Origin of the sequence: Exiguobacterium acetylicum DSM 20416, assembly GCF_000702605.1 — a bacterium.
In the GTDB taxonomy this organism is placed as follows: Bacteria; Bacillota; Bacilli; order Exiguobacteriales; family Exiguobacteriaceae; genus Exiguobacterium_A; species Exiguobacterium_A acetylicum.
In genome coordinates this window covers 52,501-283,186 of record NZ_JNIR01000001.1, presented here as the reverse complement: position 1 = coordinate 283,186, position 230,686 = coordinate 52,501, and the positions used below count along the sequence as shown (strand labels likewise).

The 230,686-nt window shown below is 46.9% G+C and carries 211 protein-coding genes, 12 tRNA genes, 5 rRNA genes, 5 pseudogenes, 3 riboswitches and 1 other annotated feature (2 of these 237 running past the window's edge); of the genes and pseudogenes, 75 read left to right on the top strand and 158 right to left on the bottom strand.

Translation table 11 applies throughout. The features are described 5' to 3' along the window. From P401_RS0101425 to P401_RS0101365, 13 genes are all read right to left on the bottom strand, one after another. Window positions 1–21, bottom strand: a tRNA-His gene (locus P401_RS0101425) (it extends 52 nt beyond the left edge of the window). Window positions 22–30: 9 nt separating this feature from the next. Continuing rightward, window positions 31–101 (bottom strand) — tRNA-Trp (locus P401_RS0101420). 4 nt (window positions 102–105) lie between these two features. Next, window positions 106–189 (bottom strand) — tRNA-Tyr (locus P401_RS0101415). Between the two features lie 31 nt (window positions 190–220). Next, window positions 221–296, bottom strand: a tRNA-Phe gene (locus tag P401_RS0101410). Window positions 297–303: 7 nt separating this feature from the next. Continuing rightward, window positions 304–379: transfer RNA gene (locus P401_RS0101405), tRNA-Asp, on the bottom strand. Between the two features lie 8 nt (window positions 380–387). Continuing rightward, a tRNA-Met gene (locus P401_RS0101400) sits at window positions 388–461 on the bottom strand. A gap of 10 nt (window positions 462–471) precedes the next feature. Continuing rightward, a tRNA-Glu gene (locus tag P401_RS0101395) sits at window positions 472–546 on the bottom strand. 21 nt (window positions 547–567) lie between these two features. Then, a tRNA-Ser gene (locus P401_RS0101390) sits at window positions 568–658 on the bottom strand. Window positions 659–684: 26 nt separating this feature from the next. After that, window positions 685–759: transfer RNA gene (locus P401_RS0101385), tRNA-Asn, on the bottom strand. 6 nt (window positions 760–765) lie between these two features. Then, window positions 766–881: ribosomal RNA gene (gene rrf, locus P401_RS0101380) — 5S ribosomal RNA — on the bottom strand. A gap of 102 nt (window positions 882–983) precedes the next feature. Next, window positions 984–3,897: ribosomal RNA gene (locus tag P401_RS0101375) — 23S ribosomal RNA — on the bottom strand. A 167-nt stretch (window positions 3,898–4,064) separates the two neighbouring features. Next, a 16S ribosomal RNA gene (locus P401_RS0101370) occupies window positions 4,065–5,626 on the bottom strand. The 16S, 23S and 5S rRNA genes sit together here with 9 tRNA genes alongside, the layout of an rRNA operon. Window positions 5,627–5,973: 347 nt before the next feature. Further along, complete coding sequence (locus tag P401_RS0101365; protein ID WP_029340913.1) at window positions 5,974–6,843, bottom strand: nucleotidyltransferase-like protein; 870 nt, start codon at window positions 6,841–6,843, stop codon at window positions 5,974–5,976. Window positions 6,844–6,957: 114 nt separating this feature from the next. Between P401_RS0101365 and P401_RS0101360 the strand changes: the two genes are divergently transcribed. Further along, window positions 6,958–7,320, top strand: a complete 363-nt coding sequence (locus P401_RS0101360) for a DUF2614 family zinc ribbon-containing protein (protein ID WP_029340912.1) — start codon at window positions 6,958–6,960, stop codon at window positions 7,318–7,320. 14 nt (window positions 7,321–7,334) lie between these two features. Here the strand turns inward: P401_RS0101360 and perR are convergent, their stop codons facing one another. Continuing rightward, a complete protein-coding gene (perR, locus tag P401_RS0101355) occupies window positions 7,335–7,757 on the bottom strand; it encodes a peroxide-responsive transcriptional repressor PerR (protein WP_369792039.1) in 423 nt (140 codons plus the stop codon). Between the two features lie 175 nt (window positions 7,758–7,932). Between perR and P401_RS0101350 the strand changes: the two genes are divergently transcribed. After that, complete coding sequence (locus tag P401_RS0101350; RefSeq protein WP_029340910.1) at window positions 7,933–9,231, top strand: glutamate-1-semialdehyde 2,1-aminomutase; 1,299 nt, start codon at window positions 7,933–7,935, stop codon at window positions 9,229–9,231. A 51-nt stretch (window positions 9,232–9,282) separates the two neighbouring features. Here P401_RS0101350 and P401_RS0101345 read toward each other — a convergent pair whose 3' ends face one another. The 4 genes from P401_RS0101345 to mutY form a co-directional block, all read right to left on the bottom strand. Further along, window positions 9,283–11,016 (bottom strand): ABC transporter ATP-binding protein, encoded by a 1,734-nt coding sequence (locus P401_RS0101345; RefSeq protein ID WP_029340909.1) that lies wholly within the window; start codon window positions 11,014–11,016, stop codon window positions 9,283–9,285. 90 nt (window positions 11,017–11,106) lie between these two features. After that, window positions 11,107–11,649, bottom strand: coding sequence for a nucleoside tri-diphosphate phosphatase (ntdP, locus tag P401_RS0101340; RefSeq protein WP_023467311.1), 543 nt, complete (start codon window positions 11,647–11,649; stop codon window positions 11,107–11,109). Between the two features lie 116 nt (window positions 11,650–11,765). Continuing rightward, window positions 11,766–12,191, bottom strand: coding sequence for an SRPBCC family protein (locus tag P401_RS0101335; RefSeq protein WP_029340908.1), 426 nt, complete (start codon window positions 12,189–12,191; stop codon window positions 11,766–11,768). Next, window positions 12,191–13,207, bottom strand: a complete 1,017-nt coding sequence (gene mutY / locus P401_RS0101330) for an A/G-specific adenine glycosylase (RefSeq protein ID WP_029340907.1) — start codon at window positions 13,205–13,207, stop codon at window positions 12,191–12,193. The genes P401_RS0101335 and mutY overlap by 1 nt, the downstream gene beginning before the upstream one ends. 103 nt (window positions 13,208–13,310) lie before the next feature. Between mutY and P401_RS0101325 the strand changes: the two genes are divergently transcribed. Then, the gene (locus P401_RS0101325; RefSeq protein ID WP_029340906.1) at window positions 13,311–14,294 is read left to right on the top strand and encodes a metal-dependent hydrolase; all 984 of its coding nucleotides are present in this window, start codon (window positions 13,311–13,313) and stop codon (window positions 14,292–14,294) included. Window positions 14,295–14,339: 45 nt separating this feature from the next. Here the strand turns inward: P401_RS0101325 and P401_RS0101320 are convergent, their stop codons facing one another. From P401_RS0101320 to P401_RS0101300, 5 genes are all read right to left on the bottom strand, one after another. Further along, on the bottom strand, window positions 14,340–14,612 hold the full coding sequence (locus tag P401_RS0101320) for a YfhJ family protein (RefSeq protein ID WP_029340905.1): 273 nt from the start codon (window positions 14,610–14,612) through the stop codon (window positions 14,340–14,342). Beyond that, window positions 14,609–14,929: a DUF1811 family protein gene (locus P401_RS0101315; protein WP_023467306.1), complete on the bottom strand. Its 321-nt coding sequence runs from the start codon at window positions 14,927–14,929 to the stop codon at window positions 14,609–14,611. Before P401_RS0101315 ends, P401_RS0101320 begins: the two co-directional genes overlap by 4 nt. A gap of 60 nt (window positions 14,930–14,989) precedes the next feature. After that, on the bottom strand, window positions 14,990–17,050 hold the full coding sequence (locus P401_RS0101310; protein WP_029340904.1) for an ABC transporter ATP-binding protein: 2,061 nt from the start codon (window positions 17,048–17,050) through the stop codon (window positions 14,990–14,992). Between the two features lie 14 nt (window positions 17,051–17,064). Further along, window positions 17,065–18,792, bottom strand: coding sequence for an ABC transporter ATP-binding protein (locus P401_RS0101305; RefSeq protein WP_029340903.1), 1,728 nt, complete (start codon window positions 18,790–18,792; stop codon window positions 17,065–17,067). A gap of 321 nt (window positions 18,793–19,113) precedes the next feature. Continuing rightward, window positions 19,114–19,929: a RecX family transcriptional regulator gene (locus P401_RS0101300; protein ID WP_029340902.1), complete on the bottom strand. Its 816-nt coding sequence runs from the start codon at window positions 19,927–19,929 to the stop codon at window positions 19,114–19,116. Window positions 19,930–20,062: 133 nt separating this feature from the next. Between P401_RS0101300 and P401_RS0101295 the strand changes: the two genes are divergently transcribed. The 7 genes from P401_RS0101295 (at window position 20,063) to P401_RS0101265 (ending at window position 26,596) form a co-directional block, all read left to right on the top strand. Beyond that, complete coding sequence (locus tag P401_RS0101295; protein WP_029340901.1) at window positions 20,063–20,971, top strand: TIGR01777 family oxidoreductase; 909 nt, start codon at window positions 20,063–20,065, stop codon at window positions 20,969–20,971. A gap of 18 nt (window positions 20,972–20,989) precedes the next feature. Continuing rightward, window positions 20,990–22,129, top strand: a complete 1,140-nt coding sequence (locus tag P401_RS0101290; RefSeq protein ID WP_029340900.1) for an amidohydrolase — start codon at window positions 20,990–20,992, stop codon at window positions 22,127–22,129. 230 nt (window positions 22,130–22,359) lie between these two features. Continuing rightward, window positions 22,360–22,920 carry a GNAT family N-acetyltransferase gene (locus tag P401_RS0101285; RefSeq protein WP_023467300.1) on the top strand — a complete coding sequence of 187 codons (561 nt, stop codon included), beginning with the start codon at window positions 22,360–22,362 and terminating at the stop codon, window positions 22,918–22,920. 127 nt (window positions 22,921–23,047) lie between these two features. Beyond that, on the top strand, window positions 23,048–23,731 hold the full coding sequence (locus P401_RS0101280) for a response regulator transcription factor (protein ID WP_023467299.1): 684 nt from the start codon (window positions 23,048–23,050) through the stop codon (window positions 23,729–23,731). Then, window positions 23,728–25,122 (top strand): sensor histidine kinase, encoded by a 1,395-nt coding sequence (locus tag P401_RS0101275; protein WP_051656219.1) that lies wholly within the window; start codon window positions 23,728–23,730, stop codon window positions 25,120–25,122. The genes P401_RS0101280 and P401_RS0101275 overlap by 4 nt, the downstream gene beginning before the upstream one ends. Continuing rightward, window positions 25,119–25,685: a TVP38/TMEM64 family protein gene (locus P401_RS0101270; RefSeq protein WP_051656218.1), complete on the top strand. Its 567-nt coding sequence runs from the start codon at window positions 25,119–25,121 to the stop codon at window positions 25,683–25,685. Before P401_RS0101275 ends, P401_RS0101270 begins: the two co-directional genes overlap by 4 nt. Before the next feature lie 32 nt (window positions 25,686–25,717). Further along, window positions 25,718–26,596: an aldo/keto reductase gene (locus P401_RS0101265; protein WP_029340897.1), complete on the top strand. Its 879-nt coding sequence runs from the start codon at window positions 25,718–25,720 to the stop codon at window positions 26,594–26,596. Window positions 26,597–26,646: 50 nt separating this feature from the next. Here the strand turns inward: P401_RS0101265 and rlmD are convergent, their stop codons facing one another. After that, window positions 26,647–28,032, bottom strand: a complete 1,386-nt coding sequence (gene rlmD / locus P401_RS0101260) for a 23S rRNA (uracil(1939)-C(5))-methyltransferase RlmD (protein ID WP_029340896.1) — start codon at window positions 28,030–28,032, stop codon at window positions 26,647–26,649. 40 nt (window positions 28,033–28,072) lie between these two features. Continuing rightward, window positions 28,073–28,285, bottom strand: a complete 213-nt coding sequence (locus P401_RS0101255) for an SE1561 family protein (RefSeq protein WP_023467294.1) — start codon at window positions 28,283–28,285, stop codon at window positions 28,073–28,075. Between the two features lie 84 nt (window positions 28,286–28,369). Here P401_RS0101255 and yfkAB point away from each other — a divergent pair, with 84 nt between their 5' ends. From yfkAB to P401_RS0101240, 3 genes and pseudogenes are all read left to right on the top strand, one after another. Then, a complete protein-coding gene (gene yfkAB / locus P401_RS0101250; protein WP_029340895.1) occupies window positions 28,370–29,482 on the top strand; it encodes a radical SAM/CxCxxxxC motif protein YfkAB in 1,113 nt (370 codons plus the stop codon). A gap of 89 nt (window positions 29,483–29,571) precedes the next feature. Continuing rightward, window positions 29,572–29,754: a hypothetical protein gene (locus P401_RS0101245; protein ID WP_029340894.1), complete on the top strand. Its 183-nt coding sequence runs from the start codon at window positions 29,572–29,574 to the stop codon at window positions 29,752–29,754. Between the two features lie 71 nt (window positions 29,755–29,825). Beyond that, window positions 29,826–30,977: pseudogene (locus tag P401_RS0101240) on the top strand (MFS transporter); the annotation flags it as partial. A gap of 41 nt (window positions 30,978–31,018) precedes the next feature. On the opposite strand, the gene P401_RS0101235 reads toward P401_RS0101240, so the two are convergent. Beyond that, window positions 31,019–31,306 (bottom strand): hypothetical protein, encoded by a 288-nt coding sequence (locus tag P401_RS0101235; RefSeq protein ID WP_029340892.1) that lies wholly within the window; start codon window positions 31,304–31,306, stop codon window positions 31,019–31,021. 163 nt (window positions 31,307–31,469) lie between these two features. Then, window positions 31,470–32,399, bottom strand: a complete 930-nt coding sequence (locus tag P401_RS0101230; RefSeq protein WP_029340891.1) for a DMT family transporter — start codon at window positions 32,397–32,399, stop codon at window positions 31,470–31,472. A gap of 185 nt (window positions 32,400–32,584) precedes the next feature. Here P401_RS0101230 and P401_RS0101225 point away from each other — a divergent pair, with 185 nt between their 5' ends. Further along, window positions 32,585–34,534 (top strand): heavy metal translocating P-type ATPase, encoded by a 1,950-nt coding sequence (locus P401_RS0101225; protein WP_051656217.1) that lies wholly within the window; start codon window positions 32,585–32,587, stop codon window positions 34,532–34,534. A 51-nt stretch (window positions 34,535–34,585) separates the two neighbouring features. Here the strand turns inward: P401_RS0101225 and P401_RS0101220 are convergent, their stop codons facing one another. From P401_RS0101220 to P401_RS0101205, 4 genes are all read right to left on the bottom strand, one after another. Continuing rightward, window positions 34,586–35,494 carry a YihY/virulence factor BrkB family protein gene (locus P401_RS0101220; RefSeq protein WP_029340889.1) on the bottom strand — a complete coding sequence of 303 codons (909 nt, stop codon included), beginning with the start codon at window positions 35,492–35,494 and terminating at the stop codon, window positions 34,586–34,588. 86 nt (window positions 35,495–35,580) lie between these two features. Beyond that, window positions 35,581–36,009, bottom strand: coding sequence for an NUDIX hydrolase (locus tag P401_RS0101215; protein ID WP_034785907.1), 429 nt, complete (start codon window positions 36,007–36,009; stop codon window positions 35,581–35,583). Between the two features lie 28 nt (window positions 36,010–36,037). Further along, on the bottom strand, window positions 36,038–36,949 hold the full coding sequence (locus P401_RS0101210) for a PfkB family carbohydrate kinase (protein ID WP_029340887.1): 912 nt from the start codon (window positions 36,947–36,949) through the stop codon (window positions 36,038–36,040). A 178-nt stretch (window positions 36,950–37,127) separates the two neighbouring features. Continuing rightward, window positions 37,128–38,021 (bottom strand): 1,4-dihydroxy-2-naphthoate polyprenyltransferase, encoded by an 894-nt coding sequence (locus tag P401_RS0101205; protein ID WP_029340886.1) that lies wholly within the window; start codon window positions 38,019–38,021, stop codon window positions 37,128–37,130. Between the two features lie 159 nt (window positions 38,022–38,180). Between P401_RS0101205 and P401_RS0101200 the strand changes: the two genes are divergently transcribed. The 6 genes from P401_RS0101200 to menC all read left to right on the top strand — a co-directional run bounded on the left by P401_RS0101200 (window position 38,181) and on the right by menC (window position 45,328). Continuing rightward, window positions 38,181–39,566, top strand: a complete 1,386-nt coding sequence (locus tag P401_RS0101200; protein WP_029340885.1) for an isochorismate synthase — start codon at window positions 38,181–38,183, stop codon at window positions 39,564–39,566. After that, complete coding sequence (gene menD / locus P401_RS0101195; protein WP_051656216.1) at window positions 39,556–41,199, top strand: 2-succinyl-5-enolpyruvyl-6-hydroxy-3-cyclohexene-1-carboxylic-acid synthase; 1,644 nt, start codon at window positions 39,556–39,558, stop codon at window positions 41,197–41,199. The genes P401_RS0101200 and menD overlap by 11 nt, the downstream gene beginning before the upstream one ends. Continuing rightward, window positions 41,196–41,972 carry a 2-succinyl-6-hydroxy-2,4-cyclohexadiene-1-carboxylate synthase gene (gene menH / locus P401_RS0101190; RefSeq protein WP_029340883.1) on the top strand — a complete coding sequence of 259 codons (777 nt, stop codon included), beginning with the start codon at window positions 41,196–41,198 and terminating at the stop codon, window positions 41,970–41,972. The genes menD and menH overlap by 4 nt, the downstream gene beginning before the upstream one ends. 18 nt (window positions 41,973–41,990) lie before the next feature. Beyond that, window positions 41,991–42,815 carry a 1,4-dihydroxy-2-naphthoyl-CoA synthase gene (gene menB, locus P401_RS0101185; protein WP_029340882.1) on the top strand — a complete coding sequence of 275 codons (825 nt, stop codon included), beginning with the start codon at window positions 41,991–41,993 and terminating at the stop codon, window positions 42,813–42,815. Between the two features lie 72 nt (window positions 42,816–42,887). Beyond that, window positions 42,888–44,261, top strand: a complete 1,374-nt coding sequence (gene menE, locus P401_RS0101180; protein ID WP_029340881.1) for an o-succinylbenzoate--CoA ligase — start codon at window positions 42,888–42,890, stop codon at window positions 44,259–44,261. Continuing rightward, window positions 44,258–45,328, top strand: coding sequence for an o-succinylbenzoate synthase (gene menC, locus P401_RS0101175; RefSeq protein ID WP_029340880.1), 1,071 nt, complete (start codon window positions 44,258–44,260; stop codon window positions 45,326–45,328). Before menE ends, menC begins: the two co-directional genes overlap by 4 nt. A 77-nt stretch (window positions 45,329–45,405) precedes the next feature. On the opposite strand, the gene map is transcribed toward menC, so the two are convergent. From map to P401_RS0101150, 5 genes are all read right to left on the bottom strand, one after another. Beyond that, window positions 45,406–46,167: a type I methionyl aminopeptidase gene (gene map, locus P401_RS0101170; protein WP_371742190.1), complete on the bottom strand. Its 762-nt coding sequence runs from the start codon at window positions 46,165–46,167 to the stop codon at window positions 45,406–45,408. Window positions 46,168–46,180: 13 nt separating this feature from the next. After that, a complete protein-coding gene (locus tag P401_RS0101165) occupies window positions 46,181–47,371 on the bottom strand; it encodes an EAL-associated domain-containing protein (RefSeq protein ID WP_029340878.1) in 1,191 nt (396 codons plus the stop codon). Window positions 47,372–47,443: 72 nt separating this feature from the next. After that, complete coding sequence (locus P401_RS0101160) at window positions 47,444–47,710, bottom strand: hypothetical protein (RefSeq protein ID WP_029340877.1); 267 nt, start codon at window positions 47,708–47,710, stop codon at window positions 47,444–47,446. A 106-nt stretch (window positions 47,711–47,816) separates the two neighbouring features. Further along, on the bottom strand, window positions 47,817–49,379 hold the full coding sequence (locus P401_RS0101155; RefSeq protein WP_029340876.1) for a DEAD/DEAH box helicase: 1,563 nt from the start codon (window positions 49,377–49,379) through the stop codon (window positions 47,817–47,819). 332 nt (window positions 49,380–49,711) lie between these two features. After that, window positions 49,712–50,566 (bottom strand): CvfB family protein, encoded by an 855-nt coding sequence (locus P401_RS0101150; protein WP_029340875.1) that lies wholly within the window; start codon window positions 50,564–50,566, stop codon window positions 49,712–49,714. Between the two features lie 233 nt (window positions 50,567–50,799). Between P401_RS0101150 and P401_RS18650 the strand changes: the two genes are divergently transcribed. The 7 genes from P401_RS18650 (at window position 50,800) to P401_RS0101115 (ending at window position 58,179) form a co-directional block, all read left to right on the top strand. Next, window positions 50,800–50,967: a hypothetical protein gene (locus P401_RS18650; protein WP_023467274.1), complete on the top strand. Its 168-nt coding sequence runs from the start codon at window positions 50,800–50,802 to the stop codon at window positions 50,965–50,967. A 125-nt stretch (window positions 50,968–51,092) separates the two neighbouring features. Next, window positions 51,093–51,398: a hypothetical protein gene (locus P401_RS0101140; RefSeq protein ID WP_029340874.1), complete on the top strand. Its 306-nt coding sequence runs from the start codon at window positions 51,093–51,095 to the stop codon at window positions 51,396–51,398. Window positions 51,399–51,436: 38 nt separating this feature from the next. Continuing rightward, window positions 51,437–51,694, top strand: a complete 258-nt coding sequence (locus P401_RS0101135) for a hypothetical protein (protein WP_023467272.1) — start codon at window positions 51,437–51,439, stop codon at window positions 51,692–51,694. A gap of 78 nt (window positions 51,695–51,772) precedes the next feature. Then, window positions 51,773–52,471: a lysophospholipid acyltransferase family protein gene (locus P401_RS0101130; protein WP_029340873.1), complete on the top strand. Its 699-nt coding sequence runs from the start codon at window positions 51,773–51,775 to the stop codon at window positions 52,469–52,471. Window position 52,472: 1 nt separating this feature from the next. Beyond that, the gene (locus tag P401_RS0101125) at window positions 52,473–54,371 is read left to right on the top strand and encodes an ABC-F family ATP-binding cassette domain-containing protein (RefSeq protein ID WP_029340872.1); all 1,899 of its coding nucleotides are present in this window, start codon (window positions 52,473–52,475) and stop codon (window positions 54,369–54,371) included. A gap of 168 nt (window positions 54,372–54,539) precedes the next feature. Then, window positions 54,540–56,381, top strand: coding sequence for a GGDEF domain-containing protein (locus P401_RS0101120; protein WP_029340871.1), 1,842 nt, complete (start codon window positions 54,540–54,542; stop codon window positions 56,379–56,381). Window positions 56,382–56,391: 10 nt separating this feature from the next. After that, on the top strand, window positions 56,392–58,179 hold the full coding sequence (locus P401_RS0101115) for a GGDEF domain-containing protein (protein WP_029340870.1): 1,788 nt from the start codon (window positions 56,392–56,394) through the stop codon (window positions 58,177–58,179). A gap of 55 nt (window positions 58,180–58,234) precedes the next feature. Here the strand turns inward: P401_RS0101115 and P401_RS0101110 are convergent, their stop codons facing one another. The 3 genes from P401_RS0101110 to P401_RS0101100 are packed head-to-tail and all read right to left on the bottom strand — an operon-like array spanning window position 58,235 to window position 60,505. Further along, a complete protein-coding gene (locus tag P401_RS0101110) occupies window positions 58,235–58,879 on the bottom strand; it encodes a hypothetical protein (RefSeq protein ID WP_023467267.1) in 645 nt (214 codons plus the stop codon). Then, entirely contained in the window at window positions 58,876–60,048 is a 1,173-nt protein-coding gene (locus P401_RS0101105) for a DEAD/DEAH box helicase (protein WP_023467266.1), read from the bottom strand. The genes P401_RS0101110 and P401_RS0101105 overlap by 4 nt, the downstream gene beginning before the upstream one ends. A gap of 28 nt (window positions 60,049–60,076) precedes the next feature. Further along, on the bottom strand, window positions 60,077–60,505 hold the full coding sequence (locus P401_RS0101100; protein ID WP_023467265.1) for a hypothetical protein: 429 nt from the start codon (window positions 60,503–60,505) through the stop codon (window positions 60,077–60,079). A gap of 339 nt (window positions 60,506–60,844) precedes the next feature. Here P401_RS0101100 and pflB point away from each other — a divergent pair, with 339 nt between their 5' ends. The 3 genes from pflB (at window position 60,845) to abc-f (ending at window position 65,823) form a co-directional block, all read left to right on the top strand. Next, on the top strand, window positions 60,845–63,094 hold the full coding sequence (gene pflB, locus P401_RS0101095; RefSeq protein WP_029340869.1) for a formate C-acetyltransferase: 2,250 nt from the start codon (window positions 60,845–60,847) through the stop codon (window positions 63,092–63,094). A 34-nt stretch (window positions 63,095–63,128) separates the two neighbouring features. Further along, window positions 63,129–63,848: a pyruvate formate-lyase-activating protein gene (pflA, locus tag P401_RS0101090; RefSeq protein WP_029340868.1), complete on the top strand. Its 720-nt coding sequence runs from the start codon at window positions 63,129–63,131 to the stop codon at window positions 63,846–63,848. Window positions 63,849–64,122: 274 nt separating this feature from the next. Beyond that, window positions 64,123–65,823, top strand: a complete 1,701-nt coding sequence (abc-f, locus tag P401_RS0101085; RefSeq protein ID WP_029340867.1) for a ribosomal protection-like ABC-F family protein — start codon at window positions 64,123–64,125, stop codon at window positions 65,821–65,823. Window positions 65,824–65,894: 71 nt separating this feature from the next. Here the strand turns inward: abc-f and rsgA are convergent, their stop codons facing one another. Continuing rightward, complete coding sequence (gene rsgA, locus P401_RS0101080; protein ID WP_029340866.1) at window positions 65,895–66,944, bottom strand: ribosome small subunit-dependent GTPase A; 1,050 nt, start codon at window positions 66,942–66,944, stop codon at window positions 65,895–65,897. Between the two features lie 273 nt (window positions 66,945–67,217). On the opposite strand from rsgA, the gene P401_RS0101075 reads away from it, so the two are divergent. From P401_RS0101075 to P401_RS0101055, 5 genes are read left to right on the top strand one after another with little or no spacing between them, the layout of a single operon-like run. Continuing rightward, window positions 67,218–67,595: a lmo0954 family membrane protein gene (locus P401_RS0101075; RefSeq protein WP_023467260.1), complete on the top strand. Its 378-nt coding sequence runs from the start codon at window positions 67,218–67,220 to the stop codon at window positions 67,593–67,595. A gap of 55 nt (window positions 67,596–67,650) precedes the next feature. Next, a complete protein-coding gene (locus P401_RS0101070) occupies window positions 67,651–68,268 on the top strand; it encodes a PspA/IM30 family protein (RefSeq protein ID WP_029340865.1) in 618 nt (205 codons plus the stop codon). Between the two features lie 59 nt (window positions 68,269–68,327). Further along, window positions 68,328–69,047 (top strand): cell wall-active antibiotics response protein LiaF, encoded by a 720-nt coding sequence (gene liaF / locus P401_RS0101065; protein WP_029340864.1) that lies wholly within the window; start codon window positions 68,328–68,330, stop codon window positions 69,045–69,047. After that, the gene (locus P401_RS0101060; RefSeq protein WP_034785901.1) at window positions 69,044–70,069 is read left to right on the top strand and encodes a sensor histidine kinase; all 1,026 of its coding nucleotides are present in this window, start codon (window positions 69,044–69,046) and stop codon (window positions 70,067–70,069) included. Before liaF ends, P401_RS0101060 begins: the two co-directional genes overlap by 4 nt. Then, a complete protein-coding gene (locus tag P401_RS0101055; RefSeq protein WP_023467256.1) occupies window positions 70,066–70,695 on the top strand; it encodes a response regulator in 630 nt (209 codons plus the stop codon). The genes P401_RS0101060 and P401_RS0101055 overlap by 4 nt, the downstream gene beginning before the upstream one ends. Before the next feature lie 90 nt (window positions 70,696–70,785). Here the strand turns inward: P401_RS0101055 and P401_RS0101050 are convergent, their stop codons facing one another. From P401_RS0101050 to P401_RS0101000, 11 genes are all read right to left on the bottom strand, one after another. Next, window positions 70,786–72,477 (bottom strand): b(o/a)3-type cytochrome-c oxidase subunit 1, encoded by a 1,692-nt coding sequence (locus P401_RS0101050; RefSeq protein WP_029340862.1) that lies wholly within the window; start codon window positions 72,475–72,477, stop codon window positions 70,786–70,788. 1 nt (window position 72,478) lies between these two features. Further along, window positions 72,479–72,949 (bottom strand): cytochrome c oxidase subunit II, encoded by a 471-nt coding sequence (locus P401_RS0101045; protein WP_029340861.1) that lies wholly within the window; start codon window positions 72,947–72,949, stop codon window positions 72,479–72,481. 12 nt (window positions 72,950–72,961) lie between these two features. Further along, window positions 72,962–73,075, bottom strand: a complete 114-nt coding sequence (locus tag P401_RS18420) for a hypothetical protein (protein WP_023467253.1) — start codon at window positions 73,073–73,075, stop codon at window positions 72,962–72,964. Window positions 73,076–73,307: 232 nt separating this feature from the next. Further along, window positions 73,308–74,021 (bottom strand): Crp/Fnr family transcriptional regulator, encoded by a 714-nt coding sequence (locus tag P401_RS0101035; protein ID WP_231925695.1) that lies wholly within the window; start codon window positions 74,019–74,021, stop codon window positions 73,308–73,310. Between the two features lie 160 nt (window positions 74,022–74,181). Then, a complete protein-coding gene (locus tag P401_RS0101030; RefSeq protein WP_231925694.1) occupies window positions 74,182–75,231 on the bottom strand; it encodes a CDP-glycerol glycerophosphotransferase family protein in 1,050 nt (349 codons plus the stop codon). 158 nt (window positions 75,232–75,389) lie between these two features. Next, on the bottom strand, window positions 75,390–75,779 hold the full coding sequence (gene tagD / locus P401_RS0101025; protein ID WP_029340858.1) for a glycerol-3-phosphate cytidylyltransferase: 390 nt from the start codon (window positions 75,777–75,779) through the stop codon (window positions 75,390–75,392). Between the two features lie 16 nt (window positions 75,780–75,795). Further along, a complete protein-coding gene (locus P401_RS0101020) occupies window positions 75,796–76,989 on the bottom strand; it encodes a CDP-glycerol glycerophosphotransferase family protein (RefSeq protein ID WP_231925693.1) in 1,194 nt (397 codons plus the stop codon). 38 nt (window positions 76,990–77,027) lie between these two features. Next, on the bottom strand, window positions 77,028–78,410 hold the full coding sequence (locus tag P401_RS0101015; protein ID WP_029340856.1) for an aldehyde dehydrogenase: 1,383 nt from the start codon (window positions 78,408–78,410) through the stop codon (window positions 77,028–77,030). A gap of 100 nt (window positions 78,411–78,510) precedes the next feature. Beyond that, window positions 78,511–79,218 (bottom strand): purine-nucleoside phosphorylase, encoded by a 708-nt coding sequence (deoD, locus tag P401_RS0101010; protein WP_023467244.1) that lies wholly within the window; start codon window positions 79,216–79,218, stop codon window positions 78,511–78,513. Window positions 79,219–79,242: 24 nt separating this feature from the next. Beyond that, window positions 79,243–79,947, bottom strand: coding sequence for a response regulator transcription factor (locus P401_RS0101005; RefSeq protein WP_023467243.1), 705 nt, complete (start codon window positions 79,945–79,947; stop codon window positions 79,243–79,245). Continuing rightward, window positions 79,944–81,707: a sensor histidine kinase gene (locus P401_RS0101000; protein WP_029340855.1), complete on the bottom strand. Its 1,764-nt coding sequence runs from the start codon at window positions 81,705–81,707 to the stop codon at window positions 79,944–79,946. The genes P401_RS0101005 and P401_RS0101000 overlap by 4 nt, the downstream gene beginning before the upstream one ends. A gap of 198 nt (window positions 81,708–81,905) precedes the next feature. Between P401_RS0101000 and P401_RS0100995 the strand changes: the two genes are divergently transcribed. Continuing rightward, on the top strand, window positions 81,906–83,195 hold the full coding sequence (locus P401_RS0100995; RefSeq protein WP_029340854.1) for an NCS2 family permease: 1,290 nt from the start codon (window positions 81,906–81,908) through the stop codon (window positions 83,193–83,195). 58 nt (window positions 83,196–83,253) lie between these two features. Here the strand turns inward: P401_RS0100995 and P401_RS0100990 are convergent, their stop codons facing one another. After that, window positions 83,254–84,534 carry an ABC transporter substrate-binding protein gene (locus P401_RS0100990; protein WP_029340853.1) on the bottom strand — a complete coding sequence of 427 codons (1,281 nt, stop codon included), beginning with the start codon at window positions 84,532–84,534 and terminating at the stop codon, window positions 83,254–83,256. 188 nt (window positions 84,535–84,722) lie between these two features. On the opposite strand from P401_RS0100990, the gene P401_RS0100985 reads away from it, so the two are divergent. Then, entirely contained in the window at window positions 84,723–86,183 is a 1,461-nt protein-coding gene (locus tag P401_RS0100985) for a potassium/proton antiporter (protein WP_029340852.1), read from the top strand. A 58-nt stretch (window positions 86,184–86,241) separates the two neighbouring features. On the opposite strand, the gene P401_RS0100980 is transcribed toward P401_RS0100985, so the two are convergent. From P401_RS0100980 to P401_RS0100960, 5 genes are all read right to left on the bottom strand, one after another. Continuing rightward, window positions 86,242–86,877, bottom strand: a complete 636-nt coding sequence (locus P401_RS0100980; RefSeq protein ID WP_051656215.1) for a DedA family protein — start codon at window positions 86,875–86,877, stop codon at window positions 86,242–86,244. A gap of 16 nt (window positions 86,878–86,893) precedes the next feature. Beyond that, complete coding sequence (locus P401_RS0100975) at window positions 86,894–87,115, bottom strand: hypothetical protein (RefSeq protein WP_029340850.1); 222 nt, start codon at window positions 87,113–87,115, stop codon at window positions 86,894–86,896. A gap of 166 nt (window positions 87,116–87,281) precedes the next feature. Further along, a complete protein-coding gene (gene asnA / locus P401_RS0100970) occupies window positions 87,282–88,256 on the bottom strand; it encodes an aspartate--ammonia ligase (protein WP_029340849.1) in 975 nt (324 codons plus the stop codon). Window positions 88,257–88,322: 66 nt separating this feature from the next. Further along, window positions 88,323–88,570, bottom strand: a binding site (T-box leader). Between the two features lie 144 nt (window positions 88,571–88,714). After that, complete coding sequence (locus tag P401_RS0100965; protein ID WP_023467233.1) at window positions 88,715–89,602, bottom strand: carbohydrate ABC transporter permease; 888 nt, start codon at window positions 89,600–89,602, stop codon at window positions 88,715–88,717. Continuing rightward, window positions 89,599–90,486, bottom strand: coding sequence for a carbohydrate ABC transporter permease (locus tag P401_RS0100960; RefSeq protein WP_023467232.1), 888 nt, complete (start codon window positions 90,484–90,486; stop codon window positions 89,599–89,601). Before P401_RS0100960 ends, P401_RS0100965 begins: the two co-directional genes overlap by 4 nt. 166 nt (window positions 90,487–90,652) lie before the next feature. On the opposite strand from P401_RS0100960, the gene P401_RS0100955 reads away from it, so the two are divergent. Continuing rightward, entirely contained in the window at window positions 90,653–92,332 is a 1,680-nt protein-coding gene (locus P401_RS0100955) for a formate--tetrahydrofolate ligase (protein WP_029340847.1), read from the top strand. A 16-nt stretch (window positions 92,333–92,348) separates the two neighbouring features. Beyond that, window positions 92,349–93,305, top strand: a complete 957-nt coding sequence (locus P401_RS0100950; protein WP_029340846.1) for an alpha/beta fold hydrolase — start codon at window positions 92,349–92,351, stop codon at window positions 93,303–93,305. Window positions 93,306–93,377: 72 nt separating this feature from the next. Here P401_RS0100950 and P401_RS0100945 read toward each other — a convergent pair whose 3' ends face one another. Beyond that, window positions 93,378–93,797: a hypothetical protein gene (locus P401_RS0100945; protein ID WP_023467229.1), complete on the bottom strand. Its 420-nt coding sequence runs from the start codon at window positions 93,795–93,797 to the stop codon at window positions 93,378–93,380. After that, window positions 93,794–94,339, bottom strand: coding sequence for a hypothetical protein (locus tag P401_RS0100940; RefSeq protein ID WP_236627057.1), 546 nt, complete (start codon window positions 94,337–94,339; stop codon window positions 93,794–93,796). The genes P401_RS0100945 and P401_RS0100940 overlap by 4 nt, the downstream gene beginning before the upstream one ends. A gap of 169 nt (window positions 94,340–94,508) precedes the next feature. On the opposite strand from P401_RS0100940, the gene P401_RS0100935 reads away from it, so the two are divergent. Next, a tRNA-Gly gene (locus tag P401_RS0100935) sits at window positions 94,509–94,582 on the top strand. Between the two features lie 153 nt (window positions 94,583–94,735). Beyond that, a complete protein-coding gene (locus tag P401_RS17420; RefSeq protein ID WP_152548163.1) occupies window positions 94,736–95,542 on the top strand; it encodes an MBL fold metallo-hydrolase in 807 nt (268 codons plus the stop codon). A 57-nt stretch (window positions 95,543–95,599) separates the two neighbouring features. Here the strand turns inward: P401_RS17420 and argF are convergent, their stop codons facing one another. Genes argF through argC form a run of 7 tightly spaced genes read right to left on the bottom strand, consistent with a single transcriptional unit; the run spans window position 95,600 to window position 104,763 of the window. Further along, the gene (gene argF, locus P401_RS0100925) at window positions 95,600–96,529 is read right to left on the bottom strand and encodes an ornithine carbamoyltransferase (protein WP_029340844.1); all 930 of its coding nucleotides are present in this window, start codon (window positions 96,527–96,529) and stop codon (window positions 95,600–95,602) included. After that, window positions 96,526–99,558: a carbamoyl-phosphate synthase (glutamine-hydrolyzing) large subunit gene (gene carB / locus P401_RS0100920; RefSeq protein WP_029340843.1), complete on the bottom strand. Its 3,033-nt coding sequence runs from the start codon at window positions 99,556–99,558 to the stop codon at window positions 96,526–96,528. Before carB ends, argF begins: the two co-directional genes overlap by 4 nt. Continuing rightward, a complete protein-coding gene (locus tag P401_RS0100915) occupies window positions 99,548–100,606 on the bottom strand; it encodes a carbamoyl phosphate synthase small subunit (RefSeq protein ID WP_029340842.1) in 1,059 nt (352 codons plus the stop codon). Before P401_RS0100915 ends, carB begins: the two co-directional genes overlap by 11 nt. Beyond that, window positions 100,603–101,748: an acetylornithine transaminase gene (locus P401_RS0100910; protein WP_029340841.1), complete on the bottom strand. Its 1,146-nt coding sequence runs from the start codon at window positions 101,746–101,748 to the stop codon at window positions 100,603–100,605. Before P401_RS0100910 ends, P401_RS0100915 begins: the two co-directional genes overlap by 4 nt. Further along, on the bottom strand, window positions 101,714–102,487 hold the full coding sequence (argB, locus tag P401_RS0100905; protein WP_029340840.1) for an acetylglutamate kinase: 774 nt from the start codon (window positions 102,485–102,487) through the stop codon (window positions 101,714–101,716). Before argB ends, P401_RS0100910 begins: the two co-directional genes overlap by 35 nt. Further along, a complete protein-coding gene (argJ, locus tag P401_RS0100900; protein ID WP_029340839.1) occupies window positions 102,484–103,701 on the bottom strand; it encodes a bifunctional glutamate N-acetyltransferase/amino-acid acetyltransferase ArgJ in 1,218 nt (405 codons plus the stop codon). The genes argB and argJ overlap by 4 nt, the downstream gene beginning before the upstream one ends. A 30-nt stretch (window positions 103,702–103,731) precedes the next feature. Next, window positions 103,732–104,763, bottom strand: a complete 1,032-nt coding sequence (gene argC, locus P401_RS0100895) for an N-acetyl-gamma-glutamyl-phosphate reductase (RefSeq protein ID WP_029340838.1) — start codon at window positions 104,761–104,763, stop codon at window positions 103,732–103,734. A gap of 508 nt (window positions 104,764–105,271) precedes the next feature. Here argC and nhaC point away from each other — a divergent pair. Together nhaC and P401_RS0100880 are read left to right on the top strand one after the other, a co-directional pair. Next, window positions 105,272–106,648: a Na+/H+ antiporter NhaC gene (nhaC, locus tag P401_RS0100885; protein ID WP_029340837.1), complete on the top strand. Its 1,377-nt coding sequence runs from the start codon at window positions 105,272–105,274 to the stop codon at window positions 106,646–106,648. Between the two features lie 257 nt (window positions 106,649–106,905). Beyond that, the gene (locus P401_RS0100880; protein WP_029340836.1) at window positions 106,906–107,115 is read left to right on the top strand and encodes a DUF3006 domain-containing protein; all 210 of its coding nucleotides are present in this window, start codon (window positions 106,906–106,908) and stop codon (window positions 107,113–107,115) included. Window positions 107,116–107,205: 90 nt separating this feature from the next. Here P401_RS0100880 and P401_RS0100875 read toward each other — a convergent pair whose 3' ends face one another. The 5 genes from P401_RS0100875 to nfsA form a co-directional block, all read right to left on the bottom strand. Continuing rightward, window positions 107,206–107,658 carry a hypothetical protein gene (locus P401_RS0100875; protein WP_029340835.1) on the bottom strand — a complete coding sequence of 151 codons (453 nt, stop codon included), beginning with the start codon at window positions 107,656–107,658 and terminating at the stop codon, window positions 107,206–107,208. Window positions 107,659–107,660: 2 nt separating this feature from the next. Beyond that, window positions 107,661–108,206 carry a TlpA family protein disulfide reductase gene (locus tag P401_RS0100870; RefSeq protein ID WP_029340834.1) on the bottom strand — a complete coding sequence of 182 codons (546 nt, stop codon included), beginning with the start codon at window positions 108,204–108,206 and terminating at the stop codon, window positions 107,661–107,663. A gap of 147 nt (window positions 108,207–108,353) precedes the next feature. Beyond that, entirely contained in the window at window positions 108,354–109,064 is a 711-nt protein-coding gene (locus tag P401_RS0100865) for an NAD(P)H-binding protein (protein ID WP_029340833.1), read from the bottom strand. A gap of 154 nt (window positions 109,065–109,218) precedes the next feature. Next, on the bottom strand, window positions 109,219–110,457 hold the full coding sequence (locus P401_RS0100860; protein ID WP_029340832.1) for an LCP family protein: 1,239 nt from the start codon (window positions 110,455–110,457) through the stop codon (window positions 109,219–109,221). Between the two features lie 15 nt (window positions 110,458–110,472). Continuing rightward, entirely contained in the window at window positions 110,473–111,219 is a 747-nt protein-coding gene (nfsA, locus tag P401_RS0100855; protein WP_029340831.1) for an oxygen-insensitive NADPH nitroreductase, read from the bottom strand. Window positions 111,220–111,363: 144 nt separating this feature from the next. On the opposite strand from nfsA, the gene P401_RS0100850 reads away from it, so the two are divergent. Further along, a complete protein-coding gene (locus tag P401_RS0100850) occupies window positions 111,364–112,275 on the top strand; it encodes a hypothetical protein (protein WP_029340830.1) in 912 nt (303 codons plus the stop codon). 88 nt (window positions 112,276–112,363) lie between these two features. Here the strand turns inward: P401_RS0100850 and P401_RS0100845 are convergent, their stop codons facing one another. Beyond that, window positions 112,364–112,627, bottom strand: coding sequence for a hypothetical protein (locus P401_RS0100845; RefSeq protein WP_029340829.1), 264 nt, complete (start codon window positions 112,625–112,627; stop codon window positions 112,364–112,366). 149 nt (window positions 112,628–112,776) lie between these two features. On the opposite strand from P401_RS0100845, the gene P401_RS0100840 reads away from it, so the two are divergent. Then, complete coding sequence (locus P401_RS0100840; protein WP_328286320.1) at window positions 112,777–113,607, top strand: GNAT family N-acetyltransferase; 831 nt, start codon at window positions 112,777–112,779, stop codon at window positions 113,605–113,607. Here the strand turns inward: P401_RS0100840 and P401_RS0100835 are convergent. The 5 genes from P401_RS0100835 to P401_RS18755 form a co-directional block, all read right to left on the bottom strand. Beyond that, entirely contained in the window at window positions 113,596–114,531 is a 936-nt protein-coding gene (locus P401_RS0100835; RefSeq protein ID WP_029340827.1) for a hypothetical protein, read from the bottom strand. The two genes, P401_RS0100840 and P401_RS0100835, sit on opposite strands and share 12 nt — an antisense overlap. A gap of 112 nt (window positions 114,532–114,643) precedes the next feature. Continuing rightward, complete coding sequence (locus P401_RS0100830) at window positions 114,644–115,003, bottom strand: hypothetical protein (protein ID WP_029340826.1); 360 nt, start codon at window positions 115,001–115,003, stop codon at window positions 114,644–114,646. A 29-nt stretch (window positions 115,004–115,032) separates the two neighbouring features. Further along, a complete protein-coding gene (locus tag P401_RS0100825; RefSeq protein WP_051656213.1) occupies window positions 115,033–115,518 on the bottom strand; it encodes a GNAT family N-acetyltransferase in 486 nt (161 codons plus the stop codon). Window positions 115,519–115,533: 15 nt separating this feature from the next. Then, the gene (locus P401_RS17415; protein ID WP_236627056.1) at window positions 115,534–115,884 is read right to left on the bottom strand and encodes a GNAT family N-acetyltransferase; all 351 of its coding nucleotides are present in this window, start codon (window positions 115,882–115,884) and stop codon (window positions 115,534–115,536) included. After that, complete coding sequence (locus tag P401_RS18755) at window positions 115,835–116,050, bottom strand: GNAT family N-acetyltransferase (protein ID WP_236627055.1); 216 nt, start codon at window positions 116,048–116,050, stop codon at window positions 115,835–115,837. Before P401_RS18755 ends, P401_RS17415 begins: the two co-directional genes overlap by 50 nt. 248 nt (window positions 116,051–116,298) lie before the next feature. On the opposite strand from P401_RS18755, the gene murB reads away from it, so the two are divergent. Beyond that, window positions 116,299–117,210 (top strand): UDP-N-acetylmuramate dehydrogenase, encoded by a 912-nt coding sequence (gene murB / locus P401_RS0100815; protein ID WP_029340824.1) that lies wholly within the window; start codon window positions 116,299–116,301, stop codon window positions 117,208–117,210. Between the two features lie 55 nt (window positions 117,211–117,265). Here murB and P401_RS0100810 read toward each other — a convergent pair whose 3' ends face one another. Next, on the bottom strand, window positions 117,266–118,489 hold the full coding sequence (locus P401_RS0100810) for an aminopeptidase (protein WP_029340823.1): 1,224 nt from the start codon (window positions 118,487–118,489) through the stop codon (window positions 117,266–117,268). A gap of 98 nt (window positions 118,490–118,587) precedes the next feature. Here P401_RS0100810 and P401_RS0100805 point away from each other — a divergent pair, with 98 nt between their 5' ends. After that, window positions 118,588–119,007 (top strand): YkvA family protein, encoded by a 420-nt coding sequence (locus P401_RS0100805; RefSeq protein WP_029340822.1) that lies wholly within the window; start codon window positions 118,588–118,590, stop codon window positions 119,005–119,007. Between the two features lie 36 nt (window positions 119,008–119,043). Here the strand turns inward: P401_RS0100805 and P401_RS0100800 are convergent, their stop codons facing one another. Continuing rightward, window positions 119,044–119,880 carry a formate/nitrite transporter family protein gene (locus tag P401_RS0100800; RefSeq protein ID WP_029340821.1) on the bottom strand — a complete coding sequence of 279 codons (837 nt, stop codon included), beginning with the start codon at window positions 119,878–119,880 and terminating at the stop codon, window positions 119,044–119,046. Window positions 119,881–120,063: 183 nt separating this feature from the next. After that, a complete protein-coding gene (locus P401_RS0100795; RefSeq protein WP_152548162.1) occupies window positions 120,064–120,525 on the bottom strand; it encodes a hypothetical protein in 462 nt (153 codons plus the stop codon). A 279-nt stretch (window positions 120,526–120,804) separates the two neighbouring features. Between P401_RS0100795 and P401_RS0100790 the strand changes: the two genes are divergently transcribed. After that, window positions 120,805–121,671: a YitT family protein gene (locus P401_RS0100790; protein ID WP_029340819.1), complete on the top strand. Its 867-nt coding sequence runs from the start codon at window positions 120,805–120,807 to the stop codon at window positions 121,669–121,671. Between the two features lie 193 nt (window positions 121,672–121,864). Continuing rightward, window positions 121,865–122,503: a CHASE3 domain-containing protein gene (locus P401_RS0100785; protein ID WP_029340818.1), complete on the top strand. Its 639-nt coding sequence runs from the start codon at window positions 121,865–121,867 to the stop codon at window positions 122,501–122,503. Between the two features lie 45 nt (window positions 122,504–122,548). Here the strand turns inward: P401_RS0100785 and P401_RS0100780 are convergent, their stop codons facing one another. The 7 genes from P401_RS0100780 to P401_RS0100750 form a co-directional block, all read right to left on the bottom strand. Next, window positions 122,549–122,917, bottom strand: coding sequence for an ArsR/SmtB family transcription factor (locus tag P401_RS0100780; RefSeq protein WP_029340817.1), 369 nt, complete (start codon window positions 122,915–122,917; stop codon window positions 122,549–122,551). A 55-nt stretch (window positions 122,918–122,972) separates the two neighbouring features. Continuing rightward, a complete protein-coding gene (locus tag P401_RS0100775) occupies window positions 122,973–123,416 on the bottom strand; it encodes a hypothetical protein (RefSeq protein WP_231925690.1) in 444 nt (147 codons plus the stop codon). A gap of 11 nt (window positions 123,417–123,427) precedes the next feature. Continuing rightward, complete coding sequence (gene thiE, locus P401_RS0100770) at window positions 123,428–124,066, bottom strand: thiamine phosphate synthase (RefSeq protein ID WP_034785894.1); 639 nt, start codon at window positions 124,064–124,066, stop codon at window positions 123,428–123,430. Continuing rightward, window positions 124,056–124,823, bottom strand: coding sequence for a hydroxyethylthiazole kinase (thiM, locus tag P401_RS0100765; RefSeq protein WP_029340814.1), 768 nt, complete (start codon window positions 124,821–124,823; stop codon window positions 124,056–124,058). The genes thiE and thiM overlap by 11 nt, the downstream gene beginning before the upstream one ends. Then, window positions 124,804–125,607: a bifunctional hydroxymethylpyrimidine kinase/phosphomethylpyrimidine kinase gene (thiD, locus tag P401_RS0100760; protein WP_029340813.1), complete on the bottom strand. Its 804-nt coding sequence runs from the start codon at window positions 125,605–125,607 to the stop codon at window positions 124,804–124,806. Before thiD ends, thiM begins: the two co-directional genes overlap by 20 nt. 114 nt (window positions 125,608–125,721) lie before the next feature. Beyond that, window positions 125,722–125,832, bottom strand: a riboswitch (TPP riboswitch). 63 nt (window positions 125,833–125,895) lie between these two features. Next, the gene (locus P401_RS0100755; protein WP_029340812.1) at window positions 125,896–127,173 is read right to left on the bottom strand and encodes a murein hydrolase activator EnvC family protein; all 1,278 of its coding nucleotides are present in this window, start codon (window positions 127,171–127,173) and stop codon (window positions 125,896–125,898) included. A gap of 203 nt (window positions 127,174–127,376) precedes the next feature. Continuing rightward, window positions 127,377–128,822, bottom strand: coding sequence for a murein hydrolase activator EnvC family protein (locus P401_RS0100750; protein ID WP_029340811.1), 1,446 nt, complete (start codon window positions 128,820–128,822; stop codon window positions 127,377–127,379). Between the two features lie 263 nt (window positions 128,823–129,085). Here P401_RS0100750 and mce point away from each other — a divergent pair, with 263 nt between their 5' ends. Further along, the gene (mce, locus tag P401_RS0100745) at window positions 129,086–129,496 is read left to right on the top strand and encodes a methylmalonyl-CoA epimerase (protein ID WP_029340810.1); all 411 of its coding nucleotides are present in this window, start codon (window positions 129,086–129,088) and stop codon (window positions 129,494–129,496) included. 48 nt (window positions 129,497–129,544) lie between these two features. On the opposite strand, the gene P401_RS0100740 is transcribed toward mce, so the two are convergent. The 6 genes and pseudogenes from P401_RS0100740 to P401_RS0100715 all read right to left on the bottom strand — a co-directional run bounded on the left by P401_RS0100740 (window position 129,545) and on the right by P401_RS0100715 (window position 134,180). Further along, the gene (locus P401_RS0100740) at window positions 129,545–130,057 is read right to left on the bottom strand and encodes a type 1 glutamine amidotransferase domain-containing protein (RefSeq protein WP_029340809.1); all 513 of its coding nucleotides are present in this window, start codon (window positions 130,055–130,057) and stop codon (window positions 129,545–129,547) included. 26 nt (window positions 130,058–130,083) lie between these two features. Continuing rightward, on the bottom strand, window positions 130,084–130,257 hold the full coding sequence (locus tag P401_RS18645; RefSeq protein WP_169738093.1) for a hypothetical protein: 174 nt from the start codon (window positions 130,255–130,257) through the stop codon (window positions 130,084–130,086). Window positions 130,258–130,289: 32 nt separating this feature from the next. Next, window positions 130,290–130,724, bottom strand: a complete 435-nt coding sequence (locus tag P401_RS0100730; protein WP_023467178.1) for an organic hydroperoxide resistance protein — start codon at window positions 130,722–130,724, stop codon at window positions 130,290–130,292. A gap of 177 nt (window positions 130,725–130,901) precedes the next feature. Beyond that, window positions 130,902–132,238, bottom strand: a pseudogene (locus tag P401_RS17410) (hemolysin family protein). A 192-nt stretch (window positions 132,239–132,430) separates the two neighbouring features. Further along, window positions 132,431–132,913: a DUF456 domain-containing protein gene (locus P401_RS0100720; RefSeq protein WP_023467174.1), complete on the bottom strand. Its 483-nt coding sequence runs from the start codon at window positions 132,911–132,913 to the stop codon at window positions 132,431–132,433. Between the two features lie 37 nt (window positions 132,914–132,950). Next, the gene (locus P401_RS0100715) at window positions 132,951–134,180 is read right to left on the bottom strand and encodes a DUF2254 domain-containing protein (RefSeq protein WP_029340808.1); all 1,230 of its coding nucleotides are present in this window, start codon (window positions 134,178–134,180) and stop codon (window positions 132,951–132,953) included. 181 nt (window positions 134,181–134,361) lie between these two features. Between P401_RS0100715 and P401_RS0100710 the strand changes: the two genes are divergently transcribed. Both P401_RS0100710 and P401_RS0100705 read left to right on the top strand, forming a co-directional pair. Next, window positions 134,362–135,846 (top strand): aldehyde dehydrogenase family protein, encoded by a 1,485-nt coding sequence (locus tag P401_RS0100710; RefSeq protein WP_081834679.1) that lies wholly within the window; start codon window positions 134,362–134,364, stop codon window positions 135,844–135,846. 56 nt (window positions 135,847–135,902) lie between these two features. Further along, on the top strand, window positions 135,903–136,292 hold the full coding sequence (locus tag P401_RS0100705; protein ID WP_029340806.1) for a tautomerase family protein: 390 nt from the start codon (window positions 135,903–135,905) through the stop codon (window positions 136,290–136,292). Between the two features lie 108 nt (window positions 136,293–136,400). On the opposite strand, the gene yidD is transcribed toward P401_RS0100705, so the two are convergent. Continuing rightward, window positions 136,401–136,685 (bottom strand): membrane protein insertion efficiency factor YidD, encoded by a 285-nt coding sequence (gene yidD, locus P401_RS0100700; RefSeq protein ID WP_023467166.1) that lies wholly within the window; start codon window positions 136,683–136,685, stop codon window positions 136,401–136,403. Between the two features lie 104 nt (window positions 136,686–136,789). Between yidD and P401_RS0100695 the strand changes: the two genes are divergently transcribed. From P401_RS0100695 to P401_RS0100685, 3 genes are all read left to right on the top strand, one after another. Further along, window positions 136,790–137,755, top strand: coding sequence for a quinone oxidoreductase family protein (locus P401_RS0100695; RefSeq protein WP_029340805.1), 966 nt, complete (start codon window positions 136,790–136,792; stop codon window positions 137,753–137,755). A gap of 150 nt (window positions 137,756–137,905) precedes the next feature. Continuing rightward, the gene (locus tag P401_RS0100690; RefSeq protein WP_029340804.1) at window positions 137,906–140,224 is read left to right on the top strand and encodes a YhgE/Pip domain-containing protein; all 2,319 of its coding nucleotides are present in this window, start codon (window positions 137,906–137,908) and stop codon (window positions 140,222–140,224) included. Further along, entirely contained in the window at window positions 140,211–140,765 is a 555-nt protein-coding gene (locus P401_RS0100685; RefSeq protein WP_029340803.1) for a TetR/AcrR family transcriptional regulator, read from the top strand. Before P401_RS0100690 ends, P401_RS0100685 begins: the two co-directional genes overlap by 14 nt. Window positions 140,766–140,781: 16 nt before the next feature. Here P401_RS0100685 and P401_RS0100680 read toward each other — a convergent pair whose 3' ends face one another. Then, window positions 140,782–141,417, bottom strand: a complete 636-nt coding sequence (locus tag P401_RS0100680) for a sterol desaturase family protein (protein WP_029340802.1) — start codon at window positions 141,415–141,417, stop codon at window positions 140,782–140,784. A gap of 125 nt (window positions 141,418–141,542) precedes the next feature. Here P401_RS0100680 and P401_RS18415 point away from each other — a divergent pair, with 125 nt between their 5' ends. Further along, a complete protein-coding gene (locus tag P401_RS18415; RefSeq protein ID WP_152548161.1) occupies window positions 141,543–141,821 on the top strand; it encodes a hypothetical protein in 279 nt (92 codons plus the stop codon). 35 nt (window positions 141,822–141,856) lie between these two features. Here P401_RS18415 and P401_RS0100675 read toward each other — a convergent pair whose 3' ends face one another. Then, window positions 141,857–142,591 carry a metallophosphoesterase family protein gene (locus tag P401_RS0100675; RefSeq protein ID WP_029340801.1) on the bottom strand — a complete coding sequence of 245 codons (735 nt, stop codon included), beginning with the start codon at window positions 142,589–142,591 and terminating at the stop codon, window positions 141,857–141,859. Window positions 142,592–142,952: 361 nt separating this feature from the next. On the opposite strand from P401_RS0100675, the gene P401_RS0100670 reads away from it, so the two are divergent. Next, entirely contained in the window at window positions 142,953–143,975 is a 1,023-nt protein-coding gene (locus P401_RS0100670) for a PTS transporter subunit IIC (RefSeq protein WP_029340800.1), read from the top strand. A gap of 96 nt (window positions 143,976–144,071) precedes the next feature. Here P401_RS0100670 and P401_RS0100665 read toward each other — a convergent pair. Continuing rightward, window positions 144,072–144,144, bottom strand: a tRNA-Val gene (locus P401_RS0100665). 186 nt (window positions 144,145–144,330) lie between these two features. Between P401_RS0100665 and P401_RS0100660 the strand changes: the two genes are divergently transcribed. Next, entirely contained in the window at window positions 144,331–147,471 is a 3,141-nt protein-coding gene (locus P401_RS0100660) for an efflux RND transporter permease subunit (RefSeq protein ID WP_029340799.1), read from the top strand. A gap of 61 nt (window positions 147,472–147,532) precedes the next feature. On the opposite strand, the gene P401_RS0100655 is transcribed toward P401_RS0100660, so the two are convergent. Further along, the gene (locus P401_RS0100655; RefSeq protein ID WP_023467153.1) at window positions 147,533–148,009 is read right to left on the bottom strand and encodes a hypothetical protein; all 477 of its coding nucleotides are present in this window, start codon (window positions 148,007–148,009) and stop codon (window positions 147,533–147,535) included. A gap of 65 nt (window positions 148,010–148,074) precedes the next feature. Then, window positions 148,075–148,901 (bottom strand): annotated as a pseudogene (locus tag P401_RS19090) (D-alanyl-D-alanine carboxypeptidase family protein). A gap of 216 nt (window positions 148,902–149,117) precedes the next feature. Here P401_RS19090 and P401_RS0100645 point away from each other — a divergent pair. Together P401_RS0100645 and P401_RS0100640 are read left to right on the top strand one after the other, a co-directional pair. Continuing rightward, window positions 149,118–149,663 carry a methyltransferase family protein gene (locus tag P401_RS0100645; RefSeq protein ID WP_023467151.1) on the top strand — a complete coding sequence of 182 codons (546 nt, stop codon included), beginning with the start codon at window positions 149,118–149,120 and terminating at the stop codon, window positions 149,661–149,663. Between the two features lie 16 nt (window positions 149,664–149,679). Further along, the gene (locus P401_RS0100640) at window positions 149,680–151,167 is read left to right on the top strand and encodes a phytoene desaturase family protein (protein ID WP_029340798.1); all 1,488 of its coding nucleotides are present in this window, start codon (window positions 149,680–149,682) and stop codon (window positions 151,165–151,167) included. Between the two features lie 60 nt (window positions 151,168–151,227). Here P401_RS0100640 and P401_RS0100635 read toward each other — a convergent pair whose 3' ends face one another. Genes P401_RS0100635 through P401_RS0100625 form a run of 3 tightly spaced genes read right to left on the bottom strand, consistent with a single transcriptional unit; the run spans window position 151,228 to window position 153,809 of the window. Continuing rightward, window positions 151,228–151,794, bottom strand: a complete 567-nt coding sequence (locus P401_RS0100635; RefSeq protein WP_034785891.1) for a histidine phosphatase family protein — start codon at window positions 151,792–151,794, stop codon at window positions 151,228–151,230. Window positions 151,795–151,807: 13 nt separating this feature from the next. Beyond that, complete coding sequence (locus P401_RS0100630; protein ID WP_029340796.1) at window positions 151,808–152,458, bottom strand: response regulator transcription factor; 651 nt, start codon at window positions 152,456–152,458, stop codon at window positions 151,808–151,810. 1 nt (window position 152,459) lies between these two features. Next, a complete protein-coding gene (locus P401_RS0100625; protein ID WP_029340795.1) occupies window positions 152,460–153,809 on the bottom strand; it encodes a sensor histidine kinase in 1,350 nt (449 codons plus the stop codon). 147 nt (window positions 153,810–153,956) lie between these two features. On the opposite strand from P401_RS0100625, the gene P401_RS0100620 reads away from it, so the two are divergent. Beyond that, entirely contained in the window at window positions 153,957–154,508 is a 552-nt protein-coding gene (locus tag P401_RS0100620) for a YdhK family protein (protein WP_029340794.1), read from the top strand. A gap of 47 nt (window positions 154,509–154,555) precedes the next feature. Here P401_RS0100620 and P401_RS0100615 read toward each other — a convergent pair. Together P401_RS0100615 and P401_RS0100610 are read right to left on the bottom strand one after the other, a co-directional pair. After that, window positions 154,556–154,628 (bottom strand) — tRNA-Val (locus P401_RS0100615). A 140-nt stretch (window positions 154,629–154,768) separates the two neighbouring features. Then, a complete protein-coding gene (locus P401_RS0100610; RefSeq protein WP_029340793.1) occupies window positions 154,769–155,395 on the bottom strand; it encodes a nitroreductase family protein in 627 nt (208 codons plus the stop codon). Window positions 155,396–155,579: 184 nt separating this feature from the next. Between P401_RS0100610 and yhfH the strand changes: the two genes are divergently transcribed. The 4 genes from yhfH (at window position 155,580) to P401_RS0100585 (ending at window position 158,423) form a co-directional block, all read left to right on the top strand. Continuing rightward, window positions 155,580–155,726 carry a protein YhfH gene (yhfH, locus tag P401_RS18205; protein WP_064505459.1) on the top strand — a complete coding sequence of 49 codons (147 nt, stop codon included), beginning with the start codon at window positions 155,580–155,582 and terminating at the stop codon, window positions 155,724–155,726. A 395-nt stretch (window positions 155,727–156,121) separates the two neighbouring features. Beyond that, complete coding sequence (locus P401_RS0100595; RefSeq protein ID WP_236627054.1) at window positions 156,122–156,763, top strand: polysaccharide deacetylase family protein; 642 nt, start codon at window positions 156,122–156,124, stop codon at window positions 156,761–156,763. A gap of 15 nt (window positions 156,764–156,778) precedes the next feature. Then, window positions 156,779–157,420: a YkyA family protein gene (locus tag P401_RS0100590; protein ID WP_051656212.1), complete on the top strand. Its 642-nt coding sequence runs from the start codon at window positions 156,779–156,781 to the stop codon at window positions 157,418–157,420. A 100-nt stretch (window positions 157,421–157,520) separates the two neighbouring features. Next, window positions 157,521–158,423 carry an EamA family transporter gene (locus P401_RS0100585; RefSeq protein ID WP_029340790.1) on the top strand — a complete coding sequence of 301 codons (903 nt, stop codon included), beginning with the start codon at window positions 157,521–157,523 and terminating at the stop codon, window positions 158,421–158,423. 23 nt (window positions 158,424–158,446) lie between these two features. Here the strand turns inward: P401_RS0100585 and nagE are convergent, their stop codons facing one another. The 3 genes from nagE to P401_RS0100570 form a co-directional block, all read right to left on the bottom strand. Further along, window positions 158,447–159,955, bottom strand: coding sequence for an N-acetylglucosamine-specific PTS transporter subunit IIBC (nagE, locus tag P401_RS0100580; protein WP_029340789.1), 1,509 nt, complete (start codon window positions 159,953–159,955; stop codon window positions 158,447–158,449). A 212-nt stretch (window positions 159,956–160,167) separates the two neighbouring features. Beyond that, on the bottom strand, window positions 160,168–160,365 hold the full coding sequence (locus P401_RS0100575; RefSeq protein ID WP_029340788.1) for a CsbD family protein: 198 nt from the start codon (window positions 160,363–160,365) through the stop codon (window positions 160,168–160,170). Between the two features lie 154 nt (window positions 160,366–160,519). Continuing rightward, window positions 160,520–161,722 carry an ornithine--oxo-acid transaminase gene (locus P401_RS0100570; RefSeq protein WP_029340787.1) on the bottom strand — a complete coding sequence of 401 codons (1,203 nt, stop codon included), beginning with the start codon at window positions 161,720–161,722 and terminating at the stop codon, window positions 160,520–160,522. A gap of 186 nt (window positions 161,723–161,908) precedes the next feature. On the opposite strand from P401_RS0100570, the gene P401_RS0100565 reads away from it, so the two are divergent. Further along, complete coding sequence (locus P401_RS0100565; protein ID WP_029340786.1) at window positions 161,909–163,936, top strand: putative bifunctional diguanylate cyclase/phosphodiesterase; 2,028 nt, start codon at window positions 161,909–161,911, stop codon at window positions 163,934–163,936. A 57-nt stretch (window positions 163,937–163,993) separates the two neighbouring features. Here P401_RS0100565 and P401_RS0100560 read toward each other — a convergent pair whose 3' ends face one another. Further along, window positions 163,994–165,391: a basic amino acid/polyamine antiporter gene (locus P401_RS0100560; protein ID WP_197499342.1), complete on the bottom strand. Its 1,398-nt coding sequence runs from the start codon at window positions 165,389–165,391 to the stop codon at window positions 163,994–163,996. Between the two features lie 110 nt (window positions 165,392–165,501). Between P401_RS0100560 and P401_RS0100555 the strand changes: the two genes are divergently transcribed. Continuing rightward, window positions 165,502–166,185 carry an MgtC/SapB family protein gene (locus P401_RS0100555; RefSeq protein ID WP_029340784.1) on the top strand — a complete coding sequence of 228 codons (684 nt, stop codon included), beginning with the start codon at window positions 165,502–165,504 and terminating at the stop codon, window positions 166,183–166,185. A gap of 109 nt (window positions 166,186–166,294) precedes the next feature. After that, complete coding sequence (locus tag P401_RS0100550) at window positions 166,295–167,929, top strand: peptide ABC transporter substrate-binding protein (RefSeq protein WP_029340783.1); 1,635 nt, start codon at window positions 166,295–166,297, stop codon at window positions 167,927–167,929. Window positions 167,930–168,045: 116 nt separating this feature from the next. Here the strand turns inward: P401_RS0100550 and P401_RS0100545 are convergent, their stop codons facing one another. Both P401_RS0100545 and ade read right to left on the bottom strand, forming a co-directional pair. Then, on the bottom strand, window positions 168,046–168,303 hold the full coding sequence (locus P401_RS0100545) for a hypothetical protein (protein WP_023467133.1): 258 nt from the start codon (window positions 168,301–168,303) through the stop codon (window positions 168,046–168,048). A gap of 263 nt (window positions 168,304–168,566) precedes the next feature. Further along, entirely contained in the window at window positions 168,567–170,300 is a 1,734-nt protein-coding gene (ade, locus tag P401_RS0100540; RefSeq protein ID WP_029340782.1) for an adenine deaminase, read from the bottom strand. Window positions 170,301–170,424: 124 nt separating this feature from the next. Here ade and P401_RS0100535 point away from each other — a divergent pair, with 124 nt between their 5' ends. Together P401_RS0100535 and P401_RS0100530 are read left to right on the top strand one after the other, a co-directional pair. Then, window positions 170,425–170,964, top strand: coding sequence for a gamma carbonic anhydrase family protein (locus P401_RS0100535; protein WP_029340781.1), 540 nt, complete (start codon window positions 170,425–170,427; stop codon window positions 170,962–170,964). Between the two features lie 111 nt (window positions 170,965–171,075). Continuing rightward, the gene (locus tag P401_RS0100530) at window positions 171,076–171,261 is read left to right on the top strand and encodes a hypothetical protein (protein ID WP_029340780.1); all 186 of its coding nucleotides are present in this window, start codon (window positions 171,076–171,078) and stop codon (window positions 171,259–171,261) included. Window positions 171,262–171,405: 144 nt separating this feature from the next. Here P401_RS0100530 and P401_RS0100525 read toward each other — a convergent pair whose 3' ends face one another. Together P401_RS0100525 and P401_RS0100520 are read right to left on the bottom strand one after the other, a co-directional pair. After that, complete coding sequence (locus P401_RS0100525; protein ID WP_029340779.1) at window positions 171,406–172,989, bottom strand: ABC transporter permease/substrate-binding protein; 1,584 nt, start codon at window positions 172,987–172,989, stop codon at window positions 171,406–171,408. After that, window positions 172,986–174,113 (bottom strand): ABC transporter ATP-binding protein, encoded by a 1,128-nt coding sequence (locus tag P401_RS0100520; protein WP_029340778.1) that lies wholly within the window; start codon window positions 174,111–174,113, stop codon window positions 172,986–172,988. The genes P401_RS0100525 and P401_RS0100520 overlap by 4 nt, the downstream gene beginning before the upstream one ends. Before the next feature lie 192 nt (window positions 174,114–174,305). Here P401_RS0100520 and P401_RS0100515 point away from each other — a divergent pair, with 192 nt between their 5' ends. Continuing rightward, window positions 174,306–175,301 carry a LysM peptidoglycan-binding domain-containing protein gene (locus P401_RS0100515; protein ID WP_029340777.1) on the top strand — a complete coding sequence of 332 codons (996 nt, stop codon included), beginning with the start codon at window positions 174,306–174,308 and terminating at the stop codon, window positions 175,299–175,301. A gap of 124 nt (window positions 175,302–175,425) precedes the next feature. Here P401_RS0100515 and P401_RS19045 read toward each other — a convergent pair whose 3' ends face one another. The 13 genes and pseudogenes from P401_RS19045 to P401_RS0100455 all read right to left on the bottom strand — a co-directional run bounded on the left by P401_RS19045 (window position 175,426) and on the right by P401_RS0100455 (window position 187,936). After that, a complete protein-coding gene (locus tag P401_RS19045) occupies window positions 175,426–176,244 on the bottom strand; it encodes a diaminopimelate decarboxylase family protein (RefSeq protein ID WP_268871253.1) in 819 nt (272 codons plus the stop codon). Window positions 176,245–176,326: 82 nt separating this feature from the next. Continuing rightward, window positions 176,327–176,641, bottom strand: a pseudogene (locus tag P401_RS19040) (diaminopimelate decarboxylase); the annotation flags it as partial. 115 nt (window positions 176,642–176,756) lie between these two features. Next, a complete protein-coding gene (alr, locus tag P401_RS0100505) occupies window positions 176,757–177,815 on the bottom strand; it encodes an alanine racemase (protein ID WP_029340776.1) in 1,059 nt (352 codons plus the stop codon). After that, on the bottom strand, window positions 177,812–178,744 hold the full coding sequence (locus tag P401_RS0100500; RefSeq protein ID WP_029340775.1) for a branched-chain amino acid transaminase: 933 nt from the start codon (window positions 178,742–178,744) through the stop codon (window positions 177,812–177,814). Before P401_RS0100500 ends, alr begins: the two co-directional genes overlap by 4 nt. 25 nt (window positions 178,745–178,769) lie before the next feature. Further along, complete coding sequence (dapD, locus tag P401_RS0100495) at window positions 178,770–179,477, bottom strand: 2,3,4,5-tetrahydropyridine-2,6-dicarboxylate N-acetyltransferase (RefSeq protein WP_029340774.1); 708 nt, start codon at window positions 179,475–179,477, stop codon at window positions 178,770–178,772. Continuing rightward, the gene (dapB, locus tag P401_RS0100490; protein ID WP_029340773.1) at window positions 179,464–180,210 is read right to left on the bottom strand and encodes a 4-hydroxy-tetrahydrodipicolinate reductase; all 747 of its coding nucleotides are present in this window, start codon (window positions 180,208–180,210) and stop codon (window positions 179,464–179,466) included. The genes dapD and dapB overlap by 14 nt, the downstream gene beginning before the upstream one ends. Next, the gene (gene dapA / locus P401_RS0100485) at window positions 180,207–181,088 is read right to left on the bottom strand and encodes a 4-hydroxy-tetrahydrodipicolinate synthase (RefSeq protein ID WP_029340772.1); all 882 of its coding nucleotides are present in this window, start codon (window positions 181,086–181,088) and stop codon (window positions 180,207–180,209) included. The genes dapB and dapA overlap by 4 nt, the downstream gene beginning before the upstream one ends. Window positions 181,089–181,106: 18 nt before the next feature. Then, window positions 181,107–182,099, bottom strand: coding sequence for an aspartate-semialdehyde dehydrogenase (locus tag P401_RS0100480; RefSeq protein ID WP_029340771.1), 993 nt, complete (start codon window positions 182,097–182,099; stop codon window positions 181,107–181,109). A 13-nt stretch (window positions 182,100–182,112) separates the two neighbouring features. Continuing rightward, window positions 182,113–183,312, bottom strand: a complete 1,200-nt coding sequence (locus tag P401_RS0100475) for an aspartate kinase (protein ID WP_023467116.1) — start codon at window positions 183,310–183,312, stop codon at window positions 182,113–182,115. Between the two features lie 112 nt (window positions 183,313–183,424). Continuing rightward, window positions 183,425–183,602: riboswitch (Lysine riboswitch) on the bottom strand. 70 nt (window positions 183,603–183,672) lie between these two features. Further along, complete coding sequence (gene argH, locus P401_RS0100470; RefSeq protein ID WP_029340770.1) at window positions 183,673–185,043, bottom strand: argininosuccinate lyase; 1,371 nt, start codon at window positions 185,041–185,043, stop codon at window positions 183,673–183,675. Beyond that, window positions 185,040–186,245, bottom strand: a complete 1,206-nt coding sequence (locus P401_RS0100465; RefSeq protein ID WP_029340769.1) for an argininosuccinate synthase — start codon at window positions 186,243–186,245, stop codon at window positions 185,040–185,042. The genes argH and P401_RS0100465 overlap by 4 nt, the downstream gene beginning before the upstream one ends. A 117-nt stretch (window positions 186,246–186,362) precedes the next feature. Next, window positions 186,363–186,791, bottom strand: coding sequence for a GNAT family N-acetyltransferase (locus tag P401_RS0100460; protein ID WP_029340768.1), 429 nt, complete (start codon window positions 186,789–186,791; stop codon window positions 186,363–186,365). Beyond that, window positions 186,788–187,936 carry an alanyl-tRNA editing protein gene (locus tag P401_RS0100455; protein WP_029340767.1) on the bottom strand — a complete coding sequence of 383 codons (1,149 nt, stop codon included), beginning with the start codon at window positions 187,934–187,936 and terminating at the stop codon, window positions 186,788–186,790. The genes P401_RS0100460 and P401_RS0100455 overlap by 4 nt, the downstream gene beginning before the upstream one ends. Window positions 187,937–188,064: 128 nt before the next feature. Between P401_RS0100455 and phnF the strand changes: the two genes are divergently transcribed. Next, window positions 188,065–188,799: a phosphonate metabolism transcriptional regulator PhnF gene (phnF, locus tag P401_RS0100450; protein ID WP_029340766.1), complete on the top strand. Its 735-nt coding sequence runs from the start codon at window positions 188,065–188,067 to the stop codon at window positions 188,797–188,799. A 56-nt stretch (window positions 188,800–188,855) separates the two neighbouring features. On the opposite strand, the gene P401_RS0100445 is transcribed toward phnF, so the two are convergent. The 5 genes and pseudogenes from P401_RS0100445 to P401_RS0100425 form a co-directional block, all read right to left on the bottom strand. Further along, window positions 188,856–189,968 (bottom strand): LCP family protein, encoded by a 1,113-nt coding sequence (locus P401_RS0100445; protein WP_231681811.1) that lies wholly within the window; start codon window positions 189,966–189,968, stop codon window positions 188,856–188,858. A 299-nt stretch (window positions 189,969–190,267) separates the two neighbouring features. Then, window positions 190,268–191,029, bottom strand: a complete 762-nt coding sequence (nagB, locus tag P401_RS0100440; protein WP_029340764.1) for a glucosamine-6-phosphate deaminase — start codon at window positions 191,027–191,029, stop codon at window positions 190,268–190,270. Further along, window positions 191,026–192,183, bottom strand: coding sequence for an N-acetylglucosamine-6-phosphate deacetylase (gene nagA, locus P401_RS0100435; RefSeq protein WP_034785886.1), 1,158 nt, complete (start codon window positions 192,181–192,183; stop codon window positions 191,026–191,028). The genes nagB and nagA overlap by 4 nt, the downstream gene beginning before the upstream one ends. A gap of 183 nt (window positions 192,184–192,366) precedes the next feature. After that, a pseudogene (gene mprF / locus P401_RS17395) lies at window positions 192,367–194,900 on the bottom strand (bifunctional lysylphosphatidylglycerol flippase/synthetase MprF). 20 nt (window positions 194,901–194,920) lie between these two features. After that, window positions 194,921–196,276: an MATE family efflux transporter gene (locus P401_RS0100425; RefSeq protein WP_023467101.1), complete on the bottom strand. Its 1,356-nt coding sequence runs from the start codon at window positions 196,274–196,276 to the stop codon at window positions 194,921–194,923. Between the two features lie 92 nt (window positions 196,277–196,368). Here P401_RS0100425 and P401_RS0100420 point away from each other — a divergent pair, with 92 nt between their 5' ends. Next, the gene (locus tag P401_RS0100420; RefSeq protein WP_029340762.1) at window positions 196,369–197,157 is read left to right on the top strand and encodes a CHAD domain-containing protein; all 789 of its coding nucleotides are present in this window, start codon (window positions 196,369–196,371) and stop codon (window positions 197,155–197,157) included. Here the strand turns inward: P401_RS0100420 and glsA are convergent. The 3 genes from glsA to P401_RS0100400 all read right to left on the bottom strand — a co-directional run bounded on the left by glsA (window position 197,148) and on the right by P401_RS0100400 (window position 201,649). After that, entirely contained in the window at window positions 197,148–198,080 is a 933-nt protein-coding gene (glsA, locus tag P401_RS0100415; protein WP_023467099.1) for a glutaminase A, read from the bottom strand. The two genes, P401_RS0100420 and glsA, sit on opposite strands and share 10 nt — an antisense overlap. A 128-nt stretch (window positions 198,081–198,208) precedes the next feature. Next, window positions 198,209–200,785: an ATP-dependent chaperone ClpB gene (gene clpB, locus P401_RS0100405; RefSeq protein ID WP_029340761.1), complete on the bottom strand. Its 2,577-nt coding sequence runs from the start codon at window positions 200,783–200,785 to the stop codon at window positions 198,209–198,211. A 6-nt stretch (window positions 200,786–200,791) separates the two neighbouring features. Next, window positions 200,792–201,649, bottom strand: a complete 858-nt coding sequence (locus P401_RS0100400; protein ID WP_029340760.1) for a DnaJ C-terminal domain-containing protein — start codon at window positions 201,647–201,649, stop codon at window positions 200,792–200,794. A gap of 195 nt (window positions 201,650–201,844) precedes the next feature. On the opposite strand from P401_RS0100400, the gene P401_RS0100395 reads away from it, so the two are divergent. After that, window positions 201,845–202,039: a YwbE family protein gene (locus P401_RS0100395; RefSeq protein ID WP_029340759.1), complete on the top strand. Its 195-nt coding sequence runs from the start codon at window positions 201,845–201,847 to the stop codon at window positions 202,037–202,039. Between the two features lie 55 nt (window positions 202,040–202,094). Here the strand turns inward: P401_RS0100395 and P401_RS0100390 are convergent, their stop codons facing one another. The 3 genes from P401_RS0100390 to P401_RS0100375 form a co-directional block, all read right to left on the bottom strand. Then, a complete protein-coding gene (locus P401_RS0100390; RefSeq protein ID WP_029340758.1) occupies window positions 202,095–203,270 on the bottom strand; it encodes a M20 metallopeptidase family protein in 1,176 nt (391 codons plus the stop codon). A gap of 13 nt (window positions 203,271–203,283) precedes the next feature. Continuing rightward, window positions 203,284–204,138 (bottom strand): MurR/RpiR family transcriptional regulator, encoded by an 855-nt coding sequence (locus P401_RS0100385; RefSeq protein ID WP_029340757.1) that lies wholly within the window; start codon window positions 204,136–204,138, stop codon window positions 203,284–203,286. Window positions 204,139–204,409: 271 nt separating this feature from the next. Then, the gene (locus P401_RS0100375; RefSeq protein WP_029340755.1) at window positions 204,410–205,588 is read right to left on the bottom strand and encodes a CamS family sex pheromone protein; all 1,179 of its coding nucleotides are present in this window, start codon (window positions 205,586–205,588) and stop codon (window positions 204,410–204,412) included. Between the two features lie 134 nt (window positions 205,589–205,722). Between P401_RS0100375 and P401_RS0100370 the strand changes: the two genes are divergently transcribed. Next, the gene (locus tag P401_RS0100370) at window positions 205,723–206,304 is read left to right on the top strand and encodes a class D sortase (protein WP_023467085.1); all 582 of its coding nucleotides are present in this window, start codon (window positions 205,723–205,725) and stop codon (window positions 206,302–206,304) included. A gap of 72 nt (window positions 206,305–206,376) precedes the next feature. On the opposite strand, the gene ligA is transcribed toward P401_RS0100370, so the two are convergent. The 22 genes from ligA to P401_RS0100260 form a co-directional block, all read right to left on the bottom strand. Further along, on the bottom strand, window positions 206,377–208,371 hold the full coding sequence (gene ligA, locus P401_RS0100365; RefSeq protein ID WP_029340754.1) for an NAD-dependent DNA ligase LigA: 1,995 nt from the start codon (window positions 208,369–208,371) through the stop codon (window positions 206,377–206,379). Window positions 208,372–208,385: 14 nt separating this feature from the next. Then, entirely contained in the window at window positions 208,386–210,611 is a 2,226-nt protein-coding gene (pcrA, locus tag P401_RS0100360; protein ID WP_029340753.1) for a DNA helicase PcrA, read from the bottom strand. 45 nt (window positions 210,612–210,656) lie between these two features. Next, window positions 210,657–211,340 (bottom strand): heptaprenylglyceryl phosphate synthase, encoded by a 684-nt coding sequence (gene pcrB, locus P401_RS0100355; RefSeq protein ID WP_034786186.1) that lies wholly within the window; start codon window positions 211,338–211,340, stop codon window positions 210,657–210,659. 74 nt (window positions 211,341–211,414) lie between these two features. After that, the gene (locus P401_RS0100350; protein ID WP_029340751.1) at window positions 211,415–211,639 is read right to left on the bottom strand and encodes a hypothetical protein; all 225 of its coding nucleotides are present in this window, start codon (window positions 211,637–211,639) and stop codon (window positions 211,415–211,417) included. A gap of 12 nt (window positions 211,640–211,651) precedes the next feature. Then, the gene (locus P401_RS0100345) at window positions 211,652–213,031 is read right to left on the bottom strand and encodes a TrkH family potassium uptake protein (RefSeq protein ID WP_029340750.1); all 1,380 of its coding nucleotides are present in this window, start codon (window positions 213,029–213,031) and stop codon (window positions 211,652–211,654) included. A gap of 37 nt (window positions 213,032–213,068) precedes the next feature. Next, on the bottom strand, window positions 213,069–213,383 hold the full coding sequence (locus P401_RS0100340; protein WP_023467078.1) for a YerC/YecD family TrpR-related protein: 315 nt from the start codon (window positions 213,381–213,383) through the stop codon (window positions 213,069–213,071). A 68-nt stretch (window positions 213,384–213,451) separates the two neighbouring features. Then, a complete protein-coding gene (locus tag P401_RS0100335) occupies window positions 213,452–215,191 on the bottom strand; it encodes an adenine deaminase C-terminal domain-containing protein (RefSeq protein WP_029340749.1) in 1,740 nt (579 codons plus the stop codon). Between the two features lie 210 nt (window positions 215,192–215,401). After that, window positions 215,402–216,664 (bottom strand): phosphoribosylamine--glycine ligase, encoded by a 1,263-nt coding sequence (gene purD / locus P401_RS0100330; RefSeq protein ID WP_029340748.1) that lies wholly within the window; start codon window positions 216,662–216,664, stop codon window positions 215,402–215,404. 15 nt (window positions 216,665–216,679) lie between these two features. Next, entirely contained in the window at window positions 216,680–218,200 is a 1,521-nt protein-coding gene (purH, locus tag P401_RS0100325; RefSeq protein WP_029340747.1) for a bifunctional phosphoribosylaminoimidazolecarboxamide formyltransferase/IMP cyclohydrolase, read from the bottom strand. After that, window positions 218,197–218,772 carry a phosphoribosylglycinamide formyltransferase gene (purN, locus tag P401_RS0100320; RefSeq protein ID WP_029340746.1) on the bottom strand — a complete coding sequence of 192 codons (576 nt, stop codon included), beginning with the start codon at window positions 218,770–218,772 and terminating at the stop codon, window positions 218,197–218,199. Before purN ends, purH begins: the two co-directional genes overlap by 4 nt. Then, a complete protein-coding gene (gene purM, locus P401_RS0100315; protein ID WP_029340745.1) occupies window positions 218,769–219,803 on the bottom strand; it encodes a phosphoribosylformylglycinamidine cyclo-ligase in 1,035 nt (344 codons plus the stop codon). The genes purN and purM overlap by 4 nt, the downstream gene beginning before the upstream one ends. A gap of 16 nt (window positions 219,804–219,819) precedes the next feature. Next, window positions 219,820–221,229 (bottom strand): amidophosphoribosyltransferase, encoded by a 1,410-nt coding sequence (purF, locus tag P401_RS0100310; protein WP_029343374.1) that lies wholly within the window; start codon window positions 221,227–221,229, stop codon window positions 219,820–219,822. Next, entirely contained in the window at window positions 221,205–223,424 is a 2,220-nt protein-coding gene (purL, locus tag P401_RS0100305) for a phosphoribosylformylglycinamidine synthase subunit PurL (RefSeq protein WP_029340744.1), read from the bottom strand. Before purL ends, purF begins: the two co-directional genes overlap by 25 nt. Next, entirely contained in the window at window positions 223,405–224,088 is a 684-nt protein-coding gene (gene purQ / locus P401_RS0100300) for a phosphoribosylformylglycinamidine synthase subunit PurQ (RefSeq protein ID WP_029340743.1), read from the bottom strand. The genes purL and purQ overlap by 20 nt, the downstream gene beginning before the upstream one ends. Further along, window positions 224,085–224,333: a phosphoribosylformylglycinamidine synthase subunit PurS gene (gene purS / locus P401_RS0100295; protein WP_023467069.1), complete on the bottom strand. Its 249-nt coding sequence runs from the start codon at window positions 224,331–224,333 to the stop codon at window positions 224,085–224,087. The genes purQ and purS overlap by 4 nt, the downstream gene beginning before the upstream one ends. Next, entirely contained in the window at window positions 224,330–225,037 is a 708-nt protein-coding gene (gene purC / locus P401_RS0100290; protein WP_029340742.1) for a phosphoribosylaminoimidazolesuccinocarboxamide synthase, read from the bottom strand. The genes purS and purC overlap by 4 nt, the downstream gene beginning before the upstream one ends. A 59-nt stretch (window positions 225,038–225,096) precedes the next feature. Then, on the bottom strand, window positions 225,097–226,392 hold the full coding sequence (purB, locus tag P401_RS0100285) for an adenylosuccinate lyase (protein ID WP_029340741.1): 1,296 nt from the start codon (window positions 226,390–226,392) through the stop codon (window positions 225,097–225,099). Next, a complete protein-coding gene (gene purK, locus P401_RS0100280; protein ID WP_029340740.1) occupies window positions 226,389–227,492 on the bottom strand; it encodes a 5-(carboxyamino)imidazole ribonucleotide synthase in 1,104 nt (367 codons plus the stop codon). The genes purB and purK overlap by 4 nt, the downstream gene beginning before the upstream one ends. Then, window positions 227,489–227,980: a 5-(carboxyamino)imidazole ribonucleotide mutase gene (gene purE, locus P401_RS0100275; RefSeq protein ID WP_029340739.1), complete on the bottom strand. Its 492-nt coding sequence runs from the start codon at window positions 227,978–227,980 to the stop codon at window positions 227,489–227,491. The genes purK and purE overlap by 4 nt, the downstream gene beginning before the upstream one ends. A gap of 89 nt (window positions 227,981–228,069) precedes the next feature. Further along, window positions 228,070–228,171, bottom strand: a riboswitch (purine riboswitch). A gap of 208 nt (window positions 228,172–228,379) precedes the next feature. Next, window positions 228,380–228,577 carry an NETI motif-containing protein gene (locus P401_RS0100270; protein WP_029340738.1) on the bottom strand — a complete coding sequence of 66 codons (198 nt, stop codon included), beginning with the start codon at window positions 228,575–228,577 and terminating at the stop codon, window positions 228,380–228,382. Between the two features lie 99 nt (window positions 228,578–228,676). Next, window positions 228,677–228,792, bottom strand: a 5S ribosomal RNA gene (gene rrf / locus P401_RS0100265). Between the two features lie 46 nt (window positions 228,793–228,838). After that, window positions 228,839–230,686 (bottom strand): 23S ribosomal RNA (locus tag P401_RS0100260); it runs 1,066 nt beyond the window's last position.

Genomic DNA, 230,686 nt, shown 5'->3' with positions numbered 1-230,686 from the left:
TAACCACTTCGCCACAATCGCCATGGTAAACAGGGGCAGCAGGAATCGAACCCGCGCTGACGGTTTTGGAGACCGTAGTTCTACCGCTAAACTATGCCCCTATGGTGGTGGGGGGGGGCGGATTCGAACCGCCGAACCCGAGGGAGCGGATTTACAGTCCGCCGCGTTTAGCCACTTCGCTACCCCCCCACAATTGGGAAAATCATGTTGTTTTTAAAGATGGTGGCTTTGGACGGAATCGAACCGCCGACACAAGGATTTTCAGTCCTTTGCTCTACCAACTGAGCTACAAAGCCTTAACAATGGCGGTCCTGACGGGATTCGAACCCGCGATCTCCTGCGTGACAGGCAGGCATGTTAACCGCTACACCACAGGACCGTATGTAATTGCGGGGGCCGGATTTGAACCGACGACCTTTGGGTTATGAGCCCAACGAGCTACCAGACTGCTCCACCCCGCGACGCTATAAATGGTGACCCGTACGGGATTCGAACCCGTGTTACCGCCGTGAAAGGGCGGTGTCTTAACCGCTTGACCAACGGGCCATTATGAATTGAAAGTGATGATGGCGGAGAGCAAGGGATTCGAACCCTTGAGACGCTTTTGACGCCTACACGATTTCCAATCGTGCTCCTTCGGCCACTCGGACAGCTCTCCATTGTACGTGGTGAAGAAGTAATAAATGGCTCCGCAAGTAGGATTTGAACCTACGACCTACCGGTTAACAGCCGGTTGCTCTACCGCTGAGCTATTGCGGAACGATCGCCTGGCAGCGTCCTATCCTCACAGGGGGAAGCCCCCAACTACTTTCGGCGTTCAAGTGCTTAACTTCCGTGTTCGGCATGGGAACGGGTGTGACCACTTGGCTATCGCCACCAGACATTTATTATCTTAACATTATGTTCACATAACGTCAAGACTTTTTTTCGTTTTTTTGAAAGGCTCGTGCCCTCAAAACTGAAGTCATCAACAATGCATCTGCTAGAACAAGGCCTCGACCGATTAGTATCACTCAGCTACACATGTCGCCATGCTTCCACCCGTGACCTATCTACCTCATCGTCTCTGAGGGGTCTTTCTTGATTACTCAAAGGGAAATCTCATCTTGGAGGGGGCTTCATGCTTAGATGCTTTCAGCATTTATCCCGTCCGCACGTAGCTACCCAGCGATGCTCCTGGCGGAACAACTGGTACACCAGCGGTGCGTCCATCCCGGTCCTCTCGTACTAAGGACAGCTCTCCTCAAATTTCCTGCGCCCACGACGGATAGGGACCGAACTGTCTCACGACGTTCTGAACCCAGCTCGCGTACCGCTTTAATGGGCGAACAGCCCAACCCTTGGGACCTACTCCAGCCCCAGGATGCGATGAGCCGACATCGAGGTGCCAAACCTCCCCGTCGATGTGGACTCTTGGGGGAGATCAGCCTGTTATCCCCAGGGTAGCTTTTATCCGTTGAGCGATGGCCCTTCCATGCGGAACCACCGGATCACTAAGCCCGACTTTCGTCCCTGCTCGACTTGTAGGTCTCGCAGTCAAGCTCCCTTCTGCCTTTGCGCTCTACGAATGATTTCCAACCATTCTGAGGGAACCTTTGGGCGCCTCCGTTACTGTTTAGGAGGCGACCGCCCCAGTCAAACTACCCGCCTGACACGGTCCTCCAGCCGGATTACGGCTGCGAGTTAGAGACTCTATGCATGAAGGGCGGTATCCCAAGGGTGACTCCTCCGAAGCTGGCGCTCCGGGCTCGACGTCTCCCGCCTATCCTGTACATCATGCACAAAGCCTCAATATCAGGCTGTAGTAAAGCTCCATGGGGTCTTTCCGTCCTGTCGCGGGTAACCTGCATCTTCACAGGTACTATGATTTCACCGGGTCTCTCGTTGAGACAGTGCCCAAATCGTTACGCCTTTCGTGCGGGTCGGAACTTACCCGACAAGGAATTTCGCTACCTTAGGACCGTTATAGTTACGGCCGCCGTTTACTGGGGCTTCGGTTCAAAGCTTCGCTTGCGCTAACCCATCCCCTTAACCTTCCAGCACCGGGCAGGCGTCAGCCCCTATACGTCATCTTGCGATTTAGCAGAGACCTGTGTTTTTGCTAAACAGTCGTTTGGGCCTATTCACTGCGGCTCTACTCATGTAGAGCGTCCCTTCTCCCGAAGTTACGGGACCATTTTGCCGAGTTCCTTAACGAGAGTTATCCCGCGCGTCTTAGAATTCTCATCTCGCCTACCTGTGTCGGTTTACGGTACTGGCGCCTTCCCCCTCACTAGAGGCTTTTCTTGGCAGTGTGAAATCGTGACCTACGTCCCTACGGGACTCCGCATCGTTCCTTGACTTTGATGCCTGACGGATTTGCCAATCAGACGGTCTTGAAACTTGCACATGCACTTCCATCCGCATGCGTCACTATCCTCCTGCGTCCCCCCATTGTTCAAACGGTGGATCGGCGGTACAGGAATATCAACCTGTTATCCATCGCCTACGCCTTTCGGCCTCGGCTTAGGTCCAGACTAACCCTGAGCGGACGAGCCTTCCTCAGGAAACCTTGGGCTTTCGACGGAGGGGATTCTCACCCCTCTTTTCGCTACTCACACCGGCATTCTCACTTCCAAACGCTCCACTGCTCCTTCCGGTACAGCTTCACAGCGGTTTGGAACGCTCCCCTACCATTCCTTACGGAATCCGCAGCTTCGGTGGTATGTTTAGCCCCGTTACATTTTCGGCGCGGCGCCACTCGACTAGTGAGCTATTACGCACTCTTTGAATGGTGGCTGCTTCTAAGCCAACATCCTAGCTGTCTAGGCAGCGCCACATCCTTTTCCACTTAACATACACTTTGGGACCTTAGCTGGCGGTCTGGGCTGTTTCCCTCTTGACTACGGATCTTATCACTCGCAGTCTGACTCCCGAGTATAAGTTGCTGGCATTCGGAGTTTAACTGAATTCGGTAACCCTGTGGGGGCCCCTAGTCCAATCAGTGCTCTACCTCCAGAACTCTCAACCTCGAGGCTAGCCCTAAAGCTATTTCGGGGAGAACCAGCTATCTCCAGGTTCGATTGGCATTTCACCGCTACCCACACCTCATCCCCGCACTTTTCAACGTGCGTGGGTTCGGACCTCCAGTCAGTGTTACCTGACCTTCATCCTGGACATGGGTAGATCACCTGGTTTCGGGTCTACGACAACGCACTGAACGCCCTGTTCAGACTCGCTTTCGCTACGGCTCCGCCTCATCGGCTTAACCTCGCGCGTTATCGTAACTCGCCGGTTCATTCTACAAAAGGCACGCCATCACCCGTTAACGGGCTCTGACTACTTGTAGGCATACGGTTTCAGGATCTATTTCACTCCCCTTCCGGGGTGCTTTTCACCTTTCCCTCACGGTACTGGTTCACTATCGGTCACTAGGGAGTATTTAGCCTTGGGAGATGGTCCTCCCGGATTCCGACGGGGTTTCACGTGTCCCGCCGTACTCAGGATCCACTCTGGAGGGAAAACAGTTTCAGCTACAGGGCTGTCACCTTCTTCGGCCGACCTTTCCAGGTCCTTCACCTACTGTCTTCCTTTTTGACTCCGCATAGAGTGTCCTACAACCCCGAAGAGCATGCTCTTCGGTTTGGGCTGTTCCCGTTTCGCTCGCCGCTACTCAGGGAATCGCATTTGCTTTCTCTTCCTCCGGGTACTTAGATGTTTCAGTTCCCCGGGTCTGCCTCACGCTACGCTATGTATTCACGTAACATGTCCCATCCCATTACAGATGGTGGGTTCCCCCATTCGGAAATCTTCGGATCAAAGCATACTTACTGCTCCCCGAAGCATATCGCTGTTCGTCGCGTCCTTCATCGGCTCCTAGTGCCAAGGCATCCACCGTACGCCCTTCATACCTTGATCTAGCGTTGGTATTCTAAGAACACACGTCTTAAATGACATGGTTAATTAAAAGTTTGATGTCTTGTTGATGTCTTCAGTTTTCAAGGTGCGAGTGTCTCTATCGAGACTGAGAGACGAGCTCTCAAAACTGAACGATGGGCATGTCCCGTAAGGGACGTTTTCCTTAGAAAGGAGGTGATCCAGCCGCACCTTCCGATACGGCTACCTTGTTACGACTTCACCCCAATCATCTACCCCACCTTCGACGGCTGGCTCCTTGCGGTTACCTCACCGGCTTCGGGTGTTGCAAACTCTCGTGGTGTGACGGGCGGTGTGTACAAGACCCGGGAACGTATTCACCGCAGTATGCTGACCTGCGATTACTAGCGATTCCGACTTCATGCAGGCGAGTTGCAGCCTGCAATCCGAACTGGGAACGGCTTTATGGGATTGGCTCCACCTCGCGGTCTCGCTGCCCTTTGTACCGTCCATTGTAGCACGTGTGTAGCCCAACTCATAAGGGGCATGATGATTTGACGTCATCCCCACCTTCCTCCGGTTTGTCACCGGCAGTCTCCCTAGAGTGCCCAACTAAATGCTGGCAACTAAGGATAGGGGTTGCGCTCGTTGCGGGACTTAACCCAACATCTCACGACACGAGCTGACGACAACCATGCACCACCTGTCACCATTGTCCCCGAAGGGAAAACTTGATCTCTCAAGCGGTCAATGGGATGTCAAGAGTTGGTAAGGTTCTTCGCGTTGCTTCGAATTAAACCACATGCTCCACCGCTTGTGCGGGTCCCCGTCAATTCCTTTGAGTTTCAGCCTTGCGGCCGTACTCCCCAGGCGGAGTGCTTAATGCGTTAGCTTCAGCACTGAGGGGCGGAAACCCCCCAACACCTAGCACTCATCGTTTACGGCGTGGACTACCAGGGTATCTAATCCTGTTTGCTCCCCACGCTTTCGCGCCTCAGCGTCAGTTACAGACCAAAGAGTCGCCTTCGCCACTGGTGTTCCTCCACATCTCTACGCATTTCACCGCTACACGTGGAATTCCACTCTTCTCTTCTGTACTCAAGCCTTCCAGTTTCCAATGGCCCTCCCCGGTTGAGCCGGGGGCTTTCACATCAGACTTAAAAGGCCGCCTGCGCGCGCTTTACGCCCAATAATTCCGGACAACGCTTGCCACCTACGTATTACCGCGGCTGCTGGCACGTAGTTAGCCGTGGCTTTCTCGTAAGGTACCGTCAAGGTACGAGCATTACCTCTCGTACGTGTTCTTCCCTTACAACAGAGTTTTACGATCCGAAAACCTTCATCACTCACGCGGCGTTGCTCCATCAGACTTTCGTCCATTGTGGAAGATTCCCTACTGCTGCCTCCCGTAGGAGTCTGGGCCGTGTCTCAGTCCCAGTGTGGCCGATCACCCTCTCAGGTCGGCTATGCATCGTCGCCTTGGTGAGCCGTTACCCCACCAACTAGCTAATGCACCGCAAGGCCATCTCAAGGTGACGCCGAAGCGCCTTTCATCAGCGGACCATGCGGTCCGTTGAACTATCCGGTATTAGCTCCGATTTCTCGGAGTTATCCCAATCCTTGAGGCAGGTTCCTTACGTGTTACTCACCCGTCCGCCGCTCATTCCGCTGCCTTCCCTCCGAAGAGTTCCGTCAGTTTCCTGCGCTCGACTTGCATGTATTAGGCACGCCGCCAGCGTTCGTCCTGAGCCAGGATCAAACTCTCCATAAAGTGTTTGACTTGCTCGTTTTTGTGACCGAAGTCACGATTGACGAAGCTTGCGCTTCATTCGTTTTTGTATTCCGTAGAATACGATTTTTGCCTCATCGTTCAGTTTTCAAAGTTCGTCGTGTCGTTTTCAGCGACTTTAATAAGATATCATGGAATAACTTAAGCGTCAATCCCTTTTTGAAATCTTTTTTCTTTCTTGTCACCGTCCAGTGTGTGTTGCCCTGTCGACATGTATTAATATACTATCTCGGTATAACACCGTCAATAGTTTTTCTAAAAAAACTTTCGCAATCTTTTTCCTTCTATATATAGCCAAAACGATCATGAGAAAAAAATAAAGCCGATCGTCATACGACCGGCTCATACGTCACAAGTTCGACCCCTGCACCTTTAGTCGTTTGATACGAAATACGAATCAAACCTTTTCGCATGAAGAAGTCGATCAAACTACTTAAATCCACTTTAACTTCTTGCAGTCGTTCTTCTTCCATCAATTCATACATCGTCCAAGGTACCGTCCGTTCACGCATGATTTCGAATAGATAACGCCCTCCCGATAACACCTTGGACTGTAAAAGATGTTCAAGTCCAATCAATGCAAGATGAATACGTTGATCTAGCGTCTCTTCACTCATCAATAATTGTTCATATAGTTTATAAACATCCGGATCATCAAGTCGCGCTTGCTCCCAGACGACTGTCTCGGGATGTTTCCCTTTCTCGAGGACGGATAGTCGCGCGAGATGGTGCAATGCATGATGAACATGTGTATAGGCATCATAATGATGTCCGCGACTGAACAAGTTTCTTCCATCTTGGAAACGACGTAATAATTTAGCAAATGAAATCGTCATCTGTAAATGACGTTCCTCATCAGGAAAGTTGAGTAGTTGCCGTTTTAAATCAACTAAGTAATCATTTCGTTCGAACACGATTGTTCCCTCTGCAATCCAGTGGATCGCTCGTCGATTCGCATTTAACAAAATCCAGCGTGATAACACATCCTCGTGTACAAGATGTAAGGATACCTTCAGTGTGTTCAACCGGTAATGTTTGATCGTCCATTCGACTTCCGGATCTCTTGTGATGACAACAAGAAGCGTATCAAATTGATCCGTTAGGGAATCCCGTGGCTGTCGTTTCTCAACAGCAATGATTCCTTGCGTTTCACGATAAGCCGCGTATTCCGAATAAATCGTCCGTGTTGCTTGTTCCATTTACTTCTCACCCTTCTATACGAACTCGTCGTTACCATTTTCGACAAAAAAACAAGCTTTCCTTCTTCAGGCAGTCGCACATCTTATGCTAGACTGACAACAGGGGGAATTCACTTGAAAAAACAACGTAAAAATAAAATAAACCGCGCACGAAACCTTGCTATGTTTCTTGTATTCGGTGGGATGCTCGTCATGTATGGCGGCCTATTACTCAAACAATTTGAAATCATCATGGTCTTACTCATGCTTCTCGGCTTCGTCATGGTCCTCGCTAGTACTGCACTCTATTTCTTGATTGGTCTAACATCAACAAAAGCAGCTGTCGTCACTTGTCCAAACTGTGGAAAAGAAACAAAAGTCCTTGGTCGCGTCGACTTATGTATGCATTGCGATGAACCACTGACGATGGATCCGTCTCTTGAAGGAAAAGAATTCGATGAAAAATATAATAAACACAATAAACGAGCTCCCCGCTAAGGCAGCTCGTTTTTTTATTGGACATTCGATTGACAGTCCGGACAAGTTCCGTACACTTCTAATCGGTGACGATCGACTTTAAAGCCCGTTAAGTGCGCCGCAACCGTTTCGACATCATCGAGCACAGGATAGTTGAAATCAACGATCTTTCCACAGTTCTCACAGATCATGTGGTAATGGCGTGTCGTAACGAAGTCGAAGCGACTTGAAGCGTCTCCGTAATTCATTTCCTCAACGATTCCCTTTTCTCGAAACACGCGTAAGTTATTATATACAGTAGCCACACTCATGTTTGGAAATCGATGCTCGAGTGCACGATAAATCTCATCCGCTGTCGGATGCGTGTGTCCCGTCGTTAAATATTCCAAAATCGCGTGACGTTGTGGTGTCATTCGAACGCCTGATTCCCGAAGTGACTTCACGGCGTCATCCAGCATTTCGTTAGCCACGTCCATCCCCTCATTTCTATCTTTCATTGATTATCAGATTGTAATCTTTATAATTAGTCTACCTACAAATAGGCATTCCGTCAACGGCTCTGCACCGGATTTGACGTCCATGATACAATCATATCGTGATATTTTTCACGAATTATCGATTGGAGGAATCCTCATGTCTACCCATACTACACGTCCTACTTCAGAGGCGTTATATGAAATCGCACAAGAGTGTATCGTTGGTGGCGTCAACAGCCCATCCCGTTCATTCAAAGCCGTCGGCGGCGGTGCACCTGTCTATATGGAACGCGGAGAAGGTGCTTACTTTTACGATGTCGATGGCAATCGCTATATCGATTACTTAGCAGCCTATGGTCCGATCATCACGGGACACGGTCATCCTCACATTACGGAAGCGATCACCCATGCTGCCCAAAACGGTCTTCTTTACGGCACACCACATCGTCTAGAAATCGACTTTGCACATAAACTACAAAAAGCAATCCCATCGCTTGAAAAGGTTCGTTTCACGAACTCTGGAACCGAAGCCGTCATGACGACGATTCGCGTCGCTCGTGCGTATACAGGTCGTGAGCTTGTCGTGAAGTTCAGTGGTTGTTACCACGGTCACTCGGATCTGATGCTGATCGCAGCAGGAAGCGGACCAGCAACACTTGGTTCCCCAGATTCAGCCGGTGTCACGAAAGCGACGGCAAAAGAAGTCATTACGACACCGTTCAATGATATCGAATCGTATCGTCAAATCATGGAACAATGGGGCGACCAAATCGCTTGTGTACTCGTCGAACCAATCGTCGGAAACTTCGGCATCGTCGAACCGCAACCTGGTTTCCTTGCTGCGGTCAACGAAATCACGCATGCTCACGGCGCACTCGTCATCTACGATGAAGTCATCACAGCCTTCCGCTTCACGTACGGCAGTGCACAAGAACTACTCGATATCCGTCCTGATATGACGGCACTCGGAAAAATCATCGGCGGTGGACTACCGATCGGTGCGTATGGCGGTCGTAAGGAAATCATGGAACATGTCGCGCCACTCGGTCCTGCTTACCAAGCGGGGACGATGGCAGGTAACCCAGCATCGATGGCTGCCGGTATCGCTTGCCTTGAATTACTCGAGCAGCCTGGCGTTTATGAACAACTCGATCATCTTGGTGCCTTACTCGAACAAGGTGTCCTTGATGCAGCAAAACGTCATGACGTGACGATTACGATCAACCGTCTCAAAGGCGCCATGACGGTTTACTTCACGGATGAAACGGTCATTGACTATGATGGTGCAGAACGTGCGGACAGTGAGATGTTCGGTCGCTTCTTCAAGTTGATGCTTGAAGAAGGCATTAACCTCGCTCCTTCGAAATACGAAGCGTGGTTCTTGACGACAGAACACACGGAATCCGACATCACAGAAACGATCGCAGCAGTCGATCGTGCCTTTGCTCGACTCTAAGTCTTTCTCCTAAAAAAAGCAGCGACCCTCACGAGGATCGCTGCTTTTGTGTTATTCGACGAGTTCCAGATTTTGAATCGCATACAGTTCGAAATAAGCGCCTCGTTTTTGCATGAGGACTTCGTGTGTGCCGATTTCCGTAATTTGACCATTTTCGATGACGACGATCTTATCGGCATCGGTGATCGTTGATAAACGATGCGCGACAGTAAACGTCGTCCGCCCTTTCGCGAGACGTGCTAACGAGTCTTGAATCATCGCTTCGCTCTCTAAATCAAGCGCACTCGTCGCCTCATCCAAAATTAGAATCGGTGGATTCTTCAAGAAGACCCGTGCAATCGCAAGACGTTGTTTTTGACCACCTGATAACTTGACGCCGCGTTCTCCGACCGGCGTATGATAACCGTTTGGTAACCGTTCGATGAATTCATGGGCATTTGCTGCTTTTGCTGCTGCGATGACTTCCTCGTCCGTCGCCTCCGGATTCCCCATCTTGATGTTCATCTGGACCGATTCACTGAAGAGAATCGATTCCTGCATGACCATCCCGATCTGATCGCGAAGACCACGCAACTTCAAGTCACGAATGTCAACGCCGTCCAGTGTGATCCGACCGGCAGACACATCATAGAAGCGCGGAATCAAACTGACGAGCGTTGATTTCCCACCACCTGACATCCCGACGAAAGCAATCCGTTCGCCTGCCTGAACGTCAAGCGTTAAACGATCAATCGCTAGCTCGCCGCCTTCTTCATAAGCGAAACTGATATTTTCAAACTGAACGTTTCCGCGGACGTCTTTTGGATCGCGTGCATTTGGTTTTTCTGTGATATCATACGGCTCATCTAAAAACTCGAACATCCGGTCCATCGAAGCAATCGACTGTGTCAACGTCGTTGAGGAGTTGACGAGACGACCGAGCGGCGCATACAGACGGTCGATATACCCAATGAATGCGACCATCGTTCCTAGCGACACTTGTCCGTTCAAGACGAAGAAGGCTGCCGTTCCGAAGATCAGGATCGGTGCGAAGTCCGTAATCGTCGAGACGACGACATACGTCCGTGCATTCCAGTTCGTTTGACGAAGCGCGGCTTTTAAGAATCCATCATTTTGATGTTTAAACGCTTTGTTCTCGTGTGGTTCGAGTGCAAAACTACGAATGACCGCCATCCCGTTGACCCGTTCTGTCAAATGACCTTGTAGTTCCGCAAGGGCTGCCGAGCGTTCCCGTGTCAATCCACGTAAGCGACCATAAAAGAACTTAACGGCAAGAGCATAGAATGGTAATGGAATGATGGCGACGAGCATCAACTTCGGATCAATCGTCCACATGATCGCGATCGCAATGAAAATCGTGATCATATCAAGCCATAAATTCATTAATCCCGTGACGACGAAATCTTTCGTCTGCTCGACATCATTGATGATCCGCGAAATGACTTCTCCGGTTTTCGTATTCGAATAAAATCGAAGTGATAATTTCTGAACATGATCAAACAATCGATTCCGTACGTCAAATAAAATCTTCGACGCGGACCATTGCGCGAGGTACTGACGAACATATTCGAGCGGCGGTTTGACGATCAAGAAGATGAAGACACCCGCTCCGATTAAGTATGCCAGTTGTTTACTTTTTTCCGCCATCGGCATCGTGTTTCCGGTTAGGATATTATCGATGATGTACTTATACAACAACGGAAGTCCGAGTGGGATCGAGAACTTGATGATCCCGACGAAAACCGTCAGGAGAATCTGTTTTTGATACGGCTTGACGAATGCCATATAGCGGCGGATCGAGCCTTGTTTCTTACGTTTTGCTTGTGTTGCCACGTGTTTCACTTCCTTCAATTAAAAAAAGACGATGGCGAACCATCATCTCCGATATCTTGTTTCATATTCACGATACCACATATCCACGAAAGCCGGGTTAAATGGACCCTTCCGACTGCGGATCCATTGAATCAGGATTTGGACATTGTCTTTCAAAATACGATCGATCGCCTTCGGATAGTTCATTTCGCGGCGATGCTTCTCATACTCGTCCTCATCGAGGATCATGTAGGACATGTCCGGATATACTTTGATATCTAAATCGTAATCAATGTACTTGACTGCTCGATCTTTCTCATCGAACGTAGAAGGTGATCCAAGATTGCAGTAATAATAAATGCCGTCCTCCCGAATCATACAAATGACATTGAACCAGAGTTCTGTTGAAAAGTAACAGATTGCAGGCTCTCGTGTTCGCCACTGACGACCATCCGATTCACTGACCATAATGCGGTCATTGAACCCAATCAATTCTTCTTCCGTCGATTTCAGCACGAGCGTTTCTTCCCAAACTCTGTGTAAGCTCCCGTTATGTTTGAAACTTTGAATCTCAATCTTGCTACTTTCTTTTGGGAATCGACTCATGTGCTACTCCTTTCTAAAGCGTTTTTCTTCCATTCTGTTATACTCTCGTGCTTATTATACCCATTTTCAGAACGCATGAAAAACGAAAGGGTATTTTTTCAGAAAAATGACGGAATTCAGGCTTGAAAGTGATTCAAAATCGCATTTTTTCGTTGTTTGAACATCGGTTTCAAGATGAATGCTTCAATGATGAAAGCTGGCAAGAAGGATGCATACGTCACTTCATCCACGAAATAGACGCCAGATTCACGTTCTTCGACCCGATGCACATGGCACCATGCCCGGAATGGATACGGAACTTTTGTACCGACATCAACGAAGACATATTCTTCTACGAAAGGAATCCAAGACGTCCACGAGACAAATAGTGGAGGAACACCAACGCGCAGACGAATCGTATTTCCCGCTCGTGTCCGCGTATCGCCTGACGTCTTCACTTGCGGAAATACCGTCAATCGACTTAAGGCCTTGGCGTCACTTAAAAAATCCCACGCTTGCTCCTTTGATGTATCGACACGTGTCTCAAAACGAAAAGTATGCATTAGATCTCCCCCTTTAATAGTCGATCAATCTTCATTTGCGCGACAGATACCGGATGCTTCGCATACGTTTCCTGATCAACCAGTACCGTCTGGTCCGGCTGTTCCGTCACGCGATAAACGGCAATTTCCCAGATCCGGTGTGAAAAGATATGTCGGACGTGCCCGACAAGCGTTCCATTACGATCTTCTTCTGCTTCTCGAAGTGGGTATTGCCACATACCAGCAAGCAAACCGGTCTCCGCCCGTTGTTCAATTGCGATTTTTCCGTCTGCTTCATAAACAAGAGCATCATAAGGAATAATTTGCGTCTTCCCTTTCTTCGTCTTCACAGGTAGTTCTTCCTGTGCATTTCGATCATATGCAAAACAAACGTCTTGAACAGGACAGAGTCCACACATCGGAGACTTCGGCGTACAGACCATCGCACCAAGTTCCATCAAGCCTTGATTGAAGCTTGACGGATCAGCCGGATCAATCAACTGATAAACCGCAGCTTCAAACAACTTTCTCGTCTTCGGTGCAGCAATATCTTCATAGATTCCAAGTACACGCGAGAGAACCCGCATCACGTTTCCGTCTACTGCTGGTTCTGCCTGTCCATAAGCAATCGACAGTACCGCTCCCGTCGTGTACGGACCGACACCCTTCAGCTGACTGAATAATTCCTTCTCATCCGGAACGATTCCGTCATATTTTTCAACAACTTCCTGAACCGCGATTTGAAGATTCTTGACACGGGAATAGTACCCTAAGCCTTCCCAGTGTTTCAGGACTTCACTCTGATCCGCTTCTGCTAAATCATGTGGAGTCGGAAAACGTTTCGTGAAGCGTTCATAATATGGAATGACCGTATCGACACGTGTTTGTTGGAGCATGATCTCACTAATCCAGATATGATACGGGTTTTTGGTTCTTCGCCACGGGAGATCCCGCTGTTCACGAAGGAACCAGGCAATCAGTTCTGTGGTAAATTGTGTTTTATTAAAGTTTGTGAAATATTCTTGAACGACAGTCAAAAGGTTACCTCTTTTCTCTTGGATACGATATATTTATTAAAAATTACTCGGCAGAACCTCGATGGATTCACCATCACGATTTTATAGAAGGAGCGAATTCGCATTGGATACTGGTACGCATATCGGCATGGGACTTCGTCTCGCCGCCATCTCGACGCTACACCCTGACGTCGCAGCGAGCACGACGATGTTTGCTGCCGTGACGACGACGGCGCTCGTCGGCTCACACGCACCGGACTTCGATACTGTTTTTAAATTTAAAGGAAACAGCGCCTACTTGCGTCAACACCGCGGAAAATCGCACGGGTTGATTGCCTTGCTCGCCTGGCCGTTATTACTTTCAATCGTCATCGGCACGTTGTTCGGTATACCTCCGACTTCATTATGGCTGATGGCGCAGATCGCTGTCGCTCTTCATGTCTTTGTCGATCTGTTTAATGCTTACGGTACACAAGCCTTACACCCGTTCAAACAATCCTGGATCGGTTGGGGTGTCATCAATACGTTTGATCCATATCTGTTCACGATGTATTATGCCGCGTTCGGGATTTGGCTACTAACGAGAGCGACGATCGTCATCTTCCCGATTTTGATCGCTATCGTCATCATCTATTACGCTGTGCAGTTCAAGTTGCGAAACGATGCACTCGCGACCGCTGCACGCTATTATCGCGGCGCCCATAAACTGTTCATCTCACCTGGCATGAAATGGGATGAGTGGCATGTCGCGGCACGATTACGCGATGAGTATTCCGTCGTTAAGATCAACAGTGGAACCGTCGTCGAATGTGGAAACTCCCGCATCAAGGACGAACCACACGGTGACGCCTTGTACGAAATCGTCAAACAAAATGCTGACTTGCAAGCGTTTCTTGAGTTCTCGAAGATTCATACGTATACGGTCTCACGAAAGGATGGCATTGTCGAATACCGCTTCACCAACTTGCGTTACTTCACGAAGGAAGTCTATCCATTCGTTGCCGTCGTCAGAATCGACGCCGCCACACAAGAAATCGTCAGCTCCTATACCGGCTGGGTCTTCAGCGAACGGACCTTGCAGAAAAAACTGTTCATCCCTGCATTATAAAGACAAAGCTCCGCGCAACGGAAATCCCGATGTGCGGAGCTTTTTTCATTCGACGTTTCGACCTGTCATCAAATGCTTGAATTTTTCGTTCGTCGTATTAAACCGGTGCAACATTGCCCCGTGCTGTTTGATCTGCTGCTCGACGAAATGAACCGCGACGGCTTCACCTTGATATTTCTCACCTGCGCGTGCGAGTGTCGCTTCGAAATCTTCCCAAAGCACTTCGACCCACGTCAGTGCTTCTTCCGGGATTAATACTTCATTTACTTGCAATAATTCTTCAGCCAGTTGCTGAAGGGCTTGTTCTCGATTCGTCATGTCTGTTCTCCCTCTCCTGTGAATAACGCGAGCGGAATCGCGACTTCCTGAGCGGTTCCTTCAAAATGTCCCCAGCCCATGACGCCATTGACGAAGTGTAACTCAAATCGTGCCTCTTCTCCTTCGATTCGGTAAAAGGCCCCCCGTTCGAATCGTGCCGGATCAATCAAATAACTTTTCGCAATAGCGATTTTCCGCGTCACGACCTCCACTTCACTGACGTTCCCGTGTTGCTCCGCTTTTCGTTTTTGTTCACTTAATTTCGTGATCAACATCTCAAGCTCGTATTTCGATAATTGACTCATCCGTGTCTCCATTACAAAAACTCCCCCTCTTCGTTTTTCAGTATAAACGAAAAGGAGGAGAAACTGGATGGATTAGCTTGATTTCAATTCAAGATTCCGCTTACTTTGTAACGCATACATTTTCGCATAAATACCGGACGTTGCAAGGAGCACATCATGGGACCCTCGCTCGACGATTTGACCACGATCGAGAACAAGAATCTCATCCGCATCTTTGATCGTCGACAAGCGGTGGGCGATGATGAACGTCGTTCGTCCTTTCGTCAACGTCAGTAAAGCATCTTGAATGACCGCTTCCGTTTCCGAATCAACGCTCGCTGTCGCTTCGTCAAGAACTAGGATCGCAGGATCGAACGCTAACGCACGGGCAAAACTGATCAACTGTCGTTCACCCGCTGATAATGTGGCACCTTTTTCGATGACTGGTTCATCGAGCCCGTTCGGTAAACGATCAATGAACCGATCCGCGCCGACGGCTTTGATTGCTTGTCGTACCCGTTCTTCTGAAATATCAGGATTGCCGAGTGTGATGTTCGAGCGAATCGTTCCTGTGAAGAGGAACGGATCCTGTAAGACGATGCCCATATGCTCACGAACCGCTTGTTTCGGTAAAGTCGTCACGTCCTGTCCGTCAATCAACAACTGTCCTTTTGACGGATCATAGAAACGCATTAATAAATTCATGATTGAACTTTTCCCGCTACCCGTGTGACCGACGAGAGCAATCGTCGCGCCAGGACGAGCATCGATTTGAATCTCACGTAATACGGGATTCCCCGCTTCATAACTGAATTCAACGTCTTTGAAGGTCACCGCTCCTTTAAACCGAGCAACGCGACCTTGTTCGACCGGCTCTCCCTTTTCGTCAAGCAATTGGAACATCCGGTCCGCTGAAACGAGTGCTTGTTGTAGCGGTGACAGCTGATTCATGATTTGGGTGACGGGTTCGAATAAACGGGACACGTAATCGATATACGCATATAAAATCCCGAGCGATAAAAACGATCCGTTCGTCAGACTTTTTCCGCCGACGACCCAAATCAACAAGGCGAGCGTCAAGTTTTTCAAAAAGTAGGATAGGTTATGAGACATCAGGGCATCGAGTCGTAACAACTTTGCCCGCGTCTGATAGTTTTCTTCGTTTTTTTGTTCGAATTCGGCAAGGACTTCCTTCTCGCGTGCATAAGCCTGAATGATCGGCATCGTCTGGATGTTCTCATTCAGTTGACCATTCATGTCGGCAACGAGCGAGCGGACCTTGAAGTTGTTCTTCGTCGCAAGTTTCTGGAACAGCTGAATCCAAAAATAAACGATCGGAATGATGATCAGCGAGACGAGTCCTAAGCGATAATCGAGGAAGAACATCGCGACGAGAATCCCCGCCATCGTGATGATCCCTGAGAAGACTCGGGCGAGCACACCGAGATAAAGATCGCGAATCGTTTCCGTATCGTTCGTGACCCGACTGACAATTTTACCGATCGGTGTCTGATCGAAATAACGGACCGGTAACTGTTGCAGATGCGTAAAGACATCAAGCCGCATCCGTTTAATGATTTTATGGGCAGATCGCTGGAGCAAGATTTGTTGAATCCAGTTCAAACCAGCCGCTGCCAGCAGCAAAAGGACGTAGATCAAGGACAACCAGCCGATTGCTTTTAAGTCTTTTGAATAAAAATCATAGACCTGTCCTTGTGTCAGTTTTTGAATATTATCATACGTGTAGACGTCGTCTCCACGCGTGATCGTCATCGTATTTCCATTGATTTTCCGCTCTCCCCCACTGACGACTTGTTTCGGTACGAAAAAGTAGCCGTTGGTCGTTTGGACGATCGAGACGGATTGAACAATCTGACTTTTCGAGACGTCTTGTGCTTTGGCGAACTGACGGCCGTCATAGATGACCGCACCGTCTGATTTAACCTCGACCCAGTCCTTTTCAATTGCCACGATATGTTCATCGATGATGACTTTCGCAATATACGGACCTGTCAATTCCGCTCCGACTGCCAGTACGAGTAAAAATAATCCTAAAAAGATCGCTTGTTTCTCATGCATCGCATAGCGGATCAACGAACGGATCGTCGTCTTCCGACGTGCCGGATCGAGTTGGTATAATTCTAATTCATTCATGCAGAGGCACCTCCTTACATCTCTTCACTTTGTCGCTCGAATTGTTGAGCGTACCAGCCATTTTGTGCCATCAGGCTGTCATGTGTTCCTCGTTCAGAAATCATTCCATCTTGCAAGACGATGATTTCGTCCGCATGTGCCACTGCCGACAAACGATGGGCAACAATTAATGTCGTGGATTGGTGACGATTCGATCGAATCGAATCAATGATATGTGATTCCGTTTTCGCGTCTACCGCTGATAGTGAATCATCCAGCAACAGCAACTCTGGTTTTTTTAACATCGCCCGCGCGATCGATAGACGTTGCTTTTGTCCGCCTGACAACGTGACGCCACGTTCACCGACCATCGTCTCAAGTCCTTGTTCGAGCGTTTCAATGTCTTTTTCAAAGGATGCGAGACGAATCGCTTCCTGCAATTCTTCTTCTGTCGCTTCACCTGCACCGAACAAGATATTGTCCCGGACGGATTTCGAGAATAGTAAATGTTCTTGTGACACATAACCCGTCCAACCGCGAACCGTCTCTAGCGCAACATCTTCATACGGTATGCCATTGACCGTCAGCATGTCCCGTCCAATCGGATACTCACGTAGGAATTGACGCAAGAACGTCGTTTTACCGGATCCGGTTGGTCCGACGATCCCGATCGTTGTTCCTTGTTCGATCGTCATATTCAAATCTCGTAAGACCGGATGGGCTGTCTCTGGATACGTAAACGTCAAATCGTTCATCTCGATCCGTTCAGGGCGATCGACGTGTTCCCGCGGTGTCGAAGCAATCAACGGTTTGACTCGCATCGTTGCTTCTAAGCGGTCAAGACTTGCTGTTCCACGCTGGATGACGTTGATCAATTCGCCAAAGGCGTACATCGGCCAAATCAGCATCCCGAGATAGATGTTAAAGGCGACCAATTGTCCGAGCGTGATGTCGTTCGTAAAGACGAGATATGTCCCGAACGATAAGCCGATCAAATAACTGAAGCCGACGAGCAGCTTGATGATCGGTTCAAATAAGACATCGATTTTTGCGACGTGCATGTTTTTCTCAAAGACATCCGTCGTGACATCGTCGAAGCGTTTGACATCGACCGGTTCTTGGACGAACGAGCGAATGACACGCAGTCCGGAAATCGACTCGACAACTTGGTCATTCATCGTTCCGAATGAATCCTGGGCAGTGATGAAACGTCCGTGAATTTGACTTCCGAGCTTATTCATCGCGTAGGCGAGAAGTGGCATCGGTAACAAGGCAGCAAGTGTCAGCTTCCAATCGATCGCCACCCCCATGACGACGAGGGTGATTGCCGTCATGTTCAACGAGTCGACGAGCGTCAAGACACCAAATCCGGCTGTCCGCTCGACCGCCTTCAAGTCGTTCGTCGCGAGCGCCATCAAGTCTCCCGTCCGATTCTTTTGGTAGAACGTCGGCGTCAGTTTCAATAAGTGCGTAAAGAAGCGACTCCGAAGTGTCCGTTCTAATAAAAATGCCGTTCCGAATAATTTCGCTAACCACAGATACGTCAAGATGAAGGAAACGATGGAAATGACCGTTAATCCACCGACATACTGTAAGAGTGTCGTTCGGTCCATCGAACCTGAGCGTAAACCGTCGATCACTTTTCCGATCAACCACGGCGGCGTTAAATCGATGAAGCCCGTGATAATCAGTAAGACGACTGCTACGAGGTAAGATGATTTGTGTTCTTTTAGAAACCAACTCAATTGCCGAAATAAACGCATGAGGGTCCCCCCTTTACTGTGAAATGAAGTGTTTTTTCCGAGCACGCAAAAAGGCATACGGATTTCCGGATGCAGTCCGAGAATCAGTATGCCTTGAAATGGGCATGATGCATTCTTGTTCGTCTGCGCGCTCGGGAGACGAATCCCCTTGCTCGCACATGAAATGAATTACTTATACGTGCTCAAGAGTCTCCGTCATATTCAGCTGTTGGATGTGTGTGAAACCAATTGGCTTTTTCATAGGACGGTTCCTCCTTTTCTTAGTCTGTGCGTAGAATAGCACAATTGTCGGATAATTGTCAATTTTTCATCTTGCTTTTATTATTCCGCCTCTTCTTCTTTGATTTGTTCGAGGACTTGAGCTGCCAGACCGTACGGAAATCCCTTTCGGACGAGCGCTTGCTTCACCTTCTGTTCGCGTTCAAACGGTTCGAGTTGCCGGTACTTCGGATAATACTTGCGTGCTTGATAAAGTGCCGCCTGTTCTTCTTCGTCACCTTCTTCAGCTAAAAATACCTCTTCAATGCCCGCTTTAATCAAATCGGACGAGAACCCGCGCTGCATGAGTGTCATCTGTAGCTTTTGCGTCAATTCGCGTACAGAACGCTGTTGAAGCTCTTTTTGCTTTTGCCGCAAAAACTTCAGGACTTTTTCATATTCCTCTTCATCCGTAAACGTCGCGATTGCTTCATCAATTGCTGTCTTTGGGATCTTCAATACTTCTAGATCACGGCGAATCTTTCCTGGTCCTTGTGGTGTCGTTGCTTTTTTCGTCGCCGTATAAGCAAGCGCGAACTGTTGATCATCCAGATAGCGTTGCTCCGTCAATCGATCGATCGCATGTTTAATCGCATGCTCCGGTGTCTCTTTTTCCGTCAAATACGTGACGACCTCACTTGTTGCCCGCATCCGGTATGATAAATGATTCAATGAGAGACGATATGCCTTCTGCTGTTCCTCAGCCGTCAGTACTTCCTTGACGAAGTCGTCATCGAGCTCCTTATCGCGTTGCAGATTGTATTTGATTAAAATATCCACATCTACGGCAAAGGCGTATTCCTCTTTGCCCTCACGCTCGACATAGATGTTGAATCGTTCGCTGTTCTTCTTCTGTGTCGAGATCCGTTTGATCTTCATGTCGTTCCCTCCCCTAACCTGATTCGGTAGTTCTACGATATCATGAACAGGCAGGTCTATGTTTGAGTGAAACCATGGAACGGGAACAAATGGAAAGAAGCCACTTTTGCTTATTTCAGGGGGGATGGATTACATGAACATTGCGATTACCGGCGGAACTGGTATGATTGGTCAAGCCTTGACGAAGCGTTTACTAGATCAAGGACATCACATCTTTATCTTAACGCGTCATCCGAAAGCGAATGACGCGCAGGTCACATATATCAAGTGGATGACAGAAGACGCAAAACCGGAACAGCACTTAGAGGGCGTCGATGCATTCATTCATCTGGCTGGCGCTTCGATCAACGACGGACGTTGGACGGATGAACGAAAACGTGTCATTCTCGACAGTCGCGTCAGCACGACGAAGGAGCTCGTTCGAATCGTTGAAGCACTCGATCAAAAGCCGAATGTCGTATTGTCTGCATCTGCGGTTGGCATTTACGGACAAGATCGGCATCAAACATTTTCCGAAGATCAACCCCTTCCACCGACCGCTGACTTCCTAAGTCATGTCTGTGTCGCCTGGGAAGACCTTGCCCGCCCGATTGCTGACGCTGGCATTCGACTTGTCCATCCACGAATCGGTGTCGTCCTAACGAAAGCCGGTGGCGCTTATCCGTTAATGCGCCTGCCCTATGTCTTGTTTGGCGGTGGAACGATGGGCGACGGAAAACAGTGGGTCTCCTGGGTCCACATCGACGATTTAGTCGATTTATTCATATTCGCACTTGAGACCCCGACAGTCGAAGGACCAATGAACATCACTGCTCCGCATCCGGAGACGATGCGGCGTTTCGGACAGACGATCGGAAAAGTCTTACATCGCCCACACTGGCTCCCGGCGCCACGCTTCGCGTTAGAACTCGCACTCGGTGAAAAGAGTACGATTGTACTAGAAGGAGCTCGTGTCGTTCCGAAAAAAGCGCTCGAAAACGGATACAAGTTTCGGTATGCTGAACTAAAGGATGCATTGCGAGCAATCGAGCATTCAAACTAGTACAGGGGTGGACGATACTTGGATATCTTAATTCGAAATGCACATATCTATCCGATTACTTCGGACAGTTTTTATGGGGACATCCGCATTCGTGATGGGAAAATCATTGAAATCGGTGAATTACTGGATCATTTAGAAAACGATCAAGTCATTGAAGCAGAAGGTCACTTTTTATTGCCCGGTTTCATCGATGCCCATACACATCTCGGATTATATGACGAAGGTACCGGAACCGTCGGAAATGATGCGAATGAGACGATTTTCGCGATGACTCCTCATCTACGTGCCATTGATGGCGTTTATCCGCTGGATGAAGGCTTTAAGGAAGCCGTCGAACACGGGATCACGACCGTTCAAGTCATGCCTGGTAGCATGAACATCATCGGTGGCGTCACGAGTGTCATCAAGACGCACGGACGGTTCATCGATGATATGATTCTTCGAAAGTATGCGGGTCTGAAGGTGGCACTCGGTGAAAACCCGAAGCGTGTCCATAGTGCTGGCCGTGCCGGTGAACTCACACGGATGGGCATCATGGGGATGTTGCGCGAAGCCTTTCTTGAAGTTCGGACACAACGAGTTTCCGAAACGTTCGCTCATCAGATGATCAAACGGGTCCTTGATCATAAGATGCCGCTTCGTGTACATGCGCACCGAGCAGATGATATCCTTTCCGCTATTCGCTTCGCGGAAGAGTTTGATCTTGATTTACGTATCGAACATTGTACGGAAGGTCATCTCGTCGCAAAAGAAATGGAGCAATTGCCGATCGAAAAAGTGACAGTTGGACCGACATTCACGCGGAAGTCTAAAATCGAACTGAAGAATAAAACATGGGAAACGTACCGGGTTCTCCATGAACACGGTCTCGAAATCTCCATCACGACCGATCATCCGTACACACCTGTCCAATACTTGAACCTCTGCGCTGGTCTTGCCGCACGAGAAGGTCTACCGGTCGATATCGCCTTACGCGCGATCACGATTCATCCCGCCCGCTCGCTCGGTGTGGACGATCGTGTCGGATCGATCGAGACCGGAAAAGACGCGGATCTCGTCCTGTGGAGTCACTTTCCACTCGACTATTTAGCGAAGCCTCTCATGACGATGATTGACGGAAAAATCATTTTTGAACACGCTCAACTGAACTTGACTTAACTCCACCCCCGCCAGGTGTTTTTTGCACCTTTCGGGGGTTTTAGACGCTTACGGAAAACATCTTGTTTTTGTATCTTTTTTCACAAAAATTATTTTCTTGCAATTTTAAAAAAAGAAGGTAATATTATCTTATCCGACAACTGAAGAAGGCATACCATGCGCGGTTCAAACGAGTCAGACAGGTAGCTTTCGACAATCATTCTTGCGGTCCTAAAAGGAGGAATGGAAGTATGCTCAAGCAACGGGAGCTGAGCGACTGCGCTGATTTGTTCGAACTGATGCAGCATCAAGACGTATATCCGTACGTCCGCCAAAAAACACGGTACTTTGATGAATTTCTGTTTACTACAAAGCAGGCAATCGAAGAGGAAGAACGTGGTGAAATCGTATCACGTACCATCCTAGATGAATTCGATCAACCGATTGGTACGATTAGTTTACTCGATATCGAAGGACAATATGGGTTTCTCGGTACATGGTTAGGTAAACCGTATCATGGTAAAGGATACAATCATTTAGCGAAAGAAGCCTTCTTCTCTGAGCTGTTCTTCGAGCTTGGATATGAAAGTGTCTTCATGAAAATTCGCAAAAGCAATATTCGGTCACAAAAAGCAGCTGAAAAATTGCCGTATGCGTTCTGCGCGGATGAGTTGCGCCCTGCGCTTCTTGAGCAATTGAATGCCGGCGAGACACAGTTCACGCTATATGAAGTCTCAAAATCTAGTTTCCACATGTACATTCATGGTCGGGAGCTCGAAACACTATACGATCACCAACAACTCGAAGCATGAGAGCCTTGTCTCTCATGCTTTTTTGTGTCCACACATGCGCTTCTAAAGTTTGAAATGGTATGATAAATAAGAAAACTCATCTTTATGGAAGAAACACTTTCTTCTACAGGAAATGGAGCGAAGACTAATGCCAGAATCGTTTAACATTCTCGTAGTAGATGATGAAGCACAAATGCGTGACCTTCTCGTCTCGAATCTTGAAAAAGAACACTACACGACGATGACAGCTTCTAACGGACAAGAAGCGATCCATCTCATTCAACAAAATACATTCCATCTCGTTCTACTCGATGTCATGATGCCGGAAATGGACGGCTTGACAGCATGTATGCGCATCCGTGAATTCTCAAACGTTCCGATCATCATGCTGACGGCACGTTCGGACGAGCTCGATCGTATTCACGGTCTGAAAATCGGAGCTGATGACTATATCACAAAACCATTCAGCCCTCGAGAATTGCTTGCTCGCATCGAAGCGACTCTTCGTCGTTCTCATCGCTTTACAGTTGATCAATCGGCTACCCTGACGCTCGGCATGCTTGAACTCGACACTGAAAGTCGGAGTGTCCACGTCAATGGCAAACCGGTCAGTCTGACGCGTAAGGAATTTGATTTGCTGCATCTGTTCGCTCAAAACAATGATAAGGTCTTTTCTCGCGAACAGTTACTCGATCAAATCTGGGGTGCGGACTATATCGGGAACTTACGGACGGTCGATACACACATCAAAACACTTCGCTTAAAGCTCGGGGAAGCTGGTGGCTCGATTCAAACGGTCTGGGGCATCGGTTATAAATTCGAGGAAGTATGATTAAGCGCTATACGATCCGGCGCCGGATTTGGATCACGATTTGGTTCACAAGCGTTTTTTCCGCCATTTTATTCGTCTTGTTGACGTTCTACCTCTACGATCGATTCTATCTTCAAACGCAGGAAGATATCTTATTGAACCGAGGCGAAAAGCTGATCAACATTTATGAATCTGAAGGATTATCTGGTGCTTTTTACGATGGAATGACTTATACGAATGAGTTGACGGAATCGAAAGTCTTCTTTATCGATTTCCTGAAGAAAAATCCAGCTGGACTGCGCTTTTTGACGAATGCGGATATCGAAGAACTTCGAAACGGTGAAACCATCGTCTCCAGTCGGACCCATCCGATTGAAGGAACGGATATTTTGATGACCGGGTTTCCGATCATCGAAAACAATCGACTGGTTGGTACGCTGATCTTGTACCTGGAACTTGGGCAAATCAGTGAACCATTCCGCCCACTCCGCTTGATGATCTTCTTCATGATCGGACTGATTGTCTTGAATCTCGTCATCTTCGGACGACAAATCATCGATACGATCATCCGTCCGTTGATCGACATGAAGCGCGCCTCGACTGTTTATGCACAAGGTGACTTTGATTACCGGATTCCGATTCAATCGGACGATGAGATCGGAGAACTCGCAGAAACGTTAAACAAGATGGCGGAATCGCTCGGGGAAGTTGACGAGCAGCGGAAAGAGTTCCTCGCGAACGTCAGTCATGAATTGCGAACACCTCTCTCCTACATCCGTGGTTACACAGAGATGATGCAGGATGATTCGCTTGAGGAAGAAAAGCGTGCGCAGTATTACCAAATTATTGAGCGGGAAACGGAACGTCTGCAACGTCTCGTCAATGATCTGCTCGATCTCGCTCAACTCGAGCGCGATTCCTATCCGATGTCGAAGCAACCGCTTGTCTTCAGTCAAGTACTTGAAGATGTCATCTACCGGATGGAACCCATCGCCCAGTCAAAAGGAGTCACGTTCGTGATGAACCTCGATCCAGATCAAATTGTCTTAGGCGATACGGACCGCCTTGAGCAAGTCTTCGGCAATTTACTCGATAACGCCTTACGGTACACACCGCCTGGCAAACAGATTTTCTTATCGACTGAAACGATCGGCGACCGGACGCATTGTCTTATCCAGGACGAAGGGGAAGGCATTCCGGAAGAACATCTTGATCGACTGACAAAACGTTTTTACCGTGTCGATAAATCACGGACGCGGAAAGATGGTGGCACTGGTCTCGGTCTTGCGATCACGAAACACATCATCGATCGTCATGATGGGACGATCCGGTTCGACTCCGTTCTTGGAGAAGGAACGACTGTCCACATCGAGTTACCGCTTCTTCCGGATGAAGAGGATGGATTCGAATGATGGAACAACATGTCATCCAAACCTTTGAACTCTTTGGACCGTTCGCTCCATTCGTTAGTGTCTTGGTCGGCGTCGTCGTCAGTGTACTTGGTGTCCTACCGAGTACGTTCGTCACCGCTGCGAATCTCGTCTATTTCGGATTATGGATGGGCACATTGCTCTCTTTCATCGGTGAAGTCTTAGGTGCGGTTTGTGCGTTCCTACTTTACCGAAAAGGACTGCGGTATGCCCTTCGTCGCCCACTTCCCGATCGATTCGCTCGTTTACAACAAAAACTGCAAGCACAACGAGGACGTGAAGCGTTTTGGACAATCATCTTGTTGCGGCTGTTACCATTCGTCCCGTCTGGCATCGTTAATATCGCAAGTGCGGCGAGTGGTATTTCCATCCTACTTTTCCTGACTGCGAGTACGATCGGAAAAATTCCAGCCATGTTACTTGAAGTGCTCGCCGTTTATCAGTTCATGCAATCCTCGTCCATCGTCCAATGGTCGATTGCAGGCGTGGCACTCGTTGGTTATCTGATCTATCGTATTCAACAAAAACGAACATCATCGATATAAAACTACAGATGGTCTGAAAGGAAGTATCGTTCATGGAGTTAAGACGTTTTGGAACATCCGACCTACTCGTATCCCCGCTTGGGTTCGGAGCCGGTCACATCGGCGCAAAACAGATGACGGACCGCGAAGCAGTTTATTTACTCGAACAAGCACGTGATCTCGGCATCAATCTGATCGACACAGCACGTGGCTACGGCTTATCGGAGCAACGCGTCGGACAATTTCTAAAGAATCGTCGGCACGACGTCATTCTGTCGACGAAAGTCGGCTATGATGTTCCCGGTGCGCAGGACTGGACCTTTGAAGCGGTCCATGGTGGCATCGATCAAGCCTTACAAACGATGCAAACGGATTATCTCGACATCGTACACTTACATTCTTGTAGTCAAGAAATCCTCGCCCAAGGAGATGTCATCGAAGCGCTTGAACAAGCAAAACAAGCTGGAAAAGTTCGCGTCATCGCTTATTCCGGTGATCGGGAAGACTTGACATATGCTATCGAAACGAATCGCTTCGACAGTTTCCAAACATCGTTTAATCTGTTTGACCAACGTGTCGATGATGTCCTACCTACGCTTTCGAATCACGGAGTCATCGCAAAGCGTCCGATCGGTAATGCCCCGTGGCGCTTCACGGAGCGTCCGGTCGGACAGTATGTCGAACCTTACTGGGAACGTGCGCAACAACTCGCTTATCCCCTCGAAGAATCCAGTTGGCTTGAGACAGCACTTCGTTTCACGGTTTTTGAGCCAGGAATCACGACGGCTATCATCGGCACGTCTCGACCAGAACACCTCGCATTGAATCAGCAACTGATCGAACGTGGTCCATTACCCGCTGACCGTGTTGCTCAATTAAAGGAACGCTTTGCTGAGTGTGACGCGACGTTCGGTTATCCCTCGCAAACATGATAAAAAGCCCGTATGTCCACTCGTGCAAGGAGTGCATACGGGCTTGTTATTTAGAACTTTTTCTTTTTCTTTTTTTCGAGCACGACGATTGCTTCAACGTGCGCTGTTTGTGGGAACATATCGTACGGCTGAATGTACGATACCTTGTATCCCGCTTTCATCAAGTGATCACAATCGCGGGCAAGCGTCTGCGGGTTACACGAAACATAGATGATTTTTTTCGCTTTAGACGAGATCATCGCGTTCAACAATTGTGTATCGCAACCTGAGCGTGGTGGATCGACGATGAAGACATCTGGAATCCAGCCTTCCTTGACCCAACGTGGAATCCACGCTTCTGCCTTACCGACGACGTAGTGGGCATGGTCGAATCCGTATTGCTTCATGTGCGCATTGGCATCTTCAACGGCTTCTTCAATGATCTCCATACCGCGGACTTCTTTTGCTCCTTTAGCAATCCAGAGTCCAATTGAACCGACACCTGCGTATGCATCCACGACACGCTCTTCGCCTGTCAAAGCAGCGGCACGCGCAATCTCTTCATACATCCGCTCTGCTTGTTCTGGGTTCAACTGGAAGAAAGCACGAGGAGACAATTGATACGTGAACTCGCCCATCTCTTCTTCGATCCGTTCAACGCCACGCAAGACTTCTGTCTCTTCTCCGAAGACACGTGACGTTAACTTATCATTAATGTTCAGCGCGACCGAAACGACCCCCGGGATATCCATGATATCGCGTGACAAACCTTCTAAATCACGGAAGCCGTCTTTAAAGGCAACCAGTACGACTTGAATTTCGCCCGTTTTGATTCCTGTCCGGACGACGATGTGTCGCATGACACCGTCTTGTTTTGCTGCATGGTAAACGGGTACTTTATAATCGTTGAGCAGTTTCGTGACAGCTTGGTTGACACGAAGCGTTTCTTTGTTTTGAACGACACAATCATCGATCGCGACAAGACGATTCGAATTGGCCGAATAGAGACCGCTGACGATTTCATTCCCTTGTTTACCGACGACGAATTGTGACTTGTTGCGGTATTCCCATTCTTTCGAACCGATCGTCGGACGAATATCGGCTTTCTCGATATTCAATTTCGTTGATTTTAAGAAAGCATTGCGTAGCATCTCTTCCTTATAACGTAATTGTCCGTCGTAACTCATGTGTTGTAATTGGCAGCCGCCACAGACACTATAGACCGGGCAAAGCGGTGTCACGCGGTCCGGTGAACGATCGTCACGCTTCAAGATTTTCGCATTCGCATAGTTTGCATGAATTTCCGTGATCTCGATCTGTGCCGTTTCCCCGACGAGTAATCCTGGGATGAAGACGATTTGTCGCTCGAGCGTCGCAATCCCTTCACCGTTGATTCCCATCCGTAAACACGTGACCGAACGGATCTCACCTGTCTTTAATTTGATTTTTGTTGCCATTGATTTCATCCTTTCCGTTTGTGCAAATGAAAAAGCGGTCTCAATCTACCGCTTTTTTCGTTTCTTCTTGTTCTTTCATATCCTTCGCATATCGAACGACCTTCGCCTTGAGTTGATCTAGTGATACGATCAGTCGTTCCAAATCTTCGATATCTGATGATTCATCAAGTGAATCGATTGTATGACAGAGAAGCTGCATCCTTGATTTTAGCACATTCATTTGACCAAGTTTATCAGTTCTTGCTTTTCCCATTATTCAGACTTCCTTTCTTCCGCTGGATTCCGACGTTATTTTAGCATACGATACGAAGTGGAGCACTAAAAAGGAGGAGTACCTATGCCACAATCATCACCCATCACGATCGCAAACGATCCGTGGGAAGCTTATCGTGACATTGAACAATACGGCACCGTCCGTTTGACGAACATCGAAGTCACGACGACAAAACTGTGTAACATGCGCTGTGAACATTGCGCCGTCGGTTACATGTTATCCAGTAGCGAGTCACCTGAAATCCCAGTCGAACTACTCATTCAACGTCTGGATGAAATCGAACACCTGCGTGCCTTTTCCATCACAGGCGGAGAACCGATGCTTTCGATGAAATCCGTCAAGGAATATGTCGTCCCTTTACTTAAGTATGCCCACGAACGTGGCGCTAAAACCCAAATCAACTCAAATTTAACACTTCCGTTATCTCGTTATGAATTAATCATTCCTTATCTAGATGTCTTGCACATCTCACATAACTGGGGAACAGCCGATGACTTCATCGATGGTGGCTTTGCGATGATGGAACGAAAACCATCACGTGAAGCACGGACGAAGCTTTTCGAGACGATGAAAGAGAATGCTCGTGTTCTGAATGCACGAGGTGTCATCGTGTCTGCTGAGACGATGATCAATAAGCGGACGTTGCCACATCTTGAAGCAATCCATAAGGAAATCGTCGATATGGGCTGTGTCCGTCATGAAGTGCATCCTATGTACCCCGCTGACTTCGCGTCAATGATCGAAGCAGCTAGCTTGTCTGAAATCCGCGACGGGATCCACCGTTTGCTCGACGTCCGGGATAAAGACGTCTGGATGTTATTCGGAACACTTCCTTTCTATGCATGTTCGATGGAAGAGGCAGATTTGGAATTGCACCGTCGCTTGCGTCAGGAGAAAAACGTATCGGTCCGCAATGACCCAGATGGTCGTTCTCGTCTTAACGTCAACATCTTTGACGGTGAGATCATCGTGACCGATTTCGGCGACGAACTTGCTTCGCTCGGTACGATTCACGAAACGTCCTTCAACGATGCATATGCCCAGTGGCAAGAGACAGAACTGAATAAAAGCTTGTCGTGTCACTGTCCTGCTGTGCAATGCCTTGGACCAAATGCGCTTGTGAAAAACGCATATTACCCTGAGATTGATTTCACAAAACAATCCAGCCGGCTTTAAGAATGAAAAATAGGTTTTGAACGATGGCGTCCCGGGAAAAATGTCACAAAGTAGACACATTCTGTTTTCTAAAAAAAGGGGTGACCGGGATGGAATGGCTCGTAGGTATTGTCGCAATCATCGGTACGTTCAGCATGGTCTTATTCGTCATGATGGTTGGGATTCGTACTTCACACAGCATCGAACATGATGAAGTGTTCGATCAGACAGATTGGGATGAACATCTTCTGCATATGCCGCGTCCGACACGTTTTGAACAAGAAAATAAATGAAGCACGCCCCGGTCTTTCGTTTCAGAGACCGGGGCGTGTTATGCTAAAAGAAAAAAGAAAGGTCGTCGTTACTCGTGTCACGTCGTTTTGCTCTCATTTTATCAATCGTCTTCATTTCCGGATTCACGCAAGGATTGCTGATTCCATTGCTCTCTATTTTACTTGAACGTCAAGGGACTCCAGCCTTCATCAATGGTCTCAGCGCTGCCGTTCTATACATTGGTGTCATCGTCGCTGCCCCTCTCATGGAAGGTCCACTGCGACGACGTGGTTATATTCCGGTCATCTCGTTCGGACTCGCTCTTGTTGCAGTGGCCGTTTTCTTATTTCCACTCCTTCCGAGCGTCATTGCTTGGATGATTTTACGGTTCCTCGTCGGATTTGGTGATCAGACGTTACACTATGGATCACAGGTTTGGGTGACGTCCATTACTCCAAATGAACGGTTAGGACGAACGATGTCACTATACGGGATGGCATTCGGTCTTGGTTTTGCTCTTGGTCCTCTTGCAGCACCTCTCGTCGATGTCATCAACTGGCTACCGTTCGTGTTGACTGGTACATTAACGGTCATCGTCCTGATCTTGTTATCGCGTATGCCGAACGAAAAACCATCGTCTGTCATGCCGGAGGAATTGCAAAGCGCTGCCTCACGGTATAAACTTGTCCTATCGACCGCGTGGTTCACATTACTCCCTGGCTTTACATATGGTTTTCTCGAAGCCACACTGAATGCCAGTTTTCCCGTTTTTGCGACACGTAACGGGTACGGTCTATCTGAGACGAGTACCTTGATCACGACATTCGTCGTCAGCTCGTTGATCATGCAACTTCCACTTGGACGACTTGCTGATCACTTCGGAAAACGTCGGACGTTAGTAACCGTTCTTTCAATTGGCTCTGTCGCTTTCCTGATTGCTTGCTTCGTCTTCGAACGTTACGGCTGGTTGTTTGCGATTTTTGCTGTCAGCGGGATGGCACTTGGCTCGACGTACTCGCTTGGTGTCGCCTATATGACGGAACAGTTACCGCGACACCTTCTTCCGACGGGCAACTTGCTTGCAGGGATTGCCTTTAGTCTTGGTTCGATCCTTGGACCGATTGCTGGCAGCTTGTTCGTTCTGCTTCCAGCTATGCTTTATTTCAGTCTATTCGTTCTGGTCCTAGCGACACTTGCGTTTCTCTTACGATACGCGAAACGTCACGAATCATCCCGGATATAAAACAAAGGATCTTGCGCTAATCATGCGCAAGATCCTTTGTTTTATTTCACGATTCCTTCTTGCCGAAAACTCCGCCAGAGCTTATCGTCGATCGCATACGGCTGTTCTTTTGCACGCTTCAGTTCTTCTGTCTCGAGCAGCACGACGACCTCTCGACCGTTGATTGACCACACTGAATCGTAACCTCTCTCCGCCTCGATGATTTCCACATCCACATCTCCATGGGTTTCCTTCAACTGCTGACTGACGCACGTTACGACGAACCGGGCAAACTCATCACGTGGACGACGAGCGGCAATGATCTTTCGAACGATCTCATTCCGTTCCATTCGTTTTCATCTCCTTCCGTTTTATAGTCGCACTAGCCTTTCAGACAAGGCCGAATCGGTCTTCACTTGACCGTACAGAAAAAAGCCGAACAGGTCGGCTTAAGCAACGAACGATTGGGAGTTACTTTGATTGAAACTATTTTTGCACGATTCTGAATCTTCGTCAACCTCGCTTTTGAAACCAAACAGGAAGGTACGTCGATACTAAAATACCACTGACGACGAAGAGTAATCCAAGCAACGCTTGCGGTGGAATCGTCTCGCCCAAAATCAAGGCAGATAAACTGACACCATAAATCGGTACGAAGAACATGAACAATGACACTTTACTGACCGGATTATATTTCATCAGTAAGTTCCAAAGCGTAAATCCAGTTGCTGATAAGAAGGCAAGATACATGAGCATCCAAGCACTTGTCGTTGAAAAAGTGAACGGTGCGACGTGACCATCGAGAATGACTCCTGCGATGAAGAGACCGATTGATCCAATGACCATCGCCCATCCAGTCATCGGTGCCACAGGATAATGCGCCGAGTATTCTTTCGCGATTAAATTACCGAACGCTCCGGAAACCATTGCTGCAATCAACAATCCTTCCCCTACTCCAAACGAGACACCTTGCCCCCCTTGCGGCCAGTTGGCCAAGATAACACCTGTGAATCCAAGGAATAAGGCGAGTCCTTTAAACCGATTCAGTCGATCGTCTTCATATCGAAAATGAGCCAGCAACATCTGGAAGAACGAAGTCGATCCCGCAATGATTGATCCTTGTACGCCGGTTGATAACGACAAACCGATATAAAAGAAGACATACTGCAAGAACGTCAAAAAGAAGCCAAGACGACTATAGGCATAGGTCCGCTCCTTCAGCGTAATCGTCTGTTTGAAGACGAGGACACTGACGACAAGTAACAGCACACCTGCCAAAAAGAAACGATAGCTTGCGAACAGCAGTTGCTCTCCGTATTCCGAAGACGTGATCTGTAATAAGTCATAACTTTTTTTAATGAAGGGAAACGCACTTCCCCACAAAAAAGTCGTCAATAACGCAAAGACGACGAGTCCAATCCGATGGGTTAAAATTTTTTGCATCTTTCTAGTTCCTTTCCTGTTCCTTTTCACTGAAGCATGGTATAGTAATTCTACAGATAATAATAATTATAATCTAGAGACAATGAAACTCATTATCAATCAGTTAAACTCATTGATATATCACATTCTCATTCTCTTTCTATAATGATTTCATTTCTCATTTACATTTCGAAAGGAGTTTTAATATGACGACTTCCACTACTACCGATGTTCAACAGCGTTCCGTATTCCGTCATGCTTGGGATGAGCATCACGAATTGATTCTAGCATTGTTTAGCGGAATATTGATTTTAGTTGCTTACGGACTTGAAAAATTCAATGCGGCGTCTGCCGTTTATGTCACATTGTACTTATCCGCATATGTGATCGGAGGATATGCAAAAGCGAAGGAAGGATTGACGGAGACGTATCAAGAAAAAACGTTGAATGTCGAACTGCTGATGATTTTAGCAGCGATCGGTGCTGCTGCCATCGGCTACTGGATGGAAGGTGCGATCCTCATTTTCATCTTCGCGTTATCCGGTGCCCTTGAAACATATACGATGAATAAGAACGAACGTGCCTTACAAAGTTTAATGTCTTTACAACCTGAGGAAGCAACACGTCTGAATGCAAACGGACAACTCGAAGTCGTTGGAATCGAACAATTAGCGATTGGTAACCTTGTCTATGTTCGTCCGGGGGAACGAATTCCGGTCGATGGTGTCATCGTTCGTGGTCAAGCAGCGATCGAAGAAGCATCGATTACAGGTGAATCGATTCCGGTTGAAAAACAAACGGGCGATACCGTCTACAACTCAACTGTCAACATGAATGGGGTCTTGACGATTGAGATGACGAAAGCTGCTGACGAATCGTTGTTCCAAAAGATCATTCATATGGTCCAAAATGCACAAAGTGAGCAATCACCATCTGCTCAGTTCATCGAACGCTTTGAAAGCCGTTATGTCAAAATCGTCCTCCTCGTTGTCGCACTCATGATGGTCCTCCCTCATTACGTCGTCGGTTGGACGTTTGAGACAAGTATTTACCGCGCGATGATTCTTCTCGTCGTCGCCTCACCTTGTGCTCTTGTTGCATCGATTACGCCTGCTGCCTTATCTGCAATTGCCGCATCTGCGAAAAATGGCGTTCTCTTTAAAGGAGGCGCACACATCGAGACACTCGGACAAGTCGACACGATCGTCTTCGATAAAACGGGTACACTGACAACAGGGAAACCCGTCGTCACTGAAAGTCGTTATGCGGAAGGCATGGACGTTCGAACAGTTCAGCAAGCAGTTGCTTCCATCGAAGCACAGTCGAACCATCCGCTCGCACAAGCGATCGTCAATCACTTAAAAACCGATGTCCGCGAACCATCGACGTTTAAAGATGTAACAGGATACGGAATTGAAGCAACCGTCGATGGCATCACTTATCGTATCGGTAAACGGGCATTCCACGATGGTTTAGACGATCCATTCGTCGCGATGGAACAGTCACTGAAAGAACAAGGGCATACGATCGTTTATGTCAGTAATGGAGCACAGATTGTAGCGCTTTATGCGTTACGTGATACGATTCGCCCAGAGACTAAAACAGCGATTGCTGCCTTAAATGATCTCGGCATCGCAACGATCATGTTAACAGGTGATAATCCAGTCACGGCAGCTGCCATCTCACGTGAAGCAGGATTAACGGATTTCGTTGCTGAATGTCTACCGGAAGATAAGGTCCGCTATATCAAGCAATACCAAACAGAAGGTCGGACCGTCGCGATGGTGGGTGACGGCATTAACGATGCCCCTGCCCTTGCACTAGCACATGTCGGTATCGCAATGGGTGAAGGAACAGATGCCGCGCTCGAGACCGCTGACGTCGTCTTGATGAAAAATGATTTAGGTCGCCTTGCCTATGCCGTGCATAAAGCGCGGAAGATGAACCGGATCGTCAAACAAAACATCACGCTAGCGATCGGTGTCATTCTCCTATTGATCGCATCGAATTTGTCCCAGTTCCTAATCATGCCATTCGCTGTCGTCGGACATGAAGGATCAACGATTCTTGTCATCCTGAACGGTTTACGCCTTCTTCAACAGGATGCTTTACCAAGTCTTCCACAGCGTTCATCTGAGAAACGATTAGCTGCTTAACACGAAAAAACGTCTGATTGCCGCAAGGCAGTCAGACGTTTTTTCGTATCTTCATCCGAACGTATTCGTCGGAATCGCATCAAGTTCCGCTTGTTCCTTCAAGCGCTTTTCTTCCATCTTTTTTGGATCCGCTTTTTTCATGAACCGTTCCCATGATGCGTTCAATTCAGAACCGAGCAAGATGATCAGCCCTGTGAAGTAGAGCCATAATAACAAGATGACGACACTACCGAGCGAACCGTAGGTCTGATTGTAGTTCGAGAAGTTCGAGACGTAAAATCCGAATCCAACCGATAATAATTGCCAGACGATGACACCAAAGACGGCTCCTGGAATTGCCTCTTTAAATGTAATCGGGCGCTTTGGTGCGACGCGGTAAAAAATCGACAGGATACCAATCAATAGAATCGTCGATACGACATATCGTAAGACCGTCAGTAGGATTTTTTGCCCCATATCGATCGGCAACACGAAGTTGGCAAGATACGTAATGATCGGACCACCGAGCACATTCAAGACGATCAGCAACAACATCCCGACTCCGAGCACGATCGTGAGTAACAAGGCAATCCCACGCGCTGCGACAAAACCACGGGGAGAGAAGTCACCATAGGCATGGTTTGCTGTCGTGATCAAACGATCGACTCCTTTGGAAGCGGACCAGACAGCAAGAATCGCACCGATCGATAACAGACCACCCTGCGGTTCTTTGATGGCTTGGAAAATTGTATCCGTGAACGTATTAACGGCTCCGCCTGGCGCTAGGTCCCGAATTTGTGACTCGAGTGTCTGACGATCGATATCAAAGAATGATAAGACCGAAATGACGAAAATGATTCCTGGGAAAATGGATAAAAACCAGTAATAGGCGAGTGTCCCTGCATAATCCGTGATATTATGATCGGACATTCGCTGCTTTAAGTTAAGGGCAAGCCCTTTTGGATCGCGTGAATGCGCCATCGTCATCTCTCCTTCATGAAAAAGAGGCAGTCGAAGACCACCTCATTGTTTTAATATACTTTTCCCATTTTATTTCAACTAAAACCTCATTCGTTTTCAGAAAGGATTAATTCATAGAATGGTTCTGTCATTTCTGCCAGTTGTTTGGCAAGTGACGGTGGACGAATTGGCAACGAAGGTAGCTCCGAACGCTTGATCCAGACCGGTGTATAACCCGATCCTTCCTCTTCGAATTCTTCACCCGTACCCGTGCCAAACTGACCACCAATTGTTTTCGCCCAAAAATAAGGATTATCGAATCCATTAAAACGGACGATGGCGGCAATACCGGTCAACTCCACGTCGATGCCAAGTTCTTCATGTGCTTCGCGAATCGCTGTTTCTTCTAACGATTCTCCGTCATCTTTCCCACCGCCTGGAAAGACATAATACGTTTCGTTCGGTTTATCCCGTCGGATCAACGCAATTTCATCCTGTTCGTTTCGTAAAATGATTGCACTTCGTTGAATCGGCATGACGCCACCTCCCTTTTATCATTTCTACTTATTGAAGAGCATCTAGCATTTCAGGAACGAGTCCATTCTCTGTTGAAGCGATGACTTCTGCTGCGACCTTCATACCAAGCTTCAAAGCCTCTTCTGCTGACTTTTCCTGTGTCAATTCGGACAAGACTGCGGAGAAGAAGGAATCGCCTGCTCCCGTTGAGTCGACAACCTTCACTTTTTTCGTTCCGACGTGACCTGATGTCGCCGTACGACGATCAACGTAGACCGCCCCCAGTTCACTCATCGTCACGACCGTAAACGGAGCGCCCTTTTTCGCTAGCTCATTTGCTACATGAATCGCATCTTCGACCGTCACGATCGATAGATCAGACAGAATTTCAGCCTCTTCTCGGCTACAAATGAATCCAGTGAACCCTTGTAGCAGATGACGATTTCGTTCGATGACGCTCAAGTGACCACAAACACCAAACAATGGCAACTCCATCTTACGACATAAATGAATCAAACGTTCTAAGACCGTGACGGACAAATCCAAATCGATTGCAACGGCATCGACTCCATCGAGTGCATAGATCGATTGACGTAAAATCGCCTCTTCGAGCAACTTGGCATCCGGTTGTTTCGAGATCGATGTTTGCAAGTCACCCTCGTTATCCATGACAGCTAGCCACATACCCATTCCATGATCTTCTAACATTTCGACGTGATCCACATTCGCACCGTAGGATTTCAGCTCATCGAGCACTCCCACGCCAATCTGATCATTCGTAACCGTCGAGATAAAGCGAACTTCATTCCCGAGGACGGCTAGATTTTGTGCTACGTTGCGTCCTGTTCCTCCATTTGAAAACGTGATGTCTCCTACGTTTTTCGCATCCTTATGCAAAGGAGCGAACGAAGTTCCTTTTATGTCGACGAATACTTTTCCGATTACCGCGATTTTATTCATTTCAGTTCCACCTCTAACCATATTTCCTGATTTCCGACCTTGTTTGATCTTTCAGGCACATTGCTTCAATTATAGTAAAATTTTAAATCAGTGACAACCGAAGTACTTTTTTTCTAACTGTTCCCTATCTTCACGTAAAAAAAGCAGCAAGCGAATCGCCTGCTACTTTAAATTAAGATTAGATATTCGCGATCACGAGACTGATTGCGAGTAAAAGTCCGAAAATCGTATTCACTTTACCAGTCTGTGCCATACCAGGCATCAGTTTTTCCGGTGGCAAGTCTTCCCAGAAGAGACGGACTGCTTTGATCATGAGTGGAATACTTAACAACGCGAGTAACGCAAACCATGAGACTTCGAATGCGAGTACAGCAATAATGAGAGACAGGACAGCTGCCGCAAAAAATCCGATCAAGACGTAAACAGCACGGCGATGTCCGACGAGACAGGCAATCGTTTTTCGTCCGTTGACCTTATCATTATCCAAGTCCCGAATGTTATTCGCAAGCAGGATCGAGCCGATCAAGATGGCGACTGGTACCGAAATCGCAACGGCTTCTGTCGGAACATAACCAATTTGCAAGTACGCAGAAATCGCGATGATGATATACCCCATGAAAAAGCCTGCAACGACCTCTCCAAACGGTGTATAGGCGATTGGCAGCGGTCCCCCTGTATAGATATATCCGACGAACATCGAGATGAGTCCGACGACAAGCAACCACCACGACGTCTCGATACACAGATACACACCAAGTAATGCCGAGATGCCATACAACGTAAGTGCGAACGCTAGGATCGTTCCCGGCTTGAATCCATCACGCACGATCGATCCACCGATTCCGACCGATTCCTCCGTATCTAAACCCCGTTTGTAATCGTAGTATTCATTGAACAGATTCGTTGCGATTTGAATCAGCATCGACGCGATCAACATCGCCACGAACAAATCCAAGCGTATCGATTCCACGCGTGGTGCGACAACTGCCGTACCGACGACGACCGGAACAAAACTTGCTGTTAACGTATGCGGTCGTGTCATTCGCCAATAGACAGCGATTGATTTATTCATATAATAACCCCTTTCCTGTCTAAGTGTATCGGGTTTCGTTTTTTGCTGTCAATGTTCAATCAGAGATAGCTTATTCCTTCTTTTTTGTCCGCAAAAAGTTTACACTTAGATTAAGTGAAACATATCACAGTATCTATAGACTAGGGGGCAATGAGCGGTATGGCTTACGCTCAACAAGAGCTAAAACAGTGTATCGAACAGGCCGTCAGTCAGGCGAACGCCTCACAACGACCTATACTCGCTTCGTATTCATGGGAAATCGAAGCAACTGACATGCGTTCCCTCGAACAGGGTATCGAGGAACGATTTTATTTCGCGACACCTGATCGCTCGATGCGGGCCATCGGGTTTGGCATCGTACAACAACTTCAGGCTTCAGGAACGGATCGTTTTTTACGGATTCAATCGCAATGGGCAAACTTGAATCGCGATCATGTCGGTCATGATTTATTTGCGTTCAGCGGATTTTCGTTTACCGAGCTCAAACAACCGGATTATCGTTGGTCTTCCTTCGGAGACGCTTCGATGACGATTCCGAAGTTTTTATTTCTAGAACAAGATGGCAAGACACGTGTGACGATTTTTGCTCGCGTCGAGCCTATGGATCAAGTCGATTCGATTTTAAATGAACTCGCACTCGATTTCGCCAAAGTCAATCAACCGCATGCATCGACTTCGACAGGCGTCACACGCTTACGACTATCGCGGGACGGAAATGAAGCCTTTGAAGCTTCGTTCCATCAAGCGATGCACTACTTGGAGACGACACTTGAAAAAATCGTCCTGGCGCGCGAAGTCGTCTATGAGCTGGATCGTCCGCTCGACGTAGCCGCTGTCGTCGCTGAACTCGAAGATACGCAACCCGGCAGCTACGTCTTCTGTTTCCAACCGAATCCGGAAGAAGCCTTCATCGGCGCTACACCGGAACGACTCGTCTTAAAACGTGGACGTCGTCTTGAAACGGCAGCCGTCGCTGGTTCTGCACCACGCCACGCGATGGATGAGATGGACGAAGCACTCGGTCAATCGTTATTACAAGATCAAAAGAACCGGGTGGAGCACGGAATCGTCGCGGATTCGATCGAACGAACATTATCTGTCTTTTCAGAGGAACTGGATTGTCCGGATACACCGATTCTCTTGAAGAATCGCCATATCCAACATCTTTATACACCGATCACAGCTCATTTAAAAGAAGATGTGACGTTATTCCAATTAATCGAAAAACTGCATCCGACACCTGCGCTTGGGGGCGAACCAAAGCAGTTAGCAGTCGATGCCATCCAAGAAATCGAGACGTTCGAACGAGGATGGTACGGTTCACCTGTTGGTTGGATGAACGGACAGGATGACGGGGAATTCATCGTTGCTATTCGATCTGGATTATTTACAGAACGGGCGGTCATTCTTTATGCCGGTTGTGGTCTCGTCGAAGGCTCTCATCTCGATAGTGAACTGGCAGAGACGGAAACTAAACTATCACCGATGGTCCAAGCACTTGGACACGTCGGTTCGATTGAAAAGGATGATATTTATGTTGACTAAGTGGATGCATACGTTAATTGATACGCTCGTCGCTTCTGGTGTCCGGGACTTCGTCATCAGTCCCGGTTCCCGTTCGACACCACTTGCCATTGCTGCTTTTCTGCATCCTTCTAGCCGTACCCACGTCCTTGTTGACGAACGGTCGGCTAGTTTTTTTGCTTTAGGTCTAACACGGACGGAAGAACGCGTTCGTCCCGTTGCATTGATTTGTACGAGCGGTACCGCTGCGACGAACTATTATTCAGCAGTGACCGAAGCGAACATCTTTGAACTTCCGTTGATCGTCTTGACCGCCGATCGACCACACGAATTACGGAATGTCGGTGCGCCACAAGCCATTGATCAGGTCGGCCTGTACGGAAAGCAGGTTCGGCATGCGTTTGATCTTCCTTTAGCAGAAGAGGCAAGCCTTCCTTACGTCGCTCATGTCGCACAACGTGCAACCCTACTCTCCCTGACGGAACCAGCAGGACCGGTTCAAATCAATGTTCCGTTACGTGAACCCCTCGTACCGGAACTCGATCTCTTACGGACAGGGCGCCCGGTCGGTGTTTTACCTGAACCAACACCGGGAGTAAACAGCGCTTTAGCGACCGTGCTTCAAGAAGAACGTCTTCTGTTTGTACTTGGGCCACAACTCACTGCGGCGGACAGTCAGATTGTCATTTCGTATGCGAAACAAGCAGGGATTCCGGTGTTAGCGGATCCACTCAGTCAAGGAAGACAATCGCATGATGCTCACGTTTTTGCCTATTACGATACATGGCTCAAACATCCAGCTACCGCTCAGCACGTCAGACCAGATCGAATCATTCGTTTTGGTGCCATGCCGACGTCAAAACCTTATCTGCTTTGGTCTCGGGATATTCCGACGACGGTCGTCGGTCATCCAGGAAACTGGCGCGACCCGCAACTTCATTCTGATTTCATAATTGGTCACGCGCGACAACTCGCGCATCATGAATCTGTTCCGCACGACCCTGCATATCTGACACTGTTGCAACAGGCGGAGCGATGCGTCGTCGGTGCTTTTGCGACGATCGATCAAGAAAAGATGACGGAATATAACGTCGTCCGTGCATTGGCGACGTTACAGGACGGAAGTCTCTTCGTTTCGAACAGCATGCCAATCCGGGATGTCGATACGTTCCTACCGACAGGAACACCGCTTCGTCTACTCGCGAACCGAGGAGCGAACGGGATTGACGGGATTCTCTCCAGTGCGCTAGGAGCAACGTTTGATGCCAAGCATCGCTACTTACTCGTCGGTGACTTGGCGTTCATTCATGATATCAACGGTCTGATGACAGCACGGACGCTTCCGCTAACGATCATTCTCGTCAACAATGCGGGTGGCGGCATCTTTAGCTTTTTACCGCAACAACAACTTGAGCAAGAAGTCTTCGAACCACTCTTCGGCACACCGCAGCATCTCGACTTCGCTTCTCTCGCCTCCGGCTACGGCGTAACTTATCAGGCTATCGATTCGATCGCCGCGTTACGTCAAGCACTTGCGGAAGAGACGAACGTCACTCGGATTCTTGAAGTCAAGACAACACGAACAGAGAACGTACAGATGCACCGTTCGATCTGGGACGTAACGAATCAAGCGCTAGCCGAGGTGTTCCAATGATTTTGCGTGGGCATACGTATCATGTGCAAATCGAGGGATCGGGTCCACCGCTCCTATTGCTTCATGGTTTTACAGGCTCCCTCTCGACGTGGAATCTGCTAAGTGAGCATTTATCGACCCACTTCACCGTCTACCGTCTGGATTTGATGGGACATGGAAAAACGACACCGGCATCTGAGCAACGAATGCGTTTGACGCAACAGGTCAAGGATCTCGAGGCACTGCTCGCTACGCGATCCGAGCCATGGATCGTCCTTGGATATTCGATGGGTGGACGAATTGCTTTAATGCTGAGCGTCGTCTCTGAGCAAATCGCTCGGACGATTGCTGTTAGTACGACACCCGGTATCCAGACGGCAAGCGAGCGAAAAGTACGTCGTGCATCCGATCGAAAGTTAGCGGAGCGACTTGAAAAAGACGGACTCAAAGCTTTCATCGATTACTGGGAGACACTTGGACTATTTAAACCCCAAGCCCTTCTCAAAGAACAGCAACGCACGCAACTGCGTCAGGAGCGCATGTCCCAAACGGTTGAAGGTCTGAGTGCTTCTTTACGTGCACAAGGTACAGGGAGCATGCCATCCCTTTGGTCATGCCTTCCGAAAGAGATTGATTGGATCGTCGGGGCAGAGGATAAAAAATTCCGTGCCATCGCTTCACGCGCGGCATCACCTGAAAAAATTCACGTGATTTTGCACGCTTCGCACGCCCCACATATCGACCAACCGCAAAAGTTTGTTACAATGGTAAAGAATCTACTTATTCATCACTAACATATTGGGGGAATTCAAATGAAATATGCTCCGGAATGGGTATCAGCCCGCAGCTATGAAGACATCAAATATGAACAATGGAACGGGATCGCAAAAATCACGATCAACCGTCCTGAAGTTCGCAATGCGTTCCGACCACACACGGTCCACGAACTCATCGACGCATTTTCACGTGCACGTGACGATCAAAATGTCGGCGTCATCATCTTAACAGGTGAAGGCGATCTCGCATTCTGTTCTGGTGGAGACCAAAAGGTACGCGGACATGGTGGATATGTCGGTGACGACGAAATTCCACGCTTGAACGTCCTTGATCTTCAACGTTTGATTCGTGTCATCCCAAAACCAGTCATCGCTATGGTCGCAGGTTATGCGATTGGCGGCGGACACGTCCTTCACCTCGTATGTGACTTGACGATTGCTGCAGAAAACGCCCGCTTCGGACAAACTGGTCCAAAAGTTGGTTCATTCGATGCTGGATATGGCTCTGGTTACCTCGCACGCGTCGTTGGACACAAGAAAGCGCGCGAAATCTGGTACCTCTGCCGTCAATATGACGCACAGCAAGCACTTGATATGGGACTCGTCAACACGGTCGTTCCACTCGCAGATCTCGAGCAAGAAACGATTCAATGGTGTGCTGAAATCCTTCAACATTCACCAACGGCTCTTCGTTTCCTCAAAGCGGCATTCAACGCCGACTCAGATGGTCTTGCAGGGATTCAGCAACTCGCTGGAGACGCTACGTTGCTTTACTACACAACAGACGAAGCAAAAGAAGGACGCGATGCGTTCAAAGAAAAACGCAATCCGGACTTCGGACAGTTCCCGCGTTTCCCATAATGAAAAAAAGGTTCAATCGTCTTCTGACATTGAACCTTTTTCGTATATTCATCTCAAAAGGAAGTGACTATTTTGTATCCTTGGATCTATACACGGGCAAAAGAACAACCAGATGACGTCGCGCTCATTACGGAAACCGAGCGCTGGTCGTGGTCTGAACTGTATACACGTGCTCACCGCTTAGCAAGTACATGGGCGACGATCGTGACACGCGGAGACCGGATTGCGCTTTATGGTCCATCGAGTGCGCGCTACATCGTCGCACTTCACGCGGCTCAGTTGCTCGAATTGACCGTCGTTCCGATTAACACACGTTTGACACAGACAGAAGTGTTACGTCAATTCAAACAAGCAGATGTACGGCTCATCGTGACGGACCGAACACTCGATACAAGGATCCCGTGTGTGGCTTTCTCTTATGAAAAAGAAGCCCCTGACCTGTTGATCCGTCATATGCCCAAGCAATACGTCCAATCGATGCTCTTTACGAGTGGTACGACCGGACATCCGAAAGCCGTCGAACAAACAATGTTGAATCATTTCTCGAGTGCGACGAACGCCGCGCGTCATATCGGATCACTGCCAGAGGATCGTTTTTTGATCGTCACACCGCTATTTCATATGAGTGGGTTAGCCGTCGTCTACCGGGCGGTCATCTACGGAGTGCCGATCATCCTCGAGCCACATTTTTCCCCAGAACGCGCCTTGCACTGGATCACGACGGAAAAGATTACCCATGTCTCACTCGTCTCGGTCATGCTTGATCGGTTGCTCGAAGCCGGACTACGTCGCCACGCGCTTCGCGTCGTACTGACAGGAGGCGGTCCTGTTCCATTACCGATTCTGACGCGTGCCCTTGATCGCAACATCCCGGTCATGCAGACATACGGGATGACGGAAACAGCTTCTCAAATCGCGACTCTTTTGCCAGAGGATGCCTTACGAAAGATCGGATCGGCCGGACAAGCGATTCATCCGACGCAAATCCGCATCACGCGTCATCAAGAAATCGAAGTCAAAGGGCCAACAATCATGAAAGGCTATTTTCATGAGGAAGAGAAAACGGCAGACGCTTTTACAGCAGATGGTTTTTTTAAGACTGGGGACTTAGGACGACTGGACGACGATGGATACCTCTATGTTCTCGATCGTCGAAGTGATCTTATCATCTCAGGTGGAGAAAATATTTATCCGGCTGAAGTCGAATCAGCGCTTCTCTCGATCAATGGGATTCAAGAAGCAGGTGTCGTTGGACGATTTGATCCTACATGGGGACAAGTTCCGGTCGCCTTCATCGTCAGTAGCCTTGAAGAGACAACCATCCGAACCGAGATCAGTCAATTGCTCGCTAAATATAAATGTCCGGTTGATTACGTCTATCACAGCACTTTACCGCGTAATGCGAATGGTAAATTGTTACGCAAGCAACTGAAGGAGTCATTATGAGTATTGCACTACGCTCTGCCGAACTGTTCGATGTTCCACTCGTCTTTCGACGTCCGATGCAAACCGCCCTCTCAACGTTGACGGTGCGCCGGACGACGATTTTACGTCTGACCGATTCGGAAGGGCGAATCGGTTATGGAGAAGGCGTCGCGTTCGATACACCATGGTATACGTCCGAAACACAACACTCTCTCCAAGGAGTCGCCCCGCTGCTGTATCAGTTACTTGAAAAGCCACTCCATCATCCAGCAGACGTCACGGATCGTTTCCGCATCATCCAAGGTAATCCGATGGCAAAGGCGATGTTCGAAGGAGCAATCTATGAATTATTCGCAGCAGCTTCCAGGCAATCGCTCGCCACGTATCTCGGAGGTGATGAATCATCCCTCGTACCTTGCGGGAAAGCACTCGGACGAGCTTCTGCCGCACAAACCGTCGAAGCCGTAGGACAAGCCCTCACTTCCGGGTATGGACGGATCAAACTGAAGCTCGCTCCGACAGACACGGGCGTTCTCGAGCAGGTTCGCGCCGCTTTTCCTGATGCGCCTTTGATGTTTGACGCCAACGGTAGTTTTACTGAAGCGGACTTTCCCCTGTTACAACAGTGGGATTCATTTGGTCTCGTTATGATGGAACAACCGCTCGCAGCATCGGATTGGTCCGGGCATCAACGACTCGCCGCACTCTTACAGACACCGATTTGCCTCGATGAATCCATCGTCGCTCCAGCGGATGCCGAGTTGATGCAGACGCTGCACGCCGGTCAGATACTGAACATCAAACCGGCACGCGTCGGTGGACTGACGAACGCTTTGTCCCTTCGAACAAAAGCGCCTTACTGGCTCGGGGGAATGTTCGAGAGCGGTATTGGGCGTCGTCAGACTCTTGCTTTTGCAACACTTCCTGGACTCGCTTATCCGATCGATATGGCAAGTACTGCCGATTATTTCGAAGAAGATTTGCTCGAGTCTCCGTATCATGTCGAACACGGACACATACGGTATTCCGCTCCGGCCGTATCCGAATCACAATTGAACAAATTGGCAACCTCTCGAATCTCCTTGTAACAAGAACACTACGACAAAAAAGAGGCAATGGATTAATTTCCTTTGCCTCTTCTCGTGTTTTACTATATGAGCTTTTCTTAGAACGATTCTTTGCCATCGACTTTCGTCAAAATCTCATACCCGTCTTTTAAGACGACGACAGTGTGCTCGAATTGTGAGACGAGACTCCGGTTCGGTGTGTATAACGTCCAACCATCCCGCTCATCTTCGATACAGAACTCATCTCCCGTTGAAATGAACGTCTCGACAGCAATGACTTGCCCTTCCTTCAACAAATCGTTTTCTTCACGATTGAAATAGTTCGAGATAGATTCTGGCTCACCATGAAGTGTCTTCCCGAGACCATGTCCTGCTAAGTTACGGATGACCGTGAAACCACTTTTACGTGTCTCAGCGTAGATCGCTTTTCCAATCTGGTTGACCTTCGTTCCGGCTTTGACCTTCTCGAGTCCTTTCTCAAGCGCCGTCAATGATACTTCAACGAGTCGGACATCTTCCGGACGTTTTGCTTCTCCTGCGATAACCGTCTTCCCTGTATCCGAGTAATAGCCATTTTTCACAGCTGAGACATCGACATTGACGATATCGCCTTCTTGAATGACATACTTCCCTGGGATACCGTGTGCTGCGATATCGTTGACACTGATACATGTCGCTCCTGGGAAATCGTACATGACGATTGGAGCAGACTCTGCCCCCTGTTCCTTCAGGATACGTGCTCCGATGTCATCGAGTTCCTTCGTCGTGATTCCGGGTTTGACGGCATCCGCCATCTCATCGCGTGCCATGGCGACGATTCGTCCAATTTCTCGTAATGCCTCGTAATCATAATCTAACACTTTCATTTCCTCCTCATTCACTCAATCGTTCTTGATATAGATAATCTGCAGAAATATCCGCAAATAAGAACATCCCATTACCGAGCGGCATACTAAATGTCCGCGTTTGTTCGCTCGAGCTGAAGTCGACATATCGTTCGGACAAATATCCGCTATGTCGTCGTTCCATCGCTACCGTCGTCCGGATGAAGTAAGGACGAAAACTCCAGTTGTATCCTTTGTAGAAAGAATACAGTTTCCACTCCCCACTTTTTTTACTGACGTTTGAAGATTGTTGGAATCCATTCGCATCCGTGATATAAAACCGGATGAATTCCGGCTCCATCTTCCGGGCGAGCGTCAGCAACCATTGGTCGAGATCTTGCTCCGGCTTCAAGGACTGACAATCTTCATTAAATCGGACTGTCCAGTCTTGCTCCAGTTGGAACAAGCGATTCATCTGTTCGCGATCATATTTGTAGAACATCGGAACTTCATGGATCAACACTTCCATACCAGGACAGGTCATGACCCATTCAGGTGATGCTTCTCCAAGTAAATTCCCCATGTAGTAACGCCCTCCGTGCTGCCACGCATACCGAAGTTGACCGAGATGACTGATATTCTTATACAAAAGTGGCGCTCCGAGCTGATCACAGAGGTGCTCCATCGTCTGTAAGAGATGCGGATATGACGCTGAGACAGTCTTTTTCTCAATCATGGAGGATAAATCGACGATCAACATATCCGGTGACATCGAAAAGACACGTTCGAGACTCGTTGCTTCCGCACGGTCCAGCGCTACCTTCAGTCCAGAGTTCTGGTAATATGCGACGATCCGACCTAGACGGTCAAAATCATCGACTTGGACGTCCGTCAATGTGACATACATCCGCTCTTTTGGAAACGATGAGTCGACCGTCCGTAAGACATGCAAGAAGTCCTCGCCACCGTTTTCAAACAGCCAAGCTGGACGGCAACGGATTAAGATGAACGCTTGTGCATCGGAGGGTACTTTTTGGAATGCTTGACGGACGACATGCCCCATGACTTCGAGTTGATACTCGATTGGAACATCATCTTCCTGAAAAAATGGTTTTAACGGTTCTCCACGAAAATGGGACTGGATTTCATACCCTTCCACCTTAAAAGGGGCAGCGCCTACGATCGGTTGAAACCACGCCTCTATCTCTTCGGGATGAACGATGACATCTAATGCATCCATTCTATTACCCCCTTGTACTCTTGTTCTATCTTAACAAAAAAAGAGCCTCTCTGTAACGAGAGAGCCCCTGTTTTACGATAACGTCGTATCTTTCCGCAAAGCGATATACAAGTACACACCGAATGTCGCCGTCAAGTAGATGATACTCAGGACGCCGTATTGAATTCCGACGGCTCCTCCCTTACCGATGGCTAGCACAAGAAAGATGATGCCACCGAATAATAAGGTCGCCAACGGAATATAACGAAAATGTCCTTTTGTCGTCCGCTCACAAATCTTTTTCGTCGCGATAATCAGTGCAACGAGACAGACGGATGCTGCTACATAAATGGTATACACGAATGATTCAGCCCTCTCCCTATCGTTCATGGCTCATTTTATCATGACCGCTTAGATAAATCATAAAAAAGAACCGACTTGTCTGTGACAAATCGGTTCGAATCGTTTACTTTTCAAAACGTGGTTTACGTCCACCACGGTTACGATCGCTTTCGCTACGGTTGCTACGTCCAGCATAACCGCCTTCACGACGATCTGATGAAGAAGATGAACGACCACCTTCACGACGATCACTACCGCTACGTGGGTTGTTTCCACGGTATCCGCCACTGCGGTTGCCGCTTCCACTTCCACCTTTGTTTCCGTAAGGACGACGGTTTCCACCACCGTTGCTACCGAAACGTTTCACGCGGATTGGTTCGATTGAAGAGATTTGGACTGGTGTTGCATCCGGCTCTTTCGTCAATCCTTTAAGTGCTGCTGAAAGAAGTTCCACTGCTTCGTACTCTTCTAAGAGTTCTTGTGCAAGTGTCGTATATTCTTTTGAGTCTTTTGCTTCAACACGTTTGATGAGTTCTTGTGCAGCAAGCTTCAAGTTGCCTTCTAAGATTTCATCAAGTGTTGGTGCATGACGACGTGACATTTTTTTGTTCGTAACACGTTCGATTGTTTTGATTTGACCGAATTCACGCGGTGTAACGAATGTGACAGCCGATCCTGTTTTACCAGCACGACCCGTACGACCGATCCGGTGAACATAGCTCTCTGGATCTTGTGGGACATCGAAGTTGTAGACGTGTGTGACACCAGAGATGTCAAGACCACGTGCTGCAACGTCTGTCGCGACGAGGATATCAATCGTTCCTTTTTTGAAACGACGGATGACTTGGTCACGTTTTGCTTGCGTTAAGTCACCGTGTAAACCGTCAGCTGTGTATCCGCGTTGGATCAAGCCTTCAGTCATTTCGTCAACACGTTTTTTCGTACGACCGAAGATGATTGAGAGTTCCGGAGAATCCGTGTCGATCAAACGGCAAAGAACGTCGAATTTTTGGCTTTCTTTCAATTCGATGAATGACTGGTCGATGTTTTCAACTGTCATTTCTTTTGCTTTGACTTTGATGTGTGTCGGAGTCGTCATGAAACGATCTGCGATTTTACGAATTTGCGGTGGCATCGTTGCTGAGAATAAGAGTGTTTGACGTGTTTCAGGAAGTGCACCGAGGATTTTTTCGATGTCTTCGACGAATCCCATGTTCAACATCTCATCTGCTTCGTCAAGGATGACCGTTTGAACGTGATCGAGGTTCAACGTCTTACGGTTCATGTGGTCCATCAAACGTCCTGGTGTCGCAACGACGATTTGTGGATTTTTGCGAAGTGCGCGGATTTGACGATCAATTTGCTGACCGCCGTAAACAGGAAGTGCATGAACGCGTTTTACTTCACCGATCCGGTTCAATTCTTCTGCTACTTGGATTGCGAGTTCACGTGTTGGAGCAAGAATCAACGCTTGGATGTGGCGTGATTTTGCGTCAAGACGCTCAATTGTTGGGATACCGAATGCTGCAGTTTTACCAGTACCTGTTTGTGCTTGACCAATTAAGTCAACGCCGCTGAGTCCGACTGGAATTGTTTCTGCTTGGATTGGTGTTGCTTCTTCGAAGCCCATTTTTAGGACACCTTTGATAAGTGCCTCACTAAGATTTAATTCACGAAATGTTGTCAATGCTAAATACTCTCCTTTGTCATATGAAAAGCGTCTGCCACTAAACAGGCGCTACCGTAACGAATACAATCGACTACCTATTATAACAGAATCTATCACATAAAGATAGAGTGGTTTCTCTTATAATAATGTTTAGGGAAGTCACCATCATAATCGTTGCCATAAGGGCGAGGGAAAGGCGTAATGCCCGGACCGTGCGATGAACGTCATCGCGTGCCCCCACTAGTGATGGGGTATATTCAGTAAATGGTCGCCGGTAATCAAACCAGCCGCAACCACCAAAATGATGAATTCCTTACTATCTATTCGAAACGCAGGCTTACTCGGTCCGATTATTTCGTCAACCGAATACCCGTTTCATTTTTTTCTATTTTTTTGTCTTTCAACAGGCGACCGAGCGCTCGTTTGAATGCTGCCTTACTGAGACCGAATACTTCATCGATCGTCTCGGGAGCTGTCTTATCACCATACGGCATCTGACCATCATGTTCAAGTAGATGGTTCAGAATCAACTCCGCGTCTGTATCAATGGCTTCAAAGGCACGTGGTCGTGCTGAAAGTAATACTGTACCATCTGGTTTTACATTTGTCACTCGTAATTTCAAGACTTCTCCAAGACGCGGCCAGCGTTCCATCTCACGTTCATGTAAGAATCCGATCGATTGATCGTTGACCCAGACGTTAACGCCTGGTTCGCGTTGTGAGAAGACGAGACCTTCAACGTCCATGTTGTTCCACTCTTCTGGAGCTGGCTTCGCACGTAAGTTGAAGTATGCATAAGGTGCAGGGTCTCCGAGTAACCGAAGCTTCTGATCATGTTTCAGACGAATGAAGAGTTGATCGCCTTCTTCTGGCCAGAACATCCGGCGCTGCGGCAAATCGTCGAGTGAGACGAGAACGTCTTTTTGAATGCCGATATTCGCGAACACTCCTGTGTTATAGCGTGTTCCATTAACCATCGTCTTGACATAGTCTTCAAATGAAGCTTCTGGAATCGTCATTGATGATGCTAGACGCCCTTCATTATCTTGATACAAGAAGACTTCTACCTCTTCATCGAGGGCTACTTTCCGTGTTTGTTCATTGTTATGCAACAACACGTCTTCATTTCCATCTGTCAGAAACACTCCAAACTCTGCTTCGCGTTCTACTTTTAATGTGACAACCTGTCCTGCGCGTAATCCCATTTCGGGTCATCTCCTCTCTGTATTTGAATCGATTCCAGTCCTTGTGAATCGTTCTGCTGTTCTTTCCCTACCATACTATACTCTTTTTTCATTCATCTCTGATATCGACACAACGATGACATTTGTGACATATTTGTGAACGGAACACATTTGCGTGATTTTTTTGAAAAAAAGATATATGATTAAATAACAGGAAAAAGAAGGTTTAGTTTAGGTAAATATGGGGGATAAAAATGTTTCATAACATTCAATCGCGTTCGTTCGCACGACGCTTCACGAAAACATTGGTTTTTGCATTTTTTGCGTTCCTTGCTACGATTGGAATCGTCTTCGCAGAAGGATCGAACAGTACGGATATGACACCGAAGACACCAGCGCTTCAGCAAATCGATCGCCCTTAAAATCTACACCTTCCGTGTGGATTTTTTATTTTTTCCGGACATTTACAGGACGATAAAGGAAAATCACGACTTACCTCGAATTGTAATGGACATACCATTATTTTAATTTCGAGGAGGAAACGGACGTGCTCTTCTACTTATTCACGACGATTGCGGGTCTCATCACTACATATTTAAGTTTTGTTACCGGTTATTATACGAGTTCGATCGGTGTGTTCGTCTTTACGCTAGCGATTTGTCTGTCACTATCATCAATCCGCCAGCTGATACGTACGTCCTATCTGACTTATATTGAATACGTCCAACACCGTCGTGTCAAAAAACAATACGAACGGATGAAAAAGCGTGAACTTTCTTATCAAGTCTCCTATCCTCAACAAGATTCCAGCACACCACTTGCATTCTCCGCGACAGACCAGCATGATAAGTAAAGAACACGATTTCATCATCTAGGAGGAACAGATTCATTATGAACGAAATCCCTTTATCAAACGGTTGGACACTTCGCTACTCCCCTGTCATCGATTTATGGTTGAAGGAAGATGGCGTACTGCTCGTAGATCACGAAGATAAGGTCCGCTTGACTCTCATTTTGGATGAGGAAACGATGGAAATCAAACAGATCGACAATACGAACGCTACGTTCTCTGTTGATCCAACGACACGTCGCCTCACCTTTGAACTAGGAGAAAGCGAAGAGGAATCTGAACCTCGTTACTGGGAATAATCACGCAGACCGGGTGCGACGCCCGGTCTTTTTTTGTACAATAACATCAGTAATGAAAAAAGGAGCTGTCACTTCACCATGATACGTACTGTCATATGGTTCATTTATTTTGGACTTGTCTTACCCTGTACCTTACCGTTTTTACCTAGTGCAAAACGTCGAACGCACCTCGCGCGCTATGCATTCGTCCAGCGTGTAGCAAGTGCCTGGGCAAACTCTCTTCTCCGACTCGCTGGTGTTCGTGTCAACGTGACGGGTCGTGAACACATCCCGGCAAACGAACCCGTCGTTTTCATCTCGAATCACCAAGGGAACTTCGATGTCCCGATTCTACTTGGAACAATCGATAAACCGAAAGCATTCATCTCAAAAATCGAAGTGAATAAAATTCCAATCGTCAATGTTTGGATGAATCTGATGGGATGTGTCATGATTGATCGAAAAGATCGACGCCAATCGCTGAAAGCGATTCGTTCTGGTGTCGAGACGATCAAGGACGGACAATCGATGATCATCTTCCCGGAAGGAACACGCTCCAAAGGCGGTCCAATGGCGGAGTTCAAAGCGGGAAGCTTCACACTCGCGACCTCAAGTGGCGCTCGCGTCGTACCCGTCGCAATTTCAGGGAGTTATCGTGTCATGGAGGAGACGGGTAAGATTCGTCCCGCCACGGTCGACGTCACGATCTTACCGTCGATTGATCCGAGTACGATGACGCAGAAAGAACTCGTCCAGACAGTCGAACAGCAAATCAAACAGATTGTAGAAGGTGTCTAATATGTTAATGAAAGCAGAAAATCTCAAAAAAGAATTTGCCGATAAAATCGTCTTCGAAGATGTGACATTCTCCGTCTCACCCGGCGACCGGATTGGCATCATCGGCGTCAATGGTACCGGTAAGTCGACTCTCCTGCATATCTTGGCAGGTAAAGAGACGGCAGACGCTGGTACGATGCATCACCCGAATGATTATCGGATCCGCTTGCTATCGCAAACGACCGATTATCCGGAAGACCAAACGGTCATGGAAGTATTGTTGTCTGGTGATACACCAACGATTAACGCGTTACGTCACTATGAAACAGCGCGTCTAGCACTCGAACAAGATCCGACGAGTGAAACGTTACTCAACCGCTTCATCGTTGCTCAGACAGAAGTCGATGCTGCGCAAGCTTGGGACACGGAATCACGCTTAAAGATGATTTTAAACAAACTCGGCATCCTCGACTTGAACGCGTTGATCGGCTCTCTTTCTGGAGGGCAACGCAAGCGTGTCGGACTCGCTGAAGCTTTACTCGATGAAGCCGATCTTCTCCTTCTCGATGAGCCGACGAACGAACTCGATGCCGAGACGATCAGTTGGCTTGAAACTCAAATCAAGGAATACCGTGGTGCGATTCTACTGATCACCCACGACCGCTATTTCTTGAATCGTGTGACGAATCATATGATGGAGATCGCGAACGGTACGGCTTATTTCTATGTCGGAAACTATGAATCGTTTCTTGAGAAACGTGCCGAACGTCGTGAACGGACAGCATCTATGGAAGAAAAACGTCAAAACATCCTCCGTCGCGAACTCGCCTGGTTGCGTCGCGGAGCAAAGGCGCGGACGACGAAACAAAAAGCTCGGATCCAGCGCGTGGATGCTTTACAAGACCTCTCGTACGAGGAAGAAGAATCGACACTCGAAGTACAAGTCGGTTCGACCCGTCTTGGTAAAAAGGTCATCGAAGCGCATGATGTCTCGCATCGATTTGGTGAACGGACTCTTTTTGAATCGTTTAACGCTCTGATCGGACGGAAAGAACGGTATGGTATCGTCGGGCGAAACGGGAGCGGAAAATCAACACTTCTTTCAATCCTTGCGAAACGCTTAGAATCAACAACCGGTGAAATCATTCACGGCGAAACGGTGAAGATTGGCTTTTATGGGCAATTTGCCGAGTTCACGCATCCAGAACGCCGTGTCATCGATGAGGTCGAACGGATCGCAAAAGTCATCACGACACTTGCTGGTGAAGAAATCACGGCAAGTCAGATGCTCGAACAGTTTCTCTTTAAGCCAGAAGCACAATATAAACAAATCGGTAAACTATCTGGTGGAGAAAAGCGGAGATTGAAATTGTTGACGATTTTGATGGAGGAACCGAACGTCCTCTTCCTCGATGAGCCGACGAACGACTTGGATACCGAAACGTTATCCGTACTCGAAGATTATTTGGAATCATTCCCAGGCACCGTCATCACAGTCAGTCATGATCGGTATTTCCTCGATCGGGTCGTCGATCGTCTGATTGCTTTCGAAGATGCGAATATCGTTTTCTATTACGGACAATATACAGACTATCTCGAGCAAATCACGATACCTGCTCCTTCAGTCATCGTTGAAAAAACCACTTCAGTTAATCTACCTAAAGTAGAAGCACCGAAGAAATTGAGCTACCAGGAACAGCAAGATTGGGCTGTCATTGAACAACAAATCGAAGAGAGTGAGGCTGAATTGGAGCAATTAGAAGCCGAACTTGCTTCGGCAGGAAGCGATCTCGGTAAGGTCAATGAACTGTACCAATCCATCGAAAAAACGAAAGCGATGCTTGATGAACGGATGGAGTATTGGTCATACCTATCCGAGAAGATCGAAGCATTCGAGACCTATCGCCAATCCAATCAATGATTTCAAAGCGGAGTTCTTCACTGAGAAGAACTCCGCTTTTTTCATGAAATGGGAGCCATCTCTTTATTTCTTTTTTAATATGAAAATAAATGTGAATTCATGCTAGATATCGGGTAATGTTATAGCATATTTCATTTTCATGAAAGGCTTGCGAAAGGAGGAGTTCCGGTGAAACGGATTGTTCAAAACATCTACCCTACCGTCGCATTCTACTTAGTCGTCACGTACACTCTGCTCTGGCTATTGCCACAAGATCGCTCGTTACAATTTTCAGCGATCATTAGTCTGATCGGTTCTTTCGTCATTTTCCTACTTAGTCAATCGAAGGCTTTCAAACAACCTTCTATTCCATATAAATGGTTATCGGTCGCCTTTTTTTCGTATTTCCTTGGCGACTTCTTCAATATGATCGGCCGTCTTTTTCAATGGGACGCTGTTAACCTGAACGTCTTACTCGATCTGCCTTACACGGTTCATTTAACGATGATGGTCATCTTCTTATTTCGACAGTTGGATTTAACTTTGTTTCAAAAACAAAAATTATTGATTCTTGATTCTTTAACATTGTTCACTGTATCGATGATTGCTGGATACATCGCTATTTTCCGCTTTGTCCCCTCTTATACACGAACGGTGCTCGAGCAAATCAGTTGGACCTTCTATGCCTTCTTGACGATTCTATTGACGCTTTTCTTTTTCTTACTTTATGCTTCTGGTCTAAAGCGAAACGTATCGAGATTGGGTTTCCTCTTCCTAGTACTCGGAACGTTCGTGCTCGGTATGACGAACTTTATTTTTTATACGTTGTTATTGAACGGTGAACCACGAATAGCTGGTTTATTGCTTCCGTTATACCCACTCAGCGGACTCTTCATCCTTGCCTTTATGAATACTCGCGCTCTTCCCATCAGTCATGAACAACAAGCAACTCTTATTCGGGTCGAAACACTTACGCGTTCCTTGATGTCTTACATCTTATTATCTGTACTGATTCTCTATATTACATTCTTCCCTGTCTCCCAAACCTTTTTCTTACTTTCCGTCGGCATTACGTTTTTATTATTTTTAACGCGACAGCTTTTTTCATATCAGGAAAATCTGCGGTTATTACAGGAAACAACAGCACTGCAAACGAATCTAGAAGACATCGTCCATCAAAAGACAGCACTCTTACAGTTACGCGAAAAAGAACTAACGTCGCTTTTTCTATCTTATCCAGAAGTTGTTCTTGAAATCGATGCTACGTATCAGATTCGATCTGTCAATCCAGCTGCTGTAGAAGCTGGGTGGAGCGATTTACCGCTCGGACCGAGTCAACGGCTACAACTCGATCGACTCATTCCATTGCTTCAACAAGCGCAGCTGATTTATCCCTCTCACTTGCTACATGTACCGGTTACGGAGGAACATCCGGAAAGCTTTTTGAATACGACAATCATCGATATCCCAGATCAACAACGCTATTTCGTCATCTTGGCGGATATCACGGAAGATTATCAACAGGAAGTATGGCTAGAACGTATGGGGTATCACGATTCGCTCACGCATTTGCCAAACCGGCGTTACTTCGAAGAACAACTTTATCTGACTCTTCCGATGTTAGAATACGGCTCCTTATTATTCATTGATTTGGACGGTTTCAAACACATCAATGACACTTATGGGCATGATGTTGGTGACCTAGTGTTACAAGAGACAGCGATCCGTCTTCAATCGATGACGACGTCAACTGATCTCGTTGCACGTCTTGGCGGAGATGAGTTTTTGATCTTCATTCAAGCATCTGCTTCGGAAACACGACAGTTTGCCGAACACGTTCTCGAAGTTCTGAATCATCCGTTCTATATCCAGACACATACGCTTCAAGTCACACCATCAATCGGAATTTCCTTATACCCTGAAAATGGTAAAAGCTCAGAACAATTATTGATTCGAGCAGACGAAGCCATGTACCATATTAAGAAGACCGAAAAAAACAATTTTTTGTTCGCTACTCAAATTAAACGTTAGGAGGGAGTCCATGCTTAAATCGAACTATTTCATCCGTTGGTTCCCTGCCATGCTCGTCATCTCTTTTACTCTAATGATCCTTGCCACATGGACCCCTTCCATCTCTAATCGGATCGTTGAACAAGTACTACAGTATGCCTCTCTTGGATTGATTGCTTATTTTATTCTTACTGCTTATCGTAAGGAACAAGCATTAGTCGTACCAAGACGAAAATTCTGGCTGATTGCTTTAGGATCACTGGTTTTATCCTGTATCGGTTCCGTTCTTGAGACATTACATTTCTTCAATCCAGACTTTCCAGTTCCATCTATTTATAGCCTAATTTTATTTTCAATATCCCATTACGTATTCTTATACGCGATTTTTTACCGAATCATCACAAAACGGACACTCGGACAACACGTACTCGCTTTCGTCGATGCCGCGATCATCGTCGTTTTCATTGGACTTGTCGCGTTTCACGTCCTCAATGAATTGACGAATCCTGGACTGCAAACTGTTCCTTATGCCATCATCGTCATCACGAATACATCACTCGGTTTATTCGTTTTCTTCTATTTCACGTTCATCCAAGAAACCCATTGGGTATCAAGGATGGCATTGTTCTTATTGTTTTTATCCATTTTTATTCGCGGTATCTACGAAGTCTCAAGTGTTTATTTCCCGGACTTCTCAGCGAATTATCTGCTATTTTTCCCGATCTTGATCCGTTTGGTGCAAAGTGCAGCTATTCTATGGCATATTGATCATATCGAAGAAGGAACCACTCGAACGACGGTCATTCCCCGTTCCTGGCTCCCTCTACTGGCCGTTCCTTTATTTATTCATTACATGGTGGAACGAGAAGGCGGAAAGCTCGATATCTTTATCATTTTAGTTTTACTAATCATTCGACAAATCTTGATTGCTCGTCAGCATGGGTTGATCGTCGCACAATTACACGAACGGAATGAACAACTCGCTTCACGCATCGAGCACCGAAAACAACAAATTAAAGATAGCGAACAGCAAGTCATCCCACTCTTTCTCGGTCACCCTGATCCGATGATTCGACTCGATCAATCCGGAACGGCACTATACGCAAATTTAGCTGCCCAACGTCTGTTTCATTTACCCGACATGACGATTGAACATATTCCTCGTACGATGCGTCACTTATTAGAAACACTTGAGACAGATATCGATGAGTATGAAGATGAACAACATAGACGATATGAGATCATTGATATTCCGATTCAAATTGCCACCACCTCGATGGGACGTTTCACGATTTTACATGACGTCACTGAACGAAAGCTCCGGCAAAAACGTATCGAATACCACGCCTACCATGACGCCTTGACAAGTATCGGAAACCGTCGTTCGTTAGAGCGAGATTTTTCGAACCATCTCCTCGAGATGAATTATCTTGCGGTAGTCGATTTAGACGGTTTTAAGCAAGTCAATGATACGTATGGTCATGAAGCAGGTGATTACGTATTGATCGAGGTCGCGAAACGATTGAGCGAGCATACGAATTCTTTAGAACAGGTGTATCGACTTGGTGGAGATGAGTTCGCGATCCTCTTACACGCCGATGATGAACTGTCCTTACGTCGAAAATGTAAATCCTTCTTACACTTTTTAAGACGTCCTTACGTCTATAAAGGACAATCCTTATTCGTTTCTGCAAGCATCGGTGTGACCGCGTGTCATAAGGCTGATCTTGAAACATGCTTAAAGCAAGCCGACCTTGCCATGTATCGCGTGAAACATCGGGATAAAAACGATGTCGCCCTATATCGAGCAGATTCTTGAAAAAAAACCTAGAACACATTGACCATAGTCGGTCATGTGTCCTAGGTTTTTCCGATTATTCTTCTGGTCTCGGCGCAATGTTGCCTTCTTCGATATCAAGGAGTAAGTCGATCAATTCCGCACAAAATTCAGGGTACTGGCGAAGCAACGCGTCTTCTCCTACTTCATCCACGAAATCTGTCAACAAGGCGAGGACTTCTGGTACCAGTGCGCGCGCTACTTTCATATAGGCAATCGCAAAGCGCCATTTCCCAGAAATGTAGAGCAGTTTTCCAATCAACAAATCACCTGGTTCGACTTCAATCTCAGACAAATCTGTTTGATACGTCTGTTTTGACATCAAATCAACGACACCATCCGCCTCGACTTGAAACAGTGAGGGCATCGGGTCCGCTAATCCACGCAAGGCACGATAGAGACTAGGCGATAACTCTTCTTTGACCTGCTCAAGAAAACGACCATGCGGCGTTTTTCCTTGATCATCCGTTTCATAGAAGATTGCCCAATCTACGAATAAGTCCCGGAACAATTCAGCATCTTTTAAATACCAACGTCCCTCCGTCGCAATCTCTTCAATGAAAGCGACCCAATCCGTACTACGTGCTGTCGCTGCTTCTTGATACATCTTCTTCAAGGCTGCATTCATTTCCGCTTCAGAAACCGTCGTCGGAAACGGAATTACTTTTCGATCGTTCTTCATTTCGATCGCCCTTTCCGGTGAGGAGTAGCCGGTCGTTTAATCGTCTGAGGTGCTGTGAATTCACGTTTTGGAATGACTTCCCCACGGTAAATTTCCATTGCTTCCATCTCGACGCCCATTTGCTTCGCAAGTGTTTTTAAGTGTTTTAAGTCTTGATCCGTAACAAGAGCAAGTACCATTCCATTCGCATTTCCACGTCCCGTCCGACCTGAACGGTGTACGAAATCGTCAAGCGACTCCGGTAAATCATAATGGACGACATGCGTGACTGCTTCGATATCTAAACCACGTGCCGCAAGACCTGTCGTAACGAGTAACGGAAACTCTCCTTTTTTATAAGAACGCAATGTCTCCATCCGCTCTCGTTTTCCTTTTTCAGCGTCTAAAATCCGGTATTTCAATGAAAATTTACTCAACTCGCCATTCAATGGTCCGAGGAAGGAGCGGTTATTAATGAATGTCAGCACTTTTGATCCTTGCATGTTCGCCAGACGACGTAACAATTCCGGCTTCTGACGACGTGAAGTCTCCAAATAACCAAATGTCACTTGTGTGCTGACGGCACGCTCAACCCGAATCGTCTCAGGATTATTCGCAAGCGTCCGTCCCCATTCTGCTGTCCGTTCCGGTAATGTAGCTGAGACGAATGCCAGTTGTCGATCGCGTAGTGCACTGTTTGCGATCCGCGTCGCCGAGTCACTCATACCACTCTCATAGATTTGATCCGCTTCGTCCAAGACGATCAATTTCACCTTATGCATCTTCAACTTCTTCGAATCAATCAACTCAACGAGACGCCCAGGTGTTCCGACGATGATTTGCGGTTTTTTCTTCAATCGTTCATATTGCCGTTTTAATTCAACTCCACCAATGAATGCACCGGATTTGATCCCACTTCCTTGAGCAAACAATTGAATGACTTGATGAATTTGCATGACGAGTTCCCGTGTTGGTGCCGTGATCACGACTTGCACGTGTGGTTCTTCTACTTCAATCTTTTCTAAAGCTGGAATGACATAGGCAAGCGTCTTCCCTGTTCCTGTCGGCGCTTCCGCCAGGACATCTTTTCCTTCGCGCAACAACGGAATCGCTTGTTCTTGAACAGGCATCAACTCCGTAAAGCGTGCGCGTTCCCATGCTTCCTGTAAAAATGGTTTTGTAAAATTCATAACGATTTCTCCTACTCTCTTAATTCCATCATGCCGTTACGTATTCGACATGATCTCCTGATGCATCACGGTATCCCCGTAATGTCTGTGTATATTCATTTCCTGCGTCGAGCAATCGAATGTGGAATCGAATCTCGCTTTCACCGGCTTCTTCTTCTAAAATTTCGAACCCTTGGATGACACGATCCTGTAATTCTGCAGCGAGTGCCGGGTACTCCGCAAGACTCGCATACGTCGCTTTTACGTCAACCGGACGACGAACAAGCGCAATCCAATACGATTCATCATAGCCGATAAAGTCTTCATAATCAAAATCATCTTCAAACCGAATCCAGAATCCATCATTTTCGAATTCCGTGATCATTCCCGTTCGCGTTGAACCGTCCGATCCGATTTTCAGCGAGACCCAGTCTCCTGACTGATACTCTCCTTGTTGTGTTAATGATACATACTCCATTTGGCACACCTCCACGTTCTATATTCCCTTTTTCATTGTCAACGATACGTCTTAAAAATACAAGGCACCGTAGCGTGACATTCCTCACAGTTTCAACTGTTCTAGTGAATCCTTTTCAAAACAACTCATACAGTTTCCAAAAAACCTTGAATTAGCAATCTAAAACTGTTTTTTTTAAACTATTTTCATATGAATACAGAAATAAAGAAAGCCCGTCATATCAACGTTTGTTCACTTGTTAAAACATTCACATGAACGTAAAGGGAATCAGCCCTTCCTTTTGTTACACTATTCACATAAGGAACTGATGATTAGCTCAATATTAAAGGAGTGGTATCCATGTTATTAGAAAAAACGAGTGCTTGGACGAACTTTACGTCTGGTGAATGGGTAAAGACGATCGATGTCGCAGACTTCATCCGACTCAATCGCACGGAATATACAGGAGATGATCACTTTTTAGTCGGTCCGACGCAAGCAACGGAACGTCTTTGGCAACAAATTCTACAGCTGACGAATGAAGAACGACAACGTGGTGGTGTGTATGCCGTCGATGCTAAAACACCATCAACGATCCTCTCGCATGATGCAGGGTATCTGAATCGCTCACTTGAAAAAATCGTTGGCTTACAGACTGACGAACCGTTTAAACGTTCGATTCATCCGAACGGTGGGATTCGGATGGTGAATGATGCCCTAGCTGCGTATGGCTTTGAAGCAGACGAGACCGTCACGAAAACTTTCAGCGAGTACCGGAAGACACATAACCAAGGGGTTTTCGATGCCTATACCCCTGAGATGCGCGCTGCACGTAAAGCCGGCATTATCACCGGATTACCTGATGCTTATGGTCGCGGACGGATCATCGGTGACTATCGTCGTGTTGCTTTGTACGGAACGGCACGCTTGATCGAAGAACGTAAGAAGGATTTAAAGGCACGTGGCGGATTCTTATCTGAATCGATGATTCGCGACCGTGAAGAGATGAATGAACAGTTGCGCGCATTAACGGAATTGACCGAGCTTGGAGCTCGCTATGGTTTCGATCTCTCCCGCCCTGCAGAAACAGCACAAGAAGCATTCCAGTGGGTCTATCTTGCCTATCTTGCTGCCATCAAGGAGCAAAACGGGGCAGCCATGTCACTCGGTCGAGTCTCGACGTTCCTTGATATTTATGTCGAACGTGATCTTGCGGCTGGTCGCTTGACGGAAGAGACTGCACAAGAACTCGTCGATCATTTCGTCATGAAGCTTCGGATCGTCAAATTCTTACGGACACCGGACTATAATGATCTCTTCTCGGGTGACCCGACGTGGGTAACGGAATCCATTGGTGGAATGAGTGAAGATGGGCGATCAAACGTCACGAAAAGTTCATTCCGCTTCTTACACACACTCTCGACACTTGGTCCGGCACCGGAACCGAATCTAACCGTTCTCTGGTCTACTCAGCTTCCACGCGGATTCAAGGAATTCTGTGCGAAGATGTCGATCGTTTCAAGCTCGATTCAATATGAAAACGATGATTTGATGTTACCGGTTTATGGAGATGATTACGGCATCGCTTGTTGTGTCTCCGCGATGAAGATTGGGAAACAGATGCAGTTCTTCGGTGCGCGAGCAAACCTGGCAAAAGCATTACTCTATACAATCAATGGCGGAATGGACGAGAAGCTCAAAATTCAAGTCGCCCCCGCAAGTCCATTGATGCTTGATGAAGTACTCGATTACGAAACCGTCATGGCGGCTTATGATCGTCAACTCGATTGGCTCGCAGAACTGTACGTTAACACACTGAATGTCATCCATTACATGCATGATAAATACAGTTACGAACGGATTGAGATGGCGTTACACGATCCGGAAATCTTACGGACGATGGCATGCGGTATCGCTGGTTTATCGGTCGTCGCTGACAGTCTATCCGCCATCCGTTACGCAACAGTCCGTCCGATCCGAGATGCGGATGGGATTGCAGTTGATTTCAAGATCGAAGGCGAGTTTCCGAAGTTCGGAAATAACGATGAACGGGTCGATCAGATGGCAGTTGATCTCGTGACGCTGTTCATGGAGAAAATCCGTAAACATCCAACGTATCGCAATGCGCTTCCGACACAGTCTGTCCTAACGATCACTTCAAACGTCGTCTACGGTAAAAAGACAGGAAATACGCCAGATGGACGCCGTGCGGGTGAACCATTTGCACCGGGTGCTAACCCGATGCACGGACGTGACACTAGAGGAGCTGTCGCCGCACTGACATCTGTCGGAAAATTACCATATGAGCATGCGCTCGACGGTATCTCCTACACGTTCTCGATCGTGCCAAAAGCACTTGGTAAGGATGAGACCACACGTATTCGCAATACGGTCGGATTACTTGACGGATATATGGGTGGTACGACTTCAAAAGGACACCATTTGAATGTCAACGTCTTTGACCGTGAGACGTTACTCGATGCTATGGAGCATCCAGAACAATATCCGCAGTTAACGATTCGGGTATCCGGTTATGCCGTGAACTTCATTAAACTGACGCGCGAACAACAGATCGATGTCATTAATCGAACGTTCCACGGTTCTCTCTAAAATGATGTGTAGTATGTGAAAGGAAGTGAGCAAGATGACCTATGGTATGATCCATTCCGTTGAATCATGTGGAACAGTCGATGGTCCTGGCATTCGATTCATCGTCTTTACGCAAGGATGTCCATTACGGTGTCAATACTGTCATAACGTGGATACATGGGAGTTCGGTTGCGGACGGCGTGTCTCAGCAGACGAAGTCGTAAAAGAAGCGATCAGCTATCGCTCCTTTTTCGAGGCAACGGGTGGCGGAATCACCTTCTCTGGAGGTGAACCGCTCGCTCAGCCAGAATTCTTGGAGGCTGCTTTAACAGAAGCAAAACGACATGGACTGCATACGGTCATCGATACCGCGGGATCCGTCGTCCCGAAAAACATCGACGCCATTCTCGATGCGACGGATCTGGTACTGCTCGATATCAAACATATCGACGATGCTGCTTGTCGTGTATTGACTGGACGGAGTAACGCCAATACACTCGCTTTCGCAAAACGCCTAGCCGAGCGAAACATTCCCGTCTGGATTCGTCACGTCCTCGTTCCAGGTATTACGATGTCGGAACATTTCCTCCGTCAGACCGGCGAGTTCATCCGGACGCTCGGAAACGTCGAACGCGTCGAAGTACTCCCGTATCATCAACTCGGTGTCTATAAGTGGGAAAACCTCGGTCTTGCATATCCGTTAACTGATGTGCTTCCCCCTTCACCAGAAGAAACGGATACTGCGCAAACCCTACTTGAATCGTACTTGTGTTAACGTTTCCATTTTGTTACAATGACGTCATAGACTATGAACAGGAGGTACAACACCGAAATGAAGCAATCACTCGTACACGTCGCTTGATGAATGAAATCATCTCTTTCGCAATGCAGTTGCGGATGTCTGACGCTACGAGTCTGCTCTTTTTCGGTGTGACCAACCTCTGGCCAGCACCTTCTTTGAGTTACACTCCGGCACACCATCCGCTCGCTTCGGATGGTGTGTTTTTCATTTCATCTTATCGGAAATGAACACTAAAGGAGCTGCTTTTATGCCTACTGAAACACTTACGATCCAACACCTATCGCTGGACTACGACGAACGACGTCTTTTCTCGGACGTTTCTTTTCATATTCATACCGGTGAACATGTCGCCTTAATCGGTCCGAACGGCATCGGAAAAACGACACTGTTACACTTGATCGCTGACCAACTTCAGCCGACTGACGGTTCGATCAAGCGTCATTACAAAAAACTCGGTCTACTATCACAACACTTCGTAGCGGGCGATCACACCGTTCTTGATGTCGTCGAACGAGCGGATGCGGTTCGTTATCAACTTCGCGCTAATGCCATGAATGGTGACTTGACGATCTATCAACAAGCACTCGATCAGGACGCCTTCTCGCTTGAAGCAGATGCAGCACGCGTCTTAAAAGAAGTCAAATTAGAGGAAGCGCTCTGGACACATAATGCATCCAGTTTAAGCGGCGGTGAACAGACGCGCCTCCAACTTGCCTGTCTGCTTCTGTCACGACCTGATTTCATCATTCTCGATGAACCGACGAATCATCTGGATCAAGAGACACTCGAGTGGCTCACGGAATGGGTCAACATGTCACGGACCTCGATTCTCTACGTCTCACACGAACGATTCTTCATCGACGCAACGGCTGATGCCGTCATTGAATTATCCGAATCAGGGGCAACGCGATACAGCGGAAACTACCAGTCCTATAAAGAACAAAAAGAACATCAAGTTCTGTCGCAACAACGAGCGTATGAAAAACAAGAACGTACACGTAAAGAGCTGACACGCATGATTCAAGGATACCGGCAATGGCATCAAAAAGCCACGAATCAAGCGAGTGAACGGGATCCCTATGCGAAAAAGAAGGCTGCTAAACATGCGACGAAGGTCAAGGCAAAAGAGCAGCAACTCGAGCGTCTACTCGAGGATCGTGTACAAAAACCACAGGTTGCACCGACTGTTCACGTCGCATTCGAACATGAAGCGATTCGTGCGAAACGACTGATTTCGTTCGAACGTGTCTCATTCATGCATGAGACAACACTAATCCTAAACGATGTTTCGTTTACGGTAGAACGTGGCGACCGAATTGCTGTCATCGGACCGAATGGAAGCGGGAAATCGACCTTACTGCGTCTCATCGAGGGCGAGTATGTCCCTAATCAAGGGAATGTAATCCGTCATCCTCGATTGAAGACTGGCTATTTTTCACAAGCCCTTTCCCACTTACCGACATCTGGTACGTTGTTAGAGGCATTACTTGAGTATGGCACAATGAGTGAAACGGACGCTCGGACGTTGCTCGCCTGTTTTTTATTCCGTCGCGATGATGTTTACCGGTCGATTTCCGACGCTAGTATGGGCGAGAAATGTCGGATCGCTTTCTTACGCCTGTATTTTTCTGGTGCTCACTTGCTTATTCTCGACGAGCCAACGAACTATTTGGATCTTGCGACTCGTGAACAAATCGAAGCCGCTCTCGATGTCTTCCCTGGTGAGCTCCTCTTCGTCTCTCACGATCGCTATTTCACCGATCGGCTGTCGAATCGGACGTTTGATTTAACGACTGGATTCAACGATCATTCGGTCGGAACTGCCACGGTACGAAACGCTCGCCGAAGTGACCCTGAAGCGATTCAATCCGACTTACACCGTCTTGATGCTTTGACGGGTAACGTTCCGTTCAATACAGAAACGAATGAATCACTTTCAAAAGAATAACGAGAAAAAGCATCTGCATAGAAAAAGAGACTCCTTTTTCCGTTGCAGATGCTTTTCATATTTCAGTCGTATTATCGCTTTTGATACTTCACTTTCGTATGCGCTTGGGCCTGCTTGTGGATTTTTTTCCACTTTTCCTTCTCTGCCGCCTGCAACGCCACATTTTGCTTGCGTTCCGCATAAGCGATTTCTCGTTTTAGCTTGACGAAGCTGTTCCAGCGCTCAGCAGTTAGTGTACCATCTTCTAAAGCTGTCCGAACGGCACAGCCCGGTTCCTTTTCATGTTCACAGTCTCGGAAACGACAGTTTTCAGCAAGCTCCTCAATATCGGAAAAAGTCGACGATAAACCGTCACTTCCATCCCATAAGGCCAATTCTCTCATCCCCGGTGTATCAACAAGCAATAGACCGTTCGATAGTCGTTTCAGTTCGCGATGCGTCGTCGTGTGACGTCCGCGTTCATCGTCTTCTCGTACGCCCCCCGTCTCCATTAACTGTTCTCCAGCTAAAGCATTGACGAGTGTCGACTTCCCGACGCCGGACGATCCAACTAACACGATCGTTTGCTTGATTTGTAACTGTTCACGCAACACCTCTAATCCGTCACCCGTCAAGGAATCAACGGCAAGGATTGGTGTTCCGAACGCAATCGCTTCGACAGCCTGCAGTTCCGTTTCAATCGACGGCATCAAACTTTTTTTCGTCAGGACGATGATTGGTGTCACCCCTGCATCCCAAGCAACCGTTAAATAGCGTTCCAGTCGACGGACGTTGAAGTCATGTCCAAAAGCCATGACAAGCAAGGCGACGTCGACATTTGCGCAGATGATTTGTTCCTCGGTTTCCGTTCCTGCCGCTTTTCGGGAAAATTGAGAAGATCGTGGCAAGACACGTTCGATTCGTCCTTTGCCTGGCTCTCGCTCTGTTTGGATGATCCAGTCCCCAACCGCTGGCAATTCAGCTTTTGTTCCCGATTGGAAACGTAACTTACCAGACAGCTCGCTGAGCGACTCTCCTGTTTCCGTCATAACACGATAGTGTGTTTGATAGACAGCTATAATCCGTCCTAATCGTTCTGTTCCTGTCGTTTCGTAGACAGGTGGTGTACCCCATTCGTTCAAATGGTTTCCTCCTCTGATTTAAGGGAGGGAAACCCCTCCCTGGTTTCCGACACATGTTACTTGTTTTACGTTGATTGTTGCACTCATCAACATCACTCCTCTCAATTCGATTCCTTTATAGAATACCATATCAATCAATGGTTCTGACAGCGCTTCCCTCGAAGTCAGACCTTCTCTCCGCCTTAAGCCCGAGAGCAAATACGGTCCAAAGAGCGTCGTCGGAACAGAAGGACTCCCGTATCATAAAGGTATCAACACAAGGGAGGCTTCCTCATGAAGCAATCGAAAGGAAAACAACTGGTGATGATTCTCGCTGGACTGGCATTACTTGCCGTTGTCATCGGAACATTACCGCACATGATCGGACTTGGCTTAGGGGCGTTACTCGCGTTCTATTCGATCAGTAAGTTCATGCAATCGAACAAATGGCCAGCGAAACTCGGTTTCGGATTCCTAGCAGCCATCGGAATCGGACTTGCCCTCTCGAACATCTGGGCAGTTATCGGAATCGCAGCAGCCATCGCATTGTACGTCGGTTACATGCGTATGAAGCTACAACGTGTTAATGTCCAGGATCTCTTTAACCGTCGCCGTACATCAACGACACATTTCGAAGCAGACTGGAAAGACTTAGACGAAAAACGTTTCTAATCAAATCAAAAGGTATGATCCGATAGCATTCGCCACTTCTAAGGAGGAATTTTTCATGAAAAATGTATTTGATCAACTCAACGATTTTGCAACACAAATGATGACAGAAGTTAAAAAGGCAGCCGAACAGGGCGAAGTACCTGCTAAAAAGCTCGTTCGTCATATTCGATCTACAGAAGCTGATTTAAAAGAAATCGATCGACTACTCGAGCGTCAACGGACATTACTGCAAGAATTAACGCATAAACAAGAAGAAGCGAAGGATTTAGCCGATAAACGCTTCAAGCAAGTTGAGATCGCAAATGAAGCCGGTGAACAACAACTGGCTGAGCGCGCAGCCATCGAATCGAAACATTACGGGGAGCAATACCGGTTCTTCGAAGAACTCGTCGCTGAGACGAAACGCGAGTTGAACGAATTGGAACGTGAAGCTCTCGAGTTGAAGTTAAAGCTCGAAGATTTACAGAACAAACGGTACGAATGGATGATGCGCGAAAACGTCTCAAACTTAAAAAACAAGATGAACCAGGTGCTAGATCGCGAACCAAATGCTACTATAAAAGAAGAAGCACATCCGTTTACGGCAGAAGAGCCTGAGGCAAAACAACCAGCCGTTGATGAAGATGATATCGATGCGCGTATCGCTGAACTCGAGCGCCGCATTCACCAATAAGCAGTCAATGACGAAGGAGGCGTATGCCTCCCTTTGTCATGTTAGAAAGGAGATTGATCGTGCGACGATTAAGTACGAAACAACTGGTCGGTTACGTATCGATCCTGTTCGCCCTCGGTCTGTTCTATGACCTATTGTCCGGTGCAGGAAATGTATTGTTTGGTGTCTTATTTCCGTTCCTGCTGTACTATGTCGGGATTCATTTCCGACGACGCAATCATGAAAAATTAGCGATTCTCTTCTACATCGTCGGTACGATCATTCTTGCTGGCGTCGTCCTTAGTTCGGCTGCCATCGGTTTTGTCATTGCCGGAATTTTGCTCTATCTTGGGATTATTCTCGTAACACGGCATTCCGTCCGAGAATTTTTGTTTTCACGGATTGCCCCGCATCAATATGAAGAAGAAGGCATCAAGATTCAACCGGCTTACTCCTTCTCAACCCAAGCCGATGCACCATACGTCTTACAGGATTTGAGCGAACAGTTCATCGTCAAGGATTTAGAAATCGATTTGACACACGCTTACGTTCCGGAAGGTGAGACATTAATCGTCGTCAGTGGTGTCGTCGGAGACGTTCGAATTCTTTTACCGTCCGGCTATGACTATACGCTTGATACCTCAATCGGCTTCGGAAGCGTCAAGACGGACATCCGCCGGATTCCAACCTTCTTTAATCGACGTATTCAATTCCGAGCACCGGAATACGGTGAAGCGACACGGAAGGTTCGTATTCATGTCATGCTCGGTATTGGCAACGTGGAGGTGTCTTCGATATGAAGCGTGATCAATTCCCGCTTGGTGTCATTGCACTCCAAGTCATGACGGGCTTTTTGACAGCCGTCATGACGACGTTGTTATTCTTAAGTACGCGACAAGTCGATTGGCATGTCTTGTTCGTCCGTCAACAAGATTTCCCTGTCCTTCTACTCGTCATCGGACTCTCGTTATTACTACCCCTTGCCATCGGTAGCATGCATTACTTTTTCTTGCGACGTGACTTCAAACGTGTCACGACTGCCATCATTGAACTGGAACAAGGAAAAGATGTGACAATCGTTCCCGGTCCCTACTTCCATACGTTGACACGCTTATCGCGGATCGGAAAACGTATCGACGAACAAGTCGAAACCGTCCAAAAGATCAGCACGCGTCCGCAACATGTTGAACAAGTAAGAGTTCAAGCCGTTACGGAAGAACGAAAGCGACTCGCACGTGATTTACATGACTCCGTTTCGCAACAGCTTTATGCCATTTCCATGATGACAACAGCAGCCAAACAGACGATTCTGTCTCAACCTGAAGCTGCCGCCAAACAAATCGAGATGGTCGAGACGATGGCACAAACGGCACAGTCTGAAATGCGCTCACTCTTACTTCAACTTCGCCCCGTCGAACTTGAAGGGATGACGTTACAACAAGGACTTTCTCAATTGCTCGAAGAATTATCTAGAAAGCAGTCCACACAATTAAGTTGGAAGTTAGAAGAGATGTCACTGCCACGACAAATTGAAAACGAGTTATTCCGGATCGTTCAAGAAGGATTGACGAATGCATTACGTCACGCGAAAGCGTCTCATATGGATATTGAACTTCGACAATTCAACGAAACGATCATTCTGAGCATGAATGATGATGGTGTCGGATTCGTCGTTGATGAAAAGAAACTTGCCTCTTATGGCATTAATTCGATGCGGGAACGGACGGCTGAGATGGGCGGAACGATTCGTCTCGTCAGTGTTCCAGGACAAGGAACCCAAATCGAAGTCAAACTTAGAAAAGATCGGATGGTGCAAGTATGATACGCGTATTATTAGTAGATGATCATGAGATGGTCCGGGCCGGTGTGTCTGCTTTCCTTTCCACACAACCAGACATCGAGGTCGTCGCCGAAGCGTCGGATGGTCAAGCAGGAGCCTTGCTTGCGCTTGAACATCGACCGGATGTCATTTTGATGGATTTAGTGATGGAGCCAGTTGATGGCGTCGAAGGAACACGACTGATTCGCAAAGACTGGCCGGAAGCAAAAATTCTCGTCGTGACGAGTTTTCTTGATGACGAGAAAGTCTATCCTGTCATTGAAGCGGGTGCGATGAGTTATGTTTTAAAGACCGCTAGCGCCTTTGATATTGCAGAAGCGATTCGCAAGACGGCAAACGGTCAATCGGTCATGGCAGCACAAGTGACCGGTAAAATGATGGAACGTCTTCGTCGTCCTACGACACACTTGCATGATGATTTGACGGAACGTGAGCAGGAAGTTCTTCAATTGATGGCTCGTGGTATGGCGAACCAAGAAATCGCAGACGAATTATTCATTTCCTTAAAAACCGTTAAGACACACGTCTCGAACATCTTATCGAAACTCGATGTCGTAGACCGTACACAAGCTGTCGTCTATGCCTTCAAGCATAATCTCGTCAAATAAGATTTAGCCCTTCATTACTTATTCCTTAAGCTCACGCAAAGAACCCCGAATCGTCTCCTATTTAGAGACGATTCGGGGTTTTTCACTGTCTTACCAGAGTCTCCATCCGGGAGCTCCTGGAGGGGCATTTTCAATCATATGCCAAATCGGTACCGTATAGGCAAACGCAATCAAAGCGAACGTCACGAAAATCCATAGCTTCCAATTTTCAAAGAAGAGTGGTGTTGCCATCGCCTTTTCTTCTGTTTCAGCAATCGGAAATTCTTCTTTTCCCTTCGGTGCCCGGAAAGCAAGTTGGAACATCGCATAGAGGAATAGCAGAATCGAGATGAATAAAATCGTTCCACCGATCGCCATTGCAACATGATACGGAATCCAGTCGGCGACGATTGAATCTTTGAAATAAGTTGCCGGACCGGTCCGTCTTGGATTACCGAGTAGACCTGAGATATGCATCGCCGTCGACATGAAGAGCATTCCGATCGTCCAGGCAGCCGTTTGAACAAGTCCGAGACGATTCATTGCCGGCGTCAACGTCCGACCACGTAAGAGTGGAACAAGCCAGTACGCTGTTCCGAAGAACGTTAGTGCGACAGCCGCACCGACCGTGATGTGAAAGTGTCCAGTGACCCATAATGTATTGTGAACGATGATATTTAGTTGATGGGACGCATTAATGACACCACCTGCACCTGCTGGAATGAAGAATAACATCCCGATGAACGGTGCAAGAAAACGAACATCACGATACGGCATTTTCTTTACCCAACCAAATATGCCAGTTGCTCCCTTACGGCGTCCCGCTAACTCGAATGTCGCAAACATGGAGAAGGCTGTCATCAATGATGGGATGATGACGAGGAATGTCAAGACGACTTGGACATATTTCCAAAATGCTGAAATCCCTGGCTCTAACAATTGATGGTGAAAACCAACCGGGAAGGAAAAGAGTAGGAATAATAAAAATGACATACGTGCTAACGCGTCAGAAAAAATCTTGCCACCAACGATTTTCGGAATGACCGTATACCAGACGATGTAGGCAGGTAACAACCAGAAATAGACGAGTGGATGACCAAAGTACCAAAATAGCGTCCGGGATAGCTCGATTCCGACCTTATCTGTCCAACCGAGGGATAAGGGAAGTAACTGAAAGAGAATCGTTGCCGCTACGCCGAGTGTCGCAACGACCCATAACAAGGCAGTCATGATGCTCATGTACGCTTGAAGCGGTGGATGAACGCCAGGATGTTCCCGCTTGTAATCAGCATACATGCGGAACATGGCACCAGACGCGATCCATGTTCCGACGACGAAGATGACGAGTCCGATATAAAATACAGGGTGTGCCTTGAGTGGTGCATAGAATGTATAGAGGACGGAAGCTTCACCTGCAAGTACCATCCACGTGACGAGGACGACACCAAGGATCATGAACCAAAATCCGACCCATCCAAGACGTCGAGGAAACTCTTCGAAGCGTCCGAATGATTGACCTAAAAATGAAAACAATAATCCAAAAATGAATAATGTCGTAAAGACGATCGCAAGCATCAACCCATGTGCAGTCAGAAGCTCATAATATCCGATTCCAGCAATCTCTGGAATGGCACCTGTTCGTACCATCGTTTGTAGTAATCCACATAGACCACCGATCAATAAAGCGACAAGTGAAAAACTGACATGTGCGAAGGCCAGTTTTGCTTCCTTGATTCCGATGACGGTAGCCGGTAAACCACGTTCCATCTCGAACTGTCGTAGTTTTTTTGAAATGGCATTCATCTTATTCCACCACCTTGATTTTGGTTGTCATCATATGATGAGCATTTCCACAGTATTCATTACAGACGACGAGATACTCGCCAGCTTCCTTGAACGTATACTCAATCGAATTAATATGTCCGGGAACGACCATCATGTTGACGTTCGTCTTAACGATTTCAAATCCATGAACGACGTCCTTCGATGTCACGAGAAAATCGACTGTCGCTCCTTTAGGTATGACCATATCTTTTGGTGTAAACTGAAAAGCTTGTGAAACGATGACCGCTTCATATCGGTTGTCATCAATCTTCTTTAGTCCTGGCTTATCAAATGGCTTAGTTTGATCGACTTTCGTCGGATCAATCAATGTCGCATCGGATGGCGGTTGATTCCCGGATGCAAAAGCGGATACGCCGATGATGATCAAGAAAACCGCTAGCATCGCTGATCCAAAGACCAGCCAGATTTTTTCTAGACGATGAATATGCATCGTGACTCCCCCTTAACGTGATATGAATAATAGAAAGATTGAGCTCCACATCCCGATGATGACACCTGCCACGATCAGAACGGCAACGAATGTTCCTTTTAGGTTCGATTCTGTTTTTTGGCTCATGGTGATTTCTCCTCTCCTGCTTTGAACTTGTCTTTATTGTAAGAATTCAGCAAGTCTGGAAACTGTGATAAATATCACTTTAAATATGAAAATTCCGCAGTTTTCTTTCTAAAAACACACAGAAAGTTCACATCTGAACAAGCGAGGAAAGTGCTACTTCTATACAAAAAAAACAATTCCAACATGAGACAGAAAAAACTGCTTCACGTTCGAATTGTTCGCATACTATCGATTAAATTCGACAAACACCTGCCGGGCACCCTTCACAATGACACAGATCCCGTAAATATTGCGGATTGTGAATGATGATTTCTTTTGCTGTCATCGAAATGACCCCTTCTTTTTTCCACTGAGAAAACATACGATTAACAGTTTCACGTGGTGCACCAATCAATTGACCAAATTCACCGTCGGATGGTCGCTTCGCAAGACGATAAGCTTCTCCCACCTGTTCCCCTTCCATCGCAATCAGGCGAAGTAACGTCGAAGCTAATGCCCCTGGTTTTCCAAACAGTAGTAAGTCACGTAATTTCGTTTCCGTTTGCTTCCGCATTAATGCTTGCCACCGCATGATTTCAAGCGCAAAGGCACCGTCTTTTTTCATGAGCTCTTCTAATTGATTTTTTGATAAGAATCCGATGATGCTATCTTCCATCGTTTCAATACTGTAGGAGCTCGGAAAAGCTTCTCCTACATCAAATTCACCAAACAAATCCCCTTTGAAGTATAAAAACATGAGTAATGGACTGCCCTTTTTCGTCAACTTCGATAGTTTGACGCCTCCTTGTTTCACATAAAACAACTTGTCGTTCAATTCCCCTTCCCAACAGACGATGGAATCCTTTTTGAACGTCGTTTCCGTCATGAAGCTCTCCAGTAACGTTCTTGTCTCAGGTGATAAGACGAACGTATTGGCTTCCGTCGTTCCACAAGTTAGCATATCCATTTCTCCTCTCCTCTTCTTCTGCTTTTAGTATAGAACATCACAGTCCAAAAGAATGGATTTTCAAAAGATTATCAAACTTTGTTCAACATTTCACATTATTATTTTTAAAATTACCTGACGACTACTTTTAAGAATACAAAAGAAATCGTCAGGAGTGATGTCATGGATTTATACCATAGTAATGATGAACAATTCGATTGACTGCTTGACCGGGTGTCTGATCGTACCAGTTCTGTTGGAACTTCTGCATGTGTTGACGACATTCTTCAAGTATCACATCAGACATGATCCACTCCATCAACTGCTCCATCCGTTCAGTCTGTCGGACAGGTAGCGGTTTCGGATATTGATCAACGAGCCCTGGTAGTTGTCGGTATGTGTCAATGTCCGGTGTATACAAGAACGCCGGAATGTTGAGGAGACAGCTTTCAAATGGAATGGAAGAATAATCAGTTACGAGAACATCTGTGATCAGCAAGTAATCATTGATCTGATACGTATCGTCTAGAAGATGGATATGGCTAGAACGATAGGTAGAAAGAGCTCGAATCGTCGGATGTAATTTAACAAGAATCGTCCATCCCGCTTGAGCAAGTTGTTCGAACTGTTGAATCGTATGATCTTCTGTCCCTTTGTATTCCCGGTATGTCGGTGCATACAATAAGATCCGACGGTCAGTCTTTGCGTATTGTTTTCTTAATTCCAGTGTTTTCTGCTTTCGTTGCTCCTCATCAAACCAATAGTCCGTTCGTGGCATGCCGAATGGTTTAAAATGGGATCGTTTTAAGTCGTGTGGTGTCATGAACTGTGTCGCACAGCGCATTCCCGGTACGATGAAATCGCCATATTCCTGATAAACACGTCGAAATCGATTGCGTACTCGTTCCGATACGAACAGACTTTTTGAAGAGGTCAGTCCAAATTGCTTTAATGTTCCTGCCGCGTGCCATAGCTGGATACGTCGTGCTCCTCGTCGCGTTGTTGCGACACTGAACTCTGCGACATAATTATCGACGAAGACCGTCCGGGAGGTCGCAAGCAAATACGCCAGTCGAACGAATCGTAAACGACGAAATCGAAGAGTCCGATCTGACTTCCACAGATCCGGCTGCTTCATGAAATGATGATCATATACAAGATACCGTTTCTCACTTGGCAATTCCTGCGCTAAGCGATCATTAACAGGTTTTGCGTTATCACCATACGTCATCCAAAACAAAGTGACTGATCGAAGCGGTAACCATCGAAAGACACCATAACAAATACGAAACAACAATAAATAGACCCATACGATTCCTTCTCTAACCACTTTCATCCTGCCCTTCTACGAAGAAAGACCGCACTTCAATCGTGTGGTCTCCTCTTCAATCACTTCGAAGCTAATTCCGTTTTAATCTGGCTTGTAGAGATGCCTTCAGTCCGGCTGAGGTAAACGACTTCACAGTGCTCTTTCAAGAAGTCGAACTCACCTTTCCAGTCGTCACCCATGACGAAGAGATCAACATCATGTTTTTGCACATCTTCTACTTTTTGATCCCAACTGTTTTCTGGAATGACTTCATCCACATAACGGATGGCTTCAAGGATCATCTTCCGATTCTCGAAGTTGTGGTAAGACTGTTTATGTTTCAAACGATTGAATTCGTCTGTCGAAATCGCGACGATGAGGTAATCGCCCATCTCTTTTGCACGTTTTAAGATGTTGATGTGACCCCAGTGCAATAAATCAAATGTTCCGTACGTAATAACCTTCTTCATGATTTTGCTCTCCCTTTTATCCGTAAATTCTCTTTATGATCGTCTTCATCGCCCGTTCTGAAGCCTGCCCATCATCCCATTGACAATACGTCTCTTGGAACGCTCGGAATGCTGATGCATACCGTGTGTGCCAATCATCCAACTGATTCAATTCTTCAAATAGTGCTGTTTCAGTGGATAATAATGGTCCCGGTGCCTCCTGTTCAAAATCGAAGTAAAATCCGCGCAACTGATCGCGATAATGTTCTAAGTCATACGTATAGAACAAAATCGGACGCGATAAATGCGCAAAATCGAACATGACAGAAGAATAATCCGTGATCAAAGCGTCTGACGCCATATATAGCTCCGCGATATCCGGGTAGTCCGATGTATTTCGAACGGATGGATAAGCAGTGACGTCGAGACGACTTCCGACTAAATAGTGCATTCGGATAAGCAGAACATATTCATCCCCAAATCGCTTTTCAAATTCCTCCAACGAAAAGGGCAGCTCAAATGAATATTTCCCTTGACCTTCGAACGCATTATCTCGCCAAGTAGGTGCATACAGCAAGACTTTTTTCGAAGAATCAATCTCATAGTGGCGATAAACCGTTTCTTTGATTTTAGCATGCCGTGCCTCTTGATAAAATATATCATTTCGAGGGTATCCAATTTCTAGCATCTCACCTTCAAAAGCAAATGCCCGTCGAAAGATTGAACTAGAATAGGCATTCGGAGAAATTAAGCCGGACCATTTTGCAGTCTCCTGCTTAAATCCTTGCTTGTACCGCTCAGTCGTCGTATTCGCCATTTGGACATCATCCATATCAAGCGCGAGCTTTTTGAGCGGTGTGCCGTGCCATGTTTGGAGATAATACGTTTTTTTCGGTTTGATCAACCAACCCGGTAACCGACTGTTTGATACCCAGACCCGTGATGTCGCGAGCAAATAAATCCAGCGAAATGTCAACCGATCTACTGTCTTGACGTCTGGTGGAAACGTAACACCTCGTTGTTTACTAAAAATCAACTCACACTCCGGATGCATCGTACTCATCAATTCGTAGATGGCGCGCGGACTGTCACTATATTGTTTTCCGAGAAAACTCTCGAAAAGGACTCGATTTCGTTTTTGTGGAAACCATGTAAAGACTTTCATGACGGTCTGTAGACCGTATTCAATAAAACCTGTTCGTTTGATCCACTGTTTTACTTGATCTTTCAAGTGAAGAGCTCCTTCTTAAGTCAATTAATCACAGCTCATCATAACAAAAAGCGCATCCATTTGGAATTGCTATTTGTTCGCATGTAGCGGAAAGGTAAATCAAACGCCGTCGTGTTTTTGACGATTCCTTTACGGTGGCTGAACGTCTCGAAACTATACTTGCCATGATATCCACCCATGCCACTCGCCCCGACTCCACCAAATGGTAAATGATGCTGTGCGACGTGCATCAATGTATCGTTGACACATCCGCCACCGAATGAAATCCGTTCAAGGATACGATGTTCGACGGCTTTGTTCTCTGTGAATAGATAAAGCGCAAGCGGCTTGTCACGATCATTGACGAACGCGATGACCTCTTCGATTTCACGGTATGTCAACACCGGTAGAATCGGTCCGAAGATTTCGTCTTGCATCACTGGAGCATCCACCGCTACATTCGTCATGACGGTCGGCGCCATCTTACGCGTTTCCGCATCGACTTGTCCACCGAATTCGATCGTCCCTTGCGACAAGTAACTGCTGAGGCGATTCAAGTGATCGTCCGATACGATTTTGACGTAGGATGAGACGCCGACGCCATTCCCGTACTGCTTGAAGGCTTCTTCTTCAATCAACTGCAAGAAACGTTCTTTGACGTCTTCATGGATTAATACGTAATCCGGTGCAATACATGTCTGTCCGGCATTCAGCCATTTTCCCCATGCGATCCGCTTCGCCGCTAGACGAAGATCCGCATCCTTGTGAACGATCGTCGGTGATTTTCCACCCAGTTCAAGTGTGACCGGCGTCAAATGCTTCGCCGCAGCCTGATGCACGATTTTTCCGACGCGTGTGGAACCCGTAAAGAAGATATAATCAAAACGTTCGTTTAATAAGGCGCTACTGACTTCAGCATCTCCTTCTATAACGATTCCGAATCGTTCATGGAATGCCGTTTCAAAGACTTCTCGTAATACACGAGAGACATTCGGTGTCAGCTCGGATGGTTTAAGGACGACCGTATTCCCCGCCGCAATCGCACCAATGACCGGAGCAAGTGCCAGCTGGAAAGGATAGTTCCATGGTGCGATGACAAGAACGTTGCCATAGGGTTCGTACTGGATTTCACTTTTCGATCCGATATGCAGAAGCGGTGTTGCGACACGCTTCGGGCGTGCCAGTCGACGGAGTTGTCGCTCCATCCGTTGAATTTCTCCATAAACGAAACCGATTTCCGTCGTAAAAGCATCATGCTGTCCTTTATTAAGATCTTGTTTTAATGCCTCATAGATCGCAGCTTCATGCGTTTCAATCGCTTGGCGTAAGAACGTCAGCATACTTAAGCGAAAAGCTAGACTACGTGTTGCACCTGTTTGGAAAAAGTGGCGTTGCGTCTGAAGACGTTCTGAAAGCACTGTCTCTGTCATCGTTGTTTCCATCCGAGAATCTCCCCTTTAACTGATCTATAACACTGATTTCATCTTACCATATCTCTTTTTCGATATGAAAAAAGACGGAGAGGCTTCTCCGTCTTGCTTCTTATAATTGAATCGCTGTCTCAAGTGCAACTTTCATCATATCGTTGAATGTCGTTTGGCGCTCTTCCGATGTCGTTTCTTCTCCTGTCAACAGGTGATCTGAAATCGTCAAGATCGTCAATGCATTCACTTTATGTTTCGCAGCGAGAGTGTAGAGTCCTGCTGCTTCCATCTCAATCGCGAGGCATCCGAAATCTGCCCATTTTTTGAAGTGATGGAAATCATCTTGGTAGAACTGATCCGTCGTGAAGATTTGACCGACTTTTGCATCGATGCCTTGTTCTTTTGCTGCTGTATACGCTTTATGCAACAGATCAAAAGAAGCAGTCGGTGCGTAGTCTAGTCCATTAAAACGAACACGGTTCTGTGCCATGTCATGCGAAGCACTCATCGCGATGACGACGTCACGGACTTTAACGTCTGGAGTGATCCCACCAGCAGTTCCGACACGGATCAAGTTTTTCGCACCGTATGACTGAACGAGTTCGTTCGCATAGATCGACATCGATGGTACACCCATACCTGTCCCTTGAACCGAAACCTTTTTCCCTTTATAAGTACCTGTGAAGCCATACATTCCTCGAACTTCGTTATAAAGAACGACATCCTCTAAAAATGTCTCAGCGATGTATTTAGCACGTAACGGATCTCCTGGAAGTAAGACCGTTTCGGCGATTTGTCCTTCAGCTGCGTTAATGTGTACACTCATGTACGATTCCTCCTCGATAGTCGTTTAAATCGACAACAATTCACGAAACTCATTCGGTGTCATACCGAATTGTTTTTTGAACACTTTCCGAAAATACTTATCATCCTGATATCCGACTTCAAGTGCGATTTCGTAAATACGCGCTTCCGTTTCACTTAGTAATTCCTTCGCCCGATTCAAGCGAATCGTTTGAATGTAATCAGATAAGTTAACGGAAAAACGCTGTTTGAAGCGTCGTGATATATACTCTCGGCTCAAGTAAAACCGTTCGCTCATGAATTGCAGTGTCAATTCTTCCGCATAATGCGTTTCGATGTATTTGGCGATTTGATCAATCGCTTCCCCTGATTCCACTACCGGATGGATACATTCCATCGCGCGGGACAAGGCATCATTGAGTACATCTGGATCAACCGGCTTCAATAAATAATCAAAGGATTGATGCAAAATGGCACGTCGCATATACGTATAATCATCATACCCTGTCAGCACGATCGTGACGACCTTTGGATGATGATTTTTTGTCCATTCTAGTAATGTTAGTCCGTCGAGTCCTGGCATTTCGACATCTGTCAGCATTAAATCAATCGTTCCAGTATCCAGTAATCGTTTCGCTTCTTCCCCATGTTCCGCCTCGTAAATATGTGAGACCTGCCAACTGTCCCATTCTCCGAGCAATTTGACCGCTTCCCGTACATGTCGTTCATCGTCTACGATCAACACGTTCATGCCAAGTCCCCCTTCTCATATGGAATCCGAATCACGATTTTGAATCCTCCCTCTACAGCTGAAGAAGAGAGCGTCATATTTGCTTGTTCCCCGTAAAAAATCAAGAGCCGTTCATAAATATTATGGAGACCAATGCCGCTCGTCTCGAGGTCTTCTGGGTTACGATGCATACGCATTTTTCGATCAATCTCTTCAAGTCGTCCTGTTTCAAGAATGGCGCCGCTATTCTCGATTTGAATGATGAGACATCCACCATCCGTCCGTACTTTGTAGGCGAGATAGTTTTCCGTCGCTGCTAATTGCTGCTGAAAGCCGTGTTTAAAGTAGTTTTCAGCGAACGGTTGCAAGATCATCTTCGGCACTTCAATGTCATTGAGATGCCACGGGACGTCAACGATATAACGGAACCGTTCTGGAAAACGTTGCTGTTGCAAACGAATATACGCCTGGAGATGATCGACTTCTTGTTTTAGCGTCACGATCGTCTGCTCATTATTCATCGAATAACGCATCATTTGTGATAATCCGGTGATCGAGCGGTAAGCAATCTTCCGGTCTCCTTGTAACGTCGTCGTTCCGATCGATTGTAAGGCATTGAAGAAGAAGTGCGGATTGAGCTGGGATTGTAATGCCCGTAGCTCATTCGTCCGATTTTCAAGTGCCAGTCGATACTCCCGTTTGATTAAACGATCAATCCGTTGAATCATGCGTTGGAACTGGCGATTGAGTAATCCAATCTCATCATTCGTCGTCGCAACGAACGGTGCTGATAAATCCCCTTGTTCGACTCGCCAGACATTTGCCGTCAACTGTTTGATTGGTTTCGTGATCTGCATGGCAACAAGACTTGCGGCAATGATCATGACGAATAGTGAGACTAGACCAATCAAAACAAGAATCAATGCCGTTTCGTTCGCCCCTTGGATGACCGATGCATATGGAATTCGTTTGACGAGTGTTAGTGGAACGCCGTTCGTCATCGTCTTCGAGTAGACGATGAACGATTTTCCAACACGTAAACTCCCACTTTGCCCAGTGAATTGATCGACTGGTAGTTCCATCTCTGCCCCAGTCTGTGCTAAGACGCGCTGTTCTGTCATCAACCATAACGACTCTTCTGGATCATTCTCGAACAGCTTCAACTGTTGCTCAAACACATGGACTGGAATATCGACTGAAAGGAAGCCGAGCGGCTCATCTGTCTCGACACGATCGATGCGATAACGAAAACTGACGACTTGTTTCTCATCCAGAATCATCGTGTGGACATTATAGGGTTCAATCGTGTGCGCCTCGTCAATCAACCAGCCACTTTTTTGTTTCATCAATCGAAAATAATCCGTTTCTTGCATCCAATCAAACGTTCCCCGACTCGTTGTTTTCATATTGTAGACCGAATACTCCGAATAACCATTTAAGATGACGAAATGTAACTGCTCGATATCTTGACGTGATAAAAACAGACCTAACATCGCCCGCGAAACGACTCCATCGGATTCGTCTAGTTCCTGATCTGCTCCGACGCGCATGATGTTCATCAACGAACGATTCGCATACAGACTCGTCGATAGACGGCGGATATCCTCTATGTAATGGGTCACCTGTGTATTTCCCCGTGTCAAAACATTCAGGCTAGAACGTTCTGCCTGTTCAATGTTTTGGTGCCGCACATACAAATAGGAAATCGATGTCGCGAGGGCTGTCGGAATCAAGATTGCCAGGACAACGAGACGAATCAAACGCGTCCGGATACTTTTCATGAAAGGCGCCCCCATCCTTTTTCTTGTAATCAATCGTATCATAACCTTGAATCCGCTTACATCATTTCCTGATATTCTCTTTCGCGATTCCGATAAAAAATTCTTTTTTGTTTCGACTTGATTCCGAATGAATTTTACTATAATATCATCAATGTTCGTTTTTTTAATCAATTTGTTATGAAGGTGGTCCTTTTATCCATGTTTAAACTTGCCGCACATCAAACAACCGTAAAACGTGAAATCCAAGCTGGATTCGTAACGTTCATTACGATGGCATATATTCTGCTCGTCAATCCGACGATTTTAGCAGATGCCGGTATTCCTCAAGCTCAAGCTTTTTCTGCGACGATCATCGCGACATTGATCGGTACGCTCTTGATGGGACTTTATGCGAATCTACCAATCGCAGTCGCACCCGGAATGGGACTTAATGCGTATTTTACTTATACACTTGTCGTTGGTGAGAAGATTCCATATCAGACAGCACTCTCAGTCGTCTTCGTCGCTGGTGTCATTTTCTTATTGTTATCACTCTCACCGATTCGTACGAAGCTGATTGAGATCATTCCGATGACATTAAAGCTTGCTATCACAGGTGGAATCGGTCTTTTCATTGCTTCACTCGGTCTTAAGATGTCAGGAATTCTCGTCGCTAGTGAAGATACACTCGTCACGATTGGCGCCTTGACGTCACCAGAAGCATTGATCACACTCATCGGCTTATTAGTTGCTGCGATCCTAACAATCAAACGGGTGCCAGGAGCCATCCTTTATGCCATGATTCTCTCTGGATTGATTGCATTCTTGACAGGTGAATTGAAGTTCTCGGATTCCTTCGTTGCGTTACCGACGTTACCAGAAGGATTGATCATCACGAATCCGTTCAACGCCATTCAAGACGTGTTCCAATACGGTCTGTTCAGCGGTGTCCTCTCCTTCGTTCTCGTGACGATGTTTGACACGACAGGTACGATGGTCGCTGTCGGAGAACAGGCTGGATTGATTGAAGAAGATGGGTCATTGAAAAACAGCGAACGTGCCCTATTATCTGATTCGACTGCGATGGTCGCTGGTTCATTGTTCGGAACAAGCCCCACAACCGCTTACGTAGAATCTGCAGCGGGTGTTGCTGCTGGTGGACGGACTGGACTTACGTCCGTGACGGTCGGGATTCTATTCGCATTATCTGCCGTCTTTGGACCGTTCGTTCAATCGATTTCGAGCGTTCCTGCGATTACTGCGCCAGCATTGATTTTAGTCGGTGCCTTCATGATTCAAAACATCAAACAGATTCCATGGGATGATTTCAGCGAAGCTTTCACGGCATTCCTCGTCATCTTGATCATGCCATTATCCGGTAGCATCGCAACCGGTATCGCATTTGGTTTCATCGTCTATCCGATCATGAAAGCTATCCAAAAAGAGCGTGTCCATCCACTCATCTATGTATTCGCGCTTCTCTTCTTCATCCAATTATTCTTCTTATAACAAAAAACATGCCTGTTCCGTCAGTTAATCGGAACAGGCATGTTTTTTGAATCACTTCTTATTTCTTCATTTTATCCCATGTCTTCGTGAAGTCCTGCAGCATCTCGTCAGCTGTTTTTTGCTTACCAACATACGCTTGCATGATCGCTCCGAACTCGTTTACAGCACCATCCGGATACTTGAACCAGTTCCATGAGATTGTTTTTCCGTCTTTCGAGTACGCTTGAATATCATCTGCAAGCGGTCCTAAATCCTTCGCTTCGATTGATTTGAAGGCAGGGATGAACTTGAATTTATTGACCATGTAGTCTTTTCCTGTATCAGACATCGCCATCCACTCGAGGAATTTTTTAGCTTCTGCTTTGTTCTTCGAGTTCTTGTTGACGACCCAGTTGTTTGGTACGCCGACAGGAAGACGATCCATTTTTTCTTTATCATCATTGATCGGCATCGGGATGAAGCCCATGTTGATGTCCGGATTGACGTCCGTAATCAATTGTTGTGCCCAGTTCCCTTGTTGAAGCATTGCTGTCTTACCTTCAGCAAATTGAGAGACTTGTGTGTTGTAATCCGTCGTTAACGGATTTTTATTACCGTACTCAATCGTTAAATCAAATAGATTCATGAAATCCTTGAACTGTTTGTTATCTTCGAACTTTCCTTTTCCAGAATTCAAGTCTGCGATGAACTGATCTGGATCATCCTGCTGTGCGACCGGAATGTTCAAAAGGTGATTACCGAGAATCCACCACTCGCCGTATCCAATCGAGAATGGCGTCACTCCGTCTGCTTTCAGCTTCTTAGAAGCTTCCGTCAATTCAGTTAATGTTTTCGGAAGTTCCGTGATACCGGCTTTTTTGAAGATATCTTTATTGTAGATAAAGCCATACCCCTCAAGGTTCATTGGCATACCATACAATTTACCATCAATCGTCATTGGTTCTTTTGATAGGTCCGTTAGATCACCGACCCACTTTTCATCTGACAAATCTTCTAACTTATCCTGCCATGTTTTTGCTTCCGTAAAGCCACCGTTGTTAAAGACATCCGGCTCATTACCTGAAGCGAACTGTGATTTCAGAGCCGCGCCATAGTCCGATCCACCACCGACTGTTTGCACGACGACTTTCGTCCCGGTTTCTTTTTCATACGCTTTTGCCATCTTTTCCATGTCTTTTGCGATTTCAGCCTTGAATTGGAATACGTTGAGCGTCTTACCGTCTTTTGAACCACTATCTTTCGAGTCATCGCTATTCAATGTACCGCCACCACATGCTGCCAAAGCGACGACCATCGCCGTCGTGACGACAGGTAATGCTGCCCATCTTCTTTTACGCATTCGGATTCCCTCCCTGATTTCGTTTCATTTCGTGCTACATCTTCACAATAAATGAAAACGCTTGCAATGAAGAGAGAGAAAGTTGTCCGGTGTGGTGGAAAATATTGAACAATCGTTATCCGAGTCTTTTTATCGGAATTGTTGTATCATGAAACTAGAGATTCTTTTATGAATAGGAGTTTGATGCCATGTCCTTGCAACTCACGATTTTATTGATTGGTATATTGCTGTTTGCCGCCGTCTGGACGACGAAGTTATCAAGCCGTCTGAATATTCCTGCTCTACTGATTTTTATCGCTCTTGGTATGATTGCCGGAAGCGACATTACGGGGTTCATTCGTTTTGACGATGCAGAACTGGCTCAGCTTCTCGGAACCGTTGCCCTCATCATCATCTTATTCGAAGGTGGTCTGCAAACGGTTTGGAAGGAAGTGCGTCATGAATTGGCCCCCTCCCTCTCGCTTGCGACGTTCGGAGTCTTCATCGCTACATCCATCGTTGCCGTTGCTTCCCATTATATTCTGGGCTTTAGTTGGGCGAATGCTTTTTTACTCGGCGCAATCGTTGGTTCGACGGATGCCGCTGCCATCTTTTCTGTCTTGAGTGGTCAGCCGATTCGACGGAAAGTCGGATCAACACTCGAAGTCGAGTCTGGTACGAATGACCCGATGGCCGTCTTTTTGACTGTCTTGTTTCTTGAATTCGTGACAAACCCTGAAGAAGCATCGCTCTTATCGGGACTTGGATCACTCGTTTGGGAAATGGCGATGGGACTTCTGATTGGTTTGTTGATTGGATGGGCAGCTTCGACCTTGATCAATCGGATCGATTTGTCCTCTTCTAGCTTTTATCCAATCATGCTCATGTCGTTTGCTTTCTTGTCTTTCGGTTTAGCTGATACGTTCCACGCCAGTGGATTTTTAGCAGTATATGTCACAGCGATCTACATCAGTAATCATGAACTCGTCTACCGACAGACACTCGTCCGTTTTACGATGAGTATGGCGCACCTTGCCCAAATCGGAATGTTCATCGTGCTCGGTCTGCTCGTCTTTCCGAAACAATTGCTCGATGTCCAGGTCATCCTGTCTTCCATTGCGCTGGCACTGATCTTAATTTTCATCGCTCGTCCTTTGTCAGTCTGGGTGAGTCTCCTTCCGTTTCGTTATTCGTGGCAAGAGAAGGTCTTCATTTCCTTTGCTGGTCTAAAAGGAGCGGTACCAATCATTCTCGCGACATACCCTCTCGTTGCCGATATCGAAAATGCATCGATGATCTTCAATATCGTGTTTTTCACAGTCTTATTATCAACGTTAATTCAAGGGAGTATGTTGACGTTCCTTTCCGAGCGGTTACGACTGAACGAAACACAGACTTCTGCTATCCATACCGTCATTGAATTCATGTCAATCGGTAAACCGAATGCGGAAATCATTGAATTGACGTTACCGATGTCCCATCCATTCATTGGAATGACGATCTCAGAGATTGATTTGCCTCAGGAATTTTTGATCACAGCTATCATCCGTGATGATCAAATCATTACTCCACGCGGAGACACTGCCCTAGAAGGCAATGATCAACTGTTATTGCTAACGCCAAAACATCGGATCAAGACACTGAAACGATTCTTGTTTCCTCCCGCTTGATCTGTTCATGAAACAACGCAGTGGATCCTGAAGATCCACTGCGTTGTTTTTTACATATTCATGAATCTGATTGTTTCGTTTGTGCGTCTTGCTTCTGTTCCTTACGTTTCGCTTTGGCACGACGGTAGAGAACGTATCCACCAAGAATCACGACGATTCCACCTAAGATCCACCATAACTCTTGTTCTAACCCTTTTAGCATGGATTCAGCACGTTCTACTCCGAATCGTTCACCGACCCAGATGTAAAAGAAAGAAACTGGAAAAAGTCCAATACTTGAAGCGAGTAAATAGCGTTTGAACGAAAGACCAAACAAACCACACGGAATCGAGACGACCGAGCGCACGACTGGGAAAAAACGTCCGAACAAAGCAGACCATGTTCCGTATTTCCCGACGATGCGCTCCCCTTGCTCAATTTCTTTTTCTTTAATCAGTAACCATTTGCCGTACCGGATAAGTATCGGACGACCTGCATAACGACCTAGAAGATAAAAGACCGTCGCCCCCATCAGACTTCCTAAAAAACCGACCAGAACAGCAGCTGTCCAACTGACCGTTCCGTTCGACACATATAGACCGAGCAACGGTAAGCCCACTTCTGCCGGAATCAATTCCGTTCCAAGACCAACAATCATAATTCCTAAAAACAGCCAGAGATTGGATTCTCCGGCTGAAAACAACCATTCCAACATACGAATAACCCTCCGTTCATCCTCTCGCTGGACGGAGGAGATAATAAATGATGACGACTAATGTCGTCCAAACACCTGTGAAAATTCCGATAATCCCGACAATGAAGAAACCGAGAGCAACGATTGAGCCTGTCCGTTTATAATCCCGCCACATCGTCCGTAATCCTTTAATGTTGAACCAAAGGAATACAAGGAATAATACAGGGATGAGTAATCCTACGATCAATAAAGAAGACATGTCTTCACCTCTTTCTTATTTATTGTTATCCCCATTCTACCAGGAATCGACACGTCTTTCCTCCGCCTGAGGTCTTACGAACCTAAAAAAAGAGCACGCTTCCGAATCGGAGCATGCCCTTTGCTTTATAAACATCCTATTTTGACGCTTTCTTACTATATATATGTCAGAGCAAGTGGACGCCTTCCGCTTGAAGACTTTTACGCGTCTCTTCCGACCAGACAGAAGCCTGGACTTCACCGATGTGACGTTTCTTCAATAAGAACATCGCCATACGGGATTGACCGATTCCTCCACCCATCGTTAACGGTAGACGCTCTTCGAGCACACCTTGATGGAACGGGAACGCCAATTTATCCTCTTCTTGAGCAATCGCCGTCTGTTTTAAAAGCGCTTCACGGTCAACGCGAATTCCCATTGAAGACAATTCGAATGCTCCGATTTCTGGGTGGTGTACTAAAATGTCACCGTTGAGTGTCCAGTCATCGTAGTCAGCCGCTCGACCATCATGCTTCTCACCTGAAGCCAATGCGCCACCGATTTGCATGAGGAAAACTGCACCATATGCTTTTGTGACTTCAGTTTCACGTTCTTTCGTCGAAAGTGTCGGATACGCATCCTCTAGCTCTTGTGTCGTCATGAAATGAATCGTTTCCGGTAAGATTGCTGAAATGCCGTACTCCGCTTCCACTTCTTGCTCAACTTGACGAATCGTTGCATAGATCGCTTGTACCGTTTCTTGTAAATAAGCACTCGTCCGTTGTTCTTTCGTAATGATACGTTCCCAATCCCACTGATCGACGTGAATGGAGTGTGTCGCATCCAGCATCTCATCGCGACGAATCGCATGCATCAACGTGTATAAGCCTTCTCCTGCTTCAAATCCATACGTATGAAGCGCTTGACGCTTCCATTTTGCAAGAGATTGTACGATTTCGAGGTCTGCTGTGTGATCCAAGGCATCGAAGCGAATGATGCGCTCTACGCCGTTGAGATGATCGTTGACACCGAGTGTGCTTTCTACGAACAATGGTGCTTCGACACGTGTCAATCCGAGTGTCGTCGAAAAGCGTTCTTCAAAGCGTTTCTTTACGAGTGTGATAGCTTCCTGTGTGTGTTTCATCGATACGAGTGTTGTCATGGTGGTGTTCCTCCTCAATTGTGTTTTGAAAAAGAAGCCATAAAAAAGAGCCCTTCTTTCCCAAGAATATGGGACGAAAGACTCGGTTCCGCGGTACCACCCATGTTAGCAACGATGTTGCTCACTCAAAAGACGAATCACTTCATCTTCGGCCTTATGATAACGGACAGGCAACTCCGACTACGCCTACTGACATTCGGGTTCGGGTAGCGACTCCGGGAGGTTCTTCGCATCTTGCTTCCGACTGGGCTCTCACCATCCCCAGCTCGCTATACGGTCGTACAAGGTGTTACTCTTCCCTTCAACGTCGTTGTTACAATTGAATTGAGAACATCGTACAACAGGTCGCAAGTGTTTGAAAAGACTTTTTTTCAAAAAAAATAAAAGTTGTCAGATTAATCTGACGTGTGAATCATGAAAAAAGCGTTCTCGCAGAAGCGAGAACGCGCTTACAAAAATTATTTGATCGATCCACTCGTAATTCCTTGAATGATCTGTTTTTGCAAGGCAAAGAAGAACAACAATAACGGAATGATCCCGAGGACGAGTCCGGCAAGTGCTAAGTCCCACTGCTTCGTATACTGACCGAAGAAATAGAACGTCGCGAGTGGAATCGTTCGTAAATCGACGTCTCGTAACATGAGCGATGGCAGTAGGAAATCGTTCCAAATCCAAAGCGTGTTCAAGATGATGATCGTCACCGTGATGGGCTTGAGTAATGGGAACACGATGCGCCAGAACACACCCCATTGTGAACAACCATCAATGATGGCCGCCTCCTCGATTTCTTCTGGAATCGACTTCATAAATCCATGGTATAAGAAAATCGATAATCCTGACCCGAAGCCAAGATACATCAGAATCAATCCCCAATAACTGTTCTGCAATCCGAGATCACCAGACAGTTTCGATAAGGGAATCATGATCGATTGGAATGGAATGATCATCGCCGCAACGAATAAGAAAAAGATGATCGTCGACAAGCGTGTTTTCGTCCGGACGAGTTTCCAGGCCGCCATCGAACAAAAGATGATGATGACCGCGTTAGCGCCGACTGTAATGATGACGGAGTTTAAAAAGACTTTTCCGAAGTTCATGGCTTCCCATGCTTCTGAATAGTTGGACGTCATCCATTCCTTTGGTAGACCCGTTGTGTTCGTAAAGATATCGCCCTGCGTCTTGAAAGAATTCGAGACAACGTAATAAAACGGGATCATGTACAGTAGCCCCATCAATAAGGCTGCCAGTTCGACCGTTCCAAGACGGAGTGAATAACGACCTCTCGTCTTTTTAGAGCGCTTCGGTTTCTCCTCTTGCGGAGTGGGTAATGGTTGTGCTGTACTCATGCTTCCACCTCCCGTTTTTTCGTCAGATAGACTTGAGTGACTGTAATCGCTGCAACAACAACGAAGAAGATGATTGCCTTCGCTGATCCGAGTCCAAGATTATTATTCGTAAACGATTCTTTGTAAATGTTTAAAGCAAGCATTTCGGTCGATTTGAATGGTCCACCATTCGTTAGGGATAAGTTCGTATCGAATAACTTGAAGGACCACGAAATCGTCAAGAACAGACAAATCGTGACCGACGGCATGATCAGCGGCAACGTAATGTTCCGTAACGTCGATAGACGATTGGCACCATCGATTTTTGCTGCTTCAATCAGCTCTTGTGGCACGTTTTGTAGAGCCGCGATATAGATGACCATGATGTAACCGCCACCTTGCCAAATCGAAACGATGACGATACCCCAGAATCCTGTCCGGGCATCTCCTAACCATGGAAGTTCAAATATACTCCATCCTGTCAATTCACCGATCGATGCGAAGCCTTTGACATAGATGAACTGCCAAACGAACCCGAGGATCAATCCACCGATTAAGTTCGGCATGAAGAAAATCGTTCGTAAGAAATTACGTGTGCGAATATTTTGTGTCAATAAGAACGCCAAGATGAAACCGACGACATTCGTTAAGATGACGGCGACGACCGTATATTTCGTCGTCAACCAAAATGACTGCTGGAACTGCTCGTCACTCGTAAAGAGACGGACATAGTTATCAAAGCCGATCCAATTTAATTCTCCGGTCACACCGTTCCAGTCCGTGAACGAATACATGACGCCATTGAAAAACGGTACAAGCACGATCACTGCGAATACAAGAAAGACCGGTCCGACGAAGAGCCAAAAATCAAGACCGCGTTTCCACTTCTTTTGTCCAGATGTCATTGTTTCATCCCTCCTCCACTCTACAGTACGTCTTTCTCTAACACTTGAACACGTCACCATTTGACCCATTGGGTGGAAAATATTGAACGTTTTCTTTTGGCGCACTCGCACTAGATAGGCTACTATTAGAAAAAAGAGAGATCCAATCAAAGAGGGAGTCGATACCATGGAAAAGACCATTCGTTCGGACTTAGAAATCGCACAACAAACCGTCTTACGCCCGATTCGAGAAATTGCGGACCGGATTGGTTTGCAAGAAGAGGATTTTGATACGTACGGAAAGTATAAAGCGAAGTTGACAGACGGACTGTTGAACCGATTGGCAACGAAATCTGACGGTAAACTGATTCTTGTCACTGCCATCAATCCGACAGCCGCCGGTGAAGGAAAATCAACCGTCACTGTCGGACTCGGACAAGCGTTGCATCGGGCAAAACATAAGACGATGATTTGTTTACGGGAACCCTCACTCGGTCCAACGATGGGCTTAAAAGGTGGCGCGTGTGGTGGTGGCTATAGCCAAGTCCTACCGATGGAAGAGATCAATCTGCATTTCACAGGCGATATGCATGCGATCACATCTGCTCATAATACAATCAGTGCCTTGCTCGACAATCACCTGCATCAAGGTAATATCCTTGGCATCGATCCGCGTCGTATCGTCTGGAAACGCGTTCTTGATTTGAATGACCGTGCCTTGCGCCAAGTCACGATTGGTCTCGGTGGTCCTGCTCATGGCGTACCGCGTCAAGATGGGTTCGATATCACGGTCGCTTCCGAGATCATGGCGGTCCTCTGTCTAGCAGACTCTATCACGGATCTCGAACGACGCTTGAGCCGCATCGTCGTCGCGTATACGTACGATCAACAGCCGGTTACGGTCAAAGATATTCAGGCGTCAGGAGCTGCGACGTTGCTTCTAAAAGATGCGTTTCGTCCGAACCTCGTTCAAACCGTCGAAGGAACACCGGCACTGATTCACGGTGGACCGTTCGCGAACATCGCACATGGTTGTAACTCTTTGATTGCAACGCAAACTGCACTGAAGCTAAGTGATTACGTTGTCACAGAAGCAGGATTCGGAGCTGATTTAGGTGCCGAAAAGTTCTTCAACATCAAATCACGGATTGGCGGACTCCACCCGGATGCCGTCGTCATCGTCGCTACGGTTCGTGCCTTGAAGATGCATGGTGGTGTCGACAAAACGCAACTCAGCGAAGAAAATCTCGCTGCCTTAACAGATGGTCTTGCGTTACTTGAAAAACACGTCGAGACGATGAGTCTGTTCGGCGTCCCTGCCGTCGTTGCCTTGAATCGTTTCTTCACTGACACGGAAGCAGAACGGAACATGATCCTAGAATGGTGTCAGGATCGTAATATTCGTGTCGCGGAAAGTGAGGTCTTCAGTAAAGGGGGGGCTGGCGGCGAAGCACTCGTCACGGAAGTCATGCAAGCTCTTGAGGAACCGAGCCAGTTCCGCCCACTGTATCCTGACGTCTTACCGCTTCGTCAAAAGATCGAGCGTATCGCAAAGCGTGTCTACGGTGCAGCCGACGTTCATTTTGAAGCCAAAGCGCTTCGCGAACTCGAACGGTGTACGGAGATGGGATTGAATGAGTTACCGATTTGTATGGCAAAAACACCATTTTCTTTAACCGATGACCCTGCTCGTTATGGTCGTGTCGAAGACTTCACGATCACGGTCCGCGAAATCCGACCATCGGTTGGTGCAGGGTTCATCGTTGCATTGACTGGGAATGTATTAACGATGCCAGGATTACCCGCAGTTCCTGCCGCCTTCCATATGGGCGTTTCGGAAGACGGACAGGTATTCGGACTTTCTTGATGAGAGGATGAGTTACATGACGATTGATCATTCACATTGGATAGCCTCTGACGGCTATACTACGACATTGCATAGCCTCGAAGCCCATGATCCTAAAGGAGTCGTGATCGTCTTTCACGGGATGATGGAGCATGGCGCACGGTATGAGGAATTCGCAGAATTCCTCTATGCGCATCATTACCACACGATCATCGCAGACTTACGCTGTTTCGGAACCCGAGCAGCACAGCTCGGAACGCTCGGACACCTCGAGCCGAATCAGGGTTTTAAACAATTGATGCAGGATGCAGAAGAACTCGTCACTGACATCAAAGAGCGTTATCCGACGTTACCTGTTTTCATTTTCGGTCATAGTTTTGGTTCGTTGATCGCTCGCCGGATCGGTCAAACACTCGGCCATACAGTAGCCGGAATCATCGCGAGTGGACCCCCAACTAGTACAGGTTTACTCGGTAATGTCAGTCAAAAACTCGTCGAACGTCAAATCCATCAGCTGTCAGCGACACACCCTGCTGAACGTTTTGGACAACTCGTGTTCGGACGGTATAACTTACGCTTCTTCCCAGCGCTTTCTAAAAATGCTTGGCTCTCTTCGGATCCACAATCCGTCATGCGCTATGATGCAGATCCATTGTCCGGTCAAACGGTCACATTAGGGTTCTTCCACGAACTCTTGCATGCAACGAAACTCGTCAACGCACTTGCTTCCATCTATCAGCATCCACGTCATTTACCCCTCTTATTGCTTGCTGGTGGGGATGACGCGGTCGCGTTCGATGGAAAGGGTATTCATCATTTGTTTGATATGTATAATCGCGTCCGTGTCGATGCCGTACAGCTGACGATTTATCGAGGGTTACGTCACGAGCTCTTCCATGAGTTCGAACGTATCCGCGTTTTCGCAGATATCGCGAGCTGGTTGAATAAACAAGTCAATCCAGCAGCTAAACAGTCATCTTCCCGTTCTTCTTAAGCCACACCGATCGATATAAAAAAGGCAGCGGATCCTTGCGATCCGCTGCCTTTTGCACTTCTATCGTATCCTTCATTGAATCCAAGTCAGTGAAGAAATCATCGCTTCGATTTCCTCGATTTCAAGCGTCTCGCGTTCTGCAGAGTACGTCAACAAGACTAACCGTTCCCCGTCTGAATACGCGTAGATCCGTAAGAAGATATCTTCTTCTTTCCCGTCTACCGCAAGCAACGCTTCTTTTGTTGAATTACGACGGACTTCAAGTGCTCCTGTCAGTTCGATGCCGAACTCTTCTACCAACAAGTTGATTTCTTGTTCCGCCGCCTCATACGGTGTCAGTTCTTCTGAATCGGACTCGTAGATGGATAATTGGAGCGTACCCATTGCATTTTCATCCGTCGAATAAAAACTGACATATGTTTCTTCTTCTTGATATTCAAATACCTTTGGATATTCTAGCGTGATCCAATGATCGACTGTGTACTGTTTCATTTGAATTCCTCCATTCGTTGTATCTCTTCAAAGCGGATACCCGTCACAGCCATACGCTCGAATTGTCGAGCGAGTTGAGCAGAGACGAACATGCGATGTGTGCGTTCATCCCGCATCAAATGGTGCGGACAAATCGAATCGCTGATTCGTCGTTCTGTCAAAAAATAGACGCGTCGTCTCGGGATCGGACGGAATACATCCGTCGTATGTAGATGTTCGATCCGACTGACAGATAAGAGATTGAGAAGATAGTACGGAACCACTCCGTCCTTCGTCTCAAGATGTACCTTGAGACATTGTACAGAAAAAGGCGCGTATGCCGCAATCATGCGCTGCACACGTTCCGAGACGAGCGGCAGATCGAATGTGTTTGGAAGGACATCCGGTAGCAAATCCGCATCTTGATTGATGGAAAAAGCAAGTACACCTACGTTATGGAACCACTCTCCTATCAATAAGCGATGACGATCGAATTGGTGGTGACAAATCGCTTCCCATCCTTTTCCCATCGATTGTTCGCTCCAAACTCGCACTTCATTCACCAGACACTCTCTCCTCTACCCAACTTTACCCATATTGCAAATCAAGATTACCATTGGAAACGATTAACTAGTATTATTGTACACCGAATCTTAAAAGAAATTGCTTTTTTTCATAAAAGTTATGGAAATGCCCTCTTTGCTATGCTACTATATTTCATGTAGCCGATATGCGGGTGTAGTTTAATGGTAAAACCTCAGCCTTCCAAGCTGATGACGAGAGTTCGATTCTCTTCACCCGCTCCAATTATGACATAACATAGGTCTAGGACCATTTCCCTCTAGAGGGCAGGCGACTCGCGACGTGCGAGTCGTCTTTTTTTATTTTTTCTGCTGATGATTCCAACGAATTTCTGGGTATACAACGATATAGATAGAGATTCGTAAAGGAGGATTCGTATGATTCAGATGAAAATGCCTGGCGTGACGATTTATCAAAGTACACTCATGAAAACGACCTCAACATTGATCGAGACGCCTGATTGTCTGATTGTCGTCGATCCTGGTTGGCTTCCCGATGAGATTGCAACGATTCGTCGAGACGTCGAAATCGTGCGTCGCGAACGACCGTTATACGTTGTCTATACGCATGCCCATTTCGATCATATTTTAGGTGCCTACGCCTTTACGGATGCCATCGTCATCGCTTCTAAACCGTTCATCGATGTCGACCGACAAGAAGCGCTCCAAGCCGTACAAGACTTTAACGATGAATTTTACATCGACTCCCCCGTGCTATTTCCAGATGTGACGCATGTCATCCATGAGTCTGAAACGATTTTGACGATTGGTCAGACGAAGCTGATCTTCTTTTTGACACCTGGTCATGAATCGACTCATCTTTCCTTCATCGTCATGCCACTCCACTTGTTAGTCTGCGGCGACTATGCTTCCGATGTTGAAATCCCCTTGATTGAACACGATTCCTCTGAGTATTTGACGACGCTCGAGCTACTCGAGTCATTCATTTATGAATATGAAGTCAAACTGTTGATACCCGGACACGGTCACATTTGTGATGTCCGAACGGAGATGATTGAACGACTTCATCAGAGCTATGATTACATCCTCGCACTCCGTGCCGGAAAAGAATCCGACTGGGCACCGTCTTGGCAAACGACCTCTTTCATGAAACGTCTGCACGAAAAAAATAAGCGACAAATCAAAAAAAGAACAAGAAGAACGATTAGCCCGACGCCATTATGATTAACTTCGCTCAACCAAAAGACTCGGTCGCCAAATCGGCGACCGAGTCTTTTATGGTTATCCAAGTAATGTGACGAGCAACGCTTTTTGTGCGTGGAGGCGATTCTCGGCTTGATCGAAGATGACAGATTGCTTGCCATCGATGACGTCCGCCGTGACTTCCTCCCCGCGATGCGCCGGAAGGCAATGCAAGAAAATAGCTTCATCATTTGCTTGATTCATAATATTGGCATTAACCTGATATCCTTCAAATGCTTGCAGACGCATCGTCGCTTCTTCTTCTTGTCCCATACTCGCGAAGACATCCGTATACACGACGTCTGCACCACTCGCTGCTTCCTCAGGATCCGTCATGACGATGATGTTTCCACCCGTTTCCTTCGCAATGACTTGTGCCTCATGAACGATTTGTGGATCAGGAGCATACGCCTCCGGCGCACAGATGCGAACTTCCATTCCACTGAGCGCTCCACCAATCATCAGCGAATGCGCCATGTTATTTCCGTCCCCGATATATGTCAAAATCTTTCCGGATCGTGTTCCAAATGTCTCTTCGATTGTCAGCAAGTCAGCAAGGACTTGGCACGGATGGTGTAGATCCGTCAATCCATTGATGATTGGAATCGTACCATGTGCCGCAAGCGTGTCGACGATCTCATGACCGAACGTCCGAATCATCAGGGCATCGACGTAACGGCTCATGACTTGAATCGTATCTGAGAGCGGCTCCCCCCGCCCGATTTGCATATCTGCTCCACTTAGCACGATCGGATGTCCACCGAGTTCGGCGACACCCACCTCAAACGATAGACGTGTTCGCGTCGATGCCTTTTCAAACAATAAGGCCACTTTTTTATGGCTTAATGCGTTTTGGTAGACACTCGGCTGATGCTTGATGTCTTTCGCGAGTGCCAATAGCTCCGTCAGTGCTTCCGGCGTCAGTTCCGCCATCGTTAAGAAATGTTGCAGTTGTTGCATCGTCTTCATTTTACTTCCTCCTTGATCGGCTCTGTCCATGTATGAAGTGCCTTCACAGCATAAGGGGACTTTTCTGTCGCTTGTAGATGATAATGTGCTAGTTCAGGTTCTGTCAGAACTTGTACCCCGGCAGCAAGCGCTGCTTCGCGACTCGCTTTTTCTTCTATCACGTGCGAATAGAAAATCGCACATTGTGCCCAGTCAATCGTTTCATCTAACGCTACACCCATTCCGAAAGCCTCTGTATCTGCTCCAGCAACGATGATGTCTCTCGTCGTCAAATGTCGTTTCGTCGTCTCGTCGAAAATGAAACGTTCCAGCGCCAGTCCGTCTGTCGTCCATTGCAGCGTTTCACCTGTCGAACGCATGACTGGGCCTGTTTTCGGATCGACGCCTTGTAACTTTAACGTTGAAAAAACAGGGGTCTTGACGGCATGGAAATCAAGTTTCGTCTGTTCCGTTGGTAGTGCGACCGCTTGACCGACCGCAGCTTGGACTGCCCACTGTAAGATCGGTTGACCCGTTACTTTGGCGACGATCGGTAACGTGCGAGAGGCACGCGGATTGATTTCCAAGACGTAGACTTGATCGTCATGCAAGACGAATTGGATATTGTACGCTCCTTTATAATCCATCTGTTGTCCGATCATCTGCGCGATTCGCTCGATTTCGCTCTGAACGGTAGCGTTGAGCGATACAGGTGGCAGAATCATCGTCGAATCTCCAGAGTGAACTCCTGCCCGTTCCAATTGCTCCATCAAAATCGGAACGTACGTCGTTGTTCCGTCCGTAATGCAGTCGACTTCGATTTCCTTTCCTTGGAGGTAGGCATCCACGAGGACCGGGAATGCTAATTCGGAAACGATCGTCTCTAATTGCTCTTGATCGTGGATGATGTGCATTCCTTTACCTCCGATGACATAGGAAGGACGAATCATGACCGGGTAACCGATCGTTGTTGCGACTTCTATCATTTGTTCGTACGTCGCCACTTCTTGTCCTGGAATACGATCGATACCAATGTCATCTAAAAATTGATAGAACCGCTCACGGTCTTCCATTTGATCGATGACATCTGCCGTCGTTCCGAGAAGATGATAACCGGCGTTCTCCAAACCAGACGCAAGCGCAATCCCCGTTTGTCCTCCGAACTGGACTAAGACGTCTTGGCAATCCTCTGCTTCTAGCACATGCATGACGTCTTCAAGTGTCAACGGCTCGACATACAGGCGATCTGCGACTTCGAAGTCGGTCGAGACGGTCTCCGGGTTATTGTTGATCATGATTGTTTCGTAACCGGATGCTTGTAATGCACGTACCGCGTGAACGGAACAATAATCAAATTCGATTCCTTGACCGATCCGAATTGGTCCCGCACCGATGACAGCGACTTTCTTTTTCGTCGATGCTGTGACTTCCGTTTGACCACTCCAGTTTCCGTAGAAATAAGGAGTCGCACTCTTGAACTCTCCCGCACATGTATCAATCATGTGATAGACAGGAAGGATGCCTTGCTCTTTACGTAACTTCTCGATGTCTACAGCACTGACACCCGTCAGAAGGGCAATTTGTTCGTCCGTAAAGCCCATCAGCTTCGCAGTTTTGATAGAAGAGATGTCTGTCATTTTAATTTTTATTTGCTGATCAACGAGGCGTTGGAGTACTTTGACGAATAAAGCTTGTACTTTCGTCTGTTCGACGAGTTCTTCGACGGTCGTCTCCTTGCGATCCAGTAGCGCGAGCATCGCAAGCAAGCGACGATCCGTCGGCGCCTTTATTTCTTTCCACAATACGTCAGCCTCCGCTGTTCTCATCCATGTCGGATAAAGAGGCGCTTGCTCGACTCCTGCACCACGCCACGCCTTTTGTAACGCTTCTTCTAGCGTCTTCCCCATCGCCATGCTCTCACCCGTTGCCTTCATTTGCGTTCCAAGCGTCCGGTTACTGCCGGTAAATAGATCGAAAGGGAAACAAGGCACTTTTGCCGTGATATAATCCATCGTCGGTTCAAAACTCGCCATCGTCTCCTTCGTGACAGGATTGATGCAGTCATCAAGTCGCTCACCGAGCGCAAGACGTGTCGCTAATTTCGCGATCGGATATCCCGTCGCCTTGGAAGCAAGTGCCGAAGAACGACTGACACGCGGATTGACTTCAATGACGAAGTAGCGTTCTTCCGTCGGATGGATCGCGAATTGAATGTTACATCCACCGATGACACCGAGGTGCGATACGATTTTCCGCGCTTCCGTCCGCAATTGCTGATTCATTCGATCTGAAATCGATTGAATCGGTGCAAAGACGACAGAGTCTCCAGTATGGACACCGACAGGATCAATGTTTTCCATGTTGCAGACGATGATCGTCGTATCTGCGCTGTCACGCATGACTTCGTATTCGACTTCTTTATAGCCAGCGATACTCACTTCAACCAAACACTGCGAAATCGGACTCGCTTGTAAGCCGTTCTGCGCTAACAAACGTGCCTCGTCCTTCGTCACCGCGATTCCACCGCCCGTTCCCCCGAGCGTAAAGGCTGGTCGGATGACGAGTGGCACCCCGTGTACTGCCATGAAATCTTCAAGTTCTGCTAACGACTCGATTGTTTGACTTTCCGGGAGCGGTTGCGCGAGTTCGATCATCTTTTGCTTGAATCGTTCACGATCTTCTCCGTCTCGGATTGTCTCAAGCGATGTCCCTAGAAGTTCGACACCGTATTGCTCAAGTACGCCTGCTTCTTCGAGTGACATCGCAAGATTGAGTGCCGTTTGTCCACCGACTGTCGCTAGGAGATGGGATGGTCGATCTTGTTCGATGATGGCCGTTGCTTTTTCAAGGGTCATCGCCTCAATGTAGACATGATCTGCCGTGCTCGGATCCGTCATGATAGTAGCCGGATTCGAATTCATTAAGATGACCTCGCATCCCGCTTCTCGAAGCGCCTGACAGGCTTGTGTGCCGGAATAATCAAATTCTGCTGCTTGCCCGATGACGATCGGACCCGAACCGATGACGAGTACTTTCTGTTTATCCCACATATGCTACCTCCTGATGTAATACGCTATTTACGAATTGATCGAAGACGACCATCGCCTCTGTCGGTCCTGGACTCGCTTCTGGGTGAAATTGGACTGTCATGATCGGTAGAGCCGGATGAATCAATCCTTCAACGGATCCATCATTGATGTGTTCGTACGCAAGTTCCATTTCAGACGCTTCGATACTTTTTACATCAACGGCATAACCATGATTCTGAGACGTCATGAACACTTGCCCGGATGCTAGATGACGTACGGGATGGTTCGCCCCACGGTGCCCGTGATGTTGTTTTAATAAGGTACAACCAAAGGCATGAGCGAGGACTTGGTGCCCCATACAAATACCAAGTGTCGGATAGCTCGTCGCCAATTCACGGATTCCTGAAAGAAATGGATCCAGTTGTGTCGGATCACCAGGTCCATTGGAGAACAGCAGACCATCTGGGGCCAGTGCTTGAACCTGCTCCGGTGTCGTATCATATGGCACGACCGTTACACGCATATGGCGTTCAAGCAAAGCATCGATCATCGATTGTTTTACGCCGTAATCGATACAGACGATGTGACCCTGTTCGACTTCCGGTACGTATTCGACGTCTGAAGTCGTTGATACGGAAGCGATGTATGCTGTGTCGATTGACTCAGTGACTGCCATATCCTCTTGCATCATGTCTCCGAATTGGTCGCCTTCCGTTCGTAATAGATGCACAAGAGAACGCGTATCGACTTCTGACAAAATCGGAATATTCGCTTTGCTCAACCAGCTCGCGAGTGATGTTCCTTCCCCGTCCGCTGCTAATGTTTGAACGATGACGCCAGCGACTTGAATCTGGTTGCTTTCTGACGCCTCCGCTTGAATACCGTATTGACCAATCAACGGGTATGTGAAGACAAGAATTTGACCCTGATAAGACGGATCCGTCAAGACTTCCTGATATCCTGTCATTCCAGTGAAAAAGACGACCTCGCCTTTGACTGGAGCTGTTCCTTGCCACGAACCGGTAAACGTCGTTCCGTCCGCCAGCATTAGTTTTCCGGATTGTTTCATACGATGACCTCCTGTTGACAAACGAGTTGTATTTTTTCGATGGCGTGCATGAGTTCCTGTTCCGTCACGAACAACGATGGTAATAAGCGAATGACATGAGGACCAGCCGAAACGACGAGAAGACCATTCTCACGTAAAGCGTCAATCAGCGGTGCAACAGGCATCGTACACTCGATACCAACCATCAAGCCACGTCCACGAATAGAACTCACGATTGACTTGGGTAATTTCTCCTCTAATTGTTGACGTAAATATTCGCCTTTTCCTTGAACGTCTGCCATGACAGTGTCACTTAACAAGAGATCAAGTGTTGCTTCCGCAGCTGTCATCGCGAGTGGATTCCCACCAAAGGTCGAGCCATGCGATCCAGGTGTGAATACTTCCGCTGCCTCTGCCGTCGCAAGTAGCGCGCCGACCGCGAGTCCACTCCCAAGCCCTTTCGCGAGGGTAATGATATCCGGTACGAGTGGTGTCTGCTCAAACGCAAAACGAGAACCCGTCCGACCAATGCCGGTCTGCACTTCATCGACGATGATTTTGACATCGTATTGCTGCGCCTTCTTCATCAACGCTTCAAGCCACGCATCATCAGCGACGACGACCCCACCTTCTCCTTGAATGATTTCAAGCCATACGGCAGCAGTTTGCTCCGTAATCGCTGATAGACTCTCCATCTCGTTAAACGGTAGATGTTTGAAGCCATTCACCATCTCCCCGTATCCCGCTTTGATTTTCTCCTGTCCTGTTGCGCCCATCATCGCAAACGTTCGCCCGTGGAAGGACTGTTTAAACGTGACGACTTCCGTTTTCCCTGTCCATTTTCGAACGAGTTTGTACGCCGCCTCGTTTGCTTCCGCACCACTGTTACAAAAGAAAGCACGGCTAAGATGACTGTCTTCCGTCAGTCGCTCGGCGACTCGCTCTTGGGCCGCGATTTGAAACAGATTCGACGTATGCCAAATTTGATTCAACTGTTCCTCTAACCGTTGCTGAATATAAGGATGACGGTGCCCTGTGTTGCAGACAGCGATTCCCATGATGAAATCCAGATACGTCTTCCCTGTCGCATCTTCTACGATCGACCCTTGTCCTTTGACCAATTCCACATCAGTACGTTGATAAGTGGGTAGTAGTGCACTCATGTAATTCCTCCTTGATTTGTGTCCCTGTAGCTAATGCATTTTTCCCAGACCGAATGACGACCTCTGGAATACCATGCTGAGTGGCTTGCATCATCGCTTCGACCTTCGGAATCATTCCCCCGTAGATTTCTCCCGACGCTATCGCAGCTTCGATGGCTGCAGACGTGATTTCTGATTGATAGTCACCGTTTACTTTTACACCCTCGACATCCGTCAACAATTCAAAGCGGTCGACAGACCAAGCCTTCGCGACAGCAATTGCACACGCATCTCCATTACTGTTCAATACACCTTGCTCCCCTGTGACAAGGGACGTGACGACAGGCACATAACCATTCGTACTCAACACCGTGAATAATCGTGGATGAATGTGCGTGATTTGACCGACTGCCCCGAGTCCTTTGATCGTTTTACCATGGACGCTTGCGCCGTCTAAACCGCTCATTCCGACGGCAGGGATCCCCGCTTGATTCAACTGCTGGACGATACCGGATTGGACTTCCCCTGCTAAGATCCGTCGCGCCCCGAGTAAGACACCATCCGTCGTTACACGGACACCGTTCCGAAACACGGGTTTGATTCCTTCTTGCTCACAGTAACTCGATAGAAGAGGACCGCCCCCATGGACAATCAATAATTCGTTACCGGTTTCGACCCACGCTTTCCATTCCTCGAAATACCGCGCATCCAATTGCTCCCACACACTACCACCTAGTTTGATGACTTTTCGTTTCGTCATGTCCGGTAACTCGCATTGATTTTGACGTAATCGTACGTCAGATCACATCCATAGGCGTGCCCTCGTCCTGTGCCGTCATGTAAATCGATATGAATTTGAACGTCCTGCTGTGCCAACTCCCGCGATGCAATTGTTTCATCGAATAAGACAGGCATGCTCTGTTGCAACACCCACTGCGAACCAATTTTGATGTCAACGTTTGATACATCAAGTGGCTCCTTGATACTCCCGACTGCAGCGATGATTCGTCCCCAGTTCGCATCTTCCCCAAAGATTGCTGTTTTGACGAGAGACGATCCGACGACTTGTTTGGCGATCATCCGCGCTACTTCATCAGTTTGTGTTCCGTCTACCGTCACTTCGATCAACTTCGTCGCACCTTCCCCGTCCCGCGCAATCTGTTTCGCTAAATCTTGGCAAACCGTTTCGATCGCCTGTTCGAATGCTAACGCTTCGTCTGTCCCTTCAACGATCGTTGCTCCTCCTGCAGCTCCGCTCGCTAAAATCATGACCATGTCATTCGTCGAACTGTCACCGTCTACGGTAATGCAGTTGAACGTCCGATGAATCGTCCGGCGCAATAGTGTCTGTAAGACATCCGGTTCAATCGTTGCATCGGTCGTCAAGAACCCAAGCATCGTTGCCATGTTCGGGTGAATCATCCCTGACCCTTTCGCCACGCCACATACTGAAATTTGAACATTGCCTTGCATGTATTGTTGACCAGCAGATTTCGTACCGGTATCGGTCGTCAGGATCGCATGGGAAAAATCATTCGCGGCATCCTTGTCATTTGTAGGCATCAGCTGTGGAATACCTGCCAGTAACGTATCAATGGCTAACGGTTGACCAATGATTCCTGTTGAAGCAATCGCGACTTGTTCTGGAGCAATCCCGAAGTGGGTCGCTAACGCTTGTTGTGATGTATACGCATGTGATAGACCAAGTTCTCCTGTGCAGGCATTCGCATTTCCGCTGTTGACGAGGACTGCATGAATGTGTCCTTGTGACGCCTGTAACGCTTGCTTCGTCACAGTGATCGGTGCTGCTTGCACCTGATTCGTCGTATAGACAGCTGCGGCACTTGCACCTTTCTCACACCAAATCAAACCAAGATCCTTCCGCTTTCGCTTTAGCCCGACGTGTACCCCTGAAGCTTGAAATCCCTTCGGTGTCGTGATCGTCAATGGGGTCTCTATTTGTACTTGCCACACAGGCGTTCCTCCTCTTTCATCTCAAAGTATTTAAATATAGATCGGTTGTTGGGTCAGACCAGACATTTCATCAAATCCTGCTAAAATGTTGGCATTTTGAACGGCTTGTCCGGCAGCTCCTTTTTGCATGTTATCGATGACTGAAACGATGGTCACGCGCCCTGTCCGATCATCCTTATAGACGGTCAAATCACAATGATTACTCCCGACGACGGACTTAATTTCCGGATCAGCCTGTTGGATTCGGACGAATGGTTCCGTTGCATACTGGTCAATCAACCAGGATCGCCACTCCGCTTCCGATAAATCGATCAACGGCTGGACTGTCATAATCGCCATGATGCCTCGATTGATCGGTAGTAGTTGGGTCGAGAACGTAATCGGATCCGATGATCCAGTCCATTCGAAAAGCGCCTGCTCAATTTCCGGAATGTGCTGATGCTGATTCACTTTATACAAACGAACGTTTTCGCTGGAATGGACATGATGCGTTTGTGCCGTTAACGTTTTGCCAGCCCCCGTTAGACCAGAAGAAGCTTGAATGATGATTTGAGATGGATCGATTTTTTTCTCTTTTAAGAATGGTGTCAGTCCGAGCAAAACTGCTGTCGCGTAACAGCCCGGATTCGCAATCCATTTGCTCGATGCAACAGCTTGACGATTCCATTCTGGTAATCCATAAGTTGCTCTTTGTTGTAACTGGAGATCAATTGGTTCCTTGTCATACCACGCTGCATATGCTTCAGATGGAAGTCTCAAATCGCCACTCAAATCAATGACATAACCGGACCAATTTTGAAGTTGTTCTAAGTAATGCTTCGAAATCCCACTCGGTGTCGCTAAGAACACCATGTCTGTCTCGGTTTCCATCAAATGCTCGACCGAAAAGGAAGATAACGAGGAATATGTTTTTTTATTCATGAATGGGAATACATCATGCATGAATTCCCCTGCCATCGAGTCACTCATTAAACAGACGATCTCAAATGAAGGATGTGCTTCTAGCAGGCGAATCAGTTCAATTCCGGTATATCCTGTTGCTCCGATAATGGTACATTTCATATCTGTACGCTCCCCTTCAAAGAATGTTATACCGATTTAAACATATGTATATTTATACTGTCAATTGAATTTTTATTAGTTTTTATACAAAAAAAGAAGCGTTGAAGCGATTGTCTTTTATAAGACAGTCCCTTCAACGCTTCTTTTACATGCATCTACTTAACGCTTTTCCGCACGTTGCGCTACGAGATGATCAATCCCAAATACGCCTGCACCCATAATCGCGACGACTACTACAAAAATCAATGTAAACATATGTATCCTCCTCATCGTTCACAAAAATGTCATTTGATACTTCTTATTGTGCAAGATTTGAACTAAAAAAGAAAGCGTTTACGACAAAAAATCGTCACATTTTTGTTTTTTTATATTTTTCATAGAAACTCTTATGGTTGACGCCATCCAGAATATTCGTTAGTATTACGTTTGTTCAATGCTTTTGTGCATAAAAGCGTGTTAGTAACAGAGAGTTAACATACTTTCATATTCATATTAAGGAGGTGGAAGCATGCGCATGTCATTCCGTGAATCCGCAGCTATCCTAGGAATCAGTATCATCATCTTATTGTCCGCGTTATTCGGTGCTAAAGCCGAACCGCATCTTGCCATCTTGTCCAGTCTTATTTTCGTCTCAGGATATGCCGTTTACCGCGGTTTTAAGTTCGAGGACGTCGAACACCACATGATTCAAGGTATTCGGGAAGCGATCAAACCGATCTTGATCATGTTGCTCGTCGGTATGACAATTGCGGTCTGGATGATGAGTGGCGCAGTGCCGACCCTTCTCCATTTTGGTTTATCTACACTTTCAGCGACTTGGTTCGCACCGAGCGCTCTTTTGATTGCGATGGTCGTCTCGACCTTTACAGGTAGCTCCTTTACGACGATTGGTACGGTTGGTGTTGCCTTGATGGGAATCGCAATCGCACTAGGCGTTAATCCAGCACTTGCAGCAGGTGCCATCATCAGCGGTGCCTGTTTCGGAGATAAGATGTCACCTTTATCAGATACGACGAATTTCGCTCCAGGAATCGTCAATGTGTCTGTGTTCGATCATATTCGTTTCATGATGGGAACAACGATTCCCGCTATCACGATCACGTTCATCTTGTTCTTCATCTTCGGACGTAGTAGTGGAAATGTCGATTCGTCTGCTGTTCAAACGACACAACAAGAGTTAGCTCGTTTATTTGACTTGTCACCTTGGACATTGCTTTCACCGTTGCTCGTCATGGTGTTAGCATTACGTAAAATGCCGGTCGTCCCAACACTTGTTGCTGGTGTTTTAAGTGGATTGTTATTAACAGGCATTGTACAAGGAAACTGGAATATCTCGAACTGGATGACCGTCATTCAGAACGGATTAAAACTAGAATCTTCTAGTGAGACGGTTACATCCATCATTAGTAAAGGTGGATTGCAATCGATGATGTGGTCGGTTTCGCTCGTTATGCTCGCACTTGCCTTCGGTGGCGTCTTGCGAGGTATCGGTGTCATTGACGTGGTCATTGAACGGACCGTTTCTAAACTAAAACGTGATGGTAGCATCATTTCATCCGTCGCCTTGTCGTCTATCGGCGTAAACTTGATGGCTGGGGAACAATACTTGTCCATCTTGCTTCCGGGTCAAGCATTTAAGAAAATCTTTGAAAAGCGTCAGATTGATCCACGTTTCCTCTCTCGTTCACTCGAGGATGGCGGAACACTTATCAATCCCCTTATTCCGTGGGGTGTTTCTGGGGCGTTCTTCGCTTCGACACTCGGTGTCCCAGTAACAGCATACGTTCCATTCGCATTCTTTTTACTCCTTTCACCATTATTTACGTTTTTACTCGCATTTCTTCGTCCAACGAAAATCGAAACAAAACAATCTCTCGCTTCTTGAGTCTATTTCATATTAAAGATCCGATATGTCCTATCGGGTCTTTTTTCTGACCACTATCTTCTTTATTTCCTGTTAAATACGTCCGATTTAAGACGAAAATGGCTTGGAATCGCGTTTTTTTAAAGAATCATGTGTAAAGATGAAATGAACTGGGAATATACCAAACATAAGAATAAAAATTACAGAGAATGATAGAGAGAGAGTACATTCCTGGTCGACCGAGGAATGACTTCGATGTAATTGTGGGAGGAGTTAATATGATCAAACGTGGTACGCTGGAGCGACTTGATGGCAAATATGCTGTCCTACTATGGGAAAATGGTTCAAGTTTCATTCCACGACGTTATTTACCACCTGAAGCACGATTAGGCGATATGATTATCTTTGACGGCACGACTTATACGCTAGATGTTAGTAATTCATCACCCTCTTCCTTTCAAACATTTTCGTTTCGGCAAATGGGTTGATGATCGATAAAAAGCCATTCGATGTCATGCATTGACTATAGAGAAGGAACTTCTCTCATCAGTCTTTCATGAAACGAATGGCTTTTTGTTTTATCTACGAACATATAAGGCGTGATGGCGACAGGAGGGACAGGGAAACTGATCAATGTCGGATATTTCGATTCGTTCTAACATCGTCTGATCATGCGGACATTCATAAAGTGGTTGAACGATATCCAGTTGCAAAAATAGAGCACACCAAAATCGATTCGAAAATCGGTGACAGGTCGGACAATGATATAAATCCAATTGATGTGGTACCCACTCATCTGCTAATTGTTCTTGATGCAACTGATAATGCTGGATTAATCGAAAACGATTCCAGTCGTCTACATATGCCCGCTGTAAAATCGGTTCATGCATCGACGGTACGAACCAAAGCGGAAGTCCTGTCATGAACGCTTCGACCCCTTGCGTCAAAACAGCAGGAAACGATGGCCAGCCATCCAGTTGACCGAGTTGAAATGTTTGTTGAAAGGAGCAGTTGTCGCATAGGAGTTCCATAGTCATCCTCCTGTTCGTTTCACCATCTCTTTTAACATCTGTTCCGTCACAGGACCGACGTGTTTTGCAAGAATCGTCCCTTGGCGGTCTAATACATAAGTAGCTGGCATTGCTACGAGACGATAGGCATCCTCTGATGTTCCTTGTCGATCATATAATACAGGATATTCAACAGGTGTTTTCTTCAGAAAATCAGCAACATCCGAAACACGTCGCTCTGAAGTCGTGACATTGATCCCGTAAACCGGTACATCTGTATGTCTTGCAAAGGCATTTAGTTCTGGAATCTCTTGTTTACAAGGCGGACACCATGTTGCCCAAAAATTAATGACAAAGACATCATGATTGATTTCGTCTAGATTGATGGTTTTTCCTTCTTGACGTAAGGATAGATTCGGGGCTTTCATCCCTACTTCAAGACCACCTTGTGATACTTGTTTTTGTTGTTGCTCCACTTTTTTTTGTTTCGCATCATATGTTTGATAACTTTGATAGGCAATGCCGATAATAGCAATCGCTAGGATCAGATAGATCAACGGTTTTTTCACATCTAACCCCCTCCTTCTTTGTTCAGTGTAGCAGACTTCCTCTTTTCGACTATCTACTTTTATCAACAAAAAAGCGAACTCTTCCGCCTTATATGCAGAAAGAGTTCGCTTCATTTTAGAGAATTCACATTTTAACGAGACAAACAGTTAGTTAAAACGTGGTAATTGTTTTTTGACTTGACGGTTATCTTTAACGCTACCGACAGCTTCCGCTCCCCCTAGGGCCTCATTCAAGGAGGTCTTCCCTTCCTTGACTTCTAGACGTCGATTGAATACTGATCGATTATCGACAGAAGCAACGAGAATCGATGCGACATCCGTTTCCGAAATCGTCGCGTCCTTCGTGTCCTTCAAATCTTCATCGGCTTCAATCAAGCCACGCCCTTCACCTGTTGTGATGGCAACCGGACAAATGATCGTATACGTCAAACCACTATGTTCAATCTGCTCCTCTGCTGCATTCTTAGCAGCATAGAACGGATAGACATCTTTCTTGAATTGCTCGGGGCGATCTGCACCATAAGCGCTCAGTAGAACGAAATGACGTACGCGTGCCTTTTTAGCTGCATCAATTGTTTTCAAAGCGACTGTTCGATCCAGCAGTTCTATTTCGGTTGCTTCGCCGCCTACTCCTGCGGTAGCCGCACAAATGACTGCATCCTGCCCTGCGACTCCGTGCTCAATGACTTTTTCGAGTTCTGTTTCGATATCGACGTAATGCGCCTTGACACCGAGTTTTTCGAATCGTTCCACCAGATGTTCATGACGAACGATGACCGTGACCTGATGACCCTTGGCAAGCGATTTGACGACGCGCGCTCCAATCGTACCGGATGCACCTACGACTAGTACTTTCATATGGGGGGTCCCTCCTCGATAAGTTAGTCACCTTCGTGGAATGTCATGATATCATGTCCAAAATCATCATTTCAGAGATAACCTAAAACAATCCACCAAAGGAGCAACGTACATCAATTTATACCCGCAATGACCGGAAGGAAACCCCTCCCCCTTAGTTCTTCAATGTGCCATAAAACGTCGTATCAAGCTGATCACGTAATTCTTGCAGTGCCTTCTCATTTGGTAAATCATAGAAAATCCCGTTCAGTCGTTGGCTGACGGCTTCGATTTCATAATGTTTTCGTTCTGACATCAAGGCAATCGATAAACCTGCCGTCGCCATCTCGCGGACACTTAAATCAAGGTTCATCTCTTCTTTCATATACGTATGCGCTGCTGGAATTTTCGACCATCCAGTCGGCTTCATCAAATGTGTCGCGACGGCTTGGATGACTTCCGACTGACGATTCGCGCGCGCTCCGTCATTATCCGTTTTTCGATGTCTCGAATAGGCAAGTGCCATCGCACCATCCATATGGTATTCCTTCCCTTTTTGGAATGAATACTGATTTGCTTTCCCACTCGCATCCTGCTCGGAGAACGTTCCTGTCGAGACCAGGTCAATTCCGCCGATTTGATCCACTAATCCGATGAAACTATCGAAGGAGATGACAATTTTTCCATCGATTTCTTCATCGAGTAGACCCGAAACAGCATCTTGCGTACATTCTTCTCCACCGAAGGCAAAGGCATGTGTGATTTTATCCTTCTTTCCATTCTCACAGGAAATCGGTGTATACGTGTCTCGAGGAATCGACGTCAACTGAATCGTTCGAGAAAGTGGAACGAATTGCATGACCGACAGAGAGTCCGAACGTGATCCTCGCAACGATTCTCCAGGTCGTGCATCACTTCCGATCAATAAGAACGTGAACGGTTGTGAGGCAAAAAGAACGAATGCGATGAGCAACAATAAAAATAGTCCAAGAAGCTTTCGTTTAACACGATGTTTTTTCTTGATTTTTTTAGGATGAGCTTCTCGTGAAGAAACGTCAGGAGTCTGCTGTACCGATTGCTCTGATCGCCCCGCCTCCCTCGAGCGTCTCGAGCGATCCCGATTAGCAAACAACCGTGATCCGGCACCCCCGATCATCTGTGCGACCTGTTTAAGCATGCCGCTCCCGGAACGACGCGATGTACTTTTTCGATCTCGCGGTTGCTCTTCGACATATCGATGATACGTAGCCGGTTCTTGCTGCTTCTCAAAGGATTCTTGAGAAAATGATTCGTCCGGCGCGTATGCTTTCGAAAAAGCTTCTTCTCGCCTAGCCTGCTCTTCTTGTCTAGCTTGCTCTTCTAACTGCATACGTCGTCGCTCCAAGCGAGAGCGGTGTGGTTGATGTTCTGCCATTCAGATACCTCCGTATCAATCTTTTGCGATCTGTTTCTCTTTCAAGAATTCGCGGAGATACGTCCGTTTCGGTTCGTGCATCGAGGCAGCCATCTGTTTGACCCACCCTTCTGTCCGTTGACCACCGGTCCGTTCTCCGTAATACGATGACGTTGACTCTTCGTATCCTGTCAGTAACTCACGCATCGTATCGTCATCAGTATACGTATTCCGGTGGAAGACCGCATCCATCGGAAGGCGGGGTTTTTTACCGGGTTGTTGATCCGGAAGACCGACCGCGACTCCAAATAATGGTACGACGTGATCTGGAAGTTGTAAGAGTTCGCTGACACGACGGGCATCATTTCGCAGTGAACCGATGTAGACCGTTCCGTAGCCGAGCGACTCGGCAGCTACGACTAAATTTTGAGCAGCGAGTCCCGCATCGACAGCCCCTACAACAAGCGCTTCTGTCGTCTCGATCGTCCGGCTAACGTCGCCTCCTGCTAGTTCTGCCGCTAACGTATGTTTGTGGTAATCCATACAAAAGACAAAGAAGTAACTGTTTTCTGCCACATATTGTTGACCACTTGCAACGTCAACTAATTGTCGCTTCAATCCTTCGTCTTCGACACCGATAATGGCATAAGCTTGCTGATAAGAAGATGTCGAGGCAGCCTGTGCGGCTTTTATGAGTGCTTCAATCGTCTCTTCGTCTAATTGATGTTGTTTGAATTTCCGGATTGACCGGTGGTTGAGTAAATGTTCAATGGTTTCATTCATGTGTAATCGTCCCCTTCTGTAATGAGTCTTCTTATTTAAGATAGTCGTCTCTGACTAAAAAGCGCAAATGAAGAGGTTCGGTTTATGAAAAAAGCGGGAAATGAATAGTGTTGTACTGTGCTTTTCTTGCGAAGGAGGGCGATCATGAGAATACGGAAACTGCGACTCTTACTAGAACAATATGGCGATACGACCCTTCGCGATATCATCGTCGAAATCTATCGTCAACTCCCGAGACAAGTCATCGAAGAGAAAGAGTTTGACGCCATGTTGACACAGTTCATGAAGTATAAGGATTTGCAAAAAGAACAGGAACAACCGACCGTCGAACAGACGATTGCTCAGACGGAACGGTTTATTCAATTAGCATACGATCTCCAGTACCTTGAGCCGAATCCGATCGTACCGCTTCGCGAACAAAAGAATTGGTATATCACCGCAAAACGTCTGTTGAAGCATTTACGCCATTATGCTCATCGTAAAAACGGAACCCGGATTGCCTTTGAGGAATTTTTCTTTCTTCTTTCGTCGGCTGCCGGGGAAGAACCTTTATTTTTAAGTAATGATCCGTTTCGATTATTGAAAGTCTCGCAAGTCGACTTTTTTCAAGAATTAGTCGGCTATTATAAAAATGATAGTCATGGTGTCGAATGGATGGAACGCGCCCTCTATACAGCGTTGAAGGTTCCGATGGACGTCGATACTGAGCGCAGTGATCTTTTGCTTGCCGTACTTGCTCATTGCGAGAAACCAGAACATCAAGAAGCATACATCCATTGCTTGAATGCGCATGCAAAAAAACTACAATCGCATGTTCGGATTGATGCGGACGCTTTATCCACCTATCAAGAAATTCGTTTCGCAGAGCTACATGCCCTCATTTCCCTACGCGCGTTAGAACGAGCGGAAACGATGCTGTTCACAGAATATATCCCATATTTTTCGCATCGCTCGACTCCGTTTCGCTATTACCTTGATCTCCTCGAACGCGCTGGACTCGAACAAGAACACGAACGAATGGCACGCGTTGGTCGAAAAAAACGAATTCATTTCTAAGAGTAGATTCTTCTTGTTCACACGTAGTAGACAATAAAAGGCAAGTGACGAATCCATCGTCACTTGCCTTTTATTAGTCAGATTCATTTCAATCGGAGGCATTGACGATGCCAAGTCCGACTGTTGCGAGTAGTGCAATACAAGCGAATAGAAATGCCATGTCGTTCGGTGAATCGAATCCTTCATAAATCGGTTCCTTCCGATCAACGATGATATGATCCTCCGCGCCATAATTGCCATATGTCGTCGAACTGCTTACACCCGGTTCATCGTAATCACGTGCTTCGGCTACCAATGTATCCGCGCTGAGTAACCAGCCCGATAAACCGATGACGATCCAGAGATACTTCATGATAATTTTGCCTCGATTCTTTCTTATCTTCAGGAATCCATCTACTTTTTGTTTGAAATAGAAGATATAAATACCTTTTATTTCCTGTAATATAAAAGCAAGATATTTTCAACTTCACTTTGCTAAAGGAGGAACTTAATTTGCCTATTGTGTATTACAATCAATTGTCTCATGTTCAAAGGCGACACGTCCATCAACTTCTACAGCACCATCAAAAGGCATCTGATTTTTCATTTTTTCAGCCGCTTGAAGATTGTCAATGGGTCTACCTCGAATCCGGTCAGGTGAAAGCGACGCTTGGATATCATGTCGTGCATGACATCGTTCACTTTATAAACGGTGCCTTTCACGATATCAAAGCCTTTCGTCGTCTGGCTATTTTGCTACACTTACATGCCGTTCGACAAGGATGTCGGCATATTCATGTACAAGTGTCCCCGCCGCATGATCTTTCTCTAACTTCGATTTGGAAAGAGCTTGGTTATAGTTTATATGCCGAACAGTTTCGTTTAATTGGACTCTCAGAAGGACAGCCTGCTACGCTGCGTTTGAAAGCTGTTCATGCACAGAATCAAGATACTTATCTCGCACTTCGTAACGATGCCATTCGAGGAACACATCACTTTTTTCCTTATCAGGTATCTGATTTAGACAAGTTGATTCACCGAAAAGCGATTCCTTACCTAGTCTATGATAAGCAACTGATTGTCGGTACACTATTATTTCAAAAGCAGGGACAAAATATCCGTCTTCTTGAAATTACGTGCCTACCTGAGCTGAGACGTCAAGGATACGGTAGCCGTATCCTTCATACATTTCAAGAAAAATTACGACGCGCAAACATCCAAACGTTTGAAGTATCTTTTCTATCCACACAACAAGATGTACTACGCCTGTATCACCCCTCGATGTTTTGCGATATCCAGTTAACCTCTCATTGGCATACGTTCAGTACGGATCCACCTCCATTAATCATTTAGGCGATTGACGATTCCCTTGTATTCAGGCAACACATACTCCGCATCCATTTCCCGAAAATCAACATGACCCGTTTTACGAAGCACTAGCCCCATCTCGTATAACTGTTCGATATAGGCATCTCCCCATGTCAAGGCAAGTCCGGGTTGGTGATTATGAAAAGCAAGCAAGGCATCTTCAATAATTTCAGACGCAATGGATGCTTGCATCACGCGGTTCAATAAAGATTGGAACAGTATGGTTTGTCGTCCAATCAGCGCATAAAACGGGACATAATGTTTAGCATAAACAAACGTCGGCAAATAGGCATCCGCCTCAATCGTCTTTAGCAACAATGGTGAAGCGGGACGTTGTAATCGTTCTGCAAGTCCAACGGTCGCCTTGCATTCGCACAGCTGATCAAGCACTCGAATCGTCAACTCCTCTTCTATATCGAGCAATAAGACGAGATCAAGCAGATTCAATTCATGCGTCTCCATGAATTGATCACTGCGTTGAAGATGCATCGTATAAGTAACGTCCAGCTTTTCAGCAACAAGTGCCCATAACTCTGAATGGCGCGCCGCATATAGACCTACCGGAAAGTGAAGAGGTTGGCGGACGATCGAGCGATGCCCTTCAAGTGTATAGACTTGATTGACGTCCAGACCGTATGCTAGCAACATTTCGAGTAACTGCTGACGATTTTGACAAGTGACGAGTGTTTGAAACAGACGATCGACCTCGACGAGTGGTTGTTTCATTTCGAGCGCTATTTTTAAATGAGCAGGTGAATCCTGCTCTAGCGCACGCTTAATGAATTGTAAGGCCTGTTGTTCCGCATCGTTCAGTTGGGCAACATGTGTCCGAAACATTTCGATGTCAAGCTCCCGGAAGGCTTGTAACGCCGGTGCAATTGATTGATTTTTTATAAAGGGTTTCCACATGATTCCCTCGACCTCCTCATTCCAGTATCTCTTCGTAGTGTACGCAATATCCTATCGTCTTGAAAGTAAAAAATGGAGAATCTTCCGGCGTTTCAGGAAGATTCTCCATTTTTTATTTTTTACCGACTTTTAGATGAGTATTTCGAAAGACGGCATCTTGTTTTCCTGTCTTTTCAACACTTGTTCCGACAGACCCCAGATATTCGATTTCATCCTTTGGTTGAATGAACTCGTATGTGATGGCAGGTTCACCCCGAAGTCGAACGTGTATGATTTGTCGATGTCGTAAAGAGAATGATGCGCGTACTTCAAGAAAGGAGGAAGCTGACAAATCATGTTGCCGCTCTAAAATCGTCATCAATTCTTTTTCAGAGTCACGATAATTTCCCTGCAATTGAGCATACGAAATACCCACTCCTAAAGATAGGATACCGATTAGACTAAGAGCGAAAATGACCAGCACTTTCTTCATGACTGATCCACCTCCGAGAAAAGTTCATTCTACTTATTCATCGGTTCATCGATCGTCGACGTGAAGTCTTTTTTCGAATCCTTTACGTGAAACTGCATGTCCACATGTGGAATATCATCTTCTAAATAAGGTTCGGATACGGTTTCGAAACCAAACGACCCGTAAAACCCTTCTAGGTGTGCTTGTGCCTGTAAGTAGATCGCAGCTTCTTTCTGCAAATGAACCATCGCTTTCTCCATCATTTGTCTTGCTAACCCAACCGACCGGTGTGCATGGTGAACGGCTACCCGTCCAATCGCTATTCCTTTTGTCGGATGATCGTATATCCGAAGACATCCGACGATTTGACCGCTCTCACTCCGTACGATTAGGTGTGTCGCTTGTTGATCTTGATCATCTAGCTCCGGATACGCACACTCCTGCTCAACGACGAAGATATCCGTTCGTAATTTTAAAAGTGCATATAAGGTATCAGGTGTCATGTGATGAAAAGACTTGAATTCAAATTCGTACATAAAAAGCTCTCCTCTTTAGTTACGACAAAGTCGTGATAATTGTCCTGCGTAGATCGTGACGGGAATACCTCTAAAAATCGTATCTTTTTCCCAATTCAGCCCGTTTGCACGAGCAACATTTTGCGAAGCACGATTATCAGGATGAATGATTGAGATGATTCGATCATGCCCTCGATTGAACCCCTCCATCATTAGTTGTTTCGCTGCTTCACGACCATAACCGACTTTCCAGTGCTTCGGTTCGAGCCAATAACCGACTTCTAACTCTTCTTTTCCATCCACTTCCTGCATCAATAACCCAGCGAAACCAATCGGTTCATTCGTTTCTTTTTTTGAATAACAGCAAAAAACCAGTTTGTCGTTCATCCGAGTATCGCTCCAATTGCCGTTCGAACCACTCTCGTGCTTCATCTTCACTCAGAGCCGTACCTCCATTGATATAACGCATAACTTGCTCATTTTGGACAAGCGACTTATAAAAACTGAAATCCTCTTCTTCGAACGGTCGCATCCATAAACGTTCACTTTCCATCGTCATCGCCTCCTTCTATACTTCTCTTTTCCCGAGTTCTTTTCGCTTCATTCCTCTTCCTGATCCTGCTTTCCCTGTGACATTTTTCATTACTAATCGATGACATTCACTCCCTAGTGCTTGCAATTCCCGGCATAAGTCGGTATTTTGGGAACAGTATGTTGAACAACGACCGCACGATTAATGTTAAAATATATTTTGAGCGCATGAGCGCTGGGTAGGAATTCACGAAAAGGACTGAGACCATAATGACTGAACAAGTAATGACGGGACTGTATGAAGGCATTTCAAAAGAGTCCGTACTAATCAATGAACCGTTAAAATATCATACGTATACTAAAATGGGAGGAATCGCGGATTTATTCATCATCCCAACTTCTTATGAAGAAACGGCTTTTGTCGTCCGATATGCTCACGAACAAGGTATTCCCTTGACGTTGCTTGGAAACGGATCGAATCTTGTCGTTCGTGATGGTGGCATCCGCGGCATTGTCCTCTCCTTTGAGAAGTTAACCGATATCTCGGTCGAAGGACATGAACTCGTCGCTCAAAGTGGCGCAGCAATCATCGAAGCTTCACGTGTAGCTTACGCGCATCAGCTCAGCGGTCTTGAATTCGCTTGTGGGATTCCAGGAACGATTGGTGGCGCATTGATCATGAATGCGGGAGCATACGGTGGTGAAGTTAAGGATTGTCTCCATAGCGCTACTGTATTGACACGACAAGGAGAACTGTTAAACATTTCGCATGATGAACTCGAACTGGGATACCGGACAAGTTGCTTCTCGAAGAAAGAATATATCATCCTCGAAGGTCGGTTTGCCTTAACAGAGGGTGACCCAGCACTAATCAAGGAAGTCATGGATGATTTGACGCATAAGCGAGAAACGAAACAACCACTCGAATATCCTTCTTGTGGTAGCGTCTTTAAACGTCCAGAAGGCTATTTTGCAGGGAAACTGATTCAAGATAGCAACTTACAGGGAACACGCATCGGTGGCGCTGAAGTGTCGAAGAAACACGCTGGCTTCATCGTCAACGTCGAGAATGCATCAGCATCCGACTATATCGCGCTCATTCGTCATGTCCAAGAAACCGTTCAAGAAAAATTCGGTATCTTACTTGAGACAGAAGTGAAAATCATCGGTGAAGAAGCATAATCAATCATTTTACGAAAAAGGTGAGCTCCGTATTCGGACTCACCTTTTTGTTCGTTTAGATCGACCAGTTTCCGTCACGCATGACTGATTCACGCGTTCCGTCTGCAAGTTCTCCTTCAATCGATAGATCCGCGGATCCAATCATGAAGTCGACATGCGTCATCGAGTCGTTTGCACCCTGTGCTTCTAGTTCTTCTGCTGAAAGGCTTGGACCATTTTCGAGACATGTCGAGTACGCACGACCAATCGCTAAGTGGCATGAAGCATTTTCATCGAACAATGTATTATAGAATAGGATACCCGAGTCAGAAATCGGCGAACGGTGTGGTACGAGCGCAACTTCTCCGAGATAACGTGCACCTTCATCAAGTGAAATCAAGTCATCTAATGCTTCTTGACCCTGTTTTGCTTCCGCTTTAACGATTTTTCCGTTCTCGAACCAGAGTGTGAACTCATCAATCAAGTTCCCACTATAGCTAAGTGGTTTTGTGCTCGAGACATGCCCGTTGACGCCTGTCTTTTTCGGTAACGTGAACACTTCTTCTGTCGGCAGATTCGCGATGAAATCAACACCATCTGCATTCGGACCACCGCCACCTAACCAAACGTGACGTTCTGGTAATTCGATTGATAATTCTGTTCCTGGGGCTGTGTAGTGCAATGTTTTGTATTTCTTCTCTGTCAGGAATTTTGCTTTTGAACGCAGATTTTGATCGTGATCCGCCCATGCAGTGACCGGATCCGCTTGATCGGCACGTGTTGCTTTTAAAATAGCTGACCAGAGCTCTTCAACTGGCTCACTTGAATCAGGGAATACTTTCTTCGCCCAGCTTTCAGAAGGTGCTGCTACGACACACCAGCTGACATTGTCACTCACGACGAACTTCCGCCAATTAGCGAGAGCGACACCGGCTGCTTTATTCGCACGTGCGATTCGACTTGAATCAACGCCATTCAATAAATCTGGATCTTCACTGACGACCGATAAGAACGCTGTCTTTTCCTCTGCCAGTTGGTCGTAACGTGCTTTTAACCAATCCGGGAACGTATCAAACGACTCTTCCGGTGCATCGAAATAACGGATTTTCGTCATCTCATCATCTGACCATTGTACGTATACTTGCGTAGCTCCTACTTCGTAGGCAACACGCGTGATTTCACGAACGAGCGGCAAATTTTCGATTCCTGCACGCACCTCGAGTTGTTGTCCTGGTTGTAGATTAATTCCAGTACGCACGGCTAAAGACGCGTATTGTTGTAATTCTGCTTGTGTCGGCATTATGTAATCCCCTTTCTTGTATCTTTATTTTCACGAAATAGTTGCAATTTTGCAAGAAATAAGGCGAAACTAGAAGGAGAATAGAAGGAGACATCACCATGGAATTTACACCCGGAGATTTTAAATCGGCTTATACGTATTTTCACCGACAGGCACTCGACCTCGTTGGGGATGAAAAAGCACAACAAGAATTGTTAGTTCGAGCAGAAGTCGGACTTGCGCACTTGACGCAAGATATCGCGTCTACAGAAAGCTCGGACATCGAACGCGAGGCAGAACTCGTCCTTTATTTTCAATTAAAACAACTGCTTGAAATGCTTCGTGCTCTCTATCAGAAAAAATTTGAAATGCATGCGGAACAGGAACAATTGTTGTTGACGGCCGTTCTGTACTTCACGTCTCCTGTTGACGCCTTACCGGACGATAACGTCCTCGGGCTCTTCGATGATGCACAAATCGTCGAGACGATTTACGAAGAACTGGCTGCAGACGTCGATCGCTTTCAACATATGGAATGAATGAAAAAAGCAGCTGTCGCGACAGCTGCTTTTTGATTATGCATTTTGTTTCGAAGCAATATGAACAGGTGTCGTGGATTGACGTGATTCATCTACTTCTAATTTTTCTTTATTCAGCCACGTATAAATCATTCCCATGAAGACTGCTCCACCAATGATGTTACCGGCTAAAGCTGGCAACAGGTTATGCATCGCTCCGGCAAATGTGATCGTATCCGGATGTGGTACGACTAACGCAATGGAGAACAATGCCATATTGGCGATGACGTGATCAAATCCAGAAGCAAAGAATACTGCAACAAGTACCATCATCATCATGATTTGCGCCAACTCATTCTTCATATTCTTTGGAATGAAAATCGCTAAACAGACCATCCAGTTACAGAAGATTGCCCGCGTGAAGATTTCCCACGTCGTATGATGAATTTTCGTTTCCGATACCGCAAACAACCAATTGTTCATACCAAGCTCTTGTATGATTCCTGTTTGGGAAAAGAGTAGCGCAAACGCTAATCCTCCAAGTCCATTTCCGATTAGACAGATTAACCAGACCTTCATCGTATCCATCTTCGTCGTATAGCCGCGCATCGTCGCCGTCGTGAAATACATCGTATTTCCTGTAAACAGCTCTGCCCCACCGTAAACGATCAAGACAAGTGCCACTCCGAAGGTCAGTCCACCGACAAGTGTCGCAACAGGTGACTCCGCCATATATAGACCGTTAATTGCTTTTAAGGTAAAAATAATTGCAAATCCAATGAAAATCCCCGCTAGCATGGCACGAACTAAGTACTCGAGAGGACGCATTTGTAGCATGCGCGTCGACTTGATTGCTTTATTCCGTAATCCTTCTAATGCTTCTACCTCGTTCATCGTAGAAACCTCTCTTTCTTTTGTTCAACACTTCACAATGTTTGTTCATTTATTATCATACTTCCATCTTAAAAGATGTTCAAGTATTGAATAGACCTGTTTTATCGTTTTTATAAAAGAACGAGATGTAAACGATATCATTGTGTCGAGATTGTGAAAAATGCCTTTTCTTGCTTTATACAACTAATTAGTTTGAATTCGTAGTCGTGATGCGAAGCGTTCAAAGAAAGTATTTCGTCTTGATTCATCAAGCACATAGCCATCAATGACGACACGATTAAAGCGTCTAGAAGACGAAGTAGCTCGTTCGATATCGGTCGGAGTATAGGCGTCGAATGTTTTCCGGTCCATCGTAAAATCTGCACCTGAATACGGATCCGTGTAGTGAATTTCTAGGTCAGTTAAATCAGGAATCGTTGAAAATAAAACAAGCGTATGATGCATCAGAACTTTAGATAATCGAGCCTTTAAAAAATCCTGATTCACTTGTAGTGTCCCGGTATCGGTACCGATCCAAGCTTGTCGCTCTTTTCCTGTCACTTCATAGGCAAGACGTAACGATTCTCCTTCAACATCTACCTGTTTTAATTCTGATGAGAACGGAAGTTGTTCGGCTAGTTGACGAACCGCTACCGTATTCGTCATCGAGGCCCCCACTTGTCTCGCTACAAGATCACCATCATGCCAAATGGATGATTGATTTTTTTCATTGGGTTGTTCAAAAAGACGAATTCCAACTAGTATTCCTAAGCAGATACAACCAAGAATCCATAACATTTTCTTCATTTTCATCACCTTCCTAAAAAAACGTACCCTTTTTCATCTTTTTTTTCATAAGAAGGGTTGAAATTTTATGCATATGAGCGTACTCTTGCAGGCAGATACTCACAGAAGGAGGAGCATGAGGTCACTCATCATATTGCCATGACTACAACACACCCACAGAAAAAGAGAGTTGAAAAAATCAGTTTCTTAATCATTGGTACGTTGCTGTATTCCCTTTACATCAGCCTACTACTATCTCCAAATGATATCGGATCAGGTGGTATCATGGGGATCACGCTCATTATTCAAGAGCTCTTCCACACGCCAATCGGATTAACGCAATTGCTCTTAAACATTCCCCTCTTCCTTTTAGGTTTCCGTTTCCTGCGCAAACGATTCATGTTCTTATCTGGAATTATCGTCATTGCTTCTTCCTTTTTAATTGACTGGATTCCGACTCAAATCGTTCCGGAATCTCTAAATGATCCGCTCGTCGCTTCTATCTTTGCTGGTCTAGTTTCTGGTCTCGCAATGGCATTGATCTTCTTCGGTGGTGCTTCAACTGGAGGGCTTGATATTCTTGGAAAATTTTTCTTTGCTCGTTTTCATAACTGGCCACTTCCTCGTATATTTCTGATGCAAGATCTTGTCATCTACATCCTAGTATGGTGGGTCTTTGATCTTAAACATGTTATGTACGCTCTCATCATGAGCTTTGTTCGCGCCAAAGCCCTTCAGACGGTTTACAGTTTCTATTCTGCTTCTAAGCAATGTATTATCATTTGTGAGAAAGCAGATGAAATCAATGAAGTCATCACAAAAGAACTCGGACGTGGCGTCACGATTCTTGATGCACGTGGGGGATACTCCAACCGAACGAAAAAAATGGTCTATGTCGTCGTTCAAAATAACGAAATCGTCCGTTTGCAAGAAATCGTCTCTTCTGTCGAACCGAATGCATTCGTTACATTCTCGGAAATCCACACTGTCTTCGGCAATTACAAGGAACATTCGTATTCGTTTTAACACCAAGCGCAGCTTAGCTGTGCTTTTTTTATCTTCTTAAAACAGCTTCTCGTACTGCATCATCTTTCCTGCTTTTTTATTAGTATTATTCACTTTTTCAGTCATTATCCCTATTCAAAAAATAGACAGGCTTCACTTTTTTTACGATAGTAGTTAAGCTTATGACAAGTCTTTTATTTAAAGGAATGATTGCATGCACTCTCTTTGGCGTCAGCGTATTCTGCTGATTTTCTTGGTCAGCTTATTCGCCTCTATCCCGATCATCTATGCGTTATCCGGTTATCGGACGATTGCAACGATGACCGAGCAAATGAAGGATCATAATATACCTTTAATCAATCAGGTAGATCAGTTGGTCGAACACAATCGAGATCGTGCCAATGCGGTTCGTGGTCTCTTATTGTATGAAGATAATCGTTATATCGAACAATATTACTTTTCAACGTCTAAAATTCATGATTTGCGCAATAGTCTGAACCAATCGTCGACTACCCCAGGGACGATTAAAGATCTCCTTCGCCGCAACAATGTCTGGGAGTCCGAGATTGAACGCGTGTTTGTTGTCTATGAACGTCAAAGTCCAACAGCCGCAAAACGTCTTGCTAGACAGTCGACTCAGACGACTCAAACGATTCTCGAAGACTTATCCCGTGTGAAAGATGATTTGTATAAAACGCTTCAAGCCAAATTACAACAATCAGATTCTTTAATCGCTACATATAAATGGATGTGTCTTGCTCTCTCCATCCTGTCCTTTTTATTAATTAGTGCCACGGTCTTTTTCTTCCACCGCTTCGCTCCTAAGGGATCAGAACAATCGTCTTTAGAATAAACGAAAAGCGCAGCTTCGGCTGCGCTTTTCGTTTATTCTAAAGATTTATTCAGGCATTGCTTTTCCCTCTTGTACATGTTCCATCACCATATGCACAAGCGATGATACATGATGATCATCTAAGGAATAATAGACGACTTTTCCTTCTTTTCGGAACTTGACGAGTCCTTGTTTCAACAAAGACCGAAGATGATGCGACGCTGTCGCGATCGAACAGTCGACAGAGGCTGAGACATCACAAACGCATAGTTCTTCTTCGATCGTCAACGCATAAACGATTCGCAGTCGTGTCGCATCCGAAAGAATCTTAAATAGCTTTCCGATTTCAAGCGTCGGAATCGTATCCACGATTCGTCCGATTTCAGACGCACGCTGTTCGTCAATCGCAATCGTTTCACAACGGGGAATGTCCATGTCTGTCACCTCGTTTCTACCTATATTGCACCACGAGAAACGGGACATTGCAAGTTCAGCGCATTCGTCTGCGAATGAGCCAAAACACGAACCATCCTCCTACGTAATCTCCGATATCCCAGACAATTCGATTTTGGTCGACAGCGCGTACGCCGATATCAATGATTTTCGTGCTTTCTAATCGGTTCGTATAACGTTGACGAAGTCGCGTCGGAATCGGTAGACGAAGAAGTGCCCGGTAATAAATATCTAAATGAGTATGACCCCAAATTTCCGTCGCAATCGAGCTCGTTTTAATATACAACGGACGTTTGTAGCGTCTTTCATACTTTTCTTTCAATAAAAGGGCCATTTCATAGGAAACACGATTAGGACGCGGAAATAAGACTTTTCCTAGATGGTAGATCCCCTGATTATCGACTCGAATGATTTGTGGTTCTAACCGATATCGAATCCAATAGCCGCGAAAACGGATCGTCTGCCATTTCAATACAATCACCTCTGAACGGATTATACCCTGTTCTGAAGTGATTGATACCATTCTCGCACAGCATCTGTCATTTGCTGCGCAGCGAGTTGTCGATCTTCTTTAGCGAAAATCTCTGAGATGACGGCATACCCTTCCAGCGGGATGGGCAGAGAGGAGACATTCGTTGCTGTGATTCCACCAATACCGATTAGAGGTAATCGTACGGCTTCCCGAATCGCCTGAAGCATCGTGTGCGACATGGAATCAGCGTCCGCTTTGGATAAAGTCGCAAATAGAGAACCCACCCCTAAATAAGAGGCTCCGTCTCGTTCTGCTTCAATCGCTTGTGCAACGGTTGCTACTGATACGCCAATCACAGCATCTGGTAAAAGGCGACGTGCTGCGGTTAAAGGAATGTCTTCTTGTCCGATATGCAAACCAGCTCCGGTGAGTAACGCGATATCAATCCGATCATTGATGATTAAAGGAACATCATAGCGATCCGTGAGTGTTTTCAACCGAACTGCCTGATCAAAGAATTCCTTTCCTTGCGCTGTTTTTTCCCGTAATTGCACGATTGTTGCACCACCTAAAATGGCTTCCTCAACGACCGTATCGATCGCGACTCCAGGATGGTACCGACGATCCGTCACTGCATAGATGGAGTAATCAATTGACACGTTCTGTCACCTCCACCAGGTCTTGCTCCGTCATAAGGCTGATGGCATTGAACAACTCTCGTTTAAAATCACCAAGACCTTGCGCGGAGGCTGCTTGTTCCCCTGCTTTTCCCATGACAAATGTCCCGTGGACAGCCGCCTCAAATGCCGTATATCCTGCACCGAGGAAGCTCGCAATCAAGGAGGCCGTCATACAGCCCGTACCCGTGATGTCTCCTAGACGCGGTGTTCCTACATGTAATTCCATTTCGCGCGTTCCATCCGTAATGTAGTCGTTCGGACCTGTCACGACGAGGACAGATTTGTGTTTGCGAGCGAATACGCGAATACTTTCTCGATCCATAATTGCATCTCCCGCAGCATCGACTCCCTTAGTTCGTCCGTCTTCCCCAAGTAACGTCTTGATTTCAGAAGCATTTCCTTTAATGACCGTACACCCGAGATCAATGAGTTCTTTGGAAAAAGCAGTACGTAATGTCGTTGCTCCTGCTCCTACGGGATCAAGAACGATTGGGACATTCAAACGTCCCGCTTCACGGACTGCGAGTCGTTGAGCTGCTTGCATGTCTGCATCGATCGTACCAATGTTTAAGACAAGAGCTTGCGCGAGTCTAACCATCTCTTCTACTTCACGAATGTCTTCTGCCATGACGGGGGATGCTCCAACAGCGAGTGTGACGTTTGCGCAGTCGTTGATCGTAACCGTGTTCGTCAGATGGTGAATGAGTGGTTTGTGTTCAAGAATGGTCGTAAACATGTGTATCCCTCCAAAGTGAATGAAAATGATGTGTCGGTCCAATACCTTGTCCGAGAGCAAATCCATGACGAATTGCCTCCGTGACATAGTTTTTCGCCTGTCGTACACTATCTTGTAAATCTTCTCCAAGCGCCATCCGCGCTGCAATCGCTGCGGATAAGGTACAACCAGTACCATGAGTATGTTGATTGTCTAATCGTTCCGATGTGAAGTGGTGTTCCACTTCCCCATCAAACAACAAATCCGTCGCAGCTCCTGAGAGATGTCCACCTTTTAGCAATACTGCACCTGTCTGTGTAGCCAATTGATGCATCGCCAGTCGCATTTCCTCTAGATTGGTGACCGATCGTCCTGTTAAACGTTCTGCTTCCGGTAAATTCGGTGTGACGAGAGTCGCAAGTGGTAAAAGTTCTGAAATCAATGCTTGTTCAGCTTCCGTCCGCAATAGGGCATGACCGCCTTTAGCGACCATGACGGGATCTAATATAATAGGGACTGTTTGTTTACGGAGATGTGTAGCAATGACACGAATCGTCTGCGCATTCGAGACCATTCCGATTTTGATCGCATCGACACGAATGTCTGAAAAAATCGACGTTAACTGGGCATCTACGATTTCTGGGGATAACTCTTCCACCGCTTGAACTCCCAACGTATTTTGCGCTGTGACGGCTGTCAGTACGCTCATTCCATAAACGCCTAAAGCCGAAAATGTTTTTAAATCTGCTTGAATCCCAGCTCCACCACCGGAGTCGGATCCCGCAATCGTCAGTACATGTTTCATGTTCTTTTCACCTTCCCATCGAGCAATGTAAGGGAGTCGTGACCAACAAAAAAGCGCCGACCGCTGTAAAAAAGCAGTCGACGCTATACGAAAGCGTTATACACGCATTCCGGTATCCGTTCGGCTCAACTTTCCTACGCTGGTATTATCCAGTTCAGGTAATAGGGTCGAAAACAGATTGGTTTTCCTCTCAGCCGGATTCCTCCAGCTCCCCTAGTTGCTCAAGTATTCGTTTCGCCTTAACTGTAGCATAGAGAAGAAAAAAAAACGAGCCGAAGCCCGTTTTGATTACAGATATGCCAATGGATTGACTGCATTTAGAGGAGAAGAAGCACTGTATTGATAGCCTCCGACATGTAGTTCGAAATGTAAGTGTGGTCCTGTTGAATTTCCTGTACTACCAAGTGTCCCGACTTGCTGACCTTGAGAGACCGTTTGCCCTGCACGAACCGATAATGAACTCATATGTGCGTAGACGGTCGTGTACACTTGTCCATCTAGGAAGTGAGAGATCATGACATGATTGCCGTAAGGTCCACCACCTGATGCTGTGATGACCGTTCCAGCTGCTGCCGCGACGATTGGAGACCCGACCGAACCACTGAAATCAACACCGTTGTGGAACGTGTAACCATTCGCACCGCTTGCTGGTCCGAATCCTTGTGATACTCCACCAGAAGACGGTCGAACGAATTTTCCTCCACTCGAAACAACGGGCGGGGCAACGGAACCAGTTGATTCCGAACTCTTACCTGTTTGTTTTGCTGCTTTAGCATTCGCTTTAGCGGCTTTTTCAGCTGCTGCTTTCTCCGCTGCTGCTTTTTCAGCCGCTGCTTTAGCGGCTGCCTTTGCTGCCGCAATTGCACGTTCTTGCGCTTCGAGAGTCGCTTGAAGTTCTTTTGCGTCTAACAGTTCTGTCGTGAACTTCGTCTTCCCTTTTCGTAATTTCTTCAGCGTAGCACTACGTTCTTTCATTTGAAGCTTTAACGCTTTCTTTTGTTCAATCAATACTTTCTTTTCCTGCATTTGCTCCGCTTTTTTCTCAACGAGCGCTTGTTTTGCTTCTGCTAATTTTCGTTGCGTAGCGATGTAATCCGAAATCATTTTATCGTCTTGCTCAGCGATTTTTTTCCCCGCCATGACACGGCTAAATAAATCACCTAAATCTTTCGATCCGAAAATGACTTCTTCCCATTTAATCGAGTTTCCATCGTTTTCTTGGAAAACACGCAAACGATCACCGAGTAGTTCTTCCTGTTTCTGTAACATTTCTTCGTAACGGACGATGTCTGCCTTTAACTCATCGATTCGAACGTTCAACTGTTCAATTTGTTTATTTTTTTCGGAGACTTGGAAAATCTTTTCATTGATTGCTGCGTCAATTTGATTGATTTGACGTTGCTCTTTTGAGATTTTAGCTTCTTGTTTTTTGATTGCTTTTTCAAGTTTACGTTGTTCAGCGGCATTCTCAGCCTTTTTTTCTTTAATTGTCGCTGCTGCAATCGGTTGCGTTCCTGTTATAAGTAATGCTCCTAAAACAATGGTAGAAATTAGTTTTTTTAGCATATATCGTTTTCCTCACTTATGTTTTTTCATATTTTATTATAGTATTCAAGTTTCTCTCATATCTGAAATAGATTATAGCACCGTAATCGTTTCAAAAAAATTTCATTTACATTTCAAATGAAAACGGTTTTTTGTAATATATGATTTGTTTTTTGAAAATGACAAAAAAAAGAACCGTTGCATACGCAACGATTCTTTTACGATTAAAGCATTGATAATGGATTGACTGAGTTAGCTGGACCAGTTGCACTATAGCTATACCCACCGACATGGATTTCGAAGTGTAGGTGTGGTCCTGTTGAATTTCCTGTACTACCTAGCGCGCCAATTTGTTGACCTTGGCTGACACGTTGACCAGCACGGGTATTGAGTGAACTCATGTGAGCATATACTGTCGTATATGTCTTCCCGTTCAATTGGTGAGCGATCATGACATGATTTCCGTAAGGTCCGCCACCTGATGCTGTAATGACTGTACCTGTTGCAGCTGCCACGATCGGCGTACCGACTGGACCACCAAAGTCAATTCCGTTATGGAACGTATATCCGTTCTCTCCACCTGCAGAACCATACCCTTGTGTAACAGTTCCGGCAGTTGGATGAATGAACAGACCACCTGATGATGGTGCTGGTTTTGGTGCAGCTGGTGCTGACGGCGCTGGAGCAGGCGCAGCTGGTGCTGGTGTAGATGGTTTTGGTGCCGATTGCTTCGTCGAACCAGAAGGTTTTGCCGATTGTGCTGCTTTCTCTTGTGCTGCTTGCTGAGCTGCTGCTTCTTTAGCGGCTTGCTCTTCTGCTGCTTTTTGTGCTGCTGCTTGTGCTGCTTCAGCTTCTGCGCGTGCTTTCGCTTCACGTGCCGCTTGAGCTTGACGTTCTTTTTCAATTCGAGCTTCACGTTCACGCGCTGCTTTTTCAGCAGCAATCGCTTTTTCTTGCGCAATTAGAATTTGCTGGACTTCTTTTGCATCCATCAATTGTGTTTCGAACTTTTCTTTTTTCTTACGAAGTTCTTTTAAGCGTTTGTTCCGCTCTTTTAATTGCGATTCAAGATCTGCTTGTTGACGTTTTAATTCTTGTTTCTCAACGACCAACTGTGCTTTCTTTTCTTTTACTTTTTGTTGCGCATCTGCTAATTGCTTTTGCGTATTTTGATAATCCGTGATCATTTTATCATCTTGTTTTGAAATGGATTTCCCTGCCATGACACGGCTTACGAGGTCACCAACATTTTTAGAGCCAAAGATGACTTCTTCCCATTTAATTGAGTTTCCATCATTCTCTTGCATGACACGAAGACGATCACCAAGTAATTTTTCTTGGCGTTTTAGTTTCGCTTTATATTTCTCGATTTCTTTTCCAAGTTCAACGATTTCACGTTCCGTTGCTTTGATTTGACGATCTTTTGTTTCGACAGCAAAGATTTTTTCGTTCAAAGCTTCGTCTAGTCGATTGACTTCTTGTTGTGTTTTAGAGATTTTTTGACCTTCTTGATTAACAGAAGACTCTAAGTTTTTTTGCTTTTTAGCATTGTCTTGTTGTTGTTGTTCGTTTTTGGCTTTCTGTTCACTTAAATCGTCAGCTGCTGCAAAATGAGGTGCTGATGAAAGAACCAGTGCGGAAACGATGAGCGACGCGAACGTTTTTTTCATGTAGTATTCCCTCGTTTTCTGTAGTGTATGTTTTATGATTTATCGTAGAGTATTTAAGTTAAATTTAAATTCTGTAATAGTTTTTCTTTTTTATAAGAACGTTTTTGATTATAGCATTCATTCCTCTTCCATAATATTTCAGTGATATTTCATTTTAAATAAATCTTTCTTCTTCTATGTAATAGAAACATTTGGAAGGTAACTCATCGTTGCAACTTTGAAGTGTTTTTGGGAAACTGAAGCGAATAGAAGGAGGATATCATATGAAATTAGACCACACTGGAATTGCTGTTCGCGACATGCAGGAAGCCATTTCATTTTATACAAACGTGCTTGGAGGGACCTTAACAAGAGAGTACTCGAATCCCGCACCTGGTGTTGCTTCCAATATCGCGGTCATCGAGTTCGATGATGCACACATCGAGTTGTTGACGCCAACAAGTCCAGATAGTCCGATCGCACGTTTTTTAAAACAACGCGGAAAAGGTGTCCATCACATTGCTTATCGCGTAGAGGATTTGGATCGAGCGATTGAAGAAGCAAAACAACAAGGATTAACATTTTTAGAAGATACGTACCGAACGACGCCATTCGGGCGACGACTGATTTATATGAATCCTCGGCATTCACACGGCGTCATTACAGAACTCTGTGATTATCCGGAGAACCCATAAAAAATCAGCACTGCAACGTTGCAGTGCTGATTTTTTCGTTTCATGGTATTAGCCGAGTTTGGCTACGATTTCCCGATTGAATGCGGGAATATCGTCCGGTTGACGGCTTGAGACGAAGTTATCGTCGACGACAACTTCTTCATCTGCAAAGTCCACACCAGCATTCTCTAAATCAATTCGAATCGATTTATAACCTGTCATTTTTCTTCCTTTGACGATTTTTGCGTTAATCATCAATTGTGGTCCATGGCAGATCGAAAAAATCGGTTTTTTCGACATATCGAATTCTTCAACGAATGAGACAAAACGCTCGTCTTCTCGAAGTAAATCCGGTGAAAATCCGCCTGGAATCAGGAGAGCATCATAGTCTGCTGCTGAAGTCTCATCAATCGAGAGATCAACATTTACTTTCGCCTCTTCCTGCTTCCCAACAAGTTCCGCACCTTTTTTGGCACCAATGACAGTAATCTCGTGCCCCGCTTCTTTTAACGCATCAACAGGTCCAGTGAATTCGACATCTTCAAAATGATCGGCGAGTACAACTGCTACTTTTTTAGACATGTAATTCATCCCCCAATTTGTTTGATTTAAATCTGATCTTCTCCACGATCACGAGGAGAGACCGGATCATCTGGCATCTCGTCTTTACCTTTTAGGATTTCCTTTTGTTGCTCCTCTGTCAGTTTCCGTTCTTTTTCAGACAGTCGATCCCGTTCATCTTCCAACTCTTCATTTGGACGATCGGTTTCTTTCGGTGCCATGGAAAACCCTCCTTATGATTCGTCGCTTATGCTCACAATGAATCGACGACTTTAACAGAAAGATCGACATCAATGTTGCCACGTGTCGCTTTCGAGTACGGGCAGAAGTTGTGCGTCTTCTCTAGTAAGTCTTCGGCTTCTTCTTGCGATACGCCAACGACCTCGACGACGAGTTTTGCTGCAATTTTTACACCGTTATCCGCCTCATCCTGTAAGAGGCTGACTTCTGAATTCGTCCGCGTCTCGACTCGTTTTTTTGCTTGGCGCGCCATTAAGTTGTAGGCACCATCAAAACAAGCGGCATATCCTGCTGCGAATAACTGTTCCGGGTTTGATGTCGGAATGTCTTCTTTGCCTTTTGTTCCTGGCATAACTAAATCGAGATTGATGACGTTATCGTCTGAAGCGACTTTCCCGTCGCGACCACCAACTGCAGATGCACGTGAAGTAAGAATGACGTTTGACATGATAAAAAACCCCTTTTCCTGTTGAATTAAAAAATGCTTTTTTTGCCACATAGACAGTAATACCCGTCACTGAAGGAGATAAACACAAGAGGTGTCTATCATCTTAGCTGATTCCTTCTTTTAGTAGACAAAAAAAGACGATGAACACGAGGTCCATCGTCTTGCACATTCTATTTCTTATCCGATCTCTTCTGTTGCGGTTTCTTCTGGATCAGGCAATTGAAGATAGATTGATTTCACTTGATGATTATCGACTTCCATGACTTTGATCGTGTATGCCTGATAACGGAATTCTTGACCGCTCGATACTTCCGTATCCTGTGCCATGACCCAGCCACCAATCGTATCGATGTCTTCTTCTTCAATTCCTAGGTTAAAGCGCTCATTTAAATCATCAATCAAGACGCGTCCTGAAATCCGGTATAATCGTTCGTGAATCTGCTCGATGTCAGCTTTCTCATCCTTATCGAATTCATCTCGTATTTCTCCGACGATTTCTTCCAAGATGTCTTCCATCGTGATGACACCAGCCGTACCACCGTACTCATCGATGACGAGTGCCATCGGTGTCCGTTCGACCTGCATTTTCAGCATGGCATCTTGAAGCGGAGAATACTCAGATACAATTGGCAAGTTATGAATGTAATAGCTTAACGCTTTTCCTTTGTTAGCCATATGATCCGTAAATAATTGTTTCGCATTGATGAAGCCAAGGATTTTATCCTTATCTCCTTCTTCCGCTACTGGGTAACGTGTGAACTGATACTCTTCAACGAGACGAATGATGTCCTCCATCGATGCATCGTTCGAGATCGTGATTAAGTCCGTCCGCGGTAACATGATATCTTTCGCGATCCGCTCATCGAACGAGAAGATGTTCTGCATGTAGGAAAGCTCAGTCTGGTTGATTTCTCCACTCTTATAACTCTGTGTCATGATGATTTTAATCTCTTCTTCAGAATGGACTTCTTCGTGTCCCGCTGGCTCGACACCAAATAACCGAAGGATGATTCGTGCTGAACCGTTCAATGTCCAGATGAAAGGTTTCATGATTTTACCGAACCAATAAAGTGGTGGCGCGAGTAGCATCGTGATGGCTTCCGTTTTTTGAATCGCCAAAGATTTTGGAGCAAGCTCTCCAAGTACGACATGAAGAAACGTTACAATCGAGAATGCAAGAACGAACGAAATGATCGTCGAGACGGAGTTCGGAATATCAATTTCTTCGAACAACATACCGAGAATCGCACCTACCGTTGATTCTCCTAACCATCCGAGACCAAGCGCTGTCACGGTAATTCCAAGTTGACAGGCCGATAAATAATAATCCAAATTCTCAAGTAGCCTCTTCGCCACTTTCGCAGTCTTGCTTCCTTCTGTAATCAACTGATCGATTCGAGACATTCGCATTTTGACGACCGAAAATTCGGCAGCTACAAAAAAGCGGTTAAGACGATGAGTAGTGCAATGACGAGTAGTCGAATGATGATCGTCGTCGTGTCGAATGTCTCCATTGAGTGTGTACTGTCCAATCGTTTCCCCGAAGAAAGGGGATTCACCTCCATTAATATAAAGCCAGATGCCGAGGCATCTGGTGGTTTACAGCAAAAAGAAGCTTCAAACTTTCAAAGCTTCCCTACTTTTTCATATTCATACTATAACGGAACTTTCATAAAATGTGTACTTGAAGACATCATTTCAATTCATCAGACGACATAGAGAATAAAGATCACGATCATGAGTAACATCGCGATTCCCTTTAACAATGCACTTGATAAGATACCAAGGACTGTTCCGATCCCGACTGAAACCGAGGTTTGCCATGTCTTTTTACTAATGATTTTTTCCGTCAAGATGGCAAAGACGAACGGGAAAATTAATAATCCGATTCCTGGCAAAATAAATGGTCCCGCAATCAATCCAACTGTCGTCGCAATCTTAGCTGCTTGTGAGCCTCCCCGTCGATCGACGGTGTAGGCGCTAACGAGATAATCGAGTGTGAATAAGAGAATGATGAATATCGCTTGAATCACCCAAAAACTAATCGATAATTCAGAGAACCCGAATCCGAATCCATAAATCAAAAAGCCCACTACTAAAATCGGTGCACTTGGGATGATCGGATAAACGAGACCTGCAAAAGCGACTAGAAAACAGACGACGATCAGACTCCATAACAAAATGGTCACTTTCTATCCCTCCCTTCTTTTGATTCTCTTGCCCTTATTACGATGAAGGGGAGACAAAAGTTTCATTCAACGCCCGATGTATTTGATTTTTTAAAAAATCTCGATCCCAGTCGTTCATTGTTTCAAAACGTACTTCCGAACAAATATAGGGGATGAACCGTTGAATGGTTTCATAGTGAGCAGGTAAGGCTTGCCGCTTCATCGTTCCAAGCGATTCGAGCATCGTCGCGAGAACCGAAATATCCTCTGCTCCGTAATGTCGTAGTTGATAAAACGTCGTGTACAACAATTGTTGGTAAGTTTCCCGGACGATGACGTGCTGCTTGTCCTCGCCAACAACCAGCACACCATCTGGTATTACGGCATACTGTCGCATTAAGTCACCAATGATCCGAATCGCATGTCTTGCTGTATTTGGATCATTGATCCCTGGAGAAATCGCACGTAAAGCAACTTCACTTAATTTTTCAAGAACGAATGCAAAATCCTGTTCTGAAGATTTCGTCGGTCCAATCAAGATACTTTCATTGATATCCCGGCAAGTGGCCCGCCCGATGACTTCTCCCTCTGTTACGAATGAGCCGACGGTTCGATGAATATACACGCGTTCTTTCTGATCAAAAGCATCATAATCGACTGCTTGAATATATCCGGTTCGAGTTGCCTGAATAATATAAGGATGATTTGTTATCCTCTTAATCTCAGTAATCTTTTGTTCTCCCGATTCTAGATGTCCGATTTGCCGTTTCAATAATTCGTTCCCTTCTTCGTGTAATCGATCGAGTAATGTCGTCACGCGAATCGACTGGCTGACGATATGAATGAATGCGACGAATGCGACGATCGATATCAACACGACGAGAACGGCTACTGTCGAAGCGACGACGCTCGTCTTCAAAGCCGGACGAAGGAAAAAGAGCATCGTCATCGAGTAACTGACCGCTCCAATGAATATGCCAAAGATGTGTTGCACCTGTCGATTCTCGATGAAATTAGGCAATGTCCGAGGTGAGAATTGTGATGAATAGGTCGTCAATACAACCAGGATGGTCGAGAACGTGAATGTCATCATGGCGAGCAGTCCGGTAAAGACCGAACTATGGATTGTCTGCGCTAAGCCAAGTGTCGTTTGCCACTCTTTTGGAAACCAGTCTGATATATACACATCTAACCACGTCACGATTCCCGTCAAACCAATCCCAATGAGACCATATAACAATGGCCACCACCAATTGATTTCTCGAGACAGGACTTTCAGCTTCTTCAAAATAAAATTCCTCCTTTTTATAGCACTATACTGATTGATTTCCTGATTTAGAGCGCTTTAAAACCCATCTGACTGACTGACTTTGAGCAATATGTTTGGTCGAAGTGCACGGATGTGTTTTACTTCTTTTCATAACGTGAATAACTTAATTGTTATGAAAACGAATGGGAGATGAAATGATATGGCTCAACAAAACGAAGCTACATTGCATACAGATTTCACGAAAATTTATATTGACGGTCAGTGGCGCACAGGCGCAAGTGACAGCAACATGACGAACACGAATCCTTTCACGGGTGAAGAGCTCTTCACGATCTCTGCCGCGAACCAACAAGATTTAGATGACGCATATGAAGCGGCTCAAGTCGCTCAAAAAGACTGGGCGAAAGTTCCTGCCTTAAAACGCCAAGGCTTGATCGAAAACTTCTTGAAAGTCTTGTACGAGGAGAAAGAAACGATCATCGAATGGTTGATTAAAGAGTCCGGAAGTACACGTATTAAAGCGGAAGGCGAATTCCTTGCTTCTGTCTTGATCGTCAAGGAAGCTGCGACATTCCCACTTCGGATGCACGGTGAAATTCGTCCATCGGTCGTACCAGGTAAAGAAAACCGGATCTACCGTAAAGCACTTGGCGTCATCGGTGTCATCAGTCCATGGAACTTCCCGTTCCACTTAGCTGTGCGGTCGATCGCTACTGCTATTGCCATCGGGAACGCAGTCGTTGTTAAACCAGCTACGGACACACCTGTTTCAGGCGGATTGATTTTTGCTAGTCTGTTTGAAAAAGCTGGATTGCCAAAAGGTGTCTTGAATGTCATCGTCGGTCGCGGTTCAGAAATCGGTGATGCTATCGTCGAACATCCTGTACCACGTTTAATTTCATTCACAGGATCAACTGAAGTAGGTCGTCATATCGGTGAACTTGCTGGTAAACATCTAAAGAAAACAGCGCTTGAACTTGGCGGAAACAACGTCTTCGTCGTACTTGATGATGCTGATCTCGATCGCGCGGTCGAATCTGCTGTCTACAGCAAGTTCTATCACCAAGGTCAAATTTGTATGTCGACGAACCGAATTCTCGTCGCTTCTTCGATTCATGATGAATTCGTCGAGAAATACGTTGCTCGTGTAAAAGAGCTACAATACGGTGATCCATCACATGAGCGGACACGAGTCGGACCGCTCATCAACCAATCACAAGTTGAACGAATTCTTGAAGATCTCGAGAAAACAAAAGCTGCGGGTGCAACCGTTCGTGTCGGCGGCGAAGCAAAAGATAACGTCATCGCACCTACTGTCGTGACTGGTGTTACGAATGATATGCCACTCGCTAAAAATGAAATCTTCGGACCGGTTGCTGTCATCATCCCGTTCGATACGGATGAAGAGGCACTCGAAATCGCGAACTCACTTCCATACGGATTGAGTGGCGCTGTCCATGGTTCTTCTATTGAACGCGCGACTGCCTTTGCGCTTGAAGTCGAGACAGGTATGATTCACATCAACGATCAATCGGTCAACGATGAGCCACATATGCCATTTGGTGGTGAAAAAGATTCAGGACTCGGTCGCTTCAACGGTGAGTGGGTACTTGAAGAATTCTCGACTGTCCAATGGTTGTCTGTCATGCACGATCGTCGTCAATACAAACCATTCTTCGAGTAATATATGAGTAGGGTTTTCCCCCTACTCTACATAATTTTGTGAAGGAGTGATTTCACATGCCGTTATTACGATTCGACGTCATTGAAGGACGTTCAGAAGAAGAGTTAAAAACGTTACTCGACACCGCACACGATGCGATGGTCGAAGCATTTGATGTGCCGGAGCGCGATCGTTATCAAATCGTGCACACGCATAAAGCGCATGAGATGGTCATTCAAGATACAGGACTTGGGTTTGAACGGAGTAAAGATATCGTCCTCATCAGTGTGACGAGTAAAACGCGGACGGAAGAGAAAAAACAACGTCTCTACCAATTACTCGCCGAACGCTTACAAGCAAACTGTGGACTCGCACCGACTGATTTGATGGTTTCGATCGTTGAAAATGATGCAGCCGACTGGAGCTTCGGTCTTGGCGAAGCACAGTTTTTAACGGGTAAACTATGATCGTCTGTAAGTAGAACAAAAAGGGAAGTATGTTATCGGAAATTACCGATAACATACTTCCCTTTTTTTGTTCTTACTTCATTAAACAAGAGAGAACCTTCACATGACTTACTCCTTCGTTTCTTCCGCCTTCTCCCGTGGATTTTCCCGTTGCAGCGGTGCTTTCCAACTAAATTGATCGGGTTCTGGAACGAAGTCAAGGCCTCCTGGATGGAACGGTTGGCACCGTAACAATCGACGCGTCGTCAAATAACTACCTTTTACCGCACCATGACGTTCAATCGCCTCCATCCCGTAATGGGAGCATGTTGGATAGAATCGACATGTGGCTGGTTTCATGGGAGAGATGACTTTTTGATAAAAACGAATTCCTCCCATTAAGACACGTTTCATAACGTCCCTTCTTTCATCTTTTTTTCTAGTGTAACGCATCTGTCCATCATTTTCAGATGTTCTGCCTTATACTAAAAGCAGATTTAAAAGAAGGATGTGTTGAGATGAAGGCATTAACTTTCCACGAATTCGGGAGTTCTGATGTATTACGCTTCGAAGACGTGCCAACGCCAACAATTACTGAACAGGAAGTTCTGATTGAAATGAAAGCGATCGGTCTGAATTTTGCAGACATCTATCGCCGAAAAGGAAACTACCATTTGGAAGGACAACCCCCCTATATTTTAGGTTACGAAGGTTCAGGCATCATCACAGCGGTTGGTTCAGCTGTTTCAACGTTCCACGTAGGTCAACGAGTTGCTTTTGCGGACATTCCGCTTGCGAACGCTGAGTACGTCGTAGCACCCGTCGATAAATTGATTCCGCTTCCTGACGATATCTCATACGAAACAGCAGCTTCTATCTTATTACAAGGGTTAACAGCGCATTACTTAACTCGTGATAGCTACCATGTCCAACCGGGAGATGTCGTCTTAGTGCACGCAGCCGCCGGTGGCGTTGGTCAGCTTTTGACACAGCTCATTCGTTTGCTTGGGGCAACTCCGATTGGATTGACGTCTTCTCCTGAGAAAGCACAGATCGCTAAAACTGCTGGCTGTGAATCTGTCTATTTATATTCCGAGAACTGGGTCGAGCACGTGCTCGCGCAAACTTCTGGTAAAGGGGTTGATGTGGTCTACGAATCCATTGGTTCTACCTTAATGGATAGTTTCCATGTGACAAAAGTCCATGGAACTGTTGTCTTCTATGGTATGGCAGGCGGCGATCCCGTATCTGTCGATCCTCGCTTCTTGATGGATACGTCCAAAACATTGACGGGTGGTGAACTTTGGAACGTATTAACATCTTCTGAAGAACGAATCCGTAGATCTGGTGAATTATTTGATTGGATTCTATCCAATCATCTCACCCTGTCTTCTCCTACAACATTCAGATTATCTGATGGCAAAGTAGCACATGACTTTTTAGAAAGTCGACGCAGCACAGGAAAACTACTTTTGCTTCCTTAACTCGTTTTTCTAAGACGACTCCCCGTGAGTCGTCTTTTTTATGTGAAATCGAGATTATAGATTGCTTTTTTTAATGAAGAGAGTAAAGTAAACCTCATCAAAACCTAAAACCCAAATAAGTTTTGAGTTTTAGAAAGGGGATTTGTATTTATGTTTCGCTCAGAATGGAAGAAATTGAAGAGTCCGATGATGATTGTCGTCATTCTCGCCCTCATCCTCGTACCGTTTCTCTACAACTCCATCTTCTTATCTGCATTCTGGGACCCATACGGTCAAACAGAAGACATCAAGGTCGCTATCGTCAACGAGGACAAGGCGACGAAGTTTAAAGGAGAGAAAGTCGACATCGGGGATCAATTCGTCGACAAACTCAAAAAAAATGATGATTTTGATTGGCAGTTCTTATCTAAGGACAAAGCCGAAAAAGAATTACGTGACGGCAAAATCTATATGACGGTCGTCATCCCGAAGAACTTCTCTAAAAATGCAACAACACTACTCGATGATCATCCGAAGAAGATTGAGTTGGAGTATTACTTGAATCCAGCCAAAAACTACTCGGGGACACAAATTTCGAGTACGGCTGCAAAACAATTAAACGAAAAGATCCGAAAATCCGTGACGAAACAATACAGTAGTGCGATCTTCGGTGCGTTGAAGAAAATCGCAAACGGTATGGAAAAGGCATCGGACGGTTCTTCTAAACTAGAAGATGGCAACCATAAAACAGCGGATGGTGCCAAAACACTGGCAACGAATCTTGGAAAGCTCGCAGATGGCAGTCTGACACTGTCCGAAAAACTCGGAGAAGCAAATCAAGGTTCTAAAAAACTCAGTGACGGCGTCACGACACTCGACGAAAAGACTGCCCTCTTCGCCCAAAAAACGGGTGAGTTGTCTTCTGGGTTGAACACGCTAGACGAAAATGGTGGCAAATTACAAGCCGGTGCTGCACAACTAGAAGACGGAGCAACGAAACTCAGCGGTGGCTCGACACAAGTCCGTCAAGGGGCAGAGCAACTGGCTGCAGGTACGGCTCAGCTTAATGAAAAAATTCCTCAATTGACGGATGGATTAAATCAATTGGATGAAAAAGCACAAGCTGCCAACGCCTTTTTAACGCAACTTAATCAAGATGCTGAAAAAGCGAAACAAGATTTACGAGCACGTCGTGAAGCACTTGAAGCAAACGTCGCGCAACTAAAAGAAGTCATTTCTGCTTCTGAACAGTTATCGGATGAAGAAAAACAAACGTTACTCGGTTCTATCGGTTCATTAGAAGAAAACATCCAAAATCTCGCCGCCCAAGAAGGCGCGATTGATCAGAGTCTTGCTCAAGCAACGGACGCGACGAAGAAGATTGGTCAACTGGCTGCAGGTGGTCAACAAGTCGAATCAGCTGTATCACAACTGAACGCAGGTCAAGTGAAACTCGTCGACGGTGCGAAACAAGTCGAGTCTGGTGCACAACAATTAGCAAGTGGTCAACAAACATTCAATGAAAAACTCGGTCAATATACTGCAGGTGTGCATAAAGCCGCAACAGGTGGCGCACAACTGGCTGACGGTGCGAACCAACTGTCAGATGGCACACATCAACTCCAAACAGGTGCTAGCGCGTTAAATAACGGGTTAGGACAATTGGCTTCTGGTTCAACTACGATTACGGACGGAATCGGCAAAACGACCGATGGGGCTTCGAAAATCGCGGATGCCAACACAAAACTTGAAGATGGTGCTAAAACATTGAAGGATGAGCTCAGCAAAGGGGCTAAAGACGCAACCGTCAAGCCGACGAAAGAGCGGGATAATATGCTGGCAGAACCCGTCGTCTTAAAAGAACATGACTATTCGACGGTCAACAACTACGGTTCTGGTTTATCAGCTTATATCCTTAGTATTGCCTTATTCGCAGGTGCCTTGATGTTCTCGTCTGTCTATCAGATTCGTCCAGAACATGGTGAAAGTCTGACATGGCGCTTCCTTGTCGGTAAATTATCACTCATCTTACCGATTGGAGCCTTACAAGGTGTCGCAGCGGCTACAGCCATCGTTTATGTCCTGGATGCTGATGTCGCGAGTGTTCCTGCGCTCTATGGATTTGCTGCCTTAACAGGTATGACGTTCATTACGATTCTGTTCACGCTCGCGATGCTACTCGGTCGCGTCGGACAGTTCCTTGCCTTCCTACTACTTCTGCTTCAAATCGGTGGTAGTGGTGGTACGTTCCCAGTCGAGATGACGCCAAGCTTCTTCCAAGCCATCCATACGTTCTTACCAATGACGTATTCAGTCGGCGGATTCCGTGAAGCTCTTGGACTTGGTGTGACAGACGCCCTCATCTCAAACAGTCAAGTCCTTGCGACTATCTTAGTCGTCGCGTTGATCATCAGCTTTGTTGGAGGGCTCGGAGCCAAACGGATTCTACTCTCAACGAAAGTGAGACGAAAACAACATGACACAGTCTGATAAAGAAACACTGATACTAGACTCAGCGATGGCTTGCTTTTCTGAACTTGGTTATAAAGGTACGACGATTGAGCGTGTCGCCCGACGCGCTCACGTCGGAAAACCGACTGTCTACCAACTGTTTGAAAGTAAGCTCAACCTGTTCGAATCGCTCGTAACACGTGTGCTGCAAGAAATGAAAGAAGAAGCCGAACGCGCTTACGTCGAACATGCGACGGTAGAAGAAAATAAACAAGCAATGATTGACGCCATCGTCTATCATCAGCAACAACATTTGTTCATTCTTCAAATCATCGAAGAAACACGCAACTTAAAATTACAAGAGATGCAGGAACTACGGACACGTATCGAACGACATGTCGTCGAATATCTTAAAACGCTACTTGAGACGCGCCTTGGACAAGATGATCGTGATGTACCAGTCGATGTCACAGCCTTTCTGATTTTCCGGACGTACATTGCGCTAATTGCCGAATGGCCATTGATTGCTCGACCTTTAGAATTAGATACGATTCGTCGTGCCATGCTACGCATTTTATGAATTGAAAAACCGCCGGTCAGCTGATCGGCGGTTTTTCATATTCTCGATTCTTTTCTAAATTTCGTGCTGTTTGACTAGAAGTAACTGTTTTTTCATCCTTCAAAGTGCCAAACAACCAATCTCCCACCGGATTGGATACACCAAACCAATAGTGTTCATTTTTGAAATGATGTAATAGATGCGTCTTTTTCATCCATTTTCCAAAACGTGTTCTCGGTTTCAGTGGAACGTGTGCCACGTAATGTTTCCACTCGTAAACGAGTAACATGACGATCAATCCACTTGCAGCTGCGGCTGTCGAGACGACCGATTGCATCAGAAGATAGGTCAGAGCCACAAAGAAACTAAGATTCGGCAAGGAATACCAGACGGGCAAAAACAACAGATGCAGTTCATTCGGATGCGCATGATGATCGTAGTGAAGTCGCTTCAACAGCTTTCGTCCGAACGTATTCTTAGGTGGTGGCAAATGAAACAAAAAGCGATGGGTCAGGTATTCACTGAAACTAAAGATGATCAGTCCAAGACAAAAGAACAGTAAAATCGACCAATGAAATGGCTGAGCAAAGACATAACTACTGATCGCAATCAGTAATACGAGCATGATCAAAATATCCGGAAACAGAAAAAAACGACGATAGATATTTGACATAGGTGCCTTCCCCTTTCTCTTTCGTTACAGCATATCATCGTACGTTCATCGATTCGTCACGTTTTTTACTTCAAGTCGTATAATCATTCTCGCTCCCTCCTTTATACTAAATAGAGAATGGAGTGATGATTACTTTGAGTTTATCGACCGGAATCATCTTTGTGTTGCTCGCTTATACACTCATGTCGCTTTACGACATGTGGCAGGTATACCGGATAACGAGCAAACTTTGGATATTTGTATTATTTCTTGCAACATTAATTAGTCTCATCGTTGCCTTTTTTGTGGCCCCTGTCCTTGCGCTATTCTTTTACTGGTCACGCCATCCATTGAAACGAAACATTGGTATCATGTTACTGATTGTCGTGTGTCTTATCTCGGTCATGACAAAACTATCGTCTTGATTGAACTCCTTCATGAACATTTCATGAAGGTTTTTTCATGTCCTACTACCGAAGAAGAGGCGGCGCATCAACTCACGTTCCGGCATTTTCGTCGTATTGAGCACATCTAGAAATGGTCGATCATCATATGAAATCTTCAGGATTTCTGAACGGACTTGGTCCTTCTCCCAATCGATAATTGCTACTGGAGCAACAGCTGTTTCCTGACATCCAAGTGCACCTGGATTAATAAAGAGCGTTTGCTCTGTCTCGACTTGTTGCGCTGGATGATGATGACCGAAACCAATGATCCGTGCCTCACTTCCAGCAAACAGGACGGATAAGCTTTCTTTCGTTCCATCCACTGCTTGCTTTAATGGCTCTTCACCAATCTTCTTCGTCTGGTCGGCGTAAGCATAGTGCGTCAGGTGCATCGTTTGTTCCTGATGCGTAACATTTAAGATACGTGGTAAGTGCTCCAAATACTTTTGATTCTCTTGCGTCAACGTATCCGCGATCCATTGATGGTGCTCTTTAGCATGTCGGTAACTATCGGGATAGGTCTCCCCATGGATTAAAGCAAGGACACATTCATCATGATTTCCAGAAATCGTCTGGATATCAGACCGTTGTCTTAATAAATCGATGACCTCATTATGCTCTGGTCCAATACCGACAAGATCACCGAGACAATAAGCGGCATCGATATCTGTTTGTTGATCAAGATGGGACAATACAGCACGCAAAGCTGATGCATTGCCGTGAATATCTGTAAAAAGCATAACTTTCATGTAAACGCCTCCATTGTTGGTACATTAGGATTTCCCGATGATATCGTGAATTCCTGTCAGATTTCAGGAAAAATAAATTGTCAGAAAATATTGATTATTGATCAAGAGCATGTTAGGCTTAGAAAAATTCACAGAGAGGGGCACGATCGAATGATTCCGACGCAACAGCCATTTAACCAAGCCGGACGACTGATTATTCTATGCATGAGGGACTGAAAACTTTTCCGATGATGAAGCGGAAATGATTTTTGGGCCCTTCTTTCGATGCATCGAATGAGGCGCCCGCACAGAATGAGTGGCGCCTATCCCAAAAACGGATAGGCTTTTTTCATGGCAAAAAATAGAGATAGATAGAGAGAGGATGACAACGTTGAAAGAATATGCGATGGATCGAATGGTAAAAGTATCAGCTGGAATGGCAAATGCCGTTCTTGTAACACTTGGTGTCGGACTTCTGATTGAGACACTCGGAAATCTTCTACATATCCAAATGTTACTGACGATTGGTGGTGTCGCAAAAGTACTACTCGCTCCCGCGCTTGGTGCCGGTATTGCCTTTCAGCTCGGAGGAAACACACTTGTGCTGTTCAGCGCGATGATCGCAGCGACGATCGGTGGTGCCGCCCTTCAATCGACTGCTTCTGGACTCGTTCTTGTACCCGGTCAGCCGATCAGTGCATTACTCGCGGCTGCTGTCGCTGTATACGTCGGAAAACGCATGACTGGAAAAACGAAATTTGACATGATGGTCATCCCAATGAGCGCTGTCCTTGCTGGCGGTGTGACCGGAATCGGTGCTGCTGCCGTCACGACACCACTCCTTACAAAATTCAGTGCCATGATCACAGCTTCAGTCGAGTCTTCTCCTATTGCTACATCTCTTGTTATTGCACTCATCTTTAGTGTCTTATTGATGTCTCCTGCTTCGTCCGCTGCACTCGCTATCGCTTTGCAACTTGATCCTGTAGCGAGTGCCGCTGCACTCATTGGCTGTTCCGCTCAATTCGTCGGCTTCACGTTGATGGCATACCGTCAGACGGATCCAGGTGGTTTGATTGCTTCATTCTTTGTAACACCTAAAGTACAATTCCCGAATATCGTTAAAAATCCACGTCTTGTCGTTGCACCGTTTCTCGCAGCGATGATTTCAGCTCCTGTCGCGACGCTTCTTCTCTCTTTGAAAGTACCGTACGAACTCGCAGGACTTGGACTCAATTCGATGATTGCCCCACTCAATATCTTCGTCAACCAAGGTCCTCAGGCGTTCCTCGTCTTCTTCTTGACTGGTGTCGTTCTACCTGGTGTCCTGACGCTCGTCTTCTATCGATTGACGACTGTCGCAGGGTGGACGAAGCGCGGCGATCTTCATCTCGAAATTCAATAAAACAATTTACCTCCCTTCCAACTATTCCTGATTGATTTCGGGAATAGTTTTTTTAACGCAAAAAAATCGCTCCTTCGAAAAGGAACGATTTCGGTATGATTCTGACTGGGCTCGAACCAGCGACCTCTACCCTGTCAAGGTAGCGCTCTCCCAGCTGAGCTACAGAATCATGCTGTGTTGTTACTGGGTATGTTTTTATTATAGCAGCATATCGAAAAGTGTAAAGCCTTTTTAACAAAAAAAATTATCTTTTTTCAAAATGATCTTTTTAAATAAAAACAGTTTTAAAGTTGCGGGTTCTATGAGTGTCCTCTACTATGTAAATAAGCACATATAAAAAGAAAGGAGCGTTCATATGAACTTTTTAACCCGATTTAGTTTGAAGAACTCGGTTGCTGTCTTCATCATTGCAATCCTATTGATTTTAGGAGGCGTGTATTCCTTCTCACAATTAAAAGTTGATCAGTTCCCGGAAATCGAGTTTCCTCAGATTTCAATCGAAGCGGTTTACCCTGGTGCATCACCTGACGATGTCGATAAACAAGTCGTCTCAAAGCTTGAAACTTCCCTTAAAGGAATTGAAGGGGCTACCAAGCTAACAAGTTCTTCTTATGAAAGTATCGGTATCTTAAACATCGAATTCCCGTTCGATACCGATATGGATAAGGTCGAACAACAAATCGATGCTGCCATCCAAGATGCGAATCTACCGGAGGAAGCAACGACGAAATTAAATCGTCTGTCCTTTGGATCGTTCCCGATCTATAATATCTCTTTCTTTAGCAAAGATGGCAAAGACATCGAAAAAATTCTAAAGGAAGATATCGAACCTGAACTTAATAAGATTCCAGGCATCAACAGCGTGTCGGTTGGTGGCTATAAGGATGATCTCGTTCAAATCACCGTCGATAAGGGAAAAGCGACGGAAGCGGGTCTCTCGCTCTCAAGCATCAAGGAACAAATTAATGGAAAGTATGTCTCGTTCCCATCTGGTCAGCTATCGGAAAACGATTCGAAAATTCCGATTCGTGTTGAGGAAAAATTAGAAAATCTAGATAAACTAAAAAATCTCCAATTGACACCTGCTGCAGGTGCGGCTAGTTCATCAAGTAACGGTCAAACAGGTGGTTCATCTGCTGGCGGTCCACCACAAGGGGCAACGCAAGGACCACCAAGTACAACAGGTGATGCAGCTGCAGATCAGGCTTCTGAACCTGCAGAACCGATTCGCCTAGAGGATATCGCAAAAATCGAAGCAGTCTCACAACAAAGTGAAAAAACACGTTACGATTTAAAAGATTCCTTATCGATGGCGATCACGAAAAAACAAGATGCCAATACGGTCGAAATCGCAGATGAAGTCACGAAGATCCTCAATAAATATGACGACCAAGTCGACTATACGATTGGGATTGATTCAGCGAAGGATATCGAGGAGTCCGTTGCGACACTCGTCAAAGAAGGATTACTTGGTGCCCTCTTCGCATCACTCGCAGTACTCTTATTCTTACGGAACTTACGTGCAACGATCATTGCCATCGTCTCGATTCCTTTATCATTACTCATCGCAGCGATCTTCTTGAACTGGCAAGATATCTCCCTGAACATCATGACACTTGGTGGGATGGCTGTTGCAGTCGGTCGTGTCGTCGATGATAGTATCGTTGTCATCGAGAACATCTTCCGGCGCGTCCGAAAATCCGAATCCGGTATGACGGATGAGATCATCGAACAATCGACGAAAGAGATTCTAAAAGCAATCACGTCATCGACGCTGACGACCGTCGTCGTCTTCCTACCGATTGGATTTGTCGGTGGGATTACTGGTAAGTTCTTCTTACCGTTCGCTTTGACGATTATTTTCTCATTACTTGCTTCACTACTTGTGGCAATCACGATCGTACCGATTCTCGCGAAGTTTGCATTCAAGAAGGTACCAGCGGAAGAAAAAGAAGGTGCTCTTCAACGTTGGTATGGCAAGCTGATTGAAAAATCACTCTCGCACAAGGCAATCATCTTGGTCGTATCGTTTGTCCTTCTCGGTGGTTCTTTGGCGATCGTACCGCGTCTCGGCTTTACGTTCATTCCGAACGAAGCATCGAAGACCTTGACGGCATCGCTTGAACTTCCTGCTGCTACATCACTTGAAAAAACAAGTGACGTTTCGTTTGAGATGGAAAAAATGTTCGACAAAGAACAAGCCATTGCTGACGTGACGACTTCTGTTGGAGCACGTGACTTCACGACAGGCTTACGTCTCGATAATAAAGCAAGTTATTTCTTGAATCTAAAAGACGGCGTAAACGTCGAGAAAACGATCAAATCACTTGAGACACAGATGGAAAACATCGCTCAAGATGAAAACGTCGATGTTAAAATCAGTGTGGCTGAACTATCAACAGGTGGTCCTCCATCGAATAACAACGTCGATGTCGACTTGTTCTCGAACGACCTCGAAGCTCTTCAAGAGGCGGCAAAACTCGTCGAGGATAACATGTCGAAAAATAATGATTTGAAATATATCACGAACAACTTCAGCGAAAAACAAAAGCAGTATCTCGTAGAAATCGATCCTGAGAAAGCAAGTGATCGCGGACTATCTGGTTTCCAGATTCTCGGTACCGTCAACGATCAAACGAAGCCTGTCACGGTTGGAACGCTCAATCTCGACAATAAGGATCAAGACGTACAATTATCTTATGAAGAAGGTCTCGTCTCAAAAGAAGATCTCGAAGATGTCCAACTCTTCTCAGCAAACGGTCCTGTCGCTTTGAAAGATGTTGCGAACGTCAATGAAGTCGAGACATTCACATCGATTCAGAAGCTCGATGGAAAAGTATATGCTCGCGTATCTGGACAGGTTAAAGGAGACGACGTTCAAAACGTTTCGAACGCTGTAAAAGCTGACGTCGAAAAAATCGATTTACCAGACGGTGTCTCGCTGACAAGTGGTGGTGGAAATGATGATACGGTCGAAATCTTCCAATCACTCGGAATCGCAATCGTCGTTGCGATCGGACTCGTGTACCTGACAATGTTGATTACGTTCGGAAAAGCTCGGATTCCGTTCATCATCTTGTCATCTCTGATCTTTGTTCCGATTGGTTCACTCGTCACACTCTTCCTTGCGAATGAACCATTGTCTGTTAGTGTCATGATCGGCTTCCTGATGTTGATCGGAATCGTCACCACGAACGCAATCGTTCTCGTCGACCGCATCGGTCAAAACGTCGGACGCGGTATGCCGATTCGCGAATCATTGATTGAAGCTGGTAAAACGCGATTACGCCCAATCCTGATGACCGCATTTGCAACAATCATGGCATTGGTACCACTCGCATTAACGACTTCTTCCGGAACATTGATCTCAAAAGGTCTTGCCTTGACGGTCATTGGTGGATTAACGACCTCTACGTTGTTAACACTTATCATCGTTCCTGTCGTCTACGAATTGTTCTTCTTTAAAAAAGCAAAAAAAGAACGTACGACTAAGTAAATGAACATGAAAGGAGCCTATCGCAATCAAAGCGATAGGCTCCTTTTCATTCTATAAGACCTTATGACTCTAACTGTTCATCCGTTCGTTCCAAAGTACCATCATGTTGCGCCACTAATCCATCGAGAACGGATGGTTCAAACTCTTCACCAATCGCGATGATTCCTGTTTGTCCAGGTGGAATGACACCGAGTGTCCGTTTGAATGTCTCTTGGATTTCTTGATTTTCCTTCATGTCTTTCGATCCGCCGATCAGCATACCCGTCATCGAACCAAGCAAGATGCCGAACGGTCCACCTAAGATACCAACGGCCATTCCGATCAAGGAACCTTTAACGGCGCGATTCGATCCACTTAGGTCTACAGCATCTTCAAATGAAAAAGCACCATTCTCATTTCGCTTGATGACAGCAATCTGTTCGAAATCGACTTGCCCTCGCGCATGATACTTTTTCAACTCACTGAACACTTGATAGGATGTCGCTTCTTCTTTGAACGTAAACGTCATGATGTGATGTTTCGCATCTTTTTTTGCCATTCGTTCCACCTCTTTCACCTGAGACGAATAACCGACTAAGTCAACATCCTCTATTTACCATATTTTTAAGAAGTCGAAACCTTTACTGGTTTCCATGGTGCGAGATGGAAATACTCTTCCATTGTTAGTCCACTGACTTTTAGGCGAGCGGCAAGCGTTGCTCCGACATACCGATAGTGCCAGCTCTCATACGTATAACCCGTCCAAGATTCTTTGCCCGATGGATAGCGGAGATGGAAGCCATAGCGGTGAGCATTCGCAAACAACCATTTTGCCTCTTTTGTTTTTGAAAAGCTGAACGTGGCGTATTTTGTTGAATCAGCGCCTCCGATATCAAACGCAAGACCAGTCTGGTGTTCACTTTTTCCAGGTTCCGCACTATACGTACTCGCCTTCTCATATCCATCACGCGCAACATATTTATCAAATAACGTTTTTGATAGGCATAAGAGCGATATGTACTAAATGCAACGAGCGTAATTCCCTCTTTTTTAGCCGCTATACGCATTTTCTCAAACGCTGCTCTTGCTTGTTGATTCTCACCAGGAGCGTACGTCGAGCGGAGCGCTAAGTTCTTATTCGCGATGAGGGTCTTACCGATCCGTTTTCCACCGATTTGTTCATCCGTCAGTAGATACTTCGTACTCGCATACCCAATCTTCGTACCATATTGTACTTTTGACCACGTACCGACTTTCGACAGTTCCGTCACATAGATCCCCGTCGGAATGACGGCAAGACTCGGTTGATCAATCGATGCTCCTTTACGCAAATGAAGGGATGTCTTTGCTTGTCGATAAGTAGAAGTCGATGCTTCGACCGTTGGTATATACACTGATGTACAGACCGCTGTTAATGTCAACGTCGTGATGAGTGTCGTGATGTATTTCATGAATCATTTATCTCCTTTATGCATGTTCTAATCTGCATCCATATTTTAGATTAGAATACCATTCTTTTTTTCAAACAGGGTTCTTTCGGAATGCTTGTCATGAAAATGAAGTATTTCTGAAGTTTTCTAAATGTAGCTTAAGGACGAATTACAATGGGTAAATAATGATGTATGCGTTTTCGAAACATGATTCTGATGTAGAAAGGAGTAGCGTACGTGTCACTTTGGGAATGGATTTTCAGTATTGGTAGTATCTGCTGGATTGGTGAGATGATTCGTTTCCGGAATCGCTCCGAGTCTAAGTCAGGCGCAGCAGAACAAGTTAGTTTTTATTTGATTTTCCTTGTCCTAAGCGGAACGATCGTCTGCGCTTTCCTCTTTGCGAATGAAACCGTTTCTTCTGTCATGCGCATCTCTTCATGCATTTTGTTATGGTGTGGTGTTTCCTTACGTCTATGGGGAATTCTCCACTTAAAGCAACAGTTCACTCGTCATGTCGTCGTGGCGTCTGGTGATCAGCTCGTCAGTAGCGGTCCCTATCGCTTTTTACGTCACCCGTTATATAGTGGATTGTTGTTGATTACGATGAGCTTCCCCCTGTTCACCGGTCAGTTCGGACTTTTCATTCTCTCTGGACTTCTGATGTTCATTTTCTTGCTCTACCGGATTCGAATCGAGGAAGCGATGTTAACGAAAGGTTTTGGACCTGCCTATACGGTATGGGCTGCGAAACGAAAACGATTGATTCCATTCATCTACTAAAGGAGAAGTGATTCATTTGAAGAAACGCGCAATTGTCATTGGAGCAGGTCTTGCTGGTATGTCTGCTGCCATTCGTTTGGCTGGAGATGGTTATGCAGTCACGATGCTTGAAAAGAATGCGAACGTCGGAGGGAAACTGAATCAACGTAGTGGAAAGGGATTTACTTTCGATACTGGTCCTTCCATCTTAACGATGCCTTGGGTACTGGAACAACTCTTCTCAAGCGTACATCGGAACTTAGATGATTACTTAGAAATCGAACGCATCGAGCCACAATGGCGCACATTTTTTGAGGATGGAACAAAAATCGATGTCAAAGGTGATTTACCTGGAATGCTTGAAGAAGTCGAACAAGTCTCGTCGCGGGCTGATTTCGTCGAATTGTTCCGGTATTCAAAACAAATGTACGACTTATGTCTCGACAGTTTTTATAAATACAGTCTTGAAGATTTAAAAGACTTAAAAAAATATCATACGATGTCTGATTTATTAAAGATGGACCCGATGAATACGGTCGCGACCGGAACAAAGAAACACCTCAATGATCCGTATCTCGAACAGCTGTTCAACTACATGGTCATGTATGTCGGTTCCAATCCTTATCAGGCACCTGCTGTCTTCAACCAAATGATTTATGTTCAAATGGGACTTGGCATCTATTATGTCAAAGGTGGGATGTACCAAATCGCGCGCGCCATGAAACGTTTGCTTGATGAGCTCCGTGTCACGGTTCATCTCAACTCACCCGTTGAACAAATCGTCCTTGAAAATAAAAAAGCGGTTGGCGTTCTATCGAACGGAACCTTCCATGCAGCCGACATCGTCGTCTCAAACCTTGAGGTCATTCCGACTTACGAACGGATTGTTCCTGAGAAGAAAGCCCGGAAACAGGCTAAAAAATTACAGGCATCGTTCGCCCCGTCCGTTTCTGGACTCGTATTACTACTCGGTGTAAATCGTGAATACAGTGGACTCGCGCATCATAATTTCTTTTTCTCGGAAAATCCGGAGCGTGAATTCGCCCAAATGTTTAAAGAAGGAACACCTCCTGAGGATCCGACGATTTACGTCGGTGTCTCGTCAAAATCTGACGCTTCCCAAGCTCCTGAAGGGAAGGATAACTTATTCGTCTTGACACACGTTCCACCGCTCACACTTCAAAAAGGTGAGGTCGACTGGGATGCGTATCGTGAAGTCGTTCTCGATAAATTGGAGCGGATGGGACTTCACGGTTTGCGTGAATCGATCGAGTTCGAATATCGCTTCACTCCAGAAGATTTGAAAGAATTGTACGGTCCAAACGGTGGATCCATTTATGGTGTCGCAGCCGATCGGAAGAAAAATGGTGGATTTAAGATTCCATCGAAGAGTGACTTGTACGAAGGACTTTATTTCGTTGGTGGGTCGACACATCCAGGCGGCGGTGTACCAATGGTCACCTTGTCCGGTCAATTAACAGCGGACTTGATCAAAAAACATGAAGGTGCTGTTCCTACACCTTAAGATTTCTTCAATTACAAAAGAGACGGAAACTGATTTACTCATCAGTTTCCGTCTCTTTTTTTACTTTGTATTCGCCAAAAGTGGTACGACTTGAATGTTCACCTGTTTTCCTACTTTCACATCCATTCGACACACAGCTGGCATCGGTAAGGACTTCCAAAATGCGTAATCAAACGTCGGATCAAATGTTTCTAAGAGTAACACCATGATGTTTCCGTGTGTTCCAAGAACAACTGTTTCGTCAGGATGCTTCTCCACTAGTTCGTCGATGAATTGCCGAATGCGTTGCGACGCTTCTTTATTCGTTTCGCCTCCATACGGATTTTCATCCGGATGTTGCCATACATATGTGACCGCTGCTTGAAAATCGTCAAGTTCTCCCGGTGCTAATAATCGCTCCCGTAGTTCCTCTATCTCAATGATTGGTTTTTGACGTGCCTCTGCGAGCGGTGCAATCGTCTCAATCGCTCGCTGATACGGACTACTACAAAATCTGTCAATTGGAATTTCTTGAAACGTTTCAAGTAAACGTTTCGCATCTGCTTGTCCTGTATCCGAAAGTGGACGTGTTCGCTCATCTGGTGAGTATGTCGAATGTGCGTGCCGTACAAAATAAAGTGTCGTCATATTTGAATCTCCCTTACTGGTGTGTCCAGCGGTATCCGATTCCGCGAACTGTTTCCAAATGCTGTTCAATCGGAAAACCGCAAACACGTAGTTTTTCTCTTAAATGTCTGATATGCGAGTCGATCGTCCGCTCGTCTACAGCCGCTTCCGCTCCCCATAACATCGTCGTTAGCTGATCACGCGTCCAAACACGTCGTGGAGAATCTAAAAATACACCTAACAACTCAAACTCCGTCTTCGTTAACGAAATCTTTTGTTGGAGGTAACTACAACGATAGCTTTCCCGGTCATAGGATAGACCATCATACTGTTGCTGTAATAAAACTTCCATTCGCCCGATCAGTTCCCCTTCTTGAATCGGTTTTGATATGTAATCATTCGCTCCCACTTCCCGTGTCCGAATGATGTCTTCCCGCTGATTCCGAGCCGTAACCATCAAGATTGGGGTATTAGAGTGTTCTCGAATGAGACGACAACATGTCCAGCCATCCATATCCGGCATCATGACATCTAGTAAAATCAGGTCGAATACGTGCTGACGGCAGAGATCAAGAGCTTGCTGCGCAGAATCCACAAGCTGACACGTGTACCCATACGGCTGAATATACAGTTTGAGCAGTTCAAGCATTCTCGGTTCATCATCTACGATCAATACATGCGGCATTTTATTTCTCCTTCCACTGCAGTGTCACTTGTGTTCCATGTCCAAGTTGACTCTTGATGTTCAATTCTGCACCATGTGTCTGAGCAATTGCTTCAACGATGGAGAGTCCGATTCCAGTTCCTCCATGTTTTCGAGAACGAGATGCTTCCGTTCGGTAGAGCCGTTTCGTTACATGAGGTAAAGATTCTGCAGCGATCCCTTCTCCTGTATCTTCGATTTGAATGAAAGCCCCTACTGCGTTGACACCATAACGAACGATAATTTTTCCCGACGTCGTATGTCGCCGTGCATTTTCAATGATATTCACGATCATCTGACGGAGCTGCTGAGCGTCACCCATCACTTCTAATCGCTCACCTTCTATCTCGAACGAAACATTTTCTTGTTCGATGTCTGGACGCATCAATCGTATCACTTGATGAATCAAGTCTTCGACATCGACAGGTTTTCGCTCCATCATAAAAGCATTGGCGTCAATTCGTGCTAGCCAAAACAATTGCTCAATCCATTCATTCATTTGCTGACTTTCTTCTCGAATGATCGTAATGTAGCGTTGTTGCTCATCCGGCGTCAACGTTTGGCGTTCGAGAATATCCGCGTATCCCTTTATATATGTCAATGGTGTTCGTAGTTCATGAGATACGGTTGCTAAAAATTCGGATCGTTCCCGATTCAAAAAATCGAGATCTTGTTTTAATTGCTGAATCGAACGCGCCAATTGTCCCAGTTCATCTTTTCGATCAATCGGCAACTCTCCACCTTCCCCATCCAATAGACGCGCTGTCGCTTTTTCCATCTGAATCAACGGACGAGAAATGAGTCGGGTCGTCCAAATGCTTGCCGCACCTGCTAATAAAAGCGCTAGCAGACCCACTTGGAAAAACTGCTGTTTCAACGGATCAAGTACGTGATCTACGATTTCTTTAGAAGCGAACATGAATACATGACCACGATGTTCCCCGTCAATGGTGATGGGACTGTCCGTCATTAAAAAGTCACGCATCGTCACGATTTTTCCTTGTTGACGGTAATCAAAATCCGTATGCTCTAACATGCTCTTCATCTCATTCGACAAAGGTCGTGACGCTTCGAGTTGTTTTCCATCTGCATCAGTGATCACCACAGTAAACGATGAATCTGCTTCCATCATGCTGACATGGCGCATCGTCGTTTGGTCATAGGAATCGACAAGGACATCACGGTGTGTATTTCCTCGGTTCAGTAAACCGTCTACTACTTCCTGCGTTCGTGTTTGAGACAACTGATAATACAATGTCCCGAACAACACACTGCCACAAATTAAAAATGCCGCAAGCACGATTCCTCCAACTGAGTATGAAATACGACGCATGACGATTCCTCCTTTTTCTCTCCACTTTTAGTATAGCTAAAAAAAACGCGATCGATGCAGACAAACGAAACTGTCACCTCATCTGCACACGATTTGCATATACGCTGGGTATAGTAAAGAAGACTAGTGACTTCAGGAGGGTTATATATGAAAAAATCATTGACATTAACCGCACTTGCTCTTAGTTCTACGCTTTGGCTCGGTGCATGTGGATCCGCCAATAACGATGGAAGTAATAGTGACTCACACGATATGTCTCATGGAGATATGATGCATTCGAGCGACGGAAAGCTACCATCCGGTTTAAAGGAAGCCAGTGATCCGACTTATCCGAAAGGAAGCAACGTCACGTTGACGACGGATCATATGGACGGTATGGACGGAGCTAAAGCAACGATTGCGGGAGCTTACGATACCGTCGTCTATGCGATCAGTTACAAACCGACTACTGGTGGAAAGATGGTGAAAAATCATAAATGGGTCATTCAGGAAGAACTCGATCCCGTTCCAACTAAGCCACTGCAAGTTGGTGATGAAACGACTGTCAAAGCGGATCATATGAAAGGTATGGATGGAGCAAAAGCGACGATTGATGAAGTAAAGAAAACGACGGTCTACATGGTGAACTATGAACCGACGGACGGTGGAGAGATGGTGAAAAACCATAAATGGGTCACAGAGGATGAGATAAAGAAATAATAAAAAAAGCCCGCTTTTCCTTTAAAAGGAGAAGCGGGCTTTCGGTATGATTCTGACTGGGCTCGAACCAGCGACCTCTACCCTGTCAAGGTAGCGCTCTCCCAGCTGAGCTACAGAATCATGTTTGCAGTACGTTATGTACTTGCTAGGACATGTATTAATATATCAAGAAACTAAAAGGCTGACAAGTCTTTTTCCGAAAAAAATAAAAAAAAATTAAAATGGAGGAATTGAACCCCACTTCCTCCATTTTGAATGACTTACAGGAATGTTGATACTTGATCGATCGGTAAACGTAGTGCGGGACGTTTTTTCGCATCTTCGACCGCTTTACCAACAGCAATTAACATGACCGGTACATACCGTGACTCGGTGATGAACGTTTCCGCAAAACGTTGATGATCAAATCCGCCCATTGCGAGTGTTGATAATCCACGTGTTTCTGCCGCAAGCATCAATTGCATCGCAGCAAGACTCGCATTCGACATTGCCGCGTCGCGACCGTATGCTTCACTTTGATAAGCGCCCTCTACTTGTGCCTTGATCGAATCGAACAAATCCTCTGTCATGCCACCTGCTTCTACTGCCGGACCATAAACCGGATTGTAGTTTCGATTAGCTTGAACATCACCTAAGATTGCAATGACTGCTGAAGCCGAAGTGATAGCCGGCTGATTATAAGCAATCGGTGCAAGTTGCTGCTTCGCTTCTTCCGAATGAAAGACCGTGAAATGCCAGTGTTGCAAATTCCAAGCACTCGGCGCCGCTGTCGTCCATTCTAATAGTTCTTCCACTTCCTGTTTTGAAAGCTTGAACGTTTCGTCGTAATGGCGAACGGAACGTCTTTCTGTTAAGACACGCATTGTATCAAGTGTTGCCTGTGTCATGTATAAATCCCCCTTATCATTATCAGATTACTTAGATATCGTAGCATGTCTCTTTTTCATTGTCCTCTATCAGTACTTCAAACGCCTTTACTGTTATAAAACAATTGTTGACTTTACACTTCTGTACTAATACAATGAAAACAAGATAAAAATCATTGCGTTTACTTTGAAGGAGGAAAAACACATGGAACAACCCCTTTACCAAGAAGCATCTGCTGCATTCTATCGTGAACTTCCCGTCAAGACGTGTGCCCATTGCGGAAAAGAGATGGATGAACAATGTGAATCCTATCAAACGGAATGCGATGAGTGTGCTGTAACAGAACACTAATAACACATGAAACAATCACTTAATTAGTGGTTGTTTTTTTATTTCTTGCAAACTCTTTCTAAATAAACCGATATTTTTTAGAAAAATCGATTTATCGTCATCTTTTTGTCATCTGTTTGTTACAAAAGAAACAGTCAGAATGTTACATTATCTGTATATGATATTTTTTGACAAAAGGAGCGACAGACAACGATGGATCCATTCACCTCAAGCCACGCTAGCGAACTCGGTCCACGACCGCGTACAAAAAAAGAAAGTTTTTCCCACGTTTTTTCTTACTTCTCACACTTGTTTTTCTCGGAGTTGGAGGATATGTCGCTTACCGATACGTTTTTACTCCTGAGCAACAATCCATTACGACAGGTAAATCCATTACTGAAGTACCTGTCGTCAATATGGAAAAAGCACGCGTGGAAAAATGGAATGGTGTAACAAAAAAAGTCGCCTATTTAACATTCGAAGATGGTCCATCTGCATTAACACCGGACTTACTTCGAACATTGGATCAACTTCAGACTCGTGCCACTTTCTTTTATCTCGGATCACAAGTAGAGGCTTTTCCGCAAGAAGTCAAAGCTGCTGCTAAAGCTGGACACTATATCGGATTACACGGGGAAACGCATGATTACGATACATTGTACGAAAAAGGAAAGTATGTCTCAGAGATGCAAAGTGTTCAGAAGAAAATCCATGAGTTGACGAAGCTAACACCACATTTGACACGACCACCTTATGGCTCTGATCCAGGCATCACGAAAAAAATGGCATCTGCCATTCATTCAGCAGACTTTCGTGTGTGGGACTGGTCGATCGATTCAATGGACTGGTATTACAAAGATAGTGCAAAAGAAGTAGCAAATACGGTCATTCGACGAGCAGAACGTCCGTTTGAAATCATACTCTTACATGAACAACCACAAGCCATCAAAGCACTTCCAGCCATTGTTGCCGGACTTCAGAAAAAAGGCTATCAATTCGCGATTTATGATGAAGATTTCCATATTCCGTACAATTTCGCGCAATACTCGAATTTATAAGGAGTTACTATTCAGATGAAAAAATCATTCGTAGCAGTATTGTTCCTGTCGAGCTTCGGACTCGCTGCCTGCTCCAACGATTCACCAGCTTCTCTTCATGAACAGCTAGAGCAACAAGTCGAAGGTGAAGAGAAGGCATTCACGCTAGCTGATCAACGTGCTCGTCAGGACGAAATTTCAGTTAATACGTACCAAGCCGTTCTTGATGCAGGTGCTGAAGAAATCAAACGCTCTCAAAATGAACGAGAGGAATTAGAAGCCTTAAATGACGAACGGCTTGTTCTATTAAAACAAGAAGACACGTTACGTAAAGAAATGTACGCTACACTCGATCTTGAAGAATTGAAGGATGCTGTCAACAAGCTTGATGGTAAAGCAAAAACAGAAGGAACTGCCTTAGTGGCAATCATCAAGGAACGCCAGCAGACGTTTCAAACGTTCTCGAAAACGTATCGACAAGCGATGGACGCTGAAAAGAAAATGCTTTCACGCTTGACGAAAAAACCGGATTTCGTTAAGATTGATGAGTCAACAGCGGATTTAAATCGTTTAACACGGAAAGCTACCGCGTCATTAAAGAAGTGGAATGCGCTGACCGTTCAATATAATCAAACGAAAACCCGGCTGTATCGTTTGCTCGACACATCAACTCAATAAATCACACAGGTTGCAACCAAACCCTGTCCAAAAAACCTGGACAAGGCCCCGTTGCAACCTTTTTTGCGTGGTTTTTACTAAAAATGGAGGGAATTTATTCATGCATCGCTCAAAAGCAACTTTATTCGTTCTCATCGGCGCTATCAGTTATGGTGTCCTCTCAACGATCGTCAAACTCGCTTATGCCGCTGGATTCAACTCAGCAGCCGTTTCAGGTAGTCAATTTTTCTTCGGCTGGCTCATGATTTTCGGACTTGCCTTATTTACGAAAAACCTTCGTCTCGATCTCAAAACAGCTGGTCTTCTCATGCTGATTGGTATCTCAAGCGGTACAACCGGTTATCTCTATTACCAAAGTCTTCAGACCGTATCGGCATCCGTTGCGATCATTCTCTTATTCCAATTCACTTGGATTGGTGTCATCATTGATGCTCTCGCATTCAAACGTTTACCATCTCGCGCGCACTTCCTGTCTGCGATTCTACTGATTGGTGGAGCCATTCTCGCGAGTGCTGCTTACTCGAGCCCACTCGACCTGCGTGGAACATTATTCGGTCTTGGAGCGGCTGTTAGTTTCTCGATTTTCCTACTGGCTAGTGGACGCGTTGCCAATCATCTACCCGTCATAAAGAAAAGCTTCTATATGATGACAGGTGGTCTTGCTTTTGTCATGATCATGTATCCACCGACGACGTTCTTGTCTTCTGCGAATTTCGAAAACGGTCTTCTTCTGTATGCAATTCCACTCGGTCTATTCGCGTTGATTTTGCCACCACTCTTATTTGCTGCGGGTGCGCCTCATTTGTCTCCAGCCAGCGTCTCTTTACTGGGTGCGGCAGAATTACCGACAGCAGTCATCTGTTCTGTATTAATTTTAGGTGAACATCTGATGAGCTCTCAATGGATTGGAATCGTCATCATCTTGATTGGAATCTTTTATCCGATCTATCGGTCAAGCAAAACAGCACCTGTTGCGAACGTACAGCAAAACGACCTTTCCTAAGCTCAGGAAAGGTCGTTTTTTCTTTACTTCTGTCGCTTCATCGCATCCGCAACGAATTCAACATCTGTGCCAATGATGATTTGAACACTTGTCGCACCCATCTTCATGACACCTTTTGCTCCAGCCGCTTTAATCGCTGCTTCATCAATGATACTTGGATCCTTGACTTGGAGACGTAAGCGTGTCGCACAGTTATCAATCGACGTGACGTTGTCTGTTCCTTTCAATCCGGCAAAAATTTGAGCTGCTTGTTGTTCATATTTATCGTCTGAGTCTGTCAGAACGACTCCCGTGTCTGTGACGAGCGATTCATCTTCGCGACCTGGTGTCTTCAGATCAAATTTCGTGATCATGAAGTAGAATAGGAAGTAATAGACGACCGCGAACGCGAGACCAACCGGGATGAGAAGTAATGGTTTTGTGGCAATCCCGAAGTTCAAGGCATAATCAATGAAACCAGCCGAGAAGGAGAAGCCATGTAAAATACCGAGTAAGTTAACGATGGCCATCGATAGACCTGTTAAAACTGCATGAATGACATATAAAACAGGTGATAAGAACATGAACGAGAACTCGATTGGTTCCGTGATCCCTGTCAAGAAGGACGTCAGTCCAAGACCAATCATCGCTCCAGCAACTGCTTTTCGATTTTCTTTACGCGCAGCCATGACAATCGCAAAAGCTGCAGCCGGTAAGGCAAACATCATAATTGGGAAGAAGCCCGCTTGATAAATCCCAGCTGTCGGATCTCCAGCGAAAAAGCGTGCGATGTCGCCATTCGCGACTGTACCATCTGCTTTTTCATATGAACCGAAGACGAACCAGAAAATATTATTCAAGACGTGGTGTAAGCCGACAGGAATCAAGAGACGGTTAAAGAATCCAAACAGAGCAGCGCCTCCTGCACCAAGACCAACCATCCATTCACCAGCACCGTTGATGCCTTGCTCGATGAACGGCCAGACATAACCAAAGATGAAAGCAAGTACGAGCATGACCGCTGATGTAATGATTGGAACGAAACGACGACCACCGAAGAATGCTAACCAATCCGGTAACTTAATGTTGTAGAACCGATTGTATAGAAGTCCTGCGACGATACCCGCGATGATTCCACCGAATACCGCCATATTAACGGTCGATCCGAGTGTCGCCTGATTCGCGATCGAACCAAGTGTCGCTCCGTCGACCTTGGTCGAGGAATCATTGACGATTGCGGCAATCGCATCATATTTTGCTTGAATCTGTGCACTGGAATACTCCTTGTTCATCGAGTCAACGCCGTTCTTTAAGACGAGATACCCAATGGCTCCGGCAAGACCCGCTGCCCCACTTGCATCGATCGATAGACCAATGGCGACACCGATGGCAAATATTAATGGAAGGTTATCAAAAATAGCCCCTCCTGCTGCTACCATCAACGGAATATCTAGCATATCCGCCGAACCTAATCGGAGCACGATTCCGGCAGCTGGTAATACTGCGATTGGTAACATCAAAGCTTTACCAATGCGTTGTAGAAACTGCAACATACCTTTCACCCTTTCTTGAATAAACGATAATGACAGAACAATGTAAACGCTTTTACGTTTTTTATTATTCCATATAAACATCTAAATGACTAGACCTTTATACAAATTACTCATTATCTTTTTTTAGTGATATAAAAATTTATTATAGCAGACACTAAAAACCGGACTAGAGTTACCCTCCAGTCCGGTTTTTCTATTAAGTTGCAACCGTCTTAGCGACGATTCGTATCTTCGAAATTTTGTTGGACGTTTCCGACCGTTTTCTTCGCGTCACCTTTAACTTGATCTTTTTTACCTTCGCGTTCTGTTGATTTATCGCCTGTTGCTTTCCCAAGCGCTTCTTTCGCTTTACCTGCTACTTTATCGACGAGACCATCTGCTTTTTTATTGAGACCACTGTTGTTTGACATAACCATTACCCCCATTTAAAAGTTTTTTTTGCGATAGTTGTCTGTTCCCTTGTCACTGATTTTCAAACTTTTCTTTAATCAAAATCGACACTTTCCTAAACAAAAACAACAGTGAACGTCCTGTCCACTGTTGTTTAATCTGAAGCTATTCTTTTTATTGGGCGACGGAAACACCTAACACTTGTTCAATCCGTTCGAACGCCCAATCCAACTCTTCTTTTGTAATGACGAGCGGTGGTGCAAAGCGAATGACTGTCTCATGCGTTTCTTTACAGAGCAAGCCTTTTTCTTTTAACGCTTCGCAATATGGTCGTGCTGCTTCTGTGAGTTCAACACCAATGAACAATCCACGACCACGTACTTCTTTAATCATCGGGTTGTTGATTTGTTTTAACTTCTCCATGAAATACGTACCGAGTTCGAGTGAACGTTCCGGTAACTTTTCGTCTTCTAATACTTCAAGTGAAGCAATCGAGACGGCACAAGCGAGTGGATTGCCACCAAACGTCGAGCCGTGTGAGCCTGGATTGAAGACGGAAAGGACATCTTTATTCGCAGCCACACATGAGATTGGGAATACACCACCACCCAGTGCTTTACCAAGAATGTACATGTCTGGTGTTACCTCGTCCCAATCAGAAGCAAACCATTTACCGGAACGACCGAGTCCAGACTGAATCTCATCCGATACGAGCAACACGTTTTGCGCACGACAAACTTCTTGCGCGTCTTTTAAGAAACCATCGTAAGGAATTAAGATGCCTGCTTCGCCTTGAATCGGTTCCAAGATGAATGCCGCTGTATTTTCAGTGATCGCCTGTTTTAATGCCTCAAGATCGCCGTAAGGAATCGTCTTGATTCCAGGAAGAAGCGGTCCAAATCCCCGCTGGTATTCTGCTTCCGTCGACATCGAGACGGCTGTCATCGTCCGACCATGGAAGTTTCCTTCACAAACGATGATTTCAGCGTCACCTGGGATTTGTTTGACTTCATATGCCCAACGTCGTGCTGCTTTCACTGCTGTCTCGACAGCTTCCGCACCCGTGTTCATCGGTAATACCATATCTTTTCCCGTCAATTGTGCGACTTTTTCATAAAAGAAGCCCAGTTGATCATTATGGAAGGCGCGTGACGTCAAAGTAATCTTATCTGCCTGACGTTTGAGAGCGTCAATGATTTTGGGATGACGATGTCCTTGGTTGACTGCTGAATAGGCACTCAGCATATCCATATACCGACGTCCTTCAGGATCCGTAACGAAGACACCCTCCGCCTCTGAGATGACGATTGGGAGTGGATGGTAGTTATGTGCTCCGAACTGTTCTGTCTGTTGAATGATTTTCTCTGTTTGATTCATCGAAATTCCCCCTCATAACTCTTTAGAAAACGCTTTCAATGTTATTATAGCAGATTTTTTCATAGAATCTTCACTTAAAAAGTATCCAAGCGAAAGGATTCTAGTGCGTAAGAATTGAATATATCGGGAAAAGACAAGACAAGTGAACCGTCATCTCTTTTCATTATAAAGGAGCGTGCGCACGTAATGGACCGTTCGACCATTGATTCCTATGAAGTCGTCATTCAAGAATTCCCTTTACCCGCTTTCATATTGAATACTGATTTGACCATCCGCTCTTGGAATAATCTAGCCGAACAGCAATGGGGCTGGACACAACAGGAAGTCGTGGGTCAGACTGTTCCACTTCTTGAACGGGAAGACATGGCATTCAGTCAACAGATTTGGCATGCCTTCTTGGAGCGCCGTCAATCCGTCCAATTACCGAATGCCTCCTTGTTGCATAAGACGGGCACTTCTGTAACATCAACTCTCCTTTTGTCTCCTTTACTTGATCATACAGGAACCGTTATTGCCGCTTTTGCTTGCTGTATCCCTTCAGCTGAGCAACAAACGAAAATGAAACCACTCTTCCAAGGATTGATGGATTTGCGTCATGCATTCGATCAGATTGCTTCTGTCGCCGTCTTCGATGCACGGGGAACGATCACGTACGTGAATGATCAACTCATCGATGTGACAGGATATTGCTCTGAGATGCTTCTCAACCAGCCTTGGTCACTCATATTAGATCCATCCAGTTCTGTCGTTTCGGAGATTCGTGCACAACTTCGTGAACGAAAAGCCTGGTCTGGTCGCCTTAGCCTCACTTCGCAAACGGGTGAACGAAAACATCTCCAAGCGACGCTCATTCCAATCTATGATGCGAACGGCGTTCGTTTTCAGCACCTGTTCATCGGGAACGACATCACGGAAACAACAGCACTTGAAGAAGAACTCGATTTTTTAGTGCATCATCATGAGATGACGCATTTATTAAATAAACGTGGATTTTTACGCGAAGGTGAAGCATTATTCCGCTCTGCTGCGTCGCATGATCCGATTGCCCTCATCTTGTTCGATATCGATCGTTTCAAAGTGATCAATGATTCGTTTGGAACACACGTCGGTGATCAACTACTTCAAGCAATGGCAACGCGCCTTTTGCAACATACGACAGGTATACTCGCTTTTCATCCGACGAGTGATCTATTCGGCGTCTTGTTACCTGCACCGTCGAGCAATCTGCTTTTCCAATATGCTCGGAAATTACAACAAGCACTGCAGCGCCCTTATTACATCAATGGTCACTCACTGATCGTTTCTTGTACGTTCGGGATCACCGTCTATCCATCGGAAGCCAAAACACTGGAGGATTTATATCGCCGCTCCGAAACAGCTCTATACGCAGGAAAATCAATTGGTACCGGAACGATTCAGTACTTAACACACGAGATGGACACACAATTCACACGTAAAATCCAACTCGAACGATCCCTCTTCACGGCACTCGAAGATCAATCCCTATATCTTGCTTATCAACCAATCATTGAACTTCAGACACAAGCCGTTAAAGGCTTCGAAGCGTTATTACGCTGGAATCACACGGCACTCGGGAGTATTCCACCAGATGAATTCATTCCACTCGCTGAAGAAACTTCACTGATCACACCAATCAACAACTGGGTCATCATCGAAGCATGTGAACAGCTCGCAAAATGGCACCAGACGATTGATCCTAAACTGACGATGGCAATCAATATCTCACCGCATCAGTTCCAAAGCGACTCCTTCATTCGTACATTACAACACATCGTAACAGAACGACTGATATCACCATCTTCGATTACTTTGGAGATGACGGAAAACATCGCGATTCTCCAGACGCAACGAACGGTCGAACGCATGCACCTCATCAAGTCGCTCGGCTTCCGTTTATCAATCGATGATTTCGGTACCGGTTATTCTTCTTTGCAGTATCTCAGTGCTTTTCCAATCGACGAATTAAAAATCGATAAAGTATTCATTGATGGTCTGGCGACAAATGACCACGCCTTGCTCGATTCCATCATTCAACTTGGTCACAACTTAGAGTTGAATCTTGTCGCTGAAGGTGTTGAGACAGAACACGCGTTAGATTATCTAAAAACGACATCGTGTCAGCATATGCAAGGGTTCATTTTCTCTGAACCTCTATCTGTACAGGATGTCGAAAAACGATTCTTAGCACCTTAATCAAAAAAGAAGTCACGGTGGATGAAAATCACCGTGACTTCTTTTGCATATCGTTTCTTACAATTGAATTTCTCCTACAACCATTCCGTAAACGGCTACTCCTGCTAAGACAACAAGAACCATACTGGCAATCCACTCATAACGTGACATGCCCGTCCGTTGCTGTTCTCGCTCTGCTAAAGCATATGCGAGAATCCCTGGAGCATAGACTAATGCCGCGATGACGATGTACCAGATACCCGACGCATAGACGAGCCAAATCGAATACGCTGATGCGATGATGGAGAAAAGTAACATTTTCTGATTGCGCTCTTCTCGCGATGTCCGAATGCTATACAATGCTGATAACAAATACGGTAATAACGCACAAATCCCAGCGATACTCGACAGGACAAGATAGGTTTGCGCTGAGAAAAGCGCGATTCCTGCGACAACTTGTGTCGCGATTTGTGTAATCAACAGCGCGCCGACTGGAGCACCTTTCCGATTCGTTTTTGCGAATGCTTTCGGAAATGCACCGTCTTTTGCCACAAGATACGAAATCTCCGATGCGAGAATCGTCCATCCGAGAAGTGCACCGGATAGTGAGATAATCAAACCGATCATGATGATCGTCGCACCGATTGGTCCAATCGCTGCCTCTAATACATATGCCATCGTCGGTTCTTTTAATCCAGCTAGTTGTTCTTGACTGAGCACTCCTAGTGATAGAACGGAAATTAAGATATAGATGACTAGAACGCCAACAAGTCCCGTCACTGTCGCTTTCCCGACATCACTTCGATTTTTAGCACGACTTGATAAAACGACCGCCCCTTCAATTCCAACGAACGCCCAAAGTGTGACGAGCATCGTTCCTTTTACTTGATCGAAGATCGAACCGAGTTCTGTTCCCTCTCCCCAAATATCCAAATTAAACGTTTTGATATTAAAGGCGATTCCTACTAGAAGAATGAAAATCAAGATCGGAACGAGCTTTGCGATCGTCGTAATCAGATTGACGAGTGTCGCTTCCTTAATTCCGCTCGAGACGAGCCAGAACAATCCCCAAATGACGACCATACTCATCAAAAGAAGGAATATTCGATTTTCTGCTGCGAAAATCGGGAAGAAATAACTAATCGCATTAAACACGAGCGTGATATTCGCAACTGTTCCGATCCACGCCGATACCCAGTATCCCCAAGCACTGTTAAAGCCGACGAAACGTCCGAACCCTTCACGCGCATAGGCATAGATACCGCCTTCGAGCTCTGGTTTACTATTGGCGAGATGTTGGAATACTAACGCGAGCATGATCATCCCAATCCCCGTAATACTCCAGCCGATGAGGATAGGTCCTGCACTTGCACTTTGAGCCATTGCACCAGGAAGGTTAAAAGCTCCTCCACCGACCATGGAACCGATGACCATTGCAGCGAGAGCAAAGAACCCGATTTTTTGTTGATTCATGATGAGACACTTCCTTTTTCGTATATCTATTACATCTTACGTATATTCATTCGAAAGACACAAAAGTCATTATAACAAATCACCTTTTAAAGTAAAGAAAGGATTTGAGACGAATGAACTGGATTCATGTATTTCAGCTCGAAGACCTTCTAAAACTCCTATTAGCCGCTACACTTGGAATTTTCATCGGATTCGAGCGTGAAATCAAAAATAAACCGGTTGGTATACGCACTAGCCTCGTAATTACCCTGATCAGTTGCCTGTTAACCATCGTTTCCATCAAATCGGTCTTACTCTACCATGACATGGCGACGAATGTTCAGATGGATCCGATGCGTCTCGTCGCCCAAATCATTACCGGAATTGGTTTTATCGGCGCTGGTGTCATCTTACGTCGACCGCATGATATCGTCAGCGGATTAACGACTGCCGCTATTATTTGGAGTGCAAGCGGGATTGGAATCGCTGTCGGTGCAGGTTTCATCTGGGAGTCGATTTTTCTCGTTCTCTTTCTCTTCCTCTTACTGGAAGGCTTAACTCGGATGATGGGGCGTATCAACAATAGTCGGTTCGAAGCAAATGTCCTCGTTGCGCATCTCTTACTTCCTTCCGGACTTGATCCGACAGACATCGTTCTTGCTCTAGAGCGTAAAGGTGTACGTATTACGAATATGCGATTACGTGGTAATCCCGTTCGATTGACGTTACGAATGTATTCCCCGCATAAGCTGACCTTATTCCTACTTTATGACTATTTAAAATCGCTTGGAATTGAGGAGATAGACCTTGATCAGTGAGAATTATCTGAAAATTTATGTTGCATTTTTAATCACTTTCACTTAAATTAACAATATGTTCACATTTTTCTGAAATATTTAACACTAACTCTCGGGGGGTCATCGTTCCATGAATAAACCATCGAAAATCGCTTTTGCTGGACTTTCCAGCATCGCGCTTCTTGCTGTCGCTGCATGCGGGCAAGGAAATGACGAAAACACAAGCGGATCTGATTCGAAAAACAAAAAAAAGGAAGTCACACTCGTTTCGACGACGGATGTACCTCAGCTAGATCCGACGAAAACGACGGACTCGACTTCCATCATCGTCACGAACAACGTCTTCGAAGGGCTATATCGTCTTGATGGTGATAACAAACCAACACCTGGAATCGCGGAAAGCGTCGAAGTGTCGGAAGATAAAAAAACATATACATTCAAACTGCGTAAAGATGCGAAGTGGTCAGATGGATCAGCCGTCACAGCAGATGATTTCATCTATGCTTGGAAACGCGCACTTGATCCGAAGACAGCAGCAGAATACGCGTACATTCTACAAGATTTAAAGAACGCCAACAAAATCATGGCTGGCGACGCTGAACTTGATGAACTGGGTGTCAAGAAAGTTGACGATCAGACACTTGAAGTCCAACTTGAAGCTCCAGCACCTTACTTCCTTGGTTTGACGAGTTTCCCGACGTACTTACCATTAAAACAATCATTCGTCGAAGATAAAGGCGATAAGTTCGCGACAAGTGTTGATACAATGGTCTTCAACGGACCTTTCGTCCTCGATAAGTGGCAAGCAAATGCTGGTTGGACATACAAGAAAAATCCAGATTACTGGGATAAAGCGAATGTCAAGATGGATAAAATCGATGTCAAGGTCGTCAAAGAAATCTCAACTGGCGTCAACCTGTTCGAAGCGAAAGAAGTCGATTTTGCACCAATTACGTCTGAATTCGTTTCGCAGTATGAAAAATCAGATGATTACAAGACGCGTCCAGATGCTCGGATCAACTTCCTTCGCTTTAACCAAAAGAATAAAGCATTGAAGAATAAAAACATTCGAAAAGCACTCGCGCTTGGCTTTGAGAAACAAGGGATTACAGATGTCATCCTAAATGATGGATCAAAACCTGCAAACTTCATCGTCGCGAAAGACTTCACGTTTACACCAGATGGAGAAGACTTCCGCGCGAAGTATCCTGATCTACAAAGCTACGATGCTGACGCTGCGAAAAAAGCTTGGGATGCTGGCTTGAAGGAACTTGGTGTGAAGACAGTCGAACTCAGCATGCTCTCACGAGATGAAGATGCCTTCAAGAAGGTTTCTGAGTACTTAAAAGGAGATCTTGAGAAACACCTACCTGGTTTGACGATCAAAATCAAACAACAACCATTCAAAAACTTCCTCGAACTCGAATCGAAGGGAGATTACGATATCTCTGCGGCTGGTTGGGGACCTGACTACCAGGATCCAATGACGTTCCTTGATATGTGGTTAACGGATGGAAGCTTCAACCGGATGGAATACTCGAACAAAAAGTTCGATGATCTCATCAAGGGAGCAAAACAACAAGCAGATGAAGCGAAACGTTGGTCGGACATGCAAGAAGCTGAAAAAATGCTGTTGACAGAAGACTACGCCATCGCACCAATCTACCAAAAAGGGGAAGCTTACTTACAACGGACAAACATTGATAAATTGTACCGTCACCCATTCGGTGCCGATATGAGCTTTAAATGGATGGAAGTAAAATAACCCTTTAAAACATTGATGAACAAGTAGCGGACCTCGTTCCCTACTTGTTTTTTTATTTCCGAATGCGATTCTCAAAAAACAACAAAGACCCCTTCTGACGGAGCCATCGGGGGTCTTTACTGTGCAATTTGTTTGTAAAAAGCAATCTCTTCATCCTGTCCTTCCTCAACTGCTCGGAAGAATTCAGCGAAGTAAGCATAAAGAACGGTGCGTTCCTCATACGTCGGTCGAGCTTGACGAATGACGGAGAATGCAAGATTTCGCAACTGACGTTTCGTTCGTCGATGTGTCGGTAGGGCATGGAACTGACGCGTGAATGAACGATAGACATCCGCAATCAAAGCTTCATGTCCTTCAAAATAGGTCTTATCCATAATGATGATCTCCTTTCTAATCTTGTTGTCCTACTGTTTTCTACGACCCTTCTAGATAAAAGTTTCATAGAAAGTGAGATTTCTCACAAACGATATAGAACTTACTATAACAAGCTTTCCAAAATGATTCAACATCCAAACTATTAAGTTTCATTAAGGATTTTTAGCCGTTTTGTAAAGTGGCTTTTTTTTGATTTTATCGTACCTCGATTGATAGAAAAACGGTCTGAGTCCCGGAATGAGACTCAGACTCGCGACGGACATCAGTCTGCTTGTACTGAAATATGCTGAAAGTGTTTTACGTCGAATAATCCACTGTCGGTCAGCTTTAACTCCGGAATGACCGGTAAGCAAAGAAATGACATCGTTAAATAGGGATTAAAGGACCGATCCGCCTCTAATACATCGAGTGCATCATTCAATGCTTCGAGTGTATCTCCAACTTCTTGGAAGGGACGATTCGTCATCAGTCCAGCGATTTCAAGCGGTAACTCGGCAAGCACTTCTTGACCATTGACAGCAATGACTCCCCCACCCGCTTGGACGAGACGTTCTGCGGCCAGTTGCATCTCTTCGTCTGACGCGCCTACGATGACGAGGTTGTGTGAATCATGGGCAACAGTCGCTGCAATCGCTCCGCGTTTCATCTTAAAGCCTTTGACGATACCGACTGCCGAGAAGGCTGTCCCGTGATGACGTTCAATGACAGCAATCTTTAAGAGATCCTGTTCCGGCACAGGCACGAAATGTCCGTCTTGAAGTGGAACGTCGAGAATCAAGTGCTCGGTGACGATGCTTTTCGGAATGACTCCAATGACATGCGCACGCGCTGATTCAAGTGGAAGGGCGAATACTTCCGGTGTAATCGGTTTTGTATTCAAGGTTCCGCGTAATGACTCTGGCACATGCGCGCGGCGAACCGGACGAATCGTTTTCCCTGCTCGCGCAACACAATCACCTTGAATATAGACCTCGTCAATCACGACGTTATCAGCATCGGATAACAAGACGAAGTCCGCCCGACGTCCTGGTACGATGGCTCCCCGATCGTCTAAACGATACGCGTTCGTCGCGTGCAACGATGCCATCGCATACGCTGTCTCACGTTTAATCCCATGACGGATCGCATAGCGGATATTATAGTCGATCGTTCCCTCTCGTAACGTATCATCCAAATGTTTATCATCCGTACAGAAGAGGAAACGGCTCGCATTGCTTTCCGTTACAGCATCGAGTACTTCTTTTAAGTTTCGAGCTGCCGAACCTTCGCGTATTTCAACATACAGACCACGACGCGCTCGGGCGATGGCATCTTCCTTACTGACGGATTCATGATCCGTTCGAATTCCAGCGACACCATAAATGTTGATTTCGCGTGGTCCGAGTCCCGCAGCATGACCATCGATTAGTTTTCCTGCGTCTTCGATCTGTTTAATTTTTTGGAGCATATCGTGATCGGCTCGTTCGACCGCTGGATAATCCATGACTTCTCCTAAACCATGGACACCAGGATGATCGACGAACGGTGCAAGTGCCGCGGCGTCAAGAGATGCTCCCGCGTGTTCAAACGAAGTCGCTGGTACACAACTCGGTAACATCATTCGTACATCAAGGGCAAGACCTTCAGCATCGTCTAGCATGAAGGATAATCCTTCCGCTCCTTTGACATTCGCGATCTCATGCGGATCGGCAATGATCGTCGTGACCCCTAATGGTAGAATCGCTTGCTCATACTCACTCGGTGGGACCATCGATGATTCAATATGGACGTGGGCATCGACGAAACTTGGTGCGATGAAGAGCCCCTCTCCCGGACGATTATCGATTCCTTCGTATCCTTCCCCGACAGCCGCGATATAGCCTGAATCAATCGCTACATCTGCTGTATAGGTTTCTCGTGTCATGACATCAATGACTGAAATATTCTGATAGACGACGGCTGCTTTCTCTTTTTTTGCAGCAATCGCGATCAATCGTTCACGCACTGTTTGTTCCATCCTGTCTCCTCCTGTTGTAAGCGTATTTTTACCATCTTACAATTAGTTTGGAAGCTGTTGCAATTTATTTTTTGTAACGTCAAGATGAAAGAGTATCGATTTAATGTCTGAGGGGGAAAAACGCATGAAATATCGTGTTGGTTCACTTGTTCCAAACATCGATCCATCCGTTTATTTAGCGGACGGATCTAAAGTCATCGGAGAGGTCACAATCGGAAAAGACTCATCCGTCTGGTTCAATACGGTCATCCGGGGAGATGAAGGTCCGATTCACATTGGGGAACGTGTCAACATTCAAGATGGTTCGATGATTCATCAGTATGAAGGGTATCCGACCATCATTGAAGATGAGGTGACAATTGGTCATATGGCGATGATTCATGGTGGAATCATCCGAAAAGGAGCACTGATTGGGATGTCAGCGACAATTCTCGATGAAGCCGAGATCGGAGAAGGTGCATTTGTCGCTGCAGGAAGTCTTGTTCCGCCAAAAATGAAGGTGCCTGCAGGCGCGATGGTCATGGGTGTCCCCGCCAAAATCGTCCGGGATATCAGTGACCATGATCGATTCATCATGGAACGAACAGTACGAAAATATGTCAAACGGGGTCAACAATACACGGCAAGTTGCGAAGCCATTGAAGATGATTTGACAAGTTTGTGAAAACGTTTACAAAGTTCACGACTTCTTAACACCTCCCCTCTTCCGTCTTTACAATCCTTTCGTACACTAGAGGTGTAAGAGATGAATCAAGACACAGAGAGGGGATTTTACATGATTCCAGTATACGAAGAACGCATCATGTCTGATTTATTTTCATCTACGAATAACCCAAGTTACGGTTTGCCGACGTTACCTGAAACGGAAACAGATTGGTTGACAGTCGAGATTCAAGCACGTATCGTTAAGGATGCCGAGCACCGCCTCGGAACATTAAACCGAGAGGAAGAACGTGTATGATTCAGCAACGCACTGTTCGCGCTTGGCTCGCTAGTCGCATCAAAAAATAATTTAATCACTTGATTACGTATTTTCCAAAACGATATAGCGCGTCAGCGCGCATAAAAAAGAGCCGAAGCGGATTCCCGCCTCGGCTCTACCTGTTTATTTGGAGATCAATCCTTCTTCAATCAAGAAATCACGCGCGACTTTTTCAGGACGCTGTTTCTCGACATCTGCTTTGTAGTTCAATTCTTGCATCTTTTCATCCGTGATTTTATCCTTCAATGTGTTGAGGACTTTTTTCAGTTCTGGATGTTCTTCGAGTGTTTCTTGACGAACAAGCGGTACTGCATAGTATGGTGGGAAGAATTTCTTATCGTCCTCTAGTACCGTCAAATCGAATTTTTGTAACAAACCGTCTGTCGAGAAGCTGTCGATGACGTTCGTCCGACCATTCGTCAGCGCTGTATAACGGAGTCCTCCATCGACGGGTTGTACATCTTGGAATTTCATGTCCGGATACTTTTTCTTCAAACCAAGATAACCATCTTCCCGATTCGCGAATTCGATTGTTGATCCGAGAATCAAACGATCACTGACTTTTGACATATCGGATACCGTCTTCAAGTCATATTTTTCGATATCTTCTTTCGTCATGGCAAGCGCATACGTATTGTTGAAACCGATTGGATCAAGGACATCGACTTGACTTTTCTCAGGAATCATCTTCCCGACTTTGGCATAAACTGTTTCTGGATCCGTCTCGACGTCTTGCTTGAGCACGTCGATCAACAAAGTACCTGTGTACTCGACATACGCGTCGATTTCCCCTTTTTCAAGCGCCCCGTAAGCGACTTTCGTTCCACCGAGGTTCAATTGACGTTCGACTTCTAAATCTGTCTTATCTTCGATTAAATCCGCTAACATATTTCCGAGAATCAATTGTTCCGTAAAGTTCTTCGATCCGATGACGATCTTATCTTCCTTGAGGAAAGAGTAAGCGACCGTTCCACCGATTAATAAGAAGACGATACTTGCGATTGCAATCTTACGTCCGGCTGGCATCGCCTTACGACGCTTCCGCGCCTTATTCTTGATTCGACCATCTGCAAGTGGAATCCCGTTCGGCGCTACCGAATATTCAATCCGACTAACGACGAAGTCGATGACAAGGGCTAAAATCCCGGCTGGAATTGCTCCGGCGAGAATCTGGTTATTATCAACCGTTTGAATACCCGAGAAGACGAGGTAACCAAGACCGCCGGCACCGATGAACGCTGAAATCGTCATTAAACCAACGGCTGTAACAGCAGAAATCCGAATCCCTGCCATCATGATTGGTAAGGCAAGTGGAATCTGAACCTTACTGAGGATTTGCCGATCTGTTAAACCAATTCCTTTGGCTGCTTCGAGCGTATCCCCTGGAATACTCGACAGACCTGTGTAGGTATTTTTAACGATTGGCAAGAGTGAATAGAGTACGACCATGATAATCGCTGGAGTCGATCCGATACCGATGAACGGAATCAAGAAACCGAGTAAAGCAAGACTCGGAACGGCTTGAACGACACTTGTCAGCGCAAGGACCGGCTTCGCGAATTTTTGATAACGGGTGATCAGAATCCCGATTGGAATCCCGAGAACGACAGCGATGACGACGGCAAAGACTGTCAACTGCAAGTGCTCAAGTAACAAGTCACCAATCTGATCGGTATTATTTTTTACATAATCAAAGAATCCGTTCATTGGACTTCCTCCTCATGAATGAATTGCTCACTCAAGACGGAAAGTAAGCTACTACGTGTGATCAATCCTCTGAGTTTTCCAGTTGCATCCGTTACCGGCAGATAACCTGTCTCTTCCTGGTTCATGACCTCAAGGACATCAAGCAACGAATCATGTTCATTGACGGCGATGATCTCGCCCTCCATGACTTCTTCGATCCGTTGGCTCTTATCCGGAATCGTCTGGATGTTCTTCAACTTAATCAGCCCTTGTAAGACACGGTCACGATCGGTGATTAACAGGCTGTCGACTTTGCGTCCACGCATGATTTCAATTCCCTGCAGCAACGTCCGTTTGCCACTGATTGAAACCGGGTCCTCGATCATGATGTCTTCTGCCTTAATAAATTCTGGACTACTCCAGATCTTATTTTTTCCGATGAACGATTCGACATATTCATCTTTTGGATGACGTAAGATTTCTTCTGGAGTATCGAACTGAACGATCTCCCCATCACGCATGATACATATCCGATCCGCTAACTTGATCGCTTCATCCATATCATGGGTGACGAAAACAATCGTCTTTTTCACTTCTTCTTGCAAGTTAAAGAGCTCTTCCTGTAGATCGTTACGAGTAACGGGATCAAGTGCACTGAACGGCTCATCCATCAAGATAACATCAGGATCATTCATCAGAGCACGCGCGAAACCGACACGCTGTTGTTGTCCACCACTGAGTTCGCTCGGATAACGATCGATGAATTGTTTTGGATCAAGCCCGACCATCGTCAACAGTTGTTCTGTCCGTTGATCCATCTCATCGTGGTTCTTGCCCTCAAGCCCAGCAATCAATTGAATGTTTTCCCGGACCGTCATGTGAGGGAACAAGCCGGTTTGCTGAATGACATATCCCATATGACGTCTTAATTCGATCGTGTCCGTCTTCATGATGTCCTTCCCGTTGACCAAAATCGTGCCTGAAGAAGGTTCGATCAGTCGATTGATCATCTTAAGTGACGTCGTTTTCCCACAGCCACTTGGTCCGATGAAAACAACGAGTTCACCCTTTTGAATCTCGAGCGATAAGCCTTTCAAGACGACATTGTCCTTAAACTGCTTACCGACGTTTTTGAATTCGATCATTCCTTCTCACTCCTTTTTACTATTTCCATATATTATGGTTTCCCAAAAAGATTACGGTTTAAACAAATTTTCTGTAATTTAGTTTTATTTCTTTGCAAAACGGGAATTTCTTAGTTCTTTTTTTAAAATAAAGGGAATACCTTAATAAAGAGTACTTGTAAAGCATGTTTTTGATGAAGGAGGTACTAGACGATGAACATCAAGAAACCTACCATCATGATGATCGGATTACTTCTCCTTAGTCCACTTTCGATTCCTTCACAGGTTAATGCGGCGAGCTCTACGTTTGTGACGAAAGGAACGACGACACAAAAAGTCGTCGCATTGACGTTTGATGACGGTTCAGATGGGACGAACATTGCAAAAATCTTAAGTATCTTGAAAAGTAACCAAGTGAAAGCGACTTTCTTTTTGACAGGCAGTGGTGCAAACAATCATCCTCAATCGATCAAGAACATCACAACCGCCTCTCCTACACACCAAATCGGCAATCACTCGTATTCGCATCCGGATTTTACGACCTTAACAGCAAGCCAGATGACGAGTGAATTATCCCGGACGGAGTCGCTCATCCGGTCCTTGACAGGAAAAACGACGAAACCGATTTTCCGGGCGCCGTTTGGTGCAAGTAACAGTAACGTGTTGAGTGCAGTTGGGGCTGCAGGTTACACGAAAACGATTCAATGGAATATTGATACGACGGATTGGAAAGGCATCTCTTCAACCGCCATCTTGGATCGTGTAATACCAAAAGTCGTTCCCGGATCAATCATCCTGATGCATACTGGGGCTGGTGCGAAAGGAACACCAACCGCTTTGCCAACGATGATTTCAAAACTAAAAGCAAAAGGCTATTCGTTCGTCACGATTTCAGAACTGTTACGGTCACCGACTTCAACCGGTACGACGTATACCGTCAAAGCTGGCGATACACTCTATTCCATCGCCCGCAAATACAACGTCTCGGTCTCTGCCCTCGCGAGTGCGAATAACATCACGAACTGGAATCTGTTGAACGTCGGTCAAGTCTTGAAAATTCCAACAACGACTTATACGGTTAAAGCCGGTGATACACTTTACTCGATTGCGACACGATATGGTGTCACCGTCACAGCATTGATGCAGGCAAACAACATTACGAATCCGAACCTCTTGCTCGTTGGACAAGTCTTAAAAATTCCAAAATGAATATGTTAATCGCAACACAAAAAAACGACCCTCTCTATTCAAGAGAAGAATCGCTTTAGATCGTATGCATGAAACCGGCGCGATAGCGTCGGTTTTTTTGTGCTCTAGTTTGACCCCGCACCTCTTACGACTCTGATCGGACCCCATTGATTCCAAGATCACACTGAATCAAATCCGCATACGTTTGTCGACGGACGACTTCACGGGATTCCCCGTCCCGAACGAAAACAAGTGCCGGACGTAAGAACTGGTTGTAGTTGCTTGCCATCGAAAAATTATACGCTCCTGTCCCAAAGACAGCAAGTGTATCGCCACCGTTCGGTGTAACCAACTGTGCTTTTTCAGCGACGAGATCCCCTGATTCACAAGCTGCTCCAACGACCGTCACTTCGGTCGTTTCGCCACTCATCCGGTTAGCGATGACCGTTTCATACACCGCACCGTAAAGTGCTGGGCGAATGTTATCTGTCATTCCGCCATCGACCGAAAGATATGTTCGGACGCCTTCGATCTCTTTGATTGCCCCGACCGTATACAGTGTCGTTCCTGCATTCGCAACGACCCAGCGCCCTGGCTCGATCCCGATGCGCGGACGTTCGATGCCGAGTCGCTCCGTTTCCGTCTCGATGACATCCATGACGCGTGCAATCGTCGCTTCAAAATCAAGCGGATGATCGTCCTGTGTATAGGCAATACCGAAGCCACCGCCAACATTAACTTCGCTGACTGTGAAGCCATGATGCGCACGAATCGTTTCGACGAAGCCCATCATCGTCCGAGCCGTCTGTTCGAACAGTGACGGATCTTGGATTTGCGAACCGACATGACAATGGATGCCGAGTAACGACAGATGTTCCGATGCTAAAATCGCTTCGATTGCGTCCAAGTAATCTGACGCATGCGTCGAGAAACCGAATTTCGTATCGACACCACCTGTCTGAATTTTCGCATGCGCTCCCCCCGATGACTTGTGGCACGATCCGGATCAGGACATGAACCGTTTGATCGGCTTGTGCCGCAATCGATTCCAGTTGTGCAATCTCTGCAAAGTGATCGATGACAATCCGTCCGACTCCTTCCTCAACGGCATACTGAAGATCAGCCGTTGATTTATTCGAACCATGGAAATAGATTCGTTCTGCTGGAACCCCGGATTGACGGGCGATGAAGAGTTCCCCGCCTGTGACGACATCGATTCCAAGACCATGACGAACGACTTGTTCATATACGGCACTGACAGTCAGTGCTTTTGAGGCGAAGGAAGCATACGTGTTCGGATACTTATCAAGGAAGTGTTCCCGGACGGTCGCTAATCGATCCGTCAGCTCCCGCTCTGCCATCACATACAACGGTGTTCCGTACTGTGCTGCAAGATCGGTCGCTGCGACACCATCGATGTGCAACGTATTGTTTTCTTCTGTCAGGTATTGACTTCCATACATAATAAGTTCCTCCTTATAGATACTGATGCGTCAAACGCCAAGACCGGGCACACATCTGCTCTGAATTGTTTGCTGCTCCTGTCCGGGCAATGTCGTCAATTTCAACGCCATCCCCATATAGCACGACCTCGTCTCCGACCTCAACTGTTCCATCGACGGCGACGAACGTATGACTCATGAATAATTTATTGATGATCGGATATGGTTTTTCTTTAATATGAACAGGTAAAGCAGCACGCCCACGGACGACACCGTCACCATAGCCGACGGGTAAAATGGCGATTCGCATCGGTTCTGTACTCGTAAAGTTCGTACCATATCCCACATGCTCACCTGGTCCGATTTCGCGAATTTCGACGACCTCTGTCGTCATCCGGAGTGAAGGCACGAGCCAGTCCATCTTCTCGATTGGCGAATAACCGAACAAGAAAATTCCAGGGCGGACATAATTACAAAACGCGAGACGCGGATCGTGTTTGACGATCGTCGCACTGTTTTCCGAATGGATATACGTAAACGTATGGCGCTTTCGTAACACATCGGCAATGGCGACGAAACGTTCGACTTGTCCATCGTGATCCGCATCCGGTTCATCGGCAAGCGGAAAGTGTGTATATAAACCTGTTAAATCAAGCGAATCTGCTTGCGCAAGCGCAAGGACAGCTTCCGCCTCTTGAAGCGAACTGACACCAAAACGGTTCATCCCGACGTTGATCTTCAAATGTAACTCGACTTCCTGCAGCTGTTTACTGTGTAGGGCGAGCCATTCTAGCGATGAGACACCGAGTGCGATTCCGAAACGTCGTGCTGTTTCAAAATCCTCCGTCGGATTCATCACCAGTACATAACTGTCTGGAAAATTCGTTTTGATTTCAATGGCTTCATACAACTCAGCGACAGCAAAGTGATGCACATCAGATGCCATCAGCGTCTCGACCATCTCGAGCATACCTAAGTTATATGCATTGTTCTTGACCACGGCAAAAATACGTTTACGTGACCGAGCGAAGACCGATGCGACATTTTGTCGCACCGCCTTCCGATCGATCGTGACGAGTGTACGCGTCGTCATTCTGCGACAGCTGGTGTCACGTACGTCAACCAATCCGCGTATTGCGGCAATTGACCTGTGACGGCTTGACGGTAAAGACCGAGCAACTCATCTGCGACGTTCCGTGTTCCGCCGTTGATTGAGATGTGATCGATTTCACCGACACTTGTGATTTCAGCAGCTGTTCCTGTTAAGAAGATCTCATCTGCGACATACAACTCATCGCGTCCGATGTGACGTTCAACAACAGGATAGCCTTGATCTTGTGCCAAACGGATGATGACTTGGCGTGTGATACCGTCGAGTACTGAACAATCAAGTGACGGTGTATGAATCGTTCCGTTTTTAAGAAGGAAGAGGTTCGCAACACTCGCTTCACTAACGTTTCCGTTCATGTCGAGCGCGATTGCTTCGTCAAATCCATCACGAATCGCTTCACCTTTTAAGAGTTGTGAGTTCATATAGTTCGCAGCCGCTTTCGCTTGCATCGGCATCATCGTTGATGAGACGCGGCGGTATGACGCGACTTTGGCACGGATGCCGGCACCTTTATCGAAGTATTCCCCAAGCTCCCAGCAAGAGATGCCGACATGAACCGTCGTATCTTTCGCCATCAATGCTTGCCATGGCGTACCGAGGAACACGAATGGACGGATATAACACGATTCAAATCCGTTTTTCGCAACTAAATCGATCGTTGCTTGAACAAGTTCGTCGACAGTATACGGAATCGTGACATGGTAATACGCACAACTGCGGAAGAGACGCTCGATATGTTCCTTCAATTGGAAAATCGCCGGTCCGTCCGGTGTCGCATACGCACGAATTCCTTCAAAGAATCCACTACCGTAGTGAATCGCATGTGACATGACGCTCGTGTTCGCATCTTTCGGATCATGAAAGACTCCATCTAACCAAATTGCTTCTCCATACTGTGTATCCACTGCCATGTGTTTTCCTCCTCTTCGACGTCAATCAGAGTGAACGTAAATCATCCACCAATTGCGTCTTCTCTTCTGTTTTCGCATCTTTCTGTTTGATGACACGTGCAGGTGTTCCAGCAACGACGCTTCCAGCAGGTACGTCTTCTGTGACGACACTACCAGCAGCGACGACGGCATCTTTGCCGACTTTGACGCCTTCAAGAATGACTGCATTTGCACCAATCAAGACACCGTCTTCAATGATGACAGGTGTTTTTGAAGGTGGTTCGAGGACACCCGCGACCACGGCACCTGCGCCGACATGAACGTTTTTCCCGATCGTCCCACGTGCACCGACGACAGCGTTCATATCAATCATTGTACCATCTCCGATTGATGCACCGATATTGATGATGGCACCCATCATGACGACCGCGTTATCACCGATGACAACATGATCACGAATCCATGAACCTGGTTCGATGCGCGCATTCAAGTGACGTGTATCAAGCATTGGTACCGCACTGTTGCGACGGTCATACTCCACGTGAACATCTGTGATGCGATCTGAATACTTTTCTAAGAAAGTAGCCGCAAGTCCTGCATCCGCGAAGAAAATCTTTGATTCATCTGATCCGAACGCTGTAGCGCCTTCGATCGTCAAGCCCGCCAAATCGCCATTGACGTAAAGTTTTACCGGTGTTTGTTTTTTAGCATCTTTAATGAATTTAGCAATTTCGTAAGCATCAGTGAGTAACATGTGAATCCTCCTGTGTGTAGAGCGTCTCTAATGTATAGAGTCCCGCTGTTTTTTGAATGAGTGCCTCAGCTGCTTTGATCGCACCAGAAGCAAATACTTTTTTCGATAGCGCTGTATGTTTGATTTCAATCAATTCGTCGACACCTGCGAATAAGACTTCGTGTTCTCCGAAGATCGTTCCACCGCGCATCGCGTGCATTCCGATCTCGTTCGTCTCCCGCTTTTGCCGCGTCTGTGACCGGTCATATACCGGTGTGACGTCACGTGCCGTCTGAATCGTTTGCAATAACAACTCAGCCGTTCCGCTTGGCGCATCGACTTTTTGGTTATGATGTTTCTCGAGCAATTCGATGTCATACGCTCCTGCTAGTGGCACAAGTGTCTTCAGCAGTTGCTGCACCATCGCGATACCGTACGACATGTTGTACGACTGGAAGATCGGAATTTCTTTTGCGGCGTCCTTAATCGATGCCAGTTCCGCCTCAGAAAAACCAGTCGTTGCGATAACGAGTGGTGTTTTTGTCGCCAGCCCGTATGCGAGCAAATCAGGTAGCAAACTCGGATGCGAGAAGTCGATGATCGCATCGACCGTCTCTGACATCTCTGTTAGCTCGGCATATGAAGCGATCGTATCGGATGACTTCGTCCGGTCAACGATCGCCATGACACTTTGTGGTGCGAGTTCGACGACGTATTGTCCTGTCGCCCCATAACCGTGTAACGCGAGTTTCATCGAACCACTCCTTTGTAAGCCCGCATCGTTTCGAGTAAGTGGGCGTGTCCCGCTTCCGATTGACGGACGAGCGGCAAGCGCGGCGCACCAACAGCAAATCCGAGTTCTTCAAGCGATGCTTTGACTGGAATCGGATTGACGTCACTGAACAAGGCACCGATGACCGGTAACAAGTCTGCCTGAATCCGGCGAGCCGTGACGAAATCTTGCCCTAGTAACGCCTCAGCAAGTGCTTGTGTCTCTGCTGGGTACGGGTTAGAGAGAACTGAAATAACACCCTGTGCGCCCCATGCCATGTACGGAAGGATTTGATCATCATTTCCACAGAAGACCGCGAAGTCTTCCGGAATCGCCGCCATCAGTTCACCCATAAAGCTGACATCTCCACTCGCTTCCTTAAAGGCTTGGATGCGTGGATGACGTGCTAACGTCACTGCTGTTTCGACTGCGATCGTAACGCCTGTCCGGGATGGAACGTTGTACAGCATGATTGGTAACTCTGTTGCATCAGCGACCGCTGTGAAGTGTGCGACGAGACCGGCCTGTGATGTTTTATTGTAGTACGGTGTGACGAGCATCGCTGCGTCCGCACCGAGACGTTCTGCGAGTAATGTTTTCTCGATTGTCGCTGCGGTGTTGTTCGAACCTGTTCCAGCAATGACGGGTACTCGTCCTGCCGTGACCTGAACGGCAGTCGTCAGGAGTTGTTCGAATTCATTATTCGTTAGTGTCGATCCTTCTCCTGTCGTCCCTCCGACGACAAGTGCCTGAATCCCTGCTGCGAGTTGTTGCTCGATTAAGCGTTCGAATACGTGTAAATCCAACTCGCCTGCTTCATTAAATGTTGTGACGAGTGCTGTACCTGCTCCTTTGAACATGAAGAACTCCTCCTTTTTTTATGAATGAATCGACTGTTCGATCGCTTGGCGTGCAACTTGCACGGCGTTTGACGCGGCACCTTTTCGGATGTTGTCAGCTACACACCAAAGATGGAACGTGTTTGCGAGACTATCATCTTGTCGAATTCGTCCGACGTAGACATCGTCCGTCCCACTCGCGTCGAGTGGCATCGGATAGCGCGTATTCGCGACATCATCGACGAGGACGACGCCGGGTGCCCCATCTAACGCTTCACGGATTGCTGTAACCGTCGTCGGTTGTGTAAACGTGACGTTGATTGCAACCGAGTGAGAGTTCGTGACCGGAACTCGGACACATGTCGCACTGACGGGTAATGCTGGAAGATTGAAGATTTTCCGTGTTTCGTCAATCATCTTCTGCTCTTCTTTCGTATAACCGTTCTCAAGGAATACATCGATATGCGGCAAGATGTTATCGTGAATCGGATGCGGGTAATTGACGGGTTCTTCTCCGCGCGCCCCACGCGCCAAGTCCTCGATTCCTTTTTGACCAGAACCCGATACGGCCTGATACGTCGTGTAGTTGATCCGCTCGAATCCCAGTGACTGGAGCGGTGCTAAGGCGACGACGGATTGAATCGTCGAACAGTTCGGATTTGCGATCAAGCGGTCCGTCGCTTGAATCGCTTGTGGATTGACTTCTGGCACGACAAGCGGAATCGTCTCCTGCATCCGGAAAGCACTTGAATTATCAACGACGAGTGTTCCGTTTTCAGCTAGTAACGGGGCATATTGTTCACTGATCGTTCCGCCCGCTGCGAACAACGCGACATCGATCCCGTCTTCCGTGATATTTGGTGTCAGCGCTTGGATCGTGATGGCTTCTCCCTTGAACTGTACCGTGTTCCCTGCTGAACGAGCAGAAGCGTAAGCGGACAGGCGGCTGACCGGGAAGTCCAGTTCGGCTAGTACTTGTAACATTTTTTGACCGACGGCGCCGGTTGCTCCAATGACTGCTACATGATACATGCTGTTTTCCTCCTTATAACTCGAACGCGTTTGCAATCGCTGCAACCGTCCGTTCAATATCTGCTTGTGCAATCGTGTATGAGATGCTGATTTCTGAAGTCGTAACTTGATAGAACGGAATGTTCTCTGCTCGGAAGATTGCGAACAATTTCGAAGCGACACCTGTTGCATCCCGCATCCCGATTCCGACGACAGATAATTTCGCGTGTTGATTATGGCGGTCGACCTTGACTGTCGTGAAACGATCCATGATGTCTTTCAATGCTTCATCGAGGAACTCTTCCTCATCGAGTGGACAAGAGAACGATAAGAAGATGTCACTGTCGAACGTCGTTTGACTGATCATATCGATGTTGACGTGGCGGTTCGATAAGAGTTCGAAGATATCGGCTACTGCTGCGTTCGTTTGCGGTACGTGTTTGATTGATACCGTCAAGACGTTCTTCGTCACACTGACACTCGTCACCGCTTTTTGTTCCATTGTTTCCGTCGCTTCCATGATCCATGTTCCCCTTTTCGATTCAAGTGTTTTCCCGACGAAGATGTGTACGCCGTATTTTTTTCCTAGTTCGACACTCCGCATTTCCATGACCTTCGACCCGAGGGCGCTCATCTCCATCATCTCATCATACGAGATGTGCGGAATCGGTTGAGCAGCAGCATGGATTCGTGGATCAGCTGTATAGACACCGTCGACATCCGTGTAGATTTCACACCGTTTATCAAGGACTGCCGCAAGCGCAACAGCCGTCGTATCCGATCCACCACGTCCGAGCGTCGTGACATCACCGAGTTCGTTGACCCCTTGGAATCCGGCGACGATGACGACATCGTACGTTTCAAGTTTTTGCCGTAACAGATTTCCATCAATCTGTTTGATCTTGCTTTTCGTATGCAATCCCATCGTACTGATTCCCGCTTGTGCGCCTGTTTGCGATAACGCTTTGACGCCGAGTGAGTTGAGGGCGATGCTGAGTAATGAAATCGTCTGTTCTTCTCCGATGGCAAGCAGACGATCGAGTTCTCGGCGCTCGGGGCGATCCGTGATGGCTTGCGCCTGAGCGATCAAAGAATCTGTCATCTTGCCCATCGCTGAAACGACGACGACAAGTTTTTCACCTTCGGCTGCGCGACTCTTCAAATAATTCGCAATAGACTGAATCTGTTCGACAGTCGCAACCGAGCTTCCACCAAATTTAAGTACAGTTGTCACAATCCTATCTCCTTTGTCCCGATACAGAAAAAAACGACGGGCCGGTAGGAGCGTTCCTACGGCCCGTCGTTATCACGATCGGACAAACGAAGACAAAGTCATTCGTTCTTTTACGTAAGATAGCGCTCCGAAACATCGGTTTCGGCAGTACAACGGATCTTAACCGTTGTACCAGCAAATGAGAAGAAGCATCTTCTCGTTCACTTCGGCGGACTTCCCCTTTCACATCATTCGGCATGCTTGCCTTCAAGAATGATGCTACTCATGTCATCCGCGCCTCTATCTGTCGGTTGTTAGTTACAGTTATAGCAGACATCTTTTGTTAAATCCAGTCATTTGACTGATTTTTTTCAAAATCCGTCAATTCGCAAGATGCTGTTTCGCGAGTTCAAGTTGCTCCGACACGGCAACAAACCCTGTACCGCCGTAACTTGTCCGGCGTGCCACTGCTTGAACCGGATCGAGGAGCGGATAGACGTCTTCCGTGATATCAGGATGGAAGGTTTGATACGTCTCAAGGTTCAAATCTTTCAAGAAACAGCCATTCTGCACACCGTAAAGGACAGCCTTCCCAACGATTTCATGTGCTTCTCGGAATGGTATGCCTTTCGTCACGAGGTAGTCGGCGAGTTCCGTTGCGTTCGAGAAGTCTTGCATTGTCGCCTTCTTGAGCGCTTCGGTCTTAAACGTCGCGGATTCAATCATTCCGGTGAAGATTTGAACGGACTGGAGGACGGTATCCGCTGTATCGAAGACCCCTTCTTTATCCTCTTGCATGTCTTTATTGTAAGCGAGCGGTAATGCTTTCATCGTCGTTAAGAAGCCCATTAGATTGCCGTAGACACGTCCTGTTTTCCCACGAATCAATTCCGCGAAATCAGGATTTTTCTTTTGTGGCATCATGCTCGATCCTGTCGAGAAGGCATCGGACAACTCGATGAAGCCAAATTCTTGCGACGCCCAGATGATGATTTCTTCACAAAAACGTGAGAGATGCATCATGACGGTCGAGGCGATCCCGAGGTATTCGATGACAAAGTCCCGGTCGGAGACGGCGTCGAGGCTGTTCGGATAGATCGATTCAAATCCGAGCAACTCGGCAGAACGGAAACGATCAATCGGGAATGTCGTCCCGGCGAGCGCACCTGCCCCGAGCGGTGATTTCCGGATTCGTTTTTGGTTGTCCGTCAACCGTTCAACGTCCCGTTCAAACATCCAGAAGTACGCAAGCAAGTGATGCGCAAGCGAGATCGGTTGCGCCCGTTGCAAATGCGTATACCCCGGCATGACCGTCTCGATATGTTGCTCGGCTTGTTCCGTGATGACCGATTGGAGCTCACGTAATGCCGTCGTCAACGCTTCGACATGTTGCTCCATCCATAGATGCAAGTCGGTTGCGACCTGGTCGTTTCGACTCCGTGCCGTGTGCAGTTTCCCTGCGACTGGACCAATCTGTTCCGTCAACAACCGCTCAAGGTTCATATGAATGTCTTCATCCGCTAGCGTATACACATGATCCGCTACTGTCGCTTCTAGTTGCTTTAGTCCTTGCTCGATTTGTGTCCACTCGTCTTGAGCGAGGATTCCTTGTTCAAATAACATCTGCGCGTGCGCAAGACTTCCTTTCAAATCGACACTTGCTAACTTTTGATCGAACGTGATCGATGCTCCGAAGGCTTCCGCTTGAGCGGAAGCACTTTCCGTAAAACGTCCACCCCAGAGTTTGGTCATTTCGTCACACCCGCCTGACGATGAACACTTGCATGCGTCGAAACAGCAAGACCGTGTAATTTGATGAATCCTTTTGCTGCTTCATGATCAAACGCATCTTCTTTCGTATACGTCGCAAGCTTTTCATCGTAGAGCGAGACAGCAGACTGACGACCTGTCACGGTTGCGTTTCCTTTGAACAGTTTGACGCGAACTTCTCCTGTGACGTCCTGTTGCGTCGCCGTCAAGAAAGCTTTCAGACCTTTCGTCAATGGTGCGTGGAAGAGACCGTTATAGATTGTTTCTGCATATTGTTTGCTGAGTAACGGTTTAAAATGAGCGACGTCTTTCGTCAATGTGATCGTCTCAAGTGCGGCGTGTGCTTTCAATAGAACAGTCGCGCCAGGGCACTCGTACACTTCCCGTGATTTGATTCCGACGAGACGGTTCTCGACGTGGTCAATCCGTCCGACGCCGTGCGCTCCAGCGATGATATTCAGTTCCGTGATCAGTTTTGCGAGTGGATACGTCGTGCCGTTAATGGAAACCGGAACGCCTGCTTCAAAGCCGATGATGACTTCTTCCGCCTGATCTGGAGCGTCTTCAGGTGCTACCGTCAACGCGTAAGCGTCTTGCGGTGGTTCTGTCCACGGGTTTTCTAGGACGCCACACTCATTACTCCGTCCCCAAAGGTTCATATCGATCGAGTAAGGGCTGTCGAGGTTGATCGGGATCGGCACATTGTTTTCTTTCGCATAGGCGATCTCTTCTTCCCGTGACCACTTCCACTCCCGAACTGGTGCGATGACTTCAAGTGATGGATCAAGTGCTGCGACCGAAACTTCGAACCGGACTTGGTCGTTTCCTTTTCCGGTACAGCCGTGTGCGACAGCCGTTGCACCATATTCATGCGCGACTTCGACGAGCTTTTCTGCGATCAACGGACGCGAAAGCGCTGAAATCAACGGATAGGCATTTTCGTAATGTGCACCATATTGAAGGGCTGGTAAGACGAACTCTTGGGCGAATTCTTCTTTGACATCGAGAACGATTGATTCGATTGCACCGACGAGAAGTGCCTTTTCCTTGATGACGCTTAAATCTTTTCCTTCACCGACGTCCATACATAATGCAATGACGTCGTAGTCCTTGCTCAACCATTTGATGGCTACCGATGTATCGAGTCCCCCAGAGTACGCTAAGATTAATTTTTGTTTCGACATGTATAATTCCCTCCTGGTTTTAAATTCATCTGTCTGTATAAAAATTCATTATGAATTATATATATACATAGAAAACAAAAAAAGAAACCCTTTTTGTAGGATTTCTTTCAAATTTGATTACATTTTCTTCTCCATCGTCCGGTGTGGGATGCCTGCATCGTCGAATTCATCAGAGACGATCGTATAGCCAAGCCCTTGATAAAACGGGATCGCTTGGACTTGTGCACCGAGCGTTAGCAATTGTTTGCCTTCGCGACGTGCGACACGTTCCATCGCCTGCATCAACTCGCCACCGTATCCTTTTCCTCGCGCTGTCGACAGCGTCGCAACACGCTCTACCTTCATCCGTTGGTCGTCATATGGGCGGGTACGTCCCGTTGCGACTGGGCGGCTTTGCTCATCGAGGACAAGCAGATGAATCGCTGTCTCATCGTGTGTATCGTATTCAAGATGGCGTGGTACGCCTTGTTCCTCAACGAAGACCCGTTCCCGGATCATCCGAACGGCTTGATGTTGTTCTGCTGTACGTACTTGAATCACTGTCATAACTGATATTCCTCCCGTAATCGATCGACATATGCCATCGCATCATCCCGATTCGTAAATTGTGCTTGTGCTTGGATTGCACTTCCACCACCACGTCCATTAAATGATTGGACATGTGCTTTGGCGAATTTTCCGAGATGTGGTTCACCTGGACTACTCATCAGTAGCTTGTTCGTCGTCGCATTCCAGACGACGCCGACGCGTCCCGCTTCTTGAATCGCTTTAGCAAGTTGCTCGGATATTTTGATTTCTTCATCCAGATGTTCAAACACAAGAATGCCTTCTTGTTGTTCTAAAGCGTGAGCGAGTGTGAACGTTGCGAGTTGTTCCTGGGCGTGTTCGACCTGTTTCGTTAAGCGTTTCTGCTCTTCTTGTAACGCTTGGACGGCTTCTAGCATTTGAACTGGTTTGACCGACAAGGCTTGCGCCGCTTCCCGTAAGGCTCGTCGTTCTGCCTGAACGAGTTGGTATGCCCGTTCCTTCGCGACATAGGACAGACGAATATTTCCACGAATCCGCTCGACTCCGGTAAAGAGAATCGACTCGAGCTGTACCGTCGAATCAAGATGCGTCCCGCCACAGGCACTATAATCGAGTGTGCCGATTTGAACGACACGAATTCGTCCTTCAACTTGTGGTGTTTTTCGTAATGGTAAGCGTAGCGCTTCCGCCTCGTCATACTCTGTCGCCGTGATCGGTAATCCTTGTTCAATCACATGTCGTAATCGTCGATCCAGCTGTTCTTGTTGCATAGTTGTCCATTCAGATGTCTCGATATCAAGCGTCGAGACCTCACTTCCCGTCCGAAAACTGAGTGTCTTGATATTTGATTCATCTTGTAGGATTGCAGAGATGACATGTTGTGCCGTATGCTGCGCCGCATGATCGACCCGGACTGCGTCATCTACGATACCGGTGACGTCACCTATGAGCGGCGTCGCCAGTTGGTGCCAGACGACACCGTCTTCGATTTGAACGTCAAGGACCGGTTGGTCGTTCAATGTTCCACGATCCGCCGGCTGTCCACCGCTCTCCGGATAGAAGTAACTTTTCTCTAAAGCAACCCAATAGCCATCTATTTGTTTTGTTGCACGAATGGATGTCTGAAAGGTTCGGACATCGGATTCTATTTGTTCGGGGCGCATGCCTCGACCACCTTTCTCTGTCAGTTTCACTCTGTATTATGCCATATTTCATCCAGAATCGTTTGTCGGCTTGCCTTTTTCCTAGTACACTAGACGAAAGACTACCGATCGCGAAGGGACGAAATGCCGTGATTCAGCATATCAATAAAAATTCACCACTCCCCATCTACTATCAAATCGAAGCTGCCTTAAAACAACAAATCGAAAGCGGTGTTCTTCAACCTGGCGATCTGATCCCGTCCGAGCGCGAATTTGCCGAAGCGCACCAAATCAGCCGAATGACGGTCCGACAAGCCATTTCAAACTTGGTCAACGCCGGTTACTTGATTCGTCAAAAAGGACGTGGAACATTCGTCGCGAATAAAAAAATCGTCATGCAACTGTCTGGATTGACGAGTTTCTCGGAAGAGATGGAGCACTTAGGTTTAGAACCGACGAGTGCGCTACTTTCCTATCAAATCATCGACGCCTCGATGACGATTGCCAATAAGCTACGGATTCGCGAAGGGGCATCGGTGTATGAACTGAAACGTTTACGAATTGCTGATGAGCAAGCGCTTGCCCTTGAGACCGTCTATATCCCGGAACAGCTCTTACCTGGACTCGATCAAGACGTCGCGACCGCATCGCTCTATGCATTTGCAGAAGCGAGTGGATTAAATCTTGGGCGTGCGAGTCAAACGTTCGAATCACGCCTGGCAACGAAGGAAGAGGCGGGCCATCTTGGTCTATCGACCGCTTCGCCTGTCTTATCTGTCGAGCAACTGACGTATCTTACAACGGAGCAACCGTTTGAATATGTCATCTCCGCTTACCGAGGAGACCGCTATACCTTCACCGTCGAAATGGAACGACAACGCTAAAAATCCCCTTGTATCGTCGTATAGTGACGATGATACAAGGGGATTTTTAGCGTATATTATTGAGCAGGAACGGCTTCTGTTTCCGTCACTGGTTCTTCTGTCGTGCTTTGTGCCGGGTCTGTCTCTTCCTTGATCGGTTCGACTTCTTGACCTTGCATCGCTTTTGCTAAGTTACTTTTCACTTGCTCCAATTGATTCGGATCGAGGTGATACTCCCATTTCCCGCTGATACCAATATAACCTTCTCCAGCGAGTTGGTACTCCGTCGTGTTACGTAACGCTGCTGTGAAATCTGCTAAGCGTGTATAATCGTTCGGACCTAAATTCGTTTCGACGTTATCACCGACAGCATCCAAAATATCACGGTATGCACTGAGGGAACGGAAACTTGCCGCTTCTTTGGCGACCGCTTGAATGACTTGCATCTGTTTTTGACCGCGTCCGATATCACCGAGCGGATCATCATGACGGTTCCGGACGTAAGCAAGTGCTTGCTCTCCTGTTAAATGTTGCATACCTTTATCAACAGTGACAGTACCGGCTTTACGTTTTGAATCTTGCTCTTTGAACGCATATCGTACATCGATGTCTACGCCATCCAATGCATCGATCAATTGAACGAATCCTTGGAAATTAACTTTAACGACGTGATCGATTTGAATACCGAGCAGGTTTTCTGTCGTTTCACGCGCTAATTTAATCCCATTATAGGAATTCGATTTATCCATCGAACCGAAGTAATGGGCATGGGTGATTTTATCTTGCTCAACACCTGTCTTACCATAAGGTACATCGTATTTCGAATAATCGATGTTCACGAGTGAATCACGCGGAATACTCGTCAACACTAATTGTTCCGTTTTTTTATTTAAGATTCCGACGATCATGACATCTGATCGCGCCGGTTCATTTCGTTCTTTACTTTTTTTCGTTTCATCCGTCCCAAGAATCAAGAACGATTCAGACGGAACATCATCATATTTAGAGCTCACCTTCGAGCCGGGAATGTTAATCTGCGTCTTTGCCAATGTTTCTTGCGTTTTAATAAAAACAGCTCCAGCATATCCAGAACCGATGATTGTGACAAGCAGGACGAGTGCAGCGATGACTTTCATGAACATCTTGCCAGCACTTGGCTGTCTCTTTCGTGCGGATCGCGTTTCCATCATGTAAACCCTCATTTTCATGTAAATTTTCCGTAAAGTTCGCTAATCTCCATTATCCGTACATTTAATGAAATGTCAATTTACGTTTCGATTAAAGAAATCGTATGGAATCGTTGCACTGAAAAAATCATGGACCCTTAGTGCGCTGTATCATGAGATTGAATGATCTTGGTATATGTCCTGTTGATGCCTTTCTATCAAAATAAAAAATCGCTTGAGACTAGGCTCAACAGAATCAAAAAAAGGAATAGAGTCAATCCAATGATTGTCTCTATCCCTTTTGATTCATCGCTCTTCCATCGTCATACTTTCATGAAATTCAGATAAGCCGCTCGTCCTGTACGTTTAGCGTCATCTGACAATAAAGATGCAGCTTCTTCGTCCAAGATCACCATGACATCAGCATGACGCTTGAGTACAGTCGCTGGACAATCCGTTGTTGCGACACCTTCCATCATGTCGCGAACCGCTTCTGCCTTTCGTTCACTAGAAGCAACGAGAAGGATTTTCTTCGCTTCCATGATCGTACCGATTCCCATCGTGATCGCCTTCGTCGGTACTTCTTCTAATCGATCAAAGAATCGTTGGTTCGCTTCTCGTGTCGACTCTGTCAATTCCGTTACGTGTGTCTTAGCATCGAACGGTGTACCTGGTTCATTGAAGGCGATGTGTCCATTCGCTCCGATTCCAAGTAATTGAATGTCGATTCCTCGATTGCGGACGAGCGCTTCATATCGTTCACTTTCGCGCACGGGATCTTCTGTGTCCCCGATTGGAACGAATGATTCCTTAAACGCGACATCTTTGAATAGATGCTCTTGCATGAACGTATGATAACTTTGTAGATGCTCTGGGCTGAGACCGACATATTCGTCTAGATTAACCGTCGTCACATGTCGACAATCGAGCGAATCCTTCCGCCATTCTTCATAGACGCCGACCGGTGAACTTCCCGTTGCCAGTCCTACCGTCAAACCTTCCGGGTGACGCTCAATTTCCTGTTTCAAAAATTGATAGGCCACCTGTGCTAATTCTTCTCCTTTTTCTACGATCATCCATTTCATGAGGTAGACTCCTTTCCGTTCGTGATCCGGTGTCGCGTACCACGATGAATCGTTTCTTGAATGTGTAGCGCTTCGTCGAGCAGGACGATGTCCGCATCCTTGCCGACCGAGAGGCTTCCCTTTTGAGTCAATTGAAGTTCTTTGGCCGCATTGACCGATGTCATGCGGACCGCTTCTTCGAGCGAACAGCCTGTATAGGCGATGATATTCCGTAAGGCGGTGTCCATCGTTAAGACACTTCCAGCTAAGCTACCGTTTTCAAGACGTGCCGCACCGTCTCGAACGAATACAGCCTGACCACCTAACTCATATTCACCATCAGCTAATCCTTTTGCACGCATCGCATCCGTGATGACGATCAGTCGATCTGCGCCTTTCATTCGGTAGGCGAAGTCGACCATTTCTGGCGCACTGTGAATCCCATCCGGAATGATCTCCGCATAGACGTCTGGTGTCAGGAGGCAATATCCGACCGTGCCTGGTTCCCGGTGATGAAGTGCCCGCATTTGATTGTAGAGGTGGGTACCATGCGTGACGTGACCGGCTTGGTTTTGGGCATACGTCGCGTCTGTATGTCCGGCTGACGGAATCGCACCCGTCAAGCGCACCGCTTCTTCGAACGCCCGTGCTCCCGGGCGTTCCGGAGCGTATGTGACGAGCTTGATCGTGTTCCCTGCTGCTTTTTGCCATTTCAAGAACTGCTCGACATCCGGTTCGACGATATGTTCGTGAGGCTGTGCACCCGCATAATCCGGATTGATGAATGGTCCTTCAAGATGAACGCCGACGATCGTTGTATCGTCTTGCGCTACGACCTCTCGGACCGTCTCAAGCGCGCGTGTGATATTTCCCCAGTCCTGAGTAATCGTCGTCGCTAAAAATGATGTCACACCTTCTTGTAACATCTGTCGGCTGAAATGACGCAACCTCTCGACATCTCCATCCATGACATCGACATCATATCCCCCATGAATATGCACATCGATCATTCCCGGAATGAGTGATTGATGCTGCGCATCGATCATCTCTTCTCCTGCGATTTCCTCGAATTTCGACATGGGTCCAATCGCCTCGATTGTTCGGTCAAAACGAATGAAGCCGTCTTCAATCGTCTGCTCTCCCGTGTAAATCCGAGCATTGATGATCACTGTCATCTGGCATCTTCCTTTCTCTATCCGTTCCATGACTTGCTTCCGTATCTAGTATAACGCGATTAATTCTAGTTGTATAGACCTTTGTACATTTAAACGAAATTATAAAAGGACGATCCCGCATATCCGTAGATATAGGGTCGCCCTTTGTATACCCGTCGATTGCCGACTTCATGCGTCAGTCGATCATGGTAATAAAATCCGGTCTTTCTTTCGAGAAATCAGACGCGTTGCTTTTAAGATTGCCATCGGTAACGATTGACGCTTTCGGTAAGCAAGATATCGTCCTTCCCATTTTGGATCGTACTTTTCTTTGTATCGTCGTAGACCGGTGAAACTATACATGTAGCGAATATTATTGAAGACATCCGCTGCCACACGTTCTTGCCAGAAGGACGTCTCGTCCTCTCCGACAGACGAAAGCGGAGCCATTCCCATGTTGAACGTGTGGTAGCCTTCATCTTTCGCATACTCGAATAGTCGGATGAACATCGCATCCATGATTCCATTCGGTCCATCTGGTCGAAAACGCATCAAGTCAATCGATAGGACCCCTTCTTGGTAAGCAGGCATGAATGTCATGAACCCGATCAATCGTCCTTCCGCTTCACGCATGATGCCAATCGGCGCTCGATTTAAATAAGGTTCGTGGAAGTAACCGAGCGAAAAGCCTTTCTCGGACTTACCGCCTAACCATTCGTCGGAGACCTCTTGTAGTTCTGCTAATAGAGTTCCTGAAATAGGTGGCTCGACTACTTCGAACGTCATGCCCTCTCGTTCAAAGCGATTTTTAATTGACCGAAGTCCAGCTCGTTTTTTCCTGATACAGTGAAAGATGGAATATCAACGATCGCTTCTTCACCAAGTTTGAAGAAGTTGAAGCCAAAATCATGATAGAGAGACATATTTTGCGCTTGAATTTGATAGATGTTCGGAATATATCCAAGATCTTCGACGCGACGCAAGAAAGACGCGATGACTTGTGAATGTTCCTTCGGATCTCCACTGGGGTCGCCAAGGACCATGATCCGATTGCCGGTCTGACTGAACTGGATGAATGAACGTCCTGTTTCGGAGAAGAAGAAACGTTTATCACCTAGAAATGCGAGATGGCTTAAATAATTCCCACCCTGCTCACGCAACACCAACTCGATCTTTTCAGCATCGAATCGCTCACCGAGAACCGGTTGATTGAATGTATTGAATAAGCGGATGAAGACGAGAACATACACGAGCGCAAAGATAGAGGCACTCGCTGCAAACATGAAAATTTCATGTGCCGGATACACTTTTGTTCCGTCTGCTGATCCGAGTGTATAGAAGGCGTATCCAAAAAAGACGAATCCTCCAATGTACAATAGACCAGCGAAGGCAACCCGGATGAACCGTGTCGTCGTAATGAGCGTTCGTTCTCGGTGAAATGCTTTTCGCGACATCAGTAGCAAGACGAGGACGATGATGACGGCAAGGAAGGAAATCAAGTTAAAACCACGAAGTGCCATTCCAATCAACGCGAAAAAAGATGCCCCGTACATCATATATAACGACCGTTTTGTTCGACGATACAGTGCTGTCGATAAGAGGACGAACAATAAGCCGCCCATCAAGAAGAAACTATTCGCGAGTAACAGCGCTTCATGCGGTAATTTCGATTCCAAATATTCATATTGCGTCGAGACAGGTGGTAAAATCGCCAATCCCCAGATCGTGATCCCGGCAACGAGTGTGATCAATGCGAGTGTGAAATGACGAATTTTACTGAGGAATCGCAGTTGTAAGCGCCAAATGACGCCCCCGACCTCCATCGATGGACCAACGATCGGTTTGTCTTCGATCATCTTGACGACCGGACCGCTGAACTCCCGAGCTGAGAAAATGACACCGATCAGGAACGGAATCAAGTAGTAGACAAGACGGTAGATCAATAATCCTGTCAAAACGATGCCTTCCTCGACACCGGCACGCTGCATGCCGATCAAAAACACTAAGTCAAACGAACCAAACCCACCCGGTACCATCGAGATCAAACCGTCTGTCGCAGCGATGATGAAAACACCGATGACTTTTGAGAAACTGACATCCGTTCCGAGCGCTGCCAAGATCAGATAGACGACAACGCCAGCACTGAACCATTCTGCGAGTGAGACGAGTGAATATAACGCAATCGATTTCGGATGGATGCTACTATTGCCTCGTCGAAACGAGAACAGCAGATAGAGTGGGAAGAAGAATGCGACACCAATGATGACGGGCCACAGCCATTTTTTTAAATCGAGTACTTCGAACGCCGGAAAAACGTGTAGAAGCGATAAGGCAGATAAGATGGACAATCCACTGATCAACGTCGGTGCCATCCAGCCGATCGCCTTCAACAAACGACCGCCTTCAACGAATGGTCGATAAAGAGCGGATCGGATCGCCATCCCAGCGAGACCACCGAATCCGATGATGCCGTTAAAGGAGTTCGCAATCCAGGATGCTCGAAAAATCAGACCGATTGGTGCTTTCGCCTTCAATGAACGTAATAAGAAGAAATCATAAAAGAACATCGTCGAGACTGCCGCAAGACCTGCGAGAATCAACAGGATGAATTGCCAAGATGGGACTTGACGAATCGCTTGAATCGACTCTTGTAGCGACAAACTACGCAATTCGTTTTGTCCTTGATAAAAAATGAATCCAATCAAGACGATCGGCAAGATGATCTTCGCAATCGTCATGATGCGTTGTTTTGAGAATTTCAAGCTGCCAGCCTCCTTGATTTACGGATTAAATGCATAAGACGAACAAGCAGTAGCGTTGCTCCGACCGCAAGACCGATGATCAATCCCCACCAGTAACCATCTGGTCCGAGTGTCGTATAGCGTTCGAGATAAAAACCTAATGGTAGTCCAATGACCCAGTAGGCAGCAATCGTCAACAAGAAGGTGACGTTGACATCCTTGAATCCACGTAATGCACCTTGCGTCGGTGCAGCAACTGCATCCGACAGTTGAAAGAAAATCGCTAAAATCATGAAGTGTGCGGCTGCTTCGATGACTTGAGGATCACGACTATATAAAGCGGCAAGTTCTTCATTCTTTAAGTACAACAAGATCCCGGAGAACAAGGAGACGGCAACACACATCGTCAATCCAATGACGACGTACTGGACAGCGTCCTTGATTCGTTTGGCACCGACCTCAAAACCGACTGTGATCGTCAAAGCGGACGCAGCAGATAATGGGATCATATAGACGAACGAAGCGAAGTTGATGGCCGCTTGATAGGCACCGATGATGACATCGCCGTACGCTCCGAGCAGCAACGTGACCGCCGAGAAAATACTGACTTCAGAAAAAATCGCTAGACCAATCGGAGCACCGAGTAGAATCAATTCCTTGATTCGCTTCATATCTGGACGGTAAAAGCGCCGCAGAATCCCAAGGCGTTGAAATAATTCTCCTTTGAAGACGACAGCGATGATCGCTAGACAGAGAATCCAGTAGGTGATGGCAGTCGCAACTCCCGCGCCCACTCCACCAAGTTCCGGAAAACCGAAGTTTCCGAAGATGAATAGATAATTGAAAAGGACGTTAATGGGTAAAGAGATTAGTAGTAAGACCATCGTGATATTTGATTTACCTAATGAATCGACGAGTGTTCGTAAAACGAAGAAAACGAACATCGGTACGATCCCAAGTGCTAACATCACGAGATAATTTCGCGCGACTTCACGCGCCTCTGCTGATAACTCCATCCGTTCGAGAATCGGATTGACAGCAATAAGTCCGATGACTACGGTCAAACCAATGATCACGACAGCAACGTACAACGCCTGCATGACAATCCGTTTGACTTCCCGCTCGCGTTTCGCTCCCATCGCTTGGGAAACGAGCGGTGCGACGGCAAGTAGAATACCGGTCAGTCCTGTGTAAACGGGTGCCCAGAGACTTGCTCCGACACCGACTCCTGCTAAATCAGCAGAGCCGTATCGACCGGCCATGACCGTATCGAAAAAACTAATTAAGTAAAACGCGACTTGCGTTACGAGGATGGGAAAGAAAATTTTCATGAATTGCTTCATCTTTCCTGAGAACGTAACTGTTTCTAACATGTTTCCACCACATTTCAGGAGGAGTCCTCCTTAATTTTAAAACCTAGCACTCTTGAACTCTTACGAAAATAATCCGAGGAGGGATTCATCTCATGAACCATCGAGATACTGAAAAGCTGACTTTCGAACTGCTTGAGACATGGTCTACCTTCAATCATTATGCCAAAGAGGCTCAAACGTTTGAAAATCCGGAAGATGTCCATCAAGCGCGGATTCGGTTACGGAAACTGATCACATTCGCCCGATTGGTCGATTTAACGGAGGAACCCGTTTATTTGATTTGGAAGCGACTGATGCATGCTTTCGGCGAAGTCCGTGACCTCGACGTACAACTCGAAGCAACCTCAAACAAAACAGAAATCGATCAGTTGTTCGCGAACCATGTCGCTCTGCAACTTCAAGGGAAACGTTCGACTTTAATCGAGACGATGCACCTCTTGATCTCAAATGAACTGGATCGATCCGTTCGTCGCTTTTTAGCCGGTCCGATGACAAAGCGCCTCAAGCGGATGTCAGAAAAAGAGCTGATTCACGCCGCCGAGAAACGCTATGAAAAAAAACGTGAACAATTTGAAAAAGTGCAACGAAAGGATGGAACGAAGCGTGTCGAACGGATGCATGAATTACGGCTTGCTACAAAAGCATACCGTTATACGGTCGAGTACCTTCGTCCCTACACGCATCAACCGAAGTCTGCTGTTGATCGCCTAAAGACAACCCAGACACGACTCGGACACATCAATGATACGTATCAGCGATTAGAAAGATGGCGCTCTTTCGAGGTTCCATCTGCTTATCAAGAAGAGCGTTTACGTCAGATCAAGCGTTTAGAGGACGAACTACGTTCTGCGCTTGATCAGATTGAAATCGCTCATGGATGACGTTGAACGAGTAATTCCAGCATCTTTGTTCCGGCAATCGAATTCCCTTTTGCGTCAAGCGATGGTCCAAAGACACCGATTCCGAGATCAGCCATATCGAAATCACTTCGACCACAAGCAACGACTGCACCGGAAACACCACTTTTTCCTGGTAGCCCGACTTGGACCGAAAATTCTCCAGATGCATCGTACATGCCACACGTCGTCATGATCGCTCGAATGATTCGTGCGTTCCGACGTGAAATGACTTGGCGTCCTGATGGTGTTTTTCCAGATGTACTCAAAATTTTTCCCATCATGGCAAGTCCTTTACAGTTCGTCAAAATCGCACACTGCTTCGTGTAGACGTCGATGATCTCTTCGACATTTCCTTCGATGACACCGTGATAGCGCATGAAGTACAACAATGCACGGTTTAAATCCGTCGTTTCGAATTCTGATTCAGCAACATCTGCGTCATATTTTACCATTTCTACTTCAATATCCAATAGTTTTGCGATGAATTGACGCAATTGAAGTAATTTATCGGCAGCATCTGTTCCCGGTAACATGCTCGTCACGGCTAGTGCTCCTGCATTGATCATTGGATTAAGCGGTTTTGTTGGAATCGTCTCTTCAAGTTTTGCGATCGAATTGAACGCATCGCCCGTCGGTTCCATCCCGACTTTTGAAAAGACATAGTCTTCTCCGAATGTCTCGAGGACGAATGCGAGCGTGATGATCTTCGATACACTCTGTAGTGTAAACATCGTATCCGCATCACCTGCCGAAACGAACGTCCCGTCGGCATTACAGACGGCGATTCCGAGTTGTGTCGGATCAACCTTCGCAAGTTCTGGGATGTAACTGGCGACTTGTCCAAGCACCGTATACGGACGGCATTCTTCAATCAACTCCTCGAGTTGGGCTTGTGTAACATTCATGGCGTTCCCTCTTTCTCTTTTTTTTCTAGCTTATCACGCATCTAACGGATACGGATATGGTTCTTCCGTAAACGCTAAAAGGAGTCGACTCGTTTCAGCCGAGTCGACTCCTTTTTCTAGCATCTGCTTCATCCGTGGACGACGAGTTCACCGTCTTCTACGTCAATCGAAATCCGAGCACCATCTTGAATCGCCCCACTGATTAAGGCACGGGCAAGTTTCGTCTCAATCGTTCGTTGCATATAACGATTGATTGGACGGGCGCCGTATTGTGGTTCAAATGCTTCTTCGAAAATCAACGTCTTCGCAGCATTCGTGACATCAATCGTAATGCCGCGTCCAGATAAACGTGAGCTCATTTTCTCGACCGCTTTGTCAATGATTCGTTCGATTTCCGTCCGGTGGAGTGGATGGAATAAAATCGTATCATCAATCCGATTCAAGAACTCCGGTCGGAAGTGACGTTTCAGTTCTTGGCGAACGGCTTCCTCTTCCGCTGCATCGATGACACCATCTTTAGCGGCTTCAAGCAGGATCGGTGCCCCGATGTTTGACGTCATGATGACGATCGTGTTCTTGAAGTCGACGACACGTCCTTGTGCGTCTGTTAATCGACCATCGTCGAGCAACTGAAGCAAAATATTAAAGACGTCCCCGTGCGCTTTTTCGATCTCATCGAACAACAGCACCGAATACGGGCTCCGTCGGACGGCTTCCGTCAATTGACCGCCTTCTTCATAACCGACATATCCCGGAGGCGCACCAACAAGACGGGAGACATTGTGTTTTTCCATATACTCCGACATATCGATGCGGACGATATGATCTTCACTATCGAACATCGCTGCCGCTAAAGCTTTTGCAAGTTCTGTCTTCCCGACTCCTGTCGGACCGAGGAATAAGAACGAGCCGATTGGGCGGTTCGGATCCTTGATGCCTGCGCGCGCTCGAATGACAGCGTCCGCGACGAGACGGACTGCTTCGTCTTGACCGAAGACGCGCTCATGGAGTGTATCCTCGAGATAGAGTAATTTTTCGCGTTCACCCTGCGCAAGCCGTGTCACCGGAATGCCGGTCCATTTCGAAACGATATCGGATATCTCTTCTTCCGTCACCGCTTCTCGAACGAGTTCGTGTGAGACGTGTTCAGATGACTCTTCCGCAACTTTCAGACGTGCCTCAAGATCCGGAATTTGACCGTACTTGATTTCCGATGCTCGGTTCAAATCATAGCGCCCTTCCGCTTCTTGTAACGCCAGTTTTGCCTTCTCAAGATCCGCACGTAACTGCTGGACACTTTGCGAACTCTCTTTTTCCCGTTCCCATCGCGTCCGCAACGCACTCTCGTCTTCTCGAACAGAGCTGAGCTCTTGCTGTAAGACGGCAAGTCGTTTCCGAGATGCTTCATCCGTTTCTTTCTTTAATGCCGCTTCCTCGATTTCGAGCTGCATGACCCGACGAACGAGTGAATCGAGTTCAGCTGGCATCGACTCCATATCGGTCCGAATCATTGCACATGCTTCATCAACGAGATCGATCGCCTTATCCGGCATGAACCGATCCGTAATATACCGATCGGATAACATCGCCGCCGCAACGAGCGCATTATCATGAATCCGTACACCGTGGTGAATCTCGAATCGTTCTTTTAATCCACGCAGAATGGAAATCGTATCCTCGACATCCGGTTCCGCGACAAGGACTTGTTGGAAGCGACGTTCGAGCGCTGGATCTTTCTCGATATACTTCCGGTACTCGTCAAGCGTCGTCGCCCCGATACAGTGCAGTTCTCCTCGCGCAAGCATCGGCTTGAGCATGTTTCCGGCATCCATTGCACCGTCTGTCTTCCCGGCACCAACGATCGTATGCAACTCATCGATGAATAAGAGAATCTGACCTTCGGCTTCCTTGACTTCATTCAAGACCGCCTGCAGGCGCTCTTCGAACTCACCCCGATATTTCGCACCAGCGACGAGCGCACTCATATCTAAACTGAACAACTGCTTGTTCTTCAGACTCTCTGGTACATCCCCACGGACGATCCGTTGCGCGAGTCCTTCAACGATTGCCGTTTTCCCGACGCCGGGTTCTCCGATCAAGACGGGATTATTTTTTGTCTTCCGACTCAAAATCCGGATGACACGTCGAATCTCATCATCACGACCGATGACCGGGTCCGTTTTCCCAGACCGGAAATCCGCTACAAGATCACGTCCATATTTTTTTAGTACATCGAACGTCTCTTCAGGATTTTTCGTCGTGACCTTCCGATTGCCTCGCATACTGACGATTGCTTCCCGGAGTGTCTCTTCCGTAATGCCTTGACGACGTAAATATTGAGCTGCTGGACTTGATTGTTTGATCAATGCCAACAATAAGTGTTCGACGGAGACGTAGTCATCCTGCATGAGACGCGCTTCCGTCTCTGCTTCCGTTAATACGTTCAGCAACGAGCCACCGATCCGAGGCGTCGTCGCCTGTGACAAGGCCGGAAGTTTACTAATTGCCTCGTCAATCGCTCCATTCAATGTCTCAATCCGTTGATTCAGCTTTTCAAAAATGACCCGTGCAATTCCCTCTTCTTGCGCAAGTAAGGCAAGTAACAAATGCCACTCTGTGATTTCACTATGACGACGTTGTTTCGCGATCGCTTGGGCAGAGACAATTCCCTCGTGTGCCCGATCCGTTAAACGTTCAAAATCCATCCTTGATCACTCCTTCACTGCAAGTTGACGTTCCCACTCTTCATAAAAGGCACGGTCCATCTCAGGTAACTTGACTTCAAGTTGGACAAGTAACGCTCCCCGATGGCCATTCGCTTGACTGAGACCACGATTCGGAATCCGGAGTCGTGCTCCTGGTTTCGTGCCCGGTTTGACTTTCAGTTTGATTCGTTTCCCTTCAAGCGTATCCGCGACGACTTCGCCTCCGAGCACAAGCGTCGTCGGATGAACACGGACGGTGGAGATGACGTCCTGGTCGACGCGTCGGAACTGATCATCATCCTTCAGATGAATCGTCACGTAAACATCTCCCGCGACACCTTGTCGGTTACGCATCGAACTTTTTCCACGTAAGCGGACTTTTTTACCGTCATAGACGTCTTTCGGTAGCGTCAATTGAATTGATCCGGTCGCGAGACGCACCGTGACTTTTTCGTTCGTACTGAGGTGTCCGAGCGGTACCGTCAATTCAAGCTCTTCATCGGTCGACGCCTCTTCTTGACTAAAGAACGAACCGAACATATCTTCAAATCCGAACGATTGTCCAGGTCGTGTCCGTCCACCACCTCCGAACTGTCGGAACAAATCTTCATAATCTCCAGCGCCACCAGCTCCAGCACCTGCCATCTGATCGAAGTTACTGCCATATCGATCGTACTTCGCTCGTTTTTCCTCATCCCCAAGCACATCGAACGCTTCTTGGATATCCTTGAAACGCTGGTCCGCACTCGCCTCTTTATTGACGTCTGGGTGATACTGCTTCGCCAATTTGCGGTACGCGCGCTTAATATCTTGATTCGATGCATCCTTCGTGACACCGAGTGTTTGATAGTAGTCTTTTGCCATTCGAATTCACTTCCTTTTCCTATACTTCATTACCTTAATTATAAAAGTCGTCTTCTAATTGGTCAAATATAGTCAAACTTTTTTCTGACATTCTGTTCTCTTTTCACTTTACGTCCTTGCGACAAACAAGTTTCACTGACTGAACCATGTTATACTGATAGCCAAACAGGAAATGAACGATTGGAGGATTTACAGATGGATGGTAAAACACGTAAAAATATTACGCCTGGTCTAAAAGTCAGCATCGTGCTGAAGCAAGATCAACGAACTGGTAAACGAACAGAAGGAATCGTTAAAGACCTTCTCACGAAATCGCCGCAACATCCGCACGGGATCAAAGTGCGTTTAGAAGACGGACAAGTCGGTCGTGTTCAAGAAATTTTAGATTAAGAAGACAACAATCGCTCGCCCTGATTCCTTTTCGGAGTCACGACGAGCGATTTTTTTATGCTTCAATAGCTTGTTCTAAATACCGCCACGTTGCTTCAACTAGAATACGTGCTGCATCGAGCATCGCCGGCTCCTTAAAATCAAACTGCGGATGATGATGCGGTGGATACGAAGCATCTCCCGCTCCTGTAAAGAAGAACGCGCCAGGTACGTGTTGCAGATAATAAGCAAAATCCTCGCCACCCATCGTCGGTTCAATCTCAAATACATGCTCGTCTCCTAGAACTTCTCGTGCGACAGATTCAATCAATGCGGTGGGTGCAGCATGGTTGATGACAGCCGGATAGCCTTTTTCGTATGTAAAGTGATACGTTGCTCCGACTGCTTCACAGATTCCTTTGATCGTTCGCTCCATCCGCTCGATGATATCGTCCGCTGCCGCTTCATCAAACGTCCGGACCGTTCCTGTCAACGTCGCTTGATCCGCGATGACATTAAACGTATTCCCCGCATGTAATGTTCCGACAGTCACGACTGCCGGCTCCAGTGGATTGAGTTGACGACTGACGATCGATTGCAATTCCTTAACGATCGTTGCCCCGAGTAAGACAGCATCAATCGTCTCATGTGGTTTCGCACCGTGTCCGCCTTTTCCATATAAGGTCAGCTCGAACTTATCAGCCGCTGCCATGATCGGACCAGTCCGAACACCGACGCGTCCTAGATCAATCGTTGACCAAAGATGCGTTCCGAAGATGACATCGACTCCTTCGAGACAACCGTCCGCAATCATATCGCGTGCACCACCCGGAACAACTTCTTCCGCATGTTGATGAATCAAGACGACATTCCCTGGTAACGATTCCCGCTGTTGTATGAGCGTCTCTGCGACGGCCAGCAACGTCGCCGTATGACCATCGTGGCCGCATGCATGCATCACACCCGGAACTGTCGACCGATACGCGACCTCTTTGGCGTCAGCAATCGGCAAGGCATCAAAGTCGGCGCGTAACGCGACGGTCTTCCCCGGTTTTCCTCCACGAATATACCCGACGACACCACGTCCGCCGACTCCGGTCCTGACTTCGATTCCAAGCGCTTTTAAATGTTGCGCGATGTAACGCGGGGTCTCGACTTCGTGAAACGACAACTCTGGATGTTGATGTAAATAGCGACGGCGCTCGACCATTTCTGGATACAACGCGTCTAGTCCGGCAGTTCGTTCTGACATATATGTATCCCCCTTATTTCTTTTGATGCAATGTCTTAACGCTTTCTCGTGTGTATTGGAGACGTTCGAGTGTGTCTTCATAATGTCCCGCAGCATACGATAAGAACAAGACATCGATCGCAAATAGTTGGGCGAGACGCGAACTGAGTGCCGCACTACGAAGCGGCGCTTCCGGTGCGCGTGATGTCCAAAGCGCGATATCCGCGAGTTGGCTGATGCGGTTGTCCCCGAAACGTGTCAGACTGATGACCTTTAGTCCTTGGATTTTCGCCAAACGGATCAATTCGACGACCTCTTCCGTTTCTCCGCTGTAGGAAATCGCAAAAAAGACATCTTCTGGGCGTGCGTTCGCTAAGATTGTCGCAAGTAAGTGCTGGTCCGTTTCTTGAATCGCCAGTTTCCCGACACGCGTCCATTTTTGAGCAGCGTCTTCAGCTACGACATGTGATGCTCCAATCCCGTAAAAATAAATCGCGCGTGCTTGATCAATCACATCAATCGCATCCGCAATCCGTTCATCATTCAACTGTTTCGCAGTATCCTGTAACGCTTGAATGCTGTTACTAAGCGTTTTTTCAATCAAGTCGACGGGACGTTCATCTTTTTCGATATCGTGATACCCTTTTAAATCCGTCCGTGCTGTATCGGCAGAAATGCGCATTCGCAACTCCGGGTATCCTTTTAGTCCAAGCGCGCGACAGAAGCGGACGACTGCAGCGGCACTTGTATCTGATTCCTCTGCAAGTTGGTGGATCGTCATCCGCGCAATTTGGTTCATATGCGTCAAGACATAGTCTGCGACTTTTCGTGAGGACGATGGTAGTTCCTCTCGAACTGCACCGATTTGTGAATAGATACCGCCTTTCATCTACATCTCTCCTTTATCCTCTTCTTCTTAAAAGAACTGACGATTCATCACTTACCGCGTCGTTCCTGTGTGTAGAACTGTTCTTCTTTCATTATGCTCTCTCCTACTGGCTTTCGTAAATCTAAAAAATGGGAAAGTGAAACAAAATACCATTCTTCTTCCATACCCTTCCTTTCTGATTCATATGCTTCTCTCTTCCAGCGTCCGTTATACAAAAAAAGCGACATTCCGTCCATTGGAGGAATGTCGCTTCATAAAGTGAATGGAGAAATCAGCGAATCTTGACGATCGGTTTCTTTGTATCCGGATCGAGGAATAGCATCGCTTCCGTATCCCCGTTCAAGTTCGTCACAGTAATCGTCGTTGGAATGTTTCGATTATACTCCCAACGATTCTCAAGCAGATACGTCACGTACTGAACGAATGCAACGAGTTCTGCTTTTCCGTAAAATTGAACGGGAATCTTCATCTCGAGCTTTTTCAGTTCATCTTCTTGATAGAAGCCTTCCCCTATCATACCGGTGTAGTTCGGGAAGTAGTCTTCTAGACGGTCTTTAAATAAATCGAACTTCGCTGCATCATCACGCACGTCATTCGTCGCGCGTGCTGACGGATAGTAGTAATAGCGCTCATTGTAGTTTTTCCAGTCGTTCGCACTGATTTGATTCCCGCGACCGATGAAGGCAGACGAGAGATAGTGACCAGAAACCGGTGACCCTTCTTTTTCCTGGAGATAGAGGGCGACGTGAATCGGTGTCGTCTTCATCCCTTGCGTCTTCCGCATCTTCTTGACTAAATCGTTCGCCATCCGCTTGCCTTCAGCAACGACTTTCTTTTCATCAAGTTTAACGGTATAAGTAGGTCCATAGTTTTCATCTTGGAATACATACTCACTATTTAAGACAAGCGCAATCGACGTACCACCGAGTTCAAGCTTCTTATCTTCTTCAAGCATGTAGTCTTGCTCTAAGATATGCGATAGAATCATAGGTGACTTTTGGTTTTTTTCTTTATACGACTTACCAGACGTATAGGCTGGGTTCAGACCTTCAGGATCGCTGACGCCATCGCCTGCTTTTCCTTTTCGCAACAACCATTTTGCGATTTGGTCGGCTTCGAGTAACTGACCTTCTTGGTAATAGTATTTTTCCGGATCAAAAAACTGTGTCGAGTGACGCATTAAACCCGTCTCGATTTCATCGAGCTCAAGACGTGAACTGACACGTTTTTGTGTCATTCCACGTGCGACGCTTGGACGAAATGGCAAGACCGTCCGGTAGTACGAATCTGTCGTATCAATGGCTGGACTGACGACGGCCTGGACTTCCTTACCTTGTTCACTTTCAGTAATGACTTCTTTTGTATCGCTACTTGGCGAAAGGTCGAACGAACAAGCACCTAAAAATAACGTGCTCGATAACGTCAACGCTACTGCTGTTTTATAGTTCATCTCTATTTGCACCCCATGTTTTTAAATCGTTCTCTTTATCATAACAGAATCGTTTTCCATCGGGGAAGGACAAGTTTTCCCCTGATTTTCAAAAAAGATGATACGCCTTAGCGTATCCGAAAGGACTTTTTCTTATGACACGTCGTAAATTCATCGGTCTGCTTTTTTTACTGGCAGGCATCGCCCTTATTGCCTGGCCCTTCATCAGTGACTATCAGCGTGAACAAGAGGCAGCCAATTTAAAGGAACAATGGACGAAAAGTCTAAAGACTGTCGATGCGAAAGAGACTAAACAACCGCTCGCGAAATCAGGTGTTGGACTGCTCTCGATTCCAAGCATTGATTTCGAGCAAGTCATCTTAGAAGGCTCGACGACAGCAGTCCTCGACCGAAGTATCGGTCATATTCCAGAAACCGGATCACCCGGGAAAGGCAATTATGCGCTCGCCGGACACCGCAGTTTCACGGAAGGGCTTCACTTCAATCGTCTACCTGACGTCAAAAAAGGTGATACCGTCGTCGTCACAACAAAAACGCATCGGTATACGTACCGCATCACATCCAGTCGTCTTGTCACACCGACGACATTGTCCGTCCTCGACCAATCTGTCGCTTCTCCAACCATCACATTAATCACATGTGATCCTCCGGAAACGGCAACGAATCGTCTCATCAAACAAGGTACTTTGATTCGGAGCGAGACGATTGCTTCGTGAGAAAGATGAACATGAATAAAGGAAGGCGGAATTCCGCCTTCCTTTTTATTTGATCGTTCTCATTTATTCTTCTCACGCTTCGTGTTTAGCTAGTTCTTCTAACAGACGCGCTTCATCCCAAATTTCGATACCAAGCGATTCCGCTTTCGTCAGTTTAGAGCCCGCCTTTTCCCCTGCGACAAGTACGTCCGTCTTTTTACTGACGCTTCCTGTCACATCGGCACCAAGTGCTTCGAGTCGTTTACCGGCCTCTGACCGTTTTAAACTCTCGAGCGTTCCCGTCAAGACAATCGTTTTGCCCCCGAGTGGTGCATTCGTCTGATCAACCCGTTCACCAAGGAAACGTTGATTGACGCCAAGTTGTTCCAAATCACGAATCAATGCCTGTGCTTCCGGATGTTCGAAGTACTTCACGATTGAATCTGCGATTTTCCCACCGATGCCGTCAATCGCGACGATTTCGTCGTAGCTCGCTGCTGCAATCCCCGCTAACGAATCAAAACGTTCCGCTAAGAGATATGCCGCTTTTTGACCAACGAGTCGGATTCCGAGACCAAACAACAGACGCTCGACCGAGTTCTGTTTCGAGGCTTCGATCGCTGCAAGCAATTTATCAACGGACGTCTCACCCATCCGGTCGAACGTCAACAACTCCTCACGATCGAGTCGATATAAATCGGCAATCGTCCGGATCGCTTCATGGTCATACAATTGACGGACGACTTTTTCACCGAGACCATCGATGTTCATCGCCTGACGTGAAACAAAGTGAATGATGCCTTCCATCAATTGCGCTGGGCATTCCGGACTGACACAGCGGATGTCGACTTCACCTTCGAGACGGACAAGTTCCGACTGACAAGCCGGACAATGCGTTGGGAAGACGATTGGTGTCTCTTCCCCTGTCCGTTCTGCCGTGACAACTTGTACGACTGCCGGGATGACATCGCCCGCTTTTTTAATGATGACCGAGTCCTGAAGGCGAATATCTTTTTCAGCGATGAAGTCGGCGTTGTGCAGTGTCGCATACGTCACTGTCGATCCTGCAACGACAACCGGTGCAAAACGGGCACGCGGTGTGACTTTCCCGGTCCGACCGACACTGAAATCAACGTCTTCGACTGTCGTCATGACTTCTTCCGCCGCGAACTTATAGGCTGTCGCGAAGCGAGGACTTTTTGCTGTGAAGCCGAGCTCTTCCTGATCATCATACCGATCGACTTTCAAGACGATTCCGTCGATCTCATATGGCAGGCTCGCGCGTGCTTCCGTCCAATGTGCGATGTAGGCAAGAATCTCTTCCACCGTCTCACACGTCTGCATATGTTGATTGGTCGGTAACCCAAGTGAAGCGAGTTGTGCCATTGCTTCGCTATGTGAACGGGCCGTCAACGTATTGACGCCGACGCCATACACGAATAACGACAGATTGCGCGACGCCGTGATCGAGGAATCGAGCTGACGCAGACTACCTGCTGCCACGTTACGCGGATTTGCGAACAATGTCTCTTCTCGGCTAGCCCGATCTTCATTCAAGCGTTCGAACGATTGTTTCGGCATGTAAGCCTCACCGCGGACTTCGACCGTCTCTTCTGCCTGCAAACGCAGCGGTAACGCTTTGATCGTCCGTAGGTTCTGCGTGATGTTCTCACCGACTGTTCCATCGCCACGCGTTGCCCCACGAACGAATCGACCGTCTTCGTATTTCAGCGAGATGGCAAGTCCATCGAATTTCAGTTCGGCGACATACGTCGTCGAACGTCCGAGCGACCGCTCAATCCGAGCAACCCATTCGCGAATTTCTGTCTCATCAAAGACGTTTCCGAGCGACAGCATCGGTAAATCATGCGTCACCTTCTCGAACGCTTCGAGCGGTGCTGCGCCGACCCGTTGCGTCGGCGAATCCGGTGTGATCAGTTCTGGATGCTCTGTTTCTAACTCCGTCAGTTCACGAAGCAATTGATCGTACGTCGCATCCGGTACCGTTGGTTGATCCAGTACGTAGTATTCGTAGCTGTATCGGTTCAATGTTTGACGAATCTCATCTATACGCTGGCTTGCGTCCATCTGTGGACCTCCCGTCATACCTTTTTAATCGGTGCGAATTTCGCGAGCAATCGTTTGATTCCGACTGCTGGGAATGCGATATCGATTTCAAGATTATCCCCTTCACCACGAGTCTGGACGACTGTACCGAGTCCCCATTTCCCGTGCTCTGCCTTATCTCCGACCGACCAACCGAGCGTTTCCGCACCTGACGTCTTCATCGCTGTCGGTTTGCTGATCGAGCGACCGATGACGGCTTTGCCTTGCGGAACAGGGCGGTCTTCCCATGGAAGTGGCTTCGCTTTTTTACCAGTCCGCTCGATGACGACTTCCGGCAGCTCCGCTAGGAACCGTGATTCTTGGTTCGCATTCGTCCGACCATAAAGCGAGCGCATCCGCGCATGTGACAAGTAAAGGCGTTTCTCAGCACGTGTGATCCCGACATACGCGAGGCGACGTTCTTCTTCCATCTCGTCTTCATCCTGAAGCGAGCGGCTATGTGGGAACAAGCCTTCCTCCATCCCAATCAAGAAGACGACTGGGAACTCGAGTCCTTTTGCTGAGTGGAGCGTCATCAACGTGACTTGTTCTTCCGGATCCGTCTCGTCGAGTGAATCGACATCGGCAACGAGTGTCAAATCGGTCAAGAAGGCGATGATCGTCCGGTCTTCCGGATCGGCTTTCGCGGTCTCCTTCTCGAAGTTTTGCGCAACGGTAATAAACTCATTGATGTTCTCGAGACGACTTTGCGCTTCAAGCGTCTTATCTTCCTTCAGTACTTGACGATAACCCGATTTCTCGAGCACTTCTTCGACCAGTTCCGAAAGGCTGATGAATTCTTGCATTTGACTGAGTCCGAGAATCATCGTCCGGAAATCTGTCAATTTCGCTGCTGTCTTTGGTGCGATACTCGACAATTCGATATCGCGGATTGCTTCCATCAGCGAAACGCCTTGTAAGTCAGCGAAATCACGCAGCTTATCAATCGTTGTTGCGCCGATGCCACGTTTTGGTTCGTTGACAATCCGTGCGAAGGACAGATCTTCGTCCGGATTCGAGATTAAACGAAGATAAGCGAGCACGTCCTTGATTTCTTTACGATCGTAGAACTTCGTACCGCCGATCATTTTGTAAGGAACGTTCGACTTAAGAAGCGTTTCCTCAATCGCACGCGATTGTGCGTTCGTCCGGTACAGAATCGCGATATCGTTCAGTTTCATCCCGTAACGAAGCGAGTTCCGAATTTCCTGGACGATATAAAAGGCTTCTTCCCGCTCATTCTCTGCCGTATGGACGATCAGCTTCTCGCCTTCGTCATTATCTGTCCAAAGTTTCTTGTCTTTACGGGTCGAGTTGTTTTGGATGACATGGTTGGCCGCTTCCAAGATCCGTTTCGAAGAACGATAGTTTTGCTCGAGTAAGATGACAGCGGCATTCGGATAGTCCTCTTCGAACGAGAGGATGTTCGCGATATCAGCACCACGCCAGCGATAGATCGACTGATCCGAGTCCCCAACGACACAGAGATTCTGATGTCCCGATGCTAACAGGTTAACGAGATCATACTGGGCTTTGTTCGTATCTTGATACTCATCGACATGGATGTAGCGGAACTTCTTCTGATAGTAGGCAAGGACATCCGGACTCTTCTTGAACAATTCCGTCGTTTTTCCGATCAAATCATCAAAGTCGAGCGCGTTGTTTCGGCGTAAGACCGCTTCGTATCCTTTATAGATTTCAGCAACGGTCTTCTCATACGGGCTCGTCACGATCGAAGCGTAAAATTCAGCACTGCGTAATTCATTTTTCTGTGACGAGATGATCGTCAGCATCGAACGTGGATCCCATTTTTTCGGATCCAAGTTTTGTTCCTTCAAGACGAGCTTGATCGCCGATTGCTGATCACTTGAATCAAGAATCGTGAAGTTACGATCGTACCCAAGCTGATCGATGTCACGACGTAACATCCGGACACACATCGAGTGGAAGGTCGAGACCCAAATATCGTTCGCGACGCCACCGACCAACCGACCAATCCGGTCCCGCATTTCCCGCGCTGCCTTGTTCGTGAAGGTAATCGCGAGGATGTTCCACGGTGCGACTTGTTTAGCCGCCATCAAATAAGCGACCCGATGTGTCAGGACGCGTGTCTTCCCGGAACCGGCTCCTGCCATGATTAGCAGTGGACCGTCCGTATGTTTGACTGCTCTCGCTTGCTCAGGGTTTAGTCCACTGACGAGCTGTTCACTCAAATTAAACATATCAATAGCCTCATTTCTTATATTCCGAACTTTTGTTCCTATATTTTATCGTGTCGCCGCGACTGTCGCAAGCGCTGCTTTTAAATCCTCATAAATGACGTTTCCAACGACGATCGTATCCGCATACTGCAGCATCTCACGCGCTCGCTCCTCAGAGTCGATGCCACCACCGTAAAACAGGCGTGCCTGCTTCAAGACGTCGCGAACGGCTGCGACTCGTTCCGCTTCCCCGTAAACGCCGCTGTATTCGAGATACACGACCGGTAGACGGAAGACACTATCCGCTAACTGCGCATAAGCGACGGTCTCATCTAACGTTAACGGTTTTGCTTGTGTCACGTGCGCGACCTTCGCATCAGGATTCAGGACGATATACCCTTCCCCGACAAGATCAGCGTGCGCCAGCATATGACCGACTTGTTCTAACGCCTCGACTTGTTTTTCAACGACGTACTCTAACGTCCCGGCATTCAGGACCGTCGGTGTCAAATACGTATCGAATCCCATCGTCGCGGCTTCGAGTTCTGAAATCTCAAGTGCCACTGCAACGGGATACCGTCGCAAGCGCATCAAGAGATCAAGCGTCGCATCGAGTGTGATGTCATCCGTTCCACCGACGAGGATCGCATCCGTTCCGGACGTCGCAATCGCCTGTAGGCTAGCATCATCGATTGTTTTTGCTGGATCTAGTTTAAAGACATGTCGCCATTCATTAAAAGGTAATAACACGGTTCGTCCCATCCTCTCTTTCTCATTCCACATTCAGTATAAAACAAAAAACCATCTCGCGCAGGGCGAGATGGTTAGACGCGTGTCCGTCGTTTCGTCAAGAGTGACGCCAGTAACAACGCAAAAACGGCATATACCGGCACGAACGCCCACGGTTCTGCTAAAAAGAAGCCGAGTACCGGGACGTCCAGTAACGGTGAATCCGGTGAACAGAGTGCTCGACCATTGACGAGCGCCAAAAACGGTAAGACAGGCACAGCAAAGATATAGGCAAAGTTGATCCAAAAGGCACGTTTCATAAAAGAGCCTCCTTATCCGATAATGACGGATTCCTTCGGATAATTGTAGTTACGTTTCGGTTGGTTCGCTTTCAACAGAAGAACGAACGAGATGACACCGATTCGACCAATGAACATCAGCACAGACAACGTCCATTTTCCGATATCCGATAATTGATCCGTGATGCCGAGCGATAGACCGGTCGTTCCGAACGCTGAACAAGCTTCAAAAAACAGCACGAGGAACGGTGCGTCTTCGACAAGTAACAAGACGATTAATCCGACCATCGTCACACCCGTTGAGACGACAATGACGACGAATGCTTTCCAGATGTCCGACTGACCGATCTCACGACCAAAGATTTTAATCCCGTATTCGCCTCGGATGAAGGCGATGACACTCAAAACGGCGACAGCGAACGTCGTCGTTCGAATCCCCCCACCAACGGAAGACGGTGACGCTCCGATGAACATCAAGAGCGACAAGACGAAAATCGATGCCTGCGAGAAGGACGTGATGTCGACCGTCGTCAATCCCCCGTTTCGGGTCGTGACGGATTGGAACAAGGCGTCGACAAGCTTCTCATCGATCGGTAGACCTTTGAAGGATTGGTTCCATTCAAATAGCAGCAATGCTACCGTTCCGAATAGGACGAGAATGAAGAACGTTGACGCTGTCAATTTCGTAAAGAGTGAAAAATGATACGGTTGACGTGTCGCTTGACGTGTCGCCCGGTACGAGATGTAGCGCCGGACTTCGACGAGTACTGGAAACCCAATTGCACCAAGTGTCAGTAACAAGATTTGCATGAAGACGACGAACAAATCACCGCGAAACGGTAGTAACGATTCGCCCGTGATGTCAAAACCAGCGTTCGTCGTCGCACTGACCGATCCGAACAGTCCTTGGAGCATCGCTTCACCGAGTGTCGGAAAGTATTTCGTATAGTACAGCCCGAGAATCAATGCCCCGATCAATTCAATCGAGACGATGATCAAGATGACTTCGCGAATGTATTTGACGACCCCTTGCATCGTCGTCTGGTTCTGATCTCGAACGACGAGTTGACGTTCTCGAAAGCCGATTCGTTTTCCGAGAATGACCCACATCGCGATATGAAGCGACATCAAGCCGATCCCGCTGACTTGCACTAGAATCATGATCATGAAGTAGCCGAACGTCGTGAAGGTTTCTGAGACCGAGACCGTCGTCAAACCAGTGACACTGACACAACTGACCGCCATGAAGACGAGGTCCGTGAAATCCCAGTTATAGTCTCCCTTGGTCGACCACGGCAGACCGAGCATGATGATTCCGATGATGACCGCAACGAAGTAGATGATGACGAGCGACTGGATGGGCGTCAGCCTTCGAATGAAATGTTGAATTTTATGTTGTAACGCAAAATCCATATCGGTGCGCCCTCCTTCATAGAAGTAGCGGATAACATTAGTTATCCGCTACTTCTTGCTCGATAAGACCTAGGCGGGCAAGCGCCAGATCATAACCGCCCGAACCGTAGTTCAAGCAACGTTTGACACGCGAGATCGTTGCTGTTGAAGCACCGGTCGCCTTTTCGATTTTGTGATACGTATTGCCTTCACGTAATTGACGTGCGACTTCAAGACGTTGGGCGAGCGCCTGGATTTCGTTGACGGTCGCTAAGTCTTCGAACAACGTATAACAATCTTCTAATGAATCCATCTTCATGATGGCTGTAAATAACTGATCCAATTCTTTTCCACGCAATTTATCGAGTTGCATCTTGTGACTCCCTTTCCCATTCAATTGCTCTTTAATAGTTTAAAGCGCGACGTTTTAAAATTCAAGCGTCATCGCAAAATCGCTGGGAAAAGGACTTTTTTCCGAAGGACTTCGTAAATACCTTGTGGTGTGATCCGTACATATGGCAAGTGTGTCGATGCTAGGAATAGCAACGTATAGACAGGATCTTCAAACGCATAACCGCGTTCGAACAAGGCTTCCCGGAGAGCCGTTTCTTGAACGATCAAATCTTCGAGTGGCAGGTCGGACGTCTGCCCCATCAAGGTCAACGGAACTTCAGCGATGACTTCACCATTCTCAACGAGAACGATTCCGCCGCCGAACGCTTTCATTCGATCAAACGCGACTTGCATGTCTCGTTTCGATTTACCGATCATCAAAATATCACCGCTGATCGAGTACGAACTGACGAGACCTCCGACTTGTGTCGCAAAGTTTTTCAGAACGGTATTCAGTCGCCACTTCCCTTCCCGGTCGAGTAGCATCAGGAAGGATTCATCACATCCTGCCGGTAGAACAGGTACACTTGTATCGTGTTCGACTTGATAGAGTTTCATGATGACGGAATTGACCATTTCAAGACCAACCGGCATGCTAAACGAAAAATCCTGTTCCGTTAAGGAAACCTGGACTTCCGAGCGTGGCATGAGCGCATAGACTGCATCAAGCGCTTCTGCCGGGTAACATGGGATGTCTGCTTGACGGACCCATGTGCCGCGCGCAAGTACAGCGACAGGTGTCGGGGCATCTTTTGCCTCAAGGAAATTAAGATGCGCGATTCGTCCTGGTGCGATACTCCCAAGTAGATGATCGAGATTAAAGTGACGCGCTGCATTGTACGATGCAATCCGGTACGCTTCTTCGACCGGAATGCCCGCCTCAAGCATCAATCGGATCGTCTCATCCATCATGCCCGCTTTATAGAAGGACGGCGTTGAACCATCCGTCGTCACTAGCACCTTATCGAACTGCGTCAACCCTGCTTCGACGAGACCTTTAAAGATATCCGGTAGATCCGGACGAATCGATGAATAACGAATCGTCGTCGTGTAGCCGAGTTCAAGACGTGTCATCGCCTCTTCGACCGTCATCGCTTCGTGATCACTCGTCACGCCGTACAGCGCCATCTTCGTCAACGTCTTCGCTGAAGCCCCAGGGAAATGACCTTCGATTGGTTTTCCGAGTTTGATCGCATCCTGCATCCAGTGAAGCAGTTCATCATCCCCTTGCGAGAGACGTGGCCATCCCGTCAACTCTCCCGCTTGGATGACTTGTGGATGCTTGAGCCACGCTTGAATCCGGCGATTATCGATCGAGATACTGTCGGCATCAAGCTCGGTTTGTGCGTCGAGTCGTGCCCACCAGTACATTGAGGTCGGTAAGTCTGCTAGCGCCTCGACCTGAGCAAACGCTTGCTCCGTCGGCTCTAATAATAACAACATGTTGTCGTTTACGAGCGTCGATGTTCCCCGCTCTGCTGCGAATTTTGCAAGACTCGCTGGATTGTAAAGTTGGAACGGATGGGCATGGGGTTCAATGTAACCGGGTACGATATATTGACCTGTCGCATCATGATACGCATCGGCTTGTTCCGGCATCTCTGGACCGACATAGACGATCCGGTCGCCACTAATCCAGATATTCGCCGTCCGCCATGCTTTGACACCATGATTCAGGTAAGTGGCATTCTGTATGACAAGTGTCGGTGCAAGCTTTCCGCTGATGACCGCTTGGTGTGTTCGTACTTCAGATTTCGTCCAAGGGGATCTTCCACAATTTTTTTTCACGAAAGCTCGACCTCCTTTGTTTTATTGAAAACGCTTTCTTATAGTTCTTATACTAAAATGTTGCTAAGTAAGTTTCAAGAAGTTTTGCCCCGTTCCGGATTCATTTGGTCAAAATAACACAAATTCGCCATGGAAGACAAATCTTTTCGTGCACTTCGCCAAGAAACAAAAAACCAGACGCGACTCCTTCGAGCACGTCTGGTACAAATATCATGATTCATGCGAGGCACGAAAGGCTTTTTGAGCGATATCAGTTCGGTAAAAGAATGGCTGGTCCGTCACGTCTGGTAAGTTCGCATAGACCTGTTCGACAGCCTGCTCGATCGTCTCGGCACGGCTGACACATACGAGGACACGTCCACCGGCTGAGACAAGTTGATCGTCTCGTTCTGCCGTTCCGGCATGAAAGACGAGAAGACCGTCCCCAATCTGATCAAGTGGAATCGCTTGTCCCGTTTTTGGTGCTTCCGGATATCCTTCTGCTGCGACGACGACACCGACAGCTGCTTGATCCGTCCAAACGACTTCTGGTATCTGTCCGTCTATCAGCGGCATGATGACATCAAGCAACGGTGTCTCTAAGCGCGGAAGAATGACTTCTGTTTCCGGATCACCGAACCGAGCATTGAACTCGATGACGAACGGTCCTTGTTTCGTCAGCATCAGACCGGCATAGAGGAAGCCGGTGAACGGAATTCCTTCGCTTGCCATCTGATCGACGAGCGGCTGAATGATGCGATCAACAGCTTCTGTCGTCAGCGCTGCTTCGTCCCACTGAGGAAGCGGAGAATACGCGCCCATTCCTCCTGTGTTCGGACCTAGATCACCGTCAAATGCCCGTTTATGATCTTGCGACAATACCATCGGGATGACGGTCTCTTCGTGCACGAATGCCATCAATGAACACTCTTCCCCGACCAGGCATTCTTCGATGACAACGCTGCTTTGTTGACCGTATTCCCCGGCAAACGTATCGTGGATTGCTGCAAGTGCTTGGTCCACGGTTTCTGCGACCGTGACTCCTTTTCCGGCAGCAAGTCCGTCGGCTTTGATGACGATCGGTGCACCCGCTTTGCGAACATACGCCTCTGCGTCTGCTGCTGAAGTAAAGACGGCATGAGCAGCGGTCGGAATACCGGCACGCTCCATCAATTCTTTCGCGAACTGCTTACTTCCTTCGATCGCTGCCGCTTCCCGTGTTGGTCCGAAGATCTGCAATCCCGCTGCCTGAAAGGCGTTAACGACTCCGAGAACAAGTGGTCCTTCTGGTCCGACAATCGTCCAATCGATCTGTTCGTCTTGTGCGAACGTCACGAGTTCATCGATAGCATCTTCGGCGATCGGAACACATGTGGCTTGTGTCATCCCGGCATTCCCAGGCGCAGCATACACTGTCTCGATCCGTTCATCCTGTGCCAGCTTCCAGACGAGCGCGTGTTCACGCCCTCCTTTACCAATCACCAATACCTTCATTCAAATCGCCTCCGCTTAGTGTTTGAAATGTCGAACGTTCGTAAAGACCATCGTAATGCCATGTTTGTTACACGCATCGATCGACTCTTGGTCGCGAATCGAGCCGCCTGGTTGAATGATTGCCGTAATACCAGCTGCTGCTGCCGCTTCGACCGTATCACCCATTGGGAAGAAGGCATCGGAAGCAAGTGACGCACCAACTGCTTTTTCTCCGGCTTGTGTAATCGCGATGTTCGCTGAACCAACACGGTTCATCTGTCCTGCACCAACACCGACCGTCACTTCGTCCTTCGCGAGAACGATCGCGTTCGACTTGACATGTTTGACGGCACGCCATGCGAGTTTCAAGTCTTCCCATTCCGCTGCTGTCGGCTTGCGGTCTGTCACGACGCGTGCTGCTGCATCATCAAGCGTCTCATCGTCACTGTCTTGGACGAGCATGCCGCCAGCGACTGCCGTATAACGGATTGCTTGGACACGTTTGACGTCGAGTTCAAGTAGACGGATGTTCTTTTTCGCTGACAACAAGGCGAATGCTTCTTCCGTGAAGGATGGGGCGATGATGATTTCAAGGAAGATACCGCTTAACTGTTCTGCTGTCTCTAAGTCAACTTCACGGTTCAAGGCGACGATGCCACCGAAGATCGACACCGGATCGGCTGCATGAGCGCGACGGAATGCCTCTCCGATCGTTGGACCGACGGCAACACCACACGGGTTCATGTGTTTAACAACGACGGCTGCTGCTTCGCGGAACTCGTCGAGAATTTCGAGTGCAGCGTTCGCATCTTGAATGTTGTTATACGACAACTCTTTACCATGCAACTGTTTCGCTGAAGCGAGAGATGCTCCACGGTAAATTGGTGTTTTATAAAAGGCTGCTTCTTGGTGTGGATTTTCTCCATAACGAAGATCCTGGACTTTCTCAAGCGTGATTGTCAACTGATCCGGGAACTTCTCGCCTGTTTGTGTCAAGAAATAATCCGCGATCAACGCATCGTACGCCGCTGTATGACGGAAGGCTTTCGCCGCAAGACGTTGACGTGTCTCAAACGTCGTACCGCCTTCACGAATCTCGGCAACGACCGTTTCGTAATCAGCTGGGTCGACGACGACCGTGACAGCTGCGTGGTTTTTCGCCGCTGAACGCAACATGCTTGGTCCACCGATATCGATGTTCTCGATCGCATCGGCATAGGCGACGTCTTCTTGTAAGACCGTCTGCTTGAACGGATACAGATTGACGACGACGAAATCAATCGGTTGAATCTGTTGCGCAGCCATCTGCTCACGATGGGATTCAAGATCACGACGACCGAGTAATCCACCATGAACCATTGGATGGAGCGTTTTGACACGCCCATCGAGCATTTCTGGGAATTGTGTGACTTCACTGATACCAATGACCGGAAGCCCGGCTTCCTCTAACGCTTGATGTGTTCCGCCTGTCGAGACGAGCTCGATACCTGCTTCATGGAACGCTCGTCCTAATTCGACGATTCCTGTTTTATCCGACACACTAATTAACGCTCTCATACGTTTGCCTCCTCTTTCATCCACTCTTCGATGACTTGCGGATACAGTCTATGTTCGACGCGCTGAATCGCTTGTTGCAATGTTTCACGCGTCATCTCTTCTGTAATCCGAACGGCTTCTTGAGCCATGATCGGTCCTGTGTCCATGCCTTCATCGACTATATGAATTGTAACACCTGTGATTTTAACTCCGCCACGAAATGCTTGTCCGATCGCATCTTTTCCCGGGAACGCCGGAAGCAGCGACGGGTGGATGTTGACGATTCGCCCTGCGTATCGTCCAAGCAACTCTTCCCCGATTAATCGCATGTAGCCGGCAAGAATGATCCGTTCGACACCTTTCGCTCCAAGACGGGCAATGATTTCCCGCTCAAAACTCGGTTTATCCGGATAGTCCTTCGCCCGAAAGACGAAGACGTCACATCCGCGTCGTTTTGCCCGTTCAATGACCTTTGCGTTCTGTTGATCGCAGACGATCAGTTCGATCGAGGCATGTAACGTTCCTGCCTCGATCGCTTCAAAAAGTGCTTCGACATTACTACCGCTTCCTGATGCAAAACAGGCGATCTTCATGCGTCGACTCCTTGAATCCGAACACCTTCTTGATCTGTCACTTGACCAATCACGTACGCCGTCTCATTTTCACGAGCGAGGCGTGCTGTCACTTCCGCGACATCTTCCGGTTTGACGATCAACATGAAACCGATGCCCATGTTAAAGACGTTGTACATATCATGTCGTGGCAGGTCACCCGCTTGCTCGAGCCAGTCAAAGACTGGTAACGTCGGCCACTTTTTCGGATCGAACGATGCGCCAAGACCTTCTGGCAAGACACGTGGTACGTTCTCGTAGAATCCACCACCCGTAATATGGACCATCGCTTGAATCTTTTCCGTCTCAAGGGCTGCTTTGACCGCTTCGACGTAGATGCGTGTTGGCATGAGGAGCGCATTTCCGAGCGTATGACCGAGCATCATGACTTCATCTTCGTAGCGGAGGCCACTGTCGGCGACGATTTTACGGACGAGTGAGAACCCGTTCGAATGGACGCCGGACGAAGCGAGACCGAGAATGACATCTCCTGCCGCGACGTTATCACCCGTGATCAATTTTTGCTTCTCGACGGCACCGACGGCGAACCCGGCGATATCATATTCGCCGTCCGCATACATCCCTGGCATTTCCGCTGTCTCACCGCCGATTAACGTACACCCCGCCTGGACGCAACCTTCTGCGACACCTGCGACGATCCGTTCGATCTTAGCTGGAATCGCCTGACCAAGCGCGATGTAGTCAAGGAAATAAAGTGGTTCCGCGCCTTGGACGATGATATCGTTCACACACATTGCCACACAGTCGATTCCGATCGTATCGTGTTGTTCCAGTGCGAAAGCGAGTTTCAGCTTCGTACCGACACCGTCTGTCCCACTGACAAGGACTGGTTCTTTCAACTGCAATTGGCTGAGGTCGAACATCGCACCAAAGCTACCGAGTCCCGTCAATACTTCTTTGCGCATCGAACGGGCGACGTGTTTTTTCATTCGCGTGACTGACTCATACCCTGCTGTCAGACTCACACCTGCTGCTTCGTAATGTTTGCTCATGTTCTTCCCCCATCTATCAAAGTTTAGCTTCTAACTCGAGCGAACCGAGCGGTGTCGGATACTCTCCTGTGAAACAAGCGGTACATTGTCCTTTTAACGGTCCATCGAACGGGCGATCGATTGCGTCGACCATGCCCGGTACCGTTAAGAATTCAAGTGAATCCGCACCAATTTCCTGCCGGATTTCTTCCGGCATCAATCGAGCAGAGATCAGTTCTTCCTTCGATGAAGTATCAATCCCGTAATAACATGGATTCGTGATCGGTGGTGCCGTGATGCGGACATGGACTTCCGTCGCACCCGCTTCCCGTAACAAACCGACGATGCGGCGACTCGTCGTTCCCCGGACGATTGAATCATCGACCATGATGACACGTTTTCCTTGCACGACGCCGCGTAGCGCGGACAATTTCATTTTGACCCCACGTTCCCGTAACTCTTGTGACGGCTGGATGAACGTCCGTCCGACATACCGGTTCTTGATCAATCCCATCTCATATGGAATACCACTCGCTTCCGCGTAACCGATCGCTGCCGAGATACTTGAATCCGGTACTCCAGTGACGACGTCCGCTTCAACCGGCGCTTCTTCATACATCTTTTTCCCGAGTGCTTTGCGAGCCGTATGGACGTTGACGCCATCAATGATCGAATCCGGACGTGAGAAGTAGATATATTCCATCGAACACATTGCCCGTTCACGTGGTTCCATGTATTGACGGGACGACATGCCCTGTTCTGTGATCGTCACGAGCTCCCCTGGCTCGATATCACGAATGAATTCCGCGCCGACGATATCAAAGGCACATGTCTCTGACGCGAATACGATGCCGCCGTCCGGTGTCTTCCCGAGTGACAGTGGACGCAGTCCGTGCGGATCAACCGCCACGAATAACGTATCTTCCGTTAAGAAAAGGAAGGCGAACGCCCCGACGAGACGGGCGAGACTATCGGCAATCCGGTCTTCGAGTGTGTCGAGCTTACTGCGTTTGACGAGATGGGCGACGACTTCCGTATCACTCGTCGTCTGAAAGATGGCACCTTCTGCTTCTAACAGGTGCTTTAGTGAATCGGCGTTGACGAGATTTCCGTTATGCGCGAGTGCGAGATCTCCCGTCCGCGATTTGAAGTGAAGCGGTTGGGTGTTCTCAAGCGTGTTTCCCCCTGCTGTCGAATACCGGACATGTCCAATCGCGTGATGTCCGTTAAGGTTCGTCAGTGTTTCTTCCGAAAAGACTTCCGTTACGAGTCCTTGCCCGCGGTGCGGGAAGAGGTCGTCACCGTCACTCGTGACGATGCCTGCCCCTTCCTGTCCCCGGTGTTGCAAGCTATGCAAGCCGTAATAAGCGAGTTGCGCTGCATTCGGTTGTCCGAAGATCCCGAAGACGCCACACTCCTCATTTAGTCCTTTGATGTCATATAACACGCGATTGCTCCTTCCCAGTCTCCCTGTAAGGTCGAACGGTCTGCTTCGATCCGTGTATCTGTCGTCTCGATGACGAGAAGCTCATCGTTCGTGACGACACCGATCGCTTGAGCACCAGTCCGTTGTTCGAATGCGGTGACGTGCGCTTGTGGCACCGTGACGACGAAGCGTGATTGCGATTCACTGAACAGGTGTAACGTTGGTCCGTCAAACTGAACCGTCAACCCGAGATCCGTTCCAAACGTCATCTCAGCGAGAGCGATGGCGAGACCACCTTCTGACACATCATGCATCGCATTGACTTCACCTGCTTGTACTGCCTGCTGTAACAATTGTAAGCGTGCGTGTTCGACGGCTAAATCAATCTGTGGTGCGCGACCGAATGATTTACCGAATTGCATATATTGAAGCTCACTGCCACCAAACTCGGCTGTTGTTTCTCCTAATAGATAAATCTGGTCACCTACTTGTTTGACATGTTGCGTTGTGATCCATTCAGTTTGCTCGTGTAAGCCAACCATTCCGACGACTGGTGTCGGGTGAACAGCTTGACCGGCTGACTCGTTGTAGAGTGAGACATTCCCGCCGATGACAGGTGTCTCGAGGACACGACATGCTTCTGCCATACCGGCCGTTGCTTGTTGCAATTGCCAGAAGCCTTCTGGTTTATCCGGATTTCCGAAGTTCAGGCAATCCGTGATGGCGAGTGGTGTCGCCCCGCTCGCGACGATATTACGAGCTGCTTCCGCCACCGCGATCTGTCCACCAACATATGGATCCAAGTAGACGAAACGGCTGTTGCAGTCGGTCGTCATCGCGAGCGCTTTGTTCGTGCCGCGGACACGGATGACGGCTGCATCTGACCCTGGTGCGACGACGGTCGACGTCTGGACCATATGATCGTACTGATCGTAGACCCAACGTTTTGAAGCGATCGTCGGCTGACGAAGTAGTGCCCGCCATGTCTCAACAACGTCTTCGACGACTGGAAGCGTCTCTTCCATCGCTTGGAATGCTTCATAATACGCAGGGACACGCGATGGTTTTTCGTAGACTGGTGCTTCTTCTGCTAACGCATCAACCGGAACTTCTGCGACGATATCCCCATGATGGATCAAACGCAGGACCTTCTCTTCAATGACTTCTCCGACGTGAACGGCATGGAGTCCCCATTTGCTGACGATCGCTTCGATCTCTGCTTCGCGACCACGCTTGACAACGAGTAACATCCGCTCTTGTGATTCCGAGAGCATCATTTCGTAAGCGGTCATCCCAGTCTCCCGTTGCGGGACGTCATCGAGGTGCATCTCGATGCCCATACCTGCTTTCGAAGCCATCTCTGCTGAAGAAGATGTCAGTCCGGCAGCACCCATGTCCTGCATTCCGACGAGTGCTGGATGACCAACGATCTCAAGACACGCTTCAATCAATAGTTTCTCCATGAACGGATCACCGACTTGAACAGCCGGACGTTTTGCTTCCGTATCCTCTCCGAGATCCTCCGAGGCAAACGTCGCACCATGAATCCCGTCGCGCCCAGTAGCTGCACCGACGTACATGACCGAGTTGCCGACACCTTTTGCCTGACCTTTTTGAATATCCGCATGGTTGATTAAACCGATACACATCGCGTTGACGAGTGGATTGCCTTCATATGAACGATCAAATCCGATTTCGCCACCGATCGTTGGGATCCCGACACAGTTGCCATAACCGGCGATTCCGGCGACGACTTGTTCGAACAGTTGATTGACACGTGGTGTACCGAGATGCCCGAAGCGGAGGGAGTTCATGAGTGCGACCGGTCGTGCGCCCATCGAGAAGATGTCACGAATGATTCCGCCGACGCCTGTCGCAGCCCCTTGATACGGTTCAACAGCGGATGGATGGTTGTGGCTTTCGATCTTAAAGACGACTGCCTGCTCATCGCCGATATCAACGACACCTGCCCCTTCCCCTGGTCCTTGTAAAACACGTGGTCCAGTCGTCGGGAATTGACGGAGGACGGGTTTAGATGTCTTGTATGAACAATGCTCCGACCACATGACTGAGAACAATCCTGTTTCCGTATAGTTCGGTTGGCGTCCGAGTAAATCGACGACCATCTGGTATTCTGTATCACTCAAGCCCATCGTGGCATAGACGCGTTGCTCTTGAATCAATTCTGGTGTTGGTTCAGACTGTTGTTTTAGCATGGTGTGCCCCCTGTTTGACGAGTGAAGTAAAGAGTTTTAGTCCATCTGTTCCGCCGGTCAAGAGTTCGACCGCTCGTTCCGGGTGTGGCATCATCCCAAGAACGTTGCCGGCTTTGTTCGTGATTCCGGCGACATCGCCGCGCGAGCCGTTCGGATTGTCGACATATGTGAAGGCGATTTGTCCGTTCGTTTGCAGCATCGCGTAAGTCGCATCGTCGCAGTAGTAGTTTCCTTCACCATGCGCGATCGGAATCGAGATCGTCTCGCCTGGCAGGTAATCCGATGTAAAACGTGTCTTTGTATTCTCAACCTTTAGTTCAACCGTCCGGCACATGAACTTCAAGCCGTTGTTTCGGTGCAAGACACCTGGTAAGAGTCCCGCTTCGACAAGGATCTGGAATCCGTTACATACCCCGAGGACCGTTTTCCCTTCTGCTGCAAAACGTTTGACTTCTTCCATGATCGGTGAGAAGCGCGCGATCGCGCCGCAACGAAGGTAATCTCCGTAGGAGAATCCGCCCGGTAACAGGACGCCGTCGTAGCCTTCAAGTGATGTTTCGGTATGGAAGACGTATTCAGCTTCTTCTCCGAGAGCATCCTTGACCGCATGGTACATATCTAAATCACAGTTCGATCCCGGAAAGACGATGACCGCGAACTTCATGCTGGCGTCACCTCTTCGATCGTAATCTGGTAATCTTCCATCACCGTGTTGACGAGTAGTTTTTGACACATCTCATGAATCATCGCTTCTGTCGTTTCCGTCTCAACGAGCAGTTCAATCTGTTTTCCGATTCGGACACTCTCGACACCTGTAAAACCAAGCTGTTGCAATCCACCTTTTACAGCAACTCCTTGTGGATCTAAAATGCTTTCCCGTAATGCGATCGATACGATGACTTTTTTCATTGTGTGTTTCCCCCTAGGCGATTGAATAGTGTTTGGTAAGTCTCTGTCAGTGAACCGATATTGCGGCGGAAGACATCTTTATCGAGATGTTCTCCTGTCGCCTGATCCCACAGGCGGCATGTATCAGGTGAAATCTCATCTGCCAGTAAAATCGTTCCGTCTGCCGTCTTTCCGTACTCCAATTTAAAATCAATCAACGTGATTCCGTTTTGACGGAAGTAAGGTTGTAATACTTCGTTTACGCGAAGCGCTTCAGCAGATAACTGTTTCAACTCTTCAGAAGTCGCAATCTTCAGTAAATTGATGTGTGACGAGGTGACGAGTGGATCGCCTAACGTATCATCTTTATAGTAGAACTCAACGATTGGTGTTTCGAGCACCGTACCTTCTTCGATACCGAGCCGTTTACTCAAGCTCCCCGCGACGACGTTTCGGACGACGACTTCGAGTGGGATGATGGTGACACGACGTACGAGCTGTTCGCGCTCCGAGACACGCTCAATAAAATGTGTCGGAATGCCCGCTTGTTCGAGGATTTCAAAGAAATGACTCGTCAATCGGTTGTTCAATTCGCCTTTTCCAGCAAAGGTTTCTTTTTTCTCGCCGTTGAATGCCGTGGCCTCGTCTTTATAGACGATCCGGAGCACATCCTGCTCCTGCGTCGTGTACAATCGTTTTGCTTTTCCTTCATAAAGTGGTTGCATCGCTTTCGTCCCCCATGATCCTAAGATGTAGACGGGGCAAGTGCCCCGTCTCAGGTTGATTAGTTCAAGCCACACCGTTCAAAGATTTCATCGACGCGACTCGTATGGTACGTCGGATCGAAACACGCATCGAGCTCTTCTTCTGTGAAAAGCTGTTGAATCTCTTCTTCTTGCCACAACAAGTCACGGAACATGATTTGTTCTTCCCACGCCTGCATCGCACGCGGTTGAACGAAATCATAGGCGGCTTCACGCGACCATCCTTTTTCGATTAAAGCGAGTAAGACATGTCCAGAGAAAATGACACCAAACGTCCGGTCCATGTTCCGCTTCATGTTGTCCGGGAAGACCGTCAAGTTCTTCACGATGTTTCCGAAACGGTTCAACATGTAGTTAAGCAATCCTGTTGCGTCCGGAAGAATGATACGTTCTGCCGAAGAATGCGAGATATCCCGTTCGTGCCAGAGTGAGACGTTCTCGTACGCTGTCACCATGTGTCCACGGATGACTCGGGCAAGACCTGTCATGTTCTCTGAACCGATCGGATTCCGCTTATGCGGCATCGCCGATGATCCTTTTTGACCTTTAGCGAAGAATTCTTCGACTTCACGTGTTTCCGTCTTTTGCAGACCCCGGATTTCCGTTGCCATCTTTTCGATTGATGTTGCAATCAGAGCAAGTGTCGACATGTAGTGTGCATGACGATCACGTTGTAACGTTTGCGTTGAGACCGGAGCCGGTTTTGTTCCTAACTTTTCGCAGACATACTTTTCAATGAATGGATCGATGTTTGCGAATGTTCCGACGGCACCTGACATCTTGCCGTATTCGACCGTCTCACGTGCTGCTTCAAAACGGACTTTGTTTCGTTTCATCTCTTCATACCAAAGCGCTAGTTTCAGACCGAACGTCGTCGGTTCTGCATGTACGCCATGCGTTCGTCCCATCATGACCGTATATTTATGTTCGTTCGCTTTGACTTTTAAGATGTCGATGAACCGATCGAGATCCGCAGCAAGAATGTCGTTTGCTTGCTTCAACAGATACGAGAGTGCTGTATCGACGACGTCCGTTGACGTGAGTCCGTAATGCACCCACTTGCGTTCTTCTCCGAGTGTTTCAGAGACGGCACGCGTGAAGGCGATGACATCATGACGTGTCTCTTGCTCGATCTCAAGGATGCGGTTGACATCAAATGAGGCATTGTCCCAAAGCAACTGGACGTCCTCTTTCGGGATGACCCCTAGTTCACTCCATGCTTCACACGCAAGAATCTCGACTTTTAACCAAGCCTCGAATTTGTTTTGTTCGGTCCAGATCGCTTTCATCTCAGGACGTGTATACCGTTCGATCATTGAACTGTCTCCTTCCATATCGACAGGCGTTCGACTTCTGCCAAAGCATCGTCGACGGTGTCCGCAAGAATGTTTAAATGGCCCATCTTGCGCCCTGTCTTGGCTTCTGCTTTTCCATATAAGTGAACTTTCGTCCGAGCGTCTAATCTCGGTAGTTCCTCGTATAATGCTGTGACATGCTGACCCAGGATGTTCGCCATGACGACCGGTGTCGTCAGACGGGTATCACCGAGTGGGAGACCACTGATGGCACGGATATGTTGCTCGAATTGGGATGTTTCACAAGCATCGATTGAATAGTGACCCGAATTGTGTGGTCGGGGTGCTAGTTCATTGACGATCAGTCGAGAACCGACGACGAACAACTCGATGGCCAGTGTACCGATCAGACCGACGGCATCCGCGATGGATTCGGCGAGCGCAATCGCTTCTTGTTCGAGCGATTCAGAAATCCGTGCCGGTACGATCGATAGATGCAAAATGTTTTCTCGATGTATGTTCTCACTGACCGGGAAGACGCGTGTCTCTGTTGCGCTTCGAGTGACGATGACGGAAATTTCTTGATCAAACGGTAACCACTGCTCCGCAACATACTCTGTCGGTTCAAATCGTTCGATTGCCGCTTGGAACTGTTCTTCCGTCCGAATGACGGTCTGTCCCTTTCCGTCATAGCCGAATCGTGCTGTCTTCAAGACGAATGGTAACCCGAGTCGCTGTTTTGCTTCCTCTAAGTCAGAAGGATGCGTCACCGGATAGTACGGAGCGACAGAGTGCCCAATGCGTTCAATCATCTCTTTTTCTCGTACCCGATGTTGCGTTTGAAAAAGAAGATCGGTGCCGTGAATCAGTTTCGTTCCGATCGCTTCAGCGACTTCCGTCGAGATGTTCTCGAATTCGTAGGTGACGACATCCGATTCAGCTGCGAGTTGTTTTGCTGCCTCTACATCCGTGAAAGCAGCTTTGATATGTTGATCCGCCACTTGCGCACATGGTGCATTGTCCGTTGGATCGAGTGTCAAAATCTCAAAGCCCATCTCACGCGCTGACAGAGCCATCATTCGACCGAGTTGACCGCCGCCTAGTATCCCAATTCGTTTCATAGCAGGTTCCCTCCAGATGCAATGACGTCTCCTTCTAGTTCGACACGCATATGATCGAGCTTGCGGGCAAGTCGTTCATTTTGAATCGAAAGAATTTGAGCAGCTAGCAATCCGGCGTTTTTTGCGCCTGCTTCTCCGATCGCGACCGTTGCGACCGGTACACCACCTGGCATTTGAACGATCGAGAGCAAGGAATCAATTCCTTGGAGCGCTCTACTTTTCACAGGAACACCGATGACGGGTAATGTCGTTTTAGCGGCAACCATGCCCGGTAGATGAGCAGCACCGCCTGCACCGGCAATGATGACCTTCAGTCCTCGTTCACGTGCTGATTCAGCATAACGAAACATCAGATCCGGTGTCCGGTGTGCGGAAACGACTTTCTTTTCGTACGGAATCTCAAGTTGCTCCAACACATCGCATGTATGCTTCATCGTTTCCCAATCCGATTGACTTCCCATGATGACGCCGACTTCTACATTTCCCATCGCTGTTTCCTCCTTTGTGCATAAAAAAAGCCCAAACCACGGCTAAAAGGGTGGCTTAGGGTATAAAAAGGTACGCCAAAGAAATATCGACGAACATCCATATACCCCATAGTCCAACGATTTAGGGTCGTTGGGTAGAAACTTGCAAGCCATATCCCTGCTATTATACGAGGTGTTTATATTCAATCATCCTGTCACGACTTCATCTTAACAAGTCCATCCCAAGGCGTCAACCAAAGGCGAACAATTTAATTGTCTGAAAATTTATCGTTCGGTTTTAAAAGGTGTTTTTTTAATTTCATCTAGTGTCCATTCGGAGTTTATTTTCTCTGGAGACATCAAATGAAATAAAGTATAAAAAAAGCATCGTCCGATTCATTCGGACGATGCTTGAAGTAGTTATTCGCTCTCTTTCACTTTGCAATCGAAGACGATTTGCTGACGAATTGGATACGGTTCGCCATTAGCGTCTAATCCAAAGATCGGCTCTTCTCGTCGGACCGTCGGGCGGTATCCCATGGCATCGATACGATCCAAACAAGCACCAATCGTCTCGTTCTCTTCGACGGCTACGCGTAGTTTCGTTTTTTTCGCCATATCCCTGTTCAGTCCCTTCATTAAAATAGATGCATGCCTTTCTACAAAAAGACACAAAAAAGCGGCGGCCCTTGAGCGTATGCTCCAGAACCACCGTTTGCCTGGCAACGTCCTATCCTCACAGGGGGAAGCCCCCAACTACTTTCGGCGTTCAAGTGCTTAACTTCCGTGTTCGGCATGGGAACGGGTGTGACCACTTGGCTATCGTCACCAGACGACGGGCTCGCGCCCTCAAAACTGAAGTCATCAACAAGCATCTGCTAGAACAAGGCCTCGACCGATTAGTATCACTCAGCTCCACATGTCGCCATGCTTCCACCCGTGACCTATCTACCTCATCGTCTCTGAGGGGTCTTTCTTGATTACTCAAAGGGAAATCTCATCTTGGAGGGGGCTTCATGCTTAGATGCTTTCAGCATTTATCCCGTCCGCACGTAGCTACCCAGCGATGCTCCTGGCGGAACAACTGGTACACCAGCGGTGCGTCCATCCCGGTCCTCTCGTACTAAGGACAGCTCTCCTCAAATTTCCTGCGCCCACGACGGATAGGGACCGAACTGTCTCACGACGTTCTGAACCCAGCTCGCGTACCGCTTTAATGGGCGAACAGCCCAACCCTTGGGACCTACTCCAGCCCCAGGATGCGATGAGCCGACATCGAGGTGCCAAACCTCCCCGTCGATGTGGACTCTTGGGGGAGATCAGCCTGTTATCCCCAGGGTAGCTTTTATCCGTTGAGCGATGGCCCTTCCATGCGGAACCACCGGATCACTAAGCCCGACTTTCGTCCCTGCTCGACTTGTAGGTCTCGCAGTCAAGCTCCCTTCTGCCTTTGCGCTCTACGAATGATTTCCAACCATTCTGAGGGAACCTTTGGGCGCCTCCGTTACTGTTTAGGAGGCGACCGCCCCAGTCAAACTACCCGCCTGACACGGTCCTCCAGCCGGATGACGGCTGCGAGTTAGAGACTCTATGCATGAAGGGCGGTATCCCAAGGGTGACTCCTCCGAAGCTGGCGCTCCGGGCTCGACGTCTCCCGCCTATCCTGTACATCATGCACAAAGCCTCAATATCAGGCTGTAGTAAAGCTCCATGGGGTCTTTCCGTCCTGTCGCGGGTAACCTGCATCTTCACAGGTACTATGATTTCACCGGGTCTCTCGTTGAGACAGTGCCCAAATCGTTACGCCTTTCGTGCGGGTCGGAACTTACCCGACAAGGAATTTCGCTACCTTAGGACCGTTATAGTTACGGCCGCCGTTTACTGGGGCTTCGGTTCAAAGCTTCGCTTGCGCTAACCCATCCCCTTAACCTTCCAGCACCGGGCAGGCGTCAGCCCCTATACGTCATCTTGCGATTTAGCAGAGACCTGTGTTTTTGCTAAACAGTCGTTTGGGCCTATTCACTGCGGCTCTACTCATGTAGAGCGTCCCTTCTCCCGAAGTTACGGGACCATTTTGCCGAGTTCCTTAACGAGAGTTATCCCGCGCGTCTTAGAATTCTCATCTCGCCTACCTGTGTCGGTTTACGGTACTGGCGCCTTCCCCCTCACTAGAGGCTTTTCTTGGCAGTGTGAAATCGTGACCTACGTCCCTACGGGACTCCGCATCGTTCCTTGACTTTGGTGCCTGACGGATTTGCCAATCAGACGGTCTTGAAACTTGCACATGCACTTCCATCCGCATGCGTCACTATCCTCCTGCGTCCCCCCATTGTTCAAACGGTGGATCGGCGGTACAGGAATATCAACCTGTTATCCATCGCCTACGCCTTTCGGCCTCGGCTTAGGTCCAGACTAACCCTGAGCGGACGAGCCTTCCTCAGGAAACCTTGGGCTTTCGACGGAGGGGATTCTCACCCCTCTTTTCGCTACTCACACCGGCATTCTCACTTCCAAACGCTCCACTGCTCCTTCCGGTACAGCTTCACAGCGGTTTGGAACGCTCCCCTACCATTCCTTACGGAATCCGCAGCTTCGGTGGTATGTTTAGCCCCGTTACATTTTCGGCGCGGCGCCACTCGACTAGTGAGCTATTACGCACTCTTTGAATGGTGGCTGCTTCTAAGCCAACATCCTAGCTGTCTAGGCAGCGCCACATCCTTTTCCACT

What these genes read in the sequence shown, in the direction of transcription:
- P401_RS0101275 (WP_051656219.1), top strand. Translation starts at nt 23,728, where the DNA reads ATGATTAAGCGCTATACGATCCGGCGCCGGATTTGGATCACGATTTGG.
- P401_RS0100400 (WP_029340760.1), bottom strand. Translation starts at nt 201,649, where the DNA reads ATGGCAAAAGACTACTATCAAACACTCGGTGTCACGAAGGATGCATCG.
- nhaC (WP_029340837.1), top strand. Translation starts at nt 105,272, where the DNA reads ATGCGCATGTCATTCCGTGAATCCGCAGCTATCCTAGGAATCAGTATC.
- P401_RS0101050 (WP_029340862.1), bottom strand. Translation starts at nt 72,477, where the DNA reads ATGAATGCCATTTCAAAAAAACTACGACAGTTCGAGATGGAACGTGGT.
- P401_RS0100965 (WP_023467233.1), bottom strand. Translation starts at nt 89,602, where the DNA reads ATGAGTACAGCACAACCATTACCCACTCCGCAAGAGGAGAAACCGAAG.
- P401_RS0100340 (WP_023467078.1), bottom strand. Translation starts at nt 213,383, where the DNA reads ATGCAACTCGATAAATTGCGTGGAAAAGAATTGGATCAGTTATTTACA.
- P401_RS0101035 (WP_231925695.1), bottom strand. Translation starts at nt 74,021, where the DNA reads ATGGATATGCTAACTTGTGGAACGACGGAAGCCAATACGTTCGTCTTA.
- P401_RS0101000 (WP_029340855.1), bottom strand. Translation starts at nt 81,707, where the DNA reads ATGAAAAGTATCCGGACGCGTTTGATTCGTCTCGTTGTCCTGGCAATC.
- P401_RS0101115 (WP_029340870.1), top strand. Translation starts at nt 56,392, where the DNA reads ATGCTTAAATCGAACTATTTCATCCGTTGGTTCCCTGCCATGCTCGTC.
- P401_RS0101125 (WP_029340872.1), top strand. Translation starts at nt 52,473, where the DNA reads ATGTTAATGAAAGCAGAAAATCTCAAAAAAGAATTTGCCGATAAAATC.
- P401_RS0101070 (WP_029340865.1), top strand. Translation starts at nt 67,651, where the DNA reads ATGAAAAATGTATTTGATCAACTCAACGATTTTGCAACACAAATGATG.
- pflB (WP_029340869.1), top strand. Translation starts at nt 60,845, where the DNA reads ATGTTATTAGAAAAAACGAGTGCTTGGACGAACTTTACGTCTGGTGAA.
- purK (WP_029340740.1), bottom strand. Translation starts at nt 227,492, where the DNA reads ATGAAACGAATTGGGATACTAGGCGGCGGTCAACTCGGTCGAATGATG.
- P401_RS0100585 (WP_029340790.1), top strand. Translation starts at nt 157,521, where the DNA reads ATGCATCGCTCAAAAGCAACTTTATTCGTTCTCATCGGCGCTATCAGT.
- P401_RS0101205 (WP_029340886.1), bottom strand. Translation starts at nt 38,021, where the DNA reads ATGAATAAATCAATCGCTGTCTATTGGCGAATGACACGACCGCATACG.
- carB (WP_029340843.1), bottom strand. Translation starts at nt 99,558, where the DNA reads ATGTGGGATAAACAGAAAGTACTCGTCATCGGTTCGGGTCCGATCGTC.
- P401_RS18415 (WP_152548161.1), top strand. Translation starts at nt 141,543, where the DNA reads ATGATTACTTTGAGTTTATCGACCGGAATCATCTTTGTGTTGCTCGCT.
- P401_RS17420 (WP_152548163.1), top strand. Translation starts at nt 94,736, where the DNA reads ATGATTCAGATGAAAATGCCTGGCGTGACGATTTATCAAAGTACACTC.
- P401_RS0101220 (WP_029340889.1), bottom strand. Translation starts at nt 35,494, where the DNA reads ATGGCGCATTCACGCGATCCAAAAGGGCTTGCCCTTAACTTAAAGCAG.
- P401_RS0100950 (WP_029340846.1), top strand. Translation starts at nt 92,349, where the DNA reads ATGACGATTGATCATTCACATTGGATAGCCTCTGACGGCTATACTACG.
- P401_RS0100570 (WP_029340787.1), bottom strand. Translation starts at nt 161,722, where the DNA reads ATGAATCAAACAGAGAAAATCATTCAACAGACAGAACAGTTCGGAGCA.
- P401_RS0101300 (WP_029340902.1), bottom strand. Translation starts at nt 19,929, where the DNA reads ATGAAGATCAAACGGATCTCGACACAGAAGAAGAACAGCGAACGATTC.
- P401_RS0101320 (WP_029340905.1), bottom strand. Translation starts at nt 14,612, where the DNA reads ATGACGAATCGAGAACAAGCCCTTCAGCAACTGGCTGAAGAATTATTG.
- P401_RS0100550 (WP_029340783.1), top strand. Translation starts at nt 166,295, where the DNA reads ATGAATAAACCATCGAAAATCGCTTTTGCTGGACTTTCCAGCATCGCG.
- P401_RS0101045 (WP_029340861.1), bottom strand. Translation starts at nt 72,949, where the DNA reads ATGCATATTCATCGTCTAGAAAAAATCTGGCTGGTCTTTGGATCAGCG.
- P401_RS0101245 (WP_029340894.1), top strand. Translation starts at nt 29,572, where the DNA reads ATGGAATGGCTCGTAGGTATTGTCGCAATCATCGGTACGTTCAGCATG.
- dapB (WP_029340773.1), bottom strand. Translation starts at nt 180,210, where the DNA reads ATGAAACTCGCGTTACACGGTTATGGGGCGACAGGACAATACGTCGTC.
- P401_RS0100420 (WP_029340762.1), top strand. Translation starts at nt 196,369, where the DNA reads ATGAACCATCGAGATACTGAAAAGCTGACTTTCGAACTGCTTGAGACA.
- menB (WP_029340882.1), top strand. Translation starts at nt 41,991, where the DNA reads ATGAAATATGCTCCGGAATGGGTATCAGCCCGCAGCTATGAAGACATC.
- P401_RS0101345 (WP_029340909.1), bottom strand. Translation starts at nt 11,016, where the DNA reads ATGGCATTCGTCAAGCCGTATCAAAAACAGATTCTCCTGACGGTTTTC.
- P401_RS0100880 (WP_029340836.1), top strand. Translation starts at nt 106,906, where the DNA reads ATGATCAAACGTGGTACGCTGGAGCGACTTGATGGCAAATATGCTGTC.
- nfsA (WP_029340831.1), bottom strand. Translation starts at nt 111,219, where the DNA reads ATGAATGAAACCATTGAACATTTACTCAACCACCGGTCAATCCGGAAA.
- P401_RS0100385 (WP_029340757.1), bottom strand. Translation starts at nt 204,138, where the DNA reads ATGAAAGGCGGTATCTATTCACAAATCGGTGCAGTTCGAGAGGAACTA.
- P401_RS0100590 (WP_051656212.1), top strand. Translation starts at nt 156,779, where the DNA reads ATGAAAAAATCATTCGTAGCAGTATTGTTCCTGTCGAGCTTCGGACTC.
- P401_RS0101315 (WP_023467306.1), bottom strand. Translation starts at nt 14,929, where the DNA reads ATGGAGACACGGATGAGTCAATTATCGAAATACGAGCTTGAGATGTTG.
- yhfH (WP_064505459.1), top strand. Translation starts at nt 155,580, where the DNA reads ATGGAACAACCCCTTTACCAAGAAGCATCTGCTGCATTCTATCGTGAA.
- ligA (WP_029340754.1), bottom strand. Translation starts at nt 208,371, where the DNA reads ATGGACGCAAGCCAGCGTATAGATGAGATTCGTCAAACATTGAACCGA.
- yfkAB (WP_029340895.1), top strand. Translation starts at nt 28,370, where the DNA reads ATGCCACAATCATCACCCATCACGATCGCAAACGATCCGTGGGAAGCT.
- P401_RS0100370 (WP_023467085.1), top strand. Translation starts at nt 205,723, where the DNA reads ATGACACGTCGTAAATTCATCGGTCTGCTTTTTTTACTGGCAGGCATC.
- pflA (WP_029340868.1), top strand. Translation starts at nt 63,129, where the DNA reads ATGACCTATGGTATGATCCATTCCGTTGAATCATGTGGAACAGTCGAT.
- thiM (WP_029340814.1), bottom strand. Translation starts at nt 124,823, where the DNA reads ATGTTTACGACCATTCTTGAACACAAACCACTCATTCACCATCTGACG.
- P401_RS0101265 (WP_029340897.1), top strand. Translation starts at nt 25,718, where the DNA reads ATGGAGTTAAGACGTTTTGGAACATCCGACCTACTCGTATCCCCGCTT.
- nagA (WP_034785886.1), bottom strand. Translation starts at nt 192,183, where the DNA reads ATGACAGTGATCATCAATGCTCGGATTTACACGGGAGAGCAGACGATT.
- P401_RS0100990 (WP_029340853.1), bottom strand. Translation starts at nt 84,534, where the DNA reads ATGCGTAAAAGAAGATGGGCAGCATTACCTGTCGTCACGACGGCGATG.
- P401_RS0100500 (WP_029340775.1), bottom strand. Translation starts at nt 178,744, where the DNA reads ATGGCAGTGGATACACAGTATGGAGAAGCAATTTGGTTAGATGGAGTC.
- argF (WP_029340844.1), bottom strand. Translation starts at nt 96,529, where the DNA reads ATGAAGACGATGCAACAACTGCAACATTTCTTAACGATGGCGGAACTG.
- purE (WP_029340739.1), bottom strand. Translation starts at nt 227,980, where the DNA reads ATGGGAAATGTAGAAGTCGGCGTCATCATGGGAAGTCAATCGGATTGG.
- P401_RS0100345 (WP_029340750.1), bottom strand. Translation starts at nt 213,031, where the DNA reads ATGGATTTTGCGTTACAACATAAAATTCAACATTTCATTCGAAGGCTG.
- P401_RS0100480 (WP_029340771.1), bottom strand. Translation starts at nt 182,099, where the DNA reads ATGTATCATGTAGCAGTCATTGGAGCAACCGGCGCCGTCGGTCAAAAA.
- menC (WP_029340880.1), top strand. Translation starts at nt 44,258, where the DNA reads ATGAGTATTGCACTACGCTCTGCCGAACTGTTCGATGTTCCACTCGTC.
- P401_RS0100525 (WP_029340779.1), bottom strand. Translation starts at nt 172,989, where the DNA reads ATGAACGGATTCTTTGATTATGTAAAAAATAATACCGATCAGATTGGT.
- dapD (WP_029340774.1), bottom strand. Translation starts at nt 179,477, where the DNA reads ATGTTACTCACTGATGCTTACGAAATTGCTAAATTCATTAAAGATGCT.
- P401_RS0100705 (WP_029340806.1), top strand. Translation starts at nt 135,903, where the DNA reads ATGCCGTTATTACGATTCGACGTCATTGAAGGACGTTCAGAAGAAGAG.
- purN (WP_029340746.1), bottom strand. Translation starts at nt 218,772, where the DNA reads ATGAAGATCGCCTGTTTTGCATCAGGAAGCGGTAGTAATGTCGAAGCA.
- P401_RS0100375 (WP_029340755.1), bottom strand. Translation starts at nt 205,588, where the DNA reads ATGAACTATAAAACAGCAGTAGCGTTGACGTTATCGAGCACGTTATTT.
- purD (WP_029340748.1), bottom strand. Translation starts at nt 216,664, where the DNA reads ATGAAGGTATTGGTGATTGGTAAAGGAGGGCGTGAACACGCGCTCGTC.
- P401_RS0100680 (WP_029340802.1), bottom strand. Translation starts at nt 141,417, where the DNA reads ATGTCAAATATCTATCGTCGTTTTTTTCTGTTTCCGGATATTTTGATC.
- purQ (WP_029340743.1), bottom strand. Translation starts at nt 224,088, where the DNA reads ATGAAGTTCGCGGTCATCGTCTTTCCGGGATCGAACTGTGATTTAGAT.
- menH (WP_029340883.1), top strand. Translation starts at nt 41,196, where the DNA reads ATGATTTTGCGTGGGCATACGTATCATGTGCAAATCGAGGGATCGGGT.
- argH (WP_029340770.1), bottom strand. Translation starts at nt 185,043, where the DNA reads ATGACCAAACTCTGGGGTGGACGTTTTACGGAAAGTGCTTCCGCTCAA.
- P401_RS0100795 (WP_152548162.1), bottom strand. Translation starts at nt 120,525, where the DNA reads ATGACGAATACGGTAGCGGTTCGTCAACTAGCCGAACAACTTCCGTTC.
- P401_RS0100785 (WP_029340818.1), top strand. Translation starts at nt 121,865, where the DNA reads ATGCACTCTCTTTGGCGTCAGCGTATTCTGCTGATTTTCTTGGTCAGC.
- P401_RS0100270 (WP_029340738.1), bottom strand. Translation starts at nt 228,577, where the DNA reads ATGGCGAAAAAAACGAAACTACGCGTAGCCGTCGAAGAGAACGAGACG.
- P401_RS0100790 (WP_029340819.1), top strand. Translation starts at nt 120,805, where the DNA reads ATGACTACAACACACCCACAGAAAAAGAGAGTTGAAAAAATCAGTTTC.
- P401_RS0100985 (WP_029340852.1), top strand. Translation starts at nt 84,723, where the DNA reads ATGTCCTTGCAACTCACGATTTTATTGATTGGTATATTGCTGTTTGCC.
- purC (WP_029340742.1), bottom strand. Translation starts at nt 225,037, where the DNA reads ATGCAACCACTTTATGAAGGAAAAGCAAAACGATTGTACACGACGCAG.
- P401_RS0101270 (WP_051656218.1), top strand. Translation starts at nt 25,119, where the DNA reads ATGATGGAACAACATGTCATCCAAACCTTTGAACTCTTTGGACCGTTC.
- P401_RS0100660 (WP_029340799.1), top strand. Translation starts at nt 144,331, where the DNA reads ATGAACTTTTTAACCCGATTTAGTTTGAAGAACTCGGTTGCTGTCTTC.
- P401_RS0100860 (WP_029340832.1), bottom strand. Translation starts at nt 110,457, where the DNA reads ATGGCAGAACATCAACCACACCGCTCTCGCTTGGAGCGACGACGTATG.
- P401_RS0101135 (WP_023467272.1), top strand. Translation starts at nt 51,437, where the DNA reads ATGAACGAAATCCCTTTATCAAACGGTTGGACACTTCGCTACTCCCCT.
- P401_RS0100975 (WP_029340850.1), bottom strand. Translation starts at nt 87,115, where the DNA reads ATGTCTTCTTTATTGATCGTAGGATTACTCATCCCTGTATTATTCCTT.
- tagD (WP_029340858.1), bottom strand. Translation starts at nt 75,779, where the DNA reads ATGAAGAAGGTTATTACGTACGGAACATTTGATTTATTGCACTGGGGT.
- P401_RS0100685 (WP_029340803.1), top strand. Translation starts at nt 140,211, where the DNA reads ATGACACAGTCTGATAAAGAAACACTGATACTAGACTCAGCGATGGCT.
- yidD (WP_023467166.1), bottom strand. Translation starts at nt 136,685, where the DNA reads ATGAAACGTGTCTTAATGGGAGGAATTCGTTTTTATCAAAAAGTCATC.
- P401_RS0100980 (WP_051656215.1), bottom strand. Translation starts at nt 86,877, where the DNA reads ATGTTGGAATGGTTGTTTTCAGCCGGAGAATCCAATCTCTGGCTGTTT.
- P401_RS0100995 (WP_029340854.1), top strand. Translation starts at nt 81,906, where the DNA reads ATGTTTAAACTTGCCGCACATCAAACAACCGTAAAACGTGAAATCCAA.
- P401_RS0100575 (WP_029340788.1), bottom strand. Translation starts at nt 160,365, where the DNA reads ATGTCAAACAACAGTGGTCTCAATAAAAAAGCAGATGGTCTCGTCGAT.
- P401_RS0100425 (WP_023467101.1), bottom strand. Translation starts at nt 196,276, where the DNA reads ATGTTAGAAACAGTTACGTTCTCAGGAAAGATGAAGCAATTCATGAAA.
- glsA (WP_023467099.1), bottom strand. Translation starts at nt 198,080, where the DNA reads ATGAATGTTACACAAGCCCAACTCGAGGAGTTGATTGAAGAATGCCGT.
- P401_RS0100945 (WP_023467229.1), bottom strand. Translation starts at nt 93,797, where the DNA reads ATGAAACAGTACACAGTCGATCATTGGATCACGCTAGAATATCCAAAG.
- nagE (WP_029340789.1), bottom strand. Translation starts at nt 159,955, where the DNA reads ATGTTGCAGTTTCTACAACGCATTGGTAAAGCTTTGATGTTACCAATC.
- P401_RS0101285 (WP_023467300.1), top strand. Translation starts at nt 22,360, where the DNA reads ATGCTCAAGCAACGGGAGCTGAGCGACTGCGCTGATTTGTTCGAACTG.
- P401_RS0101130 (WP_029340873.1), top strand. Translation starts at nt 51,773, where the DNA reads ATGATACGTACTGTCATATGGTTCATTTATTTTGGACTTGTCTTACCC.
- P401_RS0100610 (WP_029340793.1), bottom strand. Translation starts at nt 155,395, where the DNA reads ATGACACAGGCAACACTTGATACAATGCGTGTCTTAACAGAAAGACGT.
- purM (WP_029340745.1), bottom strand. Translation starts at nt 219,803, where the DNA reads ATGAGCAAACATTACGAAGCAGCAGGTGTGAGTCTGACAGCAGGGTAT.
- P401_RS0101030 (WP_231925694.1), bottom strand. Translation starts at nt 75,231, where the DNA reads ATGACGTATGGTGATAACGCAAAACCTGTTAATGATCGCTTAGCGCAG.
- ade (WP_029340782.1), bottom strand. Translation starts at nt 170,300, where the DNA reads ATGGAACAAACAGTGCGTGAACGATTGATCGCGATTGCTGCAAAAAAA.
- P401_RS0100675 (WP_029340801.1), bottom strand. Translation starts at nt 142,591, where the DNA reads ATGAAAGTTATGCTTTTTACAGATATTCACGGCAATGCATCAGCTTTG.
- P401_RS0101235 (WP_029340892.1), bottom strand. Translation starts at nt 31,306, where the DNA reads ATGGAACGGAATGAGATCGTTCGAAAGATCATTGCCGCTCGTCGTCCA.
- P401_RS0100710 (WP_081834679.1), top strand. Translation starts at nt 134,362, where the DNA reads ATGGCTCAACAAAACGAAGCTACATTGCATACAGATTTCACGAAAATT.
- P401_RS0101310 (WP_029340904.1), bottom strand. Translation starts at nt 17,050, where the DNA reads ATGAATGAATTAGAATTATACCAACTCGATCCGGCACGTCGGAAGACG.
- P401_RS0100780 (WP_029340817.1), bottom strand. Translation starts at nt 122,917, where the DNA reads ATGGACATTCCCCGTTGTGAAACGATTGCGATTGACGAACAGCGTGCG.
- P401_RS0100670 (WP_029340800.1), top strand. Translation starts at nt 142,953, where the DNA reads ATGACAACGTTGAAAGAATATGCGATGGATCGAATGGTAAAAGTATCA.
- P401_RS0101280 (WP_023467299.1), top strand. Translation starts at nt 23,048, where the DNA reads ATGCCAGAATCGTTTAACATTCTCGTAGTAGATGATGAAGCACAAATG.
- nagB (WP_029340764.1), bottom strand. Translation starts at nt 191,029, where the DNA reads ATGAAATGGATGATCGTAGAAAAAGGAGAAGAATTAGCACAGGTGGCC.
- ntdP (WP_023467311.1), bottom strand. Translation starts at nt 11,649, where the DNA reads ATGAGTCGATTCCCAAAAGAAAGTAGCAAGATTGAGATTCAAAGTTTC.
- P401_RS0100445 (WP_231681811.1), bottom strand. Translation starts at nt 189,968, where the DNA reads ATGATGGAAACGCGATCCGCACGAAAGAGACAGCCAAGTGCTGGCAAG.
- P401_RS0100620 (WP_029340794.1), top strand. Translation starts at nt 153,957, where the DNA reads ATGAAAAAATCATTGACATTAACCGCACTTGCTCTTAGTTCTACGCTT.
- purS (WP_023467069.1), bottom strand. Translation starts at nt 224,333, where the DNA reads ATGAAAAAAGTCATCGTATCGATCGCATTACGGGAAAGCATTTTAGAT.
- P401_RS0100395 (WP_029340759.1), top strand. Translation starts at nt 201,845, where the DNA reads ATGGATGGTAAAACACGTAAAAATATTACGCCTGGTCTAAAAGTCAGC.
- rlmD (WP_029340896.1), bottom strand. Translation starts at nt 28,032, where the DNA reads ATGGCAACAAAAATCAAATTAAAGACAGGTGAGATCCGTTCGGTCACG.
- P401_RS0100535 (WP_029340781.1), top strand. Translation starts at nt 170,425, where the DNA reads ATGAAATATCGTGTTGGTTCACTTGTTCCAAACATCGATCCATCCGTT.
- P401_RS0101230 (WP_029340891.1), bottom strand. Translation starts at nt 32,399, where the DNA reads ATGCAAAAAATTTTAACCCATCGGATTGGACTCGTCGTCTTTGCGTTA.
- P401_RS0101165 (WP_029340878.1), bottom strand. Translation starts at nt 47,371, where the DNA reads ATGGATGCATTAGATGTCATCGTTCATCCCGAAGAGATAGAGGCGTGG.
- P401_RS0100750 (WP_029340811.1), bottom strand. Translation starts at nt 128,822, where the DNA reads ATGAAAAAAACGTTCGCGTCGCTCATCGTTTCCGCACTGGTTCTTTCA.
- P401_RS0100960 (WP_023467232.1), bottom strand. Translation starts at nt 90,486, where the DNA reads ATGACATCTGGACAAAAGAAGTGGAAACGCGGTCTTGATTTTTGGCTC.
- murB (WP_029340824.1), top strand. Translation starts at nt 116,299, where the DNA reads ATGACTGAACAAGTAATGACGGGACTGTATGAAGGCATTTCAAAAGAG.
- P401_RS0100520 (WP_029340778.1), bottom strand. Translation starts at nt 174,113, where the DNA reads ATGATCGAATTCAAAAACGTCGGTAAGCAGTTTAAGGACAATGTCGTC.
- purL (WP_029340744.1), bottom strand. Translation starts at nt 223,424, where the DNA reads ATGCTAAAACAACAGTCTGAACCAACACCAGAATTGATTCAAGAGCAA.
- perR (WP_369792039.1), bottom strand. Translation starts at nt 7,757, where the DNA reads ATGCTGGATGACGCCGTGAAGTCACTTCGGGAATCAGGCGTTCGAATG.
- purB (WP_029340741.1), bottom strand. Translation starts at nt 226,392, where the DNA reads ATGATCGAACGGTATACACGTCCTGAGATGAAAGCGATCTGGACCGAA.
- P401_RS0100455 (WP_029340767.1), bottom strand. Translation starts at nt 187,936, where the DNA reads ATGCGCCCCGAACAAATAGAATCCGATGTCCGAACCTTTCAGACATCC.
- P401_RS0100755 (WP_029340812.1), bottom strand. Translation starts at nt 127,173, where the DNA reads ATGCTAAAAAAACTAATTTCTACCATTGTTTTAGGAGCATTACTTATA.
- P401_RS0100835 (WP_029340827.1), bottom strand. Translation starts at nt 114,531, where the DNA reads ATGTGGAAACCCTTTATAAAAAATCAATCAATTGCACCGGCGTTACAA.
- clpB (WP_029340761.1), bottom strand. Translation starts at nt 200,785, where the DNA reads ATGGATTTTGAACGTTTAACGGATCGGGCACACGAGGGAATTGTCTCT.
- P401_RS0100655 (WP_023467153.1), bottom strand. Translation starts at nt 148,009, where the DNA reads ATGGCAAAAAAAGATGCGAAACATCACATCATGACGTTTACGTTCAAA.
- P401_RS0101305 (WP_029340903.1), bottom strand. Translation starts at nt 18,792, where the DNA reads ATGCGTTTATTTCGGCAATTGAGTTGGTTTCTAAAAGAACACAAATCA.
- P401_RS0100595 (WP_236627054.1), top strand. Translation starts at nt 156,122, where the DNA reads ATGGAAAAAGCACGCGTGGAAAAATGGAATGGTGTAACAAAAAAAGTC.
- P401_RS0100390 (WP_029340758.1), bottom strand. Translation starts at nt 203,270, where the DNA reads ATGTCAGAACGAACTGCCGGACTAGACGCGTTGTATCCAGAAATGGTC.
- P401_RS18420 (WP_023467253.1), bottom strand. Translation starts at nt 73,075, where the DNA reads ATGAGCCAAAAAACAGAATCGAACCTAAAAGGAACATTCGTTGCCGTT.
- P401_RS0100350 (WP_029340751.1), bottom strand. Translation starts at nt 211,639, where the DNA reads ATGAAACGTGCCTTTTGGATCAACTTTGCCTATATCTTTGCTGTGCCT.
- P401_RS0101225 (WP_051656217.1), top strand. Translation starts at nt 32,585, where the DNA reads ATGACGACTTCCACTACTACCGATGTTCAACAGCGTTCCGTATTCCGT.
- P401_RS0101210 (WP_029340887.1), bottom strand. Translation starts at nt 36,949, where the DNA reads ATGAATAAAATCGCGGTAATCGGAAAAGTATTCGTCGACATAAAAGGA.
- P401_RS0100875 (WP_029340835.1), bottom strand. Translation starts at nt 107,658, where the DNA reads ATGGAACTCCTATGCGACAACTGCTCCTTTCAACAAACATTTCAACTC.
- P401_RS0101075 (WP_023467260.1), top strand. Translation starts at nt 67,218, where the DNA reads ATGAAGCAATCGAAAGGAAAACAACTGGTGATGATTCTCGCTGGACTG.
- P401_RS17415 (WP_236627056.1), bottom strand. Translation starts at nt 115,884, where the DNA reads ATGAACGACAAACTGGTTTTTTGCTGTTATTCAAAAAAAGAAACGAAT.
- P401_RS0100865 (WP_029340833.1), bottom strand. Translation starts at nt 109,064, where the DNA reads ATGAAAGTACTAGTCGTAGGTGCATCCGGTACGATTGGAGCGCGCGTC.
- P401_RS0100635 (WP_034785891.1), bottom strand. Translation starts at nt 151,794, where the DNA reads ATGACGACACTTTATTTTGTACGGCACGCACATTCGACATACTCACCA.
- P401_RS0101365 (WP_029340913.1), bottom strand. Translation starts at nt 6,843, where the DNA reads ATGGAACAAGCAACACGGACGATTTATTCGGAATACGCGGCTTATCGT.
- P401_RS0100810 (WP_029340823.1), bottom strand. Translation starts at nt 118,489, where the DNA reads ATGCCGACACAAGCAGAATTACAACAATACGCGTCTTTAGCCGTGCGT.
- P401_RS0101255 (WP_023467294.1), bottom strand. Translation starts at nt 28,285, where the DNA reads ATGGGAAAAGCAAGAACTGATAAACTTGGTCAAATGAATGTGCTAAAA.
- P401_RS0100825 (WP_051656213.1), bottom strand. Translation starts at nt 115,518, where the DNA reads ATGTACGAATTTGAATTCAAGTCTTTTCATCACATGACACCTGATACC.
- P401_RS0101350 (WP_029340910.1), top strand. Translation starts at nt 7,933, where the DNA reads ATGTCTACCCATACTACACGTCCTACTTCAGAGGCGTTATATGAAATC.
- P401_RS0101200 (WP_029340885.1), top strand. Translation starts at nt 38,181, where the DNA reads ATGGCTTACGCTCAACAAGAGCTAAAACAGTGTATCGAACAGGCCGTC.
- P401_RS0100545 (WP_023467133.1), bottom strand. Translation starts at nt 168,303, where the DNA reads ATGGATAAGACCTATTTTGAAGGACATGAAGCTTTGATTGCGGATGTC.
- P401_RS0101055 (WP_023467256.1), top strand. Translation starts at nt 70,066, where the DNA reads ATGATACGCGTATTATTAGTAGATGATCATGAGATGGTCCGGGCCGGT.
- P401_RS18650 (WP_023467274.1), top strand. Translation starts at nt 50,800, where the DNA reads ATGTTTCATAACATTCAATCGCGTTCGTTCGCACGACGCTTCACGAAA.
- P401_RS0100530 (WP_029340780.1), top strand. Translation starts at nt 171,076, where the DNA reads ATGATTCCAGTATACGAAGAACGCATCATGTCTGATTTATTTTCATCT.
- P401_RS0101150 (WP_029340875.1), bottom strand. Translation starts at nt 50,566, where the DNA reads ATGGGATTACGCGCAGGACAGGTTGTCACATTAAAAGTAGAACGCGAA.
- P401_RS0100465 (WP_029340769.1), bottom strand. Translation starts at nt 186,245, where the DNA reads ATGTCGAAACAAAAATTAATCTTAGCGTACTCTGGGGGACTCGATACA.
- P401_RS0100955 (WP_029340847.1), top strand. Translation starts at nt 90,653, where the DNA reads ATGGAAAAGACCATTCGTTCGGACTTAGAAATCGCACAACAAACCGTC.
- P401_RS0100910 (WP_029340841.1), bottom strand. Translation starts at nt 101,748, where the DNA reads ATGAGTGCACTACTACCCACTTATCAACGTACTGATGTGGAATTGGTC.
- P401_RS0101105 (WP_023467266.1), bottom strand. Translation starts at nt 60,048, where the DNA reads ATGAATTTTACAAAACCATTTTTACAGGAAGCATGGGAACGCGCACGC.
- P401_RS0100740 (WP_029340809.1), bottom strand. Translation starts at nt 130,057, where the DNA reads ATGTCTAAAAAAGTAGCAGTTGTACTCGCCGATCATTTTGAAGATGTC.
- menD (WP_051656216.1), top strand. Translation starts at nt 39,556, where the DNA reads ATGTTGACTAAGTGGATGCATACGTTAATTGATACGCTCGTCGCTTCT.
- P401_RS0100625 (WP_029340795.1), bottom strand. Translation starts at nt 153,809, where the DNA reads ATGCGTCGTATTTCATACTCAGTTGGAGGAATCGTGCTTGCGGCATTT.
- P401_RS18645 (WP_169738093.1), bottom strand. Translation starts at nt 130,257, where the DNA reads ATGGCACCGAAAGAAACCGATCGTCCAAATGAAGAGTTGGAAGATGAA.
- P401_RS0100565 (WP_029340786.1), top strand. Translation starts at nt 161,909, where the DNA reads ATGGACCGTTCGACCATTGATTCCTATGAAGTCGTCATTCAAGAATTC.
- P401_RS0100800 (WP_029340821.1), bottom strand. Translation starts at nt 119,880, where the DNA reads ATGAACGAGGTAGAAGCATTAGAAGGATTACGGAATAAAGCAATCAAG.
- P401_RS0100830 (WP_029340826.1), bottom strand. Translation starts at nt 115,003, where the DNA reads ATGAAGAAAGTGCTGGTCATTTTCGCTCTTAGTCTAATCGGTATCCTA.
- argC (WP_029340838.1), bottom strand. Translation starts at nt 104,763, where the DNA reads ATGAAATGTACCATTATCGGAGCAACAGGATATACCGGAATTGAACTG.
- P401_RS0101110 (WP_023467267.1), bottom strand. Translation starts at nt 58,879, where the DNA reads ATGAAGAACGATCGAAAAGTAATTCCGTTTCCGACGACGGTTTCTGAA.
- P401_RS0101100 (WP_023467265.1), bottom strand. Translation starts at nt 60,505, where the DNA reads ATGGAGTATGTATCATTAACACAACAAGGAGAGTATCAGTCAGGAGAC.
- alr (WP_029340776.1), bottom strand. Translation starts at nt 177,815, where the DNA reads ATGACGACGCGTACACTCGTCACGATCGATCGGAAGGCGGTGCGACAA.
- dapA (WP_029340772.1), bottom strand. Translation starts at nt 181,088, where the DNA reads ATGTTCAAAGGAGCAGGTACAGCACTCGTCACAACATTTAATGAAGCA.
- P401_RS0100460 (WP_029340768.1), bottom strand. Translation starts at nt 186,791, where the DNA reads ATGACAGTGATTCAAGTACGTACAGCAGAACAACATCAAGCCGTTCGG.
- P401_RS0100850 (WP_029340830.1), top strand. Translation starts at nt 111,364, where the DNA reads ATGAGAATACGGAAACTGCGACTCTTACTAGAACAATATGGCGATACG.
- pcrA (WP_029340753.1), bottom strand. Translation starts at nt 210,611, where the DNA reads ATGTTTAATTTGAGTGAACAGCTCGTCAGTGGACTAAACCCTGAGCAA.
- mce (WP_029340810.1), top strand. Translation starts at nt 129,086, where the DNA reads ATGAAATTAGACCACACTGGAATTGCTGTTCGCGACATGCAGGAAGCC.
- P401_RS0101005 (WP_023467243.1), bottom strand. Translation starts at nt 79,947, where the DNA reads ATGAACGTGTTGATCGTAGACGATGAACGACATGTACGGGAAGCGGTC.
- P401_RS0101215 (WP_034785907.1), bottom strand. Translation starts at nt 36,009, where the DNA reads ATGCCGATTCAACGAAGTGCAATCATTTTACGAAACGAACAGGATGAA.
- argB (WP_029340840.1), bottom strand. Translation starts at nt 102,487, where the DNA reads ATGACGAAACGAAAAGTCATCAAACTAGGTGGTAGTGTGTGGGAGCAA.
- deoD (WP_023467244.1), bottom strand. Translation starts at nt 79,218, where the DNA reads ATGAGTGTACACATTAACGCAGCTGAAGGACAAATCGCCGAAACGGTC.
- P401_RS0100805 (WP_029340822.1), top strand. Translation starts at nt 118,588, where the DNA reads ATGGAATTTACACCCGGAGATTTTAAATCGGCTTATACGTATTTTCAC.
- P401_RS0101060 (WP_034785901.1), top strand. Translation starts at nt 69,044, where the DNA reads ATGAAGCGTGATCAATTCCCGCTTGGTGTCATTGCACTCCAAGTCATG.
- P401_RS0101335 (WP_029340908.1), bottom strand. Translation starts at nt 12,191, where the DNA reads ATGCATACTTTTCGTTTTGAGACACGTGTCGATACATCAAAGGAGCAA.
- P401_RS0100915 (WP_029340842.1), bottom strand. Translation starts at nt 100,606, where the DNA reads ATGAAACAATCCGGAAAACTAATGCTGGCGGACGGAACGACGTTTACC.
- P401_RS0100555 (WP_029340784.1), top strand. Translation starts at nt 165,502, where the DNA reads ATGAACTGGATTCATGTATTTCAGCTCGAAGACCTTCTAAAACTCCTA.
- asnA (WP_029340849.1), bottom strand. Translation starts at nt 88,256, where the DNA reads ATGACAACACTCGTATCGATGAAACACACACAGGAAGCTATCACACTC.
- thiD (WP_029340813.1), bottom strand. Translation starts at nt 125,607, where the DNA reads ATGAAACATGTACTGACGATTGCGGGATCCGACTCCGGTGGTGGAGCT.
- P401_RS0100630 (WP_029340796.1), bottom strand. Translation starts at nt 152,458, where the DNA reads ATGCCGCATGTATTGATCGTAGATGATGAACCGAGAATGCTTGAACTG.
- P401_RS0100730 (WP_023467178.1), bottom strand. Translation starts at nt 130,724, where the DNA reads ATGTCAAACGTCATTCTTACTTCACGTGCATCTGCAGTTGGTGGTCGC.
- P401_RS0101015 (WP_029340856.1), bottom strand. Translation starts at nt 78,410, where the DNA reads ATGGAAACAACGATGACAGAGACAGTGCTTTCAGAACGTCTTCAGACG.
- P401_RS0100690 (WP_029340804.1), top strand. Translation starts at nt 137,906, where the DNA reads ATGTTTCGCTCAGAATGGAAGAAATTGAAGAGTCCGATGATGATTGTC.
- P401_RS0100845 (WP_029340829.1), bottom strand. Translation starts at nt 112,627, where the DNA reads ATGAAGTATCTCTGGATCGTCATCGGTTTATCGGGCTGGTTACTCAGC.
- P401_RS0101295 (WP_029340901.1), top strand. Translation starts at nt 20,063, where the DNA reads ATGAACATTGCGATTACCGGCGGAACTGGTATGATTGGTCAAGCCTTG.
- P401_RS0100515 (WP_029340777.1), top strand. Translation starts at nt 174,306, where the DNA reads ATGAACATCAAGAAACCTACCATCATGATGATCGGATTACTTCTCCTT.
- abc-f (WP_029340867.1), top strand. Translation starts at nt 64,123, where the DNA reads ATGCCTACTGAAACACTTACGATCCAACACCTATCGCTGGACTACGAC.
- P401_RS18755 (WP_236627055.1), bottom strand. Translation starts at nt 116,050, where the DNA reads ATGGAAAGTGAACGTTTATGGATGCGACCGTTCGAAGAAGAGGATTTC.
- P401_RS0100695 (WP_029340805.1), top strand. Translation starts at nt 136,790, where the DNA reads ATGAAGGCATTAACTTTCCACGAATTCGGGAGTTCTGATGTATTACGC.
- purH (WP_029340747.1), bottom strand. Translation starts at nt 218,200, where the DNA reads ATGAGAGCGTTAATTAGTGTGTCGGATAAAACAGGAATCGTCGAATTA.